This is a genomic window from Rhizobium sp. 1399 (genome assembly GCF_031455475.1).
In the GTDB taxonomy this organism is placed as follows: domain Bacteria; phylum Pseudomonadota; class Alphaproteobacteria; order Rhizobiales; family Rhizobiaceae; genus Rhizobium.
The window spans coordinates 400966-628710 of sequence record NZ_JAVDSU010000003.1 but is presented as its reverse complement, the minus strand read 5'-3'; the positions used below and the strand labels follow the sequence as shown (position 1 = coordinate 628710).

General features: G+C 59.6%; 219 protein-coding genes and 2 pseudogenes (2 of these 221 cut by a window edge). 116 read left to right on the top strand and 105 right to left on the bottom strand.

Features of this window, described 5'->3' with window-relative positions; genetic code table 11:
- A protein-coding gene (locus J2X71_RS14290) for a hypothetical protein (RefSeq protein ID WP_310382712.1) crosses the window boundary here: on the bottom strand, positions 1–216 show its beginning. 840 nt of this gene lie to the left of the window's left edge; 216 of the gene's 1056 nt are visible here — the first part of the coding sequence; the start codon lies at positions 214–216; its stop codon lies beyond the left edge, outside the window.
- A gap of 276 nt (positions 217–492) precedes the next feature.
- Between J2X71_RS14290 and J2X71_RS14285 the strand changes: the two genes are divergently transcribed.
- Complete coding sequence (locus tag J2X71_RS14285) at positions 493–2022, top strand: SGNH/GDSL hydrolase family protein (RefSeq protein ID WP_310382711.1); 1530 nt, start codon at positions 493–495, stop codon at positions 2020–2022.
- Positions 2023–2106: 84 nt separating this feature from the next.
- Here the strand turns inward: J2X71_RS14285 and J2X71_RS14280 are convergent, their stop codons facing one another.
- The gene (locus tag J2X71_RS14280; RefSeq protein ID WP_310382710.1) at positions 2107–3201 is read right to left on the bottom strand and encodes a glycosyltransferase family 4 protein; all 1095 of its coding nucleotides are present in this window, start codon (positions 3199–3201) and stop codon (positions 2107–2109) included.
- A 30-nt stretch (positions 3202–3231) separates the two neighbouring features.
- Positions 3232–3804, bottom strand: a complete 573-nt coding sequence (locus J2X71_RS14275; RefSeq protein WP_310382709.1) for an SGNH/GDSL hydrolase family protein — start codon at positions 3802–3804, stop codon at positions 3232–3234.
- 514 nt (positions 3805–4318) lie between these two features.
- On the opposite strand from J2X71_RS14275, the gene J2X71_RS14270 reads away from it, so the two are divergent.
- Positions 4319–5527, top strand: coding sequence for a glycosyltransferase family 4 protein (locus J2X71_RS14270; RefSeq protein WP_310382708.1), 1209 nt, complete (start codon positions 4319–4321; stop codon positions 5525–5527).
- A 116-nt stretch (positions 5528–5643) separates the two neighbouring features.
- The gene (locus J2X71_RS14265) at positions 5644–7926 is read left to right on the top strand and encodes a polysaccharide biosynthesis tyrosine autokinase (protein ID WP_405049711.1); all 2283 of its coding nucleotides are present in this window, start codon (positions 5644–5646) and stop codon (positions 7924–7926) included.
- Positions 7927–7989: 63 nt separating this feature from the next.
- Here the strand turns inward: J2X71_RS14265 and J2X71_RS14260 are convergent, their stop codons facing one another.
- The 3 genes from J2X71_RS14260 to ung all read right to left on the bottom strand — a co-directional run bounded on the left by J2X71_RS14260 (position 7990) and on the right by ung (position 10367).
- Complete coding sequence (locus tag J2X71_RS14260; protein ID WP_310382707.1) at positions 7990–8598, bottom strand: alpha/beta hydrolase; 609 nt, start codon at positions 8596–8598, stop codon at positions 7990–7992.
- 14 nt (positions 8599–8612) lie between these two features.
- Positions 8613–9545: a VOC family protein gene (locus tag J2X71_RS14255; protein WP_310382706.1), complete on the bottom strand. Its 933-nt coding sequence runs from the start codon at positions 9543–9545 to the stop codon at positions 8613–8615.
- 129 nt (positions 9546–9674) lie between these two features.
- The gene (ung, locus tag J2X71_RS14250) at positions 9675–10367 is read right to left on the bottom strand and encodes a uracil-DNA glycosylase (protein WP_310382705.1); all 693 of its coding nucleotides are present in this window, start codon (positions 10365–10367) and stop codon (positions 9675–9677) included.
- A 296-nt stretch (positions 10368–10663) separates the two neighbouring features.
- On the opposite strand from ung, the gene J2X71_RS14245 reads away from it, so the two are divergent.
- The 3 genes from J2X71_RS14245 to J2X71_RS14235 all read left to right on the top strand — a co-directional run bounded on the left by J2X71_RS14245 (position 10664) and on the right by J2X71_RS14235 (position 14964).
- Entirely contained in the window at positions 10664–12088 is a 1425-nt protein-coding gene (locus tag J2X71_RS14245; RefSeq protein WP_310382704.1) for a phosphomannomutase, read from the top strand.
- Between the two features lie 43 nt (positions 12089–12131).
- On the top strand, positions 12132–13559 hold the full coding sequence (locus J2X71_RS14240) for a mannose-1-phosphate guanylyltransferase/mannose-6-phosphate isomerase (protein ID WP_310382703.1): 1428 nt from the start codon (positions 12132–12134) through the stop codon (positions 13557–13559).
- A gap of 88 nt (positions 13560–13647) precedes the next feature.
- Complete coding sequence (locus J2X71_RS14235; RefSeq protein ID WP_310382702.1) at positions 13648–14964, top strand: UDP-glucose/GDP-mannose dehydrogenase family protein; 1317 nt, start codon at positions 13648–13650, stop codon at positions 14962–14964.
- Positions 14965–15313: 349 nt separating this feature from the next.
- Here J2X71_RS14235 and J2X71_RS14230 read toward each other — a convergent pair whose 3' ends face one another.
- Positions 15314–18538 (bottom strand): Ig-like domain-containing protein, encoded by a 3225-nt coding sequence (locus J2X71_RS14230; RefSeq protein WP_310382701.1) that lies wholly within the window; start codon positions 18536–18538, stop codon positions 15314–15316.
- Between the two features lie 250 nt (positions 18539–18788).
- On the opposite strand from J2X71_RS14230, the gene J2X71_RS14225 reads away from it, so the two are divergent.
- The 6 genes from J2X71_RS14225 (at position 18789) to J2X71_RS14200 (ending at position 24534) form a co-directional block, all read left to right on the top strand.
- Positions 18789–20048 carry an ABC transporter substrate-binding protein gene (locus tag J2X71_RS14225; protein ID WP_310382700.1) on the top strand — a complete coding sequence of 420 codons (1260 nt, stop codon included), beginning with the start codon at positions 18789–18791 and terminating at the stop codon, positions 20046–20048.
- A 63-nt stretch (positions 20049–20111) separates the two neighbouring features.
- On the top strand, positions 20112–20981 hold the full coding sequence (locus tag J2X71_RS14220; protein ID WP_310382699.1) for a sugar ABC transporter permease: 870 nt from the start codon (positions 20112–20114) through the stop codon (positions 20979–20981).
- Positions 20971–21780 (top strand): carbohydrate ABC transporter permease, encoded by an 810-nt coding sequence (locus tag J2X71_RS14215; protein ID WP_310382698.1) that lies wholly within the window; start codon positions 20971–20973, stop codon positions 21778–21780. The genes J2X71_RS14220 and J2X71_RS14215 overlap by 11 nt, the downstream gene beginning before the upstream one ends.
- A gap of 23 nt (positions 21781–21803) precedes the next feature.
- The gene (locus J2X71_RS14210; RefSeq protein WP_310382697.1) at positions 21804–22553 is read left to right on the top strand and encodes a glycerophosphodiester phosphodiesterase family protein; all 750 of its coding nucleotides are present in this window, start codon (positions 21804–21806) and stop codon (positions 22551–22553) included.
- Positions 22550–23590: an ATP-binding cassette domain-containing protein gene (locus J2X71_RS14205; protein WP_310382696.1), complete on the top strand. Its 1041-nt coding sequence runs from the start codon at positions 22550–22552 to the stop codon at positions 23588–23590. Before J2X71_RS14210 ends, J2X71_RS14205 begins: the two co-directional genes overlap by 4 nt.
- Before the next feature lie 56 nt (positions 23591–23646).
- On the top strand, positions 23647–24534 hold the full coding sequence (locus J2X71_RS14200) for a MurR/RpiR family transcriptional regulator (protein ID WP_310382695.1): 888 nt from the start codon (positions 23647–23649) through the stop codon (positions 24532–24534).
- An 89-nt stretch (positions 24535–24623) separates the two neighbouring features.
- On the opposite strand, the gene minE is transcribed toward J2X71_RS14200, so the two are convergent.
- The 3 genes from minE to minC are packed head-to-tail and all read right to left on the bottom strand — an operon-like array spanning position 24624 to position 26467.
- Positions 24624–24881 (bottom strand): cell division topological specificity factor MinE, encoded by a 258-nt coding sequence (minE, locus tag J2X71_RS14195; RefSeq protein WP_007823242.1) that lies wholly within the window; start codon positions 24879–24881, stop codon positions 24624–24626.
- Positions 24878–25693 carry a septum site-determining protein MinD gene (minD, locus tag J2X71_RS14190; RefSeq protein ID WP_310382694.1) on the bottom strand — a complete coding sequence of 272 codons (816 nt, stop codon included), beginning with the start codon at positions 25691–25693 and terminating at the stop codon, positions 24878–24880. The genes minE and minD overlap by 4 nt, the downstream gene beginning before the upstream one ends.
- Before the next feature lie 30 nt (positions 25694–25723).
- Positions 25724–26467, bottom strand: a complete 744-nt coding sequence (gene minC / locus J2X71_RS14185; protein ID WP_310382693.1) for a septum site-determining protein MinC — start codon at positions 26465–26467, stop codon at positions 25724–25726.
- 313 nt (positions 26468–26780) lie between these two features.
- Between minC and J2X71_RS14180 the strand changes: the two genes are divergently transcribed.
- Positions 26781–27410, top strand: a complete 630-nt coding sequence (locus J2X71_RS14180) for an alpha/beta fold hydrolase (protein ID WP_310382692.1) — start codon at positions 26781–26783, stop codon at positions 27408–27410.
- Positions 27411–27606: 196 nt separating this feature from the next.
- Complete coding sequence (locus J2X71_RS14175) at positions 27607–28875, top strand: acyltransferase (protein ID WP_310382691.1); 1269 nt, start codon at positions 27607–27609, stop codon at positions 28873–28875.
- A gap of 72 nt (positions 28876–28947) precedes the next feature.
- Here J2X71_RS14175 and J2X71_RS14170 read toward each other — a convergent pair whose 3' ends face one another.
- Together J2X71_RS14170 and rpsU are read right to left on the bottom strand one after the other, a co-directional pair.
- The gene (locus J2X71_RS14170; RefSeq protein WP_310382690.1) at positions 28948–29142 is read right to left on the bottom strand and encodes a hypothetical protein; all 195 of its coding nucleotides are present in this window, start codon (positions 29140–29142) and stop codon (positions 28948–28950) included.
- Between the two features lie 67 nt (positions 29143–29209).
- Positions 29210–29446: a 30S ribosomal protein S21 gene (gene rpsU, locus J2X71_RS14165; RefSeq protein WP_192730906.1), complete on the bottom strand. Its 237-nt coding sequence runs from the start codon at positions 29444–29446 to the stop codon at positions 29210–29212.
- Between the two features lie 495 nt (positions 29447–29941).
- On the opposite strand from rpsU, the gene xth reads away from it, so the two are divergent.
- On the top strand, positions 29942–30739 hold the full coding sequence (gene xth / locus J2X71_RS14160; protein ID WP_310382689.1) for an exodeoxyribonuclease III: 798 nt from the start codon (positions 29942–29944) through the stop codon (positions 30737–30739).
- On the opposite strand, the gene J2X71_RS14155 is transcribed toward xth, so the two are convergent.
- A complete protein-coding gene (locus tag J2X71_RS14155; RefSeq protein ID WP_310382688.1) occupies positions 30693–30989 on the bottom strand; it encodes a hypothetical protein in 297 nt (98 codons plus the stop codon). The genes xth and J2X71_RS14155 overlap by 47 nt on opposite strands.
- A 198-nt stretch (positions 30990–31187) precedes the next feature.
- On the opposite strand from J2X71_RS14155, the gene J2X71_RS14150 reads away from it, so the two are divergent.
- On the top strand, positions 31188–31742 hold the full coding sequence (locus J2X71_RS14150) for a hypothetical protein (protein ID WP_310382687.1): 555 nt from the start codon (positions 31188–31190) through the stop codon (positions 31740–31742).
- 73 nt (positions 31743–31815) lie between these two features.
- Here the strand turns inward: J2X71_RS14150 and J2X71_RS14145 are convergent, their stop codons facing one another.
- Positions 31816–32079 (bottom strand): hypothetical protein, encoded by a 264-nt coding sequence (locus tag J2X71_RS14145; protein ID WP_310382686.1) that lies wholly within the window; start codon positions 32077–32079, stop codon positions 31816–31818.
- A 310-nt stretch (positions 32080–32389) separates the two neighbouring features.
- On the opposite strand from J2X71_RS14145, the gene J2X71_RS14140 reads away from it, so the two are divergent.
- The gene (locus tag J2X71_RS14140) at positions 32390–32653 is read left to right on the top strand and encodes a hypothetical protein (protein ID WP_113320106.1); all 264 of its coding nucleotides are present in this window, start codon (positions 32390–32392) and stop codon (positions 32651–32653) included.
- A 12-nt stretch (positions 32654–32665) separates the two neighbouring features.
- The gene (locus tag J2X71_RS14135; protein WP_310382685.1) at positions 32666–33040 is read left to right on the top strand and encodes a GFA family protein; all 375 of its coding nucleotides are present in this window, start codon (positions 32666–32668) and stop codon (positions 33038–33040) included.
- A gap of 68 nt (positions 33041–33108) precedes the next feature.
- Here the strand turns inward: J2X71_RS14135 and J2X71_RS14130 are convergent, their stop codons facing one another.
- Together J2X71_RS14130 and J2X71_RS14125 are read right to left on the bottom strand one after the other, a co-directional pair.
- On the bottom strand, positions 33109–33501 hold the full coding sequence (locus J2X71_RS14130; RefSeq protein ID WP_310382684.1) for a hypothetical protein: 393 nt from the start codon (positions 33499–33501) through the stop codon (positions 33109–33111).
- A 253-nt stretch (positions 33502–33754) separates the two neighbouring features.
- Positions 33755–35260: an oligosaccharide flippase family protein gene (locus J2X71_RS14125; protein WP_310382683.1), complete on the bottom strand. Its 1506-nt coding sequence runs from the start codon at positions 35258–35260 to the stop codon at positions 33755–33757.
- Positions 35261–35499: 239 nt separating this feature from the next.
- Between J2X71_RS14125 and J2X71_RS14120 the strand changes: the two genes are divergently transcribed.
- The 8 genes from J2X71_RS14120 to J2X71_RS14085 all read left to right on the top strand — a co-directional run bounded on the left by J2X71_RS14120 (position 35500) and on the right by J2X71_RS14085 (position 42769).
- A complete protein-coding gene (locus J2X71_RS14120) occupies positions 35500–36174 on the top strand; it encodes a hypothetical protein (RefSeq protein WP_310382681.1) in 675 nt (224 codons plus the stop codon).
- Complete coding sequence (locus J2X71_RS14115; RefSeq protein WP_007823215.1) at positions 36171–36800, top strand: HAD family phosphatase; 630 nt, start codon at positions 36171–36173, stop codon at positions 36798–36800. Before J2X71_RS14120 ends, J2X71_RS14115 begins: the two co-directional genes overlap by 4 nt.
- Positions 36797–38290, top strand: coding sequence for a glycosyltransferase family 2 protein (locus tag J2X71_RS14110; protein ID WP_310382680.1), 1494 nt, complete (start codon positions 36797–36799; stop codon positions 38288–38290). The genes J2X71_RS14115 and J2X71_RS14110 overlap by 4 nt, the downstream gene beginning before the upstream one ends.
- On the top strand, positions 38283–39026 hold the full coding sequence (locus J2X71_RS14105) for a hypothetical protein (RefSeq protein WP_310382679.1): 744 nt from the start codon (positions 38283–38285) through the stop codon (positions 39024–39026). Before J2X71_RS14110 ends, J2X71_RS14105 begins: the two co-directional genes overlap by 8 nt.
- A gap of 121 nt (positions 39027–39147) precedes the next feature.
- A complete protein-coding gene (locus J2X71_RS14100) occupies positions 39148–40125 on the top strand; it encodes a glycosyltransferase (RefSeq protein WP_310382678.1) in 978 nt (325 codons plus the stop codon).
- Positions 40126–40526: 401 nt separating this feature from the next.
- Entirely contained in the window at positions 40527–40697 is a 171-nt protein-coding gene (locus tag J2X71_RS14095) for a hypothetical protein (protein ID WP_310382677.1), read from the top strand.
- Between the two features lie 58 nt (positions 40698–40755).
- A complete protein-coding gene (locus J2X71_RS14090; RefSeq protein ID WP_310382676.1) occupies positions 40756–42144 on the top strand; it encodes a sensor histidine kinase in 1389 nt (462 codons plus the stop codon).
- Position 42145: 1 nt separating this feature from the next.
- Entirely contained in the window at positions 42146–42769 is a 624-nt protein-coding gene (locus J2X71_RS14085) for a response regulator transcription factor (protein ID WP_113320115.1), read from the top strand.
- Here J2X71_RS14085 and J2X71_RS14080 read toward each other — a convergent pair.
- Positions 42766–43308 (bottom strand): hypothetical protein, encoded by a 543-nt coding sequence (locus J2X71_RS14080; RefSeq protein ID WP_310382675.1) that lies wholly within the window; start codon positions 43306–43308, stop codon positions 42766–42768. The two genes, J2X71_RS14085 and J2X71_RS14080, sit on opposite strands and share 4 nt — an antisense overlap.
- Positions 43309–43496: 188 nt before the next feature.
- Positions 43497–44078 carry a BA14K family protein gene (locus J2X71_RS14075; protein ID WP_310382674.1) on the bottom strand — a complete coding sequence of 194 codons (582 nt, stop codon included), beginning with the start codon at positions 44076–44078 and terminating at the stop codon, positions 43497–43499.
- A 219-nt stretch (positions 44079–44297) separates the two neighbouring features.
- Here J2X71_RS14075 and J2X71_RS14070 point away from each other — a divergent pair, with 219 nt between their 5' ends.
- Positions 44298–45590 (top strand): DUF763 domain-containing protein, encoded by a 1293-nt coding sequence (locus J2X71_RS14070; protein ID WP_310382673.1) that lies wholly within the window; start codon positions 44298–44300, stop codon positions 45588–45590.
- A 14-nt stretch (positions 45591–45604) separates the two neighbouring features.
- Here J2X71_RS14070 and J2X71_RS14065 read toward each other — a convergent pair whose 3' ends face one another.
- Genes J2X71_RS14065 through J2X71_RS14035 form a run of 7 tightly spaced genes read right to left on the bottom strand, consistent with a single transcriptional unit; the run spans position 45605 to position 52199 of the window.
- On the bottom strand, positions 45605–46351 hold the full coding sequence (locus J2X71_RS14065; protein WP_310382672.1) for a transporter substrate-binding domain-containing protein: 747 nt from the start codon (positions 46349–46351) through the stop codon (positions 45605–45607).
- A gap of 24 nt (positions 46352–46375) precedes the next feature.
- Entirely contained in the window at positions 46376–47293 is a 918-nt protein-coding gene (locus tag J2X71_RS14060; RefSeq protein WP_310382671.1) for a M14 family metallopeptidase, read from the bottom strand.
- Positions 47294–47345: 52 nt separating this feature from the next.
- Complete coding sequence (locus J2X71_RS14055) at positions 47346–48719, bottom strand: dipeptidase (RefSeq protein WP_310382670.1); 1374 nt, start codon at positions 48717–48719, stop codon at positions 47346–47348.
- The gene (locus J2X71_RS14050) at positions 48716–49462 is read right to left on the bottom strand and encodes an SDR family NAD(P)-dependent oxidoreductase (protein WP_310382669.1); all 747 of its coding nucleotides are present in this window, start codon (positions 49460–49462) and stop codon (positions 48716–48718) included. Before J2X71_RS14050 ends, J2X71_RS14055 begins: the two co-directional genes overlap by 4 nt.
- Positions 49459–50475, bottom strand: coding sequence for a 2-dehydropantoate 2-reductase (locus J2X71_RS14045; RefSeq protein ID WP_310382668.1), 1017 nt, complete (start codon positions 50473–50475; stop codon positions 49459–49461). The genes J2X71_RS14050 and J2X71_RS14045 overlap by 4 nt, the downstream gene beginning before the upstream one ends.
- A complete protein-coding gene (locus tag J2X71_RS14040) occupies positions 50472–51173 on the bottom strand; it encodes a creatininase family protein (protein ID WP_310382667.1) in 702 nt (233 codons plus the stop codon). The genes J2X71_RS14045 and J2X71_RS14040 overlap by 4 nt, the downstream gene beginning before the upstream one ends.
- A 15-nt stretch (positions 51174–51188) precedes the next feature.
- Positions 51189–52199 carry a GntR family transcriptional regulator gene (locus J2X71_RS14035; RefSeq protein WP_310382666.1) on the bottom strand — a complete coding sequence of 337 codons (1011 nt, stop codon included), beginning with the start codon at positions 52197–52199 and terminating at the stop codon, positions 51189–51191.
- 173 nt (positions 52200–52372) lie between these two features.
- Between J2X71_RS14035 and J2X71_RS14030 the strand changes: the two genes are divergently transcribed.
- The 6 genes from J2X71_RS14030 to J2X71_RS14005 all read left to right on the top strand — a co-directional run bounded on the left by J2X71_RS14030 (position 52373) and on the right by J2X71_RS14005 (position 59449).
- The gene (locus J2X71_RS14030; protein WP_310382665.1) at positions 52373–53950 is read left to right on the top strand and encodes an ABC transporter substrate-binding protein; all 1578 of its coding nucleotides are present in this window, start codon (positions 52373–52375) and stop codon (positions 53948–53950) included.
- Positions 53951–54131: 181 nt separating this feature from the next.
- A complete protein-coding gene (locus tag J2X71_RS14025) occupies positions 54132–55070 on the top strand; it encodes an ABC transporter permease (RefSeq protein WP_310382664.1) in 939 nt (312 codons plus the stop codon).
- On the top strand, positions 55067–55912 hold the full coding sequence (locus tag J2X71_RS14020; RefSeq protein WP_310382663.1) for an ABC transporter permease: 846 nt from the start codon (positions 55067–55069) through the stop codon (positions 55910–55912). The genes J2X71_RS14025 and J2X71_RS14020 overlap by 4 nt, the downstream gene beginning before the upstream one ends.
- Positions 55909–56919 carry an ABC transporter ATP-binding protein gene (locus J2X71_RS14015; RefSeq protein ID WP_405049710.1) on the top strand — a complete coding sequence of 337 codons (1011 nt, stop codon included), beginning with the start codon at positions 55909–55911 and terminating at the stop codon, positions 56917–56919. The genes J2X71_RS14020 and J2X71_RS14015 overlap by 4 nt, the downstream gene beginning before the upstream one ends.
- Positions 56916–57932, top strand: coding sequence for an oligopeptide/dipeptide ABC transporter ATP-binding protein (locus J2X71_RS14010; protein WP_310382661.1), 1017 nt, complete (start codon positions 56916–56918; stop codon positions 57930–57932). The genes J2X71_RS14015 and J2X71_RS14010 overlap by 4 nt, the downstream gene beginning before the upstream one ends.
- A 2-nt stretch (positions 57933–57934) precedes the next feature.
- Complete coding sequence (locus tag J2X71_RS14005; protein WP_310382660.1) at positions 57935–59449, top strand: carboxypeptidase M32; 1515 nt, start codon at positions 57935–57937, stop codon at positions 59447–59449.
- 49 nt (positions 59450–59498) lie between these two features.
- Here J2X71_RS14005 and J2X71_RS14000 read toward each other — a convergent pair whose 3' ends face one another.
- Positions 59499–60056 carry a thioredoxin domain-containing protein gene (locus J2X71_RS14000; protein WP_310382659.1) on the bottom strand — a complete coding sequence of 186 codons (558 nt, stop codon included), beginning with the start codon at positions 60054–60056 and terminating at the stop codon, positions 59499–59501.
- A 202-nt stretch (positions 60057–60258) separates the two neighbouring features.
- On the opposite strand from J2X71_RS14000, the gene J2X71_RS13995 reads away from it, so the two are divergent.
- From J2X71_RS13995 to J2X71_RS13955, 9 genes are all read left to right on the top strand, one after another.
- A complete protein-coding gene (locus J2X71_RS13995) occupies positions 60259–60531 on the top strand; it encodes an acylphosphatase (RefSeq protein ID WP_310382658.1) in 273 nt (90 codons plus the stop codon).
- A gap of 149 nt (positions 60532–60680) precedes the next feature.
- Complete coding sequence (locus tag J2X71_RS13990) at positions 60681–61322, top strand: Rieske 2Fe-2S domain-containing protein (protein WP_310382657.1); 642 nt, start codon at positions 60681–60683, stop codon at positions 61320–61322.
- Positions 61322–62167, top strand: coding sequence for an aromatic ring-hydroxylating dioxygenase subunit alpha (locus tag J2X71_RS13985; RefSeq protein WP_310382739.1), 846 nt, complete (start codon positions 61322–61324; stop codon positions 62165–62167). Before J2X71_RS13990 ends, J2X71_RS13985 begins: the two co-directional genes overlap by 1 nt.
- Entirely contained in the window at positions 62164–62823 is a 660-nt protein-coding gene (locus J2X71_RS13980) for a glutathione S-transferase family protein (RefSeq protein WP_310382656.1), read from the top strand. The genes J2X71_RS13985 and J2X71_RS13980 overlap by 4 nt, the downstream gene beginning before the upstream one ends.
- A 1-nt stretch (position 62824) precedes the next feature.
- A complete protein-coding gene (locus J2X71_RS13975) occupies positions 62825–64204 on the top strand; it encodes an amidohydrolase (protein ID WP_310382655.1) in 1380 nt (459 codons plus the stop codon).
- Between the two features lie 22 nt (positions 64205–64226).
- A complete protein-coding gene (locus J2X71_RS13970; protein ID WP_310382654.1) occupies positions 64227–65327 on the top strand; it encodes a BMP family ABC transporter substrate-binding protein in 1101 nt (366 codons plus the stop codon).
- 3 nt (positions 65328–65330) lie between these two features.
- On the top strand, positions 65331–66854 hold the full coding sequence (locus J2X71_RS13965) for an ABC transporter ATP-binding protein (protein ID WP_310382653.1): 1524 nt from the start codon (positions 65331–65333) through the stop codon (positions 66852–66854).
- Positions 66851–67951 (top strand): ABC transporter permease, encoded by a 1101-nt coding sequence (locus J2X71_RS13960; protein ID WP_310382652.1) that lies wholly within the window; start codon positions 66851–66853, stop codon positions 67949–67951. The genes J2X71_RS13965 and J2X71_RS13960 overlap by 4 nt, the downstream gene beginning before the upstream one ends.
- On the top strand, positions 67948–68859 hold the full coding sequence (locus J2X71_RS13955) for an ABC transporter permease (RefSeq protein WP_310382651.1): 912 nt from the start codon (positions 67948–67950) through the stop codon (positions 68857–68859). Before J2X71_RS13960 ends, J2X71_RS13955 begins: the two co-directional genes overlap by 4 nt.
- Positions 68860–68901: 42 nt before the next feature.
- Here the strand turns inward: J2X71_RS13955 and J2X71_RS13950 are convergent, their stop codons facing one another.
- Entirely contained in the window at positions 68902–69816 is a 915-nt protein-coding gene (locus J2X71_RS13950; RefSeq protein ID WP_310382650.1) for a proline iminopeptidase-family hydrolase, read from the bottom strand.
- Between the two features lie 53 nt (positions 69817–69869).
- A complete protein-coding gene (locus J2X71_RS13945; protein ID WP_310382648.1) occupies positions 69870–70652 on the bottom strand; it encodes a LuxR family transcriptional regulator in 783 nt (260 codons plus the stop codon).
- 125 nt (positions 70653–70777) lie between these two features.
- Between J2X71_RS13945 and J2X71_RS13940 the strand changes: the two genes are divergently transcribed.
- The 6 genes from J2X71_RS13940 (at position 70778) to J2X71_RS13915 (ending at position 78169) form a co-directional block, all read left to right on the top strand.
- Positions 70778–71668 carry a proline iminopeptidase-family hydrolase gene (locus J2X71_RS13940; protein ID WP_310382647.1) on the top strand — a complete coding sequence of 297 codons (891 nt, stop codon included), beginning with the start codon at positions 70778–70780 and terminating at the stop codon, positions 71666–71668.
- 51 nt (positions 71669–71719) lie between these two features.
- Complete coding sequence (locus tag J2X71_RS13935) at positions 71720–72658, top strand: ABC transporter permease (protein WP_113182767.1); 939 nt, start codon at positions 71720–71722, stop codon at positions 72656–72658.
- The gene (locus tag J2X71_RS13930) at positions 72655–73506 is read left to right on the top strand and encodes an ABC transporter permease (RefSeq protein WP_310382646.1); all 852 of its coding nucleotides are present in this window, start codon (positions 72655–72657) and stop codon (positions 73504–73506) included. The genes J2X71_RS13935 and J2X71_RS13930 overlap by 4 nt, the downstream gene beginning before the upstream one ends.
- The gene (locus J2X71_RS13925) at positions 73503–75212 is read left to right on the top strand and encodes an ABC transporter ATP-binding protein (RefSeq protein ID WP_310382645.1); all 1710 of its coding nucleotides are present in this window, start codon (positions 73503–73505) and stop codon (positions 75210–75212) included. Before J2X71_RS13930 ends, J2X71_RS13925 begins: the two co-directional genes overlap by 4 nt.
- A gap of 19 nt (positions 75213–75231) precedes the next feature.
- Entirely contained in the window at positions 75232–76746 is a 1515-nt protein-coding gene (locus J2X71_RS13920) for an ABC transporter substrate-binding protein (protein ID WP_310382644.1), read from the top strand.
- 67 nt (positions 76747–76813) lie between these two features.
- On the top strand, positions 76814–78169 hold the full coding sequence (locus tag J2X71_RS13915; protein ID WP_310382643.1) for an amidase: 1356 nt from the start codon (positions 76814–76816) through the stop codon (positions 78167–78169).
- On the opposite strand, the gene J2X71_RS13910 is transcribed toward J2X71_RS13915, so the two are convergent.
- The 18 genes from J2X71_RS13910 to J2X71_RS13825 form a co-directional block, all read right to left on the bottom strand.
- Positions 78153–79184 (bottom strand): sulfate/molybdate ABC transporter ATP-binding protein, encoded by a 1032-nt coding sequence (locus J2X71_RS13910; protein WP_310382642.1) that lies wholly within the window; start codon positions 79182–79184, stop codon positions 78153–78155. The genes J2X71_RS13915 and J2X71_RS13910 overlap by 17 nt on opposite strands.
- The gene (gene cysW / locus J2X71_RS13905; protein WP_310382641.1) at positions 79181–80068 is read right to left on the bottom strand and encodes a sulfate ABC transporter permease subunit CysW; all 888 of its coding nucleotides are present in this window, start codon (positions 80066–80068) and stop codon (positions 79181–79183) included. The genes J2X71_RS13910 and cysW (J2X71_RS13905) overlap by 4 nt, the downstream gene beginning before the upstream one ends.
- Positions 80069–80071: 3 nt before the next feature.
- Positions 80072–80893: a sulfate ABC transporter permease subunit CysT gene (gene cysT / locus J2X71_RS13900; protein ID WP_310382640.1), complete on the bottom strand. Its 822-nt coding sequence runs from the start codon at positions 80891–80893 to the stop codon at positions 80072–80074.
- 73 nt (positions 80894–80966) lie between these two features.
- Positions 80967–81968: a sulfate ABC transporter substrate-binding protein gene (locus tag J2X71_RS13895; protein WP_310382639.1), complete on the bottom strand. Its 1002-nt coding sequence runs from the start codon at positions 81966–81968 to the stop codon at positions 80967–80969.
- 241 nt (positions 81969–82209) lie between these two features.
- Entirely contained in the window at positions 82210–83934 is a 1725-nt protein-coding gene (locus J2X71_RS13890; RefSeq protein WP_310382638.1) for a M14 family zinc carboxypeptidase, read from the bottom strand.
- The gene (locus J2X71_RS13885) at positions 83931–84779 is read right to left on the bottom strand and encodes an ABC transporter permease (RefSeq protein WP_310382637.1); all 849 of its coding nucleotides are present in this window, start codon (positions 84777–84779) and stop codon (positions 83931–83933) included. The genes J2X71_RS13890 and J2X71_RS13885 overlap by 4 nt, the downstream gene beginning before the upstream one ends.
- A gap of 3 nt (positions 84780–84782) precedes the next feature.
- A complete protein-coding gene (locus J2X71_RS13880) occupies positions 84783–85706 on the bottom strand; it encodes an ABC transporter permease (RefSeq protein WP_310382636.1) in 924 nt (307 codons plus the stop codon).
- 61 nt (positions 85707–85767) lie between these two features.
- Complete coding sequence (locus tag J2X71_RS13875; protein ID WP_310382635.1) at positions 85768–87288, bottom strand: ABC transporter substrate-binding protein; 1521 nt, start codon at positions 87286–87288, stop codon at positions 85768–85770.
- Between the two features lie 52 nt (positions 87289–87340).
- Positions 87341–89173 carry an ABC transporter ATP-binding protein gene (locus J2X71_RS13870; RefSeq protein WP_310382634.1) on the bottom strand — a complete coding sequence of 611 codons (1833 nt, stop codon included), beginning with the start codon at positions 89171–89173 and terminating at the stop codon, positions 87341–87343.
- A complete protein-coding gene (locus J2X71_RS13865; protein ID WP_310382633.1) occupies positions 89170–89700 on the bottom strand; it encodes a winged helix DNA-binding protein in 531 nt (176 codons plus the stop codon). Before J2X71_RS13865 ends, J2X71_RS13870 begins: the two co-directional genes overlap by 4 nt.
- A gap of 186 nt (positions 89701–89886) precedes the next feature.
- Positions 89887–93513: a hydantoinase B/oxoprolinase family protein gene (locus J2X71_RS13860; protein WP_310382632.1), complete on the bottom strand. Its 3627-nt coding sequence runs from the start codon at positions 93511–93513 to the stop codon at positions 89887–89889.
- 230 nt (positions 93514–93743) lie between these two features.
- Positions 93744–94538, bottom strand: coding sequence for a transporter substrate-binding domain-containing protein (locus J2X71_RS13855; RefSeq protein ID WP_310382631.1), 795 nt, complete (start codon positions 94536–94538; stop codon positions 93744–93746).
- A gap of 109 nt (positions 94539–94647) precedes the next feature.
- The gene (locus tag J2X71_RS13850; protein ID WP_113320153.1) at positions 94648–95376 is read right to left on the bottom strand and encodes an amino acid ABC transporter ATP-binding protein; all 729 of its coding nucleotides are present in this window, start codon (positions 95374–95376) and stop codon (positions 94648–94650) included.
- Positions 95360–96013, bottom strand: a complete 654-nt coding sequence (locus J2X71_RS13845; RefSeq protein WP_310382630.1) for an amino acid ABC transporter permease — start codon at positions 96011–96013, stop codon at positions 95360–95362. The genes J2X71_RS13850 and J2X71_RS13845 overlap by 17 nt, the downstream gene beginning before the upstream one ends.
- A gap of 8 nt (positions 96014–96021) precedes the next feature.
- A complete protein-coding gene (locus tag J2X71_RS13840) occupies positions 96022–96705 on the bottom strand; it encodes an amino acid ABC transporter permease (protein ID WP_310382738.1) in 684 nt (227 codons plus the stop codon).
- 87 nt (positions 96706–96792) lie between these two features.
- A complete protein-coding gene (kduD, locus tag J2X71_RS13835) occupies positions 96793–97548 on the bottom strand; it encodes a 2-dehydro-3-deoxy-D-gluconate 5-dehydrogenase KduD (RefSeq protein WP_310382629.1) in 756 nt (251 codons plus the stop codon).
- Positions 97549–97553: 5 nt separating this feature from the next.
- Positions 97554–98390: a 5-dehydro-4-deoxy-D-glucuronate isomerase gene (gene kduI, locus J2X71_RS13830; RefSeq protein ID WP_310382628.1), complete on the bottom strand. Its 837-nt coding sequence runs from the start codon at positions 98388–98390 to the stop codon at positions 97554–97556.
- Positions 98380–99168: a GntR family transcriptional regulator gene (locus J2X71_RS13825; protein WP_310382627.1), complete on the bottom strand. Its 789-nt coding sequence runs from the start codon at positions 99166–99168 to the stop codon at positions 98380–98382. The genes kduI and J2X71_RS13825 overlap by 11 nt, the downstream gene beginning before the upstream one ends.
- Positions 99169–99660: 492 nt before the next feature.
- Between J2X71_RS13825 and J2X71_RS13820 the strand changes: the two genes are divergently transcribed.
- The 4 genes from J2X71_RS13820 (at position 99661) to J2X71_RS13805 (ending at position 103004) form a co-directional block, all read left to right on the top strand.
- On the top strand, positions 99661–100659 hold the full coding sequence (locus J2X71_RS13820) for an ABC transporter substrate-binding protein (RefSeq protein ID WP_310382626.1): 999 nt from the start codon (positions 99661–99663) through the stop codon (positions 100657–100659).
- A gap of 105 nt (positions 100660–100764) precedes the next feature.
- The gene (locus J2X71_RS13815; RefSeq protein ID WP_310382625.1) at positions 100765–101652 is read left to right on the top strand and encodes a proline/glycine betaine ABC transporter permease; all 888 of its coding nucleotides are present in this window, start codon (positions 100765–100767) and stop codon (positions 101650–101652) included.
- Positions 101645–102664: a glycine betaine/L-proline ABC transporter ATP-binding protein gene (locus tag J2X71_RS13810; protein ID WP_310382624.1), complete on the top strand. Its 1020-nt coding sequence runs from the start codon at positions 101645–101647 to the stop codon at positions 102662–102664. The genes J2X71_RS13815 and J2X71_RS13810 overlap by 8 nt, the downstream gene beginning before the upstream one ends.
- A gap of 139 nt (positions 102665–102803) precedes the next feature.
- Positions 102804–103004 (top strand): hypothetical protein, encoded by a 201-nt coding sequence (locus tag J2X71_RS13805; protein WP_310382623.1) that lies wholly within the window; start codon positions 102804–102806, stop codon positions 103002–103004.
- A 25-nt stretch (positions 103005–103029) separates the two neighbouring features.
- Here the strand turns inward: J2X71_RS13805 and J2X71_RS13800 are convergent, their stop codons facing one another.
- Both J2X71_RS13800 and katG read right to left on the bottom strand, forming a co-directional pair.
- The gene (locus tag J2X71_RS13800; RefSeq protein ID WP_310382622.1) at positions 103030–104835 is read right to left on the bottom strand and encodes a diguanylate cyclase; all 1806 of its coding nucleotides are present in this window, start codon (positions 104833–104835) and stop codon (positions 103030–103032) included.
- A 375-nt stretch (positions 104836–105210) separates the two neighbouring features.
- On the bottom strand, positions 105211–107394 hold the full coding sequence (katG, locus tag J2X71_RS13795) for a catalase/peroxidase HPI (protein WP_310382621.1): 2184 nt from the start codon (positions 107392–107394) through the stop codon (positions 105211–105213).
- 190 nt (positions 107395–107584) lie between these two features.
- On the opposite strand from katG, the gene J2X71_RS13790 reads away from it, so the two are divergent.
- From J2X71_RS13790 to J2X71_RS13780, 3 genes are all read left to right on the top strand, one after another.
- On the top strand, positions 107585–108517 hold the full coding sequence (locus J2X71_RS13790) for a LysR substrate-binding domain-containing protein (RefSeq protein WP_310382620.1): 933 nt from the start codon (positions 107585–107587) through the stop codon (positions 108515–108517).
- A 91-nt stretch (positions 108518–108608) separates the two neighbouring features.
- Positions 108609–109295: an MgtC/SapB family protein gene (locus J2X71_RS13785; protein ID WP_310382737.1), complete on the top strand. Its 687-nt coding sequence runs from the start codon at positions 108609–108611 to the stop codon at positions 109293–109295.
- A gap of 124 nt (positions 109296–109419) precedes the next feature.
- On the top strand, positions 109420–109701 hold the full coding sequence (locus J2X71_RS13780; protein ID WP_310382619.1) for a GNAT family N-acetyltransferase: 282 nt from the start codon (positions 109420–109422) through the stop codon (positions 109699–109701).
- A 77-nt stretch (positions 109702–109778) separates the two neighbouring features.
- On the opposite strand, the gene J2X71_RS13775 is transcribed toward J2X71_RS13780, so the two are convergent.
- The 4 genes from J2X71_RS13775 to J2X71_RS13760 form a co-directional block, all read right to left on the bottom strand.
- Positions 109779–110258: a carboxymuconolactone decarboxylase family protein gene (locus J2X71_RS13775; protein WP_310382618.1), complete on the bottom strand. Its 480-nt coding sequence runs from the start codon at positions 110256–110258 to the stop codon at positions 109779–109781.
- Between the two features lie 207 nt (positions 110259–110465).
- Positions 110466–111362 carry a LysR family transcriptional regulator gene (locus J2X71_RS13770; protein ID WP_310382617.1) on the bottom strand — a complete coding sequence of 299 codons (897 nt, stop codon included), beginning with the start codon at positions 111360–111362 and terminating at the stop codon, positions 110466–110468.
- Positions 111363–111430: 68 nt separating this feature from the next.
- The gene (locus J2X71_RS13765; protein ID WP_310382616.1) at positions 111431–112915 is read right to left on the bottom strand and encodes a mechanosensitive ion channel family protein; all 1485 of its coding nucleotides are present in this window, start codon (positions 112913–112915) and stop codon (positions 111431–111433) included.
- 745 nt (positions 112916–113660) lie between these two features.
- Complete coding sequence (locus J2X71_RS13760; protein WP_310382743.1) at positions 113661–113852, bottom strand: hypothetical protein; 192 nt, start codon at positions 113850–113852, stop codon at positions 113661–113663.
- Here J2X71_RS13760 and J2X71_RS13755 point away from each other — a divergent pair.
- Entirely contained in the window at positions 113766–114074 is a 309-nt protein-coding gene (locus tag J2X71_RS13755; RefSeq protein WP_310382736.1) for a response regulator, read from the top strand. The genes J2X71_RS13760 and J2X71_RS13755 overlap by 87 nt on opposite strands.
- Positions 114075–114216: 142 nt before the next feature.
- On the top strand, positions 114217–115398 hold the full coding sequence (locus tag J2X71_RS13750; protein WP_310382615.1) for an adenylate/guanylate cyclase domain-containing protein: 1182 nt from the start codon (positions 114217–114219) through the stop codon (positions 115396–115398).
- A gap of 24 nt (positions 115399–115422) precedes the next feature.
- Here J2X71_RS13750 and J2X71_RS13745 read toward each other — a convergent pair whose 3' ends face one another.
- Positions 115423–116145: a response regulator gene (locus tag J2X71_RS13745; RefSeq protein WP_310382614.1), complete on the bottom strand. Its 723-nt coding sequence runs from the start codon at positions 116143–116145 to the stop codon at positions 115423–115425.
- Positions 116146–116650: 505 nt separating this feature from the next.
- On the opposite strand from J2X71_RS13745, the gene J2X71_RS13740 reads away from it, so the two are divergent.
- Entirely contained in the window at positions 116651–117487 is an 837-nt protein-coding gene (locus J2X71_RS13740; protein ID WP_310382735.1) for an alpha/beta hydrolase, read from the top strand.
- Positions 117488–117642: 155 nt separating this feature from the next.
- On the opposite strand, the gene J2X71_RS13735 is transcribed toward J2X71_RS13740, so the two are convergent.
- Both J2X71_RS13735 and J2X71_RS13730 read right to left on the bottom strand, forming a co-directional pair.
- Positions 117643–118404: an SDR family oxidoreductase gene (locus tag J2X71_RS13735; protein ID WP_113323293.1), complete on the bottom strand. Its 762-nt coding sequence runs from the start codon at positions 118402–118404 to the stop codon at positions 117643–117645.
- Positions 118405–118823: 419 nt separating this feature from the next.
- Complete coding sequence (locus J2X71_RS13730; RefSeq protein WP_029868558.1) at positions 118824–119462, bottom strand: response regulator transcription factor; 639 nt, start codon at positions 119460–119462, stop codon at positions 118824–118826.
- Between the two features lie 239 nt (positions 119463–119701).
- Between J2X71_RS13730 and J2X71_RS13725 the strand changes: the two genes are divergently transcribed.
- From J2X71_RS13725 to J2X71_RS13715, 3 genes are all read left to right on the top strand, one after another.
- A complete protein-coding gene (locus tag J2X71_RS13725) occupies positions 119702–119860 on the top strand; it encodes a hypothetical protein (RefSeq protein ID WP_310382613.1) in 159 nt (52 codons plus the stop codon).
- A gap of 140 nt (positions 119861–120000) precedes the next feature.
- Positions 120001–120249: a hypothetical protein gene (locus J2X71_RS13720; protein WP_310382612.1), complete on the top strand. Its 249-nt coding sequence runs from the start codon at positions 120001–120003 to the stop codon at positions 120247–120249.
- A gap of 132 nt (positions 120250–120381) precedes the next feature.
- A complete protein-coding gene (locus tag J2X71_RS13715; protein ID WP_029868556.1) occupies positions 120382–121137 on the top strand; it encodes an SDR family oxidoreductase in 756 nt (251 codons plus the stop codon).
- An 84-nt stretch (positions 121138–121221) separates the two neighbouring features.
- Here J2X71_RS13715 and J2X71_RS13710 read toward each other — a convergent pair whose 3' ends face one another.
- The 6 genes from J2X71_RS13710 to J2X71_RS13685 form a co-directional block, all read right to left on the bottom strand.
- Positions 121222–121662: a hypothetical protein gene (locus J2X71_RS13710; protein ID WP_310382611.1), complete on the bottom strand. Its 441-nt coding sequence runs from the start codon at positions 121660–121662 to the stop codon at positions 121222–121224.
- 594 nt (positions 121663–122256) lie between these two features.
- Positions 122257–124362 carry a calcium-binding protein gene (locus J2X71_RS13705; protein WP_310382610.1) on the bottom strand — a complete coding sequence of 702 codons (2106 nt, stop codon included), beginning with the start codon at positions 124360–124362 and terminating at the stop codon, positions 122257–122259.
- 519 nt (positions 124363–124881) lie between these two features.
- Positions 124882–125340, bottom strand: a complete 459-nt coding sequence (locus J2X71_RS13700) for a hypothetical protein (RefSeq protein ID WP_029868552.1) — start codon at positions 125338–125340, stop codon at positions 124882–124884.
- 217 nt (positions 125341–125557) lie between these two features.
- Positions 125558–125830, bottom strand: a complete 273-nt coding sequence (locus J2X71_RS13695) for a hypothetical protein (RefSeq protein ID WP_310382608.1) — start codon at positions 125828–125830, stop codon at positions 125558–125560.
- A 165-nt stretch (positions 125831–125995) separates the two neighbouring features.
- On the bottom strand, positions 125996–126775 hold the full coding sequence (locus J2X71_RS13690) for an alpha/beta fold hydrolase (protein ID WP_029868643.1): 780 nt from the start codon (positions 126773–126775) through the stop codon (positions 125996–125998).
- A 309-nt stretch (positions 126776–127084) separates the two neighbouring features.
- Positions 127085–127831, bottom strand: a complete 747-nt coding sequence (locus J2X71_RS13685) for an SDR family NAD(P)-dependent oxidoreductase (RefSeq protein WP_029868644.1) — start codon at positions 127829–127831, stop codon at positions 127085–127087.
- Positions 127832–128148: 317 nt separating this feature from the next.
- On the opposite strand from J2X71_RS13685, the gene J2X71_RS13680 reads away from it, so the two are divergent.
- Positions 128149–129684, top strand: coding sequence for a PAS domain-containing protein (locus J2X71_RS13680; protein WP_310382607.1), 1536 nt, complete (start codon positions 128149–128151; stop codon positions 129682–129684).
- Between the two features lie 6 nt (positions 129685–129690).
- On the opposite strand, the gene J2X71_RS13675 is transcribed toward J2X71_RS13680, so the two are convergent.
- Together J2X71_RS13675 and J2X71_RS13670 are read right to left on the bottom strand one after the other, a co-directional pair.
- Entirely contained in the window at positions 129691–130077 is a 387-nt protein-coding gene (locus tag J2X71_RS13675; RefSeq protein ID WP_310382606.1) for a response regulator, read from the bottom strand.
- 51 nt (positions 130078–130128) lie between these two features.
- Positions 130129–130776 (bottom strand): response regulator, encoded by a 648-nt coding sequence (locus J2X71_RS13670; RefSeq protein ID WP_310382605.1) that lies wholly within the window; start codon positions 130774–130776, stop codon positions 130129–130131.
- Positions 130777–131660: 884 nt separating this feature from the next.
- Here J2X71_RS13670 and J2X71_RS13665 point away from each other — a divergent pair.
- Both J2X71_RS13665 and J2X71_RS13660 read left to right on the top strand, forming a co-directional pair.
- Complete coding sequence (locus J2X71_RS13665) at positions 131661–132311, top strand: response regulator transcription factor (RefSeq protein WP_310382604.1); 651 nt, start codon at positions 131661–131663, stop codon at positions 132309–132311.
- 61 nt (positions 132312–132372) lie between these two features.
- On the top strand, positions 132373–134652 hold the full coding sequence (locus J2X71_RS13660) for a PAS domain-containing protein (protein WP_310382603.1): 2280 nt from the start codon (positions 132373–132375) through the stop codon (positions 134650–134652).
- A gap of 68 nt (positions 134653–134720) precedes the next feature.
- On the opposite strand, the gene J2X71_RS13655 is transcribed toward J2X71_RS13660, so the two are convergent.
- The 6 genes from J2X71_RS13655 to J2X71_RS13630 all read right to left on the bottom strand — a co-directional run bounded on the left by J2X71_RS13655 (position 134721) and on the right by J2X71_RS13630 (position 142263).
- Positions 134721–135203 (bottom strand): AraC family transcriptional regulator, encoded by a 483-nt coding sequence (locus J2X71_RS13655; protein WP_310382602.1) that lies wholly within the window; start codon positions 135201–135203, stop codon positions 134721–134723.
- 115 nt (positions 135204–135318) lie between these two features.
- On the bottom strand, positions 135319–136308 hold the full coding sequence (locus J2X71_RS13650; protein ID WP_310382601.1) for an ABC transporter permease: 990 nt from the start codon (positions 136306–136308) through the stop codon (positions 135319–135321).
- A 3-nt stretch (positions 136309–136311) separates the two neighbouring features.
- On the bottom strand, positions 136312–137166 hold the full coding sequence (locus J2X71_RS13645) for an ABC transporter permease (RefSeq protein ID WP_310382600.1): 855 nt from the start codon (positions 137164–137166) through the stop codon (positions 136312–136314).
- On the bottom strand, positions 137163–138938 hold the full coding sequence (locus tag J2X71_RS13640) for an ABC transporter ATP-binding protein (protein ID WP_310382599.1): 1776 nt from the start codon (positions 138936–138938) through the stop codon (positions 137163–137165). Before J2X71_RS13640 ends, J2X71_RS13645 begins: the two co-directional genes overlap by 4 nt.
- A 67-nt stretch (positions 138939–139005) precedes the next feature.
- Positions 139006–140559, bottom strand: coding sequence for an ABC transporter substrate-binding protein (locus tag J2X71_RS13635; RefSeq protein WP_310382598.1), 1554 nt, complete (start codon positions 140557–140559; stop codon positions 139006–139008).
- A gap of 189 nt (positions 140560–140748) precedes the next feature.
- Positions 140749–142263 (bottom strand): FAD-dependent oxidoreductase, encoded by a 1515-nt coding sequence (locus tag J2X71_RS13630; RefSeq protein WP_310382597.1) that lies wholly within the window; start codon positions 142261–142263, stop codon positions 140749–140751.
- 49 nt (positions 142264–142312) lie between these two features.
- Between J2X71_RS13630 and J2X71_RS13625 the strand changes: the two genes are divergently transcribed.
- A complete protein-coding gene (locus J2X71_RS13625) occupies positions 142313–142798 on the top strand; it encodes a MarR family winged helix-turn-helix transcriptional regulator (RefSeq protein WP_310382596.1) in 486 nt (161 codons plus the stop codon).
- Between the two features lie 89 nt (positions 142799–142887).
- Here J2X71_RS13625 and J2X71_RS13620 read toward each other — a convergent pair whose 3' ends face one another.
- The 6 genes from J2X71_RS13620 to J2X71_RS13595 all read right to left on the bottom strand — a co-directional run bounded on the left by J2X71_RS13620 (position 142888) and on the right by J2X71_RS13595 (position 148864).
- The gene (locus J2X71_RS13620) at positions 142888–143661 is read right to left on the bottom strand and encodes an SDR family oxidoreductase (RefSeq protein ID WP_310382595.1); all 774 of its coding nucleotides are present in this window, start codon (positions 143659–143661) and stop codon (positions 142888–142890) included.
- A gap of 11 nt (positions 143662–143672) precedes the next feature.
- Positions 143673–144398: an SDR family oxidoreductase gene (locus J2X71_RS13615; protein WP_310382594.1), complete on the bottom strand. Its 726-nt coding sequence runs from the start codon at positions 144396–144398 to the stop codon at positions 143673–143675.
- Positions 144399–144422: 24 nt separating this feature from the next.
- Positions 144423–145697, bottom strand: a complete 1275-nt coding sequence (locus J2X71_RS13610) for a D-tagatose-bisphosphate aldolase, class II, non-catalytic subunit (protein WP_310382593.1) — start codon at positions 145695–145697, stop codon at positions 144423–144425.
- Positions 145697–146674, bottom strand: a complete 978-nt coding sequence (locus J2X71_RS13605; protein WP_310382592.1) for a sugar kinase — start codon at positions 146672–146674, stop codon at positions 145697–145699. The genes J2X71_RS13610 and J2X71_RS13605 overlap by 1 nt, the downstream gene beginning before the upstream one ends.
- A gap of 26 nt (positions 146675–146700) precedes the next feature.
- On the bottom strand, positions 146701–147915 hold the full coding sequence (locus J2X71_RS13600) for an ROK family transcriptional regulator (RefSeq protein WP_310382591.1): 1215 nt from the start codon (positions 147913–147915) through the stop codon (positions 146701–146703).
- Between the two features lie 64 nt (positions 147916–147979).
- Positions 147980–148864 (bottom strand): sugar phosphate isomerase/epimerase, encoded by an 885-nt coding sequence (locus J2X71_RS13595; RefSeq protein WP_310382590.1) that lies wholly within the window; start codon positions 148862–148864, stop codon positions 147980–147982.
- 295 nt (positions 148865–149159) lie between these two features.
- Here J2X71_RS13595 and J2X71_RS13590 point away from each other — a divergent pair, with 295 nt between their 5' ends.
- The 6 genes from J2X71_RS13590 to J2X71_RS13565 all read left to right on the top strand — a co-directional run bounded on the left by J2X71_RS13590 (position 149160) and on the right by J2X71_RS13565 (position 154478).
- Positions 149160–150593 (top strand): extracellular solute-binding protein, encoded by a 1434-nt coding sequence (locus J2X71_RS13590; RefSeq protein WP_310382589.1) that lies wholly within the window; start codon positions 149160–149162, stop codon positions 150591–150593.
- A 96-nt stretch (positions 150594–150689) separates the two neighbouring features.
- Entirely contained in the window at positions 150690–151565 is an 876-nt protein-coding gene (locus J2X71_RS13585) for a sugar ABC transporter permease (protein ID WP_310382588.1), read from the top strand.
- A gap of 4 nt (positions 151566–151569) precedes the next feature.
- On the top strand, positions 151570–152406 hold the full coding sequence (locus J2X71_RS13580) for a carbohydrate ABC transporter permease (RefSeq protein WP_113323263.1): 837 nt from the start codon (positions 151570–151572) through the stop codon (positions 152404–152406).
- Positions 152407–152410: 4 nt separating this feature from the next.
- Positions 152411–152617, top strand: a complete 207-nt coding sequence (locus J2X71_RS13575) for a DUF2160 family membrane protein (protein WP_310382587.1) — start codon at positions 152411–152413, stop codon at positions 152615–152617.
- A gap of 61 nt (positions 152618–152678) precedes the next feature.
- Positions 152679–153740 (top strand): sn-glycerol-3-phosphate ABC transporter ATP-binding protein UgpC, encoded by a 1062-nt coding sequence (locus tag J2X71_RS13570; protein ID WP_310382586.1) that lies wholly within the window; start codon positions 152679–152681, stop codon positions 153738–153740.
- A gap of 12 nt (positions 153741–153752) precedes the next feature.
- Positions 153753–154478, top strand: coding sequence for an SDR family oxidoreductase (locus J2X71_RS13565; protein ID WP_310382585.1), 726 nt, complete (start codon positions 153753–153755; stop codon positions 154476–154478).
- A gap of 19 nt (positions 154479–154497) precedes the next feature.
- On the opposite strand, the gene J2X71_RS13560 is transcribed toward J2X71_RS13565, so the two are convergent.
- From J2X71_RS13560 to pobA, 10 genes and pseudogenes are all read right to left on the bottom strand, one after another.
- A complete protein-coding gene (locus tag J2X71_RS13560; RefSeq protein WP_310382584.1) occupies positions 154498–155292 on the bottom strand; it encodes an aldolase/citrate lyase family protein in 795 nt (264 codons plus the stop codon).
- A 10-nt stretch (positions 155293–155302) separates the two neighbouring features.
- Positions 155303–156781, bottom strand: a pseudogene (locus tag J2X71_RS13555) (NAD-dependent succinate-semialdehyde dehydrogenase).
- 36 nt (positions 156782–156817) lie between these two features.
- Positions 156818–157945, bottom strand: coding sequence for a tartrate dehydrogenase (locus J2X71_RS13550; RefSeq protein WP_310382583.1), 1128 nt, complete (start codon positions 157943–157945; stop codon positions 156818–156820).
- 16 nt (positions 157946–157961) lie between these two features.
- Positions 157962–158132 (bottom strand): hypothetical protein, encoded by a 171-nt coding sequence (locus J2X71_RS13545; RefSeq protein ID WP_310382582.1) that lies wholly within the window; start codon positions 158130–158132, stop codon positions 157962–157964.
- A 195-nt stretch (positions 158133–158327) separates the two neighbouring features.
- A complete protein-coding gene (locus J2X71_RS13540; protein ID WP_310382581.1) occupies positions 158328–159044 on the bottom strand; it encodes an ABC transporter ATP-binding protein in 717 nt (238 codons plus the stop codon).
- Complete coding sequence (locus J2X71_RS13535; RefSeq protein WP_310382580.1) at positions 159025–159789, bottom strand: ABC transporter ATP-binding protein; 765 nt, start codon at positions 159787–159789, stop codon at positions 159025–159027. Before J2X71_RS13535 ends, J2X71_RS13540 begins: the two co-directional genes overlap by 20 nt.
- Entirely contained in the window at positions 159786–160790 is a 1005-nt protein-coding gene (locus J2X71_RS13530; RefSeq protein WP_310382579.1) for a branched-chain amino acid ABC transporter permease, read from the bottom strand. Before J2X71_RS13530 ends, J2X71_RS13535 begins: the two co-directional genes overlap by 4 nt.
- Positions 160787–161650, bottom strand: coding sequence for a branched-chain amino acid ABC transporter permease (locus tag J2X71_RS13525; RefSeq protein ID WP_310382577.1), 864 nt, complete (start codon positions 161648–161650; stop codon positions 160787–160789). Before J2X71_RS13525 ends, J2X71_RS13530 begins: the two co-directional genes overlap by 4 nt.
- 95 nt (positions 161651–161745) lie before the next feature.
- Positions 161746–162918, bottom strand: a complete 1173-nt coding sequence (locus tag J2X71_RS13520) for an ABC transporter substrate-binding protein (RefSeq protein WP_310382575.1) — start codon at positions 162916–162918, stop codon at positions 161746–161748.
- 69 nt (positions 162919–162987) lie between these two features.
- On the bottom strand, positions 162988–164160 hold the full coding sequence (pobA, locus tag J2X71_RS13515; protein WP_310382574.1) for a 4-hydroxybenzoate 3-monooxygenase: 1173 nt from the start codon (positions 164158–164160) through the stop codon (positions 162988–162990).
- A gap of 115 nt (positions 164161–164275) precedes the next feature.
- Between pobA and J2X71_RS13510 the strand changes: the two genes are divergently transcribed.
- On the top strand, positions 164276–165166 hold the full coding sequence (locus J2X71_RS13510; RefSeq protein WP_310382573.1) for a helix-turn-helix domain-containing protein: 891 nt from the start codon (positions 164276–164278) through the stop codon (positions 165164–165166).
- On the opposite strand, the gene J2X71_RS13505 is transcribed toward J2X71_RS13510, so the two are convergent.
- Positions 165163–166023 carry a TIM barrel protein gene (locus J2X71_RS13505; protein ID WP_310382572.1) on the bottom strand — a complete coding sequence of 287 codons (861 nt, stop codon included), beginning with the start codon at positions 166021–166023 and terminating at the stop codon, positions 165163–165165. The two genes, J2X71_RS13510 and J2X71_RS13505, sit on opposite strands and share 4 nt — an antisense overlap.
- Before the next feature lie 70 nt (positions 166024–166093).
- Positions 166094–167464 carry an amidase gene (locus J2X71_RS13500; RefSeq protein ID WP_310382571.1) on the bottom strand — a complete coding sequence of 457 codons (1371 nt, stop codon included), beginning with the start codon at positions 167462–167464 and terminating at the stop codon, positions 166094–166096.
- Positions 167465–167736: 272 nt separating this feature from the next.
- Between J2X71_RS13500 and J2X71_RS13495 the strand changes: the two genes are divergently transcribed.
- Positions 167737–168030 carry a hypothetical protein gene (locus J2X71_RS13495; RefSeq protein WP_113323296.1) on the top strand — a complete coding sequence of 98 codons (294 nt, stop codon included), beginning with the start codon at positions 167737–167739 and terminating at the stop codon, positions 168028–168030.
- Between the two features lie 73 nt (positions 168031–168103).
- Positions 168104–168544 (top strand): DUF1810 domain-containing protein, encoded by a 441-nt coding sequence (locus J2X71_RS13490; RefSeq protein ID WP_310382570.1) that lies wholly within the window; start codon positions 168104–168106, stop codon positions 168542–168544.
- On the opposite strand, the gene J2X71_RS13485 is transcribed toward J2X71_RS13490, so the two are convergent.
- Positions 168541–168726 (bottom strand): hypothetical protein, encoded by a 186-nt coding sequence (locus J2X71_RS13485; protein ID WP_310382569.1) that lies wholly within the window; start codon positions 168724–168726, stop codon positions 168541–168543. The genes J2X71_RS13490 and J2X71_RS13485 overlap by 4 nt on opposite strands.
- Positions 168727–168800: 74 nt before the next feature.
- On the bottom strand, positions 168801–169424 hold the full coding sequence (locus J2X71_RS13480; RefSeq protein WP_310382568.1) for a TetR/AcrR family transcriptional regulator: 624 nt from the start codon (positions 169422–169424) through the stop codon (positions 168801–168803).
- Positions 169425–169554: 130 nt separating this feature from the next.
- Here J2X71_RS13480 and J2X71_RS13475 point away from each other — a divergent pair, with 130 nt between their 5' ends.
- The 3 genes from J2X71_RS13475 to J2X71_RS13465 all read left to right on the top strand — a co-directional run bounded on the left by J2X71_RS13475 (position 169555) and on the right by J2X71_RS13465 (position 171143).
- On the top strand, positions 169555–169770 hold the full coding sequence (locus tag J2X71_RS13475; protein ID WP_310382567.1) for a hypothetical protein: 216 nt from the start codon (positions 169555–169557) through the stop codon (positions 169768–169770).
- Positions 169771–169948: 178 nt separating this feature from the next.
- Positions 169949–170278, top strand: coding sequence for a hypothetical protein (locus J2X71_RS13470; protein WP_310382566.1), 330 nt, complete (start codon positions 169949–169951; stop codon positions 170276–170278).
- Positions 170279–170309: 31 nt separating this feature from the next.
- On the top strand, positions 170310–171143 hold the full coding sequence (locus J2X71_RS13465) for an IclR family transcriptional regulator (protein ID WP_310382565.1): 834 nt from the start codon (positions 170310–170312) through the stop codon (positions 171141–171143).
- A gap of 441 nt (positions 171144–171584) precedes the next feature.
- On the opposite strand, the gene J2X71_RS13455 is transcribed toward J2X71_RS13465, so the two are convergent.
- On the bottom strand, positions 171585–172454 hold the full coding sequence (locus J2X71_RS13455; RefSeq protein ID WP_310382564.1) for a sigma-70 family RNA polymerase sigma factor: 870 nt from the start codon (positions 172452–172454) through the stop codon (positions 171585–171587).
- 165 nt (positions 172455–172619) lie between these two features.
- On the opposite strand from J2X71_RS13455, the gene J2X71_RS13450 reads away from it, so the two are divergent.
- From J2X71_RS13450 to J2X71_RS13435, 4 genes are all read left to right on the top strand, one after another.
- Positions 172620–173282, top strand: a complete 663-nt coding sequence (locus J2X71_RS13450) for an HAD family hydrolase (protein ID WP_310382563.1) — start codon at positions 172620–172622, stop codon at positions 173280–173282.
- 32 nt (positions 173283–173314) lie between these two features.
- Entirely contained in the window at positions 173315–174004 is a 690-nt protein-coding gene (locus J2X71_RS13445; RefSeq protein ID WP_310382562.1) for a RibD family protein, read from the top strand.
- Positions 174005–174050: 46 nt separating this feature from the next.
- The gene (locus J2X71_RS13440; RefSeq protein ID WP_310382561.1) at positions 174051–175319 is read left to right on the top strand and encodes an FAD-dependent oxidoreductase; all 1269 of its coding nucleotides are present in this window, start codon (positions 174051–174053) and stop codon (positions 175317–175319) included.
- Between the two features lie 130 nt (positions 175320–175449).
- Entirely contained in the window at positions 175450–175908 is a 459-nt protein-coding gene (locus J2X71_RS13435; RefSeq protein ID WP_310382560.1) for a carboxymuconolactone decarboxylase family protein, read from the top strand.
- A gap of 18 nt (positions 175909–175926) precedes the next feature.
- Here the strand turns inward: J2X71_RS13435 and rhaI are convergent, their stop codons facing one another.
- A complete protein-coding gene (gene rhaI / locus J2X71_RS13430; protein ID WP_310382559.1) occupies positions 175927–177219 on the bottom strand; it encodes an L-rhamnose catabolism isomerase in 1293 nt (430 codons plus the stop codon).
- A gap of 78 nt (positions 177220–177297) precedes the next feature.
- On the opposite strand from rhaI, the gene J2X71_RS13425 reads away from it, so the two are divergent.
- Complete coding sequence (locus J2X71_RS13425; protein ID WP_310382558.1) at positions 177298–177456, top strand: YqaE/Pmp3 family membrane protein; 159 nt, start codon at positions 177298–177300, stop codon at positions 177454–177456.
- A 1-nt stretch (position 177457) separates the two neighbouring features.
- On the opposite strand, the gene J2X71_RS13420 is transcribed toward J2X71_RS13425, so the two are convergent.
- Positions 177458–179554 carry a bifunctional rhamnulose-1-phosphate aldolase/short-chain dehydrogenase gene (locus J2X71_RS13420; RefSeq protein WP_310382557.1) on the bottom strand — a complete coding sequence of 699 codons (2097 nt, stop codon included), beginning with the start codon at positions 179552–179554 and terminating at the stop codon, positions 177458–177460.
- 209 nt (positions 179555–179763) lie between these two features.
- Here J2X71_RS13420 and J2X71_RS13415 point away from each other — a divergent pair, with 209 nt between their 5' ends.
- The 14 genes from J2X71_RS13415 (at position 179764) to J2X71_RS13350 (ending at position 195862) form a co-directional block, all read left to right on the top strand.
- Entirely contained in the window at positions 179764–180576 is an 813-nt protein-coding gene (locus J2X71_RS13415; RefSeq protein ID WP_025669053.1) for a DeoR/GlpR family DNA-binding transcription regulator, read from the top strand.
- 47 nt (positions 180577–180623) lie between these two features.
- Entirely contained in the window at positions 180624–181619 is a 996-nt protein-coding gene (rhaS, locus tag J2X71_RS13410) for a rhamnose ABC transporter substrate-binding protein (RefSeq protein WP_310382556.1), read from the top strand.
- A 72-nt stretch (positions 181620–181691) separates the two neighbouring features.
- Positions 181692–183227 (top strand): sugar ABC transporter ATP-binding protein, encoded by a 1536-nt coding sequence (locus J2X71_RS13405; protein WP_310382555.1) that lies wholly within the window; start codon positions 181692–181694, stop codon positions 183225–183227.
- Between the two features lie 10 nt (positions 183228–183237).
- Complete coding sequence (locus J2X71_RS13400) at positions 183238–184227, top strand: ABC transporter permease (protein ID WP_310382554.1); 990 nt, start codon at positions 183238–183240, stop codon at positions 184225–184227.
- Positions 184224–185234: an ABC transporter permease gene (locus tag J2X71_RS13395; RefSeq protein WP_113321440.1), complete on the top strand. Its 1011-nt coding sequence runs from the start codon at positions 184224–184226 to the stop codon at positions 185232–185234. The genes J2X71_RS13400 and J2X71_RS13395 overlap by 4 nt, the downstream gene beginning before the upstream one ends.
- Positions 185231–185551, top strand: a complete 321-nt coding sequence (gene rhaM, locus J2X71_RS13390) for an L-rhamnose mutarotase (protein WP_113321441.1) — start codon at positions 185231–185233, stop codon at positions 185549–185551. Before J2X71_RS13395 ends, rhaM begins: the two co-directional genes overlap by 4 nt.
- Positions 185548–186915: an FGGY family carbohydrate kinase gene (locus J2X71_RS13385; protein ID WP_310382553.1), complete on the top strand. Its 1368-nt coding sequence runs from the start codon at positions 185548–185550 to the stop codon at positions 186913–186915. The genes rhaM and J2X71_RS13385 overlap by 4 nt, the downstream gene beginning before the upstream one ends.
- 78 nt (positions 186916–186993) lie before the next feature.
- Positions 186994–187749 (top strand): fumarylacetoacetate hydrolase family protein, encoded by a 756-nt coding sequence (locus tag J2X71_RS13380; protein ID WP_310382552.1) that lies wholly within the window; start codon positions 186994–186996, stop codon positions 187747–187749.
- A gap of 117 nt (positions 187750–187866) precedes the next feature.
- Complete coding sequence (locus tag J2X71_RS13375; RefSeq protein WP_310382551.1) at positions 187867–188751, top strand: AraC family transcriptional regulator; 885 nt, start codon at positions 187867–187869, stop codon at positions 188749–188751.
- A gap of 161 nt (positions 188752–188912) precedes the next feature.
- Positions 188913–191087: a TonB-dependent siderophore receptor gene (locus J2X71_RS13370; protein WP_310382550.1), complete on the top strand. Its 2175-nt coding sequence runs from the start codon at positions 188913–188915 to the stop codon at positions 191085–191087.
- Positions 191088–191176: 89 nt separating this feature from the next.
- Entirely contained in the window at positions 191177–191956 is a 780-nt protein-coding gene (locus tag J2X71_RS13365) for an ATP-binding cassette domain-containing protein (protein WP_310382549.1), read from the top strand.
- 3 nt (positions 191957–191959) lie between these two features.
- Positions 191960–192835, top strand: coding sequence for an ABC transporter substrate-binding protein (locus J2X71_RS13360; protein WP_310382548.1), 876 nt, complete (start codon positions 191960–191962; stop codon positions 192833–192835).
- Complete coding sequence (gene fhuB, locus J2X71_RS13355; RefSeq protein ID WP_310382734.1) at positions 192828–194816, top strand: Fe(3+)-hydroxamate ABC transporter permease FhuB; 1989 nt, start codon at positions 192828–192830, stop codon at positions 194814–194816. Before J2X71_RS13360 ends, fhuB begins: the two co-directional genes overlap by 8 nt.
- A complete protein-coding gene (locus tag J2X71_RS13350; RefSeq protein WP_310382547.1) occupies positions 194813–195862 on the top strand; it encodes a siderophore-interacting protein in 1050 nt (349 codons plus the stop codon). Before fhuB ends, J2X71_RS13350 begins: the two co-directional genes overlap by 4 nt.
- Before the next feature lie 7 nt (positions 195863–195869).
- Here the strand turns inward: J2X71_RS13350 and mmsB are convergent, their stop codons facing one another.
- From mmsB to J2X71_RS13315, 7 genes are all read right to left on the bottom strand, one after another.
- A complete protein-coding gene (gene mmsB, locus J2X71_RS13345) occupies positions 195870–196751 on the bottom strand; it encodes a 3-hydroxyisobutyrate dehydrogenase (protein ID WP_310382546.1) in 882 nt (293 codons plus the stop codon).
- A 9-nt stretch (positions 196752–196760) separates the two neighbouring features.
- Complete coding sequence (locus J2X71_RS13340) at positions 196761–198356, bottom strand: GMC family oxidoreductase N-terminal domain-containing protein (protein ID WP_310382545.1); 1596 nt, start codon at positions 198354–198356, stop codon at positions 196761–196763.
- 109 nt (positions 198357–198465) lie between these two features.
- A complete protein-coding gene (locus tag J2X71_RS13335; RefSeq protein WP_310382544.1) occupies positions 198466–199455 on the bottom strand; it encodes a branched-chain amino acid ABC transporter permease in 990 nt (329 codons plus the stop codon).
- Between the two features lies 1 nt (position 199456).
- Positions 199457–200344, bottom strand: coding sequence for a branched-chain amino acid ABC transporter permease (locus tag J2X71_RS13330; protein ID WP_310382543.1), 888 nt, complete (start codon positions 200342–200344; stop codon positions 199457–199459).
- Between the two features lie 4 nt (positions 200345–200348).
- Positions 200349–201050: an ABC transporter ATP-binding protein gene (locus tag J2X71_RS13325; protein ID WP_310382542.1), complete on the bottom strand. Its 702-nt coding sequence runs from the start codon at positions 201048–201050 to the stop codon at positions 200349–200351.
- Positions 201050–201835, bottom strand: coding sequence for an ABC transporter ATP-binding protein (locus J2X71_RS13320; RefSeq protein ID WP_310382541.1), 786 nt, complete (start codon positions 201833–201835; stop codon positions 201050–201052). Before J2X71_RS13320 ends, J2X71_RS13325 begins: the two co-directional genes overlap by 1 nt.
- Positions 201836–201838: 3 nt before the next feature.
- Positions 201839–203050, bottom strand: a complete 1212-nt coding sequence (locus tag J2X71_RS13315) for an ABC transporter substrate-binding protein (RefSeq protein ID WP_113321456.1) — start codon at positions 203048–203050, stop codon at positions 201839–201841.
- Between the two features lie 252 nt (positions 203051–203302).
- Between J2X71_RS13315 and J2X71_RS13310 the strand changes: the two genes are divergently transcribed.
- The gene (locus tag J2X71_RS13310; protein ID WP_310382539.1) at positions 203303–204247 is read left to right on the top strand and encodes a LysR family transcriptional regulator; all 945 of its coding nucleotides are present in this window, start codon (positions 203303–203305) and stop codon (positions 204245–204247) included.
- Here J2X71_RS13310 and J2X71_RS13305 read toward each other — a convergent pair whose 3' ends face one another.
- On the bottom strand, positions 204248–204586 hold the full coding sequence (locus J2X71_RS13305; protein WP_310382538.1) for a cupin domain-containing protein: 339 nt from the start codon (positions 204584–204586) through the stop codon (positions 204248–204250).
- Positions 204587–204797: 211 nt separating this feature from the next.
- Between J2X71_RS13305 and J2X71_RS13300 the strand changes: the two genes are divergently transcribed.
- The 4 genes from J2X71_RS13300 to J2X71_RS13285 all read left to right on the top strand — a co-directional run bounded on the left by J2X71_RS13300 (position 204798) and on the right by J2X71_RS13285 (position 208505).
- Entirely contained in the window at positions 204798–205985 is a 1188-nt protein-coding gene (locus tag J2X71_RS13300) for an acyl-CoA dehydrogenase (protein WP_310382537.1), read from the top strand.
- 96 nt (positions 205986–206081) lie between these two features.
- Complete coding sequence (locus J2X71_RS13295) at positions 206082–206540, top strand: DUF4126 family protein (protein WP_310382536.1); 459 nt, start codon at positions 206082–206084, stop codon at positions 206538–206540.
- Entirely contained in the window at positions 206540–207901 is a 1362-nt protein-coding gene (locus tag J2X71_RS13290) for an FAD-containing oxidoreductase (RefSeq protein ID WP_310382535.1), read from the top strand. Before J2X71_RS13295 ends, J2X71_RS13290 begins: the two co-directional genes overlap by 1 nt.
- 34 nt (positions 207902–207935) lie before the next feature.
- A complete protein-coding gene (locus J2X71_RS13285) occupies positions 207936–208505 on the top strand; it encodes a VTT domain-containing protein (protein ID WP_310382534.1) in 570 nt (189 codons plus the stop codon).
- Between the two features lie 6 nt (positions 208506–208511).
- On the opposite strand, the gene J2X71_RS13280 is transcribed toward J2X71_RS13285, so the two are convergent.
- Positions 208512–209555: an NAD(P)-dependent alcohol dehydrogenase gene (locus J2X71_RS13280; protein ID WP_310382533.1), complete on the bottom strand. Its 1044-nt coding sequence runs from the start codon at positions 209553–209555 to the stop codon at positions 208512–208514.
- Between the two features lie 239 nt (positions 209556–209794).
- Between J2X71_RS13280 and J2X71_RS13275 the strand changes: the two genes are divergently transcribed.
- The 10 genes from J2X71_RS13275 to J2X71_RS13230 all read left to right on the top strand — a co-directional run bounded on the left by J2X71_RS13275 (position 209795) and on the right by J2X71_RS13230 (position 219467).
- Positions 209795–209995: a hypothetical protein gene (locus J2X71_RS13275; RefSeq protein ID WP_310382532.1), complete on the top strand. Its 201-nt coding sequence runs from the start codon at positions 209795–209797 to the stop codon at positions 209993–209995.
- A 75-nt stretch (positions 209996–210070) separates the two neighbouring features.
- Positions 210071–210433, top strand: coding sequence for a copper resistance protein CopC (locus J2X71_RS13270; RefSeq protein WP_310382531.1), 363 nt, complete (start codon positions 210071–210073; stop codon positions 210431–210433).
- A 385-nt stretch (positions 210434–210818) separates the two neighbouring features.
- Complete coding sequence (locus tag J2X71_RS13265; RefSeq protein ID WP_007825856.1) at positions 210819–210908, top strand: K(+)-transporting ATPase subunit F; 90 nt, start codon at positions 210819–210821, stop codon at positions 210906–210908.
- A gap of 52 nt (positions 210909–210960) precedes the next feature.
- The gene (kdpA, locus tag J2X71_RS13260; protein ID WP_310382530.1) at positions 210961–212664 is read left to right on the top strand and encodes a potassium-transporting ATPase subunit KdpA; all 1704 of its coding nucleotides are present in this window, start codon (positions 210961–210963) and stop codon (positions 212662–212664) included.
- A 9-nt stretch (positions 212665–212673) separates the two neighbouring features.
- Positions 212674–212829, top strand: coding sequence for a hypothetical protein (locus J2X71_RS13255; RefSeq protein WP_310382529.1), 156 nt, complete (start codon positions 212674–212676; stop codon positions 212827–212829).
- Between the two features lie 45 nt (positions 212830–212874).
- The gene (gene kdpB / locus J2X71_RS13250) at positions 212875–214935 is read left to right on the top strand and encodes a potassium-transporting ATPase subunit KdpB (RefSeq protein ID WP_310382528.1); all 2061 of its coding nucleotides are present in this window, start codon (positions 212875–212877) and stop codon (positions 214933–214935) included.
- A gap of 12 nt (positions 214936–214947) precedes the next feature.
- Complete coding sequence (gene kdpC, locus J2X71_RS13245) at positions 214948–215517, top strand: potassium-transporting ATPase subunit KdpC (protein ID WP_310382527.1); 570 nt, start codon at positions 214948–214950, stop codon at positions 215515–215517.
- Positions 215518–215581: 64 nt separating this feature from the next.
- Positions 215582–218293: a sensor histidine kinase KdpD gene (locus J2X71_RS13240; RefSeq protein ID WP_310382526.1), complete on the top strand. Its 2712-nt coding sequence runs from the start codon at positions 215582–215584 to the stop codon at positions 218291–218293.
- Entirely contained in the window at positions 218290–218982 is a 693-nt protein-coding gene (locus tag J2X71_RS13235) for a response regulator transcription factor (protein WP_007820889.1), read from the top strand. The genes J2X71_RS13240 and J2X71_RS13235 overlap by 4 nt, the downstream gene beginning before the upstream one ends.
- A 29-nt stretch (positions 218983–219011) precedes the next feature.
- Complete coding sequence (locus J2X71_RS13230; RefSeq protein ID WP_310382524.1) at positions 219012–219467, top strand: PTS sugar transporter subunit IIA; 456 nt, start codon at positions 219012–219014, stop codon at positions 219465–219467.
- Positions 219468–219556: 89 nt separating this feature from the next.
- On the opposite strand, the gene J2X71_RS13225 is transcribed toward J2X71_RS13230, so the two are convergent.
- Positions 219557–220579: a porin gene (locus J2X71_RS13225; protein ID WP_310382523.1), complete on the bottom strand. Its 1023-nt coding sequence runs from the start codon at positions 220577–220579 to the stop codon at positions 219557–219559.
- 355 nt (positions 220580–220934) lie between these two features.
- On the opposite strand from J2X71_RS13225, the gene J2X71_RS13220 reads away from it, so the two are divergent.
- From J2X71_RS13220 to J2X71_RS13200, 5 genes are all read left to right on the top strand, one after another.
- Positions 220935–221960, top strand: a complete 1026-nt coding sequence (locus J2X71_RS13220) for a sulfate ABC transporter substrate-binding protein (RefSeq protein WP_310382522.1) — start codon at positions 220935–220937, stop codon at positions 221958–221960.
- 8 nt (positions 221961–221968) lie between these two features.
- Positions 221969–222826 carry a sulfate ABC transporter permease subunit CysT gene (cysT, locus tag J2X71_RS13215; protein WP_025668786.1) on the top strand — a complete coding sequence of 286 codons (858 nt, stop codon included), beginning with the start codon at positions 221969–221971 and terminating at the stop codon, positions 222824–222826.
- Positions 222816–223703: a sulfate ABC transporter permease subunit CysW gene (gene cysW / locus J2X71_RS13210; RefSeq protein WP_310382521.1), complete on the top strand. Its 888-nt coding sequence runs from the start codon at positions 222816–222818 to the stop codon at positions 223701–223703. The genes cysT (J2X71_RS13215) and cysW (J2X71_RS13210) overlap by 11 nt, the downstream gene beginning before the upstream one ends.
- Positions 223704–223713: 10 nt before the next feature.
- Positions 223714–224754, top strand: a complete 1041-nt coding sequence (locus tag J2X71_RS13205) for a sulfate/molybdate ABC transporter ATP-binding protein (RefSeq protein WP_310382520.1) — start codon at positions 223714–223716, stop codon at positions 224752–224754.
- Positions 224755–224906: 152 nt separating this feature from the next.
- Complete coding sequence (locus J2X71_RS13200; protein WP_310382519.1) at positions 224907–225713, top strand: cell wall hydrolase; 807 nt, start codon at positions 224907–224909, stop codon at positions 225711–225713.
- Positions 225714–225733: 20 nt separating this feature from the next.
- On the opposite strand, the gene pepT is transcribed toward J2X71_RS13200, so the two are convergent.
- The 3 genes and pseudogenes from pepT to J2X71_RS13185 form a co-directional block, all read right to left on the bottom strand.
- The gene (gene pepT, locus J2X71_RS13195; RefSeq protein WP_310382518.1) at positions 225734–226966 is read right to left on the bottom strand and encodes a peptidase T; all 1233 of its coding nucleotides are present in this window, start codon (positions 226964–226966) and stop codon (positions 225734–225736) included.
- 82 nt (positions 226967–227048) lie between these two features.
- On the bottom strand, positions 227049–227198 hold the full coding sequence (locus tag J2X71_RS13190) for a hypothetical protein (RefSeq protein ID WP_310382742.1): 150 nt from the start codon (positions 227196–227198) through the stop codon (positions 227049–227051).
- Between the two features lie 82 nt (positions 227199–227280).
- Positions 227281–227745 (bottom strand): annotated as a pseudogene (locus J2X71_RS13185) (metallophosphoesterase); its annotated part runs 39 nt beyond the window's last position; the annotation flags it as partial.

Sequence of the window (227745 nt, the reverse complement as noted above, 5' to 3'; positions counted from 1 at the left end):
AGTACGGCGCATAAAGCCAAGGAATTTCGGCAGCGAGAAAACTCGCTTCTCTTGGCTGTTGTCCATATCGATCACGACAGGGCGCCGCTTCAAAAAGATGTAGAAGACCTTATGTCCGAGGAGATGCAGCTCTTCCGCAAGCGGCAAGCGGAAATCCTTGGCAGGATCACGGCAGGTTAAGAGGACGATGGTCCATCGACCCTTGTTCTCTTTCAATGTCAATGTCCTCCTGATCGAAAATGGGATGTCGGCTTGGACAACATACGCCAGCATCCTGGAGAGAAGGCCAACCGGCCACGTGCGTTGTCTGCGTGTCTATGCAATGCCTTATCTCAAGAGCTTCGTTCGACTAATCATGTTCATTATACGGGAAGAGCGACAGATAAATGTCGTTTTCATGCGACAGCATTCGACAGGATATTTCCTTGCACGTCAACGATCATGCTGCGAATAAACTACCTCCTCCGAAAACCTACGGGCTGGGATTCATAAATGAACCGACGACCTGCGACACGCCGCGAATTCCTGCAAGCAGGCGCTTCAATGATCGGAATCGGCGTTGCTTTTCTTCCAAAGGCAGCAATAGCCGAGGCTCCCCAATCTCCACTACCCGGCACCGTTGTCAACGAAGACTCGGGCACTGGGACAAGCGATAACCACCGTCCGTTGCCTGCTCTCCCCCTTCCAGTGGGAACCAAGGTATCGGCTATTGGCGACAGCCATATCGGCTACGGTGTTTATGCAGGTACTCCTCTGGATCCAAGCCGAGGCAATACATTCGCCGTAGGCTACAGCATGGCGAATGGTTTCATTGAATGGGCTCGCGCCCTTGATCCTCGCTTCGACCATGATAGCTGGTACGATACAGCTGATCCAACCGGTCGCAATATCTCCGGAGCAAACCAGGGGATATTCGGAGCCCATCTCGAATGGAGTAATGAGGCACCCACAGGGATTCTGACCCGTCTCCCTGCGCTTCTTTCCAAACGACCTGCTGTTGTCATTCTGGAAGGAGGGACCAATTCGATCAATTCAGGCGATATTGCCGGGAGGAACAGCCCTGCAGCCGCAGCGGAAATCATAGCTAAGCTCGACAAAGGGCTGCGATTGGCGCGGGCCAGCGGCGCATGGGTTATCCTCATGACGATTTATCCGCGCGGTGATTGGCCCAAAAACGATGTCCGCCACAAGACGATTGTCGATTCAAACAATTGGATCAGGGCTCAGCAAGGACGCGATGGCGTACTCGGTATTGTCGACGGCAACGACGATATCCTTGCACCAGACGGGATCCAAGACCTCACCATGTACGAACAGGACAAAATTCATCTTTCGCCGAAGGGCGCGCGGAAGATCGGCAAGGAGAAACTGCTACCTATCCTTCAGGCCGCCATCAGCGCCGGATCCACGTTCAATCCGGATCCAACCGTTGAAAATCTTGCCGGTGCGAGTATGGGACGATTGGACGGAGCAGAGGGCGACACGGCGGACCCGGAAATCACGGGCCAAATTCCGAGCGGTTTCAGGTGTGGCATCGGGCGCAATGCCGCGACCGTTGCCTGCTCAATTGATGAACTTGAAGGCGCGATCAGGGGTGCTCGCCTCATCGTGACGCCGACCGACAATAGTGATGCAGCCTACACGCATGTGCAGTTCAACGCCAATCCGATTTCAACTGCAGGAAGACTGGCGCCAGGTGAGTGGATATACGCTGCTATGTTCGTCGAACAGTTAGCCGGTGATCAGCTGGGCACGGCGCGGATCGTCTTCAAATTGCAGCAAGGAAAAATACTCCTTCAGAGTGTTGGAGGACTTTGGACCTCATCTGGCGATTTCGCGCATCCGGTCGGAGCCCCCAGGGAAGGCTGGTGGATCAAAACCAACCCCTTCTTGATGCCCGACTTGCCCTTCAACAACCTGAAATGCGACCTCGACATCACATCAGACAAGAATGGGACACCTTTTACCGTCAGGCTATCCCGTTTCATCATTAGAAAAATCGCTGATCCGCGGCTGTCATAACGGACTTCCAATCAAAATGGGTTTCTCCGAGAACTTGAGATCACTCGGAGAAACTGTCCGCAATACGCTCGAGTGACAAGCGACCTACGAGCGGCCTTCCAGCGTTTGGCTGCTGGCGGTCCCCTGCCGTTTGCTCACGCCCGAGGCTTCCTCATAGATGCGGTGAAGCAGAGGCAATATGACGCGATCGCTATATTGATTCTCCACCCGCATTCTACCGGCTTCGGCCAGGCGCGTGCGAAGGCCCTCGTCACTGAGGAGAGCAGAAATTGCATTCGCAAGCCCCTCTTTATCACCGGCGTCGATCAGCAGGCCATCGACGCCGTTGGTGATCAGTTCCGGTATCCCACCGACACGCGTTGTGATGACAGCAACACCGGCGGCCATCGCCTCAAGCACGCTCATGGGCAGCCCTTCGTTGTAAGAGGGAAGAATATAGATGCCGCTCGCCTCCAGCAGCGCCTGCTTCTTCTGCCCGTCGACCCAGCCGGCCAATATCACCTGGCTTTCCATCGAGAGGTCCTTCACGAGCTTGTCCGCCTCTTCGACTTGGCCATTGCCGCCGATCACCAGTTTCGCATTCGGATGATCTTTAGCTATGCTGGCGAAAGCCGGTATGAGGTCGAAGGTTCCCTTGCGGGGTCCGATCAGACCGAGGAAGAGAAGGTCATGCGGCTTCCTCAGCTGCGGATCTGCGGGGGGAGGCACAAGTACATAATTCGGAACCACAACGATACGCGCCGCTGGCGCGATCCCGCCAACGAATTCCCGCCAGCTTTCCGAAAGCACGATGACCCGCGTCGCCTTCTCAAGATGACGCCGGATCAGCCTGCGCAGAAAGGGACGCTGGCTCTCATAGAACGGCTTCATCTCCGAACCATGCAAATGCAGGACTACCGGTATGCCGAACAGCCTTGCGATTGACGTGAAGAGCCCCTTGCGCCAAAAGCTGCCTCGCATTGCTGAATGGGCGTGGACAAGCTCGATACGCTTGGTCGTCAACAGCCAGAGATAGACGATAAGTGCGCGCAGCAGCACGAGTTGCTTTACAAGAAAGCTACCGTCCACGTAAGAGGCGACAAGGCGAACATCTTCCTTCTCGAGAAAACCATCACGCTCATAGGCTTCCACGACGCTGCGCATGCCGCCCCGCGCCGCGCACCAAACCATAATCTTCATAAGCTTGTCCCTTCGATACGGCCGAGTGATTCAATTCTGACATTTGCCCGATGCGATCTCCTGGGTCAAACCAGGAACGATGACGGCGGATGCCGCCTGCGGCAATGGATGGGAGCCGTCAGGAATAGCTGCTGCAAGTTCATCCGGGGAGAGCTCAGCCCAGGCCGGTTGGTTGTCATAGAAATCAATGCCCATCTCGATCGCGAGCTGACGATGAGTATCGATATAGCTATTGATGAACGGACGAATGAAGCCCCGTATTCCAAAAATAGGATTCATTCCCATGACGATGATGCGCGTATGAGGTAATTGCTGCTTCAGCTCCCCGAGGATTTTTGCCATATTCTGACGGCTACGCCCCACAGTCACGAAGCGATTAAGCGCAGCGTCGTTCGCATAGAATTCAACGAGTACGATATCAGGCTTCGCCGCTACCACGTCCCCTATTTTTTCAAGAGCCCATTCAGATGTGGCACCACTGCGTGCAACTGAATCCACGAGAACCGGGCGCCCAAGACATTTACTCAGCGCATCTTGCAAAGGCAACTGCCAGCCGCCTCGCTCGGTCAGGGACGTTCCGAAGGTCACGATTTTATAAGTCATGTCGTCTGCTTGGGCGAACGAGATAGCGCGACCAGAAATCACACTCAGTAGAAGCACAAGGCAAAGGCAAATTTCGAGCCGAATCTGCTTCATCTCCCAACCTGTTCGTGCAAATGATGTCTTCTCATCCTTCCAACTTCCTAGCTGTCAGCTGGCCCCAAAGGACGGCATCTAGGTCCGCATCCCTTTGGGGCGTTAACCGCCCACCCCAAAAAAAGCCTCACTTCGATGGCATTTTTTTTGCACTGCAGCGAAGAATACGATAACGTCATGCCGGGTTGGGTGTGAAGGGCTTTTGCAACAAAGTTTGTCCGATAGGTTGGAAGCCGAGATTTAAATGTTGACGTTAGGCGTTGTGAACAGATGGATGCGCAAGTCAATTGAGGAAACAAACACGCTGCATCAGGTGCCCTCGCAAATTGCGAGGCTTCGCCCCAACGTGAGGGGCGTCCACTAGGGCCAAGTACTGCGGCTTCAAATCAGCCCCTATTCAACTCGAATGATAGGACCAGATATGCCTTCCTGCGTGATTGTCGTTGAAAATCTTCCTGTTCCGTTTGATCGACGAGTTTGGCAAGAAGCATGCGCGTTGCGGGATGCGGGCTGGCAGGTTTCGGTGATATGCCCGAAAACAGAGCAGTATCCTGAGAAATTCGAGATTATTGACGATATTGAGATTTTTCGTCATCCGCTCCCACTCGAGGCTCGCGGAAAACTTGCCTTCATTGCCGAATATAGTGTGGCGCTGTTCTACGAATTCACTCTTCTTTTCAAAGTGCTCCGGAGAAGAGGATTCGATGTCATTCAGGCCTGCAATCCCCCGGATCTGATTTTTCTGGTCGCACTCCCCTTCAAGTTGTTGGGCAAGAGCTTTGTTTTTGACCATCACGATGTGAGTCCGGAACTCTATGTGGCAAAATACAACAGACGCGGCTTCTTCTATCATCTGCTAAGACTCGCCGAGCGGCTGACTTTTCTCACGGCGGACCTCGTCATCTCGTCCAATGAGACACACCGAGAGTTGGCGATGTCGCGAGGAGGAAAAAAGGGGGAAGATGTTGTATCCGTTTACAGCATTCCGGATAAATCGCGAATTCGTCGTGTCGCACCGAATTTGGAACTTCGTGGCGGCGCACGCGTCGTTTTGGGCTATGTCGGGATTATCGCAGATCAGGACGGTGTGGATCACCTGATCCGTTGCCTGCATCAGCTCGTAAAGGTTCACGCAGTTTATGACATAAAAGCGGTCGTCGTGGGAGATGGGCCGGCACTTGAGTCGGTTAGAAGTCTTGCTGCGGAACTTGAGATAGAAGACTTTGTAACATTTACTGGATATTTGCGCGGAGAGCAGCTGCTCGCCGCGTTAAGTACCTTTGATATAGGCATCATCCCGGATCCAGTAAATGAATACAACGATAAGATAAGCATGAATAAGGTTTTCGAATATTCCGCTCTTGGAATACCTTCTGTTTCCTATGATTTGCGCGAAACAAAACGCTTGCTTAAATCGGCAGGGCGTTACGCTGATGCGCCGACACCGGAGGGTCTCGCGAAAGCCTGTTTGACACTAATTGCAGATGACAGTGCCCGAGCAGAAGCAGGCAAGCGTGCAAAGGCGTTGGCGGATGCCGACTTCAATTGGGATCACGAGGCGCAAAAATACGTTAGCGCTTATTCTCGATTCCTTAAGCAAGAAGAAATTAGTCTTCAGACTGGTACTTGATGAAGAGTTGTCATATTCCATCGCGAGCGTTGATGCTTCACACAATTGCATTGCCTGATGGTCGCTTTTATTGTGTTTGCACGCATATTCAGTTGAGCTGTTAACGGAGGCCCGGATTGCTATCGCCAGATAAGGTCTCGGCGCATGCCGACGAAGATTGGGAAAACGCCGGCGCCGGCGACACCATCGATGTTGAAAGGCTTGTTGCAGTCGTACGCCGTCAATGGCGTATCGTTGCAGTCTGCATGGGAATCTTTGCAATCCTGGGCCTCGTCTATATCCTGACGGCGGTGCCCAAATACACCGCGTCGACAAGCGTTCTCATCGATCGCGGCAACAGTCAAATTGCGAACCAGATGCAGGCCAGTGTCGCCGCCGCTCTTCCAATTGAGGACGACGCCTCCGTGCTCAGCGAGGTCGAGCTTTTCAAATCTGACTCGATCGGTCTAGCCGTTGTCGACAAACTGAAGCTCTTGGACATTCCGGAGTTTACTTCACCGGCACGTTCGCCAATTAGCATGCTTCGCTCGCTTCTGAACTTTCGTACCTGGTTTGCCAGCGATGACGTCGCAGCCGACGATATTGACACCTTACGCCATAATGCAGCTGACAAGATCGTTGCCGATATGGACGTCGATCGTATCGGACGCTCCTACGCACTTTCAATCAGCTACACCTCGACATCTCCTGAGCTGGCATCGAAAATTGCGACCTCTATCGCCGAGGCCTATCTCGTCGACAAACTGAACTCGAAATACGATGCTACCCGTCGTGCCTCCGAGTGGCTTCAGGAGCGTATCGACGAACTCAAGCAGAAGGCGCTCGATTCAGATCTTGCGGTCCAAAAGTTTCGGACTGCGCATGGCCTTCTCTCTACCGGCGGTCAGTATCAGCTTCTTAGCGACCAGCAGCTTTCCGAATTGACAACCCAGTTGATCGGCGCGCAAGCCGATACAGCTAGAGCGCGGGCAAAATATGAGCGTGTGAAATCGATCATCGATAATAAGCGCACTGACGCCATCGTAACCGATGTTCTCGATAACTCGATCTCTAACGATCTGCGCAAGAAATATCTGGAAGCTTCAAAGCTTGAAGCTGAAATATCTGCCCGTCTCGGGCCGGATCACGTCCAGGCCGTTCGCCTTCGCAGCGAGATGGCCGAATATCAGCGGCTGATGTTCGAAGAATTGAACCGAATCGCCGAAAGCTATCAAAGCGAGCTTCAGGTCGCGCAAACGCGAGAGAAGTCCCTTCAGGACAGTGTCACGCAAGCAAGCAGCGTGACGGCCGCCGCCGGCGAGACACAGGTGCAGCTGCGCGAACTCGAACGCACGGCAGATACCTATCGCAACCTTTACCAGACCTTCCTCGCCCGCTTCCAGGAAGCAACACAGCAGCAATCTTTCCCTATCACTGACGCACGCATCATCACCAGGGCGCAGGTGCCAACGGCTCCGAGTGCCCCGAAGAAGCCGCTGATCCTTGCCTTGGCCATGGCTCTCGGCGCAGCCTTCGGCGGTGCCATTGGCGCTTTCCGTGAATACCGTGATCGCTTCTTCCGTACGGGCGAGCAAGTTCGAGACGTTTTGTCGCTCGAATATATCGGCCATGTACCGGCCATTGATGCGAAGGAAGCGGGCAGCGGCAACAAGGACCCAGAATCGGTCCGCGGACTGCAAAACGGCAACGGGATCACGAATTACGTGGTCAACCATCCGCTGTCGGCCTTCGCCGAGACGATGCGCAGCGCCAAGATCGCCGTCGACATGGAAAATACCAGCACGCGCTGCAAGGTCATCGGCGTCATCTCATGCCTTCCGGGCGAGGGCAAGTCGACCATCGCTGTCAACCTTGCACAGCTCCTGGCAATGCAAGGTTCGCGCACACTGCTGATTGATGCCGACCTTCGCAATCCGGGTGCGACACGCGCCATCGGCCGCCATGCGGAACAGGGCATTCTGGAAGTACTGCTGGAAGGCAGGCCACTGAAGGATGTGCTACTGCTCGACAACAAGACCAAGCTTGCGTTCCTGCCGGCCGTCGTCAAGCGTCGTGTACCGCACTCTTCCGACCTTCTCTCCTCGTCCATCATGGTCAACATGCTGGATGAACTGAAGGCACATTTCGACTATATCGTCCTCGACCTGCCGCCGCTCGGACCGGTTGTCGATGCCCGTGCGATCAGCCCGATGCTCGACGCTTCTCTGGCCGTCATCGAGTGGGGCCGCACATCGCGGCGCGTCGTTCGCACCACCTTCGCGGTTCAACCTGAGGTCATGCAGAAGTGCATCGGCGTCGTACTGAACAAGGTCGATACGGAAAAGCTGAAGCTTTATCGCTCCTATGGTTCCGGCGAGTACTACTACAATCGCTACTCCGCCTATTATCACGAAGCGTAAGAGTGCTTTTCGAACAGGACCCGAAATGAATTATGCGGCGAAATTCGCCGCATATTTTTTTGGTCACGCCAATTCCGAAAAGAACCTGCCGATGGCCTCGATCTCGTTCGGCCGGATGTCATGACCTCCCGAGTGCCATTCCGTCTGTACCTGTGCGTTCTGGCTCTCGAAATAGGCGGCAAGCGCTTCGGTCAGGGCGACCGGCGAGATCGGATCGCGCTGGCCAGCCGTAATCAATATCGTGCGGTCGCTCAGATCGGGATTGGCGCGAGGCTGGAAAGGGATGAGCGGATGGAGTAGCGCCGCCGCATCGAACAGTCCCTTTTCGATGAGCACGTTCGCCAGAATGTTGGCGCCATTCGAAAATCCTAGCCCGAGGATCCTGGATGCGCCATGTGTCGACGCCAGATCCTGGACGTACCCACTCATCTTGTCCGTCGCCCGAGCAAGGTCCGCCATGTCATAGACCCCCTCGCCGGTTCGCTTGAAAAAGCGCGCCGCCCCATATTCGGAAACATCGCCGCGCGGCGAAACGATCGTCGCTTCCGGCAGCAAGCGCCTGCCGAAATCAAAGAACTGATTCTCGTCGCCACCCGTCCCGTGAAGTACGAAAAGGATAGGCTTTCCGGGTGCACCGGCATGCAGCCGGTGCACATAGCCATTGTTCGTCATTGTCCGACCTCCGCTTAGGCTTCGAGCGGCTGCAGGTGCTGCTCGATGAGGGCACGCAGATGGGCATGCTGCTGCGGCAGCTTGAGCGCTTCGCCGAGATGCGCCGTATCCTCATCGCGGTCGAAGCCGGGTTCGTTGGTAGCGATCTCGAACAACACGCCGCCCGGCGTGCGGAAGTAGATCGCCCAGAAGTAATCTCGGTCGATGACCGGGGTGACCTGATAGCCGGTGTCCATCAGCGCTTTGCGCACCTCGAGCTGTGTTTCGCGGTTTTCAACGGCGAATGCGACATGGTGGACTGAACCTGCGCCTGGGAGCGCACGGGCAATATTGGGCATGGTTTCGAGATCGACGAGATGCGCGCCATTGCCGCCTGGAATGACGAGGCGCTTGACGCCCTCATGTTTTTCCTGAACCTCATAACCCATGAACTTCAGAAGTTCGGCCGTGGCGCCGTCATCTCTCAGCCGCATGGCAACGGAGTGGAAGCCTCGGATGGCATGGTCCTCGCTGACACCGCCATGCGTCCAGGGAGCGCGGGTATCGTCCTTGACCTCGACGAGCGCAAAGCCGTCGCCATCGGGACCGGCAAAATTCAGGCGCTTTTCACCAAACGATTCTTCCGTCTTCAGGCCAGTGACGTTGAGCTTCGTCAGGCGATCACTCCAGAAGCCGAGCGAGCCCTCCGGAACTGAATAGACCGTGGTACCGACTTCACCGGTGCCCGGACGCCCCTGCGCCATCTTTGGGAATGGGAAGTAGGTCATGATTGTGCCCGGGGAACCGGTTTCGTCACCGTAATAAAGGTGATAGACGTCGGGAGCGTCGAAATTGACGGTCTTCTTGACGCGGCGCAGGCCCAGCGCATTGGTGAAGAACTGGTTGTTCGTCCGGGCGTCCTCCGCCATCGATGTGATGTGGTGCAGACCTTTGATTTGATCGAGCATTTGAGACCTCTTTCTGCCCGCAACAGGCGGGCTTTCGATGGGTCATAGATGAGCTTTTCGAGCCACTTCTCATAGTCCGGCAAGCCGACACGCATTGTCTCCATTTTGTGAACGACAATGCGAGAGCGTTCAAGGATTGACGGGAAGCTGCCAATCAATAGGTTCACGGCCATGCGACTGCAGAAACGCATTCGCCGTGGAGAAATGCCGGCATCCGAAGAAACCGTTATGGGCCGAAAGCGGCGACGGATGTGGCGCCCTCAGCACCAGATGCCGCCTTGCATCGACAAAGGCCGCCTTTTTTTGAGCGTAGGAGCCCCATAGCATGAAAACGACAGCTTCGCATTCGTCGTTCACTTTACGGATCACGGCATCGGTGAAACGCTCCCAGCCTTTACCCTGATGCGAAGCGGCCTGAGATTCCTCCACCGTCAGCACACTATTGAGGAGGAGCACGCCCTGTTGTGCCCAATGTTCCAGGAAGCCGTGCCGCGCCGGCGAAATTCCCAGATCCGTCTCGATCTCCTTGTAGATGTTGATGAGCGACGGCGGAATACGCACGCCGGGGTGAACGCTGAAGCAGAGCCCATGAGCCTGACCGATGCCATGATAGGGATCCTGTCCAAGAATCACGACCTTAACTTTCGCAAGCGGCGTCAGATCCAGGGCGCGAAAATACTCCCCGCCCTTCGGGAAAATCCGTCTGCCAAGCTGCTTCTGCTCCACGAGAAAGATCTTGAGCTGCTGCATGTAGGGACTTGCAAACTCGCCGGCGAGCGCCGCTTTCCAACTCTCTTCAAGAGTGACTGACGTGTCGCTCACGACGAAAAACCTCCGGATCGATACAGCCTTTGTAGGAAAACCGTTCTAGCAAAATTATGCAGAGCTACAATACGCGACGGTTGCGACGCTATGCCTTGTCATCTCGCAGATGCGAAGAGTGCTCCAACTATCATAAAATGGAAATTCTCTACCTGACCAAAAGTGCTGGTAACGATACGCAAATGATGGCAATACTTTGCTATCCGTCTGCCGTTTTAACTATGCCATAATTTTGCTGTTTACCCAAGCAAATCAGCACAGTAGAAACGATTGTTCACAACGCGAGGGTATTTCGCATGAAGTTTGGGACAAGCGGCCTTCGCGGTCTCTCAGTGGATCTCAAAGGGCGCTCATCGGCGCGCTATGCTACTGCTTTCGGCAAATATTTGCTGCAAAGCAAGAAAGCAAAACGAGGCGATGTCGTCCTGATCGGGCGCGACTTTCGCGACTCAAGCCCGGAGATCGCGGGCAATTGTGCCGGTGCGCTGGCGAGCCTCGGCTTCAAAATTCTCGACTGCGGTACCGTCCCGACACCAGCACTTGCTCTTTACGGCCTGGAAAGAAAGGCCGCTTGCCTGATGATAACGGGTTCGCATATCCCGGCGGACCGCAATGGCATCAAATTCTACCGTGCCGACGGCGAGATCGACAAAGCGGACGAAGCAGCAATTACCCGATTTGCCGCCGAAATCGAAGCCTCCGGCGAGGCTGTGGTGATCGCGCCGGCTGCAGTGGAAGATCACTCTGCGCCGTGTCTGCAGCTCTTCTTCGAGCGCAATGCGGCTCTCCTGCCGGCAAGCGCATTTCTAGGTATGAGGATCGGCATCTATCAGCACAGCACGGTCGCCCGTGACCTGATGGTCGATGTTCTCGCCCATTATGGCGCCGAAATCGTCGCCCTTGGTCGGTCCGAAGCCTTCATTCCCGTGGACACCGAAGCCGTTTCCGAAGAGACGATCGCCCTTCTAAAGAGTTGGGCCTCCACACATGACCTCGATGCGATTGTTTCCACCGATGGCGATGGTGACCGCCCGCTGGTTGCCGACGAAACCGGAACGCCGTTGCGCGGAGACCTATTGGGATTGATATCCGCCAATTTCCTCGGCGCCGGTACCGTCGTCACGCCGGTCACCTCCAATTCGGGAATTGAAGCGGCAGGATCTTTCCGAGTAATTCGCACCCGTGTCGGCTCTCCCTTCGTTATCGCCGGCATGGAAGAGGCCGTTGCCGCAGGCAAGGATCTCGTGATGGGCTTCGAAGCGAATGGTGGGCTCCTGACGGCAACGCCCTTCGATATCAACGGCCGGAGCGTGCGAGCGTTGCCCACGCGCGATTGCTTCTTGCCGATGCTGGCAACGCTTTCGCTCGCCGCAATCCGCAAGGAGCCGCTTTCGATTGTTGCGGCCTCATACAAACTGCCCTTTGCGGCGGCCGACCGTCTTGAGAATTTCCCGATCGAAACCAGCGCAGCCTTGATGACCTACCTGCGTGGATCCGACGCCAATCTCACAGAATTCCTGCAGCCCATTGGCGAGGTCGGTTCGAAAAGCGATATTGACGGCTTGCGCGTGACGTTGCGCGATGGCCGCGTCATTCATTTTCGTCCGTCCGGCAACGCGCCGGAAATGCGCTGCTACGTTGAGGCCGAAGGAGAGGCAGCCGCCTTAGAACTTTTGAATACGGGATTGACCCGAATTAAGCGCTGGGCAGAAGCCCGGTAAGCATGCGACACATTTGGCCGTTCATTTCGAGGAAGAACATCCTATGACACAGAAAATCATCCCCGTGATCATGGCCGGCGGCAAGGGCACACGCCTTTGGCCCCTCTCGCGCGCAGCCGCGCCGAAGCAGTTCATCCAGTTCGTTGGGGACAAAACGCTGTTTCAGGAAACCCTGGTCCGCGTTTCCGATCCGGCACTTTACGAAGCCCCAATCGTCGTGACGAATGAGGAATTTCGCTTCCTCGTTGCGGAGCAGGCCCGCGAACTCGATATTCGGCTCGCCGCTGTCTTGCTGGAACCCGTTGCCCGCAACACTGCTGCGGCAGTGGTAGCAGCAGCAAGCCTGGCTTCCGAGCACTTTGGCAAGGACGCTATCATCCAGATGCTGGCCTCCGATCACGAGATCCTGGCCGACGAAGCCTATTTTGACGCGATCCGCACGGCGCGGGATGCGGCAGCCAAAGGCAAGCTCGTCACCTTCGGCATCACGCCCACAGAGCCGGCGACCGGTTATGGTTACATTGAGGTCGGCAAGCAACTTCCGGGCGGCGCGTATGAGGTCAAGCGCTTCGTTGAAAAGCCGGTTCGCGAGAAGGCCGAGGAAATGTTGGCGGCCGGTGGTTTCTACTGGAATTCGGGCATCTTCATGTTTCCGGTCGCCGAACTGCTTTCCGAAATGCAGGACCTTGCGCCAGATGTTCTAAAGGCGGCCAGCAAGGCTGTTTCCAAAGCGACGCGTGATCTGGACTTTACGCGTCTCGATGCAGAACACTTCGCAAAGAGCCCCGACATCTCCATCGATTACGCAGTCATGGAAAAGACGTCCAAGGCGGTGGTCGTGCCCTCCGCCTTCAGGTGGTCGGATATGGGCAGCTGGGATGCGGTATGGAAAACCGGCGTTCAGGATGAAAACGGTAACATCGCGGCCGCCAACACGACTGTTGTCAACACCCGCAACTCGCTTGTCATGACCCATGGCGTTCACCTCGCCGTCCAGGGCATGGACGATGTCGCCGTCATCGCCAGCGAGGATGCTGTTTATGTCGGACCGTTGAAGGAGAGCCAGGAAGTCGGCAAGCTCGTCAAGCTGCTTGCCGGCCAGAAGAAGACGTCGAAGCTGACCGAGACGCATCCCACATCCTATCGTCCATGGGGCGGCTACACCTCGATCTTCAATGGCGATCGGTTCCAGGTGAAGCGTATCTTCGTGACGCCTGGCAAGAAACTGTCGCTGCAGAAGCACCATCATCGCTCCGAGCACTGGATCGTGGTGAAGGGAACAGCCGAAGTTACGATCGGGGACAATGTGCAGATGCTGCGCGAAAACGAGTCGGTCTATATCCCGCTCGGTGAGGTCCATCGCCTTGCAAACCCGGGTAAGATCCTGCTGGAACTCATCGAAGTCCAGACGGGCTCCTATCTCGGCGAAGACGATATCATCCGTATTGTCGACGAGTTCGGCCGCTCCTAACATTCCCCTCAAAAGCCATTTAGGCTTGATTTGTTGCGTTGCAGCATATAGCCCAAGTGGAGTTATTTCTTAACTTGGAGATCGCTTCATGCGTATCGTTATGATTGGCTCTGGCTATGTCGGCCTTGTTTCAGGTGCCTGCTTTGCCGATTTTGGTCATCACGTGACTTGCGTCGACAAGTCCGAAGCAAAAATTGCGGCGCTCGAAGCCGGTGAAGTGCCGATTTTCGAACCTGGGCTTGACGCCATCATCGAACAGAATCGCGAAGCTGGACGGCTGGATTTTTCTAAAAACCTGGCGCCTTCCGTTGGCGAAGCAGATGTCGTCTTCATCGCCGTCGGCACGCCCTCCCGTCGAGGCGACGGCCATGCGGACCTGACCTATGTCTATGCCGCGGCGCGCGAAATCGCTGCCGCTGTCCAAGGCTTCACAGTCGTCGTTACCAAATCGACCGTGCCCGTGGGTACGGGCGACGAAATCGAACGCATCTTCCGCGAAGAGTTTCCGGAAAAGGATATTGCTGTCGTCTCCAATCCCGAATTCCTTCGGGAAGGTGCTGCAATCACCGACTTCAAGCGGCCCGACCGTATCGTGATTGGCACGGAAGATGCCGGTGCGATCGAGGTCATGCGCGAGGTATACCGCCCGCTCTATCTCAATGAAGCGCCGCTCTACTTCTGTGAACGCCGCACCTCCGAGCTCATCAAATACGCCGCCAACGCCTTCCTCGCGATGAAGATCACCTTCATCAATGAGATTGCCGACCTCTCCGAGAAGATCGGTGCCGACATCCAGAAGGTCGCTAAAGGCATCGGCATGGACAAGCGTATCGGCGACAAATTCCTGCATGCTGGCCCAGGCTACGGTGGCTCGTGCTTCCCCAAGGATACACTCGCCCTCGTCAAGACCGCACAAGACTTTGACAGCCCTGTTCGTCTCATCGAGACGACAGTCGCGATCAATGACAATCGCAAGCGCGCCATGGGCCGCAAGGTTATCGCCGCCTGCGATGGTGACGTGCGCGGCAAGAAGATTGCCATTCTCGGCCTCACTTTCAAGCCAAACACAGATGACATGCGCGACGCGCCGTCGATCACCATTGTTCAAGCGCTGCTTGATGGTGGTGCAACGGTCCACGCCTACGATCCCGAAGGCATGGAGGCCGCAAAAGACATGCTCGGCCCGATCACTTACGGCAAAGATCCGTATGAGATCGCCGTTGATGCAGACGCAATCGTCATTGTCACCGAGTGGGAGGAGTTCCGCGCGCTCGACCTCAAGCGCCTCAAAACCGTTATGAAGGACCCGGTCATTGTCGATCTCCGGAACATTTATCCGGCAAGCGAAGTGGCCAAGCATGGGTTCGGTTATTTTGCCATCGGCAGAAAGCCCGAGAGAAGGTAGGAACGAGTTCCTGCTAAGCAGGGACTGCGGAATTGATGATTCCCATCCGGCACGTGCCTACTGCAGAATAGGAATAGCGGACCACCTTCGAAGGTGGTTCCGTTAGCTGCATTATGTGGCGCTGCCGCCTCAACCTTGCAAACAAAAATGAAGCCACTGTCTCGGCTTCATAGAGCAACTGCAATCCCGTTCTCCAGCGCAGGACGGGACTCGTCCGGCAGGAAGACAGGTCACGGGATCTCAATCTGTACAGCCGTTCGGCGTAGCGTAGGAGTGGTTGAACGCTTCGCCGAATCGCCTGATGAGTTCAACCGTCTTTTCCATGCCAACGACGACGAGATATCTCTCCCTATACGAAGAGGAAGTCGTCAGAAGACAAGTTCGCCATCGCGACCTTGGAGATCAACACACTGTTATGATCATCGAAGGTGATGAGCGTTCCTGTGGAGGTAGAGCTCATCAACGCATATAGGCTGGCGTAATCGTCCACCAGCGAACTGTCGAAGGCAATTCGGTCATGAATGCTCCCGCCATGCGCCTGAAAGCCGGAGACCGTATCCTGGCCCGCCTGACTGTGGAACATGAACGTGTCGTTGGTAATGCTCGATCCGACGAGCGTGTCTTTCACAGCCTCGTGCGATGTCAGGATCACACCTGCGGCAAAGGCCGTCTGCGTATGGGAACCGTCGATATTCGTCTTGTCGGTCCATTGTTTCTTGCCGTCGATACCATAGTGCGACTGCTCGGTCGTGCTCGGTGACGCGCCGTCCCCGGCATAGGTGAACAGGATGTAGTCACGGGAATGGTCGGAATGCGTCGTGTCCGAGACCGTCTGTCGCCCATTGATATCGAAGTTGCTGCTCTCCTGCGATCCATCTGCGTTCAGATGGTATGACTGGGAAATGGTGTGCGCAGCGTCCCCGTATTTACGGACACTGTCGATGAGCTTGCCGGCGGCGTCGTATGTCTGAATTTGTTGCGCGTAGTCCCTGCCGGTAATCGCAAGACTCGCCTCGACACGTCCACCATCGGCATAGCGGATGCTGTAGCCGGTTTCGTTTCCCGTGGCAGGATCAAACCGATGTGTCTCCTTCGAGCCATCAGCGTTATAGGCCGAGAATTCCTTGAGATGCTCGCCGGGCGCATAAGTTTCCGTTTTGATCAGCTTCTGACCTGCCGCGTAGAAAAGCGCAGTTGTAAGCTGGCCCGCCGTGTCAAAATTGCGGATCTCGCCCGCGCCGGCACCATCGAAATGTTCGGTATGGGCGACCGTGTGAGCCGGGTCGCCATACTTGCGCACGAGATCGGTGACCTTACCGTTGGAATCGTAGCTGATGATCTGCTCGGCATAATCCTTGCCCGTGACCGCCAAATTGGCCACCACGCGACTGCCGTCCGCATTGCGGATCGAATAACTTAGTTCCTTGCCCGTGTCGGCATCGTAGCGATGCGTCTCTGTCGATCCATCGCTGTTTCGAATCTCCTGATAATAGGTGTTGGTTACGGGATCGTAGGTGCCAAGGGAGGGATCCGGCACGAGAATATCGGTTCCGATGAGTTTGCCGGTGGCGTCGTAATGGCTGATCCTGGCCACAGTCGTCGTGCCGGCAACATAGGTGGCAACGTCATAGGAATGGTCGGCAGCATAGAGCGTGTAACCCGTTGCCGGACCGGTGCTATTTGCATAAGCAAAAACCTTCAGCGCCGGGTTTGTTCCGAATGTCTCGGTGCTGATAAGCCTGCCGTTCTGGTCAAGCAGATCCTTCGAGATCATCGCGTTGCTGGCGTCATAGGTGACGATCTGGCCTGAATAGGACTGACCGGTGACACCGAACGTGCCTTCGACATGCGACTTGTCCGGGTGCACGATCGAAAAACTCGTTTCCTGACCGGCGGTGTTATAACGGTGTGTTTCAGTCGTCCCGTCCGGCTCCCAGCTGGCGGACATGATCTTTATGTGCCCAGGCGCGAAACGCTCCTGAAGGATCAGTTTGCCTGCCGGGTCGTACGTATAGGCTTCCTCGACATAGTCTTTACCGGTGATGCCATACGTGGTGCGGGTTGAACTCTTATCTGCATTATAGACCGTTTCGATCGTTTTGGCCCCGGAGGCCGGATCGAAATAGGTAACAGTCTTGCGGGAACCGTCGTCGTTGAAGGTCTGTTCGAACTTCAGTCGGTTCAATGAATCATATTGCTCGTACTCGATCAGGACGCCGTTCTTGGTGATATTGATATCCGACGAACCGTCCGTCTTCCATGTCTGGGTCGTGGTGACGCCATCGGAGCCGATGGTCTGATCGAATACCAGCTTGCTTCCGAGATAACGCTCGGATTCGATCACCTTGCCTTGCTCGTTGTAGATATAGACCTGCCGGTCGTAGCTGCCGCCTGAGACCGCCGTGCTGGTCTTGAAGGTAACATCGTCGCCCGCGATCTTGTTCAGGACGCCCGAATTTATATAGAGGCGCATCACATAGTCAGAGGGAACCGTCAGCATATGCGTGTCGGTGAGGATGATCGATTGGACACTCGCATCCTTCATGATGCTGTCCATGCGTCCGACGATTTCCGCGGCCGTGCCGATCTCGATGCCCGCCGGGGCGGCGGTAATACCGTAGCGACCTGACGAATCGACCGCGACCGCGCTCAGACTATGCTCGCCCGTCGTCGCAAAGACGATATCGGTCGAATACCGCCCCATGGCATCTATTTCGGCGGTGGCGATCACCTTGCCGTTTTCGTAAATCACGACTGTCGTACCGAGCTTTGCGGTGCCGCTGATCGTTGCCGAATTAACTCCCGATGGATCGTGCGCGGCATTGCTCACCAAGACGGAAGGGGCTCCGATATAGGCGTCCGGATCGGGAAAGTTAACTGTGGAGCCAGTCTCGATATCCAGATCGCCGTAGACGGCTGCAACGGATTCCGTCGCGTTGGAATGGCGATAGATGCCTTCGGCCCAGTAGACCCCCTGGTCCTGAATGTAACCAAGCGGCCCCATATAGTCGACAATCGTCACTCCGTCGCGTGTTACGACAAGCCGGCCGTTTCCGTCAGGATCGAACGTGGCCTTGATATCCATGTCATAGTTGTGCCCACGCTGGATATCGTAGGCATCGGTGAAGATCACCTGTTGAACCGGGTTGCCATTAGCATCGCTGGAGCCGATGCTGATACCCATCTTCTCGCCTGTTAGCGTGATGGAGAAGGGTGGAGGGACGACAAGCGCACCCTCGTGCACATTCTGATGAAGCTGGCCGAGCACCATGAAATAGGCCGTGTTGGGCTGGCCGGGTTCGAGCATAAAGTCATAGGAGACCTGCAGCGGCGTTCCGTAGGTGATCGGTTGCCTGTCGGCGATTTCAATACGCTCGGAGGCGTGATTGTTGTCCGCATCCCATGGAGCTTGGTCTCCGTCGTGCAGCTCGAACCGGATGGCACCGCTCCGCGGCACGGATAAGGAATAATCCTTCCCTCCCCCCTGATACTCAAAGGGTTGGTCGTCCACTTCGATGGAATAATAACCCGTAAGGGAGCTGTTCCAGTCTTCCGGCTGAATGATGGTGACCATTTGCCCGCCGCCTTTGTTGCTGAGAATGCCGACAGGGTCCCAAACGAACGTTAAGGAGGCCGAAAACAAAAAGCTTAAAATTTAATGTTTTTTTCTGCAGCGCACGGTCGATTTGAAATAGCTGAACAACCCTAAGTGTTTAGGGGCGACCCCAGTCACAATAAATTCATGCAGGCTTCAAGAAGCTGTCGCGTCTGCGCGCTAATCGTCGCTGAAACGGAATGCAATTTTTTTTGCAGAGGAGAGTTTTATGTCAAACAAATTGCAGGATACGGTCGTAGCTAGCGTTGTCACCCTGATGTCCATGGTGGGTTCGGCGCATGCCGAAACGACCGTGAAGTTCTGGCACAGCTTCAGCAAATCCTCCGGCGAGGCGCTGAACAAGATCATCGCCAATTTCGAAGCTGCCAATCCCGGCCTCCATATCGAAGGCGAATTCGTCGGTGACTACAATGATATTGTTGCCAAGCTGCAGGCGGCCATCCCCGCCAACCGTGCGCCTGATGCCGTCATCATGGAAGTCACCCGCTACGGTCTCTTCGCCGACCGCGGCGCGCTGATCGACCTCACGCCCTATTTCAACGCCGACCCGCTGAAGGACGACCTTTACGACTACGCGCGTGAGGTCGGCGTCTACAACGGCAAGAACTACATCGTGCCGTTCAACTCCTCCACGCCGGTCCTTTATTACAACAAGGACATCCTGGCGCGTGCCGGCTTTACGACGGAACCCTCGCTGAAGACTTTCGCAGATATTCTTGCCGTTTCGAAGACAATCACCGAGAAGCTCGGCGCGGAAGGCATCAGCGGTATTGCGGCCCCCGGCCAGTTCGCTCGCTGGGGTCTCGTGATGTCCAACGACAGCGAACTGATCAATTCCAAGACCAACGATATCCTGCTCGACTCGCCGAACACGATCGAAGCCTATCAATGGATGGCGTCGCTGGTTCATGACCAGAAGGTCGCCTCTCCCGATGGCGTCACCGATGAGGATGTCGGCCGCGACGCTTTCTTCGCCGGCAAGGTCGGCATCTCGCTCAACTCGACGGGTGATTATGGTGGCGCCAAAAAGGCGCTCGGCGACAAGCTCGAAGTCCGCCCGATGCCCTGCAACAAGGTCTGCTCCGTTCCAATCGGCGGCGCCGGTATCGGTATCTTGTCGACCTCACCGAAGGACGTTCAGGACGCTGCCTACAAGTTCATCAGCTACGCCGCTTCGCCGGAAGCCAATGCCATCTGGTTTGCCGCGACCGGCTACCTGCCGATCAATAAGAAGAGCGCCTCCCAGCCGGTTGCCGCCGAAGCACTTGCCAAGAAGCAGGGTATCGACGTCGCCATCAAGCAGCTCGAATTCGCCCATGGCCGTGCTCGCCCGCCTGTCGTCACCTGGATGCGCACAACCGAGTACAAGATGTGGGAAGCCATGGCACTCGGCCAGCGCGATGTCACAGACACGATGAAGGACTTCGCTGAACAGACCCGAGAAGAAGCCAAGCGTTCCAGCAACTAAGCCTCTCCCCCAAGTCAAGAGGGCGGGCCTTGAACGGCCCGTCGTCTCAACTGTTTCGGTCCCATGTTGCGCAAACTCACACCCTATCTCCTCGTTGCACCGCTGATGCTCTTCATCACGGTCTTCACCTATATTCCCGTCATTACCAGCGTGAACCTCAGCTTCCGGCACTGGGACTTCCTGTCGCCGACCATGCCTTTTGTCGGTTTTGACAATTACCGCCTGCTGCTGAATTCCCGCGACTTCAGGAACTCGCTGCAAGTCACCGCCATCTTCGCGCTGATTTCAGTACCGATCAGACTGGCGCTGGCGCTGGCTGTCGCAAGCTATCTCGTGCGCGAAACCTTGCCCTCGCGGCTCTTGCGAGGGGCGCTCTTCCTTCCCTCCGTCACATCGACCGTCTCGATTGCGGTCGTCTTTTCCTGGGTCTTCGCCACCGATTACGGCATGGTGAACGCCGCGCTGACCTCGCTCGGCCTCGGCAAGGTGCAATGGCTGCAGGATCCGCAGCTTGCTCTGTGGGTGCTGATCTTCGTCAATACCTGGAAACAGCTCGGCTACGATATCGTCATTTACATCGCCGGCCTGCAGGCCGTGCCGCAGGAGCTCTATGATGCCGCCGCCGTCGATGGCGGCCGGCGCTTCCATGTGTTCCGCCGGATCACCGTGCCGCTCGTCATGCCGACCACCTATTTCCTGCTAGTGATTTCCGTGATCGAGGCTTTCCAGGTCTTCACCATCGTCAACATCATGACCCATGGCGGCCCTGCAGGTGCTACCGACATGCTCGTCAACCTGCTCTATCGCGTGGGGTTTACCCTCTTCGACATCGGCAGGGGGTCGGCGCTCGCCGTCCTGCTTTTCATCTTCCTGATCGTGCTGGCGCTGATCAAATCCCTCGTCATCGGCCGGAGGGTCCACTATGAAGCTTGAGAACCCGATCATCACCGGCCTCGCGCTGCTTGCCGGGCTGATCTTCCTGTCGCCCGTGCTCTATTCGATCTGGATGTCCTTTGAGACGGTGCAATCCTATTACACAGCCAGGTACGAGTTCACGCTGGACAACTATGTTCGTGCCGTCACCGAGTACAATTTCGCTCGTTATCTTCTGAACAGCATCATCGTCTCCGGCCTGGTGACACTGCTGGGCATCACGGTCGCGACCATGGCTGCCTTCGCCTTTGCACGCTACAGGTTTCGCGGCGGTAACCTGCTCTTCGGCGCCACCGTCGCCACGCTGATGATCCCCAGCCATATAAGCCTGATCCCTAATTATCTGACACTCGCCAAGGCCGGCCTGCTCGATACCTATGCCGGCCTCATCCTGCCGGCGATCTCGAACGGCTTTGCCGCCTTTTTTCTGCGCCAGTATATCAAGGGCATTCCGAAAGCGCTGGACGAAGCCGCCTATATGGATGGCGCAACACCGCTGCAGGTGCTCTGGCGGGTGATCGTGCCGATCGCACGGCCAGCCATCTTCTCGATGGGCCTCTATATCTTCATCACCGAATGGAACAACTACATCTGGCCGCTCGTCGCGGTCGGCAAGGAAGACCTCTACACGCTGCAGATCGGCCTTGCCCGGCTTTATCGCATCAATCCCGGCGAAGGCCTGGTCGACTGGCCGCTCGTCATGGCCGCCTGCACCCTCAGCATGTTGCCCGTGCTGCTCGGCTTCCTGCTGGTCGAGCGCCATCTCGTGCGTGGCATCACGCTCGGCGCGGTCAAATAATCATGAACAAGGACAAGCATAGAATGACACGCATCGCTTCGCATCGCGGCGGCACTCTGGAGTTCGGCGACAGCACGCCGCAAGGTTTCGTCGCAACGGCAAAAATGCCGCTGGAAGAGGTGGAATTCGACGTCCATCCGACAGCCGATGGCGCGATCATGATCCATCACGACGCAACGCTTGACGGTACGACGGACCGGAGCGGGGCGATCGCCGCCATGAGCGAAGCAGAGGTTCGCGCCGCCGTCATCAATTACGGCGCCGGCGGACATCCGATCTCGCTGGAGGAACTCTGTGCGATCTATTCCGGCAGCAAGGTAAATTTCCGCTGCGAGATCAAGCCTAGTGTCGATGGCCGCCCCTACGACAACTTCGTGCCCCGCGTCGTCGAAACACTCGCGCGCCACGGCATGCTCGAAAGGACGATCTTTTCTTCCTTTCTGGTGGAATCGCAGGATGCGCTGTCGGCGGCCACCAGCCGGCCGAAGCTCTGGCTCGTCAGCCCGCCAGTACTGCGTCAGCTTGGAGCCAGGGCCGTGATCGAAGTCGCGAAAGCGCATGACATCCCCGAAATCGGCGTTCATGTGGATACCGCCGATTCCGCTCTGATGGCCGAAATCATGGCAGCCGGTCTCGATTTCGGCTGCTGGGCCGCCCATTCGGCACGGCAGATCGAAAAGGTGCTGGCGCTCGGCGTCAAGGTCTTCACGACGGACCGGCCGAGCCTTGCCATTGCCATTCGCAACAGCTTCGGGACGGAGGCCGCACAATGAGCGGCATCACCCTTCGCGACATCAGAAAGTCCTACCCCGGCGGGCCGGAAATCCTGCACGGCGTGTCCATGGATATCAAGTCGGGCGAGTTCGTCGTCATCGTCGGCCCGTCGGGTTGCGGCAAGTCCACGCTGCTGCGCCTGATTGCCGGGCTGGAACGCTGCGAAGAGGGCGATATCGAAATCGGCGGCCGACGTGCGAATGATCTTGCACCGCAGGATCGCGACATTGCCATGATCTTCCAGAACTATGCGCTTTATCCGCACATGACCGTGCGCGAAAACATTGCCTTCGGCCTCGAACTGCGCGGCATGCCCAAGGCCGAACGCAATGCGCGGGCTGAAAGTGTGGCCAAGACACTGCAGCTCGAACCCTACCTCGATCGCAAGCCGGGCGCGCTTTCCGGCGGCCAGCGTCAGCGTGTGGCGATGGGCCGGGCCATGGCGCGCAACAGTTCCATCTTCCTGATGGACGAGCCGCTGTCGAACCTCGACAACGCGCTACGCGTCGCCATGCGCACCGAAATCAAGGAGCTGCACCGCCAGCTCGGCGCGACCATCGTCTATGTCACGCATGACCAGACCGAGGCACTCTCATTGGCCGACAGGATTGCGGTGATGAAGGACGGAGATCTCCTGCAGTTCGACACTCCTGAAGCGATCTATGACCAGCCGCAGAACCGCTTTGTCGCGGGCTTCCTCGGCGTTCCCGCGATGAATTTCCTGCCTGTCGAACATCTTCCCGGCTGGCAGGGCCGGCAGGGACTGACCGCCGGATTAAGACCCGAATCCATGGCGATCCGTGCCGAGGAACCTGCGGAACCCGCCCTACCCGTGCGGCTCATGCTGTCAGAGATGACAGGTTCTGATATCATCCTGCACTGCGACAGCCCGGCCGGGCGCATCACGCTCACCAGTTCGCGTAAGGACGTGCCGCGCCATGCCGACAACTTCTGGGTCATGTGCGACCTTGACCAGGCCGTGTTTTTCGATAACCAGAGCGGGAGCCGCGTCGATCTTTCAGCCGGAGATCGTTGAATTTAGACGCCGCTGACCGCTCCTACCTCGGAAGCGGCACCGCAAGAAGTGATGCAATGGAAAGACAGAGCGAAATTCCGCAGCTTCTCGGCGATCTTATCAGCCGCAACTCGACAAAGCTTACCGAAGCCGACACGCGCCTTCTCGACGTGATGATGCAGGACCCGATCCGCGCGGCGATGGAAAACGGCAAGGCCGTCTCCTTCCGCGCCGGAGTGCACCCGGCTTCAGCCGTGCGGCTGGCACGCCGCCTCGGCTTCAAAGGCTATCCTGAATTTCGCACCTTCTTGCAGGCGAGCCTCATCAAAGGAGGCGGCGATTTCGAAAGTCCGGCCGCCCGCATGGCCGCCCGTCTCGTCCGGGCGGAAGACGGCGGCGTGCTTTCCTCCGTTCTCGATAGCGAGATTGCAGCCCTCCAGCAGGTGCGCAACGCCGTCTCCGACGCCGATGTCAGAGGCTTTTCGGACGTGCTGCGCGATTGCCGCCGGGTCTTCGTCTTCGGGCGTGGCCATTCTGCCGCCCTCGCCTCACTCATCGCGCTGAGGCTCAATCGCTCAGGCTATCCGGCAGTCGATCTCGCCGGCCAGATGCATCTGATCGCCGAAGCGCTGGCGACATTGGGACCTGGCGATGTCGTTTGGCTGCTCGCTTTCCGCAAGGCCTCGCCGCTCATCCATCAGATCAGGAAGATTGCCGCAGAAAGAGGCGCCAAGGTCCTGGCGCTAACCGATCTGCTCAGCGCCCGCATCGATCCCGCACCCGACCGTCAGATCTCGGTTTCCCGCGGGGAAGCCGGCGAGTCTCAATCGCTCGTCGTTCCCATGACGATCGCCAACGCGGTCATTCTCGACCTCGCTGCCATCGATGACGGCCGCTCGCTGCGTGCGCTCAGTGGTTTCAAGGCGTTTCGCGCGGACTGCGGTCTATCGCCGGTGATCCTGTAGCAACAGAATTCTGCCGTGTGCCATCACGATGGCAATCACGATGACTTATCCGGGAGACATTTCGGTCTCCCGAATAGTCTATTCGAACCTCATGCCGCCCGGGCGGCTTTGGCAGGGATCTCGACGTCGATTTCGAGGATCGAGACGTTCTCGCCACGATCAATCCTTATCTGCAGGCGATCGCCCTCGATCTCGACGTGTTTGGCGATAACGGCAAGGATCTCCTCCCTGAGAAGAGAGACGAGATCCGAACCGGGAGACATACGCTCGTGTGCCAGAAGCAGTTGCAAGCGTTCGCGCGCAACCGGCGCGGTTTTCCTCTTCTGAAAGAAATCGAATACGCTCATGCTGCCCTCCGTCCGAAGATCTTACCGAACAGACCTCGCTTCTCGCCTGGTACCGTCACCGGGAGAACCTCACCGTTGAGGCGGCGGACTGCTTCGAAATAGGCTTTTGCCGGAGCGCTGTTCTGGTCTGCAAGTGTCACCGGAGCGCCGAGGTTGGAAGCACGCAGCACATCCATGCTTTCCGGGATGATGCCGAGCAGCGGGATCGACAGGATCTCGAGCACGTCATCCACCTTCAGCATGTCGCCGCGTTCGGCGCGGGTGACATCGTAGCGGGTCAGAAGCAGATGCTTTTCGATGCGCTCGCCGCGCTCCGCCTTTTCCGTCTTGGCATCCAGAAGACCGATAATGCGATCGGAATCACGCACCGAGGAAACTTCCGGATTGGTGACGACGACAGCAACATCGGCATGCCGCATCGCCAGCGTTGCGCCGCGTTCGATACCGGCCGGGCTATCGCAGATGACCCAGTCGAAATGCTTCTTCAGCTCGCCGATGACGCGCTCGACACCTTCTTCGGTGAGGCAGTCCTTGTCGCGGGTCTGGGATGCCGGCAGCAGGAATAGTGTCTCCAGCCGCTTGTCGCGGATCAGAGCCTGGGTGAGCTTCGCATCGCCTTGGATGACATTGATCATGTCATAGACGACCCGACGTTCGGCACCCATGACGAGATCGAGGTTGCGAAGACCGACGTCGAAGTCGACGACGACAACCTTCTCGTTCCTTTGCGCCAGCGCCGCCCCCAACGCTGCAGTCGAGGTTGTCTTGCCAACGCCACCTTTACCCGAGGTTACAACAATGACTTTTCCCATATCCCTCTCCTGTTTCAACCATTCACCCAGTTAAGTCAGTCGCGATGCCATGATCGCGTCGTTCTCAAGCCATAGCTGTGCGGCCTGACCGCGCAGCTCCGCCGGCAGATCGTCCGCCGTCTTGTAGATCCCGTCGATTGCCAGAAGCTCGGCCTCAAGCTTGCGGCAAAAGATTCGCGCCGCCGAATTGCCGATCGATCCGGCAAGTACGCGTCCACGAAGCGCGCCATAAACGTGGATCGAGCCACCAGCGATAACTTCAGCCCCCGAAGCGATGGATCCAATGACCGTTACATCCCCTTCAGGGAAGACAATCGACTGGCCGGAGCGTACCGGTTCGTGCAATACCAGCGACGACAGAGCAGCGCGCGCAACCGGCGCAACAACTTCCCGCACCTCGGCCGGCTGCGCCTTACCTGGCGTCTGCGCATGTGCCTGGGCATCAGCTGCGGGCATCTCGACGTCAGCAGCCGGGCGGCCACCAACCATGCCCGGTGGCATGCTGGCATCGAGCTGCGATGGCCGAGCACCTTCGATGCCCATTACCCTGACGCCACGCCCACCGAGAGCAGCAACCATTGCCTTGAGCGCGGCGCGATCCAGTGAGAGATCACTCACATCCAGAACCACCGGCCTGCCGAGAAAAAACCCAGCGGAGCGTGCAGCGAGGTCGTCGAGGCGTACGAGCCAGTCCTCGAATGGCAGATCAGGCGTCAGCACGACCGCAAGAAACGATCTGCCTTTGATGCGAATGGAGCGCGCTTCGGTTAACACGTTAGTAAACTTGGTTAATTTCGATTTAAAAGCTTTAGCTGCTTCATGGTTAACAAATCGTTAACGCGGGGCTGGTGGGACCAAAAAATGGCTCCCGAAGCGGCGGTGGCCCACCCACAAATTTCGCACTTCCAGCCAATTCTAGTTCGGGCCTTCGCCTGAAAAATCAGGGCCTTTCTTGATTTCAAACGCAACAGGAAATCGGAAAGCCTTGGTTCGAATGAAACGCCATGCTCTTGCTAAAATCGCACATTCGCTCGCAGAATGACGCGAGCAGTATGATGGACTCACAATAAGAGCATACGGAAAAGGAATGACCAGCTTTTTGATCACAGGACCGGAAACGGCGAGCTTCACGATCCTCCTGGCTCATGGCGCAGGCGGAGCGATGGATTCCGCGTCGATGACGGATCTATCGAAAGCGCTCGCAGACGGAGGATTCAGAGTGGCGCGATTCGAGTTCGCCTATATGGCGCAGCGTCGCCTGACCGGAGCGGTCAAGCCTCCTCCGCGTGCCGACCATCTCCTGGATGAATATCGCGCGGCGATCGGCGAACTAAATGCCGGCAGACTCATCATCGGTGGCAAGTCGATGGGAGGCCGCGTTGCAAGCATGATCGCCGACGAGAGTTTTGCGGCGAAGAAAGTCCGGGGCCTGCTTTGCCTCGGATATCCGTTTCACCCGCCTGGGAAGCCGGACCAGCTCCGCACCGCGCATCTGGAAAGCCTGCGCACGCCCACACTGATCTGCCAGGGAACGCGTGACCCCTTCGGATCAAGGGAAGAGGTCGTATCCTATACGCTCTCAGACCGGATTGATCTGCTCTGGCTGGAAGATGGCGACCACGATCTCAAGCCGCGAAAGAAGATCTCCGGATATTCCGCTGGCGACCATATGCGGCGACTGTCCGAATATACGGCGGCCTGGGCAGAACGGTTGTAACGAACAAATCAACGCTCGCTTGACGCGATATTCCCACTAATATCAACCGTTTCCTCAATATTTAAGCTTGTTCAGTAAACATTTTTAAAAGGTTTGCTTGATCGAATGCGCCCTCGCGCATCCGCGCAGAAATCAGCTCCTGAACAAAGCGGCTTCCAGCTGAACATGCCCTTTGTCATCCGACGGGAAATCAGTCATGCGCGCGATCGAAGGCAGGAAGATTGACGGCAATCTTTCCATCTATCTTGATCTGCTGCGGCTCGGCGCAGCCGTTGTCGTATTTCTCTCCCATGCGCATGTTTTCCTGCTCCCCTCCATCAAGATCGGACCTCTTGGTTGGGGACGGGAAGCTGTCGCGGTTTTCTTTGTTCTCTCGGGATTTGTCATCAGCTACGTCGGGCAGGTAAGCGAAAGGGAATGGCGCGTATACCTCGTCGCCCGTCTCGCTCGAATAATGCCTGTTGCTTTGCTGGCGATCGCAGCGATCTTCGTGGCCGACACCATCGGGATGCACGCGAACGCCTTTTACTATGACTTCATCAATACCGGATTTTTCACTCCGGTATCAGCCGAGGCCGCGCTCGCCTATGTGACCTTCACCAATCAGTTGTGGTTTGCGCATGCCGTTTTTGGCAGCGGCGAACCATACTGGTCGCTTGGCTTCGAAGTTCAGTACTATCTGTTCTTCGGGCTGTTTGCCTTTTCGCCGCGGCGCGCGAAAATACCATTGCTCTGTCTCTGGGCAGCGGTCGCCGGCCCGAAAATCCTGATGTATATGCCGCTGTGGCTCATGGGTTGGTTGACGATGAAGTGCGTCATCGAACGCCCGCCATTTCGACGCCCCATCTCCATTGCGATGATCGCCGCGTCGCTTTTGCTGTTCTTCAGCCTGAAATTTTTCGCCGATCGCGCTGCGACCAACATGTACGAGACCTGGTCACTGTCTCAGGAAGTGATCAATTTCGTATACTTCAATCTGATCGGCGTTGCCGTTGTACTGCACCTCATCGGTACGGCATCGTTGCTTTATGAGGCTCCAGTATTGTTCGAGAAGGCAGGCCCGGCGATCAAATGGCTGGCTGGCGGCAGTTTTACGCTCTATCTTGTCCACCAGCCCCTTATCCTCATGTTTGCGGCCTTCCTGCATCCGGTGGAGGAGCACGTTCCGATGGCGGCTGCCCTGCTCGTCGCCTGTTTCATCCTTTGCTTCCTGTTGGCGGAAGTCGCAGAACGCCGAAAGAAGTTCTTCGCCTCACTCATCGTCAGCCTGCTACCGGTTCTGGCGCGAACGGGCCAGAAAACGCCCGCCAATATCGCTTCCGACACAGTCTCCTCAGGCGATAAGGCGCCGGCGACCTCGCAGCTCATTCGAGTTCTTGAGGAAATGCAAAACGCCCTCGATGGAGAAGAAAAAGTGAGCGACAGTCATGATGTACCGTCTCGCGACCGCGTGTCGCGCGCTTGACTGATCGAATCGCCAACGTCTCTTGAATCTGGCTGATCTGATGCGCTCGCAACCATTCTCTGATCTTCCGCCTCAGTGAACGCTCGGGAGTTTCACCGCGGAGGCGAAATCTTCTGCCACCAGTTCGCTGATCGCGATCAATGTTTCCTCGACCGTAAAACCGGAGGCGACACTCGCGTCGATCAGATCCTGCAGATCCGGGCCAATAGCCTCGCGGCAGTCGTCAAGCCGATCATCGGAAACCGTCAAACTACGCAACTCTTCCATGATGTCCATTTCCAGAATAGAGGGCCAGAATATAGCGCCGCCCCCATATGCGGCGGCGCTGTCGTCATCAGCGTGTGGACGCGCGGCGTCTTGCGGCTGGCAGAAGTCCTTCGCGCTGCATCTTCTTGCGGGCAGCCTTACGCTGTCGGGCAATTGCCTGGGCTTTTTCGCGGACACGCCGCTCCGAGGGCTTCTCATAGGCCCGGCGTTCCTTCATTTCGCGAAATAGTCCTTCGCGTTGCATCTTCTTCTTCAGGGCGCGGAGAGCCTGTTCAACATTGTTGTCTCTGACAATGACCTGCATGTTTTCTCCTTGCGGATAATGGTGTTGAGCCCGCTCGGCTGGCGACCCCTCGGCATTCGTTCTGCGCAAATGGCGCAATCGAAGGAAGCCTTAGCTAAAACGATCAGAGGACCGCGCTTTGCCGCGCGTTGCGTCAGTGTGGCTGCATCATGTGTTGAACGGCCAGTAGCCGATATCTGCAAAGGTGCTGGCTGGAGCGCGTACCACCTCTCTTCTGAAGGGCTACGCGTCATTCTCTGGGTCGTACCAAACCGATAGGGGTGATGGGAGGTAAATAAGAAAGGCATAACGGCATTGCAAGGCAGCCGGATCCGCCTCCAGCGGCCCGACGGGAACCTTCTGAAGCCATGCACATTCCCTTTGCCGAGCGCGGGCCGTGTCAACCGGACGCGACGGGGATGGCGAACATGACGATTTTTCCGGTTTCCCGCCATGGCCGACGAACGGCAGACGAGCGCCCAACCTGTCCGGCCCGCCTCACCCTTTGGAGGTCGATTGAAGATAGCTACCTATAATATTAACGGGATCATCGGCCGCCTTCCAATACTGCTGCGATGGCTGGAAGAAGATGCGCCTGATGTCGTCTGTCTTCAGGAACTGAAAACCTCTGACGATAAATTCCCGCGACGGGAAATCGAAAGCGCCGGATATCGTGCCGTCTGGCATGGCCAAAAGAGCTGGAATGGTGTGGCGATCCTTGCGAGAGGCGTTTTGCCGGTGCTGACACGCCGTGGCCTGCCGGGCGATCCGGACGACAGCCACAGCCGATACATCGAGGCTGCCATAAACGGGATGTTGATCGGCTGCCTCTACCTTCCAAACGGCAACCCGGCGCCTGGCCCGAAATTCGACTACAAGCTGCGCTGGTTCCAGCGCCTGCATCACTATGCTGGAGAGCTCTTGGATCTCAAAGTCCCGACCCTGCTCACTGGCGATTTCAACGTCATGCCGACAGAGATGGATGTCTATTCCCCGGGACGATGGCGCGATGATGCCTTGTTCAGACCCGAGGTCAAAAAGGCCTATGCCAGGTTGGTTCAACAGGGATGGACGGATGCGCTTCGCCACCTTCACCCGAATGAGCGAATCTACACCTTCTGGAAATACTGGAGAAACTCATTCGAACGGGATGCAGGAATGCGGATCGACCACGTTCTTCTCAGTCCCGACCTCGCTGGGCATCTTCGCTCTGCCAGCGTGCGGCGCAATCCGCGAAGTTGGGACCATACAAGCGATCATGCGCCAGTCATGATTGAGCTCGACCTGCCTTACGCAACTGACGCGAGCCGGTGAGTCCACAAGTATAGAGCGCCGGCGAAACCTCTTCGTCCGCACGATCCGGAAAGAGTTGACGGCGCATGCGATCGAGGGCCTCGGCTTCCTTGCGTGTTCTTGCAAGCAAATCGGTGGTGACATCGCCGTAGCGTGAGCCGTCCGCCGAAGCAACGCCGACTGTCCCGCCGCTCGACAGGAAGTCGCAGAAAGAACGCACCGATCGAAGACGCGTGGTGATCTCGATATAGTAGCTATCGTGTCCGGCCATGCTCATCTCCTTTCGCTCTCAAAGGTTAACGCGCACTGCGTCAATATGATGGCGCTAATTGCGCCTTTCAGCGGGACCACACCGAAGGCACCGCATCATGATCGGCGTCGTTGGTTATCAGGCCCGCATAGGAAGTTATTCTCCTTTCGCAGGAACATTCACCCGCCATCCGCTTTTGTTCCCTCAAGGAGAATCGCCATGGCCAACGCTCGCACCACCTTCCATGAAGTCGTCTCGGAGATCGAGGCACTCGCGACTTCTGCTGCAGCAGACCATTCCGGTCGCTGGACGGTCGAATATCTGACCCGACGCGAGGTCTTCTATCAATTTTCGGGAAATCGCAGTCTCGCAGGCGAGGACGCAACCGGGCATCGGTTTGACGGTACACGCGATACGCTGACGGCCCTACCGGCAAATCTGCTTATTCCCGCCATCGCCGACTTCGACGACAATACAGTCATGGCCTTCTATATCGGAGCAAGCACGTCGGTGACGACAATCGCTCGGGAAGCAGTCGATTGCTCTGTGCGGGCGCCGGAAGTGCTGCTGGTGGACATCACCATCGATGATGAAGATCTGCTGGCAGGCACAAGATCCCTGACAAGGCTGGCCTTCGTCGGGCTCGATGCCCATGAAGGATGGTCGCCACTCGTTCCGTGTGCCGACATCCTGACCATCAGTGACATGATCCATCCGTTCTGGTGCCACGGCAGACAGGTGGCCCGAGGGGGCCTGTTGCAGATCAGGATCTGACGAGACGATGTCGTGCGAGATGAGGTCTCACTTCCTGTCACTTGTCCTGTTATGAGCGACCGCTGGTCGTCACTCAGTCAAATAACTCGCCACGTCCAATCTGCCCTTGCTTCGCATCGACGCCGCTGATTGGCGGATCGTCGGCAGGGTCGGGGTCCCTGGTGTTTGCGTCTTTGAGAGACCGTGCCGCCTCAACGAGTGCCACGGTCATCTCGTCCGTGCTCCAACCCGCAGCGTTGGCATCGGCGATAAGCGCCTCTAGGGCAACGCGGGCAGCATCGGTCGCATCCTGAAACCGGCGCGTGGGATCATTGCTTGTCGGGGCTGGAAAACTCATCTGCGTTCCTTTCGAGGGTTCGAACAAGATCCGTCCTTGGAGTGAACGCAGAGGACCGCAAATAGATGCGTTCGATCATCTCTATGTACGTCCGCGGAGCGAAAACTATATCGATCGCTGCTCTTCAATGAATGCTTATGTTCTTCGACAGGTGCCGGCGGAGTGAAGCCTTGAGTGAACAACGCCGCAAGCCGGCAGTGAACACCCGAAGGAGGGAGGGCTCGGAACCAATCGCCAGTACATCGGTTGATACACTGATCTCCATGCCCGAGAGAAGCGAAACCGGTGGAAAGGCCGAACGGAGGTTTCAATGCATCTGAACGAGGCAAAGGTGACGCATCGGCAGAAGGCCTGGCATGTCGATTTCTTCGGCGACGCCGGTGAGCAGCTGACGGTGCGCCTTCCCGAGGCGGCGGCGCTGAGCGAAGAAGACGCAATCGATCGTGCGAGGGAAATGATGGTGCAGCTGACACCCTTCGGCACCCGAGGCGGCGAGCCGAGCCTCAATCGCTACGACAGTTTGAGCAACGGCAATTTTGACGACGATCAACCGCCTTTCGGGGTGAAACATTAAGGGAGGCTTTGGATGACCATACGATACGGGAGCTGCAATTGCGGCAAGGTGCGCTATCAGGTGGAGGGAGAACCCAAGCGCGTCGGGCTTTGCCATTGCACCGACTGCCGGCAGGAGAGCGGCGCAGCTTTTACCTATTACGCGATCTGGCAGACGTCCGCCTTCAAGACAACCGGGGAAACCGTGGTGCATCAAGGCCGCCGCTTCTGCCCGGCCTGCGGTTCGCGGGTCTTTGCCTATGACGAGGACGAGGCCGAAATCAAACTCGGGACCCTCCAGGATGCGCCGACCAGCCTCAAGCCCACCTACGAGCTCTGGATCAAGCGGCGTGAACCCTGGCTGCAGCCGGTGGAGGGCGCCGCGCAGTTCGAGGAGGATCGGATCTGACAGGGGTCCGATGTCGAAGGTTCGCGACGGGCTGCTGCGCACACCGAGCTTTTAGCTCAAAAGGGTGATCACATTCGGTTGAAGCGTGAAAGGGCGAGAGGCATCGTCACCATTCCCGACGGAGGCAGCAACCGCAACCGCCTGGCCGCGAGGAATGTTATGGCAATGACCCCCGCGAGCTTCAGCCAGGGATAATTTCCAAGCTGCTCATGGGCACTCGCATCCGTCCATTGGGTGCGTGCCGAGATCGCGGTCTTCGCCTGCTCGCGGAGGAGAGCGAGGTGTCTGCGCAGCAACGTCAGATCCTCCTGCAATCTTGCGAGCTCGACGGTCTCCTGCTTCTCCACCGAATGGTCGACCGTAGGCATGACTTGTTCCGTTTCGGCCGCCTCCTCGATGTCGGCAAGATGTTCGTCAAGCTCGGCCTTCGTCTTGAATCCGCGCGTGCGTATATCCGTCATAAGCACCTCCCATCCGCCGGGTCGATTATCGCAAGATGAGAACGCGCTCAGCCGTCATAAGTTCGAAGCTAGCCGATACATCCCGCTTTATGCCTGGAACCGGAGCAACAGCCCGTCGAGTTGGACGATCTCACCGCCCATTTGAGAATGAAATAAATCGCCACAAGGATACAATTTTTTGGTGCATGGCTTTCGAGCATTGGCTAAGGGGACCAACGAAAGCTGGGTTTAACAGGCATCCGCATCCATGCCGCTATTGCGCACCCGTCACATGGTTCAGCTCCGCCATTAAGGCACGACCGCTGGACCATGCAATGACGACATAGGCGAGGCCTCCCACCGCAACTCCCATAAACAAATCCACCCAGGGGAGGTGCAGGCTACCGCCCGTCATATGGAGAGCCAGGCCGACGGCGCCGACCATGACACAGGCACCCAGCCCGGCGGGCAGGATCCGGCGCAACAAGGAGGGCCATCGGAATCCGGTGCCGCGCTGCAGGAAGTAGAGAGACACCGAAGTCGTCAATGCCGCAGCCACGACCTGCGCAACCGCGATATTGACGAGGTCCGGTCGGATCCAGCCGGCGATTGCAAGGCAAGCGAGGCTTGTTGCCGTAAACAGCATGTTCAGCCGCGGCAGCAGGGCAACCCGGCCGATGATGCTGAGCACGGGCTCGTTGAGCATCTGGATGACGGCAATGCCGCGCGCAGCCGCCAGCAGGATGAGGACTGGGGCGGCCGCGAGCCACTGCACCCCGAGCAGCACGCTGACGAGTTGTTCGGATATGACGGCAAGGCCCATGAAGACGGGAAGAGCGGCAAAAGCAGTGGCCGCCATGATCAATCCCATAAGCCGGCTGAGGCCTTCCGCCCCGCTGCCCGGCGCGCTCTGCTGGCGGGAGAAATAGCTCCATGCCAGCATCCGCACGGGTTCGGAAATCAGCTCTGTGACGGCGCCGACGATGCGGCTTGCCATTCTATAGATGCCGACCTCCGTCGCGCCGATGAAGAACACGATCAGGAACTCCGCGCCATAACTTTGTGCAAATTGCATGAGGCGCGATGCCAGGAGCCGGGTGGAATAGGCAAGCGCCTCGCGGGCGGTCGTGAGCTGGAATTCGAACCGCGGAAGCCAGCGCGCAAAGCCGGTGGACATCAGGAGTGCGACAAGCACGACGCAACAGCGTCCTGCCGCAAGCGCGACGATGCCCCAGCCGAGCAATAGCCCTCCGGTCGTTACGAGAAGGCCCGAAAATTCCGAGGCCGCCTGATAGAAGGCAAGTTCGCGCAGGCGTCGCCTCCTTACCAATACGCCGCTCTGGCAGATGATGAAGGTGCCGGGCACGATGGTCGCCATCAGCAGCAGGAGGGTGAAGAAGATCGGCCCGGTCGGCGCCAGCCAGATGAGGGAAACAGCAAGTCCAATGAAGCCGAGAATGGTGAAGGCGAGTCCGCTTGCAAGCGCGCAATAAAGAACCGTCCCGGGCAGCTCCCTATCGTGCGGTGCAGCAATCAGATATTCGCTCCATCCGGCTTCCGCAATCTTTGATTGCAGCAAGACGGTCGAGGAGACCATGGCAAAGACGCCAACCTCGGCCGGTGAGAGGACGCGGGCTGCGACCAGCAACGTACCGATACCGCAGAGCTGGCTGACCAGACGAGCGCCTGAAACCCATAGCGCATCCCGTGATGTAGAGACACTACGCGGCTCCTGGTCTTCCTCTGCGCCGGGTAGTGATGCCGTACTAGATGTGCCCATGGTCACATGTTCTTTTGAGTTTATCTGGAGTTTATATTGTCATTATTACGCGTACCGCATGTGTTACCAAAGTAACAACTTTGGTGTATATTCGATATTGACGATCTATACTCACTTCTGCATAGTCAAGATGAAATTACAATCCTGCATATGAAGATTGGTCGGCACATGCATGGATTTAATCCGCCCTTTGTGACGACACAAAATCGTTTGTTGGCCGATTGGGCCGGAGGGACATAATGATGATGATACTCGCACATCGTGGCTGGTGGCTTGCACCCCATGAGCGGAACACTTTAGGCGCATTCGACAAGGCATTTGCCGCCGGACACGGCGTTGAACTGGATGTTCGCGATCTGAATGGCGAACTGGTAATTTCACACGATCCTGCCACAACCGGGGCATTGTCCTTCGTGCGCGTTCTTGAGTGCTATGCAGCAAATGGCGCCTCGGGACGACTGGCCATCAATATCAAGGCGGACGGCCTCTGCCCTGCCCTGCTGCCGATGCTGGAACAATATGAGGTGACGAAACGCTCCTTCGTTTTCGACGCGTCGGTTCCCGATCTTAGGCCCTATCTCGATAGCAATATCCCGGTTTTCACCCGCTACAGTGAGGTCGAGCTCTACCCGTCCTTCTACGAACGTTGTGAGGGCGTATGGGTGGATTCTTTCACCGAGAAGCCGGCCTCGATCGAACGCGCGATCGATGATCTGAGGCGCGGCAAATATGTCGCGATGGTCTCGCCGGAACTGCACAAGCGCCCGCATGAAGCGGTCTGGGCCGCCTGGTCTGGCGCATTGCGACAGGCTGCAAAGAGTGGTCTTCCACTCGAGCGGCTGATGATCTGTACCGATCTGCCCGATGCAGCCGAGCAGAGCTTTGCCTGGATGGTTGAGGAGGAAGTCACATGATCCGTGCTGTTTTGTTCGATATGGATGGCGTGCTGATCGATGCCAAGGAATGGCATTATGAGGCGCTGAACCGGGCGCTCGATCTTTTCGGCATGCCGATCGACCGCCAGGCGCATCTGACTACGTTCGATGGCCTGCCAACCCGCCGCAAGCTGGAGATCCTCTCCCGTACCAATGGCCTGCCGAAGGGGCTCAACGAGCTGATCCACGAGCTGAAACAGGACTATACGATGGAGCTGATCTACACCCGCTGCAAGCCGGTGTTTGCCCATCAATACGCGCTCAGCCGTCTCAAGCACGATGGTTACAAGATCGCCGTCTGCTCGAACTCGATCCGTGTCACCATCGAGTCCATGATGCGGCGCGCCGGATTGATAGAATATATCGACCTCATCGTGTCCAATGAGGATGTCACCCGCGCCAAGCCGGATCCGGAAATGTATGTGACGACGATGGAGCGCTTCGGCCTCAGACCGGATGAGTGCCTGATCCTAGAGGACAATGAATACGGCCTGAAGGCCGCGCGCGACAGCGGCGCTTACGTCATGCAGATCGGAACACCGGCCGACGTTGTCTACGGCCGGATCGTGTCGGAGATCAAGCGTGTATCGGAGGTGATGGCATGATCGTCCTGTTCCCCACTACGGGCACAAGCCCGCATTTCAGCTCGGAAGACTATGCCTATCCGCGCCCGCTTATCGAAGTGGCCGGAAAGCCGATGATCCTATGGGCCATCGAAAACATGAAGTCGCTCGGCAGCGACGCGCATTTCCTCTTCCTCGTCGACCAGCAGGACGCCGTCAAATATTCCTACGAGCGGATCTTTGACCTCAGCACCAACGGCCGTTCCGAGGTGGTCATGCTGAAAGGCCCGACGGCCGGCGCGCTCTGCACCTGCCTGATGGCGGTCGACAAGATTGACCCCACCGAGCCGCTGGTGATTGCCAACAGCGACCAGATCATCGACACCCGGCTTGCATCCGTGATTGCGGAATTCGAGGCAGCCAAGGCGGATGCCGGCGTCATCACTTTCGAGACGATCCACCCGCGCTGGTCCTATGTGACGCTCGGCGACGACGGTTTCGTCAACCGCACGTCCGAGAAGGATGTGATCAGCAACAAGGCGATCGCTGGGTTCTATTATTTCCGCGAGGCCCAGATTTTCTTCAAGGCCGCGACTGCCGCCTTGAGGCACGGGGTGACGGTGGATGACCGCTACTATGTCAGCTCGTCGCTAAACGAGGTGATCCTGGATGGCGGCCGCGTCGTTTCCGCAGGCGTTCCCGCGGACCGCTACCACAGCTTCTACAACCCGAAAATGATCGAGAATTTCGAGGTCAACGGGGTCCGCCGCCTATCCTCCGCACAGGCCCAGCGACCCGTGCAACTGGTGGTGCCGGCCGCCGGCCGGGGCAGCCGCTTCGCCAAGGTCGGGTTCACCCGCCCGAAGCCCTTCATCGACGTGCTTGGCCGGCCGATGATCCAGCATGTGCTCGAAAACACGCTGCCGCCGGGTGGACAACCAACGGTCCTGCTGCTGCGCGAACATCTGGACAGTCAGGCGGATGCGGTGGCCGAACTTCGCTCGCAGGGCGTCGGGGTCGTTTCGGTCGATCAACTCACCGAAGGCACCGCCTGCACCGTTCTGCTGGCGCGTCAGCATCTCGATGAGGAAGCTCCCCTTCTCATCGCCAATTCCGACCAGGTGGTGGACATGCGTATCGTCGATTTCATCGATGACTGTATGTCGCGCGATCTCGACGGATCGATCCTCGTGTTTCGCGACCCGAAGCGCGACCCGAAATGGTCTTTCGCCGAAACCGATGCGGCAGGATTCGTGCTCAGGGTTGCCGAAAAGCAGCCGATCTCCGAACTGGCAACAGTCGGTATCTACTTCTTCCGCCGCGCCGGCGATTTCATGAAGGGCGCGCTCGACATGATGGTGCACAACGATCGCACCAACAACGAGTTCTATGTCTGCCCGGCCTATAATTACGCCATCCGTAACGGTGCACGCATCGGCGTTTACGAGATCGATGTCAGGAACATGCACGGGCTTGGTACGCCCGAGGATCTGGCCGAATATCTGCAGGGCCGTGAGCCAGCCTATGCATGACGTCGGAACTAGGCCGGACGCGACGGCGCCGCTGAACATCATCATTCCCATGGCCGGGAATGATTTTGAGCGGGCTGACGGCTCGGTGAAGGCGGAAATGCCGGTTGGAAAGACGACATTGCTCGGCGCTACGCTGGAGGCGCGTCCCTGGTGGAGCAGCGCGGCTGTGCCTGTTTTCGTGCTGCGGGACAGGCCTGCATCACGGCGCTACGCTCGGGAAACATTGCTGACACGCTATCCGGCAGCGCGGATCGTCTGGCTGTCCGAAATGAGCGGTGGCGCTGCCTGGAGCGCTGCGGCCGGTGTGGCACTCGTCGCTTTTCCGGATGCGCCCGTTGTCGTTGATCTCTGCGATATCATGTTCGACTGCGATGCGGATATTGCCGCAATCTTTGCAACCGAACCCAATCTCGGTGGTCTGGCACTCACATTTGCCTCCCACCATCCGCAATACAGCTATATCAGGCTTGGAAATGATGGCCGGATGCTGGAAGCAAGGGAAAAGGTCGTCATCTCCGAGAATGCATCGGCAGGCGTCTATGCGTTCCGCAACGTCGCCGTTTTTCAGCTGGCTCTGGCCCACAGCTTGCAGAACCGGGCGCGCCTCTCGCATAACGGCCTGCTCTTTGTCTGCCCGATGCTGAACGGCGTGGTCGCACACGGTTTCGATGTCCGGACATTGCCGGCGCGTGACGTGTTCGATGTCAAGATCGCAGACGTGACCCTTGCCAGCTAGTGGCTAGGATAGGGGAAAATACCGGTGCCGTTCCACTTCGACGGAGACGGGCGGAGCCTTGCTAACGATCCCCTCGACACGCGTTCGCGGGATCAGGGGACCTAGTAAACGGGAGTTCATCATGACAGCCGGGATATCGAGCAAATTACCCTCTCTCGCCATTATCATACCCTGCTACAACAATGTTGAGACACTTGCGGAGGCGCTGGACAGCGCTCTGGCACAGGATTATCCGAACTTCGAGGTCCATATCTGCGACAACGGCTCCACGGACGGCAGCCGGGAGATGATCGCATCCTACTCATCTCCATTGCTGAAGCCGGCCCTGCACCGAGACACCGTGCCGCGCACGGACAACTGGAATCGCGCCTATACCGCCGGCGCGAATGCCGATTACCTCGTCACCCTGCATGCCGACGACCGTCTCGCGCCAGGTGCGTTGCGCGCCATCGGGCGCGCGGCAATGCGCCACCCTGCCCTGATCCACGGCCGTTTCCGGCAGATCACCTATGAGGGTGAGCCTATTCCCGGCCGCCGCTTCGGGTGGAGTTACAGCAACAGCGGTGACGCCTTTCGCGAACTGCTGCTGCTCAACAATATGGTCGCGATGCCGGGCGCAACGATCCGCACGGATGTCTTCTTCAAAGCCGGCCGCTGGGATCCCGCCTGGCAATATCTGCAGGATATGGAGCTCTGGTGGCGTTGCGGCGAGCTCGGAGAAGTGGCGTTTGTCTCCGACATGCTTGGCGATCACAGGGCCTATAAGCATCCGCAGGCGCTACACCGGCATGCCGAAGAACATCTGCGCTGGGCGACGCGCAGACTTCGTAACGCTCCGACCCGCCGGCTGCGACAAGCCGCTGCAGATGGGCTGAACGCCTATCTCACACGGCTGGAGGCGGAAGTGGATGCCTTGCCGGACGTCGCCGCCAGCCTGATAGAGCCCGTTAGGGCGGCCAGGGCGGCGCTCGCGAAGGCACCGGGAACACGCGTCGATGCCCTTCGTCGGCAAAGACTGCTGCGCATGCGGGCTGCCTCGCTCTCAGCCATCGCTAAGTTCTTTGGAAGACTTTCGCCATGGCAAGCCTTATCGCGTTGATGGTCGACAGCATCCGTCCGTTCCAGATTGGCTTAGGCTCTTTCAAATCGTCTTCATGGCACGGCTACCGACTGGCCTGGATACTGCCAATTCGAGAACCATTTGATACAGGCGTGTGATAACCGTCATCGCGGGCAATTCACATCCCGTTGGCCGCCGCAACGGTCATCACGATCCCCTATAGCAACGAGTGCGGCGATAATTCTCGCCATCGCAAACAGGATCGCGATGACAGGTACGGCAAAGCCTCCGGATCTTTCTGCGGACTCGCTGTTCCGACGCTCGGACCTCAGTTAGTGTCGCTCCGGACTTTGGTCTGATGACGCGCGGACTGAAGTCCGAGATCCGGAACGCACTGTCTCCCCACCCGTTCGGCCCTCCATCGAAAGAGGAGTTCAGTCATGGACGACAGGAACGAAATCCCCGGAATTTCCAGCGCGTGGAACGCATCCCTGCTGGCACTCGTCATCTTTCTTGCCGCCATGCTCTATGTCTTCGGCACGGCCATGTCGGGCGACACCGATCAGTTGACCGCCAGCGTTCCTGGCGCCGATGTCATCCAGGCCAGGTGAACTGGAAAAGTCCGGCCAATGCGATAGTTTGCACGGATCGTCGCAAATCAGGTTGGAAATGAACTGGCTCATACGGTGGAATGCCCGCTCCCTTGCCTCCCAATTCTTCATCATGGGAGGGTTTGTTTCCCTTGGCGCAATGTTCGTCATCGGGCTTATCGTCACCCATCTCATCGAGGATGCCGTCATCCACAATTCCGGGGCTGCGACAGCGCTCTACGTCGATAGCGTCGTCGCACCCTTGCTTCCCGACATGCAGACGGAATCGCTGCTCGACGAAGGAAGTGCCCAAGCGCTCGATGAAACGCTCGGACAGGGCGCACTCGGCCGCCGTCTCGTGTCGTTCAAGCTGTGGCGCCGTGATGGCACGATTCTCTACTCCAATGAAAAGGAACTGGTAGGGAAGACATTTCCTGTTAATGGCAAGCTCGCCCAGGCATTTGCGGGCTCGCTGGTCGCACGTTACGAAGTCGCAAGCGACCCCGAAAGCGCCGAGGAGCGCAGTCTCGGCAGGGCGCTCATGGAAATTTACAATCCTGTCTTGCAGCCTTGGTCGGGAGAGGCTGTGGCCGTGCTTGAATTCTATGAGACGGCCGAAGGGCTGGAAGACAGCCTCGCACGGGCGCGGCTCTGGAGCTGGCTGGCCGTGGCCGGCCTGACCGCAATCTTCTTCCTCGTTCTCTCCATTCTCGTCTTTCGCGGCAGCCATACGATCGAGGTCCAGCGTGAAGCGCTCAAAGCCAGAGTAGACGAACTCTCCGCACTTCTGGCCGAAAATCGCGGTCTGCAACGCAGGCTTCAACTGTCCTCCCGGCGCGCCGCCGCCTTGAACGAAACTTATTTGCGCAGCATTGGAGCCGATCTGCATGACGGCCCCGCCCAGCACATCGCCTATGCTTCGCTGCGTCTCGACAGCAACCTGCTGGTCGATGCCGCTATCCAGCCGGAGACGCGCGAGAAGGAACTCGCCTGGATCCGTTCGAGCCTTGCCGAGGCGATGAAGGAGATCCGTGACATCTGCAAGGGGCTGGTCCTGCCGCAAATCGAGAAGGCTTCGACTACGGAGATCGTGAAACGCGTTGTCGAGGCCCACCAGCAGAAGACCAACACCACCGTCGATACAACAATTGACGAGGACGATCGGGAGCTTGCCCCCGCTCTCAAGATTTGTATCTACCGCTTCATTCAAGAGGCACTCAACAATGCCTATCGCCATGGCGGCGGCGCTGAGCAGGCCGTCAGGGCAACATCACACGGCGGCGGCGTCCGCATCGAAGTCAGTGACCGAGGCGAGGGTTTTGATCCGACGCAGGTGAGGTCGGCGAGCCTCGGCCTTGTGGGGCTCAAAGAGCGAATCGATAGCCTTGGCGGTGAATTCGACATAAAAACCGGCGAAGGCGGAACGACTGTCATCATGACCTTCGCGCCTATGGAAGTGGAGGAATAGAATGACGTCTATCAAAGTCGGCGTCGTAGACGACCATCCCCTGTTCCGCGAGGGGGTGACCCGTAGCCTCTCCGAGGTCAGCGATTTTGTCGTCGTCGGAGAAGGCGCCAACACATCTGATGCCGCAATGATCGCCGCCGATACCCGTCCGGACGTGCTGCTTCTCGATGTGTCGATGCCCGGGGACGGGCTCTCGGTGATCGACGAGATCCTTTCGATAAGCCCGGACACCAAAATCCTCATGCTCACGGCCTCAGAGGAAGTCGATACGCTCGTCGAAGCGCTGCAACGCGGGGCAAAGGGTTACATTCTCAAGGGTGTTGGTTCCCGCGGTCTGGCGGAAGCGATCCGCACTGTTTTCAAGGGAGCCCGCTACGTGTCGCCGGCGATGTCGGCCAAAGTCATGGAATATTCATTGAGCGGGCAGGCATCGGACAGGGACGCGCTTACCCCTCGGGAACGCGAGGTGATGGATCTCGTTGCGCAGGGCCTTTCAAACAAGCACATCGGCCTGCGTCTCGATCTACAGGAGAAAACGGTAAAGCATCACATGACCCAGATCCTGACAAAGCTCGGCGTCACGAACAGGACCGAAGCCGCGTTGCGGTGGCGCGAAAAACGCTAGCGCAGGAGACGCGTCAGTCGCGTGCTGTCAGCCGATGTCGCCCGCCTGTTGATGATCGTGCGGCCTCTCGAGTCCTTCATGATGTAACGTCCAGCACGAAGGGTCTCGGTTATTCCATTCGTATGCCGGACATCGATCGAGCCGTCAGTATCTTCGGTTGCCCGTTCTCCTGATGTTGAGGGCGCGTTATTCGTACTGCCGGCTCCGTTCGAGCTGGATCGGCCGTTCCCGCTGCTGTTGCCGCTGCCGCCCGAATTACCGTTTCCATTCCCCCCGCCATTGCCGTTGCCATTTCCACCGCCATTACCATTTCCCCCGCCGTTACCGCTTCCATTTCCCCCGCCGTTGCCGTTTCCACCCCCTCCGCCATTACCGCCATTGCCGCTTCCATTCCCCCCGCCGTTACCGTTTTCGTTCTTTGCGAAGGCTGCCTGGCTGGCGAGCGAGGGAAACGAACCCGCCACATCTACCTTCAACGGCGCAACGGCAAGAATACTCGCGCCGCAGCCCTTCAGGAAATTGCGCTTAGAGATCGCCATCGTCACTTGCCTTGTCGTTCTTCCCTAGTGTCTGCTCAAAAGCAGGAAGCACGAGATTGACCGCTTGTTCCGAAATTGCAAGACGGTCGGACATAGGTGCCAGGCGGTCTGGGACTTTGGTCCGGGATCACAAGCAACGGTCGCGCCTCGGGGACGCAACCTTCTCACGGCAAGAAAAATGCCTTCGCTCAGATAATGGGAGAAACGCACGGACGTCTTGGCCCGCTGAACGGCTGATAGGTATTGTCCAAGGCGCGATAGGAATTATAGCGCGCGGCACACCATGATATATGCGGGTTGGGGCTTGTATCGGCCGCCGGTAGTCCGACGGAAAGCTCTCTGTCTTCGATTACGCAGGGCTTGCGGGGTCCGCCGTCAAAAGGCTGGTATGAATTGTCAGCCACATTATAGGACCGGTAGCGTTGCTGGCATAGGCTGAGATGATGACTGTCAGCCATCCATTCCTGCTTCGGCTGCTCAATCGCACCCGCCACGGCTGCATCAGGCGGAGCGATGGCTGCAATGCCGACGAGATTGGCAGGCTTTGAAAGCGAAGCGTCGTCCGCCATGGCCTGGAGGGGAGGAAGGCGCTCGTAATCTTGTGTTCGGGGATCAACGCGTGTCGGTGTCGTCGTCCAGAGCGGCGCATCGAGATTGGCGAAATGATGGGGTTCCGGTTCGCGGAACCCATAGGATGCAAATCCGAGACCGCCAACCAGAACGGTCCCCACCACTGCCAGACAGATGGATGGTGCAGCAAGCGACTTCATGACGCGATCTCCCATTCCCGGTACAGATAGAAATTAGGAACGCCGGGCTTCGGTTCCGCGGACAGGTCGAAAATCACGTCTTTTGATGCTTATTTTGCTGGTGCAATGGGGAGGACTCTCGGAGATAGGAATTTATTGCCATCGCCCCGATTTTGACGGATAGCTGTTCTATCGGGTGATCCGGTCGATCGGAGCTGATTGCAGGCAGAAAGAGGAAGCATGTCGCAGAGAGCAGGCAGCGCCGACCTCCCCCTTCACGGAGGGCGCGTGCCGCCATGGCTGGGCAACCGCATGACCACGCTCGGTGCGCTGATTGCCGAGGCTATCGTCCACCACTACGGGCGTGACGAGTTTCTACGCCGGCTTGCCCATCCCTTCTGGTTCCAGTCCTTCGGCGCCGTCATGGGCATGGACTGGCATTCCTCCGGCATCACGACCAGCGTGCTCGGCGCGCTGAAACGTGGGCTGAAGCCGCTTTCGAAAGAACTCGGCCTGCATGTCTGCGGTGGACGCGGGGCGCAATCGCGCAAGACGCCGGACGAGCTGATGGCGATCGGCGACCGCACCGGGCTGGACGGCGCCGGGCTGGCCAAGACAAGCCGCCTGGTCGCCAAGGTGGACAGCGCAGCCGTGCAGGATGGTTTCGATCTCTATCTCCACGGCTTCATCGTCGCCGATGATGGTCACTGGGTGATCGTCCAGCAGGGCATGAATGGCGACAAACGTCAGGCGCGGCGCTACCACTGGTTCTCGGAAGGATTGGAAAGCTTCGTCAATTCTCCGCATGCGGCCATCGAAGGCCGCTCGCAAGGCGAGATCATCAATCTGGCCGACCGGCGCGCGGAAAAATCCCGCCACGATCAGCTCGATCTTCTCGCAGCGCTTGGGCCGGACCGCATTATCCGCGAGGCGGCAGCCCTTGCCCTGGCCGCCGATCCTGCACCCGCTCCGAAGGCAGCCGAACAGCTGATGCTGCCGCATCTCATAATGCCGGCCCATCACGATGTGCGCGAAAGCGATGTCAATATGCGGCGTCTGCACGGCAACCTTGCCGCAGCTGCCGATCGCGGACCCGTCGATTTCGAGGATCTTCTTCTCGTGCCCGGCGTCGGCGCCCGCACAGTCAAGGCGCTGGCGCTGGTTGCCGAAGTTGTGCATGGCGCGCCCTGCCGCTTCTCCGATCCCGCCCGCTTTTCCATCGCTCATGGCGGCAAGGACAGGCACCCCTTCCCCGTGCCGCTCAAGGTCTATGACGAGACGATCAATGTGATGAAATCGGCGGTCTTGAAAGGAAAGCTCGGCCGTGAGGAGGAACTGCAGGCACTGCGTCGTCTCGACGATCAGTCACGGACGATGGAGCGATACGTCACCGGCCCTGATCTGAAGGAGATCGTCGCCGGTGAATTCCGGCAATCCTCCGCCTTTAGCGGCCGCAGCGTCTTCGGCTGGGAACCACCACCGGAGGACATCTCGCCAGAGACTGCAGGACGGCCTCGAATGAATAAGCGCTGAAGCCGGGAAGCGGGTCAGCCCCCGGGCGGTGCCACCGGCTCATCAGCGAAGCCGGCAGCATCTAATGCCTTGCGCACCAGACCGCTCGCCTTTGCCTCTTCCATGAAATCGGTTAGCAAAGCGAGGGCTGCCGGCCTGTCTTTTGCGGTCGCAATCGCAATGCCCGTACGCTGAAAGCCACCGTCCAGCACACGCGATCCCGGCAATTGCGGCAAGAGCGAACGGAAAGCATCTCGGGAAAGGGCAAGAGCATCCGCCCGGCCATCCAGCAACCTTTCGACGCCTTCGGCAACCGTTTCCACCGGCTCCGGCCGGATCGTCATCAATGAGCGGCCAGCACTTCGGATCGTCGTGGTATTGGTTATGCCGACGACACGCACGCTGGCACGGTCGACCTCGGACAGGCTCTCGATACCCGAGGCGGCGGTCACGAGATAGGTGCTCTCGATGAGATAATAGGCCGGACCAAAGGCCACGCGTTTACGCCGCTCGTCATCGACGGGCATGAAGCTCACATCGATGGCGCCCGCTTCCACTGCATCCGTGCAGGCACCGGAATTGGGGAAACGGACGATCTCGACATCCAGGCCGAGCTTTGCTGCGAGCGCCCGGCCGATATCGACCGTTACGCCGCGATAGGTGCCGTTGTCCAAAATGACGAAGAAGGCCGAAGCCGCAGGCGCCACGACAATGCCGAGGCGCAACCTGCCGGTCGGTGCAAGTTCACGAAGAGTGTCTGCGGCTTTCATTTCCAAATGCATATCGAGATTTCTCTTGAGAGTTGCTCAGGCCGGCGTGCCGACACCAAGCAGGGCTTCCTTCTCATTCACCGAGAGGCTTGTCAGGCGATAGAGGATGAAACCCGCCTTTTCGGAATGGATGCTCGCCAGCGTCTCGCCGAAGACGGTTTTGATCTCGCCCAGCAATTCGCCCACTGCCACGCGATCACCGAGATCCTTCTGCGGATACCAGAGGCCCGTTACCAGTGCCGTCGGCACCCACATAGTCACGACGTCGAGCGCGGTTATTGGTGCTTCTCCGGGCAGCATGCCGATATGCTGCATGACACGACGGACACCATCCGTCATCTGCGTTACGGTCGCCTCGCCCCAAAGGCCGTTGCCACTGGCCTCAGGCAGGATGCTCGGAATGCCGAGCTTGTGGGAGGCATCAACCGAATAGCCGGAGCCGCCAGCCGCAACGGCAACCTTGATGCCAAAGGCAGCCGCAAGGGCTTTTGATTTTTCGCAGCCTGACGGGAAGATCGTGAACGGCGCCAGGCCTTCGTTCAGGTCACCGCCATGACAATCGATATAGGCATCGGCTTTCGGGAACACCTCGGTCACCAGCCAATGCGCCAGTTGCTCGCTGGTCGTTCCATCGGGCTTGCCGGGAAACATGCGGTTCAGGTTCTTGCCGTCCTGCGGCATGATATAGATGTTGCGCCTGTAGAAGGCCTCGACATTCAGGATCGGCAGGACGATGAGCGTGCCCTTGATCTCCTCCGGCTTCGTCTTCATCAGCCGAACGGTTGCCTCGATCGAGCAGAATTCAGAACCATGAACGCCGGCCGTGACGAGCAGGCACGGCCCCTCTTCCGCCCCTTCGATGATCGCAAAGGGGATTTCGAGCTCCTTTGTTGGGCGGACATGGCCGAATTCCGACCGGGGCTTTCCGGTGCGCAGGGCAGGCAAGGATGTCATCGAAAAATCCTCTGTCAAAACGTTGTCGGCGTTCGCCTCGTCTTGGCTTCATTCAGGCCAAGGCGGCAAGCCGCCTTAGCAACATCGTCCAGGCCCGCATGCCCAGCTTGAAATTAGCGAGCCGCAGGAATTCATTCGGGGCATGGTAATCCTCGTCCGCCGTAGAAAAGGAGAAGAAGATCGAAGGGCTGCCGAGATATTGACGAAAGGCGCTGCCGATCGGGATGGTCGCCCCCATGGCGACGCGCAATGGCTTCGCACCGAGCAATTCGCCAAGAACCTCTTCCGAAATCTTCAGCGCGGGCAGGCCCGGATCGACGAAATCGGCCTCGCTGCCCGGCCCGTGACGATGGGTTTCGAGGAGGAAGCCCTTCGGCAGGCGCTCTTGCAGATGGCAGATAATGGCGGCGATCACGGCATCCGGCTTTTGCCCGGCAACAAGGCGGCACGTGATCTTCACGCTTGCCATATTCGGAATGACTGTCTTGGTACCTTTACCTTGGTAGCCGCCAGAGATGCCATTGAATTCAAGCGTCGGCTCCAGCCATTGGCGGATCAGCAACTCGCGGCCGTTATCGATCGGATCGCCGCCGGCAACGCCGATCTCCCGATAGTAGGCTGCGCTGTCGAATTGCGATGCCTCTATCGCCATGATGATCTTCGGATCGGGCGGTGTGGCGCCGTCGAGAAAACCCTCGACGCTGACGCGGCCATCCGGCCCATGCATGGTCGCGAGCAGGCCCGCAAGGGCTGCAATCGGGTTCGGTGCGCTGCCGCCGTGGCGGCCGGAATGCAGGTCTTTCATAGCACCGATGATCGTGACATCGAGGGCCACCAGCCCGCGGCTTGCCACGGTTATCGACGGCTTGCCCGGGCGCCACATGGCGCCATCGGCCGAAAGCACAAGATCGCAGCAAAGCTTGTCGCGGTATTTTTCGAGCGTCAGCGCAAAATGCGGACTGCCGGATTCCTCCTCACCTTCGATCAGCACCTTCAGATTGACCGGCAACCGGCCCTCGACGCGCATGAATGCCTCGGCGACGGTGATCGGGATCAGCAGCGGTCCCTTGTCGTCGGAGACGCCACGGGCATAAAGCCTGCCATCCCGCTCATCCGGTTCGAAAGGCGGCGTTTTCCACTTTTCGAGCGGATCGGGCGGCTGCACGTCGTAATGGCCGTAGACGAGATAGGTCGGCAGATCGGGATTGGAGAGGAACTCCCCATAGACGGCCGGATGGCCGCCGGTCTCGAGCATCTCGACGGCAGAGAAACCTGCCTTTCGCAGGCGATCCGCCACGAACGCCGCGGCCTGACGAATACCATCGGCAAAGGCCGGATCAGTGCTGACGCTCGGAATGCGGCAGAAGGCCTTGAGATCGTCAACTGCAGCCGGATAGTTCTCTTCCAGATAGGTCTCGACGCTCATTTGCCGCCGTCCACACTGATGACCTGACCGGATATCCAGCCGGCATAATCGGAGGCGAAGAACATCACCATCGCCGCGATATCTTCCGGCAGACCTAGGCGCTTCAGCGCGATATTCTGCAGAAGCCGAGCCTGGCCTTCCTCGCCCATTGCATCCCATTGACGCTCGGTGGTCGGGTTGGACCGCACGAAGCCGGGGGCCACATTGTTGACGGTGATGCCCCAAGGGCCGAGTTCATGGGCGAGTTGACGCGTCAGGCCGATCTGACCGGCCTTGGCGCTGGCATAGGCCTGGATGCCCGTCAGCGAAATGCCGAGGCCGGCGCCGCTCGAAATGTTGATGATGCGGCCGGCCTTGCGGCTTTTCATGGTTGGCGCCACCGCCTGCGCCATGAAGAAGGCGCCCGAAAGATTGACATCGAAGATCGTCTGCCAGTCACTTTCGGAAATCTCCTCGATCGGCCGTCCGACCTGGCCACGCACGCCGCCGGCATTATTGACGAGGATATCGACCTCGCCGAAGGTCGGCACCAGCGCCTGCACGTCGGTGCGGTTGCCGACGTCGAGCACATGCACCGTGGCCTTTTCACCGCAGAGTTTTACGGTTTCCTCCAGTCCCGCCGCATTGACATCGCAGGCGTGAACCCGCGCGCCGCGGTCGGCAAAACCCTGCGCGATCGTCCGGCCGAAACCGTGGGCAGCACCGGTGACGACGGCCACCTTTCCATCAAAGGAGATATTCATGCCACCCTCGCAAGCTCTTCGATATTGGCGACCGTGAGCGGTCGTTTGCCCTCCTCGATCTCATGGATCATGGAAATTACGCGCGCGGCAAGCGGCGTTGGAACGCGCGATTCCTGACCGATTTCGACTACCGGCAGTACCTGCGCATCGACTTCGGTCTTGCGCTTGCGCACGGCGAGATCCCGCCAGATACCGGAATGCGATTTGACCGATTTGCGATTGTGGCCCGACATGTCGTCGAAGGATTTGTCGGTCTCTTCCGGCGTTGCGAGCGGACCGAAGGCGGCCGGATCGAAGCCGTCGAAAGCCTCCGGCTTGATGTTGTTGATCGCCGCAACAGTAGCGACTTCCAACGCCAGCCTGCGCAGAACCGGCCGGGCGGTCGGGTTATCCAGCACGTCGGCGATGCTGTCATTCGTCAGCGCAGTGCCGAAGAGCAGAGCGCCATAGATCAGCTTGCCCCAGAGGAAGCCCCAGATATTGTTGGTGATCAGGGCTTTCGGTTCGAACTGCTTCATCAGTTCGTAAATGTCTTCGGCACGGTCGGTAAAACCCCCGTCGAGTTCGCCGATGACCACGGCGCCGTGGCCGCTATATTGCACGATACCGGGTTCGAGATAGTCGGCGCCGAAATTGACGAAGCAGCCGACTACCCTGTGTTCACCGACGATGCGGGAGATGACGCGCTCGTTAAGGCCATTCTGGGCCGAAACGACATAGCCGTCAGAGGCGAGATGCTCGACGAGCATTTGCGCCGCATCTTCGGTGTGATGAGCCTTCACGCAAAGGAAGGTACGCGCAAAGGTACCTTCCAGCTCTTCCGGGAGATAGGCCTTGGCCTCCACCACGTCCTCGAAGATCGGACCGACGATCTTCAGGCCCTTCTCGTTGATGGCATCGACATGTTCCTTGACGTTGTCGACGAAGATCACTTCGTTGCCGGCCCGGATGAAGGCAGCGCCGAGCGTGCCGCCGATCGCACCGGCGCCCCAGATCAGGATCGGCTCGCTCATGCCCAGCCTCCGTCGAGAAGCGCACGGGTTTCCTCCACGGCCACATCCCAAATCGCGTGCATTTCGTCGTCCGGCCGCTCGTAATAGCCGCCGAAATTGCCGTCGCCGAGATAGGCCTTGACGGCATCCGGCGACATGACGCGCATGCGGGCAAGATCGATCATAGGCTTCTGCTGCGTCGGCTGCTTGATGCCTTCAAGACGGGTCCAGGGGAAATTCTCCATCCAGGACGCGTGCGAGGCGACCGCATCGATCTCCTGCACCTTGGCGAAAGTCTTCGGCGCATTCCACCAGTTGTGGAACTTCACCGCCGTATCCGGATTGTCGGCCATCCATTCGATCGCCATGCTGCCGGCAGGTTGGTTGCCGCCGTGGCCGTTGACGATCAAGATGCGGCGGAAACCCTGGCGTCTCAGGCCGTCGAGAATATCGCGGACGAGACTGATATAGGTTTCCTGGCGGATGCTGATCGTGCCGGGATAGGACAGGAAATAGGGCGTGATTCCATAGGCCACGACCGGAAAGACCGGAACACCCAGCGGCGCTGCGGCATCGGCCGCCACTTTCTCCGACAGAATGGAATCGACCGAGAGCGACAGGCCGGCATGCTGCTCGGTACTGCCGAGCGGCAGGATCGCCCGGTCATCGGTTTTCAGATAGGTTTCGATCTGCTGCCAGTTTGACTGGGACACTCTCATCTCGCTCTGCCTTTCCTAGACCTTTGCATCGATGTCGTTTCGTTTGGGATTTTCCTCGCCCTGGGACGAGACGCGTTCCGCCTTGATGATCGGCACGATCACTCTTTCGATATCGGCCGTGTCAGGCGCATGACGGTATTCAATCGCCTGCATGCCGGCAGGCAGAAGCTCGGTCACGCTTTCCGCACCCGATGCGTAGATCACCACGGAGACATTGGCGAGCAGCGCCTCCAGACCCGCCGCCTCGAGCGTCGTGGCGGTGATTTCGCTGACATGCGGCGCAAAACGCTGCACGCCGCTCTTCATGATCGGCAGGAAATCCGGAAAGCGCGAGACGACGGCGATCGAAGCCAGTGAATCGAGCGATGCAAGCGCCCGGCGCGTCTCTTCCGACGGTGTGAAGCTGATCGTAACCACTTTGGTGTTCGGCACGAGGGTTGCGACCTCGCGGTGCCGGTTGGCAAAGGTGATGGCGAGATCGGCAGAGTTGGCGCGTGCCATGGCGGCCGGATTGCGCTCGATCGAGGAGACCGTCAACGGTTCAACCGTCACATCACGGCCAAGGCGGGCAGCGATGAACCGGGCGTAGCTCGCCGTCGCATCCCGAAAGATGCCGATCATGACGATGCGCAGCCGTGGACCGATGCTGTCTCGGTAAAAGGCCCGGGCATTGACGAGCGAGACCAGGTCCGACGAGCGAATGCCGAGCCTCCGACTTTCATCGATAAGGTGATCGATCTGGCGATGCAGTTCGGTGGCGTCCGCTCGTGCTGCAAGCCGCGCCTGGTGGCTGTCGCCGACGAATGTGCCGGAGCCTGGGCGCGTGTCGATGAGGCCTGCCGCCTTCAGGTCGGCATAGACCTGACTGACAGTCATCGGGGCAACGCCCACCTTCTCGGCGAGTTCCCGAACCGAAGGGAGCGCTTCCCCCGGAAGAAGTTCACCGCAGGCAATGCCATATTCAATTAGGCCGTGAAGCTGCGTGCGTAAAGGCACGGGCAGTTCCCGGTCGACGAAAAAATCCATGAGACCCGTTCGACGCTATCTGTTATAGAACAATATAACAGTTATCGTGAAATAGGCGCCTAGACAAGCCAAGTGTCTTGATGGGATCATACGAAAACCAGTTGACAGGCTTTTTGCTGCGTGAAATCGTTATAACCAATAAGAACAGTTAATATCCATAAAAGGGGAATGATATGAGAACGATCGCTCGTGCGGCCGTGGCCGCTGCAGTTTTACTCGGAACCAGTGTTTCAGCATTCGCCCTGGAGCGGGGCGGCACGCTGACCTATGGCCGCTATGCCGACAGCCTTTTCCTGGATCCGGTCCTGAACGACGCCAATGTCGATATCTGGATCCTGTCCAACCTTTACGACACTCTGCTCCTGCCGACCGACGATGGCAAGGATGTACAGCCGGGCCTAGCCAGCGATTACAAGCTCGCCGATGACGGCACGAGCGTCACGTTGACTCTGCGTGACGGCATCAAGTTCTCCGACGGTTCGCCGATCACGCCTGCCGACGTCGCCTGGTCGCTGAAGCGCGCTGCCAAGAAGGACAACGGCATCTGGGGCTTCATGATCGAGTCCATCGATGACGTTACGACCGAGGGCGACAAGACCGTCATCATCAAGCTCAAGCATCCGGATCCGGCCATCCTCGCCGCACTGACCGTCTTCAACACCGGCATCATGCCGGAGAAGGCTTTCGAGGCTTCGCCGGGCGCGACCGACGAGGAAAAGGCCAAGGCCTTCGGCGAGCATCCTGTCGGCTCCGGTCCTTTCGTGCTGAAATCCTGGGATCGCGGCTCCAGCATGAAGCTCGCGCGCAACGAATATTACTGGGGCAAGGGCGAGGACGGCAAACCGCTGCCCTATCTCGACGGCATCGATTTCGAGCTGATCCCTGACGATGCGACTCGCATCCTGAAACTGACATCAGGCGAAATCGACGGTGCGGAATTCATTCCCTACGCCCGCGTCGACGAACTGAAGTCGTCCGGCACTCTCGACATGGAACTCTTCCCCTCAACCCGTGTCGAATACATTACGCTCAACGTACGTCCGCAGCTCGGCGGCAAGGACAATCCTCTGTCCAACGCCAAGGTTCGCCAGGCGATGAACTATGCCGTCAACAAGGACGCGATCATCCAGATCGTCACCCATGGCGTCGGCACGCTGCAGACTTCCTATATGTCGACGGCGACACCGCTGCACGTCGGCGACAAGCCGCTCTATCCTTACGACCTCGAAAAGGCGAAGAGCCTGATGAAGGAAGCTGGTTTCGAAAGCGGTTTCTCGACCAGCATCCTCGTGCTGGCGGGCAATCAGGACGAAATCGGCATCTCGACTGCGCTGCAGCAGATGTGGGGACAGATCGGCATCAAGCTGGAACTGCAGCAGGTCGACAACCCGACCCGCACCCAGCAATATCGCGACGGCACCTTCGTGATGCGCAATGCCGCCTGGACGGATGACATCGCCGATCCGAACGAAATCACCTCCTACTTCGTCTATTCCAAGACGATCGACGCGCTGCACACCGGCTGGAAGAGCGACGAGGCCGACAAGCTCTTCGAAGACTCCCAAAAGGAAATGGATCCGAAGAAGCGTGCCGAGCAATATGCGAAGATGCAGGAAATCTATAACGACCAGGGGCCGATCGTGCCTCTCTATGAGACGCCCTATCCGGTTGCGCTCAGCAAGAAGGTCCATGGCTTCCTGCAAATCCCGCTTGGCAACAACATCTTCGCCAAGACCTGGAAAGACAAGTAACCCCTGACCCAGCCTGCTGCGCGGGCCTCCCTTGGGGCCTGCGGCCTTTTTCGACTAAGGCATCGGTCCGAAAATCGTGACCGCTTTTCGGAAAGCCTGATGCCCAGATTCAAAGAGTTAGAGCGTCCTTAGTGCATCCGAATGGACGCACTGCGCTCTGGAGGAAGACCCGGAGCGGCTATTGCCTCTTTTCAGTTTCATAATTCGCCGTATGCTTCAGATGATCCCGACGGTGATCTTCATTCTCATCTTCACTTTCGTCCTCGTGCGTCTGCTGCCGGGCGATCCCGCCAGTGCCATGCTCGGCGACCGCGCCATCGATGCCGACGTTGAGCGCATCAACAGGCAACTCGGGCTCGACCAGCCCGTGCCCGTGCAGTTCCTCTATTATGTCGAGCGCATCCTGACCGGTGACCTCGGCAACTCTATCGGCCTGAAAGTATCCGTCATGTCGCTGATCCTTCAGCGCCTGCCGGTAACCCTCATGCTGACGGTCATGTCCGCCCTGATCGCCCTCGTTCTTGCCGTACCGCTCGCCTTCGTCGCCGCGCTGAAACGCGAACGGCTTCCCGACAGCATCATCCGCGGCACCTTTCAGGTCGGCCTGTCGATGCCGGTCTTCTATGTCGGTATCGTGCTCCTGACCGTCTTTTCCGCGCAGCTGAAGATCTTCCCGGTCGGCGGCTATGGCGATGCGTTCGGCGATCGCATCTACCATCTCTTCCTGCCGGCGCTAACGCTCGCGCTGAGTTTTGCCGCCGTGCTGATGCGCAATCTGCGCTCCTCCATCATCGGCGTCATGAACGCCGAATATGTCGATTTCGCCACCGCCAAGGGCCTGCGCTCGCGCGTCATCCTAATACGCCATATACTGCGCAACGCGCTGATCTCCACCGTGACACTTTTCGGCCTGCAGACGGGCACGCTATTTGGCGGCGCCGTCATCACCGAAACGGTCTTTGCCGTTCCAGGCGCCGGCCGCCTGTTGATCGAAAGCATCTACGGCCGCGATTATCCGGTCCTCCAGGGCCTCACCATCGCACTGGCGATCCTCGTCTCGCTGACCTTCCTGGTCACCGATATCGTCCAGGCCTGGCTCGACCCAAGGATTGCCCGATGACCGGTCTCGCCGCCAAGCCTGCCCGCATTGTGTCGCGCTTGCGCATGCCGCGCTCGCTGATTTCGGGCGGCATCATCCTCGGCCTCAGCCTGATCGTTGCGATCTGGCCGTCGCTCTTTGCGCCCTATGATCCGACGACATTCGACTATAACGCGCTCTTGAAACCGCCGAGCTGGGCGCATCCTTTCGGCACCGACAGTTTCGGCCGCGATGTGCTCTCGCGCGTCATCCACGCCTATACGATAGACATGCAGATCGCCGTCTTTGCAACAGTCGGCCCCTTCATCTTCGGCACGATCGTGGGCGCTTTCGTGGGTTATGCCGGCGGCATCTGGGAGTCGATTTTCGGCCGCATCGTCGATGCGACGATCACCTTCCCCTTTCTGGTGCTGGTCATCGCCATCGTCTCCGTGCTTGGACCTGGTCTCGGCAACATGTATGTCGCCGTCGGCGTGGTCGGCTGGGTCTTCTATGCGCGGCTGATCGCAGCCGAAATCAAGGTGCAGAAGCGGCTCGACTATGCCGATGCCGGCAGGGTGATGGGCTATGCGCCGCTACGCATCATCTTCCGCCACCTGCTGCCGAATGCGATCACGCCTGCGATCGTCTACTGGATGACCGATATGGCGCTTGCCATCCTTCTTGGCTCCAGCCTCGGCTATCTCGGTCTCGGCGCCCAGCCGCCGGCCGCCGAATGGGGTGTGCAGATCGCCGACGGCAAGAATTTCATGAATACCGCCTGGTGGATCTCGGTCTTTCCAGGTGTCGCGATCGTGCTGACCGGCCTCGGTTTCAGCCTGGCAGGTGATGGTGTCGCCGAACTGTTGAGGGTCAGACGATGATGGGCATGCCGAACGAGAATGGCGGGCTGGTCGTGCGCGGCCTGACGACGACTTTCGACACGCCGCGCGGACAGGCGATTGCCGCCGCCGATGTCGATTTCGATGTGGCGCCGGGCGAAGTCGTCGGGCTCGTCGGCGAATCCGGCTCAGGCAAGAGCGTCACGCTGCGCTCCATCATGAGACTGATCCGCGAACCAGGACACGTGAGCGGCCGTGTCGAATGGCGCGGCCGCGATCTCGTCGCCATGCCGGCCGAAGAACTACGCAAGGTTCGCGGCGGCGAGATCGCGATGATCTTCCAGGAGCCGATGACGGCACTGAACCCGGTCCTGCCGGTCGGCATGCAGATTGAGGAGAATCTCGTCGCTCACACGACGCTGAATGCCAGGGAGCGCAAAGCGCGCGCGCTGGAACTGATGAACATCGTCGGCATACCCGCCGCCGAGCGGCGCCTGCTGGAGTATCCGCACCAGTTTTCGGGGGGCATGCGCCAGCGTGCCATGATCGCCATCGCGCTCGCCTGTTCGCCTAAGCTCCTCTTGGCCGACGAGCCGACGACGGCGCTCGACGTCACCATCCAGGACCAGATCCTGAAACTGCTGCTCGACCTGCGCGACCGGCTCTCGATGAGCGTCGTGCTCGTCACCCACGACCTCGGCGTCGTCGCCGCGACCTGCGACCGCATGGCGGTCATGTATGCGGGCCGTATCGTCGAGACCGGAACAGTCGTCGACGTCTTCAGCAAGCCGCTCCACCCCTATACCCGCGGCCTGCTGGGCTCGGTGCCCCGCTCGGGCGCTTCCCGCACGGTGCTGCAATCGATCGAGGGCACACCGCCAAGCCTCACCAATCTGCCGGATGGATGCGCCTTCCATCCGCGCTGCAAGTTTGCAACCGAACACTGTCTGAGAGAACGGCCGCCGTTGGAGGCCGTCGTCGCCTCCGGGGAGCGTATGGTTGCCTGTTTCCACCATGAGCTCGTGGCTGCGGCAGAGGCGATCATTTGAACGCGAACCTTCCCATTCTTTCGATCGACGGCATCTCGAAGCGTTTTGCTGGCCCTTATTCCCTGACGCGCAGACTCCAGGGAAAGCCTTCGCTCGCAGTCCATGCGCTACGCGACGTCTCGCTGCAGATCCACCGCGGCGAAACACTCGGCATCGTCGGCGAATCGGGCTGTGGAAAATCGACGCTGGCGCGCTGTCTGGTGCGCCTGCACGAGCCGGATGGCGGAGCGATCCGCTTCGAGGGCAAGGATATCGGCACGCTCCGCGGCGGCGAACGTCGCGCCTTCAACCGGCGCGTCCAGATGATCTTCCAGGATCCCTACGGCTCGCTCAACCCGCGCATGACCGTCTCGCAGATCCTCGGCGAAGCGCTTTCCGTTCACAAGATGCGGCCAAAGCCCCAGATCGAGGATCGCATCGCCGAACTCCTGGAGCTGGTGCGCCTACCGCGGGACGCGGTCGCACGCTATCCACATGAGTTTTCCGGTGGCCAGCGCCAGCGCATCGGTATTGCAAGAGCACTCGCCGTCGAGCCCGACGTTATCGTCGCCGACGAACTGGTTTCGGCGCTCGACGTCTCGGTGCAGGCGCAGGTCGTCAATCTGCTTCTGCAACTGCAGGAGCAATTGCACCTCACCGTCATTTTTGTCGCCCATGATCTACGCCTCGTGCGCCACATCTCGCATCGGGTGGCCGTCATGTATCTCGGCCAGGTGGTAGAGGTGAACGCCTCGGAAGGCCTCTTCACCGCCCCGCGCCACCCTTATTCCAAGGCCCTGCTCGATGCCGCACCTGAACTCGATCCCTCACGCCGCAGCCGCACGGTTGCCGCCCGCGGCGAACTGCCGAGCCCGCTTGAGGTGCCACCCGGGTGCGCCTTCGCGAGCCGCTGCCCGCATGCCTTCGACCGCTGCAAGGTCGAGCGACCGCTCCTGACGCCACGTTGCCACGGCCAACTTGCTGCCTGCCACCTTGAAGACTTCGGGGCACCCGCGCTCCAACAGGATAGATAACCATGAGCTTTGCCGTTTTCGAAACCGAGATTGCCAGGATCAACGATATCCTTTGCGCCGTGAACCTGCTCACCTGGGATGCGCGCACCATGATGCCGCCAGGCAGTGTCGATGCGCGCGGCAAGCAGATAGCCACGCTTGTCGGCCTCGCCCGCGATCTTGCCACAAGCGACAAATTGCAACGCGCCATTGAGGACGCGCGCTTGGAACTGTCGGGCATCAATGCCGCCAATCCGCGCCGCCTCGCGGTCGAACAGGCAGCCGCCGCAATCGACACGCTCTCGCGTATTTCCGCCTCTCTCGTCAGCGCCGCGGCCGAACTGAAAACGGTTGCCCAGGCGGCCTGGAGCAAGGCCCGCGCTATCAATGATTTCGCCGGTTTCGTCCCCCTTCTCGAACGCACGATGGAGATACAGCGCGAGATCGCCGCCGACATCGGCTACGAGGAACATCCCTATGATGCGCTCGTCGCAACCTACGAGCCAGGCATGAGCTGGTCGCGGCTGCGCGGCTTTTATGGCGAATTGCGCGACGGTCTGCTGCCGCTGCTCGCTCGCGCGAAAGAAGCAAAAGTCCGCTCCGAAATTCTCGACCGCGCCTATCCGGTCGACCGGCAGCGGGCCTTCTCCAGCCTGATCTCTACCCGCTTCGGCTATGATTTCAATCGCGGGCGCCTCGACGACACAGTCCATCCTTTCGAGATTTCCTTTACGCGTTCCGACGTGCGCATCACCGGCCGCTTCCGTGAGACCTGGCTGCCCGGCGGCCTCTTTGCCGTCTGGCATGAGGCAGGTCACGGCATCTACGAGCAGGGCATATCGGAAGCCTTCAGCCGTTCAACCTTCACCACCGATTTCGTCAATCTCTATGCCGTCGGTGGCACCAGTTTCGGCACGCATGAATCCCAGTCCCGCCTCTGGGAAAACCGCGTCGGCCGCTCCCGCCGCTTCTGGGAGCTGAACTTCGCCGACTTGCAGACCACCTTCCCCGACCAGCTCTTCGATGTCACAGCGGAGGATTTCTGGCGGGCGGTCAATGCCGCGCGGCCGGGTTTCATCCGTGTCGAGGCCGACGAACTGACCTATGACCTTCACATCATGCTGCGTTCGGAGATCGAGGCCGGGCTGATGGCGGGCGAGATCCGCGTCGCCGATCTGCCTGAGATCTGGCGCGAGAAGATCAAGGCCTATCTTGGCCTCGATGTGCCGAACGATACGCTCGGCGTGCTCCAGGATGTCCACTGGTCGTCGGGCATGGTGGGTTCCTTCCCCACCTATACGATCGGCAACGTCATGTCCTCCCAGTTCTTCGCCGCCGCTCGCAAAGAGACGTCGATCGAGCGCGGCCTGGAAGCGGGCGACTATCTGCCGCTGAAGACCTGGCTGAACGACAATATCCATCAATACGGGCGGTCGAAAAGCCCGAGCCAACTGCTGGTGGATGCAACGGGGCAAGACCTCTCCGTCGCTGCTTATATCAGAGATCTCGCGCGCAAGGTCGAAGACCTCACCGTCTGAGGGTAGTGAGGTCTTTCACTTACTTGTTTAATAAGCTTGCCTGAGACGGCTAGCCAATCAGCAGCTTGACCCAGGCCTCGACATCATCACCGCTGCTCATGTCCGGGCGTACCAGCCCGTCGATCATGAAGGTCGGCGAGACATGAATGCCGTTCTGGCGGGCATATTTGCAATGCCATTTGATCTCCTTGTCGAGATCGGGAACAGCAAAGGCTTCTTTCAACGCAACGCCGCTGTAGCGCTCGAGGCGCTCGATGATCTGGTTCGGCGTGGCATCCATGTTGGGGCCGCCGGCGTGGCGCTCGAACTCGAATTCTTCGCGATGGGCCGCGACGGACGCCATGACTTTCTTCGCAGTCTCTTTGCCGCCTTCCAGCGTCGATGCCGCGAGAATGGAGCGCACGATCACACCGGAATAGAGGTGCCAGGGCTGCGACTGCAGGCGGATCCTCAGAGTGATCCTGTCCGCTCCGGCTTGTTCCAAGAGCGCATCCAGCTTCTTGAACGTCCGGACGGAATAGGGGCAGGTCGGCTCAAGGAAGGTCTCGAAAATACGCGGTCCAGTGCCCCAAACGAGCGCATCTGCGTGCCAGGAAGTCGTCGTCATGCCCATGTCCTTTTGTTCTGCAGCGCGATGGTGCAGACTACCTTAATCACTGGAGCAGCCTGCGTCGCTAACGACATGGCTGTTTCCCGTCCTGATTCTTCACGGCATATAAAAGGCATAAGAACGTTCGTTCTGTCATGCCTCTTTCGCAAAAGCAGCGAGCCGCTATGGTGTCGTGACGGATCAGACGATGGACAATTCAATGATGCAGATACGACAGGGCGAGTTGCGCGAGCGGATGACGATCCTCGGCGATGTCAACGCCGCCTCATTCATCCCATGGATCCGCCGCCATGCCGACAAGCTCGGATTATCCCGGGATTTCCTTCACACAGGCGCCGACCGAATCGAAGTCGAGGTCGCGGGCCCGGTTGAACTCATCGACATGCTGGAAATGGGATGTTCGCTTGGCCCGATCGATGTCTGGGTGGATGAGATTCAGCGCAGGATTGTAGATCCGACCGACACACCGTAGCACAGGCAACATTGACCGCTGCCCTTTATTTAATCATTGTTGCCAATGCGATTTTTTTATGCAAGCCTTTGACGACTGAGGCCACGAGCACGGCAGCAGTGCGCGGCCAACAGCGCTAAAGCCTTGGTAAAATTGAGGAATTATACGTCATGCCATCTGCTACGGCCGGCTCCTGGACGCCTGTCGCCCTTTCTGCTGATCTGCCGCCGGCAACCATCATGCCGGCCTGGACATCGGCAGGATCGATCGCTCTCTGGCGCAGTCAGTCCGGACGCGCATCCGCTTCGTCGGATCGCTGTCCTCATCGCGGGATGCGATTGTCCCATGGGTTCGTGCGAGGGGAGGCACTCTCGTGTATCTATCATGGCTGGAGCTATTCTCCGGCGGGAGGGTGCATCCGCATCCCCGCCCATCCCGATCTCGTGCCGCCGGAAACGATCCGTGTCGCGGTCCACAAGGTCGCGGAATCGAACGGCGTCATCTGGGTGGCTGTTGGCGAGCCAGCGGCCCAGCCGCCGGGCTTTGACGATCTCGTGCCGTTGCGCTCGCTGACTGTTGAGACGAATATTGGAGCACTCGAAGACGCCGCTCGCGCCAAAGTCGATTCGGACGGGCTTATCCGCATCGCCGAACTTCCCTGGGTCCGGCTGCTGCCGGCTGAGCAGGTCGATCGTACGCTCATTCACATCTTGATCGAGAAGGATCGCAGCCCGGCAGACCATGTTGCCGCGTCCCGTATCGCCGAGGCTGTGCGCCGCCAGGCGGAAGCGCGGCGAAAGGAGGTCGCATGATGAGGGCTGGCGCGATGATCGATGAGTGGTATCCGGTCGGCCTCTTCTCCCAACTCACCGAGACCGGGACCAAAACCGCTTTGATGGGCGAGCCCATCGAAGTGGCGCGCACGCCCGATGGCAATGCGCGGGTAACATCGTCCGATGGGCGCAACCTCCCGGTCCGTGTCCGCTACGGCCATGTCTGGTCTTCCCTCGGCAATCCTGCCAAGGAGCTTTTTGCCATTCCCGAAGCTGATCAGCCTGGCCGCCGCTTCGTCGATGTGGGCGTGGTACGGGTGCGCTGCTCGCCGTTGCGGGCGGTGGAGAATTTTCTCGACATCGCCCATTTCCCTTTTGTCCACACCGATATTCTCGGCGCCGAGCCACATACGGAAGTCGAGAATTACAAGGTCGAGATCCGTGAGGACGAGGATGAGGTCTGGGCGACGCAGGTGAAATTCTACCAGCCGCAGGCCGCCAAATCGGCAAGCGGCGGAATCACCACCGAATATATGTACCGCGTGCCGGCACCGACCTGCTCAGTGCTTTACAAGACCTGCCCTCCCCGGCCGGGCGAATGGGATGTCATTACCCTGTTCGTGCAGCCGCTTGCGGAAGACCTTTGCGACGTATGGCCATGGATGGCTCTTTTTGATGACGAAACGCCGATGACAGACCTCATCCATTTTCAGCAGACGATCTTCCTGCAGGATCGCTCGATCCTCGAAAACCAGATCCCGACCCTGCTGCCGCTCGATCCCGGCATGGAAATCCCAACGAGGGCCGATCTTACATCGATCGCCTACAGACGCTGGCTCAAGCGCCATAACTATACCTACGGCGCACAGTTGGTCGCGCAATGAAGCTCTACGACTACATTCTCTCGCCGAGCTGCTACAAGATCCGCCTGATGGCCGCGATCCTCGGCATCAAGCTGGATATCCGGCCGGTCGATTTCCATCCCGGCGCCGAACATCGCGGACCGGAACTCCTGGCGCTCAATCCGGCAGGTTCCATTCCGATCCTCGAGGATGTTGATCTCGTCCTGACGGAATCCTCTGCCATCCTCGCTTACCTCGCCGCCAAAAGCGCGCCGGAATGGCTGGGCACCAGCATGCCTGAGGAGACGGCACGGGTTCAGCAGTGGCTCTCCTTCTCGCACCGGCTGACGGCGAACCTCGGCGGCGCGCGGCTGCACGAGATGCTGCTGCGCCCGGGAAAAATAAACACCCTGCAGACGCAGGGGATCGCAGCATTGCGAGAGCTGGAAGCCGGTCTCTTCGAACAACAGCTTCGTGGCATGCGCTTCCTTGCATCGAACCGTGCCACGATCGCCGACATCGCCTGCTTCCCTTATGTGGCGCTGGCACCTGATGGCGGCATATCGCTCGATCCCTACCCAACGATCCGGCTGTGGCTGCGCGCCATCCGCAGCATCGACGGTTTCATCGAAATGCCCGGCATCCACCGACTGCACGAGCTAAAACCCGATCCCCATCCTGCGAAGGAGGAAAGCTGATATGGCCGGCTACCTCCTGAAGAACTGCGCAGCCGTGATCGTCGACGAGGGCAACGGACCAAGTGTGCGCCGGAACGTGGACGTGCTGACCAATGGTTCGGCGATCCAGGCAATTGGCGCGAACCTGTCGCAGGAGCCCCTGCCTTCCGGCACGATCGTCCAGGATGCCACCGGCTGGTTCGTCTATCCGGGCCTTGTCAACACGCATCACCATTTCTTCCAGTGCTTCGTGCGCAACCGAGCCGATCTCGACTGGACGAAACTGTCGGTCATCGAATGGCTGGACCGGATCTACCCGATCTTCTCGCGGTTAAATGAGGATTGCTTCTACCATTCCTCAGTCACTGCCATGGCCGAGATGATCAAGCATGGCTGCACGACGGCCTTCGACCATCAATATTGCTTCCCCCGGCACGCCGGAAAGCGCCTGATCGACCGCCAGTTCGAGGCAGCTGAGCTTCTTGGCATGCGCTTCCATGCAGGCCGCGGCGGCAACACGCTGCCGAAGTCCGAGGGATCGACGATCCCCGATGCCATGCTGGAAACGACGGACGAATTCATCGCCGATTGCGCCCGGCTGATCGACAGCTACCACGATGCCAGCCCCTTCAGCATGCGGCAGGTGGTGGTCGCCCCCTGCCAGCCGGTCAACTGCTACCGCGAGACCTTCGTCGAATCCGTAGCACTTGCCCGTGACCGCGGGGTGTTTCTGCACACGCATGTTGGCGAAGGGGAAAGCCCTGTCATCGAGGCGCGGCACGGCATGCGCACCGTAGATTACTGCGCTGAACTGGGCTTTGCCGGCCCGGATACCTTCTATGCCCATTGCTGGGAACTGACGCATGACGAATTGCGCAAGATGGCGGCAAATGGCACCGGCGTCTCCCATTGCCCCGAGCCGGTCTATCTCGTCGGCGCCGAGGTCACCGACATTCCCGCAATGTCAGCCTTTAGCCTTCGCGTCGGGCTCGGCTGCGATGGGGCTGCCTCGAACGACAATTCGAACCTCATGCACTGCATCCATTCCGCCTACATGCTGCAATGCCTGGCGGCATCGACGCGCAGTCATCCGGTGCCGCCGCCGGTCGACTTCCTGAGCTACGCAACAACGGGCGGCGCAAGCCTGCTCGGACGCAGTGATATCGGCCGTTTGGCGCCGGGCATGGCCGCCGATCTCTTCGCGATCGATACGCGGCGGATGGATTATGTCGGCACGCGCCACGATCCGCTGAGCCTGATCGCCAAGGTCGGGATCGGCATGCCGACCGACCTCACCATGATCAATGGGCGCATCGTCTGGCAGGCAGCCGAATTCACCGACCTCGACGAATTCAAGCTTTTTGCGGACGCCGAAGCGGCGCTCGCGACCGTCGAATTTTGAAAACCAAAAGAGGGGAACTGACATGTCCAACAATCTGACCCGCAGAACGCTCATGAAGAGCGCGGCCGCTGCCGGCCTCGCCACCGCCTTTGCCGGCCGCTCCGCACTTGCCGCCGACGAACCGCTTGGCATCGCCCTCGTCGTGCCCTCGCCGATCGGCGATGTCGGCTGGGGCCATGCGCTTGCCGCCGGCATCGATCCGATCAAGGCCGCCTATGGCGACAAGGTGAAGGTCACCGTTATCGAGAACATCGCCGAAGGCCCGGATGCCGACCGCATCATGAACAAAACGGTCGCCGACGGAAACCATTTCCTGATCGCCGGTTCCTTCGGCTATCAGAATGGTGCGCTGCAGATCGCCCGCCGCAATCCCAAGGTCACCGTGTTGCATGCATCGGGCTTCCAGGTCGCGCCGAACTTCTCACCCTTCGCCGCCAAATATTTCCAGGGCACCTACCTGCTCGGCATGGCGGCGGCGGCCGTTTCCAAGACCGGCAAGCTCGGCTCGGTTTCGGCCTTTGCCATTCCGGAACTCATCACCTCCATCAATGCCTTCACGCTCGGCGCGCAGTCCGTCAAGCCTGACATGGAAGTCTCCGTCGTCTGGGTCAATTCCTGGTTCGATCCGGCCAAGGAGCAGGAAGCCGCCAAGGCGCTGATCTCGCAGGGTTGCGACGTGATCTTCTCCAATGCGCAGGATACGCCTTCGGTGATCTCTGCCTGCGAGGAAGCCGGCATCTATGCCTTCAACCTGAACTCCTCGATGAAGAAATATGCCGAAAAGACCTATCTCGGCTGCGTCGCCACCGACTGGTCGCCCTTCTTCAAGGCTTCGGTCGATGCCCATCTCGCCGGCACTTTCAAGGGCGCCAACACCTTTCTCGGCGTCGCAGACAAGGTGGTCGAAGTCGTCGACTGGAACCCGGCAATCCCGGCCGATACGATGAGCAAGATCAAGTCAATCGAGGCAAAGATCGCCGACGGCAGCTTCTCGCCTTTCACCGGTCCGATCACCAAGGCCGATGGCAGCGAAGGTGCTGCTTCGGGTGCGACGCTGACGGACGCCCAGATCGTCGCGATGGACTGGCACGTCAAGGGTGTCAAGACGCCACTGCCGAAGTAAGCCATGGTAAGCCCGCTCCTGTCGCTGCGCGGCATCTCCAAGAGCTACGGCCAGGTCCATGCCAACCAGCAGATCGACCTCGACGTCGCTCCCCGCTCGATCCATGCCATCCTCGGAGAAAACGGGGCCGGCAAATCGACCCTGATGAAGCTGATCTACGGCGTCGAGCAGCCGGACAGCGGAACCGTCGCCTGGAACGGGCACCCCCTTAGCCTTGCCTCCCCCGCGGAGGCAAGGCGTGCCGGCATCGGCATGGTCTTTCAGCATTTCTCGCTGTTCGAAAGCCTGACGGTGGTCGAGAACATCAGGCTTATCGTGGCTGGCAAGAAAGCCGAACTGGCTGAGCGCATCCGCAAGCTGGGGCACGAGTTCGGCCTCGAGGTCGATCCGCTCGCCCATGTGCATTCGCTTTCCGTCGGCGAGCGGCAGCGAGTGGAAATCATCCGCTGCCTGATGACCAATCCGAAACTGTTGATCCTCGACGAGCCGACATCGGTCCTGCCGCCGCAGGCCGTGGAGAAGCTGTTCGAGACCTTGCGCCGGCTGCGTGATGGCGGCGTTTCCATCCTCTTCATCTCCCACAAGCTGGAAGAGATCCAGTCGCTTTGCGACCGGGCGACGATCCTGCGCGGTGGACGCGTGACCGGCCATGTCGACCCGCGCGAGCATGACGCCCATGACCTTGCCCGCATGATGATCGGCCGCGACGTGCCGGAGCCCATGCCGGCGCTGCCGCTTGCCGCAGGTGAAAAGCGGCTGGAATTGATTGGCCTTGATTACAGGCCAGACGATCCTTTCGCAGTACCGCTCTCTCAGATCAGCCTGGCCGTGCGCGCCGGCGAGATCCTCGGCATTGCCGGCATTTCGGGCAATGGCCAGAGCGAGCTTGCGGCGCTGATCTCCGGCGAAACGATCCTGCCGCGGGAACAACGCGATCAGATCTTCATGATGAGCAAGGATGTCGGCACGCTGGACTCGGCGGCCCGCCGGCAGCTTGGTTTTGCCTTCGTGCCGGAGGATAGACTCGGCCGTGGCGCAGTTCCCGAGATGTCGCTCACCCTCAACAGCCTGCTGACCGCCCATCCCCTGAACCTCGTCAGACGCGGCCTGCTCGACAAGGCGCAGGCGACCGCCTTCACCAATGAGTGCATCCGGGACTACGACGTGCGCACGCGTGGCCCCGAGGCCGAAGCCGGCTCACTCTCGGGCGGTAATTTGCAGAAGTTCATCGTCGGGCGAGAAATCATGCTGGCACCGAAACTGCTCTTCCTTGCCCAGCCCACGTGGGGCGTCGATATCGGCGCAGCCTCGGCAATCCGCAAGCGGCTGATCACGCTGCGCAACGAAGGCATGGCGATCCTCGTCATCTCCGAGGAGCTGGAGGAACTGTTCGAACTTAGCGACTTCATCCAGGTCCTGCACCACGGCACGCTGAGCCCGCCGCTCGTCACGCGCGATACCAAACCCGAAGATATCGGCCGATACATGATCGGCGCCCAGTCGCAGCGCGAGAAAGCGATCGCATGAGCAGACCTCTGTTTGCCGCCCTGCCAACCCTCGTCCGCCGGGAGCGCGCCTCGCTTGCCGCCACCCTGCTTGCCCCGCCCATCGCGCTTGTCATCACGATCCTCCTCAATCTCGGCCTTTATGTCGTCATGGGGCGTGATCCGGCTGCGGTCATCTATGCGATGCTGATCGAACCCTTCTTTTCCTGGGCGTCCTTCTCCGAAGTACTTTTGAAGACTGGACCGCTGCTGCTGATCGCGCAGGGGTTGGCGATCGGCTTCCGCGCCAAGGTGTTCAACATCGGCGCTGAAGGGCAATTCGTGCTCGGAGCAATCTTTGCCTCCGCCATTCCGATCTGGTGGCCGGATGCGACCGGCCAGTGGATCTGGCCGGCGATGCTGCTGCTCGGCACCATTGGCGGCGCGCTCTGGGCATCGTTGACGGCCTTCTGGCGTGTCCGGCTGAACGCCAACGAAATCCTGGTCTCGCTGATGCTGAGCTTCGTTGCGGTGCAGCTTCTCAATTATCTGCTGCTCGGCCCCTGGAAGGATCCGAATGGCTTCAACTTCCCGCAGTCGGTGATGTTTCAGTATGACGCGATGGTGCCGATCCTGATCGAGGGAACGCGCGTCAATGTTTCGCTGATCCTCGCCGTTTTGCTGTCCGTCGCAGCATGGATCTTCATGCAGAAGAGCTTCACCGGCTATAAATTGCAGGTTGGCGGACTGGCGCCACGTGCTGCGAGCTATGCCGGCTTCAAAGAGGGCTGGGCAATCTGGCTGTCGCTCTTGATCGGTGGCGCAGCCGCCGGTCTTGCGGGCGCAGCCGAAGTCGCCGGCCCGCTCGGTCAGCTGCAGCGCTCGATCTCGACCGGTTACGGCTATGCTGCCATCATCGTCGCCTATCTCGGCGGGCTGCATCCGATCGGCATCGTCATATCGTCGATCGTTATGGCGGCCCTCTACATTGGCGGTGACAATGCCATGGTCTCCGCCAATTTGCCGATCGCAGCCGTCCGCGTTTTCCAGGGCAGCCTGCTGCTCGCCTATCTGATCGCCGTCGCCTTCGTCCGCTACCGCCTTGCCTGGCGCCCTGTCGCTATCAGGAGCCCATCATGAATGCCATCGAGTTCATCTTGGCCGGCATGCTGGCGGCAGCGACGCCCTTTTTGCTTGCAGCGCTTGGCGAGCTTGTGGTCGAGCGCGCGGGCGTGCTCAATCTCGGCGTCGAAGGGCTAATGGCGTTCGGCGCCGTCATCGCATTCATCATCGTCTATCACGGCGGCGGCCACATTCTGGCGTTTATCGCGGCCGGCATCGGCGGCGTCCTGCTCTCGCTAGTCTTTGCCGGGATCATCCTTGGCTTCAACGCAAACCAGGTCGCGACAGGGCTTGCCATCGGCATTCTCGGTCAGGGCCTGTCGGCACTGTTCGGCAAGAGCTATGAGAGCCTCACCGTCAAGGCATTGCCGAAGATTACCATTCCCGGCCTTTCCGACATTCCTCTCATTGGCGGGTTGTTCACCCAGGATATCGTCGTTTGGCTTTCGCTTTTGGTGACACTCGCGATCTGGGCGACGTTTGCTTATAGCAAGGTGGGTCTCGTCATTCGCGCCGTCGGCGAAAACCCGAAGGCCGCTCACGCCATCGGCTATTCCGTCATCGCCGTACGCTTCGCGGCTGTCGCATTCGGCGGCATGATGGCGGGCTTTGCCGGCGCCTATGCATCGACGATCTATACGCCGCTCTGGGCGGATGGCATGATCGCCGGCCGCGGCTGGATCGCCATTGCGCTCGTCGTCTTCGGAACCTGGCTCACGGGGCGGATCTTCCTCGGGGCTTGCCTCTTCGGCGCCGTATCGCTGATGGGGCTTGCCGCGCAGGCAACCGGGCTCGACGTGCCTTCTCAGCTTTTGGCTTGCCTGCCCTATCTCGTGACGATCATTGTGCTCGGCATCATCTCGGCAGATCGTCGCCTGCTGAAGCTCAATGGCGTCGCCTCGCTCGGCGAGCCATTCGAGCGATAGCAGAATGCGGCCCGCACTGATGGCGCAGGCCGCTGACTGCGATCAATCATGCCTGGTGAGAAAGGCCGAGACGATGTCGAGGCAAAGCTCTTGTTCCTCGACATGCGGCATGTGGCTGGAGTTCTCGAAGAGCACCCATTCGCAACCCTTCACACGATCGACATAGGGTTTGACGACGAGCGGGGTCGCTTCGTCATATTTGCCGGAGATCAAAAGCGTCGGCGCCTCGATGAGCGGCAGGCGATCCTCGATCGTCCAGTCCTTCATCGTGCCGATGACGTGGAATTCGGTCGGGCCGTTCATGTTGCGGTAGACGGTGTTGTCTTCGTCCATGATCGCGAAAGTGCGCGCGACTTCCGGCGGCCATGGGGAAACACGGCAGACATGCCGGTCGTAAAAGACGCGCGAGGCGGCAACATAGTCCGGCTCGGTAATGGTGCCAGCTTCCTCATGCTTCAGCAGCGTATCCTGCACCTCCTGCGGCAGTTCCTCACGCAGACGGTTCGCCTCTGCCACCCAGGTATGCATGTTGGCAGGCGAATTGGCGATGACGAGCGCCTTCAGGCCCTTCGGCTGGCGTACTGCATGTTCGGCACCCAGCATGCCGCCCCAGGACTGGCCGAGGAAGGCGTAGCGATCCTGAATGCCGAGATGCTTCAGCAGCGCATCGAGTTCTTCGAGGAAGAGCGCCGGCGTCCAGAAATTCGGCCCCTTCTCGGGTAACCGGGTCGAGTTGCCGTTGCCGAGCTGATCGTAATGGATGACGGCGCGGCCATCGAGCTCCGAGATGCCCTTGAAGGAATCGACATAGTCATGCGTACAGCCGGGACCACCATGGGCGACGACGAGCGGCAGTTTTCCGGAATCAAGCGAACCGGTGATGCGATACCATGTCCGGTATTCGCGAAACGGCAGAAAGGCTTCCTTCGTCGGAACTGAGGCCACAGATATCTCCATCCTCTAGGGCAATGATGGAGACCATAGCGTGGCCGAAAAGGCGAAGGCAGCTATCAGAAGTTATAGGATGGGCGATCTTCCAGCAGTCGGTAATGCGTGGCCCGCACGACGGCCTGCGTGCGGTTGCGAGCGCCGAGCTTCTTGGCAGCCGCATTGAGATGCATAACGACGGTCGGCACCGAACGGTCGATGATGCGCGAAATCTCCTTGGCCGAGAGGCCCTCTGCCGAATGGCGCAAACATTCGCGCTCCCGCTCCGTCAGGCGGACCTTGCCGACGCTCAACGCCTTGGCATCGAAAAGCGAATAGGCAGCTTCGTGGAAGACATGGGCCAGCAGGTTGAAATCGGCGATGTAGCGCAGCGCATGCTGCTCGAAATCGCTGTTGGCACCGAAACGGATGCCGGTCACCGTCGCATAGTCGCCTCGGGGCATATGGACGGGAACGGTGACACCCGTCGACATGTCACGTTCGCTGAGATAGCGCGTCACCGGCGCGGTGTCATCGCTCATGAAGCGATTGATGAGCGTGTCTGCATCCCGGTCGTAATTCCAGAAGAAGGGAGCGGAGGTGCGCAGCGCCACCTGCTGAACGGGATCGATGCGGAAGTAGCCGCGGTCGAACCAGTATTCCCGCATGTCCTCGGAAATATTGCGCAGCTTCAACAGTGACGGGATCATGATCGCCCCGTCAATGTCATAAGGCACCGGTGTGTAGTCGTAGATCAGGGCCTCGAAACCGATCTCTTTCATCGCCGCGAAAACCTGATCGATACGCCCGTCCAGCGTCTGATGGGCTGAGAATTGCCGTCTGATCGTTCCGATTTCGTCAAGCATGGCAGGCTCCCGGTCGGTGGTTCACCACCCTATCACTTCTTATAGCTGGCAAAGGCTATGGTTTAAGGTAAAAATTTAGCCATGCCCAATTATTGAGCAAGCAAAATCTTCTGCCGGAGCGGTCAATGTGGCGTGAAATCGAGCCTGAGACGCGACATGAGATCGAAGTCGACGGTTACAAGGTGGTCGCCTACAGCTTCGGGAACGGCAGCGAGACCGTCTTCTGCCTGAATGGTGGCCCGGGTCTGCCCTGCGATTATCTGCGCGAGGCCCATTCCTGTCTCATCGACAAAGGCTATCGCGTGGTGGCCTTCGATCAGCTCGGCACTGGCGCCTCCGACAGACCGACCGACGCATCGCTCTGGACCATCAGCCGTTATGTCGAGGAGACCGAGACGGTGCGCAAGGCACTCGGCCTCGGCAAGGTGCATATGCTCGGCCACTCCTGGGGCGGCTGGCTGGCGATCGACTACGCACTGACCTATCCGGAAAACCTGCAGACGCTGATCCTGGAAGATACCGTTGCCGACATGCCGCACCTGATTTCCGAACTGGAACGGCTGCGCGCCGCCCTCGGACCCGAGACGGTGGCGATGATGCAGAAACACGAGGCGCAGGGCACCTATAATCATCCGGAATATCAGGCGGCGGTGACGATCCTCAATTATCGCCATGTCTGCCGCCTGCCGGAATGGCCGGCCCCCGTGCGCCGCTCACTCGACGACTGGAACATGGGTCCCTATGAGACCATGCAGGGTCCGAACGAATTCCTCTATATCGGCAACCTGAAGGACTGGAATCGCATCCCCGAACTGCCTGGTGTGACGACGCCGGTGCTGATCACCACGGGCGAACATGACGAACTGACGCCGGCCTGCGCGCTGCGCATGAAGCTTGCCTTGCCGAATGCCGAACTCAAGGTTTTCGCCAATGCCAGCCACATGCCGTTTTATGAAAATCCGCATGATTATTATCCCGCGCTGGTCGATTTCCTGTCGCGGCACAGGGCAAGCTGATGCAGGATCAGGTGATCGGAACCCGCCGAAGACAAGGGGGCGAGCGCCGCCATGCATCGTTATAAATTCATACTGACCCGGCCGGTCCAGTTTCTGCCTGTCATTTTCGGCATCAGCGTCATCACCTTCATTCTGGTGCGGTTGATCCCCGGTGATCCCGCCCGCAATATTCTCGGCACGCGCGCCACGCCCGCCGCCCTTGCCAATATCCGCGCCCAATACGGCCTCGATCAGCCGATGTGGCTGCAATATTTCTACTTCCTCAAGAACCTCGCGAATGGCGAAATGGGCAAGTCGATCCTCTACAAGATCGACGTATTTCCGCTGATCGCCACGCGCATCGAGCCGACGATCGCGCTGGTCCTAACAAGTGTCATCCTGTCGATCCTGATCGCCGTGCCGATGTCGGCGATCGCAGCTCGCAACGCTGGCCGGGCGCCTGATCATGCAGTACGCGTCATCTCCACATTCGGGATCGGCTTTCCGCCTTTCTGGCTCGGCCTGATGCTGATCATTCTTTTCAGCGTCGAACTCGGCGTCCTGCCCGTTTCCGGCTACGGCACAACACTAGGCGACAAGCTCTCCCATCTCATCTTGCCTGCGTTGACCGTTGCATTGTCGCTCTCGACAGTGCTGACCCGCAGCTTGCGCTCCGCCATGATTGAATCCCTGAAATCCGATGTGGCAACCGCCGCGCGTGCTCGCGGCATGCCTGAGAGTATCGTCTTCTGGCGGCATGTCCTGCCGAATTCGCTCGTGCCGACGATCAATCTCCTGGCCGTCAACATTGGCTGGCTGATCGGCGGCACTGTCGTCGTGGAAAGCGTCTTTGCCCTGCCCGGCATGGGCCAATTGCTGGTGCGCGCCATCTTCTCGCGCGATTACATGGTCGTTCAGGGTGTCGCCATGACCTTTGCCTGCGCCACCGTGCTCGTCAATTTCATTGCCGATATCGTCACCGTCGCCGTCGATCCGAGGGTGAAGCTATGAGCGTCGATGCCTTTACCCTCTCTCCCGTCGCCTGGCGCCGTTTCCTCGGCCACCGGCTGACGCTCGTCATCGGCGTCGGCATTCTCCTGTTCTTTCTGCTTCTGGCAATCGCCGCTCCGTTGGTCGCACCCTATGATCCGATCCTGCAGAATGCCGATGTACGGCTGCAGTCACCCTCCTTCGCCCATCTCTTCGGCACGGACAATTTCGGCCGCGACATACTTTCGCGCGTCATATGGGGCGCCCGCATCGATCTGCAGATCGCCGTCATCGGCGTTATCTTCCCGTTCCTGATCGGCACGACGGTCGGCACGATCGCCGGCTTCTTCGGCGGCATCGTCGATGCGGTTTTCATGCGCCTCGTCGATATCATTCTCGCCTTCCCATTCCTTGTCCTGATGCTGTCGATCATCGCCATCCTCGGGCCGGGCCTCGGCAGCTTCTATATTGCCATGGCGCTGGTCGGCTGGGTCTCCTATGCGCGCCTTATCCGCGCGCAGATGCTGGTGCTGAAAAGCAGCGACTACGCAGTCGCAGCCGTCAGCCTCGGCTTCAGCCGCTTCCGGATCATGTTCCGTCATCTCCTGCCGAATGCGATTGCCGGCTCTATCGTCTTTTCGATGTCGGATGCCACACTGGTGCTGCTCAGCGGCGCAGCGGTCAGCTATCTCGGCCTCGGTGTGCAGCCGCCGCTCGCCGAATGGGGCGTCATGGTTGCCGAAGGCCAGAGTTTCATCACCACGGCCTGGTGGATCACGCTTTTCCCTGGCCTTTCGATCGTCTGCCTTGCTTTCGGTTTCAGCATGCTGGGTGATGCGCTCGGCGAACTTCTCGGAGTTCACGAATGAGCGCTTCGGTCCTTTCCGTCCGCGACTTGACGGTCAAGGTTCATCTCGATGGCGGCGTGCGAACGCTGATTGACCATGTTTCCCTTGATCTCGCCAAGGGCGAAATCCTCGGCCTCGTCGGCGAAAGCGGCTCGGGCAAGAGCCTGCTCTGCCGCTCACTTGTCCGGCTGCTGCCCTCCTCTCTGATCAGGATCGAGGACGGCACCGTCCTGCTCGAGGGGCGCGATCTGACGACCGCAAGCGATGCCGAGATGCTGGAAGTTCGCGGCGGCGAGATCGGTATGATCTTCCAGAATCCGACGAGCCATCTCGATCCGGTCATGCGCATCGGCGACCAGATTTCCGAGGGCATCCGCTATCATCAGAGGCTCAGCGCCAAGGAAGCGCGGGCGGCGGCCATCGAGATCCTCACACAGGTTGGCTTTCCCGATCCCGTTCGCCAATATGACAGCTATCCACACGAATTTTCCGGCGGCATGCGCCAGCGCGCCATGATCGGCGTGGCACTCTCCTGCAACCCGAAGATCCTGATCGCCGATGAGCCAACGACGGCACTCGACGTGACAATCCAGGCGCAGATCCTGAAACTCTTGCTGGAGATCCGAGAAAAACGTGGCCTGTCGATCATCCTCATCACCCACGATCTCGGCATCGTCGCCCAGACCTGCGACCGCATCGCCGTCATGCGCAACGGCAAGCTGCTTGAACAGGGGCCGAAACGGACGATTCTCTCCCGGCCGCAGGACGCCTACACGATCAATCTTATCAACAGCCATCCCTCCATGCCGGACGAGGCGCCAATGCCGGCGCCGCAGGTCGTGTCTTCGGCCGCATCGACCAAGCCGCTTCTTGAAATCGACGACCTGCACGTGCGCTTCAAGGTTGGCGGCAGCCTGTTCAAGGGCAGTGCCAAGACGGTGAGCGCCGTTTCCGGCGTCAGCCTGCAGGTCATGCCGGGCGAAACCATCGGCATCGTCGGCGAATCCGGCAGCGGCAAGAGCACGCTCGCACGCGCCGTGCTGGGGCTGACGCCGATCTCCTCAGGCCATGTGTCCTTCGAAGGGATCGATCTCGCGCAGCAGCGGGCTGCCGGACTCGCAAAGCTACGGCGTAAGACGGCCATGGTCTTTCAGGACCCCTATAACGCACTCAATCCGCGCCTCACGATCGGGCAGATGCTTGCCGAGGTGCTGAAGGTGCAGGGCAAGGTGCCGGCATCGGCCATTCCGGAAAGAATCGGCGAATTGCTCAATCTTGTCGGGCTGGAGCGGGAGTTTGCCAATCGCAAACCCCGCAGCATGAGCGGCGGCCAGTGTCAGCGTGCCGGCATTGCCCGCGCACTTGCCGTCGATCCGAAGCTCATCATCGCCGATGAATGTGTTGCGGCCCTCGACGTCACGATCCAGGCACAGATCATCGCGCTTTTCCGCGAGCTCACCGCCAAGATGAACCTGACGCTAATGTTCATCGCCCATGACCTGGCGATCGTGCGCAATCTCTGCGAACGCGTCGTCGTCATGTATCACGGCGAGATCGTCGAGGAAGGCCTCTCGGAAGAGGTCTTCGCGCGGCCGAAACATCCTTATACCGCAGCACTCATTGCCGCGATTCCCGACATCGATCCGGACAAGCCTCTTCTGAGCAAAACCAGTTTGGAAGACGAGCTGCAATCGGTTCCGGCACTACCCGTCAAACGCATGCCATAACAACGAAGGGAACGAACGCATGATCACCAGATGGAAATCAATCGGGCTTGCAGCGCTTCTTGCAGGCCTGACCCTCAGCGCATCCTACGCCGAAGCCGCCGGCGTGCTTACCATCGGTCGTCGAGAAGATTCGACGACATTCGATCCGATCAAGACGGCGCAGAACATCGACAACTGGGTCTTCTCCAACGTCTATGACGTGCTGATCCGCGTCGACAAGACCGGCACCAAGCTGGAGCCCGGCCTTGCCGAAAGCTGGACCGTCTCCGACGACGGCCTGACCTATGCCTTCAAGATCCGCGACGCGAAATTCTCCGACGGTTCGCCGCTGACGGCGGAAGATGCAGCCTTCAGCCTACTGCGTATCCGCGATGATGCAGGCTCGCTCTGGAGCGATTCCTACAAGGTGATCGATACCGCCGTCGCAACCGATCCGCACACGCTGACGATCAAGCTCAAGAATCCGTCCGCGCCCTTCCTGTCGACGCTGGCGCTGCCGAATGCCTCTGTCATCTCCAAGGCTGGCATCGAATCCATGGGCGCGGACGCTTACGCCGAAAAGCCGATCGCATCCGGCGCCTTCGTTGTCGACGAATGGCGGCGCGGCGACCGCGTCATCCTGAAGAAGAACCCGAACTTCTGGCAGGCCGACCGTGTGAAGCTCGATGGCGTCGAATGGATCTCGGTGCCCGATGACAATACCCGCATGCTGAACGTGCAGGCAGGCCAGCTCGATGCCGCCATTTTCGTACCCTTCTCGCGCGTCGAGGAGCTGAAGAAGGATGCCGGCCTCAACGTGCTGATCGATCCGTCGACGCGTGAAGATCATCTGCTGATCAACCATGCGCATGGCGATCTCGGCAAGAAGGAAGTGCGCCAGGCGCTCGATCTCGCAATCGACAAGAAGGCGATCGTCGATGCCGTCACCTTCGGTCAGGGCACGGTCGCCAATTCCTACATTCCGAAGGGTGCGCTCTATTACTACGCCGACAACCTGCAGCGCCCCTATGATCCGGAAAAGGCCAAGAAGCTGCTGGCCGATGCCGGTGTCTCCAACCTGACGCTGAACTACCTGATCCGCGCCGGCGACGAGGTGGATGAGCAGACCGCGGTGCTGTTGCAGCAACAGCTCGCCAAGGCTGGCATCACCGCCAACCTGCAGAAGGTCGATCCGAGCCAAGAATGGGACATGACGGTTGCCGGCGACTACGACATCTCGGTCAACTACTGGACCAACGACATTCTCGACCCGGACCAGAAGACGACCTTCGTGCTCGGCCACGATTCCAACAACAACTACTCGACCAACTACAAGAACGAAGCGGTGAAGGAGCTGGTCGCCAAAGCCCGCCTGGAACTCGACTCCAAGAAGCGCGAGCAGATGTATATCGACCTGCAGAAGACGGCGAAGGAGGACGTCAACTGGATCGATCTCTACTACAGCCCCTACATCAACGTGGCACGCAAGAACATCGACAACTTCTACCAGAACCCGCTCGGCCGCTTCTTCCTGGAAGACACGGTCAAGAACTGAGTATGTTATCGTTGTGACATGGTCCGCCGCGCCAAACGCGGCGGACCATTCTGCCGACGGGAAATCGATGATGACTGCGGACGAAATCGCATTCACTGATGTTGCAGAGCTTGGACGAGCCTATCGAAACGCTTCGCTGTCGCCGGTCGATGTGGTGCGTGCCAGCCTTCAACGGCTCGAGAGCCTGGAACCCGCCCTCAATGCCGCCGCTCAGAGACTGGATGCGACGGCACTTGCCGAAGCGGAACAGGCGACCGCAGAGCTGCAATCAGGCAAGGACCGCGGGCCGCTGCACGGAATTCCCGTCGCCATCAAGGATCTGATCGAAGTGCAGGGCGCGCCCACCGGCTATGGGAGCAAAGTGCGGCCATCGGCGTTGGCGAGCGAAGATGCACCGCTGGTGCAGCGCCTGCGGGAAGTCGGTGCGATCATTCTCTGCAAGACCAACCTGCTGGAATATGCCTATGGCATCGCCCATCCGGAGATCGGCCAGACCAACAACCCCCATGATGTCAGCCGCACCTCAGGTGGCTCGAGCGGTGGTTCGGCCGCCTTGGTCGCCGCCGGTATCCTGCCATTGGCGATCGGAACCGATACGGGCGGCTCGATCCGTATTCCCGCCTCGTATTGCGGTATCGTCGGGCTGAAACCGTCTTTCGGTCTGGTATCCCTCGACGGCGTGTTTCCGTTATCATGGAGCCTCGATCATGCCGGTCCGCTTGCCCGCAGCGTCACGGATACGGCACTGCTGCTCGAGGCAATCGCCGGCAAGACCGTCCCGCTTTCACCGCCATCACTTGCGGGCGTCAGGATCGGAGCCGTGAGCTTTCATTGCGAAAATCCCGAGTTGACGCCGGCCGTCGCCGCCAATCTTGCCGAGGCGCTGAAGCAGCTGGAAGCGGCAGGCGCGATCATCAAGCGCATAGACATTCCGGAGCTAAGGCTTGCCAATTCGGAACTTCGCCGCATCATCCTGCCGGAAGCCTCGGTTATCCATGCGGGCCTCTACACCGAAAACCCTGCGGGTTACGCACCGCGCACACGATCGCAGGTGGAAGCAGGCTTCGAGGCGAAAGCCGTCGACTACATCAAGGCCCAGGACTTCCGCGTGAAGCTGCTGAATGCCGTGGAGGCAGCATTTGCCGAGGTGGACGTGCTGATCGGGCCAAGCGTGCCCTTTCCCGCCCCGATCGAAGATCCGGAATTCACCGAGGATGGCGAGGAAGGCGAAATGCTCTCCAGTGGCTTCGCCAACATGACCGGACAGCCGTCCCTCAGCCTGCCCTCCGGCATGGATCGGCATCTGCCGCTCGGGCTGCAACTGACCGGCCCTGTCGGCGGCGATGGAACGCTCCTGCAGATCGCACTCGGCATCGAAGCTGCCCTCGGCGCCTATCGCCGACCATCTATGCCTGGCGCGTGAAAACGCGAGACCGCAGCACTTTGAGATAGCCACGGGAGGAGCGGGAAACCTCGAGGTCAGGTTCCGCGTCCAACTCCAGCGTTTGGCCCGAATCGGTGACGGCAACCAGCCGGCGGGCGCCGGGGCGGTCCAGAACCCGGCTGATCGTGGCGGGAATGCCAGCGGCGTCGGTTGGCGACCATGCAAGATCGTTGGGACGAAGGAAGATATCTGCGGGACCATCGACGCAGTCAGCTGCTTCGATCAGCTTTCCATCGAAGGCCGCCTTGCCCTTTGTCACCGTCGTCGCAATCGCGTTCGTATCGCCGAGGAAATGCATGATGAAGGCGGAGGCTGGATTGCGGCAGATCTCTTCAGGTGTTCCCTCCTGAACGATCTTGCCCTCATTGAGAATGACGACACGATCGGCAAGATCGAGTGCTTCTTCCTGGTCATGGGTGACAAACAGCGTGGTAATCCCCAGTTCCTCGTGAACCTCCCGAAGCCACCGCCGCAGATCCCGCCTGACATTGGCGTCAAGCGCCCCGAAGGGCTCGTCGAGGAGCAGCACCTTCGGATCGACGGCAAGAGCGCGCGCCAATGCCACGCGCTGTTTCTGGCCGCCGGAAATCTGGCCTGGAAAACGCTGGCCGAGACCCTCAAGACGCATGAGACGCAACAGGTCGTTTATACGTTCCGCAATCTGCGCCTCGGAGCGCCTGGCCGCCCTCGCTGTCCTCATGCCGAAGGCGATGTTTTCAGCAACGGTCATATGCGGAAAAAGGGCGTAATGCTGGAAGACAAAACCCACGCCGCGGTCGCGCACGGGAATATCCGTCGCATTTCGGTCGCCGAAATGGATCTGCCCGCCATCGGCAAATTCAAGACCGGCGACCATGCGCAGGATCGTCGTCTTGCCGGAGCCGGACGGACCAAGCAAAGCGACGAGTTCGCCGCTTTCGATTTCCAGCGAAACGCCATGGACGGCCCGAAAAGTGTCGAATGTCTTGACGACCTGATCGAGACGGATCTTCATGGCTTTACCCCATTATAAGAAACTTGATTTGTTGCCTGTGCTGCCGGGCTTACGCGGCCCGCTCCTCGCCGTTCGAGAAGCACCTTGGCGACGATGGTAAAGACTGCCAGCACCGCGAGAATGGAAGCTGCCGCGAAGGCACCGGCGGTCTGATAATCGTGATAGAGCAGTTCGATATGCAGCGGGAGAGTGTTTGTCTCGCCGCGAATATTCCCCGACACGATCGACACGGCGCCGAACTCGCCCATCACGCGGGCATTGCAGAGTACGACGCCGTAGAGCAACGCCCATTTGATATTGGGCAACGTCACGGCAAAGAATGTCCGCAAGCCGGATGCACCCAGTGAGGTCGCCGCCTCCTCCAGATCCCTGCCCTGCGCTTGCATCAGCGGAATGAGTTCCCGCGCGACGAAGGGCGCGGTCACGAACATCGATGCGAGAACGATACCCGGAAGGGCAAACAGGACCTTGATGCCGGCATCCTGAAGCACCGGGCCGAAAAGACCCTGCAAGCCGTAGACGAAGAGGTAGCAGACGCCGGCGACGATCGGCGAGATCGAAAAGGGAATTTCGATAACGATCAGAAGCAGCCGGCGAAGCGGAAAATCGAACTTGGTGATCGCCCAGGCAGCACAAATGCCGAAGACCGTGTTGATCGGCACGGCGATCAGCGCCGTCACCACACTCATGAAGATCGCGCTTCGGGTATCGGGATGGGCAATGGCCGCGGCATAGGCCCCTGCCCCCTTGGAAAAGGCTTCGACGCCGATGACAATCAGCGGTGCCAGAATGAAAAGCGCACCGATGACCAGAACGACTGCAATCAGCAGACGGCGAACGACAGGAGCGTCACCAACGCGCGGAGGGACATGTCTTGCACGCATGGATCAGCTCCTTTCCGTATAGCGCAACGCGCGCTTCTGCAGCATGCCGGTGACCGTCAGCATCACGAAGGCGGTGATCAGCAGCACCGAGGCAACCGCGGCTGCAGCCTGATAATCGTATTCTTCCAGTCGGATGAAGATCAGCAGTGCCGAAATCTCGGTCTTGAAGGGCTGATTGCCGGCGATGAAGATGATCGCGCCGAATTCACCAAGGCTGCGCGCAAAGGAAAGCGAGATGCCTGCCAGGAGAGCCGGCGAAAGGAGCGGAAGGATGACACGGGTAAAGATCTCACGGTCGGTCCCGCCGAGCGACTGAGCAGCTTCTTCAAGTGCCGGATCGATCTCCTCAAGCACCGGCTGCACCGTTCGCACGATGAAAGGCAGGCTTGTGAATGCCATGGCGATGATGATGCCGAGTGGCGTGTAGGCGACCTGAATGCCGAGCGGGCCAAGCACGTGGCCGAACCATCCGCCCGGGGCAAACAGGGTCGTCAGCGAAATGCCAGCGACGGCCGTCGGCAAGGCAAAGGGTAGATCGACGATAGCATCGACAAGGCGGCGCCCCGGAAAGCGGTAGCGGACCAGCACCCAGGCGAGCGCCAGTCCGAAAAACAGATTGAAGATCGTCGCCGCAAGCGCGCAGAGGACCGTTACGCGATAGCTCGCGACGGCGCGCGGCGAGGAAACAATTGCCCAGTAGTCTGCAGGACCAAGGCTTGCAGCTTTGAAGACGAGCGCAGCAAGCGGCAGAAGCACGATCAGTGCGACATAAAAGAGCGTCGTGCCCAATGAAAACGGCAAGCCGGGCAATACACGACGTTTCAACGGATGGTCCCCCTAAACACGATTTACCCGGCGGAATGTTCCGCCGGGTAAAAGCCGATCCATGGCTGGCTCTTTAGCGTTGGCCGTAAATCTGGTCCAGCAGTGCGCCAGAGGCAAAATGCTCTTTCTGGACTTTGTCCCAAGGTCCGTAGACATCTTCCACCTTGAGCAGCTTGACTGCAGGGAATTGGTCCTTGAAGGCGGCCGCTACCGTGGGATCGATGACGCGATTGCCGTTCTCGGCAAGGATACGCTGGCCATCCGGCGTATAGAGGAATGAAAGATAGGCCGTGGCGATTTCAAGCGAACGGCGCTTATCGGCAACCTTATCGACGACGGCGATCGGAAACTCAGCCAACAGGCTGACCGGCGGCGTCACACCCTGAACCTTGTCTGCACCAAATTCCTTGGCAATGCCGCGGGTTTCGGATTCGAAGGTGACAAGCACGTCGCCGATATTGCGTTCGACGAAGGTCGTGGTGGCGGCACGGCCCCCCGTGTCGAAGACCGGGACGTTGTCGAACAGCTTCTTGACGAATGCCGTGACCTTGGCATCGTCATTGCCATATGTCTGCTTCGCAAAGGCGAGTGCGGCGAGATAGGTGTAGCGGGCGTTGCCCGATGTCTTCGGGTTCGGGAAGATTACCTTGACGTCATCGCGAACGAGATCATCCCAATTCTTGATATTCTTGGGATTGCCTGCGCGGACCAAGAAAGACGGGAAGGAGTAGAAGGGCGAAGCATTATTCGGAAAGCTCTTCTGCCAATCTTTCGAAACGAACCCAGCCTTTGCAAGCGTGTCGATGTCGGTCACCTGATTGAAGGTTACGACGTCGGCTTCGAGACCTTCAAGGATCGAACGCGCCTGTTTCGACGAACCGGCATGCGACTGGTCGATGGTGAGATCCTTGCCCGTGTCGGCCTTATATTTCGGAATGAATGCACCATTGACGGCAACAAAAAGCTCGCGCGACACGTCGTAAGACGCGTTCAATATCTTGTCCGGTGTCTGCGCAAAGGTCTGACCTGAAAGAAGCAGGGCAAAGGCTGCGCCAAGCGCAAGAATACGACCCATAAGGAATTCCCCCAAAGAAGTTCAACGGCCGCAAGCTACCGGCTCCAGCAAACCGGCACGAGAAATGGACGGTTACGCGAAGCGTCCGTGTGGGAAATTTTCTCTCAATGGCTGTGATTTCCGGCTTTAATCTTCCGTCGCGGATACTGCCGGGCCGGTATCGGAGGCCATACCGAGATCAATGATCGCCGATACGGCATCTCCTGGAACAGACTTAGATTGTCGCCGTTCTATTTCCCGACTATGCCGAGGGAAAGTCGCTGCCTGCAGCCAGCCGGCGATAGGCCTCGACGGCATAGAGCACGGTTCGCGTCTGCGCCTCGTGGCAATCGACGAATACCTGCTCGTAAACCGTCTCGTCAGTCGCTTCCGTGATGATGGTCAGCGGCGCCTGGTACATTGAGCCGACCTGCTTCAAGATCGGAATACCGTAGCGTACCTCGAACGGCGCGTTCGGCATGTGCAGGCGGACGCAATCGATCTGCTTGGCGTTGAATTCGACGAGGCTCTTGTCTTCAGCCAGACGTTTGGCCACCTCATCGAGCAATGCTTCGCCGATCGCCTCCCAGCCCGGATGCGTGCAGACGATCAGGAAGAATCCCTTCGGAATGGTCCAGAGTTCGAAGCCGCGCGGCAGGTAACCCGACATCGGCCGCGTCCACTCGTGCGAGGGATAGCCGTGCAGATTGAGATGCAGCTTGGCAGATGAGAGTTCGAGCGCCTTGCCTCGCGCCTCGCGCTCATACATCGGCGGCGGCACGGTGAAGGAGAGGTCGTCGCCGAAGGCCGTGTAGCGGGCGGCATGATGCATATGGAAGGGGTTTTCCACGATCAGCCGCTGGTGCAGTTCATATCCGTCAACATTTTCGACCGGTACGATGGCGAAATGCTGGTCGGGATCAGCGGCAAGCTGTTGCGCCGCGCGTAGCGCCCCAACCGGACCGCTGGTCTCATTGGCATGCTGGCCCGACGAGATGAGCACGGCCGGCCCCGGTCCATTGTGATAGCGACCAAGCACCTCACGGCCCTCGCACGATATTGCCTTGATCGGCACACCCTCGATCTTCGCCAGTTCGCGGCGGATCTGGCCGATCTTCAGCGGCCGCGTCGCGGTCGCCATGTCAATATCCTCGCCAGTCGCCTCTTCGTGCTCGCCGAATTCCTCCACACTCATGACGATCCGCGGATTACCGTCCGTGCTGCGGATATCAGGAACGACCTGGCCCGGTCGCGCGCCGCCGCGTCCAGCCATGGCGCCCATCTCCGCATTGAGGCATTCGCGCAGGCTGAAGAACAGCTCTTCATGCATTGCTTCGCGGAGACTGATGCTCTCGCTGCAAAAATCGAGGTCGAGATCATTGGCCGGCAGATCGACCGTGATGCGCAGACGGTCGAAATAGGGCTGCTTGCGCTCCCATGTCTGCTGTTTGACGGCATCGACGGCCGCGAGGAACATGATCTCGAAATCGGTTTTCAGCCGTTCGCCCTTGTGCCAGCCGCAGCAGCGCAGCACCGGCGTTCCGACGTGGTCGTCCTCCACCACATTCGGTGCAAAGACGGTATAGGTCTTCGTTTCCCCCGCCTTTGTCGTCAGCTTGATATCGTAGGTAAGATCAAGCGTGTTGGCGTGAAATGCGACTTCTGCATCGCCCACAAGAGCTGCCAGCGGATAGGCTTCGATCAGGAAGCGCTGCGGATCTGCGGCCGGGTGGACCGGGTAGCCAATTTCCACCTTGGCAAGCGAGGGAATATGCAGTTCTTCAAGGAAGAAATAGACCAACGGCTTGTAGGAGCTGCGGATCCGCGCGGTGATGCCGGCGGCGGCGAGTTTCTCTTCGGCGGCCTGCCGTGACGGCGCATCGTCGAAGACCCATGCCTCAACAGGCGTGCCCGGAGGATTGGCGGTCAGTTCGGAAACCAGCACGTCGAGCGTGCGCGGAGCTTCGAGATTGAGGATGGTGCTCATTTTTCCCTCGTCGGATCGAGATAGTCGCGGAGCCAGTCACCGAGCAGGTTGAGCCCGAGGACGGTGAACATGATGGCAAAGCCCGGAAAGACGCTGACCCACCAGGCGGATTGCACATAGGTGCGCCCGTCGGCGAGCATGCCGCCCCAGCTTGGAATGGAGGCATCGACGCCGAGACCGACAAAGGTCAGGCTGCTTTCGAGCAAGATGTTGTTGGCGACGTTCAGCGTCATCAGCACGATGATCGGGCCGACGATATTCGGCAGGATATGCACGAGGATGATCCGCGTGCGCCCGACCCCGATCGCCCGTGCCGACTGGATGAACTCGCGGTCGCGCAAGGAGAGGACGAGACCACGCACCAGTCGCGCATATTGCACCCATTGGGCGATGATCATCAGCGAAATCAGGATCGGCAGGCCAGGTCCGACGATGGCGATGAAGGTCAGCGCCATCAGCATGAAGGGCATGGCGAGCTGCACATCGGCGATGCGCATGAGGATCATGTCGGCGACCCCGCGGAAATAGCCGGCGATCAGACCGGCGATCGTGCCAACGGCGGTGGCACCCGCGACCGATAGCACTCCAACGATCAGCGAGATCTTGCCGCCGGCGGCAATGCGCGCCAGTACGTCTCGGCCGAGGGGATCGGTGCCGAATATATGGTTGAGGCTGACGAACGGCGGCAGCAGACGGGCGCGAAGATCCATCATGCCGGCCTTGTTCCCGAAGATTACGTCGGAGAAGACGACAAGCAGAACCATTCCGCCGGTGAACAGGATGCCAAAGAGAAGTTCCAGCGGCGTGTGACGGAAGAAGGACGATTTAGCCGAGGAGGATGCCATGGCTCACTTCCTCCCAATACGCGGATCGATGATGCCATAGGCAATATCGATCGCAAGGTTGATCAGGACGATCAGCAGCGCCAGCACAGTAATCGTGCCCTGCAACACGGGATAGTCGCGCGATGAAATGGCATCGAAGGCAAGGCTGCCCATGCCCGGCCAGTTGAAGACGCGCTCGACGATAACGACGCCGCCGAGCAGGTCGCCGAACTGCAGGCCGACGAAGGTCAGCAGCGGAATGAGGCAGTTGCGCAGGGCGTGCTTGTAGAGCACCACCCTGTCCTTCAGCCCCTTGGCGCGGGAGACGAGAATGAATTGCGCCGACAAGGTCTCCAGCATGGCCGAGCGCACCATGCGCACGTTCACGGCCGAGAGTATCAGCGCCAGCGTCAGGCAGGGCAGCACAAGGCCCGAATAGGCAAGGAAGCCGCTCGACGGCAGCCATTCCAGTTTGATCGAGAAGATCAGCACCAACATGATCGCCAGCCAGAAATTCGGGAAGGACAGGCCGACGAGCGACAGGATGCGGACGACCTGATCTGCCCACGAGCCTGACTTCACAGCCGCATGGATGCCGAGCGGGATGGAAATCACGAAGGACAGGATGAGCGACAGGAAGGACAATAGCAGCGTCGCCGGCAAGGCCTGCGCGATCAGGCTCCAGACTGGCGTACCGCCGAAGAAGCTCTTGCCGAAATCGCCTGTGACGACGCCCGACATGAAATTCAGATATTGGATGTGGAACGGCTGGTCGAGACCGAGGCCGGCACGGATATTCTGCAGATCCTGCTCGGTGACGGCAGAACCGCCGCTGACGAGCATGGCCGTCGGATCGCCGGACAGCCTGATCGCATAGGAAACGAGCAGCGTGACGACGATCACGACAAAGAGAGCCTGCAAGAGGCGTTTGGCAATATAGGCTGGCATGGCATGACCCTGCGGAGGATGTGACTGCCTGCCCACAGGCAGGCAGTCGAGCGGGGTTCGGTTACTCGACCGATACGTCTACGAAGCGGAAACGCACGTCCGGGGTCGGCGCCAGGTTCTTCACCCGCTTGTTGATCGCATAGAGCGTATTGCCGTTGTAGAGCGGCATCTCGAAGGCCTGATCGGCGGCATAGGCAGCAACTTGGCCCAGGATCTTCTTTCGCTCATCGACATTATAGGTCGAGCGCTGCGCTTCCAGCAGCTGGTCGAGCTTGGCATCCTTGATGTAGGGATTCCAGAACTGGCCGCTGTGATAGAGCAGATAGGCCGTGTTGTCGAAGTCGAAGGTCCAACCACCCCATTGGAACTGATAGAGCGAGCCGGTTTTGCCGTGCGCGATGATATCAGTGTAGTAGACGTTGGTTTCGTAGGACTTCAGCGAAGCATTGATGCCGACCGCCTGAAGATAGGCGGCGACCGTCTGCGACACTTCGCGGAAGGTCGCATCCGTACCGACGAAGGAAAGCTCGAGATTGGTGCCGGGCTTCACACCCGCCTTATCGAGCGCAGCTTTCGCGGCAGCGGGATCGAAAGGCAACGGCTTCAGGTCGGGATTGTAGCCAAGCGACAGCGAGCTCTGGAGGCTCGCAATCGGCTTGCCATTGCCCTGCAGGATCTGCTCGATGATGGCGTCGCGGTCGACGGCCTGGATGAGCGCCTTGCGGACCGCCGGATCCTTGGTGATGCCGTCGGTATTATTAAAGCGCAGCATGGAGACATCAGGACCGGTGATGCTCTCCACTTCCAGCTTGGGGTCGCCCTTGATCGTATCGATCAGGCTGATCGGCACCAGTGTGGCGATATCGATACCGCCCGACTGCAGCTCGGAAACCTGTGTGGCCGCTTCCGAAATGAAGCGGTAGACCAGACCGGCGATCTTCGGCGCGCCGCCCCAGTAGTCCGGATTGGCTTCCAGCGTCAGGCTGATCTTCGGCTTGTAGTCGACGAACTTGAACGGCCCGGTACCGACGGGATGCAGATTAAAGTACTCGTCGCCCTTTTCCTTGATATATGCCGGTGGCACGATCATGCCCCCATAGCCGGCAAGCTTGGTGATCAGCACCGGATCCGGGCTCTTCAGGATGAAGTCGACCGTATAGTCATCGACGATTTTCACCTCGCCGATCGAGGTGTAATTCGCCTGCTGCGGACCCTTGGCGCCTTCCGGTCCGAGCAACCGGTCGAAGGTGAACTTGACGGCGGCCGCATTGAAATCTTCGCCATCATGGAATTTGACGCCCTTGCGCAGCGTGAAGCGGATGCGCTTGTTGTCGTCGAGGAATTCCCAAGCCGTGGCGAGGCCGGGCAGCAGCTTCAGGTCAGGGCTGCGCTGGACGAGACCGTCGAAGATGTTGCTACCGATACGGCCCCAGGTCAGTGTGAAGGTGTCGATCGGATCCCAGCTGCCATCATCGCGTTCGAGCGCGACGGTCAGCGTGCCGGCGGCGTGTGCGGCGTCGATGGTTGCGGTAAGCGGCAGGACCGACAGTGCGGCTGCCAGGAAGAGATCTCGGTATCTCATTGTTTTAGTTCCCCATTTTTATTGTGCGGTGACTGTTTTGTAGCGATCTGTCCTATGGGAGGGTTTCGGACAGCTTCTGCGGCCCGGCCGCAACGAAGTGCGAGGGCGAAAAACGGCGATATTGCAAAAGCGCCGGTTCATCGCCGATCTTGCGGACCGGGCTCGGTATCGCGCCGGTCAAAAGCGTGGTGTCGATGCTGCGATCGGGATCGGGCGCAGGGATCGCGGCCAGCAGCTTGCGCGTATAGGGATGCTGCGGGTTCTCGAATATTTCCTGTCGGGTGCCGATCTCGACGATCTGTCCGAGATACATGACCGCGACACGATGGCTGATCTTCTCGACCACAGCCATGTCATGGGTGATGAAAAGGTAGGAAAGGCCGCGCTCCCGCTGCAGTTCCAGAAGCAGGTCGAGGATCTGCGCCTGGATCGAAACATCGAGCGCCGAAACGGATTCATCCGCGATAATCAGTTCCGGATCGCTGGCAAGCGCCCGGGCGATGCAGACACGCTGGCGCTGGCCGCCGGAAAGCTCGTGTGGAAACCGCGTCCTGTAATCGCGCGGAAGGCCGACGCGATCGAGCAAAGCGAGCGTTCGCTCCTCGATCGCCGCCTTGTCCGGCTGCAGCTTGTGAACGATCATAGGCTCGGCAATGCTGGCGCTGGCCCGTTGGCGCGGATCAAGCGCTGCATAGGGATCCTGGAAAATATACTGGACCTTCTGCAGCAGGGAGCGCTTCTCGCGCGGATCCATTTCAGAGATATCGCGGCCACGGAAACGGATCTTGCCGCCAGTCGGCTCCATGATCTGCTGCAGCATTCGCCCGGTCGTCGATTTGCCGCTGCCGGATTCCCCGACCAGCGCCAGCGTTTCGCCCGCGGCGATCTCGAAGGAAATGCCTTCGACCGCATGAATGCGATGTGTCAGCCTGCCAAACAAGCTTCTGCGCGCCGCAAAACGCGCCGTGAGACCATCGACCTGCAGAAGCGGCGGCTTGCTATCGGAACGAACGGCTTCCAGTGCCTCGCTGTTCGGGGACGCCTTGCCCGACATGCTGCCGAGACGCGGCACGGCGGCAAGCAGGGTCTGCGTATAGGGATGCTGCGGATTGGAAAACAGCACCCGAACCGGCGCCTCTTCTTGCTTCTCGCCGTGACGCAGCACGATCACATCATCGGCCATTTCGGCGACGACACCCATATCATGGGTGATGAAGATCACCGCCATGCCGAGTTCGCGCTGCAGCTCGCGGATCGTATTGAGGATCTGCGCCTGGATCGTCACGTCGAGCGCGGTCGTCGGCTCGTCGGCAATCAACAGCTTCGGACGGCAGGAGAGCGCCATGGCGATCATCACGCGCTGACGCATGCCGCCGGAGAGCTGATGCGGATAGCGCTGCATCATTGCATCAGCGTCGGGAATGCGAACCTTTTCGAGCATATTCCGCGCAATACGATTGGCTTCAGCGCGCGTGGTTTTCTGATGCAGGAGGATGGCTTCGACAATCTGATCGCCGATCGAAAAGACCGGATCGAGCGAGGTCATCGGCTCCTGGAAGATCATCGCGATCTCCCCGCCCCTTATCTGCCGGATGCGATCGGGATTGGCGGTGACGAGATCGAGAGGCCCATTGCGGCTCTGGAAGATAATTTCGCCGCCGCTGATGCGGCCGCCCGAAAAATCGGTGAGGCGCATGATCGCCCTCGAGGTTACCGATTTGCCCGAGCCGGATTCTCCGACGATGGCGAGCGTCTTGCCCGGCTTGACGTCGAAACTCAGCGATTTGACGGCCTGAAACTGGCCGGACTTGAAGTCGACGGATAGTGAACGGACCGAGAGGACGACGGGGATGGCGGCGCTGTTGCTCTCGGTCGATCTACTCATAAAGTTGCCGCTGACCTCGCTGCCTGTTCGTAGTATCCCGACAAGGCCCTCAGATGGGAGGCAATGTCGGAAAGTTCATCCTGTGAAAGACCCGAGAGCTTAGTCGCCTCTACCAGCAACCGCTCGCGGATTTCCGAATAGCGGGTCAGCGCCTCCAGGCCCTTGTCGGTGACCTGGATCACCTTTTCCTTGCCGGATTTCCCGGTCTTCACCAGGCCGGCCGCATCGAGCTTCTTGACCGCATAATTGGCGACATGTGTGTCTTCGATATCGAGCACGAGGCAGAGATCGGAGAGCGTCTTCGGACGACCGCGATGACGCACGGAATGGATAATCAGGATCTCGACCGGCGACAGGCTCGGCACGCCGGCAGCCGCCATGCAGCGCACCATCCAGCGATTGAAAGCGTGAGAAAAGAGGATCGATCCGTATTCTAATTCGGAGAGGGCCGGTGAACTGCCGAGCGCCAGATGGGCAGACGACACGATCAATTCGCGGGGCGCTTTTCGTTCCCTCGGTTTATCCAATGAACTCTCTCATCTCAGAACTGAAGTACGTGTGGCAGGTTAGCTGGAAGCGATAATTTGTCAACAAATTATCGCTAAGATTCCTCTATTCCGCCGCCGTTTCCCGGATCTTGTTTTCCTGCACGTTCGACATGCAGGAACGAACATCTATTCCATTGATTTTAAACCGTTTTAGCCGAACCATTATCAGGCATTGCGTGGCCCATATCCGCCACCCGTCGGGGTCACAATCGTGAAGGCTTCGCCCGCTTCCAGCACCGTATGGGCAGCGCCGATCAGCTCATCGATCGTACCGTCATTGCGGCGAACATAATTGCGGCCGGTCTGGCCGTCTTCGCCACCCTTCAGCCCGAACGGCGCGACGCGACGATGGCCGGAGAGGACGGCAAATTCCAGCTTCTCGAGCGTGCGGATCGTGCGTTGCGTGCCATTGCCGGCATGCCACTGACCACGCCCGCCGGAATTCGGCCGGATATGAAAATCCTCGAGCACGACAGGGAAACGGCTCTCCAGAATTTCCGGATCGGTGAGGCGTGAATTGGTCATGTGCGTGTGCACGGCATCTGCACCATTGAACCCCGGGCCTGCCGGCGCACCGGAGCAGATGGTTTCGTAATATTGGTATTTGTCGTTGCCGAAAGTCAGATTGTTCATCGTGCCCTGGGCTGCGGCCATGGCGCCGACCGCGCCGATCAGGCAGTTGGTCACCGCCTGGCTGACTTCGACATTGCCGGCGACGACGGCGGCCGGGTATTCCGGCGTCAGCATGGTGCCATCGGGAATAACGATACGGATCGGCCGCAGGCAGCCGGCATTCATCGGAATATCCGCCTCGACCAGGACGCGAAAAACATAGAGCACGGCAGCCCGCGTTACCGGCGCCGGTGCATTGAAATTGTCGGGACGCTGCGCCGACGTGCCAGTAAAATCGACCGTCGCTTCGCGCTTTTCCCGATCGATGGAAATCTTCACGACGACCTTGCAGCCCTGATCCATCTCGTAGGAAAACTCGCCGTCCGGCAGGCGGTCGAGCACGCGGCGAACACTTTCGGCGGCGTTGTCCTGCACATGGCCCATATAGGCGTCGACCACGTCCTCACCGAAGAGCGCAATCATCTTCTTCAGCTCCGCCACACCCTTTTCGTTCGCAGCAACCTGCGCCTTCAGGTCGTTGACGTTCTGCGCCAGCGTACGCACCGGATAGCGCGCGCCGGTCAAGAGATCGGCAAGGGCATCCTCACGGAATTTACCGCGATCGAGAAGCTTGAAATTGTCGATATAGACGCCTTCCTCCTCGATATGTGTCGCCAGCGGCGACATCGAGCCCGGTGAGATACCGCCGATATCGGCATGGTGACCGCGGCTCGCCACCCAGAAACGGATGCGCTTACCGGCATCATCGAAGACAGGCGTGCAGACGGTCAGGTCGGGCAGATGCGTGCCGCCATTATAGGGTGCATTGATGAGGAAGACGTCGCCTGGATGAATGACCGGATTTTCACGGATGGCAGTCGCCACCGACGCATCCATGGAGCCGAGATGCACTGGCATATGCGGCGCGTTGGCAACGAGATTGCCGTCCGCATCGAAGACCGCGCAGGAGAAATCGAGCCGTTCCTTGATGTTGACGGAATAGGCGGTGTTCTGCAGGGTCACACCCATCTGCTCGGCAATCGACATGAAGAGATTGTTGAAAATCTCCAGCATGACCGGATCGGCCTTGGTGCCGATCGCCGTGCGCTCGGGCAGCGCCTTGATGCGGTTCAGCACGACATGATCGCGCGCCGTCAGCTTCGCCTGCCAGCCATCTTCCACGACGATGGTCTGGTTCGGTTCGATGATGATGGCCGGCCCGGTCACGGTCTGGCCGGGGAGGATACGATCACGCAGGACGACCGCCGCATCATGGCTTTCACCCTGCGAATGGAACAGGGTTCGCCGAATGGGCGAAGCCTCGCCCTCACCTGCTTCCCCGCGATCGACATCGATTTCGGCGGCGGCACCGCCGATGCATTCGACCTCGACGGCTTCCACGACCAGCGGCTTGTCCTCGGCAACGAAGCCGAAACGGCGCTTGTGCAGGATCTCGAACTCCTTGCGAAGGCGCGCCGCGTCATCAGTTTGCGGGAACAGTGCCTCGACGGCCAGTAGAGTATCGGTGCCGGCATAGCGGATATGAGCGCGCAACACAGTCTTAATCTTGCCGGCGTCGACGCCCTGCGCCACTAGCTCCGGCTGGCATTCACCCTGCAATTGCCTGCCAAGCGCGATCATCGCTGCGGGAGCACCCGCATCGAGCGTCACACCGAGCGCCTTTTGACGCGCGGAGCGGATATCGGCGAGACCCATGCCATAGGCCGACAGCAACCCCGACATCGGATGCAGCAGGATGCTCTTCATTCCGAGCGCGTCGGCGACCAGGCAGGCATGCTGGCCGCCAGCGCCACCGAAGCAATTGAGCGCATAACGCGTCACGTCATAACCGCGCTGCACGGAAATCTTCTTGATCGCCTCGACCATATTGGCGACAGCAATGCGGATGAAGCCGTCAGCCACTTCTTCGGGGCTGCGCCCGTCGCCGATCTCGGCTGCCAGCTCGGCGAACTTCTGCCGCACCGTCGCGACGTCGAGCGGCTTATCCTGGTTCGGGCCGAAGATCGCCGGGAAGAAATCCGGCAACAGCTTGCCGGCCATGACATTGGCATCGGTCACCGCAAGCGGGCCGCCATTGCGGTAGCAGGCTGGACCTGGGAAAGCGCCGGCGGAATCAGGCCCGACGCGGAAACGGCCGCTTTCGAAATGCAGGATCGAACCGCCGCCGGCCGCCACCGTATGGATCAGCATCATTGGCGCACGCACACGAACACCGGCGACTTCCGTCTCGAAGGCTCGCTCATACTCGCCGTCGAAATGTGCGACGTCTGTCGAGGTACCACCCATATCGAAGCCGATTACGTGGCCGAAACCCGCCTGCTCGCCGGTCTTGGCAAGACCGACCACACCGCCGGCCGGACCGGACAGGATCGCATCCTTGCCCTGAAACATGTTGGCTGCAGTCAGGCCGCCCGAAGACATCATGAACATGACGCGCGCGCCGGTGCGCGCCACGTCAAGTTCGTCCGAGACCTGACTGACATAGCGGCCGAGCACCGGCGAAAGATAGGCGTCGACAACGGTCGTATCGCCACGGCCGACCAGCTTGATCAGCGGCGAGACCTCGTGACTGACGGAAACCTGTTCGAAGCCGATGGCGCGGGCTATGCGCGCAGCGACTGCCTCATGATCAGGATATTTATAGGCGTGAATGAAGACGATGGCGACGGCGCGATAACCCTTGGCGCGCAGATCGCGCAGGGCCGCTTCGGTCGCGGCCTCATCGAGCTTTGTCTCGACGGTACCGTCGGCCAATACGCGCTCTTCGAGCTCGGCCACATCCTGATAGAGCGCTTCCGGCTTGATGATCTCGGTCGCAAAGATCTTCTTGCGCTCCTGATAACCGATGCGCAGAGCGTCGCGGAAACCCTTTGTCGTTACCAGCGCCAGACGTTCGCCCTTGCGCTCCAGAAGCGCATTGGTGGCGACGGTGGTGCCCATTCGCACCTCGTCGATCAGCCCGGTCGGGATTGGTTCATCCGCGCTCAGGCCGAGATGCAGGCGAATGCCGTGGACGGCGGCATCGCGATAGGCTTCCGGATTTTCGGACAGCACTTTGCGGGCATGCAGGGCGCCGGAGGGGTCGCGCCCGACAATATCGGTGAAGGTGCCTCCACGGTCGATCCAGAAGTCCCAGCTACCAGCCGCAATGCCCGACAAAATCGCCTCCGCCGTTCGTTTCCAATATCACTAAGAAATTATCGATAAATCGTCAACATTTTACAGAAGAAAAAGTCGCCGTGGGTATCGATGGACGCAGGGCGTATCACAGGCTGGATATTCAGGCGCATAAAATCGAACGCCGCGGCCCGAGGGCCGCGGCGACAGGATTGGTGGAAGTGACCGATCTTCGAGGGCCAGCGCCTTCAGGCGCCAACGCTTCTATCCGATCAACGCGAGGTCAGATCGTCGGGCAGTTCTGCATTGTGGTACTTGCGATAGATATCGCGCAGCACCTTGTTGTCGAAATTGGTCTTCACCCACTGGTCGAGCCAAGTCTTGAGGCCGGCTTCGCCCTTCGGAATACCGATGCCGAGGTTGGTTTCCTTCTGGGTGAACTTCACCTGCAGCGGATGATCGGCCATCTTCTTGTTGATGCCGTTGATGACAGCCGACTGGCTGGAGAGAATATCGACCTGACCCGAGACGACCGAGGTGATCAGTGTTGCGTCATCCTCGAAACGGACGATATCCGCATCCTTTGCATTGGCCGTGATGTCCTGGTCATTTGTTGTGGCGCGGGTGACGCCGATGCGTTTACCGCCGAGATCGGCATAGTTCTTGATCTCAACGCTCGGCTGAGCGGCAACGACGAGCGCGAGCGTCGCATAGGGAACGGAATAGTCGATCGCCTTCTTGCGCTCTTCGGTAATGCCGAGCGAAGAGACGACCATATCGGCCTTGCCCGTCTGCACGGAGGGAACACGAGCAGCATTGGTGATTTCCACCAGTTCCAGTTCGACACCGAGATCCTTGGCAATCAGCTTCGCGGTTTCGACGTCCGAGCCGGTCGGCTTAAGGTTTTCATCGACGAAGGAATATTCCGGAATGCCCATCGCGACTGCGATGCGAACCTTGCCGGCCTTCTTGATATTGTCGAGCACGTCGGCATGGGCAACGCTTGCCAACGCCAGCAGGCCCGCGCCCGCCAACAGTGCCAGTTTCGAAATCATTGTCTTCGGCATACTCCAAGTCTCCTCTACCTGATTGCCTCTGCCCGCTCTCTGTCGGGCCTCCTGTCAAACCTGTGCCGGCTCATCCGGGACAGGCAATTTCCTCCCGCGATGACGGGGGCTAAAGCTCTGCGGCCATGAATTCCTTGAGTTCGGGCGTCTGCGGTTTGCTCAGAATGTCGGCGCCACCAGTCTCCCAGACCTTGCCGGTATGCATGTAGATGACGCGGTTGGCGGCGCGCTTGGCAAAACCCATCTCGTGGGTGACGACGATCATCGTCATGCCGCCGCGCGCAAGATCTTCCATGACGCGCAGCACCTCGCCCGTAAGCTTCGGGTCGAGCGCCGAGGTCACCTCGTCGAACAGCATTACCTTCGGCTGCATGGCGAGCGAGCGGGCAATCGCCACACGCTGCTGCTGGCCGCCTGACAGTTGCTCCGGATAGGCATCGATCTTCTCAGAGAGACCGACCTTGGCCAGCACCTGCTTGGCGATCTCGAAGGCCTGGTCCTTGCGCATGCCCTTCACGCGGCGCAGTGCCAGCATGATGTTTTCCGCGACCGTCATATGCGGGAAGAGATTGTAGCTCTGGAACACCATGCCGATATCACGACGCAATGTCCTGAGATCGAGCTTCGGGTCTTCGACGCGATGGCCGCAGACCTCGATCGAGCCGTCCTGGATCGTCTCCAGCCGATTGATGCAGCGCAGCGCCGTACTCTTGCCGGAGCCGGACTGGCCGATCAGCGCCACCACTTCTCCGGCGTTGATTTCGAAGGAGACGCCCTTCAGCACCTCCAGCGCGCCGAAACGCTTGACGACATTGGTGAGTTTAACGGCGACCGACATTGAGCTTCCTCTCGAGAGAGCGGCTCCAGACCGACAACGGATAGCAGACAGCGAAGTAGAGAAGCGCTGCGATACCAAAGACCAGGAAGGGCTGGAACAGGGAGTTGTTGATGACCTGCGCTGCACGCGTCAGCTCCAGGAAGCCGACGACCGAGGCGAGCGAGGTGTTCTTGACGAGCTGGACGAGGAAACCCACCGTCGGAGGCGTGGCGATCCTCAGAGCCTGCGGCAGGATCACGTCCCGCAGCGCCTGCCAGCGTGTCAGGCCGAGGCATTCGGCCGCCTCGAACTGCGTGCGCGAAATGGATTCCACCGAGCCACGCCAGATCTCTCCGAGATAGGAGCTCGAATAGATCATCATGCCGAGGCCGGCTGCGACCAGCGGCGGCACGGAGATATTGATGACCCCAAGGCCGAAATAGAGGATGAACATCTGGATCAGGAGCGGCGTGCCCTGAACGATCTGGATGTAGATGAGGGCTGCGCGCCGTACCCACAGGAAGCGCGAGATGCGGCAGAGCATCACGAAGAAGCCGGCAATGCCACCCAGCAGGAAGGCGAGCGCAGACAGCACCATCGTCCAGACGAGACCATCCAGCAGATAGATCAGGTGATTGAAGGAAAACCCACCGAGCATGGCGACCTCTAGAGCGACGTGCCGAGCCGGCGACGGCGCGGGAAGGCGATGAGACCGAGGCCGTAGAAGCCTGCCCGCATCAGATAGGTGATGGCGATGTAGAGAACGGCGACCACCATGTAGGTTTCCAACGATCGGAACGTATTCGACTGGATGTTGTTGGCGACACCCGTCAGCTCCTCGGCGGATATTTGCGAGGCAATCGAGGTCGACAGCATCATCAGGATGAACTGGCTGGAGAGCGCCGGATAAACACGCTCGATCGCCGGCAGAAGGATGATGTCGCGATAGATCTGTAGCTTTGACAGGCCAAGCGCTTCAGCCGCCTCGATCTGGCTTGGGTGAATGGAATCCATGCCGGCGCGTACGATCTCAGCCGTATAGGCCCCGACATTGATGACCATGGCGAAAACGGCGGCCGCAATGATCGGTAGACGGATGCCGACCGAGGACAGGCCAAAGAAGATAAAGAAGATCTGCACGATGAAAGGCGTGTTGCGCACGGTCTCCACATAGATACTGACGAGGGCACGCAGCGGCCCGATAGTCGAGCGGCGGGCGATCGCGCAGACAACGCCGATTACCAGACCGATGATCACCGAAAAGACGGTGATCTCGATCGTGACGAGCGCGCCTGACAGGAAATCGCTCCAGTAGGGCAGCAAGGCCGAAAAATCGAACTGGTACTGCATGTCCTCCTCCATTCCGGCCACGCCAACTCCACTGGCGCAGCCTCGCCTTCCCGCAGGAAAACGTCATGTCTCCTCGCGGCTGTCGCGTCAGCGCGCCAGCCAGCCTCCGTCGACCGGCAGCACCGTGCCGTGCACATAATCGGATGCCGCCGATGCCAGGAACACGGCGGCACCGCCGATATCGCCGGGCTCGCCCCATCGGCCGGCCGGGATGCGGGCCAGGATGCTGGCATTGCGATCGGCATCTTCGCGCAGCGCCGTCGTGTTGTTGGTCACGAAATAGCCGGGGGCGATGGCATTGACGTTCACACCCTTGCCCGCCCATTCGCAGGCGAGCAGCCGGGTCAGACCTGCAAGGCCGCTCTTCGAGGCCGTGTAGGACGGGATGCGGATGCCGCCCTGAAAGGAGAGCAGCGAGGCGATATTGATGATCTTGCCGCGCCCTTTTTCGAGCATGTGACGGGCAGCCGCCTGAGACAGGAAAAAGGCCGTCTTCAGGTTGACGTTCATCACCGCGTCCCAGTCTTCCTCGGTAAAGTCGATCGCGTCGGCACGGCGGATGATACCGGCATTGTTGACGAGGATATCGAGCGCCCCGAGGCGTTCCAGTGCCTCCGCAACGATCGGCTTGACCGGTTCGATCGTACCGAGATCGGCCTTGATGACGTGGAATTTCGAACCCGCCTTCGCCACCAGGGCTTCGGTCTCATCCATCGAGGAACGGCCGACGGCGACGATCGAAGCACCAGCCTCTGCCAGCGCGACGGCGATGCCCTGCCCGATGCCGGTATTGGCACCAGTGACGACGGCAGTTTTTCCCGAAAGGTCGAAAAGAGCCTGCATCGCCATCACCTGAGATCGCCGATGGCGATATGATCCATGTCGGTGAAACTCTTGTTGTCGCCGGCCATCGCCCAGATGAAGCTGTAATTCTTGGTGCCGGCGCCGGAATGGATCGACCAGGGCGGCGAAATAATGGCCTGTTCGTTGGCGACGAGCATGTGACGCGTTTCCTGCGGCTTTCCCATGAAATGGAAGACGCGCTGATCGGCATCGAGGTCGAAATAGAGATAGGCTTCCATGCGCCGGTCATGTGTATGGCTCGGCATGGTGTTCCAGATGCTGCCGGTCTCCAGGCTGGTGAAGCCCATGGTGAGCTGGCAGGACTGGCAAACCTCTGGATGGATATACTGATAGATCGAACGCTTGTTGGCGGTTGCCGCCTCGCCCGGCGTCAGATGCCGCGCCTTGTCGCGCGTCAGAAGCACGGTCCGGTGGCTTGCATGGGCCGGCGTCGAGACCAGATAGAATTTTGCCGGATCGGCAGCCTCCGCACTTTCGAAACTGATATCGACGGCACCCTTGCCGACATAGAGGCAGTCATATTTCGCCAGAGTGTAGATCATGCCATCGACGACCACGCGGCCGGAATTGCCGACATTCAGCACGCCAAGTTCACGCTCCGCCAGAAACGTGTCCTGACCGATCGCTTTCGGCGCCGTGAGTACGAGAGCCGTGCCGAGCGGCGCAGCGCCGCCGATGACCATGCGGTCATAATGCGAATAGGTCAGGCTGATCTCGGCAGGCGCAAAAACCGTCTCGACCAGGAAGTGGCGCCGCAGCGTTTCCGTATCGAAACCCCGGACAGCTTCAGGATGGGAGGCGTGTCGTACGTCAATCTGCATTGGAATTGTCCTTCTCTCCTCCGGATGCCGCCGTGTGCGGGGCATCCTCAATGAAATAGGCTGGGTCGAGCATCTCGGCCTTTTCGGCTTCGTGCAGCAGCTTGCCGAGATGGAACTCCATCGCCGCCTTCGCGCCGTCCTTGTCGCCGGCTCGCATGCAATCGATGACCGCGGCATGTTCCTCGATGACGCGCGTCAGACGGCCCTGCTGCGGCAGCGTCAGCAGGCGGTAACGATCGCTATGAACCTTGACTTGCTGGATGATCGCCCAGATGCCGGGAAAGCCGGCGATATTGCTGATGAGCTGGTGGAAATCATTGTCGATGACGTGGAAGGCCGCGACATCGCCATCACGGTGGCAAGCATCCAGATCAGCGAGATTGCGCTCCAACGCACGCAGTCCTGCCGGCGTCATCTTCTCGACCGCGATCGAAACCGTCGTATCCTCCAGCGCCTTGCGCACCAGGATCGCTTCGTAGAGCGCGCGGCGCGGAATGCGGGAGACGAAAGTGCCGGATTGCGGGAAGACATCGACGAGGCCGTCATCAGCAAGTCGGATGATGGCTTCACGGATCGGCGTGCGGCTGACGCCGAACTGCGCTTCGAGTTCCTTCTCGTTCAGCAGTTCCATCGGCTTGCGACGTAGCGAGACGATGTCGTCGAGAAGCGCATTATAGACCAGCGTCGCTGCCCGCGGGGCAGCTGCCCGCTGATGCGAAAGCACCGTGACCCCTTGCAGGGAGCGCTTCTTGCGCGCGATTCCGGAGGGCGAATTCATCGCATTCCTTCCAAGCAACAGATCAGCAATCGAGTGTTTGAAATCATCGAGGACCGCCTCCACATCGGCCTGATGTGAAAGTAATATATTAGTATCCAACTTCTGACAAGCACGTGAATGAGCCGTATTTTTGCGGTTGCGGAAAACGGAGCCGTGGTGGGAAATCTGCCAGGTGCCCAGAGGACGAGAGTGTTGAGCGATCTGTTCGAAGCGATTCTCGCGAACCATCTGTCCCAATTGAATGGTGGTCCGAGCACCTAGCCGATGAACTCTTCGAACGAAATGCACAACCGAGGCGCGACTACGCCACACCATCATTCCGTCAGCGACGCCGTATTTAAGACAGCCTTGAAAGAAGGCTCTAATACGCCATTTTCTGACGCAACCAGAATGGCCGTTGCGGTCCTAAAGCAGGCTCAATGCAAGGGTCGGCGCACGCGGTGCCGCCGGCGCCCGGGTTAAGGATGCACCGCGACCAGAGGGAACAAAAAAATGAAAGTACTTTTGGCATCCACCATCTTCGCAGCCGGCACGATGCTCGCGAGCGGCAGCGTTTTTGCAGCCGATTGCGGCAATGTCACGATCGCGAGCATGAACTGGCAGTCCGCGGAAGTGGCCGCAAGCCTCGACAAAATCATTCTTGAGGAAGGGTACGGCTGCACGGCCGAAATCGTCACTGGCGATACCGTCCCTACTCTGACCTCCATGGCAGAAAAAGGCGAACCGGATATCGCCCCGGAAGCCTGGGTCAGCCTTCAGCCGGAACTGGTGAAGCGTGGCCTTGAAGGCGGCAAGGTCGTCGAAGGCGCTAAGATCCTCTCCGATGGCGCAATCCAGGGCTGGTGGATCCCCAAATACATCGCCGACGCCCATCCCGACGTTAAGACCATCCCCGACCTTCTCAAGCATCCCGAACTCTTCCCGGCACCGGAAGACAAGAGCAAGGGCGCGGTCTTCAACGGCCCTCAGGGCTGGGGCGGCACTGTCGTCACCGCGCAGCTCTTCAAGGCCTATGATGCTGAGAAAGCAGGCTTTACGCTCGTTGACACCGGGTCTGCCGCAGGACTCGATGGCTCGATCGCCAAGGCCTATGAAGGCAAGCAGCCCTGGGTCGGCTATTATTGGGCACCGACCTCGCTGCTCGGCAAATATGAGATGGTCAAGCTCGGATACGGCACGGAATATGACGCGGCCGAATGGAAGCGTTGCACCTCGGTTGCCGATTGCGCCGATCCCAAGCCGAATGCCTGGCCGGCCGATGATGTGCAGACGCTGATCAGCAAGAGTTTTGCCGATCGCGGCGGCCCTGCCATCGATTACCTGAAGAAGCGCGCCTGGACCAATGACACCGTCAACAAGCTGATCGCCTGGATGACCGACAATCAGGCAACCGGCGAAGACGGCGCCAAATACTTCCTGAAGAATAATGAGCCCCTCTGGAAGGACTGGGTCTCGCCGGAAGCCGCCGAAAAGATCAAGGCTTCGCTCTAATCACTCAGACATGACATGGGCAGCCTTGCCGCTGCCCAGACAATCCTTCGGCGCGACGGCCAAAACAACAATCGGCCGCCGCCGCTATCTATTTTGGGAACGGCTATGGATTGGCTCTGGAAATTTCCGACAATGAATGACGACGTGCTGCGCGAGCTGAAGAAGAGCGTCGATGAAGGATTTCGTGCCTTCACACGCGCCTATGGCGACAGCATCGAAGCAGCCTTCAGCCCGCTGCAGAGTTTTCTTATCTGGGCCGAACGGCTGCTGACCGGCACACCCTGGCCAATCATTCTGATTGTTTTTGCCGCCATTGCCTGGTTTGCCAGCCGCAGCTGGAAGGTCGTTATCGGCTGCGTTTTGACGCTTCTCGTCATCGGCTATTTCGACATGTGGCAAGATACGATGAAGACCGTGTCGATGATCTTCGTCTGTACCGTGCTTTCGATCGTGATCGGCCTGCCACTCGGTATCCTGATGGCACGGTCGAATACGATGCAGAGGATCGTCAATCCGATCCTCGACGTCATGCAGACCATGCCGAGCTTCGTCTACCTGATCCCCGTCGTCATGCTTCTCGGCATCGGTCGCGTGCCTGGTGTCATTGCCGTCGTCATCTACGCCCTGCCGCCGATGATCCGCCTCACCAATCTCGGCATTCGCATGGTGGACGAGAATGTGCTGGAGGCAGCCGATGCCTTCGGTTCGTCGAGCTGGCAGAAGCTTCGCAACGTCCAGCTGCCGCTGGCGCTGCCAACCATCATGGCCGGCATCAACCAGACAATCATGATGGCGCTCGCCATGGTGGTCATCGCCTCCATGATCGGCGTTCAAGGGCTTGGCCAGCCGGTTCTCAAGGCCATCTCCAACCAGTATTTCACCCTCGGCGTCTTCAACGGTCTCGCAATCGTCGGCATTGCCATCATTTTCGACCGGATCAGTCAGGCCTATGGCCTGCGACTCCAGAAGCACCGGGAGATCGTGCATGGCTAGTAATTCGATCGAGATCCGGAGCCTCTTCAAGATCTTCGGCCCGCGTGGCCGCGACTATGTGGAAGCCGTCAGCAAGGGCATGTCGAAGACCGAGCTCAATAAAGTGCATGGTCACGTGCTTGGGCTGAAAGACATCAACATCACCATCCCCGGCGGTAAGATCACCGTCATCATGGGTCTTTCCGGCTCGGGCAAATCGACGCTGATCCGCCACATCAACCGGCTAATCGACCCAACTTCGGGCGAAGTCCTCTGTGGCGGCGAGGATGTCTGCCGCATGGATGCCTTGCAGCTTCGTGAATTCCGCCGCCGGAAGACCGCGATGGTCTTCCAGCGTTTCGGCCTGCTGCCGCATCGCAACGTGCTGCAGAACACCGTCTACGGTCTAGAAATCCAGGGCGTCGCGAAGGCAGAGCGTGAGGAACGGGCCAATGCCTGGATCAAGCGCGTCGGCCTGGAGGGCTTTGATGGGCACTATCCGAACCAGCTCTCCGGTGGCATGCAGCAGCGTGTCGGCCTGGCGCGAGCACTCACCAATGATGCCGAAATCCTGCTGATGGACGAGGCCTATTCGGCGCTCGATCCGCTGATCCGCGTCGACATGCAGACCGTCCTCCTCGATCTGCAGAAGGACCTGAAGAAAACGGTCGTCTTCATCACCCACGATCTCGATGAAGCTCTCCGGCTCGGCGAGAAAATCGCCATCCTGCGCGACGGTGAAGTCATCCAGCAGGGTTCGGCGGCGGAAATCGTCCTCAATCCCGCCAATGATTACATTGCCGCCTTCGTGAAGGAGGTCAATCGCGGCCGGGTCATCAAGATCGGTGCCGTCGCGAAACAAATCCCGGTCGAAAGCCAGCTGCAGCTTTCGGAAGATATGGATATCGAAGGGGCATTGCGGGAAATGTCTCGCGCTGACGTCTCCTCTGCCGCTGTCATATCACAGGAGGGTCAGCCGCTGGGCGGCGTTTCGCTGCAGCAGTTGCTGGCGCTGCTTTTGCACCAGGCATGAAAATCTTAAGCAATCAGACGGCATGCAGCCAAACACATGCCGTTTGTTTAAACATGGTTAATTTTTTCATTATAATGATCTTGGAGAAGGAACCGAACGACACGTCCGGATTGATAGCACGCTGTGGAGGACCTCGAAGATGTTCAAATTTTTCTCGATCAAGCCGTCGACTGAAGACTTCGACGCCGATACCGGCACCTATGCCGATGGCATGACCGACCGCTACTATCGTGATCTGACCGGCCGCACCGAACATCGCTTCCGCTCCGCCCACGAGCGCGACTACGGCGCAGCCCGCGAGATCGCCGAACATGCGCCGCATGGCGTCACCGGCAACTGACCGGCATACTGCCTCTTTGCCGATATCAGGCGCGTAGCGTTTCCTGCGATCGCCTGCTCAAATTGCTTGCCAGAACAGTCTTATTGCGGCCCTTGGCTTTGGCGTCGAGAAGAGCCGCGTCGGCGCGACTGACCAGCGTATCGACTGCGCCTTCTGCAGGTGACACCGCCACGCCGATTGATACCGTCACTGCGCCAATGATCTGACCTGAGTATGAAAGTGCCGCGCCGCCGATCTGCGCGCGTAATTTTTCGGCGAATTCGAAACCATGCTCTTCGCTGCAGTCAGGCAGCAATATGGTAAACTCCTCCCCGCCAAAACGGAATGCGTTGCCGATATCGGCGACAGCGCTGCGCAGGACCTGCCCGACATATTGCATGACCATGTCGCCGGCATCGTGACCGAACTGGTCGTTGAAACGCTTGAAGTGATCGATGTCGATCATCAGGCAGGCGAGTGGCTCTTGGCCATTGTCGCGCCCACGCCGATGCAGCATGTCGTCGAGGAAACGGCGGTTGAAGAGCGCGGTCAACGGATCGCGGATAGCAAGATCAGTCAGCTTTTCACGAAACTGCAGATTGGCGACCGCCAACCCTACATTCTCGGCAATCAGCTCCAGATAGAGGCGGACATTGTCCAGCACTGGCGTCTGCGCGTGACGCTCCTCGAGATAGAGGAGACCGATCATATCACCCTGTGCCGTCAACGGGAAACAGGAGGCCGCAACACCACTCCCCTCGACATGCTGGCAGGGCACATCGCCGTCGCCAGTGCCGCTCCTATGCGGCCGGCCGCGTCGCAGAGCCCAGCAGGCATTGGCCGCAAAGGCCGCCTGCGCGTTGACAGGCTCCAGCCACGTGCCGGCTTGCGCGAGAGCGGACTTATCCTCGTCGAGGATATAAAGACTTCCGGCAATGCCTGGAAAGATCTGCGGCGCGAAGCGCGCGACGACATCGGCCAGCTCATGTTGATTTTCACAAGCCTGAAGGCGATGCATCATCTGCAGGATGAGATCCTTGGTATGCTGGTCAGCCCGCCGCTCCGCATCCAGGCGTTCACGCTCAAGCCCGTTTTCGCGAAAGATCTGGATGGCCTCGTTCATCTCGCCTATTTCATCGCGGCGGTGGTCGTCAGGGACCTCGACCGCGTAATCCTGCCTGGCGAGCCGGGTAACGATGCCGGTCATGCGCACCAGAGGCATGGCCACACGGCGCCGCAGGATGAAGTAGAGCACCGCAAGGAAGAGCAGACCGGTTATCGCCAGCATGATCTTGGCGACAAGGCTCCATTGGTCGCTGCGCCGGCGTGCATCGTCGAGTGCTGCTCCCGTGCGTGTCGCCGTGATATCGCGCAGATGTGCGGCAGACTCCAGGAGAGCGGTTTGCAACCGCTCATGTTCCGGCCCGAAAAGTGTTTGCTGCGCTGCCTGTCTGTCCCCCCTCTGGAAAGTATCGACAGCGGCGGCTTCCACCGCGTCAAGTGCCTCAGCCTGGTTGACTATGCCATCGAGAATATTCCGCTCCACAGCGGATATGTCCCTTGCCGCAATCTGCCGGGCCTCGGCTTCGTGCCGCCGTTCGATTTCCTCGTCCGCCTTGAAGGCATCGAGGTGGCGCTGTTCGCCGCGCATGACGTAGAGCCTCGCTTCATCGCTGGAGACTTCGGCACCCATCTCAAGCTGTTCGGTCAGCGTATCGAGAGCGAGATGTTCCTCAACCGCACGCCGCTCGTCCTCGGCACTGCGCGACGACATGATGAAAGCAACGGCCGAAAGCGCCGTGAGGATCACGGTTATGCCGTAGGCCCAGTTGGTGATGGTGCTTATTCTCATATGGCCATGATAGCGAAATCGGATTGAAGGGGAATTAAAGAAACCTCTAACATAATACTGTGGCAGTATACGGTTTGCGAAAAAGCGCGAAAATCTGAATTGAGCAATAGCTGCAAAATGGCGTAGCGGCAGGCATGGCACTTGGCAATCGCAGCGCGGTGCGGTCGATATCGAATGGTCTCAATCAATCAGTTTTGTGTAACTGATCCGCCCTGTGGGCCGCCCTCTACCGGATTTGTTTCAAGAGGTAGTTGCAGTGTGCCTGGCTGGGCCAGCTGCAACGGACCATCGAGTGCGCAACAAGCGAACAGCGATGTTCACCTGTATTTGACGTCTGGACGCGGCGGGAACGCCGCGTCCAGACAGGCTTTTCAATCAGACGAGATCAAAACGATCGGCGTTCATGACCTTGTTCCATGCGGCAACGAAGTCCTTCACGAACTTCGCCTTGGCATCGGCCTGGCCGTAGACTTCCGCAAGCGCGCGAAGCTGCGAATGCGAACCGAAGATCAGGTCGATGCGAGTGCCGGTCCACTTAGCCGCATTGGTCTTGCGGTCGCGGCCCTCATAAACACCGTTCTTGCCGGCGACCGGAGCCCAGACCGTGCCCATGTCGAGCAGGTTGACGAAGAAGTCGTTCGTCAGCACTTCCGGACGCGCGGTGAAGACGCCATGTTCCGGCGTGCCGGCCGTGAGCACGCGCAGGCCACCGACGAGAACCGTCATTTCAGGCGCGGTCAGCGTCAACAGCTGGGCGCGATCGACGAGGGCTTCTTCCGGCTTCAGGAACTGCAGGCGGTTGCTATTCACGTAGTTGCGGAACCCGTCGGCACGCGGCTCAAGCGCTGCGAAGGAAGCAACATCCGTCTGCTCCTGCGATGCATCCATGCGGCCCGGCGTGAACGGCACGACGATGTCCTGGCCACCGGCCTTGGCCGCCTTTTCGACACCAGCTGCACCCGCAAGCACGATCAAGTCGGCGAGCGAGACCTTCTTGCCGCCGGTCTGGGCTGCATTGAAGTCCTTCTGGATGCCTTCGAGAGTGCCAAGAACCTTGGCGAGCTGTGCCGGTTCGTTGACTTCCCAATCCTTCTGCGGCGCAAGGCGAATACGCGCGCCATTGGCGCCGCCGCGCTTGTCGGAGCCGCGGAAGCTCGAAGCGGACGCCCATGCGGTCGAGACGAGTTCCTGAACGGTGAGACCGGAGGCTGCGACCTTGACCTTGAGCTCGGCGATATCCTCATCGTCGATAAGGGGATGATCGACGGCCGGGATGACATCCTGCCAGATCAAGTCTTCTGCCGGAACTTCCTTGCCGAGATAGCGGACCTTCGGGCCCATATCGCGGTGGGTGAGCTTGAACCAGGCGCGAGCAAAGGCGTCTGCGAACTGATCCGGGTTTTCGAGGAAGCGGCGCGAGATCTTCTCGTAGGCAGGGTCGACGCGCAATGCGAGGTCGGAAGTGAGCATTCGCGGCAGGTGCTTCTTCGAAGAATCGAAGGCATCAGGGATCGTTGCACCAGCGCCCTTTGCGACCCACTGGTGGGCACCGCCTGGGCTCTTTTCCAACTCCCATTCATAGCCGAACAGGTTCCAAAAGAAATTATTGCTCCACCTGGTAGGGGTCGTCGTCCAAGTGACTTCCAGACCGCTGCCGATCGCATCGCGGCCGACGCCGCTGTTGAACTTGCTCGTCCAGCCGAGCCCCTGGGCTTCGATCTCGCCACCTTCGGGATCGACACCCACAAAGGACGGATCGCCGGCACCGTGCGTCTTGCCGAAGGTATGGCCGCCGGCGATCAGTGCCACGGTTTCTTCGTCATTCATCGCCATGCGGGCGAAGGTTTCGCGAATGTCGCGGGCGGATGCGAGCGGATCGGGAGTACCGTTCGGGCCTTCCGGGTTGACATAGATGAGGCCCATCTGCACGGCGCCGAGCGGCTCTGCCAGTTCGCGTTCGCCGCTATAGCGCTCGTCACCCAGCCAGGTTCCTTCCGGACCCCAGTAGAGCTCTTCCGGCTCCCAGACGTCGGCGCGGCCGCCGGCAAAACCAAAGGTCTTGAAACCCATGGATTCGAGCGCGACGTTGCCGGTGAGGATCAGCAGGTCGGCCCAGGAAATGCTGTTGCCATATTTCTGCTTGATCGGCCAGAGCAGGCGGCGAGCCTTGTCGAGGTTGACGTTGTCAGGCCAGCTGTTGAGAGGCGCAAACCGCTGCTGGCCCTGACCGGCGCCGCCGCGACCGTCAGTGATGCGATAGGTGCCTGCGCTGTGCCAGGCCATGCGGATGAAGAGACCGCCGTAGTGACCGAAGTCTGCCGGCCACCAATCCTGCGAATCTGTCATCAGCGCATGAAGATCCTTCTTCACCGCATCAAGATCGAGCTTTTTGAACTCTTCCGCATAGTCGAAATCCTTGCCCAGCGGGTCGGAAAGACCGGAATGATGGTGAAGCATCTGCAGGTCGAGCTGGTTCGGCCACCAGTCACGATTGCCTCTGCGACGTGTTCCCGAATGATCAACGGGACATTTGCCCGCGCTGTCAGGTTTCTGGTCCATAGTTTTCTCCTATTGCTCCAGACGACCGTTCGACAGCCGCCTTGTCCGTTAAACTATTGGGCCTGATTGCGTGCCTGCACCTCACTCCGGTTCAACCGGAGTCGGCACGCATCCTCCCTCTATTTCCTTTTATCGGAAGCGTGTGATAATTTTAAGTTGGATTTACTGATGAGCGCGATAAGTTCACCTTATGACCAATGTTACACTGAAACAGCTTCGTTACTTTGAAGCCCTGGCACGTCATGGCCGGTTCCGGCATGCGGCCGATGCCTGCGCGATTTCCCAGCCCGCTTTGTCCATGCAGATCAAGGAGCTTGAAGAGGAGTTGGGCGGGAATCTTTTCGAACGCGGTGCACGGGAGGTCAGGCTGACCGCCTTCGGACAACTCTTTGGGCTCAGGGTTCGCGATATTCTGCGTGCCGTTGACGAACTTGGAGATCTCGCCCGCGCGTCACAGGACAGGCTGCTGACACGGCTCAGAATCGGGATCATTCCGACCATAGCCCCCTATCTGCTGCCGGCAATTATCAGCGATCTGAACAGGAGCTTCGACAATATTGAAATACAGGTGCGCGAGACGCTGACGGCGAGACTGGTGCATGAAGTGGCGCAGGGCGAACTGGACCTGGCGGTCGTCGCATTGCCCGTATCGGAACCGTCGTTAACCGAGATCAAGCTGTTTGAAGAGGAGTTCCTGCTGGTCCGGCATCGCGAGGACGAAGGCAAGCCCGTGCCGGAACCCGAAGCCTTGCGCGAAATGCGCTTGCTTCTTTTGGAAGAAGGCCACTGCTTTCGTGATCAGGCCCTGTCCTTCTGTGGCATACAATCGACGCGCCCACGGGAAATCATGGAGGGCAGCTCGCTTTCGACGCTGGTGCAAATGGTCAGCGCCGGCATCGGTGTCACCCTGATCCCGGAAATGGCGGTGCCGGTGGAGACGCGCTCGGCAGATGTTTCCATCTCCCGGTTCCGCAGACCCCAGCCCTTAAGAACGATCGGCATCATCTGGCGCAATTCGACGCCTCTGGTTAAACAATTGCTGCAGATTTCGGAGGTTATCCGCCACTCGGCCGCAAGCCTGCATCAACACGCCGATCCCACACGACCCGGTATCGAAGGGTGATTTTAGCTGTCCCACTGGCCGGTCCGCCGGTCGCGCACTAGCTTCCTGCACTAATAACAGGGGAGCGGCTGAGTTGGATCTGATCGAACTGATGCCCATGGCGCCGAACTGGACGGACATTGCGCTCCGTCTGGCAGCAACGGTCATCGCCGGCGCATTCATCGGCCTCGACAGGGAGCGAGGCGGACATCCCGCGGGATTGCGCACGACCATCCTCGTTGGGCTCGCCGCCTGCCTTTCGATGATCCAGGCGAATATCCTCCTGGCGACGAGCCAAAGCGTAAACGGTTCGATGGATATCCTGCGCTTCCCGCTCGGCATCCTTACCGGCGTGGGCTTCATCGGCGGAGGCGCGATCCTGCGGCGCGGCGACATCGCAACTGGCGTCACCACCGCTGCGACTTTATGGCTGATAACGGCAATCGGCCTGTGTTTTGGCGGCGGGCAGATCGCGGTCGGCGCCATCGTGACCATTCTGGCGGTGCTGATCCTCTCTCCACTCAAGCATGTGGACCGCTGGATTTCAGGCGAGCAGAAAGGCACCGTCGCGATCAAACTGGAAGGCGGGGCGGGGATTCCAGATGTGACGGCGGCAACGCCTGCACTCTCCGAAGCAAGCTTCACGGGGCTCAGGGATTTCGACGACGGACATCGCGAGCTAATCTACGATATCAGGTGGAAATCCGTTCGCGGCGTTCCAGGCGCGGATCACATTGCTGCATCGCTGGAACAGAATTTCCGCGTTACGCGCTTTGAGCATCGCACCACTCTAACATAGAGCATCGGCTTCACGTGGGGCATGTGAGGTGTTTGGAAGCACGATGACTAGCCAAACGATCGTTTGTGTTGACGAAACTGGGAGATGACGGAAGGCTGACGCCACCATAGAACGGAGAATGACCTTGCCGCTTCTTGTTCAGAACAACAGCCGGATGCAGCGCTATGAGCTGCCAATCAACACTGATGCAATGGCCATGGCCTACTATAGGATGGAAGGCGATAAGATCGTCCTTACCCACACCGAAGTTCCGTTCGAATATTCTGGCGCCGGAATCGGAACGAAGCTTGCTGATGGGGTTTTCGCGCTGATCAGAGAAAACGGCCAGAAGGTCGTCCCACAATGCGAGTTCATGGCGCGCTACGCCGCAAAGCACCCGGAACACAATGATCTGATCACTGGCTGATAGACGCCGGCAGCAGTTACACGGGCTCAATCCCTCGCGGCCGCATTCCCATACGACCGCGATATTGGCCGATCGCTTTATTCCAGCCCAGCCCTGTCCAGACCGTAAAGCTTATCGGCCGAGCCCGGCACGGCCTTGACCGCAACGCTGATCCGGTTCCATGCGTTGATGGCCATGACCTGGAAGGTCAGATCGGAAACTTCCTTCTCGGAAAGCTGGCCGCGGACCTTCTCATAGAGTTCGTCAGGAACCCCGGTGTCGGAGAGCTTGGTAACCGCTTCGGTCCAGGCAAGCGCTGCACGCTCGCGCGGGCTGAACAGCGTCGATTCACGCCAGGCGGCGACGTGATAGAGACGGAGTTCGCGTTCGCCGTGGATCTTTGCTTCCTTGGAATGCATGTCCACGCAGAAGCTGCAGCCATTGATCTGGGACGCGCGGATTTCGACCAAATCCTTTATCGTCTGCTCGATGGAGCTCTCTTTCAGTTCCATGGTAAAGGCGGTCAGCTTTTTAACGAGTTCCGGCGAAAGTTGGGCGTAATTCAGTCTTTGCATCATGTCATCCTCGTCCTTCAAAATTACTGATTTGGGGAGCCGACCGCCGAGGCAAGCGCCTGCATGCGGTCACAAAATGAGTAGCAAGCGCACGGAAAAACGGTAGCTAACCATCGGTTGGGGGATGAGCTCAGGCGGCCTTGTCAGTCGCGGTGGCTGACCGAGATTTCGGGCGGGACTGCCGCACCTGTGGCGGTCTCGCGAGCTTGCTTATGGCGATGCATGCTTCCGTATCTCGGTCTCGATGAAATCCGAAAAGAGGCGCAGCCGGTAGGTCGGCATTCGACCGAAAGCGTGGACAGCCTGGAACGGCATCGTCTCCAGCTCAAGGTCGGGCAGAAGCTGGATCAGTTCCCCTCGATCCAGTTCCTCCTGAACGATGCATTTCATCAGATAAGCAACACCTGCCCCACTCAATGCCGCAATTCGCATCGCCGTCGCCGTGTCGAGGTCCACCTGGCCCGTCGGTTTCATCGTAGCGCCATCGGCAAAGTGAATGGGATATGGGTGGCCGTCGATCGCATATCTCGCGAAAGGAATTTCGCGCAGCCTCTCCAGCGAGCTCACCCGTCCCCACGTTTCGACAAAGGCAGGAGACGCAACCAGAGCCATTTCCAGATGCACCAGCGTTCGCATCATCAGGTCGCTTCCCGCGACCTTGCCGACGCGAAAGGCGATATCGTAGTTTTCGCGAATCAGGTCGACGTGGCGATCCGTCGTCCCGAGATCGAGCGTTATGCCGGGATGCTGCGGCAGGAAACGCGTGAAGATAGGCGGCATGAGCAGCCTCGCAAGCTCGCTCGGCAGGCTTACGCGCAAATGGCCGGTCGCGCCGCGATCCGCCTGAAAGACATCCGAAGTTTCCTCGATCTGCCGGAGAAGTGGCGCAATATTTCCGAAGAAGGTTTCTCCGTCAGGCGTCAGCGTCAGGATACGTGTCGAACGACGAAAAAGCTTCACCCCCAGCAGGTTTTCCAACCGGGAAACGCTTTTCGATACGCCCGAGGGCGTTGTCTGCAGGCTGCGCGCCGCAGCACTGAAGGATCCCGTTTCCACGGTTCGGACAAAAGCTATCAGCCCCGCGGTTTCGCCCAGCAAATTGCCCATCTCGCCTCCACGAATTCGACCTGCAGATAAGCAGCAACGCCCGGATATCGGCTGCGGCGCCGCAATGGTCACCCATGTGCATGGTTGCGGAATACGGATCGGATGGCTTGCAGCAGATAGGATCGCCTGCGGTCATGCTGCATGGCGTGATTGCCGATATTCTCGCTCAATGCCTCCCGATAGGCGAGATTTGCCGCAAGGTCTTCTGCGAGTTCGGGACGCTCGTACAGGAGCGGTGCAAAAGCCTCCTTGCCGATTTCATAGACGGTCACCCGTGTTACCGCCTGAAGCGCATGGCTCTCGCCAATCCCGGCAAGAAAGCCCCCTTCGCCAAAAAAATCGCCAGGCGCCAGGCGCGCCGTCTCACTGCCGTCTCTTAGCATCGAAACGATGCCTGCCCGGATGATCATCAGGCTGGCAAGAGAGTCTCCTTCTTTCGCGATCTCGTCACCGGGAGCAAAAGTGCGCTTGGCCGCAGATGCCGCAAGCGTCGTTATCTCGTCGGCTGTCAGTACAGAGAAAACGGGGATCGCTTCGATGAGACTTTGCGCCGGGCCAGCGCTGGAGACCGGTGCATTCTGTGCGACGGGCTCGTCTGCGGTGATGACCTTGCTGAGCGGCATCGCAAGCTGAAGTCCGCTGGACTTGCAGTGGCGGTACACAAGATCGATGACTTCACTGCGGGCGAGGCCTCGCCGCAGCGGACTGGTGACTTGAAAATAGAGTTCGATATAAACCGCGCTGGCATCGATGCCGACAAGCGAAACCGCCGGCGGCGGGTCCTTGATGATGGAATTGCAGCTATCCAGCACCGTCTGCATGACGCCGAGGATGATGTGCGGCATGCGTGTCGGAACAATTCGGATCGACAGCGTAATCAGGTGGTTTTCATCCGGTTGGCTGATATTGGTCAGCCCAAGTTTGGCGAGCACGCTGTTCGGCAAGACGACGATATTGTGGGCGGCCGTCAGCAGATGCGTCGAGCGCCAGTTGCTGGCAACGATCCGTCCTTCCGTGCCATCGCTGAGCAAAATCCAATCGCCGATGACATAGGGACGTCCGAGCGTCAGAGCGATCCCCGAGAACACGTCTCCCAGCGTATTCTGCAAGGCAAGACCGAGGATGACGGCGATGACGCCTGACGTCGCGAGCAACGTTCCGATCGGAACCCCGAAGACGAAAGCCATGACCGACAGGGCGACACCGAGATAAACCACCGCGATCAAAAGGTCCTGAATGAGCCTTGCTTCTCGCGGCCTGCCATCCAGCACGATGTAGATGCGCAGGAAGCCGATGACGGCCCAGGAGAGATGAACCCACCAGAGGATCTTGGCAGAGACAAAAAGTGCGCTCATGCTTTCCAGATGCGGCGGGTCAAAGCGGAACGGAACAATCCCTGCCAGCAGGAGAACGATCGTCATCGCGGCAAAGAAGGCGATCTGCACGATCAGGCGCGCATTTGGCCGGGAACGGCCCTGCAGATGCCATACGACGATGCCCGCTATGCCCAGGGCATTCAGCAAGACGACGAACGAAACGATTTCCTGCGGCATCCGCTCTTCTCATCGACAAAAATTGCAAGGAAACACCCCCACCCGTCGTCGCTTGGAATTTAACGACCGGCCAGGCGGAAAGAGATAGCTTTTAAGCTCGGTCCGGTCGGGCTATGCCCGACGCCGAGTTCTCGGAAAGCCTGCCGGCGGCGTCCTGGTTTCGCCCGCGTCGAGATCGAGGCTTCTGAGTTCGAGCGGCAATTCCAGGCGATTGAGTAGAATACGGATTTTCCACGCGCTTCCAGGAAATCGACTGTCATAAAGGCGAAGCATGATCGGGCCTTTGGCAATAAGTGCACGACCCCTAGTTTAGCCACTCGCCAGCCTGCCCGACTACTAAAACAAGAGTGGGCTTGACACCAAACCTGCCATCCATTGTTCGACAGCCTTAACGTGCGAATCCATCGGGCCATCGCCACCGATCGGCCAAGCAATATTTGTCGATACTACTACGGTTGAAAACCTGGCTGACATCGTCGCGGATTTTCAAATTGCGCTTCCAAGAACCTTTGATTGAGCCAGCTGGAGCGAATCTCTGGCCGGAGACAAACTTCTGTTTAGTTGAAAGGCGACCAATATCTATTACCATAGGATGCAGGCTGAGGGCTGCCTCATGGGGAAACAGATAGTCGCTAAGGCTTCCATTGGCATCAACGATGTCGGGGGTCCGGCGAGCAGATCCATACCATCTTGAAAGACCATCTGTTCCACTGATGCCAGCAATTTATAGGGTGTACCAATATCCTCAAAATGCCGGATGAACCGGCTCAATGTTGTCAGAGGTCTTATGCAATCCGGGCAAAAAACGACGATCGCAATCATTGACGACGATCAGTTTCTGTTGGAATCGCTGAAGGATCTGTTTGAAGCGACCGGCATTGAAAGCCGGACCTATGCGTCCGCGGACGCCTTCCTCAATTCCGGCGACATGCATCATGTGAATTGCATATTGGCGGACGTGAGAATGCCCGGAACCAGCGGCCTTGACCTGCTCTCAGCCGTGGTCCGGGATGGCGGTCCGCCGGTTTGCATAATGACCTCTTTTGCCGACAACCGCACGGAAGCAGCCGCAAGATCATCGGGCGCAGCTGCGTTTCTGGAAAAACCGCTGAGCTCCAAAGACCTGATGGAATTCGTAGCCTCTGCTGCAAAGCGTTGATCCCGGCCACGGCATATATCCAAATTAATTTCGCTCAGGACTGCGAAACCATTCGTCACTATGCTCACCATCTGCGCGGCAGCAACATCAGGGCTTCGAGCTTCAGCCCAGGCAGGGGCGCTGGTGATGAACGAGGAGCAAAATGCATAAGCTTGACAGCGCCAACCGCCATACCCTCGTGAACTGGCTGATATCAGGCGTGAGAGACGAGCTGCAGATCGAGCCCATATTTCTGCAACTCTGTGACCGTCTTGTTGCTTGTGGCGTCGCCCTCAGCCGCGCCAGTCTCCATCTTCGTGTTCATCATCCCCAGTGGCTCGGAACGCGCGTGGTCTGGGTCAAGGATCACAGGCAAGCGGATATCACGACGATTGGCTACGATGTCGAGGCGACCGACGCCTTTCTCAGAAGTCCGTTTCGTGTCGTCATCAAAAGCGGCGTGGAAATCCGGCAGCGGCTTCAGATCCACGGGCCGCATCAATTTCCTGTCTTCGAAGAATTGAGGGAGGAAGGCCATACCGATTACCTCGCCTGGCCTCTTGACCATACCCAGGGCAAGAGACACCTCGCGACGTTTTCGACGAGCGAGCCCGGCGGATTCACGGGCGAGGAAATAGCGTTCTTTCGAGAAATCCTTCCGCTGTTTTCACTGGTCAGCGAAATTCGCCTCAAGAACCAGCTGGCGCTGACGCTGCTGCAAACCTATGTCGGCCCTCACGCCGGGGAACAGATTCTGGACGGCGCAACGACACGCGGAAGCGGCATGTCGATAAATGCAGCGATCATGATCTGCGATCTCAGAAGCTTCACGAAGCTCTCCGATCGTCGGCCACGCGATGAGGTTATTTCCATCCTGAACCAGTATTTCGATGCCATCGCCGATCCGATCGAAAGGCATGGCGGCGAAATCCTCAAGTTCATGGGGGATGGATTGCTGGCCGTCTTTCCCCTTGAGCAGGCCGACGCCTGTACCGATCTCCTGCAGGCCGTTTCCGAGGCGCAAGAGGCGATCAAAGGGCTCCAGGGAACAGCTCTCGGACATGAGGTCCGCTACGGCACGGGCATTCATCTCGGAGAGGTGATGTATGGCAATATCGGCTCCAAGAAGAGACTGGATTTTACCGTGATCGGCCCCGCCGTGAACATTGCCTCCCGTCTTGAAGCTCTGACGAAGGAACTGCAGCGCCCTGTCCTGATATCAGCAGACTTCGTGCGGATCGCGGGCTGCGCGGATCAGACGGAATGCCTGGGTGCCTATAACCTCCGAGGCTTCGAACAGCCGGTCGAAGTTCATGCGCTTCGCCTTCCATCGATCGGGCTCTGACATCAGATGGCTAAGTTTCGTTTATCACTTGAGCCTCGGACGCTCATCCACCGTCACGCTGCAATCCATAATATAGCCGGTCCCGCGTGCCGTCCTGATGAGTCTCGGGTTTGACGGTTCCGTTTCCAGCTTGCGTCGCAGGCGCAGAACCAGCGCATCGATGCTTCGATCGAAGACCTCCTCCGAATGGACACGGCTCGCCGCAAGCAACTTTTCGCGGGACAGGACCTGTTTCGGCGCGTTCAGGAATGCGACCAGGAGATTGAATTCGGCGGCGGTCAGCTTCGTCTCGCCGAATTCCGGCCGTGTAAGCGCCCGCTGGCGCATGGCGAGCGTCCAGTCGCCGAACATATAGGTCCGACGCTCCCGGCCGGCCTCGGGCGCGGGCCTCACGCGCATGGCCGCCTTCAGCCGTGCCAGGAATTCTCGCAGACCGAAAGGCTTGACGATGTAATCGCTTGCGCCAAGTTCGAATCCCAGCACCTTGTCGGTTTCCTCGACGCGGTCGGCACTGGTGATGATGATGGGCGCCGTCGAGAGTGTCGCCAGCTGCTGCACAATCTTCAGGGCGTCCTCTCCCTTGAGATTCAGATCGATGACAAATGCATCGACCATATTCGTCGAGAGCATGTCCCGCAGTTCATCGCCGCTGCTGACGGCAGTAACGCGAAACGCCTGCTGCATGAGAAAATCACTGATGAGGCTGCGCGCAGAGTGATCGTCATCGACAACGAGGATATGCTGCATGGGCTTCTCCGTCTGGCACCGCCACGGGGCAAAGCTCAGCCAGATATAACAATGGCTTGCGATGAGTTTGTCGTTGATGGCGCCCCTCTCCGTTCATAGTCGAAGAGCGCCTGCCGGACGATCAAACGTCCGTTTAGGTTTCACCGGAAAATCTGCAGGTTTACGGTGCTGCTGAAACGCCGCCTTCAAATCCCTTGACGCTCAAGCCTGATATTCAGGCGCACGGACGGCCGTGAATGAAACGGAAGTATAGCTTCTCACAGGCCATATAAAGGATAGCGTCATCGGGCGTCACTCGGCGGAAATACTCCTCCCAAAACAAACATTTCGCGACGCCTATCGAGCATCTTGGAATAAGGAGACTTATATGGACCCGCAACATTTCCGGCCAACGCGCCGAGATACGATGACGGGAGCGATTACACTTGCGGTCGCTGCCGCAACATTGAAATTTTCTCCACCTGCAATGGCCGACGAGCCGAAGAAATCGAAGGAAGAACATGCCATGAGCAATGAATACGTCACCACGAAAGACGGCGTCCAGATCTTCTACAAGGACTGGGGTCCGAAGGACGCTCAGCCGATCGTCTTCCACCATGGCTGGCCGCTCAGCGCCGACGACTGGGATAACCAGATGCTTTTCTTCCTCGGCAAGGGTTATCGCGTCATTGCGCATGACCGCCGTGGACACGGCCGCTCCAGCCAGGTCAGCGACGGTCACGACATGGACCATTATGCCGCCGACGCCGCGGCCGTCGTCCAGCACCTTGACCTCCACAACGCGATCCATGTCGGCCATTCGACCGGCGGTGGCGAGGCAACCCATTATGTCGCGCGTCACGGCAAGGGTCGGGTCGCCAAGCTCGTCCTCATCGGCGCCGTCCCACCGATCATGGTCAAGACGCCGGCCAATCCGGGCGGCCTTCCGATCGAAGTCTTTGATGGCCTGCGCGCAGCGCTCGCGGCAAACAGGTCGCAGTTCTACATCGACCTGGCCAGCGGCCCGTTCTATGGCTTCAATCGTCCGGGCGCCCAGGTCTCGCAGGCAATTGTCCAGAATTGGTGGCGTCAGGGCATGGCCGGCGGTGCCAAGGCCCATTACGACGGTATCAAGGCATTTTCGGAAACGGATTTTACCGAAGACCTCAAGTCGATCGAGGTCCCGACCCTCGTTATGCACGGCGACGATGACCAGATTGTCCCGATTGCCGATTCCGCGCCGCTTTCCGCAAAACTGCTGAAGAATGCCACGCTGAAGATGTACAAGGGTCTGCCGCACGGCATGGCGACGACGCATGCCGACGTCGTCAACGCGGATCTGCTGAGCTTCTTCAAGGCCTAGTGATTTGGGGCGCCGTCGAGGCGCCCCCTTTCAGACTGCATGGCGATGAGCTTCAATTCTGCCCATCCAAAGACGGTTGGTCGGCAATGCACTCACCAAAACGGTCAAAGCCCCTTTCGGGGCTTTGACTATTTCCATGCGATTTTGATGCCCGATCAGTGCCCCGGAGGCGGCGTAGCCGTCTTGACCCACTCGGAGTACCGGGTCTTACCGATCCGCACCTGGCTACCGGGCATAAGGGAGTCCTGCTTCAGCAAAGCGCCGAAATAGCGGGTCTGGTCATCGGCGACGACCTCACGCTTGTCGCCGATCTGGCGCATATAACGGGTGACGGCATCGGCAATCTTGATCGGTTCCGGACCGGCAATTTCGACGGTGGCGTTCAGCGGGTTGCCGAGAACGACATCGACGAGCGCGTCGGCAACATCATCCGAGAAGATCGGCTGCATCATGGCCGGCGAAAGGTGAACCTTGTCACCCTGCACACCGGATTGAGCGATACCGAACATGAATTCGAAAAACTGCGTCGAGTGAACCAGGGAATAAGGAATCCCAGATTCCTTGATGATCTTTTCCTGGGCAAGCTTAGCGCGCATGTATCCGCTCTCCGGAAGGCGTTCCGTGCCGACAACGGACAGAGCGACATGGTGCTTCACACCGGCAGCCGCTTCAGCGGACGCGATGTTGTGACCCGCAGTCTGGAAGAATTCCATCACTGCCTTGTCTTCGAAAGACGGAGAGTTGGAGAGGTCGACCACGACCTGCGCTCCCTTCAGAACATCCGCAAGCCCCTCGCCGGTGATCGTATTGACGCCGGATGCGGGAGAGGCGGCAATAGTCTCGTGGCCCTTGGCCTGGAGGCGCTTGACGAGCTTCGAACCGATCAAACCGGTTCCGCCGATAACAACGATTTTCATAATCTGCTCCTTTTTGCTGTACCAAAGAGTTGAAAGAACGCTCCGCCGCGCAAACGAGGCGGGCGGTTGTTAGTTCAGACCAGCTTTGTCCGGACAGGGCGCTGCGTCAGCAGCCACAAAACCCATGAGCACCTTGAGAAGCTCAGGCGATTTCTCCGTAGAATGAATAGGTTGCGTCATCGCCTCGGTCCTGGATTCTACTGGGATAGTTGGCTGCCTTGGATCAGCGACCAGGATCCAAACCTAAGCGATTGTGGTCTGACGCATACCCAAACATACGTTGGGGATCTGCCAGCAGCCCATGCGATTGACCAGAAATTCAGGAGGAAATGCCGGCCAAGCGGCCTCGGGGATTCTGCAAAGGGTCGAGCTTTCGCTCGAATGGCCGATTGCTTCGGAGCGCGGGGCGGTGAAGGCATTCAGCCCCGCTGAAGCTGCTCGACCTTGCGCACCAGATCCGCCAGGGAGCGGCACTGCATCTTGCGCATGAGGCTCATACGGTGAAGCTTGACCGTCATTTCGCTGATACCGAGCTGATAGGCGACCTGCTTGTTCATCAAACCGCTCGCCACGGCATGCATGACCTCCTGCTCCCTCGGTGTCAGGCTATCGGCAAGCGCTTGGACGCGTTTCAACTCTTCATTCGACTTGCGGCGTTCATCGTCTATCCTGATGGCGTGATCGACAGCGTCGAGGAGAACCTGGTTGATGAACGGTTTTGTGATGAAATCGGTCGCGCCTGCTTTCATCGCCCTGACGCTCGTTGGAACATCCGCGTGGGCTGTGAGGAAAATGAGCGGCAACTTGCTGCCGAGCGCCAGAAGCTGGCTTTGAAGGTCGAGGCCCGACCCCCCTGGCATTCGCATGTCGACGACGACACAGCCGGGCGCGTTTACATCAGCCCATTTGAGAAATTCAAGGCCGTTTGGAAAGGCTGATGCGCGCTTGTTCGTGACCGTGAAGAGATCCACGAGGGCGCTGCGTATCTCGGCATCATCATCGATGACATAAACGACCGGCTCGGCGCTCTTGTCCGTCTTTACCTGGGCGTTTTGCATCGAATTACCTCTTTGGTATCTGAGAGATCCCGGGCCTAAACGCGCCTGTATCCCTCTGTTCTACCCTTTGTCGGCACTCGGTCACCAAACCATGCCAGCAGCTAGATCAAGAAAGACCAAAGCGCCGGCCTGGATGGTGCCTGCCTGCTCAATGAGACGCCAATCGATACCATAGGATACGCGCCGGCGGACGGTACACCTTGGTTTACCATCGCCCGACCATTTGTTCCGAGGTCTCCATGGTCGTCAAAACCGAACAGGACCGGCAGCAAACGCTGCCGGTCCTGCCTGCTCGACGACGTAAGCCGGATGGGTTGGACGCTCGGCTGCCATTTCGTTGGCCGCAGGAAGAAACCGGAAAAACCCCTGCGTTCATCATCTCCATCGTGCCCGGTTAACACGGCTCACGGATGCTCAGATACTGGTCGATGCAGCGCCTGGCATCCCTAACATTGGTTTGCCAAACCTTGGTTTGCGTTGACCCTATCCCGCTGAAAGTCCAGCCTTTTCACCTGAGAGAATATCTAGGAAGGAGCCCGTGGCAGACATGAAACCTACCGAGCAGAACGATGGCGCAGAATATGCGATCGTTCGTGAAGCGAACTGGGATTTTACGCTGGAGAAATTTGCCAAGGGCGAAGCGGTGTCCGGCGGTTTTCCGACTCGGTTTGAGGCCATTGAGGACTGGCTTCGTTTCCTGAAGAAAGAACGTGAGCAGCTTGACGCGGCGATTGCACGCGCCAATGAAATCCGGGTCGTCGAGCTTGAGAACTCTCACGGGCATTAGTCCCTGGGACAGGAGCTGTGAGCGAACGCAGGCTGCCCCTGCTTCGGGTCAACCCAAAACTTCGTTTTATCGATCCGTCCCCGGAAACAGCTATCCTTTCGGCATGGCAGACAATCTCCCCGGAGGCGTGAGATGAAAATTACGGTTGTTGGTGCGAGCGGGATGATGGGATCCAAGATCGTTCGCGAACTGGAACGGGCGGGTCAAACCGTCAGTGGAGTGTCGACCAGCACCGGCGTCGATGCCTATACCGGCGAAGGGCTGACGGCGGCGCTTGCCGACGCGCACGTGGTGATCGATGTCACCAATTCCGGCTCATTCGGCGATTCAAACGCGCTCGGCTTCTTCAAGCAGGCGGGAAAGAACCTGCTGGCAGCAGCGAAGGATGCCGGCGTCGGGCACTATCTTGCCCTGTCCGTCGTCGCGACGGACAGGCTGGTGGAAAACGACTACTTCCGCGCAAAGATGGTGCAGGAAAATCTCATAAGGGCTTCAGGGCTGCCCTATACCATCGTGCGATCCGCACAGTTTTTCGAATTCTTCAACGGCATCATCGATTTGGCAGCCGACGGCAATGGTTTCCGGCTGTCGCCCTCTCTGGTGAGGCCGATCGCAGCGGATGAAGCGTCAACTTTGATATCCAGGATCATGATCGATGCACCCCGCAATGACATCGTTGAAATCGCCGGCCCTGAATCCGTACAGCTGGACCAATTGGCGCGAGAAATTTTGACGGCAAGCGAAGATCCGCGCTCGATCGCGATCGATCCCGAAGCGCCATTCTTCGGCGTGGAGCTTGCGAAAACCACGCTCCTTCCCGGAGCTGGTGCTCTTGTCGGGACCGTGACATTCCACGACTGGCTTTCCCGATCGATGATGGCCGCCTAGCGGCAATGCTTCTGCATATCTGCGGCTGGAAACAAAAAGGAGGCGCAGAAGCGCCTCCTTTCTCCTTTGGCTGAAGCATCCGCCTTACACGCGAATTCCTGCAACTGCCTCCCGCCTCGGTGAGGCAATGGCCTGTTGAATTGCCCAGAGCGTCGCGAGTATCCCGAAGATCGCGGGCAGGCTCACCGCCGGGAAGTCCCTCAGGATCACCGACGAGGAGCAGATGCCGACAGCGACTTCCCAAAGATGGAAGGTGGCATGCGCGATCAGCCAGAGCGTCGCGCCGGCCCACAGCTCGACCCGCCGGCTCGGCTTCCAGGCGCCAAAGGCGAATGCAAGCGCGATGAAGCCCTGGATGATGCCGATATCGCGAATGAAATGCTGGTTGTACATCCCCGTATCCGTGACGCCCGGGACAAAATAATACCAGCTTTCGGGATCGTAGAGCATGTAAAGGGCCAGCCAGCCGGCCAGCAATATGTTGAAACCGACCATCACGTAGACAATGAATTTCGTGACCTGCATCGCAACCTCCTTGGATAAGCGAGCCTCAAAATTAACATCCAAGGCTAGGGCTTACTTCCCAAACCAAGGTTTGGGAGCCGCGATAGCGTGTTGAAGAGCCGCTGGAATGCCAGAGCGGCTGGCAGAAAGTCGCTGGCACCGACCTTCATGGCCTGGACGCCCGATCCTGTCGCCTGTCGTTCCAGTCGACCGCGGGTCGACTGCTCATTCCTGGACAACGACCACGAAAATCAGCGCAAGCGCAATGGGGAGCGGCGCAACAAAGCTCATCAAAAGGTAATCAGCGATCTCATAGGGCTATGTAGGTGAATTTTGCACCTGAACAGCGGCTTTCTTCAGTCAGTCGCAATCTGCACGTTCGAGTGCACTTTCCGGCTGCCCCACTTCCGCTTGCCCGCTGCGGATGCCATGACCCCGGCGAGAAGGACTTATGGTGTCGGATCGGCATCCGTCTCCACTTCCTACTTCGCTTCTAGCCGTCACACTTGCGCCCGGGCAGCGACGGGTGAGGACAACTCGCGCCCCAGAAATATCCGATCGGGCGGCGGCAGCGGATGAGAGGTCGAAGGCCGAGCAACTCCGCCCTCCAGGTTCTCACACCAGAACGATATCCCCGTGGTCGAAGAAGGCCTTGTTGGCGCCGATGAAGACGATGTCCTGCGCTGCCTGGCCACCGGCGCCATCCGCGTCGTAGGAAAGGTTGCCGATCGCCGCATTGTAGATCAGTTGCGCGTGATCGGCGGTGGCCGTGGCGCCGTATTTGGAGGCGATCATGAAGGCGTCCGTGTCCAGAATGCCGTCATGATTGCTGTCGAGGCCAGCGAAGGCGGAGCCGAGCTTGATCTTGTCGTCGGCGTCGAAATCCCAGATGGAATCCTTGTTTGCCGCGCCCATTTCGTTGAAATAGAAAGTGTCAGCGCCGCCCTTGCCATATAGGCTGTCGATACCGGCGCCGCCGGCAATCACATTGGCCGAGGCGTTGCCGGTGATGAGGTTGGCGAGATCGTTGCCGGTGCCGCCGATAGCGCCGGCGCCTTCCTTTAGACGCAGGTTTTCGACAAAGGCATGGTCGTGGAGATCGACGCTGATGGTGGCCTGGATCGTGTCGGTGCCACCATCGGCCGTTTCAACGGCGCGGTCGCCGGCATTGTCGATGAAGTAGGTATCGTTGCCGCTTGCGCCGATCATCTTGTCGGCGCCGGCGTCGCCATCGATATAGTCGCTACCGCCTGCGCCGTAGATCGTGTCGTCGTTGGCAGTGACGAGCGGCTGGCCGGCGACGGTTGTGCCCGGCGTGATGATATCGTTGCCGTCGGTCCCGTGGATCGTCGCGCCGACGATATTGTCGTCCGCTCCGACGATCGAGAATTCTATGCTCTGCGTGGCGTTCGCCCCATGGCTGTCCCTGATCGTCAGGTCGAACTTGTCCTGTGCCGCAGCGCCTTCCGCCAGCGCCTGGGTTGCCGCACGGTTGTTGTCCAGCAGGTAGGCCACCTGTCCGGTCGCCGTGTTCAGGGTTGCCGTGCCGTAAACGCCAGAAAGGCTCCATTGTCCGCTGCCGAGACTGGTCCAGCCGTCGGTGACGTAGGAGATGGTATCGCCTGCATCGGGATCGGATGCCGTCAGCTGCAGGCTGGCGGTACTGAGCCCGGGGCCGTTGTGGCCGGCTTCGATTAGACCGTTACTGGGCTCACCTGCCGTCAATACGGGAGTGCTGTTGAACGGCTTGAAAACGCCGGTTTCCCAATCGTAGATGCCGTCAAGGAAATGCAGCTTCTCGACACGAACGAGCGTATCGGTGCCTTCGGCCGTGCTTGCGACCGTGCCGAGCACCCGGTCGATCGCATAATCGGCGAAGGGGCCGACGTAATCGGCCATATCGAGGCCTGCCCCGCCATCGAACCTGTCATTGCCGCCGGCGCCCCTGAAGGTATCGTTGTTGCTGCCGCCCGTGACGGTATCGGCGCCGCTACCGCCATAAAATTCGATCTGCTCGATGCCGCTAATTGTCGTGCCGTCGCCCAGCGCCTGGACGGTGGCCGCCGGAAGCGACAGATCGAGCGTGAGATCCGCGGACACGGCGCGGCGATCCAGGACGAGATAATCGTTGCCCGTTCCGCCGTCGATGATGTCGACCGCGTCCGGACCGGAGACGAACTTGTCGTCGCCGCTGTAACCAATCAGCGTGTTGTGGCCCGATCCGCCGATCAGCACGTCATTGCCGGCGCCGCCGTCGATGTAGTCGTCGCCGCCATTGCCTTCGAGCGTATCGTCGCCGTTCCAGCCGTGGATCTCGTCGCCCAGCGCGCCACCGACGAAATGGTCGCCCATGTATCCGCCGGTGATGTTCAGGCGCTCCATGTTGACGATTACAGTTCCTTCGCCGAGATCCTGGGGCGTGGCTATCTTCTCGGCCGTGGAAATATCGATGTGCTCGACGACATATTCGTAGCTGCGCTTCAGCGCCAGCGTATCGATGCCGGCGCCGCCGTCTATATAATCCGGCCCTTCATGGCGCCATGACTTGATCGTGTCGTCACCCGCGCCGCCATAGAGCTGGTCGGAGCCGGCGCCGCCATCGATGATGTCGTTGCCATCATTGCCGTAGATAACATCGTCGCCGGCAAGGCCGATGATCACCTCGGCGGCCTTGCCGCCGATCAACGTATCGTTTCCATCCGTTCCGGTGACCGTTGGCATCCGTGCGCCTCCAAAAGCGTTCCGCCGATTCTGCTGCGCATCCTAAACAGAAACGGCCGGCAGGCCACCCGAGTTATTATCCAGAAGATATCGCAATATTTTCGATACTTCGAATATACCGATTCTGGCACAGCTTATCGTACTATCTCGCAATTGACGCGATATGATCTCGGAATTATGGCGATCTGAAGAATGTTAAGAGCGACGTGACACAACCATGCCTCGCATGGTGGCTGCCGACTCCTTTTGCGGTGGCTCCGGATTTCGGCCGAAGAGAGAGAAAAGGGCGTTGTCCTATGACGCTAGCCGTGTTTCAGGCCGGTTTCTGCCTGCGGGAAAGGACCCGTCCAAGTTGGTCCGATGGCTTCTCAATCAGCCAGGAAGCGAGTTGAGCGGCCAACAGGCTTGCAGCAATGATCCCGGCTACGAGCAATCGGCTGTCGACGGCCCCGTACCAATGGCGAAGAGCGAACAGGATTATGGAGAGATGAAAGAGATAGAGGCTGTACGAAATGGTGCCTAACCACAAATGAGGAGAGGAGGCAAAAACGATTGGGCCTTTTCATGCCCGATTGCTGCACCAATCAATGCAACGGAGGCCAGTCCATAAAAGAGCTCGGACGCTGGAGCACCTGCCGGGATCGCCATCAAAACAAGCGCCGCAATGGCAGTGGCCCAGAGCGGCAGTTTTCCGGCGGTCGCTGCGAGCGTCTGCCGATGGTAGAAGCAGATTGCGCCTGTGGCAAAGAAGAGAATGTATCCCGCAGTGTCGAGGATCGACGCCAGGATGCTTCCCTCTTGGGTGAAACAACCCGCGGCCTCACCGACAAGCCAAAGAGATGCCAGCGCGACGATTGTGACCCGCCGGTTCCATATGGCCAATAAAACGATCAGCGGGAAGAGAACAGAGATTCGCAGCTCGTGGATCAAGCTCCACATGACGTTGTTCAGTTGAATATGCGCATCTCGTCCCGTCATCGCAAGGTGTCCGGCCACCACATCAGGACTTGATGCAGCGGTCCACGAACTTGAGTTAAACCACTCGGTCAGGCAGCATTCAATCGATTATTGAAGTCGGGTTGTCGAGCTGACGGTCGTCCGGCCGCCAGGATTTGCCGGCCTGATCGTCACATCCAAAGACGGCGGCAGGTTTAGGCGGACGATCTTGGCCGGCCTGAGCGATTGAGCTGGATGTCTAATGAGCCGTGACAGACTTTACTGTTTCTTCAGCCGCGTGCGATTGCCGACGATGCATCAAGGGCGTCACGTTGACCATCCCGCCACGATTTTGTCGAGCAGAATGCAATCCAGCCTGAGAAAGATCGACACAATCGAGGAAATCATCGGCGTTTTCGTAGGCGACTGCCCGCATGCCGGCCGTTTCAAAGAGATCGATCATAGAGGCGCGGATAGAGGCCTCATCGTCAGCGATGCAGACTGGTTGGAACATCCCGCTCCAGGTGCTCATAAGACATCGGTACGTTGTTTCCAATTGCCAAGGCAAATACGAAACGCCGCATCGGCATAAACTACACAATTTCAGATTGTTCACCACTTCGGCCGCACCGACAACAGCATTTGAGCTCCGCCAACGAGGACGGAGCCCATTCAAGAACAAGATGAAGTTTTAGCGTTACTTGGCGGAAGCCGCGTCTTCGATGATCTTCGCAACCTTGTCGGGATGAGAAACCATTACGACGTGGGAGGCACCCTTGACCACGACGGTCTCCTTGGAGTGAGCGCGTTCTGCCATCCAGCCGAGAGCTTTGGCGGGAATGTTCTTGTCTGCATCACCGTAGATGAACCAGGAAGGAATGGTCTGCCACGCCGCACCGGGCGCTCCCTCTGTCAAGGCTGCTTCGGTAATTGGGCGCTGGGTTGCTGCCATCAGCTTTGCGGTCTTTGCCGGCACATCAGCAGCAAACTGCTCATGAAACTTACCCTGCTGGATATACAGATCCTTTCCGCCATTTTCCAATGCCACCGGCTCGGCAAGCGTCGGCGCCAGAGTGCTGCCGGGGAACTTGCCCGAGAGGTCTGCGGCGGACTCGCCTTTGTCAGGAGCAAAGGCCGCGACATAGACCAGCGCTTCGACATTCTTCGTCCCCGCAGCAGCCTCGCTGATGACTGAACCCCCATAGGAATGGCCAACGAGAACGACCGGGGTCTTTATGCCGGCGACGATGCGGCCGACATAATCACCATCCGACTTTACGCTGCGCAGCGGATTGGCAACGGCGACAACCGGATAACCATCCTTTTCCAGACGAGCGATGACATCGTTCCAGCTCGATGCATCGGCAAAGGCGCCGTGCACGAGCACCACCGTCGGCTTTGCTGATTCAGCGGCTGCAGGGGCGACGAGAATTGCCAGTGCGCCGAGTGCGAATACGGATTTCAAGATTTTATGCATCGGTTGGTCTCCTTTGTTGAATTGCGCACAATTTAATATGACACAATTAATATGTCGAGTCACTTTTTGTTCAACTGGTGACGACCAACTGGATGAAGGACGTTTCGGACGTCAGGCCAGGCGCCGCGATCGCCAACGTGAGCAGCCATATCGTTGTATCGGCGAGCGTTCTGCAACAACCCAAACCTCCGTTCTAAGACTTTCCCATCAGTACCGACACAGGGCTCCGCCTAGGGGGCCATCTTCGGGACAAGAGATTGCTACGGCCGGCATACGAGCCGGCCGCGCAAAAATCCGACGACATTGGCGTCAGGCCACGCACATACCCCCGTCGACGTGGAGTTCGATTCCGTTTACGAAAGTGCCGGCCGACGCAAGGAAGAGCGCGGCCTGAGCCAGTTCTTCGGGGCGCCCGAGACGTCCTGCCGGTATCAGATCCGCCATCTGCTGCTCGAACTGCGGACGGTTGCTTTCGTTGACGCCGAGTTTTCCCAGGATCTCGGTCTCGACAGGACCGGGACTGAGAATGTTGACGCGGATCCGGCGCGATTTGAATTCGATCGCCCAATTGCGCGCAAATGCGGCGAGCGCAGCCTTGGTACCGGCATAAACAGTGTGGTTCGGCAAAACCTTCGTCCCGGCCAGAGAACTCGTGACGATGATGTTTCCGCCATCGCGCATATGCGGAGCGATGGTCTGAACACCGAAGAAGACACCGCGCGTATTCACCGCAAAATGCTGGTCGTATTCGGCCTCACTGACCGTTTCTGACGCCGCGAGATTGATGATGCCGGCATTGGCCATATAAACATCAATGGCGCCAAAACGCTCCGTTACCTCAGCCGCGAGCCGGCGATGGTAATCGATGCTGGCGACGTCGCCGCAAATTCCGATTGCCCCATTGCCGATAGCCCGAACCGCTTCTTCGACGACATCCTGGCGGCGTCCGGTGATGACGACCTTCGCCCCCTCCTCGGCAAAAAGCCGCGCCGTCGCTTTTCCTATACCGCTATTGCCACCAGTGATGATGGCCACCTTATCCTTTAGGCTTGGCATCTGAATTCTCCTTGTTGACGCGCAGGAGATAAACAGTTGCGCTGGCCGCTATTAGCCGGGTCCGAGGACAAGGAACTTTGCCTGCAACAGACAAATGAGCGGGCGCGGCCGATCGTCTATCACGAAACCCGCTTAGCGGATGAACGCATCCAGTTCGTCATCCGGCGCGACGACATCCAGGCAGATCGGCAGCGACTGGCAGCCAAGACGCATCGTTCCCGTATGAATTGCTTTCGTTTTCCGCTGTATCGTAGGATAAAATCCTGCTGCAGGCACTTCAGCCTGTTGAGACGTGAATGTGTCGCCAGGAGCAGGGGATGATCGTCAGCCGGAGCGTCAAAGCATTGCGCAAACGGGAACGGGCGCTCGCCGAACTCGTCGATAGGGTGCCGTCTCACATCTGGCGGTTGACCGCAGATGGCGAGCCGATCTTCTTCAACAAACAGATGATCGATTACCTCGGTCGGGATATTGCCGATTTACAGTTACCGGGCATGAGCCGGCTGGATGCAATGATCGAGATGGCGATCCACCCAGATGATGCCTCGGGCTTCAGGGACGCGCTCCATCATTGCTTCGCCACCGGCGAAAGCTTTTCCACACGATACCGGCTGCGCCGCTACGACGCCGTCTATCGCTGGATGTCGAGCCGCGCAGATTCGATACACGACCGGCATGGACGCATCAGCCAGTGGTATGGCCTCTGCCACGATATCGACGATCAGGTCCACGCCGAAGAGGCGTTGCAACGCAGCGAACGGCATCTTCAACGGCTCATCGATGCCTTGCCGGTGCACATCTGCAGCTGGACACCGGCGGGCGAGCTCTCCTACGTCAGCAGGCGCTATATGCAGGAACTGGGCCTCTCCAAAGCGAATTTCGAGGAATTTGCACGCGCAGCGCAGGAACTTGTCCATCCCGAGGATAGCCCTGAGGTGCAGCGCAGGGCCGCGCACTGCATCCGGGTGGGCGAGCCTTTCATGATGCGATACAGACGACGCGGGCCGGACGGTATGTTCCACTGGACGGAAGGCCGGTTCGAGCCCCTTCGCGATAGAAACGGTGCGATCGTGGAATGGTACGGCCTGTCCATCGATGTCGAGGATCAGGTTCGCGTGCAGGAGGCTTTGAGCCTCGCCCAGCAGAACCTCGCGCGGGCAAGCCAGGCGGCGAGCCTTGCCGAGCTTTCCGCCTCGATCGCCCATGAGATCAGTCAGCCGCTCGCCGCCGTCATATCAAGCTCGGATGTCAGCCAGCGCTGGCTTTCGGCGGAACCGCCCAATATCGAACGGGCGCAGAAAGCAGTTGAGCGCATCTCGGCAAGCGCACATTCGGCCGTCGAAGTCGTCGGCCGCATCCGCGCCTTGTTCAAACGCTCTGAAACGTCGAGAGATTACGCCGCACTCGATAGCGTGGTCAGAGAAGCACGCGACCTCATGGCCGAGGAAGCGATGCGGCGGCGCGTGCGCATGGATATCGAGCTCGAGCGCGACCTTCCGCCGATCGCCTTCGATCGGGTTCAGGTCCAACAGGTCCTGATCAATCTCATCCGCAATGGCCTGGAGGCCATGGATTCTGCTGGCGATGACCGCGTTCTGCACATTCGCGCCCGCCGTGCGACAGATACCGTGCAGATAGAGATCAGCGATCGCGGCCCGGGCGTCGAATTCCCCGACAGAATATTCGAGCCCTTCTTCACGACAAAAGGCCAAGGGATGGGAATGGGGCTGGCAATCAGCCGCTCCATCGTCGAATCTCACGGCGGGCGGCTAAGCGTTGAGCAAGCCGACCCACACGGAGCGAAATTCGTCTTTACCCTGCCGGTTGAAGTCGAACAGGCCGCTCACGCATGAGGACGACTAGCCTGCGCGATAGTCGCTGATCGCGCGCTCCAGCCACGACATGAGCAAGTCGGCATTGACGGGTTTCTTTAGAAACGCGATCGCGCCCGCCTGAAAGACGGCGGCCTCGACGTCCTTGTCCCCATGCGCAGTCATGATGATGACAGGCGGGTGGGATGGCATCCTGCTCAATGCCTGGAGCATCTCGACACCGGACATTCCCGGCATTCTGACGTCGGCAAGAATGCAATCAACGAGCGAATAACCTTTTTCGTTCAGGAATCTCTCGGCCGACTCGTAAAGCTCGCATTCATAACCGGCCGCCTCGAGCAGATCCTTGAGGGATTCCCTGAGATAGCGATGGTCATCAATGACAGCGATAGTCTTGTTGGGGGAACTTGCCATTGCGTCAGTACAATTCTTCTTTTTCGGGCAATGAGCTAGGCGCCGCGCAGGTTACTGATACAGTTTGAGATCCGGTTTCAACATGTCAAATTTGCGGACAAGCTCCGCAAGGGAGCCTGCCTGCATCTTTTTCATCATTCGTCCCCGATGCAGTTTCACCATGATTTCGCTGATCTGCATTTCATGTGCAATCTGCTTGTTCATCAATCCGGCTGCGACATAATGCAAGACTTCCCGCTCGCGCGGAGTAAGCCTGGCTTCACAGTTTTGCACCTGGGTGCGGATAGCGGCCTCTTTCCGGTTCTCTGCATCCCGCCTGATCGCTTCGCCAACTGCGGCGATCACGGCGCTGCCGGCAAATGGCTTGATCAGGAAGTCCGTTGCTCCCGCCTTCATCGCCTTTACGGTCAGCGGGATACTTCCGTGACCCGACATGAAGATAATGGGCATGGTGTTGCCGGCGGCGGCGAGTTGGCCTTGGAAGTCCAAGCCACTGATGCCGGGCATCCGCACGTCCAAAAGAATGCAGCCCGCCTGCCCCATATCGCAGCGCTCCAGAAAATCCGAAGCGCTCTCGAATGCGATGGCCTTCATCGCCACCGACTCGAAAAGGTCCACCAGCGAGGCCCTGACAGGGCCTTCGTCGTCAACGATACAGACAACCGGCTCGTCCCTCGTGCTGACTTGATCGATCGTCATGGCTTTCTGCGCCTCCAAACGACGGCTTTGCATATCTACCCTACTGCCGCATCGCGGCCAATTTGACGCTGCCTCGTTCCGCAGCATTCATGAAGGGATTCCCGTCCGCCAAGGCCCACGTCGGAATTGCATTTGGCGACGTGGTAACCTGCCTGCCATACTAACACGTGGACCCCATCACAAAAATACGCCAAGGGTCTAGGTTGGGCTGAAAGATCGATCCACAGGTCTGTCAAATTCTCTCGTAATTGCAAACAGGTAGTCCGCCAGCTGCGTCAGGCGACCCAAGCTCGATAAACCCGCGCAGAACTATCGCAAGACACACCTTCGTTGCCCCTGCGCACACCTTCGTATAACTCCCCGGCCCGCAAACCGCCTGTAAGCTGATCATGTCGAAGATCAATCAAAGGCGATGATCATGAGGCATGACCCAAGCTCTCAATACAGGCCCCTCGAGATGCCGAGGTTTCCGCTTTTGGTCATCGGCGGCCTGATCATCGGGATACTGGTGTATCTCGGTTATGGAGCGACATCGGCGCCCAAGGCGTCCACGAAAATCTACGTGCCGCTTGCGACATCCTCCTCATCGCAAGCCGAACCGAAGGTCGCATATTTTGTCGTGAATGGCGAAATGCTGGCCGTATCGCTCCAGCATCGGCCGACGGCATTCAGGGTTGCATCTCGCTAGCTGAACTGAGGCGCATTTCAGCAAGGTCTCGCTCCCGTATAGATAGAAAACGAATCCACAAGAAACCAGAAGTATAAAAACGCACTCCGACATATATATTTGGTTTAGTCGCCCCCTCCTTCAATTTCCTCGCCTGTGACTGTATCCTCATGCAGTTCAGGGAAGCGGCATGTCTGCTGGCAGTGGAGGATCATGCATGGGGGTGACCACCTCCAAGGGGTCGAAAAGTCCGATCGCGATTTTGGTTGATGACGATGTGACCGTTTGCGCGGCTCTGGAGAACTTATTGAATTCGGTCGGCATCGACGCAATGACATTTTTATCGGGCCGGGAATTTCTTGAAGCAAAGCTGCCCGACCGCCCAAGTTGCGTCGTGCTGGATGTCCGCATGCCCGGCATCAGCGGTCTGGACCTGCAGCATCATCTGACCCGAAATGGCGTTACGACACCCGTCCTGTTTCTAACGGCACACGGGGATATCGCAATGAGCGTGCAGGCGATGAAGGCCGGGGCGCAGGATTTCCTGACCAAACCTGTGCGGGACCAGACCTTTCTCGATGCCGTGTCCAAAGCCATCGCCACCGATGTCAGCCGCAGGAACGCACTGTCTGCAGCCGATCGATACGTTTCCCTGTTTGAAACCCTCACCGTTCGCGAGCGCCAGGTTCTGAAACTGGTCGTCTCCGGCGAGGTCAACAAACAGATAGCCTTCTCCCTCGGGATCAGCGAATTTACGGTGAAGCTTCACCGCAGCAATATGATGAAGAAAATGCAGGTCAGTTCGGTGGCGCAGCTTTTCAATGTCTGGCAGGCGCTGCCTTCGCATGTTCGAATGAGCGATGGCTAAAATTACGCACCAGCGCTAGGTCACGTAAAAAGTAACGACAGCAAAAGCGAAGAGGACTTCCATGCAGTTGACATCGTCAAAAGAACGGATCGTCACGGCCATGGCTATTGGCGGCAGCGGCATCCTGCTGGCGGGGCTTTTCGCGGATCCCTCCGGCATTCTCGTCGCAATGGTCGCTATCTGGCTCTATACAAGCTGGCGCACAGGTCTGGCCGTGCTGCTCATCGGCTGTTTGCTGACAGCGGCTGTCGTTCTCTCTCCCGCCAATTTCGGCAATGACGAACCCGCCCGGGTCGTCATGTTCGCCTGCTGCGCCACCGCGCTCTGGTTTTTCATCAACGTCTTCAAACCGCAGAGCCTCTTCGACCACGTTTACAAGAATATCCAGCCCAATATCGAAGACATTCCCGGCTTCGGCTGGTCGGCCTATCCCGACGGCCGCCTGCGCTTCCTGAACCCGAAAGCGCTCGATTTTGTCGGCGTGAGTGCCGAGGAAATGAGCAGGATCGCCAAGCTCGACAACCATTCATGGTGGAGCCTTTTCGTCCATCCCGACGAGGTCGAAGGATGCATGGCAAGATGGGAGCACAGTCTCAGGACCGGAGAGCCGATCTTCGAAGAACAGCGGGTCCGGCGCGCCGACGGAACCTACCGGTGGCTGCGCGATTCCGCCATCGCGTCGCGTGACGAACAAGGCCGCATCACCGCCTGGTTCGCGACCTCGGTCGACATCGACGATCAACGAAAGGCGGAAGCTGCCCTCAGGGAGAGCCAGCAGCAATTGCAGCAGATGATCGATACGGTGCCGGCCCTCGTCTGGTGCGCAAACGCCGCCGGCGAGACTTCTTATATCAACAAGCCACTTATGCGCTGGACCGGGATTTCGCTTGCGAGCAACGATCCCGCAGACACAAAAAGGTTCGCGACGGCGATCATCGAGGCCATTCACCCCGAAGACCGAGCGCTATTCCAGAGGAGCCTGTCGCAGGCTTTTGAAACCGGCGAGCGCTTCGCGCTGAAATACCGGCAGCGGCGTTTCGATGGCGTCTATCGCTGGATCGACGGCAAGGCCGAGCCACTGCGCGACGCTGACGGTCAGATCATTCAGTGGTACGGCGTCTGCCTCGACATCCATGACGAGATGGAAGCGCACGAAGCAGCGCGTGAGCGTGAAGCAGAATTGCGTCTGATCGTCGATACGGTGCCGTCGCTGATCTGGCTCATGACCCCCGAGGGGCTTCCCTGCTATCTCAACAAGCGCTTCTCCGAATGGGCGGGGCTCAACGAAGGCGATATTCATTCAAAGACGACGGAACAGGTCGCCGCCCAGGCGGATCTGGTCCATCCCGATGATCGCGCCGCAGTGGCAGAGGCATTCAGGAATGCTATTGCGACGGGTCAGCCTATCAATCACAAGGGCCGGCTTCGCCACAAGGACGGCCAATACAGGTGGATGGATTCACGCGTCGAACCCCTGCGCGACGAGAACGGCAAGATCATTCGCTGGTATGGCGTCAATCTCGACATCGACGACGAGGTTTGCGCGCAGGAGGCCTTGCGCCAATCCGACGAGAGGCTGGCAAGGGCGCTGCGCGCCGCCAGCATGTCCGAACTTTCCGTCTCGATTGCGCATGAGCTCAATCAACCGCTGCAGGCGGTGGTGGCCAATGCGAACGCGTTCCGCCGATGGCTGAATGCGGAGCCGCCGAACCTCGAACGCGCGCTACGTTCCGCCGACTGGATCGTGCGCGATGCCGATGCGGCCGCCGAAGTGGTCAGCCGCATCAGGGCGCTGTTCGGCAAGACCGCCTACCCCAGAACCGCCGTGGATCTGAACAATCTGATCAACGATGCCTGCGAACTGATCGCCGACAAGCTCACCTCCAACAAGGTGAAGGTTGATATCAATCTCGACCCTTATCTACCTGTCACCAGCGCGGACCATGTGCAGCTGGAGCAGGTAATGCTCAACCTCATCCGCAACGGCATCGAAGCGATGCACGATATCGAGCCCAGAGCCCGTACTCTGAAAATCGAGTCCAGGCTGAGGGACGACGATACGGTCGAGGTGGAGGTGAGCGACCGGGGTACCGGGATCAGCGACACCGAGAAAATTTTCGAGGCGTTTTATACGACAAAGCAGGACGGAATGGGCATGGGCCTTGCGATCTGCCGCTCCATCATCGAATCCCACGGGGGACGACTGTGGGCCGAGAATGGCATTCGCGGCGGTGCATCGATCACATTCAGCCTGCCGGTGCGGGACCTTCAGGCCAAGCCGGCGCCGCGCGAAATCCACATCAGGCCACCGGTTAGGGAACTCGAATCCCTGTCAGCATGACCGGCGGCGACGCAAGCAGCACGACTGGTTCTCGCGGACCGGTTGATCGTGGCGAAAGGTGATCGGGACTACCGGATGCCGTCTTGAGAGGCGCTTTGCGTCGCGAGTTCATGCCGCCATTGGCTGGGTGTCGTTCCGACAAAACGCCGGAACAGCCGGCTGAAATGCGCATGGTCCGACAAGCCGCAAGCAAAGGCGATATCACCCATTTCGTGCTCGGAGGCGAGCAGCAATGTCCGGGCGCGTTCGATCCGCTGCTGCATGACGAAGGCGTAGGGCGACATGCCGAAGCTGATCGAAAAGGCGCGGCGGAAATGGCCGGGGCTGAGCTTTGCCGCAGCCGCCAGATCGTCGACGCGAACCGGCCCTTCCAATCTTGCATCGACATAGTCGGTGACGCGTTTGACCTGCCAGTCGCTGAGCCCGGTCCTGCGGTGGCTCTTCTCCGGAATATTTGCCTCTGAGGCCTGCGACCGAACACGAGATTCGGACGAATGACAGTACCGGGACACCGCCGAAACGCCTTGCTTCAACCTGATCTCATCATCCATCAGACCGCCCCATGCAGCTGGCGGGATCGCCATATCCAGATGAACTCTGATCGCCCGGGAAATCCATAAGGTTGAGGTCTAGCGCACTACGCCGAAGGGATAGGTTTCAAGCGTGTTATAGCTCAATACGCGGATCGGCGAGCGTCTGCAGGATTTCGACGATGATGTTCACGAGAATATAGAAGGTTCCGAGAACAATGGTGACGCCGAGAACGGCCGGAAGATCGGCGCTGGTCAGGGACTGCACCATATAGAGCCCGAGGCCGGGCCACCCGAAGACAAGCTCGACGATCAGCAGGTTGCCGAACAGAAGCCGGATCTGCAGACCGATCATCGCCAGAGTCGGCGAGGCGGCGTTGCGAAGACCATGGCGCAAGACTACCGCTGTCTCTCGAAGCCCCTTCCCCCGCGCAGTCCCGATATAGGCCTGCTGCATCACCTCGCGCAGCGCGCTGTTGAGGCTTCGCCCCACCGCGACGGCGATCGGTAGCGCCAAAGCGCAGGCAGGCAGAAACAAATGCCGGATCGCATCCAGGCTGAGGTCGCCCCTGCCGCCGATAAGCGCATCGATGAGATTGAAGCCGCTTGGGCCGGCGAAATCAGCATCGCTCATCCTGCCCGACCCAGGCAGCCAGCCGAGACGGAACCAGAAGACATAGACCAGAAGCAAGGCGGACATGAAAATCGGCACCGAACCTGCCGCAATGAAGAGAAACCGCAGCCCGCCGGAGCCACCGACAATATGAGGTAGCACCGCGAGAATGCCTGCCAGCAAAAGCCCGATGCAGAGAGCCGCCAATGACAGTTCGAGCGATGCCGGCAAATATTGCCTGATGTCGGCGGCGACCGGCTGACGGGTCCGGACCGACGCCCCGAGATCGCCCCGCGCCAGCCGCGACAGGAACCGGCCATATTGAACGACAATAGGATCATCGAGGCCGAGCTGCTGGCGAAGCGCATTCACGTTTGACAGAGGTGTGAGCGGCCCGGCGATGGCGCGCGCGGGGTCGGCGGGAATGATGCTTTGCAGGCAGAATACCGCAAAGCTCATCATCAGGAGAACGGCAGCCAGACCCAGTATGCGCCTGAGGAAATATGCCAGCATATTCTAGGCCCCTCGCAATGCAGTCCGCAGACCATCTCCTGCGAGACTGGCGAAGAGGCAGATGAGAAAAATGACCGCTGCCGGCAACATTGGAAGCCACCAATAGACAGAGAGGCTATCGAGCGCACGGGATGTCATAGCCCCCAGTTCGGGTGCCGGCGCCGGCTGGCCGAGCCCGATGAAGGACATCAGCGACATCGTCATGATCACGTTGGCGACATCAAGCGTCGCAGCGACCAGCAGGGCCGGAATGGCACCGGGAAGGATATAGCGCAGCAGCAGACGCGGGCCGCCGATGCCGGCAATTCTTGCAGCTTCCACATGCGGGCGGGCGTTCAGCCGGCGCAGTTCGTCGCGGGATATGCGGGCGTACCAGGGCCACCAAGCGATGCCGATCGCTATCATAGTATTGGTCAGCCCCGCGCCGAGCGTTGCGATCACCGCCAGAGCCACAAGCGTAGACGGCAAGACGAGGAAAAAGTCGACCAGCCATTGCGCCAGAATGTCGAGCCTGCGGCTGACGAGGCCGGGGACCATGCCGATGCATCCACCAACGATCAGGCTGACGAGAATGAGAACAATTGCGGGCAGCCATGTGTATTGGATACCGAGGACGATGCGCGAAAAAAGATCGCGCCCAATCTCGTCCGTCCCGAACCAGTGTTCCCATGAAGGCGGCAGATAAGCGGCCGCAACGCGAAGCTGAGGATTGAACGGCGTCAGCCACGTCGCGAACAGGGCGATGATCGTGATGATAATCGCTCCGAACACCCCGATCCGATCGATCCAGCCGATGCGCCCTAGGATGACGGGCCAGCGGACGAGCCGCTCCTCGGGGAGGAGTTCCGGAACGTTCATGTGTCCTGCCCGCCTGTGCTCACATGCATTCTCGATATCGAGGCAAGAATGGCGTTCATCGATAGAGGATTGAAGCCGGCAGTTATCGTGTCAGGATCCCCTTCGTGCGTCACCCTGCCCTCTCCCAGCACGGCAATACGATCGGCGATTATTCTGGCGGCAGCCAGATCATGGGTAACGAACAGCACCGCCATACCGAGCCGCCGCCTGATCTCTCCGAGAAGGTTCAGCGTGGTGGCAGCGAGCGACACGTCGAGCGCGCTGATCGGCTCGTCGCAGAGCAAGAGTTTCGGCGGCACGACGATCGCGCGGGCAAGCACGGCACGCTGACATTGACCGACGGAGAGGCTGGCGGGTAGCGAAGACATCAGGCCCTCATCGAGGCCGACCAACGCAAACGCTTCGACGACCCTGTCGAGACGCTCTTCCTTGCCGAGTCCGAGATGCCTTAACCGATCGCCGATCTGCTCACCGATCGGCAGCCAGGGTGTCAGCGAGGCAACCGCATCCTGAAAAACAACCTGTGGGGCATCGTCAATCCGGACAATCTCGCCGCTGTCGGGCGACAGAAGCCCGGCCGCGAGCCTGAGGATCGTCGATTTGCCCGCGCCGCTCTCGCCGAGCAGGGCGACGCATTCACCAAGTCCGACCGAGAGATCGACCGATTCCAGCACCTTCCGCTGCCGGCGTCGGCCGAACAGACCGACAGTCGACGTGAAGCTTTTGCTGACATTGGACAGTCGCAGCGCCTCCACCGGCTTTGCTGTCGCAACGGTTGGCCAGGCTTCCGTGAAGCGATACTGACGTGCGCTGGATTGCGCCAAGTCGGGGAAGAAGCAGGCGGCAGTGTGTTCGGTAGCAGAAAGCGGCATGAGTTCGGGCCGGCTGGTTATGCACTCGTCCCTAATGACGGGACAACGGGAGGCATAGCAGCAAACATGCTCAGGATCGGCAAGGCTCAGTCGCTCCGCCGGCAGAGCGGGCAGGGAGCGCTGGCGATCCGTATCGAAATCGAACTGGGTCGCAAGCAGGCCGGCCAGATAGGGATGGCCGGGATGGGTCAGCGCATCGCCGGTTCTGCCGATCTCCAGAATACGCCCCCGGTAGAGCACGAGTACGCGATCAGCGAGCGATGCTGCAGCGGTCAGATTATGCGTGATGAAAAGTATTGTGGTCTGCTGCTCCCGCGCCACCTTGCGCAGCAGTTCGAGAATCTTGCTTTGCAGGGCGAAGTCGAGCGCGGTGATCGATTCATCGGCAATCAGGACCTGCGGCTGTGCCATCAGCGCCATCGCGATCAGGATGCGCTGGCGCTGCCCGCCCGATAGGCGATGCGGAAATGCATCGAGTATGGCGTCCGCATCCAAGAGTCCGACCCGGCCCAGCCAATCCCTGATGAAATTATCGTCTCCGCCTGCCGATTCCCGCAGCTGATGGCGAATCGTCATCGTCGGGTTGAGCGCACCCATCGGATCCTGCGGAATGGCGCGAACTAGCCCGTGACGGGCAGCCCGCAGCACCCGCGGCGTTGCTCCCACGATCTCGGTGCCGGCAACATGAATGGAGCCGATGACACCAGCTTCGCTGGAGGCCGGCAACAGGCCCTGGATTGCCGCGCCGAGGGTGGTTTTGCCGGAACCACTTTCGCCGACGACCGCGATGATCTCGCCCGGCATAGCCTCGAAGCTGATGTCGTCGAGCACGAGGTGATCGCGACCATTTCGCCGAAGGACGACTTGGAGATCAGCGATGGAGAGCGCAGCCCTGGTCACAGCCTCCACAGCTCCCCGCAGGTGAAAATGCAGCAATGAATCCTGCCGAGAGTCGTGCGCTCAACCATCAGCGCCCCACACTTGAAAAGTCGATGCTGCCTCTCGGGAAGACAGGACGAAGACCGAGATCCTTTAGATCCTTGCGATGGACGACCACGTCGTCGACATCGACGAGCGGAATGAAATGGCCGGCGTCGAAATACATGCGCCCTGCCTTTTCATAGAGTGTGTTGCGTGTGCTCATATCCGTTGCGGAGGCACCTTCGGCGATGACGGCGTCCGCCTCCGGAAGGGCGCTGCCATAAAGGTTCAGCGGCGCGTCCTTGGTGAAGAATGCCTTTGCCTGGCTATCGGGATGGGCCGCATCCGGAGAGGCGATGATCAACAGCATATCGGGAGCCGCCGGATCGCCCTTCATGGCATAGGCTGCCCCCGGCGGCATGATATGGGAGGTCGCCTCGACGCCGATCATCGATAGCTGCGCGATCATCAGGTCGGCGATACGCCCATAGCTCGGATTGGCGCTATAAAGCCCGATGTTGAGCGCGACAGGGCCGTGCTTGGCGATAGTGGACTTCGCAGCATCGAAATCGGTCGGAAACCGTACCGGCTGCGCCGGATCCAGCATGATGTTCGGAAAGAGCGATTTCGAGACTTGGGCATATTGCCCGAAGGCATCGCTTGCCCACAAATTCGGATTGATCGCGGTCAGAACCGCCTTGCGAACCTCGGCATCTTCAAGCAGCGATCCCGGCCTAACGAAAGCCTCGAACTGCGCCATGCTGGGGGCAGATGTTATTTCCAGATCGGCCGGCAGACTGCCGAGCTGTGCGAAGGGGTAATTGGTCGGCACGCCATCGATTTCGCCAGCCTTCAATTTGAGAATTTGCTGGCCGATATCGGGGATGACGGGCAGTTCCACCCTGCTGAAATAGGGTTTGGCGCCCCAATAGTTTTCGTTGCGCTCGAGCACGTAGCGTTCGCCACGCTTGAACTCGGACAATTTGAACGGCCCGGTCCCAGCTGCATGCTCGGTCAGCCATCCCGTCGCAAAATCACCCTTGGCATGCTCAGAAATCGCGGCCGGGCTGATGATTTTCGGCCCCCACGGGCTTGCAAGGCCATCCAGGAATGAGGGCTGCGCGTGCCGTAGCGTGATGACGGCAGTGGACCTGTCTGATGCTGCGATATCTGCCAAGTTGGCTAGTGTGTAGTTCTGCACAAAACCGCCGTCGCGGCGGCGCTTGAACGAGGTGACGACGGCATCGGCATTCAAGGCCGTGCCGTCGTGGAACTTGGCGCCCTCGACGAGGTGGAACGTGTAGGTCAAGCCATCGCCGGAGATCTCCCAACTCCTTGCCAGTGATCCGACAATCCTGGTCGAGCCCGCCTCGTATTTGACGAGGCCCTCATAAATGCTGTCCAGCGTCGTCAATCCGGCGACTTCGAAACCATTATCCGGATCCAGGGTGCCGATATCAGACGAATAGGGAATCCGCAGGATATCTTCTGCATGACCGGCCGCGACGCAGATCAGCGATCCAAGCAAAAATGCAAGCAGGCGAAGACTGATAACCCGGTTGAAACGTGAGAATATCGAAGCGAACAAGATTATCGGCATTGAGTGATCCGTGATTGCGTCATACCGGCCGCGGACGGCGGAAGCGCAAGGCAGCTATTGCCCGGCACGCACCGTCGTCGAACGCCCATTATCATCACAATCATAGCGGCGTGTTACTGAAAAGCTTTGAAGATTCCGCGCCATAAATATTTCTGCTTTCGCGGGCGAAGCGATGCCGCGGAGGCATTTTCATCGCCTGGCGGCCGCCCCCGTTTTCAACCCGACATCATGAAGATAGGCTTCCAATGCCGCCACGTCGCCCTGCGAGACGATCGCGCCGACATAACCATCCGGACGGACAAGAATCCGGTCACCTGACGCAACTTCGTAAGTGTCGCGGAACTGGTTCTTGTTATCGATCAGGTCGCCGCCTTGCCCGATGCTTTGGATATGCAATCCTTTGCGTGGCTGGAGGCCAACCGTCTCCACTTCAAATTCCAGCAGCGTCCAATGAGGGCCTTTAAAGAGGTCAAACAGCCGCGCGGGTTGTCCTGCGGCGCCTTTCAGCAGCGCGTCGGGGGCGCGGTTGCCGGCAACGATGCGAGCCTGACGCTGGGGGTCTTCGAGCGACAGGCTCGAACCGAGGTAGCCGATGTCCAGTTGCCGAACCTCACGGCCACGCCGAATTTCGCCACGCTTCATGTCTTCGAGCAATCTGGTCGCAAGTCCCAGCATGCTTGCCGCGACCGGACGGCGCTCTTCCTCATAGCTATCGAGAAGCGTCTCCGGGGCGCCTGATAGGACGGCTGCCTGCTTCCAGCCGAGATTGTAGGCGTCCTGAACGCTGGTATTCAGACCCTGGCCGCCCGTCGGCGGATGGGTATGGGCCGCGTCTCCGGCGAGAAAGACGCGACCGACACGATAGCTGTCGGCAAGCCGGGCATTCATGTTGAATGCGGATGCCCAGGAGACAGACTGGATGAGGATATCCGTACGACCGGTCCGTTCGGCAGTCAGCGCCGTAAGCCCTTCGGCCGACAGGTCGATGTCGCCTTCGAGAGGCACTGGTCCCTGCATCTGGAAAGACCCTTTTTCGGTCAAGGGACAAAAGGAAATCTGTGTCTCCATCGACCCCTCGTTGAAGCGATGCCAGACATCGCGGCTGAGGCCTGTCAATGTCACGTCGGCAACGATGGCGCGAACGCCGAGCGTCTTTCCGGGAAAGCCGACGGCGAGCGCCTGGCGCACAAAGCTTCGGCCGCCGTCGGTGCCGATGAGATAGGATGCGCGGATAGTCTGTTCTTCGCCGCCATTGGCAAGTCTTGCTGTTACACCCTGCCCATCCTGTTCGAAGGCGACCAGTGCGCAGCCGAACTCCGGAGCATGGCCGAGTTCGGCAAGGCGCTCCCGCATCGCTCTCTCCGTCAGGAATTGAGGCACGAGCAGAGGCACTCCGTAGGGTTCCGATGGGACCGGCTCACAGGCCTCGACAAGTGCGACATCTCTCATGCTGCCGTCGCCGCGATATTCACGCTGATGCGGATAGTAACCGCCGGATGCGGCAATCTTGTCGACGATGCCTAGGTCCTCGAACACTTCCAGGGTTCGCGGCTGTATCCCTTTGCCGCGCGAACCTCGGAACGGATCATCCATCTTCTCGATCAGCCGGAAAGATACACCTCGCCGGGCGAGATCGATCGCTAGCGTCAGGCCAGCCGCGCCGGCACCACAAATCAATACATCGATTGCGTCATCCTCTGTCATTGCTGCCGCTCCTATTTATGTGTATTATGCACATAACAGGAGAGCTGGAATGTCGTCAACAAAACATGTGCAAAATACACATATCTCAAATCGCATCCATGAACTTCACGGATCGCTGCTTGAGATCGTCAGCGTGATGAACCGGCCGCAACGGGATGAGGCAATGGTCAAGGAGGCAGGGATTTCGCTCGACCGCGCCCTCTTCCCCTTGCTGGTGGGCATTGAAAGATTGGGGCCGATTGGCGTGGTCGATCTGGCTGACCGCGCCGGCCGGGACTACACAACGGTCAGCCGTCAGGTCGCCAAGCTGGAGAGCCTCGGCCTCATTCAACGTCAGCCGAGCGCGACAGACCGGCGCGTCAGCGAAGCGGTCGTCACCGCGAAGGGCAAATCGATGACAGATCGCGTCGATGCGGCGCGTGAGAGGATAGGTATCGAGATATTCAAGACCTGGGATCCCGATGATCTGGACAATCTGGTCCGCCTGATGCGGAAGTTTGCCGATGCCGTGATGGATCATCCGGCAAAAAGCTGACGAGCCACGGTACAGATGGGCAGGCTAACGGACGGAAATGAGGCGCCAGCGGGATCGCAGGCGCCTCGAAACTCTCAACCGAAGCCGGCCTACCAGCAGGTGAATCCTGCATCGACGTTGACAATTGCCCCCGTCATCAGGCTTGCCGCACCGGATGCGAGGAAGAGAACCGCGCTTGCAACCTCTTCCGGCGTGCCCATTCGCCCCATCGGCGTATCGGCAAGCCAGATCGGAATCCGCTCGCGATTGGCTTCGACTGCAGCCACCATCGGCGTCTCGATATAGGTTGGCGCGACAGCATTGATCCTGACACCGTGCTGAGCCCATTCGGCCGCCATGGAACGGGTGAGGTGGTGAACGGCAGCCTTGGAAACGTTATAGGCCGTCTGCGGCTGCGGCCGATTGCAGATGATGCCGGACATTGAGCCGAGATTGACAATCGCCCCGCGTTTCATCGCCACCATATGGCGGCCGAAGGAGCGAGAGCACCAAAAGACACCATTGACGTTGACATTCATCATCCGCAGCCAATCGGCATCCGTGACATCTTCTGCTGCAATCCCGTTCTGGCCGATCCCGGCATTGTTCACCAGGATCGTCACCGGCCGTCCGCTGTCGGCGAGTTCATTAGCGATCGCCTCCATGCGGGCGGAATCGGTCACGTCACCGAGACGCAACTCGACGTCATATCCCTTGTCTTTGAGAGACAGAGCCTGCTCTGCGTCCGATTCATTACGCTCGATCACGACGACGGCGGCACCGGCCTCGGCAAGCGCGTGGGCGCAGCAAAGTCCAATGGCGCGTCCGCCGCCGGTGACGACCGCGCGTTCACCATCGAGACGGAATTTTTCCTGATAACTCATGGTTCGGTCCCTCAGATGTCGAATGCGCTTGGAAGAACGACGATGTCGCGGATCGTCACGTTGCGCGGACGCGTCAGCATGAACATGATCGCGTCGGCCACCTCCTTGGGTTCGATCAGGGCGCCGGCCTCCTTCGCCTTGCGGAGGTTCTCCTCCGGCCAGTCGGCCAGCAGCGCGCTGATGACCGGTCCTGGCGAAACCGAGCCGACACGAATGCCGCTTTTCAGAAGCTGGCGGCGCATCGTCTGGACAAAGCACGTCATCGCCCATTTCGACGGCGAATAGACCGGCTCCCATGGAACGGGCGAATGGCCAGCGACCGAGCTCGTGACGACGATGTCGCCTGTGCCGCGCCCGATCATGTGCGGAATGACGGTCCGGACGTTCTTGATCACCACATTGACGTTGAGGTTCAGCATCCGGTCGATGGCGTCGAGATTGGCATCCGCGAGGTCGCCACCGATATAGGTGCCAGCATTGGCATGCAGAATGTCGAGCTGTCCCACCTTCGACAGCACGCGGTCAAGAAGCTGAGCACATGCCTCCGGATCCAGCAGGTCCAGAGCGAGAGGTATCGCCTGCTCCCCGAGACGCTCGCAGGCTGCTTTTAACGCCTTCTCGTCGCGGTCAACGAGAACGACCGTGGCCCCTGCCGCGATCATCGCCTCCGTCGATGCCATTCCGATACCAGACGCTGCGCCAGTGATCGCAGCGATCTTCCCTTTCAACTCGTTCATTCTTTCCTCCTCGGTTATGCGGCCTCATCTCACTCCGCCGCATGCTGCATGATATTCGGCAAGGCTCTTCGCCACCCGCCAGACCAAAACCTCCTCCGGATCGAGCGGCGTGTCGGAAAATCGCTCGGCGTCCGGCATGTGCTGCCAGAACAGCGGGAGCGGTACGGATTTTCCGGCGAGTGCGTCGCAAAGACGCGCAACGGCAGATTGAGCCTGTTCAGCCGTCCAATAGTACCGGATGCGATCGGACAGCGAATAATGCCGAAGCCAGCGCTGCTCGCCCTCCGTGCCATGATAGTGACGGCTCCAATGCTCCCGATGCGCCAGCATCAAAGCCTCCATCGCAGCGTACAGGGGACGCTCGCCATAATCAGGCACGAGGTCGGATGCAATCAGGTCCAGCCCATAGAGGGCCTCGCGCAGAACGAAAGTTAGTTCCGGTCCGACCTTGAGGATCGGAAAACCGTCTTCAACGAGCGCGGTCAGCGGACCGGTGCCCTGATAATCGGTGGAATGCGCTTCGAACACGAATTGCGGCTCGTCCTCGAGCACCTGCTTCAATTTATCGATCTTGCTGCGGTCGTACCTGATGACATTGTGGTTGCCGAACTCGACGCCCGGCTGCACCACCAGGCCGATGGCACGCCCAAACGCCTCCGTAAGGCCGGCCTCGGCGAAAACGCGGCGATGGACATCGATCGTCCGCCTGGCGGCCGAAGCCGCAGTCGGCTCGATCGTGGTCAGCGCGTGATCCGCGCCGCCGGGAGGAGGAACCTCCGTGCCGATCACATAAACCGGCATGGCGCTCCCTGCCCGCCTTGCCGAGGTCTCTGCGACAGCGGCAAGGCGGGCAGCGCGATGAGCGGTCGTCTCGTCGTCCAATGCGGCGGGTTCACCCATGCAGCCCATCGATGCGTCCAGATGGATCTTGCGGAACCCGGCATCGACATAGGCCGCCACCATCCTCTCAGCCTCAGCCATGGCTTCTTCGTCCGCACGTTCCCGCCAGGGATTCGGTCCGAGATGGTCGCCGCCAAGCACGATGAGGTTTTCCGGGCAGCCCTCCTCTTCGGCGATGCGCAACACAAGAGCCGCAAAGTTCGCAGGGGTCATTCCGGTATAGCCGCCCAGATGGTTGACCTGGTTGCAGGTGGCTTCGATTAGGACCGTGCTCGAATGGTCACGCCCATGACGCAGCGCAGCCCGCAGCACGATTGGATGGGCCGAGCAGACCGAGGTGATCCCTGCGGGGTGGCCCTGAGCCCTGAGCGCAGCCAGTTCGTTCAGCTTTATCTGCATTACGAGCGCCTTTTCGTCGAGGCGATGAATGCGTCGAGTTCCTGGTGCGTGCCTGCGCCTTCCATCGGACCGCGGATCGTCACATTGCGCGCACCTGCGGCCGAACCATAGGTGAGAGCCTCGCCCGGAGACATTCCGAGCCGCCGGCAGGTGAGGTAGGCCCCGCCGAAGCAGTCGCCGGCGCCGGTAGGATCGACCTCTTCGACGAGAAATGCAGGAGCGTCGATGCGGTCGCCGTCCCTGCCGAAATAGGTCGCGCCCTCCGCTCCGCGCTTCAGCACGATCTCCTTCACGCCTATTTCGAAAAGACGGTGGATCGCCTCGGCTTCGCCCGAGATGCCGGCGGCCCGCTCAAGCTCTTCCCCTGACGGCAATAGAAGATCGGCGGTGGCGACAAGCCTGGCAAATCGACGCTCGGTATCCTCGTCGAGCTGCAATTCCTTGCGGATATTCGGATCGACCGAGAGCGTTCCGCCTCGCGCCTTCACGATGTCGACAGCCTTGTCGATTACTTCCCGAGCGCTCGGAACGGAGAGAGCCGAACCCATCACATGGAGATGTCCGCTGCGGTTGATGAGATCGCTGACGCCCTGCGACCAGCCGAAGCGGGCGGCCGCGGACTTCGCGATATTGTAGACGAAGTCGCGGGAGCCGTCCTTGCGGTATCGGACGAAGGCGCTTCCGGTCGGATAGTCAGGGTCGATGGAAATGGTCGACACATCGACGCCATCACACCTGAGGCGGTCAATATTGACGCGACCGAAATCATCGCTGCCGACTGCCCCGACCATCGCCGCTGCTCCGCCCAGCCGGCCGCATTGCGAGATGAAGATCGCTGGCGCCCCGCTGGCAAACGGACCGACGAGCGGCTGAGCCTCACGAAAGCCTTCTCCGACCGTCGTCGCAACGATCTCCACGAGGATCTCGCCGACGCAAACCGTGGGACCGAGATGGTCCGGAGCCAGCACTGAAACCATTGCAATCCTGCTTTCGATAGGTGTCGCTAAATCGCTGTTGATCGTTGTAGTGCACTGTCTTCGCCACCGAATTCCTCGTTTTCGAGAGAGAGGAAGCGTTGGTGCAGCATGCATGCCGCCCCGAAGGCGGAACCGAACTCCGCGTCGCCATCGACGACGATCTCGGGGGTCGGAAAAGGAATGTTCTGGCCTTCCGACATGTGGACCGCCACACGGGCCGCTACCATCGGATAGAGCGACGCTACGGAACCGCCGAGCACGATCCTATCAGGATCGAGCAGACGACAGGCCTGCAGCAGCGCGTAGGCGAGATGCCGCGACCAGATCTCCGCTATGTTCACAGCATCAGGAACACGATCGCGAACATCGGTGAGGAAATCCTGCAGATCGACGTCGGTGCGGCCGGTCGCCTCCCGGTACTGCCTGATCAGTACCTCGCGGCCGATCAGTTGCTCGAATTTCTGTCCGCCGCTTCCCGGCACGAGGGTATGGCCGATTTCGCCGGCAAGGCCATGACCGCCGCGAAACAGCTTTCCATCAATCATGATCCCGCCGCCGACGCCGGTTTCCATGAGCAGAAAGAGCGTTACGCCGGAAACGCCATGACGATAGCTGTCACCGATCGCGAAAGCATTGGCGTCGTTTTCCACCGCGATCGGCACCTCGGCTGGAAAGGCACTGCGGCCGATCTCCTTCAGCGGCACCTCCCGCCAGCCAATGATCGGCGCCAGCGTGACAATTCCTTCCGGCCGGATATGCGCGGGCGCAGATATTCCGAGCCCTTTGCAGCGCTCAATCATCTCCTTCGACATGGCGTCCATGATCAGTTCGACGCCGCGCGCCACGGCCTCCTCCACTGTCGAGGACTGCGCATGGAAGGCCAGCCTGCGGCAGGCCCGGACATCTGCCGAAAAGTCCACGACAACAGCAGATATATGCTCGACGCCAAGTTCTATCCCGGCAAAGAATGCGGCATCCGGAACCAGTTCGAGCATGATCCCCGGACGGCCGGCACGGGATTGTTCCGAGCGCTGTTTGCTGCTGTCTTCCGACTCCTGGACCAAGCCGCTTTCCGTCAGTTCGGCGACGATCTCCCCTGATGACGAACGGTTCATCCCGAGCTTCCGCGCCAGATCGGCCCTGCTCAGGCGGCGATGGCTGTAGATCGTCTGCAGGGCTGCGACGATGTTGTTCTGCCTGATCCTGCGCGGCGAACTTCCGATGGAGACGGTGTCGTTCATGTTCATTTCTCTTCAAATCGACTGCTCCAGCCCACACTTGCGAAGCAGATCGGCAGAAGGATTATCAGGGGCGTGCGTTCGTGACGCGGCGCCGTTTGGCTTCTTCGTATTTCAGTTCGATATAGCGTTTGGCATGGGCCGCCAACGGGTCGTTATCGGTCCACGTGTCGCGCCAGATTGCGCAGGCAAGTGAGAGGCCTTCATCGACAACAGTGGTCGAAAAGCTTTCGAAGACGATGTCGCGCTTGTAGTCGATGTCGAGCAAGGCATCGAAAATAAGGTCGAAGTTAATGACGCCGTCGCCGAGATAGCCGCGGTTGCTCTCGCCGATGTGGAAGTAACCAATCTTGTCGCCGGCGAGCCGGATCGCGGCAGCCGGATTTGCTTCCTCGATATTCATGTGAAAGGTGTCGAGATGCAGTCGGACATGGTCCGAGCCGGTTTCGGAGATGAACTTCAGGCCCTGCGCGGCCGTATTCAAAAGGTTCGTCTCAAAGCGGTTCACGATCTCCAGGACGAGATCGACCCTCGCATCCTTCGCGACATCCGCAGTCGCAGCGATTGTGGCGACGCTGTTGTCCCAGCCCTTCTTCGTCGGCTGGCGGTTGTACTTGGTGTGCGCGGAATAGAGGATCCCACCAAGCTTGTTTCCGCCGATGTCACGGACCGCACGCACGGCATCTGCCAGCGTCTGCTTGCCGGCGGATACCGCAGCGGCATCCTCGCTCGAAATATCCCTGTCGATCGGCAGGCCCATCGTCACGCCGATCTCGACATCGAGCGATTGCGCGAGCTTCGCCAGACGGTCGAGATTGAACTTCTCGGGGCGCAGATAAGCGAATTCGATTGTGCGATATCCATGCTCGGCCGTTTTGTTGAGAGCCATTTCGAGGCCCTCCTGCGTTTGGCCGCCTGTCCATACAAATGAATGGATACCCAATCGGCGCATGGCTTTTTTCCTCCGCTGAAAGCCTTTCGTTGCGCCACAGCTATGCCATTTAGTATGGTAAAGCAACAAATAAATTCACAGTTTAGAATTTTGCCATTGCGAGAGAATTCATTGCGTTGCAGCATTTTAGTGAACGGACTCTGCCTCTGTTACTTTTTCCAGAATTAGTTCTTACCAAAATCAACGACATAGCCGACATATTTGCAGGTTTAGACAACAAATATTGCGTGAGCGGCATTTTTCGTCTACACAATGGCCCGGCGAAATGATCTCGCTGCTATCTGGGAGGATTGAAATGAATTACGCTCTGAAGGCCAGCGCGCTTGCGCTGACGCTCAGCCTCGCCACCGCGGCTTCGCCGGCATGGGCAGACTTCTGGTCCGACGCCGGCGCCAAGTTCAAAGGCGTGACCTTGCACGGCGTGACCGAAAGCACGCCGCCATCCAACTACATCAAGGACGTGCTCGCGCCGGAATTCGAGAAGAAGACCGGCATCAAGGTCGAAATCGAGACGACGTCCTGGGATCAGATGTACGACAAGGCCATCAAGGACATGGAGGCCAAGACTGGCATCTATGACATGGTCTACATCGAGCAGGACATCATCTATTCGTATCTGTCCCGGAATTTCCTCGTCAACATCACCCAGACGCTCAAGGACCAGGCGGATCTGAAAGCGCCGACCTACGATGACGCGAACTTCACCAGCTTCGCCGACTACTTCAAGGACAAGAAGGGCGATCTCTTTGGCGTACCGATGGAAGCCTTCCTGAAGACCTATCTCTATCGCAAGGACCTTTTCGACGATCCGAAGATCAAGGAAGCCTTCAAGAAGGAAACCGGCAAGGACCTGAAGCCGGCGACCACGCATGAGGACTACACGCAGATCGCCGAATTCTTCACCAAATACGGCAAGGATAACGGCATTGAGCTTTGGGGCACCACCGCTCAGGCCCACACAGGTCACGCCGCGTCCTGGTACGAATATTTCGAATCCATCGCGCCGACCTTCGGCGTCTACAACTGGGGCATCGACGCCAGCAACAACTACGCAGCGACGGTCGAGCATGGCGGCGCAATGAACAGCGACAAGGCGAAGGCCGCGCTGAAATACTGGCTGCATCTGCGCGACATAGCCCCGCCGGAATCGACCCAGTCGACCTGGACGGAAACGGCGACGACTTTCGCTGCCGGCCGTGTTGCTCAAGGATTGATCTACGGCGAGAACGCCGCATGGATCGCGAGCGATCCTGCGCAGTCGAAGGTGGTCGACAAAGTAGGCTTTGCCCTGCCGCCACTCGAGCCGGGTGTCCTGGAGGATGCGAAGTCAGGAAAGGGCTATATCGGCTATTATGACGGCGGCGCCTTCGGCCTGCCGATTACATCCAAGAATAAGGAAGCAGCTCTGCTGTTCCTCGAATTCATGGGTCAAAACGACGTGCAGCCCGACTGGGCAATCGCAGCACCCCGCATCACCAACAAGGCGACCTTCGACGACCCGAAGGTCAAGGCGATGGACGTCAAGCTCGGCGGCTTCTACACGATGCTGAAGGATCAGGGCAAACTCTTCGCCGGCGCTCCTCCTTATCCGTTCCATGCCCAGTTGCGTGAAGCAACCCTGCCGATCTTCTTCGATATCCTGACCGGCAATATCGCGCCCGACGAAGGTCTCGACCAAATGGCCGCCAAGACGGAAGAGGAGCTGACGTCGCTCGGCTATCGCAAATAAATCATCCTCCCCACCTTGGCGGGTCGTCTTCGCTTGGCGACCCGTCTCTTTCCCGGCTCGATAGGCCGCCCAAAGGGTGCCAAAGAGGATGAGGCAATGCATTCACAAAAGCTCGGATGGCTGTTGCTGTCACCGACGATCCTGATCCTCGGGCTCTTCGGCATCTTTCCGTTCATTTACGTCGTCTGGGTTTCGTTTCACCAGTGGAACCCTTTTGCCGCAAATCCGCTGATGGTCTTCAACTGGGCATCGAATTATCGAACCCTCGTTTTCGACAAACAGTTCCTGGCCTCGCTGGGCATCACCATTGCCTTCGTCTTCTTCGCGGTCGTTTCCGAACTCGTCCTCGGATACATGCTCGCGCAGGCGCTGATGAAGGACTTTCCGGGAAAAGCCTTCTTCCGCACCATTCATACTCTTCCTCTGATCATGGCGCCCATCATTGTCGGATCGGTGTGGAAACTGATGACAACGCCGTCGATCGGCATCATCCCATATCTGCTGCGAAGCTGGTTCGGTTACGATCTGAACATCGGCCAGAGTGCGCTCGCGGCCTTCTCCATCACTGTCATCATGGACGTCTGGCACTGGACGCCGCTGGTCACCCTGTCCCTGATTGCCGCCCTGGTCTCGCTTCCGCCAGATCCCTTCGAGCAGGCGCAGATCGATGGCGCCGGCAAGAGCCAGATCTTCTGGCATATCACGCTCCCTCTGATCCGCCCTGCCCTGCTGGCCACGGTGTTCATCAGGCTCATGGACGCGCTGCGTACGGTCGACGAAGTCCTGATGCTGACCGGAGGCGGTCCGGGGTCGTCGACGCGCTATATCGGCGTTCACATCTTCAGGGAAGTCTTTCCAAAAACGAATTACGGCTACGGTTCAGCCATCTCGGTCGTCGTACTTTATCTCACCATCGTCGTCTGCTGGCTGCTCTACGTCGGCCTGATTGCTCCCCGCGCGAAGAGAGGCTGATGCGATGAAAAGACAGAATCCCTGGCTTTCGGTTCTCTTGTGGACGCTGATAAGCTTTGCAACCCTCTTCCCGATCTACTGGCTCTTCGTCATCTCGCTGAAGCAGCCCTTTGACCTGTTTTCCACGCCGGACGTCATCCTTCGGAGCTTCTTCTGGAAGAACTACCAGGACGTGCTGACGAACGAGACCTTGCGGCGATATATGATCAACTCGCTGGTCATTTCGTCGGGGAACGCGATCCTGGTGACGACCCTCGGCTTTCTTGCCTGCTACGCGCTGACGCGCTTCGATCTCGCAGGCAAGGAAAGCATTTTCTTCTGGACCATCACCAACCGCATGGCGCCTCCGGCGGTCTTCCTGCTGCCGCTCTTCCTGCTGCTGACGCAGGTTTACAGGATCGGCGACTTTTCGCTGGCGGATACCAGGCTTGGCATGATCCTGGTCTATTGCTCCTTCAACCTTCCCTTTGCCATCTGGACCCTGCGCCCGACGGTAGAGGCCATTCCCAAGGAACTGGACGAGGCGGCCTATATGGATGGCGCAAGCCCCTGGATGGTCCTCTACGACATCGTCTTTCCCTTGGCGCGACCGGGGCTTGCGGTGACGCTCATCCTCACCTGGGTCTTCGCGTGGAACGAATATCTGCTCGCTGCGACACTCACCAACTTCAACGCCCGCACACTTACCACCGGCCTGTCGGAATACGTGACGACGACAGGAACTGCCTGGGGCATCATGGCGGCGATCTCGATGCTGACATTGATCCCGGCGCTCATCGTCTTCTCGGTGGTGCAGCGTCACATCGTTGCTGGCCTGACCTTCGGCGCAGTGAAAGGATAGCGAGATGGCTTCGGATTCTCGAAACAACGAAAAACTGCCGGGCTTCCTGCCGATCGAGACGAACTGGTTCGACCGGCTGTTCATCTCCGTCGTGATCTGGGTCGCGCTCTCTCTGTTCTGGCTGCGGTTCATCGAACCGTTCGGGCTTTCGGTATGGTTTGCGGTGGCAATCTCCGCCGTACTCGGCGCCTACATCGTCTGGAAGGGGTGAGCGGGTGAATTCCATCAACACTATCAAGACGCAAGCCGTGCTGGATTAGGGAGAAAAGACATTGGCAAACGTACAGGTCAGCGACGTCACCAAGAGATATGGCGCTCTTCAGGTGATGCATGGCGTTAGCGTCGATATCGAGGATGGCGAATTCGTCGTGCTGGTCGGCCCTTCGGGATGCGGCAAGTCAACGCTGCTGCGCATGATCGCCGGTCTCGAGACCGTCAGCAGCGGCGACATCCGCATCGGCGGTCGCGTGGTCACCAACGCCCCGCCGAAGGAGCGCGACATCGCCATGGTCTTTCAGAGCTACGCGCTCTACCCTCACAAGACGGTCGCAGAGAACATGGGCTTTCCGCTAAAGATGGCGAAACGCCCGAAATCGGAGATCGATGAAAAGGTCGGCAAAGCAGCCGCAATCCTCGACCTGACGCGTTATCTCGACCGCTATCCGAAGCAGCTGTCAGGCGGACAGAGGCAACGCGTTGCCATGGGCCGAGCCATTGTCCGCGACCCGCAGGTCTTCCTGTTCGACGAGCCGCTGTCGAACCTCGATGCCAAGCTTCGCGTCACCATGCGCGTCGAAATCAAGGAACTGCACCAGCGGCTGAAGACCACCACCGTCTATGTCACGCACGATCAGATCGAGGCCATGACGATGGCCAACAAGATCGTCGTCATGCGCGACGGACGGGTGGAACAGGTTGGCAAGCCGCTTGATCTCTATGACTTTCCGGCAAACCTCTTCGTTGCCGGTTTCATCGGCAGCCCGTCGATGAACTTTCTCCAGGGCAAGATCGCAACTCGCGACGGAAAGCAGGTTGTCATCACCGATCAGGGCGTTACCCTCCCCATGGACCGCGTGAACGCAGAGGAGGGCAAGGCCGTAACCTACGGTATTCGCCCGGAACACATAACCATCAGCGATGACGGTATTCCGGTGGAAGTGTCGGTATACGAGCCGACCGGCTCAGAAACGTTGATCTTCGGCCGTGTGGGAGGAGTGCCGATCGATGCCCTGATCCGTGAGCGCATCGAGGTCGAACCCGGCCGGACGCTGCATTTTCATATTGATCCGCGGCGTGCTCACATCTTTGATCAGGCAACGGGACAGCGATTGTAAGGTGAGGAACAAATGAATTTCGAAGGCAAAAAAGTGATCGTCACCGGTGCCGGCAAGGGCATCGGCCGCGTTGTCGCAGAGATGCTGGTCAAGCGTGGGGCCAAGGTTACGGCACTCACCAGAAGCGCTGACGATGTCGTTTCCCTACGTGAAGACCTTGGTTGCGAAGCGATTCAGGTCGATCTTGCCGATGCAAAGACGACGCGAGAGGCGGCGCGCGCCGCACTTCCGGCAGATTTCCTTATCAACTGCGCTGGAACAACCGAGCTGCAGCCCTTTCTCGAAACCACGGTCGAAGCCTTTGACCACCTGATTGCAGTCAACACGCGCGCCCCGATGATCGTCGCACAAGAGTATGCGCGGTCCCTGATCGAGAACGGCCACCCTGGAGCCATCGTCAACGTCTCCTCTGTCGCAGCCTTTGTGGGTATCCCGGATCATGCGGCCTATTGTGCATCGAAGGGCGGTCTGGACGGCTTGACGCGCGTCATGGCCAAGGAACTGGCGCCGCAGGGCATCCGGGTAAATGGCGTGCATCCGACGGTGACGCTGACGCCGATGGCGATCAAGGCCTGGAGCGATCCGGAGAAAGCCGCCGGAATGCAAAAGCGCATCCCGGTCGGCCGGTTCGCAGAGCCCGAGGACGTGGCAGAGGTGATCCTCTTCCTGCTCTCGGACGAAGCCGCGATGGTCAACGGCATCTCCATGCCCATCGACGGCGGCTACATGATCGCGTGAAACCCTATATGCCTACGGATCAGCCGCCGGAGGCAATCTTCCTGGCGGCGTTGATCTGTTTGCGGGCTCCGGATCGTAATTGCGCGGTTTCCGCTCCGGCAATGACGAAAGCGAAGCCGAATTTCAGAAGCTCGCCGGCGCGCTCGCCGTCACCGGCAAAGGCGCAGGCAAATTTTCCGTGCGCGCCGCAACGCGCGACGGCATGCTGCATGGCACTGTCGATCTCGGCGGCATTCGGCGCCACCTGATCCCCGTTCGATAGTGCGATGGAGAGATCCGACGGGCCGATGAAGATGCCATCGATGCCGGGCACGCCAAGGATATCGTCGATCGCTTCGAGCGCCGCGCGCGTCTCGATCATGGCGATTGCGACCGTCAAATCATTGGCGGTCCTGAGATAGTCGTCAGCCGAAAGGCCGGTGTGGTTGAGTGCCAAAGACGGGCCCCAGCTGCGCTCGCCGACCGGCGGATATTTTGTGGCCTTCACGAAGGCCTTCGCATCCTCGGCCGAATTGATCATCGGCGCGATGATGCCCGACGCACCGGCATCGAGCAGGCGCGAAGCAGAGGCGAAATCACCGACCGGAATGCGAGCGAGCGCCGGCTTGCCGGCGATACGCACATGGCCGACAGCAGCAGCTGCAGACGGCAGGTCCCACATGCCGTGCTGCATGTCGAGCACAACGGCATCGAAGGCTTCCTGAGCCAGATGATTGACCAACAGCGGATCGGGAATGCCCACCCATGCGGAGATCATCCGGCTTTCGTCGTTCCGGATCCGGGCTGCAAAGCCGTCGATATCAGCTGCACTCATGGCATTCTCCTCAGTTCGCCAGGCCACCAATGGCCATGTATTTGACCTCGAGGAACTCTTCGATGCCGTATTTCGAACCCTCACGGCCGATGCCGGACTGCTTCATGCCGCCGAAAGGAGCGACCGCTGTCGAGATGAGTCCCTCGTTGATACCGACAATGCCGAATTCGAGAGCCTCGGCAACCCGGAAGATGCGACCGACGTCGCGGGCGTAGAAATAGGCGGCAAGACCGAAGGGCGTGTCATTGGCCATTTCGATCGCCTCTTCCTCTGTCTTGAAGCGGAAAAGAGGGGCAACCGGGCCGAAGGTTTCATCCGAGAAGATTTCCGCCTCGCGGGAGACATCCGAGAGAATGGTGGGCAGGTAGAAATTGCCGCCACGCTGATCGCGCTTGCCGCCGCAGACGATCTTCGCGCCATGCCTGACGGCATCCTCGACATGCATCTCGACCTTCTTGAGCGCAGCTTCGTCGATCAATGGGCCGAGCGTGACGCCCTCCTCCATGCCATCGCCGAGCTTCAGTTTGGCAACGGCGGCTGCGAGCTTTTCGGCAAAGGCGTCATGCACCTTGTCCTGCACGAGAATGCGGTTGGCGCAGACGCATGTCTGCCCGGTATTGCGGAACTTCGAGCCCATGGCGCCCTTGACCGCCTCGTCGAGGTCGGCGTCGTCGAAGACGATGAAAGGCGCGTTGCCGCCAAGTTCCATGCTGGTCTTCTTGATGGTCGGCGCGCATTCGGCGAGCAGCTTGGCGCCGACCGCCGTGCTGCCGGTGAAGGTGAGCTTGCGCACCTTCGGACTGGCGGTGATCGCAGGACCGGTGTCCGACGAAGGGCCGGTGATGACGTTGCAGACGCCGGCCGGAAAGCCCGCCTCTTCAGCCATCACGGCAAGCGCCAGCGCCGAATAGGGCGTCTGGCTTGCCGGACGAATGACGCCGGTGCAGCCTGCGGCCCAGCCGGGACCGGCCTTGCGAGTGATCATCGCCGAGGGAAAGTTCCACGGCGTGATCGCCGCAAAGACGCCGATCGGCTGCTTCTGCACGATCAGGCGTCGGCCCGGAACCGGCGAAGGGATCGTGTCACCATAGACGCGTCTCGCCTCTTCGGCGAACCACTCGATGAAGCTTGCGGAATAGACGACCTCGCCACGGCTTTCGGAAAGAGGTTTGCCCTGCTCGATCGTCATGATGGCCGCGAGATCCTCGAGATTCGCGTGCATCAACTCGGCGAGCTTCCAGAGATGGTTGGCGCGCTACTCGGCAGTCAGTGCCGCCCATGCCTTTTGCGCCTTGTAGGCGGCATCGATCGCGCGGTTCGTCTCCACAGCACTCATCGCAGGCACGGTTCCGATTACCTCGCCGGTCGCAGGATTGGTGACGTCGTAGGTACGGCCACTATCGGCCTGCACCCATTGGCCGCCAATATAATTCGCTTCGCGAAAAAGCTCCGGACGGCGGAGCTTGTAGCCCGAAAGTCTGTTGCTCATGACTGTATACCCTCCATGAAACGCGGTTGCCGGGGATCAGACGGCCGGAATATTCTCGTCATCGGGGGCGAAGTTCGATCCCCGCAACGCTTCGCAAACGGCGCTCGTCACATCCGCCGTGGTTGCTTTGCCGCCAAGATCTGGAGTGAGAATGCCGGCAGCGCAGACCTGTTCCACCGCTGAAATCAGTATCTTTGCCGCAACCGCCTCGCCGAGATGTTCCAGCATCAGCGATGCCGTCCAGAAACTTGCGACGGGGTTGGCGATGCCCTTGCCGGTTATATCGAAAGCCGAACCATGGATCGGCTCGAACATCGAGGGGAAACGGCGTTCGGGATCGACATTGCCCGTCGGCGCAATGCCGAGCGAGCCGGCAAGTGCGGCGGCAAGATCCGACAAGATGTCGGCATGCAGGTTGGTTGCAACCACCGTGTCGATGCTCTTTGGTTTTGCGACCATGCGGAAGGTCATGGCATCGACCAGTTCCTTGTCCCAAGTCACATCGGGGAAGTCCTTGGCGACCTCGGCGGCAATCTCGTCCCACAGCACGAGGCCATAACGCTGCGCGTTGGACTTGGTGACGACGGTCAGAAGCTTGCGCGGGCGCTTCTGCGCCTCGCGGAAGGCAAAGCGCATGATGCGCTCGACGCCGCGGCGCGTGAAGATCGAGGTTTCGGTCGCCACTTCCTCTGGCAGGCCGATATGGGCGCGGCCACCATGGCCGGAATATTCGCCCTCGGAATTTTCGCGCACGATCAGCCAGTCGAGATCGCCTTCTTCGACACCCCTCAGCGGGCTTTTCACACCTGGGAAGATGCGGGTCGGGCGGATATTGGCGTACTGGTCGAGACGCTGGCAGATCGGCAGGCGCAGGCCCCAGAGTGTCACGTGATCGGGAACGTCAGGCGCCCCGACCGCGCCGAAATAGATGGCGTCGGCTTGCTTCAGCAGAGACAGGGCATTCTCCGGCATAAAGACACCGGTCTTGCGGTAGCGCTCGCTGCCCCAGTCATAATGGTCAACGTCGAGTGTGAAAGCGCCGCTGCGGGCGGCCAGCACTTCGAGCACTTCGAGGCCGGCGGCGATGACTTCTGGGCCAATGCCGTCGCCGGGAACGGAGGCGATGCGGTAGCGACGGAGCGGCGTATTGGTATTGGCGTTCATGGGACCTCCTTAATAGTCAGATGAGGCCGCCATTGATCAGCAGCATCTGCTTGGCAATCATGCGGCTGTCGTCGGAGGCGAGCAACAGGCATTGACCACGCCCTCGACCTTGATCTCCTCGGGAATGCAGCAGCTTCACCCCGTCGGCGATCCTGCTTTCATGACTGTTGAGTTCTTGCACAGGCAACCAAGATTCTCGACGATATTGTTGCGATATTCGCTGCCTCCCTTGGAGGTGGAAGCATGGCATGATGATCGACTATCGAAAAGGGTGATCGCGAGAAGCTTGTCGAGATCGTCGGCCGTCATATCCAGCCATCGAAGGAAGCCTATCTGCGGCTGGCGAGCACGCAGTGGGCGCGTCCGTTCCGCTAAACCTCACTCAATGCAGCCCGCCGACCCCGAGCACTCGCTCCACGGCATCGTGATCGGCTGACAGTTCCGACGGTGTGCCGCTCCAGGCAAGCCGGCCGCGCTCCAAGATAATGACGCGATCGGCGAAATCGAGGGCGCTCTGGATGCGCTGCTCCACTAGCAGGATGGTCATGTCGCCAGCCTTGGCAAGCTCGGTGAAGGCAGCCATCAACTCCTCGCAGATGACGGGCGCCAATCCTTCCAGCGGTTCGTCAAGCAGCAGCACGGATGGGCGGCCGAGAATGGTGCGGGCCGTCGAGAGCATTTGCTGCTCGCCGCCCGAGAGCTGGTTGCCAAGGTTCCTGCGTCGCTCTTTCAGCCGCGGAAACATCGCATAAGCTTCCTCCAGCGCCGTCCTCGGGCGCCCCTTCAGGCCGACGAACAGATTTTCCTCGACCGTCAGGGTCGGGAAAATACAGCGCGCCTGTGGCACATAGCCGAGACCGCGATGCGCGCGCGTTGCGCTCGGCGCATCGGTGAGATCAGCTTCACCGAGCCAGATGCGCCCCTCATAACGTTTCGTCTGGCCGGCGAGCGTTGCGAGCAGCGTCGTCTTGCCCATCCCGTTTCGGCCGAGCACGGCGAGGCGACAGCCCGAGGGCACCGAGAAGGAGACGCCTTCGAGCACTTTTGTCGGACCGTAGCCGGAAGAGAGATTTTCAACCTCAAGCGACATGGCTGGCATTGGCATAGCTCCCCAGATAGGCCTCACGGACACGTGCATCCTTCGTCACTTCGGACGGCGCGCCATCAAAGATGATAGCGCCGGCCGCAAGCACGATGACGCGTTTGGCGAAACGGAAAACGAGGTCCATGTCATGTTCGATCATCAAGACGGCGAGATCGGCCGGAAGATCGGCCAGCGCCTGTTCGATACGACCTGTATCGCTTTGCGGTACGCCGGCTGCAGGTTCGTCGAGCAGCAGTACCTTGGGCTTGAGCGCAAGCGCCAACGCGATTTCCAGAAGCCGCTGCTGGCCATAGGCGATTTCGGCGACCTTGCGATGCATCAGCGGCCCAAGGCCAAGCTTGTCGAGCAACTCGTCGACCTCGGCCATGACATCAGGCATGGCCAGAAAATTACCAATAAGGCGCCCGGTTCGCCCCTTCCGGCGCAAGACGGCAAGCGCGACATGCTCGGCAGGCGTCATGTCCTGGAACAAGCGAGTGACCTGGAATGAACGCACGAGCCCTCGCCTGACGCGGCCGATCGCATCCACTTTCGTCACCGTTTCGCCGGCAAGCAGCACCTCGCCGGAATCGGGCGCCAGATTACCGGTAACAAGATTGACGAAGGTCGTCTTTCCGGCACCGTTCGGGCCGATCAATGCAATACGATCGCCTGATGACATGGAGAGCGAGACATCGTTGGTGACGGCCAGACCGCCGAAGGCCTTCTTCAGATGGGCGACTTCGAAAACGGCGCTCACGGACGGGCCTCCTTGCGGCGGGCGACGAAGGCTGCAGCAGTGCCGTAAAGCCCGTTGGGTGCAAAGAGTACGACCGCGACCAGCAAGGCACCGATCATCGTCAGCCAGTGGAAAGGATTGGCGGCCGAGACATAATCCTCGAACAGCATGAAGATAACAGTGCCCGACAGTGCGCCAAACAGCGAACCCGTGCCGCCGAGCACCAGCATGACCAGCGCATCCGCCGATTGGGTAAAGGAGAGGCTGTCGAGACCGACGACCTGGGTGGAGATCGCGTTCAAGGCGCCGCCGACGCCGGCAACGGCACCTGAGAGCACGTACATCCTCGCAAGCGCTGCTTTCGGAGACGCGCCCATGGCGCGGATGCGCAGCGGATCCTCCTTGATGCCGCGGCAGAGCATGCCGAAAGGCGAGCGCACGAGCAGGCGCAACAGCACGAAAACGATCAACAGCAGAACGATGCCGAAGACATAGGCCGTGTGGCCATAGAGATCGAATTCGAACATGCCGAAAATCGGATCCGGCGAAATGCCCGACAGACCGTCGCTGCCGCCGGTCCAGGAAGACGCCTTATTGGCGAATTCGTGGAAGAGGTTGATGAGCGCGATCGACAGTACGAGCTGCGGCAAGCCATGGGCGCACAGAATGACGGCACCGCAGATAAGGCCGGCAATTGCACCGCCGAGAATACCGGCAAACGTCATGAGCAACGGATCGTTGATGCCGTAATGAGCCGAGAGAATACCGGCTGCATAGGCGCCGGAGCCGAAGAGCGCGGCGTGGCCGAGGGTAGCGATGCCGGCATAGCCGGTAACGAGATCAAGCGACAGGACCAGAAGCGCAATGGCGATGACGCGGGTCAAGAGCGCCAGATTGTCCGGAAAGGCGAAGTATCCGATGACGGCGGCGACGATGATGACGGCGATGCCCGAGAGATCGCGGCTCAGCGCGCTGCGCCGACGCTGGACCAGGATTTCCTTGTCATGCATAGCGAGCGTCATTTCGCCCTCCCGGCAAGGCCACGCGGGAAGATGGAGATGATGGCAATAACCGCGAGATAGAAGAAGAATTCGCCGAATTCCGGCATGAGATAACGTCCCGTCGTATCGATCGCGCCAAGCAGCAGGCAGGCGATCAGCGCGCCCGGAATGGAACCCGCACCGCCGACCGAGACGACGACGAGGAAGGTCACCATGTAGCGCAGCGCATAATAGGGTTCGACCGGCAGCAATTCGGCACCGACGACCCCGCCAAGTGCGGCAAGGCCGACCGCAACGCCGAAACTCACGGCATAGATGATCTCGGTGCGTACGCCGAGGGCCGCAGCCATCGCCGCATTATCGACCGAGGCACGCAGCTTCACACCGAAGCTCGTCCTGTCGATCACGAACCAGAGGCCGAGGGCGACGGCCAGACCACAGACGATGGCAAAGAGCCGATGCACGGGAATAGTGCGAAAGCCGAGATCAGCCGACCCCTGCAGCGCCTCGGCAAGCGGAATGGTCTTCAGCGTCGGTCCCATGAGATAGTTGGCGATGCCGATGACGCAGAAGGTGATGCCGATCGTCATCAGCACCTGCGTCAGCTCCGGTGCGCCGTAGATGCGCCGATAAAGAAAGCGCTCGATCGGAATGGCGATGATGATGGTTGCAGCCACTGCAGCAACAATCGCGACCATATAACCGAGCCCCAGATCGCGCGCGACGTAAGACGCCACGTAGCCGCCGATCATCGCGAAGGCGCCATGCGCCAGGTTGACGACGCGCATCAACCCCATCGTCACCGAAAGGCCGATCGATATGACGAAGAGCACCATGCCATAGGCAAGCGCATCCACGGCTATGCTGAAAACTGTCTGCATGGAACCACCCTGCTTTGATGCGGCGGACCCTGCCGGAAGCCGGCGGAAAATCTCCGCCGGGTCCGTCGCATGTCCCTTTCGAAGAGAGTTGCCTGTTACTTGGCGGCCGCAAGACCCGGATCACCCTGCTTTTCGAAGGTCTGGACTTCTTTGTTGATGTAGGTCCCGTCATCGGCCTTGGCGACTTCCCGCAGATAGATGTTCTGCGTGATGTGGCGGCTTTCCGGATCGATGGAAACCGGACCGCGCGGGCTGACCCACGAGAGACCCTTGACCGCATCGACAGCCTTCTGCGCATCCTGCTTGCCGCCGGTCGCCTCGACCATCTTGTAGATCACATACATGCCGTCATAGGCGCTGACGGCCGGGAAGGAGAGCTCGGCCTTATTGCCGATCGCCTTGGTCGCCGCATCAACGAAAGCCTTGTTTTCCGGCGAGTCATGCGAGACGGCATAGTGGAAGGTCGTCTGGATGCCGAGTGCGGCATCACCGAGCGCCGGCAGGTCGGATTCCTGGGTCAGGTCGCCAGGCGCAAAGAACTTGATGCCGGCAGCCTTCAGGCCGTTTTCATTGTAAGCCTTGACGAAACCGAGCGTCGTCGGCCCCGACGGCAGGAAGGCGAAAACGCCCTGTGCGCCGGAATCCTTGATGCGCTGCATGATCGGGCTGAAGTCGTTGGTTGCAAGCGGCATGCGGATCGCCTCGACCACCTGGCCGCCGGCCTTTTCGAAACCGGCCTTGAAGGCATTTTCGGCATCGATGCCCGGGCCGTAGTCGCTGACGACGGAGATCACCTTCTTGACGCCGGAATCGAAGGCGACCTTGGCGATCGGCGTCGAGGTCTGCCAGGTGGTGAAGGACGTGCGCACGACGAGCGGACTCTTGGTGACGATCGCCGAGGTCGCGGCGTTCATGATCACCATCGGCACATTGCCCTGCTTGAGGATCGGCGTCACCGCCATGGCGTCAGGCGTGAAATAGAAACCGGTGAGATACTGCACCTTTTCCTTGACGATCAGCTCCTGCGCCAACGCCTTGGACTGGGCCGGATCGGCCTGCGGCACGTCGCGAAAGACGACCTCGACCGTGTCATTGCCGACCTTGTTGCCGTTCATCGCCATATAGGCGTCGATGCCGGCCTTGAAATTCTTGCCCTGCAGGGCAAACGGGCCGGAGAACGGCCCGATCACGCCGACCTTGATCGTGTCGGCATAGGCGGTTCCGTCAAGGACCATGGCCGCGACGGCGGCGATAACCAGTTTTTTCATTGATACAGTTCCTCCCTTTGTCAAAGGTGCCGCCCTCCATGGCAAGAGCACCGTTCTTAAATCATCCCGTCAGAACGGCAATCCGACGTAGTTTTCAGCAAGCGCCATCGAGGCGGCGCGGGAATGGGTGAGATAGTCGAGTTCCGCTTCCTGGATCTTCTGGTCGAAATCGCCGGTATCGGGAAAACGATGCATCATCGTCGTCATCCACCAGGAAAAGCGCACAGCCTTCCAGACGCGGGCAAGCGCCTTTTGCGAATAGGCGTCGATGCCGACGTCCGAGCGGTCGCCGTAGAACTCACTTAGTCCTTCGAAGAGATAGTGCACATCGCTCGCAGCAAGGTTCAGTCCCTTGGCGCCGGTCGGTGGCACGATATGGGCGGCATCCCCGACGAGGAACAGGCGGCCGAAGCGCATCGGTTCGGCAACGAAGGAGCGCAGCGGCGCAATCGATTTTTCGAAGGATGGCGCAGTCTTTAACGCTTGGGCATGATGGGTCGGCAGGCGACGGCGCAATTCGTCCCAGAAGCGGTCGTCGCTCCAGTCCTCAACCTTCTCGTCCAGGGAACACTGGATGTAATAGCGGCTGCGGGTCGCAGAGCGCATGGAACAGAGCGCAAAGCCGCGCGGATGGTTGGCATAGATGAGCTCGTGATTGACCGGAGCGACGTCGGCGAGCAGGCCGAGCCAGCCGAAAGGATAGACCTTCTCGAAGGTCCTGATCGCCTTTTCCGGAACCATCTTGCGACTGGCTCCGTGAAAGCCGTCGCAACCGGCGATGAAGTCGCAGTCAATGCGATGGGTGACGCCATCCTTATCGTAGCTCACGAAGGGAGAACTGCCGTCGAAATCATGCGGCGTCACATTGGCGGCATCATGGATGGTCAAGGCACCGCTTGCCTCGCGCTGTTCCATCAGATCACGCGTCATCTCGGTCTGGCCGTAAACCGTGACACGCTTGCCGGCGGTCAGGCCGTAGAGATCGATGCGGTGATCGCGCCCGTCGAAAGCCAGTGAAAAGCCGTTATGCGGCAGGCCTTCAGCATGCAGCCGGGCAGCCGACCGTGCCTCGTCCAAAAGACGAACGGTGCCCTCTTCCAGGACGCCGGCGCGAACGCGGCCGAGAATGTAGTCCTTGCCCACCCGATCGAGAATGACGTTGTCGATGCCGGCTTCCGTCAGAAGTTGGCCGAGCAGCAGGCCCGACGGGCCTGAGCCAATGATGGCGATTTGGGTGCGCAATTGCTTCCTCCCTGCAATTTGCTTTTTGCCAGATTTTGACCTTTAGCCCTTCAAACGGCAATGGACTTTCCCACCCAAAAATTGCACAAAACGAACATGAGAACGGAGGAAGACTATGACCAGGCATGTGCCGACCTATGAGCTCTACGGCGAGAAATCGGGGAAAGAACCCGATTTTTGGCTGCATTGCGAAACAATTCCCTCGCGTAGCAGCCTGCACCATTGGGAGATCAAGCTACATCGGCACGCGAGCTTCTTTCAGATATTATACATCGAGGCCGGCGCAGGCGATGCCATTTTCGGCGAGCGGAGCCACGCCATCCAGCCGCCTGCGGTCGTCACGATTCCTCCCGGGCTCGACCACGGCTTCCGTTTTTCGCGGGATATAGACGGCCTCGTCATCACCATGCTGAGCGCCAATCTTAGCCACCTTCCCGGCGACCGCAGCCGGCTCGGCGAGTGGCTTGCAGCCCCGCATCTCACCGTACTCGATCCGCAAGATCCCGACGCCGCCTATCTCATGCAGTGCCTGAGGCGTCTGGGCGATGAATATTGGAGCAACCGTAGCGGCCGCAGCGAGCTTCTCGCCTCGTATGTCGCATTGGTACTGAGGCTGACGGCGAGAATTTCCTGTCAGGAGGATATCGGCCTGTTCCCCGGCGATGAAAACGAAAGGCGGATGGAGCAATTGACTGGCCTCATCGAACAGCATTTCCGTTCGCACAGACCCGCTTCATTCTATGCCAGGGAAATCGGCATTTCGCCGACCCATCTCAATCGCATCGTCCGCTCGATGACCGGAAAGACGGCTCACGACCTGATCGCCGGCAAACTCGTCGACGCGGCCAAGCGCGAGCTCATCTTCACGCTCGCGAGCGTTCAGGAGGTCAGCCATCGGCTTGGCTTTGCCGACCCGGCCTATTTCTCCCGCTTCTTCCTCAAACACGCGGGCGAGACGCCCAAGGATTGGCGCAAGCGGGAGAAGAGCAGGCTGGAACGAGCCTAGGCTGTGCGACGCGCCGGGGCATCCTCAAGGAAGTCCTCGATGAAACGTTTCTGCAGCAGGATGCCATCCCACTCATCCGCAAAGAACGGCGAGTCGTAGATCAGCGTGTAGGGTCCGGCGTAACCAGCCTTTTCGCACATTTCCAGGCAATGACGGTAATCTGCGGCATCAAGCCCGGAGGCATTGTAATCGGCCTTGGCATGGCAGATTTCGGCCCTACGCATGATATTCGCCAGCCCTTCATATTTCGCCGGTGCCGCCCAGTTTCCGAGGTCGCCATTGAGGCCGATCTTGCCGTCGAGTGCATCAAGCAGCCAGTTCATTTCCTTCGGTGAGGGTAGAAGGGCGAACCAGTTTTCGGTGACGACCCCCACGCCGGTTCCCTCCGCCTGTCCGGCGAGCCACTTCAGATGTCGCGCGGAACGCGCAAGGTTTTCCTCATTCGGCGCCTGCTTGCCGGCGATGACGCGGATGCGCTCGGCGCCGAGCTTCTTTGCGATATCGATCCAACCGGCGATCCAGCCTATGTCACGTTCCGCCGTCTCGGCATTGCTGGGATCGCCATCCTCGACGAGCAGCGTCTGGAAAAGGATGCTGGAGGCCTCCAGCGCATCGCGAAATTCGGCGAGATAAGAGGCATCCAGGCTCGGCAGGTGGAACGAACAGACCTCCAGCCGGCCAAGTCCGCGTTCGGAGAGCATGCCCGGCACTTCAAGCAGGCTCACGCTGCCTGGCCCATAAGGCTCCTGGCGGCCCGCGCTTTTCTGCGGATCGGGACTATAGGGATAGGTTGCGCCCAGCATCCGGTGAAGCGACCATGTGGAAACCGCAAACCGGCCGTTCTGCAAAGCCTGCATCTTTCATCTCCTCCCGTTTCCTTGCGAGGACTTTGGCAAGAATGACGCGCCGCATCAAGCTCGCCATCGCCTAGATTCGGTCGCCGCGAATGACTGCTTCTGCCGTCAGCGAAACGGCAAGCAATGCTTCATCACGGTTTGCCGGCGCCGACAGCAGGAACCCGACCGGCATATCCGCCTCGCCCTTGCCGCAGGGGACGGAAACACCGCACCAGTCCAGGAAATTGCCGAGCGCTGTGTTGCGCAGCGTCTTGACGTTCGCGGCGAAGAAAAGCTCGTCATCGCGCTCAAGTGCCGCAATCGGCGGCGCCACATGGGCGACCGAAGGAAAGGCGAGGAAGCGGTTGCCGACAAGCCGATCGACTTCGGCAATCAGCCTCGTGCGCTCGGCCAGAATAGCAATGTAATCGGCCATGCTGGTCTTCTCGCCGAGCCGCGTGCGCAGGACGACACGATGATCCATCCGCGCAGCCTCCGGCCCTGCAAGCCGTTCGCGGTGGAGAGCGAAGGCTTCGGCTGTGACGAGAGCACCATGTTTTGCCATCAGCGCCAGGATTTCCTCGAAGGCCGGAATGTTGATCGGACTGATATGCGCGCCAGCGCTACGCAGCCGCTCCACTCCGCCCTCGAAGGCTTCGGCGACGCCCGAATCCAGGCCATCGAACACGATATTGCCGGGGACGACGATTTCCACACCCTTCAGCGACTGCCGGGTGACTGTCGGCGCCGTCAACCCGCGCATTGCAGCATCGACCCAGACAATGTCCTGCACGGAACGGCAGAGGGGGCCAAGCGAGTCGAGGCTCGCAGCCAGCGGATAGACCCCTTCCATGGCATAGCGCCCGCGCGTCGCCTTGTAGCCGACGATGCCGTTCAGGGCGGCGGGAATACGCACCGAACCGCCGGTATCCGTGCCCATCGCAACCGGTACAAGGCCTGCGGCAACCGCCACGCCGGCGCCGGACGACGATCCACCGGGAATGCGCGACTCGTCCTTGCTGTGAGGGTTTTGCGGCGTGCCGTGATGGGGATTGATGCCGAGGCCGGAGAAAGCAAATTCGCTCATATTGGTACGGCCGATAGCCAGCATGCCGGCACTCTTGAGCGTTGTGACGATCGCAGCGTCCTGTTTAGCAGGCGCATCGCCCGCCAGAACCACCGAACCGGCCGTAGTTGCCACGCCCTCGATGTCGAAAAGATCTTTCCAGGCGATCGGAATGCCGTCGAGCGCACCGAGCGAACGGCCGTAGCGGATGCGCTTCGAGGAAGCATGAGCCTCCCGCATCGCCCGCTCGCGCAACAATAGGGTGAAGACCGCCTTGTCGGCATATTGCTCGATGCCGTCGAAGATCGCCTCTGTGACATCAACCGGATCGGCCTTGCCGCTCTGGATGAGAAGGGAAAGCTGAGCGATAGACATCGCACCGAAAGTGAGGGCCATGAGAGACTCCTGTGGATATCACGCAGGATTTACCGCCTATCATTTCGCAGGACCAGCCCTTGCACGGCTTTTCACGATGATTGGTACGATTTTGTGAACACTGAGTTTGCTTTAGCCCTCTTCAATTTGCCGCAGTTAAGACACACATGCGGTGTTGCACGCGTGAGGCGGATAGGCGCGCCATTAGCTTGCCTTCCCAAGCCCGCATCCCGGTGCATTGCAGGAGACTTGAAATGACACAATCTGAAACTTGGACCTCCGGTCACCAGGATATGGTGCACCAGCATGTGAAGGAGGACGTGAGCTACGGCGAAGCTGAACGCGACTACGCCGACCACGTCAGCGCACAGAAGCTGTCGGTCCTGGAGCGGATCGTGGTCGTAGGCGCCCTCGTACTGCTAAGCTTTGTAGGCTTCACAGCACCGTCGGCACAGACATCAGCGACCGATCCGATGACGACCTCGGCTATTGAAGAGCCGGCACCTCCGGGTGATAGTCTGGTGCCACACCACCAGCGCTACGGCCATTGCCGTGAAACGAGCCCCTACGCAGACAGGGTCTGCTAAGAGCCAGCGATTTTCGCCGGGCATGGAATTTTTCGTCTAACGTGCATGAGAAGCATAGGAACGGGAAAGAGCCATGGCCGGTGACGTAGACTACGACCTCCACCGCTTCATCGAAGCGCAGAACGGCATATACAAGCAGGCTCTTGCGGAGCTGGAAGCCGGTCGCAAGCGCTCTCACTGGATGTGGTTCATCTTCCCCCAAATCGCCGGTCTCGGAGCGTCTTCCATGGCGGAGAAATATGCCATTCGCTCCGCGGAGGAAGCCTCAGCCTATCTCGCAGATCCGATCCTCGGAAGCCGCCTTTTGCGCTGTGTCGAGGCAATCCTCTCCGTCAATGACCGCAGCGCTCACGATATCATGGGTTCCCCGGATGATCTGAAGCTGCGCTCGTCCATGACGCTGTTTGCCGCGGTCAGCGATCACGGCTCGCCCTTTCACAAGGCGATCGATCATTTTTACGACGGGAAATTCGACGAACGGACAATTTCCATCCTGAGCGCCGGCAACGACTAGCCGGGAGAATGCTCCAGCGCTGCAATCTCCTCGGAGATTTCCTCGATGCGCTGTTTCAGATCGCTTTCCGTACCGTCGTCTACTTCCTCTTCGCCAAAGCAATAACGTGCGTCGTGCAATTCAAGCTTGGCTTCAAGCTCGGCACGTCTGGCATACAGGCGCCGGAGATAAGCGTAATTCATCTCTGCCTCCAGATTGCTCCCAGATCAGCAGAAAACGGCCACGCAACCCCCAAGGTTCCCTGGCCGCGTCAATATCAGCCGAAGGCGGAAATCGCCACGTTGCACGCTTTTTCGAAATGGCAGGAACAGCCACCGTCCGTCATGGCCTGGCGAGTAACGCGCGCGCCTTCGAGCAGCAGCGTCAGCGTATCGGCAAGAAGTTCCGGCTCGCGCGCGCCGGCAGCCACGCAAAGTGCAGCAAGACGATTGCGCTGCATCGCCTTGTGGCGCTCGATCAACTCGTGCGCCGGATGGCCCTCGCCCTTCAATTCGATGGCAGCATTGGCGAGATCGCAACCTGCGGGCTCGCCGTTCAGACAGTGAGCCCGGTCCTCGACCCAGGCAAGCAACTGGCCGCGCGCATCGCCGGGATGGGCGGCTTCAAGATCGCGCCAGATCTTCTCGGCCTTTTCGGAGGCGCGGCGTAGCGTTTCGCAGACCAACTCGTCCTTGGAGCCAAAATGCCGATAGAGGGTCATCTTGTTGGTGGCGGCAGCATCCGCAATGGCATCCACGCCAATGCCGCGAATGCCGCGCTCACGGAAAAGCTCCGAAGCGGTCGTGACAATACGCTCCCGCGGGGGGATTCGATCGTCTGAAGTGGCTACGGAGATTTCATTCAATGATTCTGATTTTTTCGCGGACGAAGTCCTTGACATCGATGTGACCGATCGGTAACAAATGCATTGTTACTTACCGGTAACACCACTCTTTGTAGAAGTCAATGCCAGGAGCGTTTGGCAGCAGGAGTGGAACACGGGCGACCGCCCACGAAAGGAGGACCGTACCATGAGAAAGACCAGAGAAGATTTGACCATTTCCGAAGCCCTTCGCGACCCGCTGATCGCCATGGTGCTCCGCGCCGATGGCGTGAAGCTTGAAGACTTCAAGCAACTCCTTGAGACGGCCGCACACAAACGCGAGCCGCGTCCCTCCACGGTGAGCGATATGATCGGGTCCTTTGCCAGCCGCGCCAATCTGCCGGCGATGCCCTGCTTCGGCTGATCTGACCGCTGGCCCTACAAGGCCCGATCGGCACTGGGGATAAGCCCTGTTCCCAGACGGGCTGCCGCTGTCAACAGGCGGCAGCCCTTGCGATGCGACGAGTGCGCAGATCCACATCGATTTCCCGAATATACATTCTTACGACCAAGAGACGCTCGCCGCCGGCGATGCCGTCTTCATGACGACACGCACCGGCGGTGGCTTCGGCAAGCCGCAAAAGGGGCGTCGACTTGCCACCGCTGACCGCAATGTCTGGCAGGAGACTTGGCCCACATCCGATCAGCCGGTATCGCTGATGGGAGAAAAACTCGGGCTGCAGCTTGTTGTTCCGGTTCCAGCATCGACGATGCACGATGAGGCGCCCGCAAATAGATTTGTCGCCTGCAATCGCAGCATATCCGGTGACAACACTTGCCGCCTTCACGAATTATCTGCGGCAGCTACCAAAGGTTTTATATCCAAAGATTTTGCGATTTGCTTCCTAAACGGCTATGCCATAGTAATGTAACAGGTTCGCATGATATCAGAGGTATGTTGAATTGGACGGAAAGACATCACCCGCAATCTACTCCGAAGATGAAGGCCCGGCCGAAGAGACCGGCGCCAAGGGCGCGCGCCGTGCACGCGTCAGCGGTATCGACCGCGCGCTGCAGGTGATCGACCATCTTTACGAGACGGGATCGCCGGCCGGCGTCTATGCCATCGCCAAGGCTGTAAAGGCGCCGCTTTCAACCGTCTATGTCATCGTTGACGATCTGGTCGAAAAGAACATGCTGACGCGCCAATCTGACGGTTCGATCTGGCTCGGCTCGCGGCTCTATCATTATGGCCTCGCCTATGCGCGATCGCTCGATTTCATGAGCGTCGCAACGCACGAAATGCACGACCTTTGCCGGCAGGCCGGCGAGACCGTTCAGGTCTGCGGCCGTGACGGCGATTTCATGCTTGTTCTCGCCATGGCCGATGGCCCCAGCCATTTCCAGGTCGCCTCCCGCGTCGGCACTCGTGTGCCGCTCAACTGGACAGCGTCTGGCCGCTTGCTGGTCGGACACCTGCAAGAAGACGAGCGTGTCGAGCTCTTCAAGCGCTGCGCCCGCTCCTCGCCGACGGGACGCGCGGAAATCGATCCCGCCACGCTATCGGAATCCGCCGGAAAGGCCTTTGAATCGCGCCTGTCGATCCAGGCTGGCGAATCCGATTATGCGGTTGCCTGCATCGCCTCGCCGATCTGCGATCGTGAGGGCCAGTGCGTCGCCACCATTTCCATTGTTCTGCCGGAGCAAAAGGCCTTTTCGGACGAAGGCCATTATACAGCACAGGTGCGCAACTCGGCTGAGCACATCGAGAAGCTGATGGGCTGGCGTAGCCATTGAGCGCCAGCCTCAGTCTCACGACAAACGCCGTCCGGACCCTCATTGGCTCGTGAGGAAGGGCAGCTCCTTGTTCGCATAGTATTTCGCCGCCTCATCGATCTCTTCTCGATGCTTCCATGGCACAAACCGCAAGGCGCGATCGCACGCGCCGGCGCGCCGCTGGCGACGATCCTCGGCACCGGATTGGTACCCGGCGAGGTCGGGAGAGCCGGCGCGGCTGACACCCGTCGGGCTATGGCAGATCACCCGTCGCTGCGCCAGCGTTTGCTCCCCGCCCGATCGCCTCCTCATCCCGCTTTCTCGGCACGCCGTCACGGCCTTGACCAGGAATGTCTTGGCCCTGTTTGATTGTTGTTGAAGGCGTTCCCAGCCGCGGCAATCCGGCGGTCAGGCGACCCGATCGGAGGCCGCCTGTTTGAAAAAACTCACCGATTGTGATCGCTAGCCTTCGAGGATCGAATAGCCAATATCGCGCAGATGATCAGGATCGGCGATCGCGTCGACTGTCGAGATCTTGTCGCCGTCGAAACTCAGCGCCAGCAATACGCGCAACTGCCCCTCGATAAAGACAACGAGACCGATTTCGCCATCGACAAGCGCGACCTTTGCCGACGTCGCCCGTCCCTTGAAGTTTTCGGCAACGGCTTGGGCGCCGCGAAGTGGAGCAACATCGCCGAGTCGGATCGCCGCCGCATCCGGCCGGAAGACAGCATCCGGCACGAGCACTGCAATCAGCCCTTCCAGATCGCCGTTGCGGGAAGCGATGAGGAAGGCTTCGGCTATGCTCCGCTTGCGCGCGAGATCGACGTCTGGCGTTTCCGCTTGCCCCTGCACCCTGCGCCGGGCGCGGCTGGCAAGCTGCCGGGCGGCGGTCGCACTTCGCCCGATGACCGCGGCGATCTCTTCGAAGGGTAGATCGAACATGTCATGCAGCACGAAGGCGACACGTTCGGCCGGCGTGAGGGTTTGCAGGACGACGAGCAGAGCGATGCCGACCGAATCGGCAAAAGCTGCCTCGCGCTCCGGATTGCTGGCAATATCGACAATCGCGCCATGTGCCGGCAGGTCAAGCGGCTCTTCGCGGCGCGTCTTGCGCGAACGCAGCATGTCCAGGCAGATGCGCGCCACGACCGTCGTCAGCCAGCCGCTGAGATTATCGACGTTGCCTCTGTCCGAACTTGTCAGGCGCAGCCACGCCTCCTGCACCGCATCCTCTGCCTCCGCGCGGGAGCCGAGCATGCGGAAGGCGACGGCCCGCAGATGCCCACGGTTCGCCTCGAATTCATCAGCCAGCCATTTTTTCTCGTCCATCGGTCCATTCCTCATCCTGTTGCGTCAAAGACCATGACGAACGGAAGCGAGACGATGTGACAGGAGCGACATCGCATCAAGCCCCCCGAAATTTTACTCGAGACTTGACCTGCCGCATTTTTCGCTGGCTGATGGCGCGCATATCCCTCCCTATGGTGTTTCCCAATGTCCTTCCAATCTGACAATTCAAAACAATATGCCGCCTTCCTGTTCGACATGGATGGCACGATCCTGAGCTCGACAGCGTCAGCAGAGCGCGTCTGGGGACGCTGGGCCGAGCGGCACGGGCTGGATGTGGAAAAATTCCTGCCGATCATGCACGGCTCGCGCGGTATCGACACGATCCGGCGGCTAAACCTTCCTGGCGTCGATGCAGAAGCAGAAGCTGCACAGATCACCGAAGAGGAAATCCAAGATGTCGAAGGCGTCGTCGCACTACCGGGTGCCGCCGATTTCCTGGCGTCGCTTCCGCCAAACCGGTGGACCATCGTCACCTCTTCGCCGCGTCGCCTTGCGGAGCGCCGGCTCGAGGCAGCCGGGCTGCCAATGCCGCAGGCTATCGTGACGGCGGAAGACGTGACCATCGGCAAGCCCGACCCGCAATGCTATATCCTCGGCGCCGAAAAGCTCGGCTTTGCGACGCATGAATGCCTGGTCTTTGAAGATGTCGAAGCCGGCGTGAAGGCGGGACTAGCAGCTGGCGCCGACGTCATGGTCATCACCGCTGCCGGCCACAAGCACTCGCTACAGGGCTATCCCGAGATCGAACATTATGCCGACGCGACCGTTGTCATTGCTGACAGCGGTCACCTTTCGATCAAGTTCTGATTGCCTGCCGCACCTGCCGGAAAGGAATTGCCATGAAACCGGAAATCGTCTGTCTGATGATGTCGTCACTCGACGGCGGCCTGCACCCGAGCAAGTGGACGGAAAGCCCCGATGGCGGCCGCAAGGAATGGACGGCTCTCTATCAGAAGGCACATGAAGATCTGCAGGGCGACGCCTGGATCGTCGGGCGCGTGACCATGGCTGAAATGGCCAAGGGAGAGCCGCATCCGCCGCAATCTGCCAGCTCTGTCGAACGGCCAAACCATTTTGCCGATCGCAAGGCAAACAACTACGCGATAGCCCTCGACACATCTGGCAAGCTGCATTTCACGCGGCCCGAGATCGATGGCGATCATATCGTCGTCATCCTCGGCAGTAATGTGCCGGACGCGCATTTGGCGGAACTCGTCGCCGATGGCATCTCCTACATCGTCTCGCCGTCAGTTGAGATCGATCTGCCCGCAGCGCTCGACGCGTTGAACAAGGAACTCGGCATCCGCAAACTGCTGCTCGAAGGCGGTGCTGCGATCAACGGCGCCTTCTTTGCTGCGGGGCTGATCGATGAGTTCTATCTGCTGGTCGCGCCGGCCCTGGACGCCAGCGGCGGCCAGTCTGTCGTCACCTTCGAAGGCGGACTGGCGGGCAAGACGCAGCTATCGCTGATCTCCGCCGAGACGAAAGACAACGGCGCTGTCGCCCTGCGATATAAGGTCCACGCCTGACAGGGATGATGGACAGCCGCAGAGACGAGGCGCTATATCCACGTCCATGACCACCTCTGATCCGGATATCGTTATCGTCGGCGCAGGAGCTGCCGGGATCGGAGCTGCACGCCGCCTCAGCGGCCACGGTTATTCCACCGTGATCATCGAGCAACTGCCGCGCACCGGCGGAAGGGCCTGGACTTATGCCACGAACGCCGGGCCGGTCGATCTCGGCTGCGGATGGCTGCATTCGGCAGATCGCAATCCCTGGACCAGGATCGCCGCTGAGCTGGGTTTTGTCGTCGACCGCCGCGTCACGGCCTGGGGCGAGCAATTCAAGGAGCTCGGCTTCTCCAGCAAAGATCGCGCCGCAGCACGAAACGCCTTTGCGCTCTGGAACGAAGACATCCGCAAAAATCCGCCCGCGTCGGACCGGGCATCCGATGCACTCAACCCGAACTCCCCCTGGACGCCTTATCTGCAGGCGCTGAGCGGCTATATCTCGGGAGACGAGCTGGAGCACATTTCGGTGACGGATTACGTCGCCTATGACGATGCCTCCACTGAGAATAACTGGCGTGTCGCCGACGGTTATGGGCATCTGATTACCTCAGCGCTTCCAGCCGATGCGGCGTTGCGGCTCGGCACGCCTCTGGAAGGCCTTGACCTGAGCGAACGAAAGATCGTCCTGCAGACCTCTGCCGGGACGATTAGGACGAGTGCCGTCATCTTCACCATCTCTTCGAATGTTCTGGCGGGCGGTGCGATCAAGCTTCCGAGGGCGTTCGACCCATGGCGGCAGGCGGCATCGCTTCTGCCGCTCGGCAACAACGAAAAACTCTATTTCGAGGTTCTCGACGGCGGTCCTTTCGAGGACGAGACCCATGTGCTCGGTGATCCGCATGACAGTATGACCGGCACCTATTATATCCGCCCCTTCGGCCAGCCGGTCCTCGAATGCTTCCTCGGCGGAGCCGGCGCCCAGGCTGCTTCCGCGATGGGCCACGAAGCCGCCTTCGACCACGCGATCAACCAGCTTACCGATCTCTTCGGCTCGGACACGCGGAAATATCTCAAGCCGCTTGCAGCTTCGAACTGGGCGAGCACACCTTCCATCGGCGGCGGCTACAGCCATGCCCTGCCCGGCCACGCAAACACACGCATGCAACTCGCCCAATCCTTTGACGGCAGGGTTTTCTTCGCTGGCGAAGCAACGCATACGACCGATTTTTCGACGGCGCATGGCGCCTATCAGAGCGGGCAACGCGCGGCCGACGAGGCGATGGCATCACTAATGGTTCGCGTCAAAGCCTCGGGCGCCGACCGCCGCTAGATCCGACAGCAAGCGTTTTTCTTTCCGTTCAGTCACACTCCCCGATCCTGATCCGTCAAGCCTATGACGAACGAAAGCCGGCAGCCAGTCGGCTCTGCGTCAAACGAAACAGATCATCAGGAGATTGAACATGCAAGAGAGAATGGGAAATCCAGCCCTCGTTATCCCGGAAGCCATGCAGGCACTGAATGCCCTCGGCAAACTGCCGGCTACGGCCGGGCTTGCGCCGGGATTCCTGGAGATCATCTATCTGCGCGCCAGCCAGATCAACGGCTGCAGCGTCTGCATCGACGGCCATTGGCGCATTGCCCGCAAACACGGTGAGACCGACGAGCGGCTCTTTGCCGTCGCCGGCTGGCGCGAAGCCCCTTATTACAGCGATGCCGAACGCGCAGCACTGGCGCTGACGGAGGCCGTTACCCGCCTCAGCGACCGCGCCGATCCGGTGCCGGATGAGGTCTGGGAGGAATGCACCCGTCACTACGACGGCAAGAGTCTTGCGGCCCTCGTCATCGCAATTGCCAATATCAATGTCTGGAACCGGCTGAACGTCGCCACCCGGCAGGTTGCAGGTCAATGGAAGCCGTGATCAACGGCTTCCATTCATTCAGATGATACCACCACCGCCGGAGACGGAGGCGGGGCGCTCGGCGGCTACCTTTTTGCGGTAGCCGCTGACGCGGTAGGTGGCGATCGGGTCGGTCGCGCCGCCGGCGCGTCGGCGGGCTTCGGCCAGGATCGGCTCGACATCGGCGCGATAGGCGCGCTTTAGCGTTTCGGACGCCATCAACGCGTCATTGTCCTGCTGATAGCCTTCGAGCGCCTTGCGATCGACGATCAGTGCCTGCGCATAGGCCCGACGGATTTCATTGGCGCTGTTGATCAGGCTTTCGATCGGATCCGTCACATTGTGCGACTGGTCGATCATATGGGCCGGATGGAAATCGTTGACGCCACGGGCTTCGGCATCGACGAGCTCGTTGAAGACGAGGAACAGGCGGTAGGGTTCGATCGAACCGGCGTCGAGGTCATCATCGCCATACTTCGAATCGTTGAAATGGAAGCCGCCGAGCTTGCCGAACTGGATCAGCCGGGCGACGATCATCTCGATATTGGTGTTCGGCGCATGGTGGCCGAGGTCGACAAGGCAGTAGGCCTTGGGACCGAGCGTCTGGGCGATCATATAGTTGCTGCCCCAGTCCTGCACGACCGTCGAATAGAAAGCCGGCTCGTACATCTTGTGCTCGGAGAAGAGCCGCCAATCGTCAGGCAGGGCCTTGTAGATATCCGCCATCGAGGCGAGGTAACGCTCGAAAGCCCTAGTGAAATTGCTCTGGCCGGGAAAGTTCGAACCATCGCCGATCCAGACGGTCAGCGCCTTGGAGCCGATCGCCTTGCCGATCTCGATGCATTCCAGATTATGCTCGATCGCCTGCTGGCGGGTCGCCGCATCCGTGTGGCTGAGCGAGCCATATTTGTAGGTCAGCTTCTGGCCGGGAGCATCCGAGAAAGTGTTGGAATTCATCGCATCGAAGCCGAGGCCAAGCACATCGCCCTTCGCCTTCAACTCCTTCACGTCGGTCTTGTCCCAGGGAATATGCAAGGACACGGTCGGCGTTGCCTGCGTCAGCTGGTTGATTACGGCGCAATCGTCGAGTTTGTCGAAGATGCCGCGGGGTTCACCGGTGCCCGGGAAACGGGCAAAGCGCGTTCCGCCGGTGCCGACACCCCAGGAGGGTACGGCGACAGTGAATTCCGCCACCTTGCGGGTAATTGCTTCGATATCGACGCCGCGGCGCGCAAGCATTGCACCCAGCGCTTCGTAATCGGCCTTCAAGGCCGCGGCACGCTTGTCGTTTTCCGTTGCGACCAGGTCCGGCGCAATCCTGAATTCAGCCACTTAATCCTCCCTAGCCGCGAACCGCAGACCACGGTTCGCGTTCTAACACTTACATGTCTTCAAAACTCAGGAGCCACGATGGACGTCGTCCGCATTCTTCTTGCGATCATCCTGCCGCCCCTTGGCGTATTTCTGCAGGTCGGGCTCGGCCTGCATTTCTGGCTCAATATATTGCTGACGCTCTGCGGCTACGTGCCGGGGATCATCCACGCGATATGGGTGATCCTCCGGAAATAGCTTAGCGCGGGAAGCTCTGAACGTTGCCCGCATCGACATTGATGATGTTAGCGGTCGACTTGGCCGACAGATCGGACGCCAGGAAGTAGACGGCTTCGGCGATGTCTTCCGGGAACACGTTGAGTTTCAGCATGGAACGCTTACGATAATGTTCCTCGAGGTCATCCACTTCGATCTTCGAGGAGGCCGCGCGCTGTTCACGCCATTCGCCGCTCCAGATCTTCGAGCCGCGCAGCACCGCATCCGGATTGACCGTGTTGACGCGGATGCCGGCCTCTGCGCCTTCGAGCGCCAGGCAACGGGCGAGATGGATTTCGGCAGCCTTTGCCGTGCAGTAGGCGGCCGCATTCGGCGAAGCCGCAAGGCCGTTCTTCGACGCAATGAAGACGACGTTGCCACCCAGCGCCTGACGGCGGAACAGACGGAAGGCCTCACGCGAAACGAGGAAATAGCCGGTCGCCAGAATGTCGATGTTGCGGTTCCACGTTGACAATTCGGTCGTTTCGATCGGCGCCGAAGAAGCGATGCCTGCATTCGAAACGAGGATGTCGATGCCGCCGAATTCGACGCAGGATTCGGCGAAGGAGGCGATGACCCCGTCTTCCTTGGTAACGTCGAGCTTCAAAGTACGCACTGCATCGGCGCCGTACTTCTTCACGAATTCGGCTTCGGTCTTTTCAAGTGCTTCCTGGTCGATATCGGCAAGCACCACACAGGCACCCTCGCCGACGAGACGGGCGGCCGTTGCGCGGCCGATGCCGCCGGCGCCACCGGTGACGAAGGCAACTTTGCCTGCCAGGCTCTTCGGCTTCGGCATGCGCTGCAGCTTGGCTTCTTCGAGCAGCCAATATTCGATGTCGAAGGCTTCCTGCTCGGGCAGGCCCTGATATTCCGAGACCGTCGAGGAACCGCGCATCACGTTGATGGCGTTGACGTAGAATTCGCTGGCAATACGCGCCGTCGCCTTGTCACGGGCAAAGGAGAGCATGCCGACGCCCGGCACCAGGAAGATGACCGGATTGGCGTCACGCATAGCCGGCGAGTTGTCATGCTTGCAGGCGTTATAATAGCGGGCATAGTCGGCGCGGTAGTCTTCAAGCGCCTTGTCGAGGCCGGCGATGATAGCATCGACATCGGGCTTTGCCGGATCGAGATCGACGATCAGCGGGCGGATCTTGGTGCGCAAGAAGTGGTCAGGGCAGCTGGTGCCGAGCGCACCGAGCGGGCGCAGATTTTTCGAATTCACGAATTCCAGAACCGCATCCTGATCGTCGAAATGGCCGAGCTTGCGCTCCTGCTTGCCGATACGGCCGCGAATTTCCGGCATCAGCCGGGCGGCGATGGCACGGCGTTCGGCGACCGGCAGGCTTTCAACGACTGCGCCACCGAAGATCGTCTTGCCTTCAGTCTGGCCGGCAAACCATCCGATCGCCTTGTTGATGATATCGAGCGTCAGCTCGTAGCAGGCCTTGGCATCGTTGTCCCAGGTGAAGAGGCCGTGGCTTTCGAGCACGACGCCCTTTGCGTCAGGGTTCGCCTTGACGAAGGCTTCGAGATCGAGGCCGAGCTGGAAGCCCGGACGGCGCCAGGGCAACCAGCCGATCGCATCGCCGAAGACCTGCTTGGTCAATTCCCTGGAGTTCTTGGAGGCGGCGATCGCGATGATGGCGTCCGGATGCATGTGGTCGACATGCGTATAGGGCACGAAGCCGTGCAGCGGCGTATCGATCGAGGCGGCGCGGGCATTCAGGTTGAAGGTGCAATGCGGCAGGAAGCCGACCATGCGGTCCTCGTCCTCGACACCCTTGTAGATGCCCTTCAGCGATTCCAGCTTGTCCTGATAGAGGGTCGCGAACCCGTCGAGCTTGATCGTCCCGACGTCGCCGCCCGAGCCCTTGACCCAGAGCACCTTGACCTTGCTACCATCAAGCGGATCAGTCTCCATGACCTTGGCCGAGGTATTGCCGCCACCATAATTGGTGATGCGCTTGTCGGCGCCGAGGAGATTCGAGCGATAGAGAAGCCTGCCGGGCTCATCGAGGCCCGCCGCATAAGCATCATCCCACCGGTTCTCGAGAAGTCGAACCTTTGCCGCCATGTCATCCTCCCATATAGGCTTGTGTATAGGCCTGCGGGGCGCCGCGATCAGCACGCCCTTTCGCTCACGGTATCGCGCATCAAAATGGCGCTTGTCAATCGAAAACGATCAAATTCGATTATGTTGCATCGCAATATGAAAATTTATGATCGTTTCTGATTGACAGGCTTTAACGGATACGAAATAAATATGACAAGAGGAGGAGCCCAATGCACGAACGCGAACGCCATCGCATTATCTTAAGCGCCGTTCAGGAAAAGTCCGTCGTTACGATTCAGGACATTTCCGAGCTGACGGACGCTTCTGAAGCGACGATCCGGCGCGACATTGCGGCTCTTCACGTGCAGGGCAAGATCCGGCGCGTTCGTGGCGGCGCGGAGGCAGTGCACCCCCCGCAGCTCGGAAATCTTGCGGGCCGTCCCTTCCGGGTTTCAGAATCGGTCAATATCGATAAAAAACGCTCAATCGCGCGCGCAGCCGTCGATCTCTGTGAAGCGGGCGATGCCATCATCATCAATGGCGGCACGACCACCTTCCAGATGGTGCATTACATGGCCGGCCATCGCATGCAGGTCATGACCAATTCCTTCGCCATTGCCGAACATCTGGTGAAGCATTCCAAGAACAGTGTGACGGTGCCGGGCGGCGCGATTTATCGCGAGCAGAGCCTGATCCTGTCGCCCTTCGACAATGACGCGATTCGCAATTTCTATGCGCGGCGCATGTTCATCGGCGCCCAGGGCGTCGGCCCGCTTGGCATCATGGAGGCAGATGCCCTCATCATCCAGAGCGAGCAGAAACTGATGCACCAGGCCGATGAACTCATCGTCATGGTCGATTCAAGCAAATTCAATCGCCGGTCGAGCCTCATTCTTTGCCCGCTCGACCGCGTATCCGTGGTCATCACCGATGACGGTATCTCGGAGGAAGCGGCTCGCATGATCGAGAATGCCGGCGTCCGGCTCGTAGTGGCAAGCCCGGTGGCCCAGGCTGTGAAGGAGGATTCCTCGTCGGTCGCATGAGGCGTCGGCGAGGTGTGGAAGTCTAAATCTTAGTGGGAGGACATGACATGAAACTTGCAAAAACACTTGCAATCGGTGTGGCTTTTGCCGTCGCCATGATGGCTGGCGCCGCAAGCGCCAAGGACATCAAGATCGGCCTCGTCGTAAAGTCGCTTGGCAACGGCTTCTTCGACGCAGCCAACAAGGGTGCCCAGGAAGCGGCCAAGGAACTCGGCGGCGTGGAAGTCATCTACACCGGCCCGACGAGCACGACGGCCGAAGGCCAGATCGAAGTGATCAACTCGCTGATTGCTCAGGGCGTCGATGCCATCGCGATCTCGGCAAATGACCCGGATGCCGTCGTTCCGGCGCTGAAGAAGGCTACCCAGCGCGGTATCAAGGTTATTTCCTGGGACTCCGGCGTTGCCCCTGAAGGCCGCATCCTGCAGCTCAACCCGTCGTCGAACGAGCTGATCGGCAAGATGTGCCTGACGCTCGCCAAGGATCATCTTGATGGCGGCAAGGGTGACTTCGCCATCCTGTCGGCAACGACGACCTCAACGAACCAGAACATCTGGATCGACCAGATGAAGAAGCAGCTCAAGGATTTCCCGGGCCTCAATCTCGTCACCACGGTTTACGGCGACGACCTCTCGGACAAGTCCTATCGTGAAGCCGAAGGCCTGCTGAAGTCCAACCCGAGCGTCAAGGTCATCGTCGCTCCGACGACGGTCGGCGTTCTGGCTGCTTCGAAGGTCGTCGAAGACAAGGGTCTGGTCGGCAAGGTCTACGTGACTGGCCTCGGCCTGCCCTCTGAAATGGCTGGCGCGATCAAGTCCGGCGCGACCAAGGAATTCGCCATCTGGAACCCGATCGACCTCGGCTACTCTGCAACGCAGATCGCCTATCACCTGGCAAAGGGTGATGCCGACGGCAAGCCGGGCAGCGAAATCGAAGCCGGCCGCATGGGCAAGATCAAGATTGGAGACAATGGCGAAGCCGCTATGGCAGACCCCTTTGTCTACAATGCCTCGAACATCGACCAGTTCTCCAAGGTCTTCTGATTTCAGAGATCATGAACGGACACCCGGCGGCTCTGCCGCCGGGCTTCTCTTTCGATGGTGGTAAGCTTGCTGATGACCCCTGCCCTTCAACACCCCGTCTCGGAACCAAAAGCCGATGACGCAACCGCCATTCTGGAAATGCGCGGCATCTCGCAGATTTTTCCGGGCGTGAAGGCGCTCGATAATGTCAGCATCGCGCTCTATCCCGGCAAGGTGACGGCACTGATCGGCGAAAACGGCGCCGGCAAGTCGACACTCGTCAAGATCCTGACCGGCATTTACCGCCCCAATGAGGGCGAGATCATCGTCGACGGCAAATCGGTGCACTTTGCGACAGCACAGGCAGCTATCGATGCGGGTGTGACCGCCATTCACCAGGAAACCGTGCTTTTCGACGAGCTTTCGGTCGCCGAAAATATCTTCCTCGGTCATGCGCCGCGCACGCGCTGGCGCACCATCGACTGGAGCGAGATGAACAGCCGCGCAAGAACGCTGCTGACCTCGCTCGAAAGCAATATTGATCCGACGATTCGCCTTAAAGACCTCTCGATTGCGCAGCGCCATCTGGTGGCGATTGCCCGCGCTTTGTCGATCGAGGCTCGTATCGTCATCATGGACGAACCGACGGCTGCTCTGTCGCGCAAGGAGATCGACGATCTTTTCCGTATCGTCGAGGGCCTGAAAGCAAGCGGCAAGGCCATCCTTTTCATTAGCCATAAGTTCGATGAGCTCTACGAGATCGCGGACAATTACGTCGTGTTCCGCGACGGCCGTGCTGTCGGCCACGGGAAGCTGAAGGAAACGCCGCAGGACGAAATCGTTCGCATGATGGTCGGCCGCGATGTTGAAAACGCCTTCCCGAAGATCGATGTGGCAATCGGCGGCGCAGTGCTCGAAGTCGAAAGATACAGCCACCGCACTGAATTCCGCGATATTTCGCTGACGCTGCGCAAGGGCGAGATCCTTGGTATCTACGGACTGATCGGCGCCGGCCGCTCGGAACTGGCGCAATCGCTTTTCGGCATCACCAAACCGCTCTCCGGCAGGCTGACACTCGAGGGCCGGGAGATTTCCATCAATTCCCCGCATGACGCCATTCGTGCCGGCATCGTCTACGTACCGGAAGAGCGCGGCCGTCACGGCCTGGCGCTGCCGATGCCGATCTATCAGAACATGACGCTGCCGTCGCTGACGCGGACTTCGCGCAAGGGCTTCCTGCAGGCGGCCGAAGAATTCGCGCTCGCCCGCAAATATGCCGAGCGGCTCGATCTGCGTGCCGCGGCCCTTTCCGTGCCGGTTGGTACGCTATCGGGCGGCAACCAGCAGAAGGTCGTCATCGGCAAGTGGCTGGCCACCATGCCCAAGGTCATCATCCTCGATGAGCCAACCAAGGGCATCGATATCGGTTCGAAGGCAGCCGTCCACGGCTTCATCAGCGAACTCGCGGCCGAAGGCCTTTCCATCATCATGATCTCCTCCGAACTGCCCGAAATCATCGGCATGTCGGACCGCGTACTGGTCATGAAGGAGGGCCTGTCCGCAGGGCTCTTCGAGCGCGATCAGCTTTCGCCGGAAGCGCTAGTGCGTGCGGCGACCGGAAATGCATGAGGGGACGAGCATGATGAGACTGATCAGAAAACGCGAAACCCTGCTCTTCGCCATCATCGTGGTGATGATCGCCGTCTTTTCGACGCGCGCAGCCGATTTCGCCACTCCCGACAATCTCGCCGGTATCTTCAACGATACGGCAATCCTTATCATCCTGGCGCTTGCCCAGATGACGGTCATCCTGACGAAATCGATCGATCTTTCGGTCGCAGCCAACCTCGCCTTCACCGGCATGGCGATCGCGATGATGAATGCGGCCTTTCCCGGCCTGCCGCTGATCGTGCTCATCCTTGCGGCGGTCGTCATCGGCGCAGCACTCGGCGCCATCAACGGCTTCCTCGTCTGGCGCCTCGAAATCCCGCCGATCGTCGTCACCCTCGGTACGCTCACCATCTATCGCGGCATGGCCTTCGTGCTGTCTGGCGGCGCCTGGGTCAATGCGCACCAGATGACGCCGATCTTCCTTGCCGTTCCCCGCACGCCGATCCTCGGACTGCCGATCTTAAGCTGGGTGGCGATCATTATCGTTGCGCTGATGTATATGCTGCTGCGTTACAGCCCGTTCGGCCGTTCGGCCTATGCGACCGGTGGCAATCCGACGGCTGCCGTCTATGCCGGTATCGATACGGGCAAGACGAAATTCCTGGCCTTCGTGCTCTCGGGCGCGCTCGCCGGCCTTTCCAGCTATCTCTGGGTATCGCGCTATGCGGTCGCCTATGTCGATATTGCCAACGGTTTCGAGCTCGACAGCGTCGCGGCCTGCGTGATCGGCGGCATCTCGATCGCCGGTGGTGTTGGCTCGGTTGCCGGCACGGTGCTCGGCGCGCTCTTCCTCGGCGTCATCAAGAACGCCCTTCCCGTCATCGGCATTTCGCCCTTCACCCAGATGGCGATCTCCGGAACCGTCATCATCCTCGCTGTCGTCTTCAACGCCCGGCGCGAGCGCAATCGCGGCCGCATCATCCTGCGTGATCGCGCAGCAGCGGAGGTCGCAGCATGAGCATGGTTTCCGCAAATCCGGAAAAGCGCGTCATTCCCGATCGCCTCGGCACGCCCTTCAAACGCGTCATGTCGAGCTGGGAAGTGCTGCTCTTTGGGGTCGCCGTCTTGATCTTCATCTTCAATTCCGTGGCCTCGCCCTACTTCCTCGATGCCTGGAACCTCTCGGACGCGACCTTCAATTTCACCGAAAAGGCGATGATCGCCTTTGCCATGGCGCTGCTCGTCATCGCCGGCGAAATCGACCTGTCGGTTGCAGCCATCATCGCGCTCGCCTCGACAGCAATGGGCGCTGCGGCGCAGATGGGTGTCGGCACGCCAGGCCTCGTGCTGATCGGCATCGGCACCGGGCTTCTCTGCGGCATCTTCAACGGTTTCCTCGTCTCTGTTCTGAAACTGCCGTCGATCGTCGTCACCATCGGCACGATGAGCCTCTTCCGCGGCATTTCCTATATCGTGCTCGGCGACCAGGCCTATGGCAAATACCCGGCGGATTTCGCTTATTTCGGCCAGGGCTACGTCGTCTGGGTCTTCTCCTTCGAATTCGTGCTGTTCATCGTGCTGGCAATTCTCTTTGCGATCCTGCTGCATGCCACGAATTTCGGCCGGCAGGTCTATACGATCGGCAACAATGATTTCGCAGCTCGCTTCTCCGGCATTCCGGTCGAGCGCGTGAAATTCATCCTCTTCCTACTGACCGGCGTGATGAGCGGTGTCGCTGCGGTCTGCCTGACCTCGCGCCTCGGCTCGACCCGCCCGTCGATCGCGCAAGGGTGGGAACTCGAAGTCGTCACCATGGTCGTACTCGGCGGCATCTCGATTCTCGGCGGCTCCGGTACGATCGGCGGCGTCGTCATCGCCGCCTTCGTCATGGGTCTCGTGACTTTCGGTCTTGGCTTGTTGAACGTGCCCGGCATCGTCATGTCGATCTTCATCGGCCTGCTCCTGATCATCACCATCGCGATCCCGATCATCGCCCGCCGCATCAAAGCCATGAGCGCCAAATGACACTGGAAAAACACGCCTTCAAGATGAAGCTCAATCCCGGCATGGAGGCCGAATACAGGAAGCGGCATGACGAGATCTGGCCGGAACTGGTCGATCTGCTGCATCAGTCCGGCGCCAGCGACTATTCCATCCATCTCGACCGCGAGACCAATACGCTTTTCGGCGTGCTGACCCGGCCGAAGGATCACACCATGGCAAGCCTGCCGGACCATCCCGTCATGAAGAAATGGTGGGCGCATATGGCCGATATCATGGCATCCAATCCGGATAATTCGCCAGTCCAGAGCGACCTCGTGACCGTCTTCCATATGCCATGAGCGATTATCGCCGCATCGCCGTTCTCGATATCGGCAAGACAAACGCCAAGGTCGTCGTGCTCGACAGCGCGACGGGGGCCGAAGTTGTCGTCCGCAAACAGCCGAATACAGTCATCCGTGACGGCCTCTATCCACATTACGATATCGAGGCGCTCTGGAGCTTCGCGGTTGCTTCGCTGAAAGCCTTTGCAAGAGAGCCGGGTTTCGACGCGATCTCGATCACCACGCATGGCGCGGCCGCTGCCTTGCTCGGCGCGGATGGCAAGCTGGCGATGCCCGTCATCGACTATGAGCATGAATATCCGGAAGAGATCCGTAACGCCTATGATGCGCTGCGGCCATCTTTTACCGAGACCTTCTCGCCCCGTCTTTCTATGGGCCTGAATATCGGCGCGCAGCTTCACTACCAGAAGACGGCTTTTGCCGAAGAATTCGCCAAGGTCGCCACCATCCTCACCTATGCACAATATTGGTCGGCGCGGCTGACTGGTGTCGCTGCGAACGAGGCAACCTCGCTCGGCTGTCATACGGACCTCTGGAATCCGAAGACAGGCGCATACTCCTCGCTGGTCGATACGCTTGCTGTTCGCGACCGGATGGCGCCGATCCATTCGGCCTTCGATGCACTTGGCCACGTTCTGCCCGATATTGCCGCTGAAATCGGTCTTTCCGTGCCCGTCTATTGCGGCATTCATGATTCAAATGCGTCGCTCCTGCCGCATCTCGTCGGCCGCGAAGCGCCTTTTGCCGTGGTCTCGACCGGCACCTGGGTCATCAATTTCGGTGTCGGGAGTGACCTGGACCATCTCGACGCCAAGCGCGATGCGCTCGCCAATGTGGATGCCTATGGCCGCGCCGTACCCTCTTCCCGCTTCATGGGCGGCCGCGAATTCGAAATTCTCTCGGCCGAGATCGGTCAGGTCGGCGATGCCGAGGCAAAAGCCGCCATCGCTGATGTCGTGGCGAAAGGCATCTTGCTGCTACCGAATGTGGCACCGGGCTCCGGTCCCTTTCCGGGCAAGGTCAGCTGTTGGATCCACGCGGACGGAGCGAGCCGGCAGGAGCGCTATGCCGCAGCCTGCCTCTATCTCGCATTGATGACGGAGGCCTGCCTGGGGCTGATTGGCGCCAAGGGCCCAATCATCGTCGAGGGCCCTTTCGCATTGAACGAGACCTATCTGTCGCTGATTGCTGCAATCACCGGCCGCGATACGATGGCGCTGCCGGGCTCGACCGGCACCAGCCAGGGGGCGGCCCTTCTTGCCGGCATCAAGCCGGTATCCGGTGTGGAAAAACACTTCTCACCCCAGGCAATTCCGGGCCTCTCCGCCTATCGGGAGCGCTGGTACGCCGCGATGGAATAACAGTCTTTCCAAGACTACCCTTGTTCATGTCGGCCGCGCCGCTAGTGTGGCACCTCTCGATTTGATGGAGGAAACAGCATGACTGAATCATTCGACCCGCGCGCACTGGCCGCCAAACTCTACAGCCTGCGCCAGACCGGAAAGCAGGAGCCGACGAGCGCCTTTCCGCTGCCGAGCGACCTGAACCAGGCGATGGAAACCCAGAATGCCCTGAAGGCTGAAGAAGGGGTCAGCAGCAACGCCTGGAAGGTCACGGCCTCGCCCGAGGGCCAGCCGGTCACCGCACCTCTCCATCCCTATGCCGAAGCCGTATCGGGTGCGACCATTGCCTGGTATCCGGGCCTGAAATTCGAAACCGAAATCGCCGTGCGCTTCGGCAAGGATCTTCCTTACCGCAACGACGCACCCTACGGCCGTGCCGAAGTGCTGGAGGCAATTTCCACCGCCTATCTCGGCGCCGAACTGTTGGTCAGCGCGGTCAAGGAAAGCGGGGCTGTCTCCTTCCTCCTCTTCCTCGCGGATCGTCTCGGCAATAGCGGCTACGTGCTCGGCCCCTCCATTGCAAAGAGCTTCATCGACACGGCCGCAAGCACGCCGCTGAAGGTCACCCAGGGCAGCAGGACGATCTATGACGGTCTTGCCAAGCATCCGAAGGGCGACGTCGTGACCTGGCTGGTCGACTATGCCAACGACCCGCTGCGCCCGGAAGATTCCCTGAAATCCGGCGCGCTCGTCACGACCGGCACGCTCAGCGGCGCCGTCGAACTCACCGAACCCGGCGAGATCGACATACGCTTCGGCGCCAGCGCACGACTGACCTTCTCCGTCATCTGATACCGGCATTTCTGCCCGCATAAACTGGGTGATTGTCATCCCGCTCCGCCTCCTGTATTAAACTTGAGTATATTACGAAGGTTTATTTCGGCCATCGGGCCGGAGGCGGAAGTGGAAATGACATTTCAACCGCGCATGCAAAACAGAATTCACGGCTTTTCCGTCACGAAGGGCGTCAATCGCCGGGTGTGGAACGGCATCGTGGCGGATGTCTGGGATGTGGACTGCGCTCCCCATTCCGGTGGCTATTACGTATCGCGCGACCCGCGGCTTTTCATCCTCCTTGAAAAGCGCGGGCCGGGCAATTCGCGGGTAAAGCTCTCGCCACGCGCCCACGGCACGGTGCAGGACACCGAAAAGCGGCCGATCTCCTACGTGCCAGCCGACATGGAAGTCTGGGCCGATCTGGTGGATGTGCATTCGCTGCGCCATCTCGACATCCATTTCGATGTCGAGACCATCAGCCGAAGGCTCGGCGACGATCTCGATCCGCAGCGCCTTGCCAATGCCCAGCTCCTGTTTTCCGACGAGCGCCTTTTGTCGCTCGCCCAGTTGATCGCCGCCGAATGCATTAATCCGCAACCGCTGCATGATCTCTACGGCGACGGCCTGTCGCTCTCGCTCATCATCGATGTGCTGAAGCTCACCAAGGTGCAGCCGCGCAAGCGCAGCAAGCTTGCCGGCTGGCAATTGCGCCGCGCCACCGATTTCATCGAGGAAAATTGCCTGCGCAATATCCGCCTGGAAGAGCTGGCATCCGTCGCCGGCCTGTCGCAATCGCATTTCAGCCACGCCTTCAAGGCATCGACTGGCGTTGCACCCCATCAATATCAGACCAATGTCCGCCTCGACCGCGCAAAACACCTGCTGGTGCGCGGTGAATACCCCCTGACAACCATCGCTGTGGAAACCGGCTTTGCCGATCAGGCCCATTTCACCCGTGTCTTCCGCAAGAATTTGGGAACCACGCCGGCGAACTGGAAAAAGGCGCAGATTGCGTAATTGCAACACATCAGAGCATTTGCGTGCAGCGCGGAAAATTGCCCAAGAACGTTCAATTTCCACCCGATCGCGACAATCCGCCCGATTAAATTTGAGTTAACACTCGACTTATTCAAGGCCATACCGCGGCAGGAAAAGCCGCGGCACGAGTGGGGTAATCTATGCGAGCGCAGACCAAGGGGCTCACCTTCAGGGCATATCTACTGGCAGGAACGGCTGTCACCAGCATCATGGCGGCATCCTCCGCTCTTGCTCAGGACGCCAGCCCGACGCAACTGGCGCCGATCGTCCTCCAGGGCGGCAGCGATAGCGCCACCGCTCCGGTCAAAGGCTATGTCGCGAAGAATTCGTCTGCCGGCTCCAAGAGCGATACGCCGATCAACGAAATTCCGCAGTCGGTCTCCGTCATCGGCAAGCAGGAAATGGACGATCGCGGCATCACCAACAAGGTCGATGAAGCACTGCTCTATACGCCCGGCGTCATCGCCCAGCCCTATGGCAACGACCCCGATACCGACTGGTTCTACATTCGCGGCTTCAACGCCACACAGACCGGCGTCTTCTTCGACAACCTCACCCTCTTCAGCTACGGCTTCGGCGGCTTCCAGATCGATCCCTTCATGCTGGAGCGTGTCGATGTTCTAAAAGGCCCCGCCTCGGTTCTCTATGGCGGCGCCAACCCGGGCGGCATCATCAATCTCGTGCGCAAGCGCCCGCTCGACGAGCCGCTCTATTACACCGATATCGGCATCAACAGTAATGGCAACGCCTTTACGGGATTTGACATCTCCGACAAGGCCGGCTCTAGCGATACGATGACCTACCGCATCACCGGCAAGGTTGCAGGCGGCGATAATTATTCGGATTTCTCGCATGATTTCCGTGGCTTCATTATGCCGCAACTGGAAATCGCGCCTGATGATGCGACACGCTTCACGGTCTGGGGCTATCTCGGCGGCCTCGACCAGGTCCATACCGGCAACGGCTTCTTCCCCTATGTCGGTACGGTCAAGGACGCACCCTTCGGCAAGATCCCACGCGATGCCTTCTATGGCGAACCCGACATCGACGACGGCAGCTATGTCCAGAAGATGATCGGTTATGAGTTCCAGCACGAGTTCGACAACGGCATCAAGTTCTCGCAGAACCTGCGTTACGGCCGCCTCGACAAGCACGAGATCGGTCCATACCTCAACGGCTGGGTTGGCGGCGTGCCGACTGGCCCAGACTATCTGCTTGGCCGCATCGGTTTCGAAGGCCGTTCCGGCGTCGATTCCTTCGGCATAGACAACCGGCTGGAAGGCGAAGCCGAATTTGGCGGCGCTACGCACAACATGCTCGTCGGCCTCGATTACAAATATTACAACCTCGATAATCTGCAGAAATGGCCGACATGGCCGATCTCTGCAACACCGATCAGCGCCACCGATCCGATCTACGGTCTACCGCAGCCCGCCAACAGCACACAGATCGACCAGGTCGTCACGCAAAGGCAGCTCGGCATTTATGGGCAGGACCAGATCCACTTCGGCGACGGCTGGTTGCTGACGCTCAACGGCCGCTATGACTATGTCGACACCGATTCCGATGCGATCGTCGGAACGACCTACAATTCCGACGACAGTGCCGTCAGCGGACGTGTCGGCCTGGCCTACGAATTCGACAACGGCCTGACGCCTTATGTCAGCGCCGCGACCTTCTTCAATCCGTTGATCGGCACAGGCGTATCAGGTGCGCTGAAGCCAGAGGAAGGCCAGCAGTTCGAAGGCGGCATCAAGTATGATCCGACCTTCATCGACGGCACGCTCACGGCCTCGGTCTTCCACATCACCAAGCGCAACAACACGGTCACCAACCCTGCGACCTTCGCCCAGAGCCAACTTGGCGAAGTCGTTTCGCGCGGTGCCGAACTGGAAGGCAAGGTCAACCTCACCGACAACTGGAAGGTCCTCGCTTCGCTTGCCTATACAGATATGGAAGTGACGGAAAACGACGCCAATCCCACTCTTGTCGGCAAGTCGCCCTATATCGTGCCGAAGGTGACCGCCTCGCTCTGGGTCGACTACACGGTCACGACAGGCGCCATGGAAGGCCTGAGCTTCGGTGCGGGCGTCCGTCACCAGGGAACGTCCTGGGCTGATGAAGCCAATACCGAAAAAGTGCCGGCTGCCACTCTCGTCGATGCGGCGATCCGCTATGAGAAGGAAAACTGGGGCGCCTCTCTCAACGTCGCCAATCTCTTCGATAAGGAATATGTCGAAAGCTGCGGCGGCCTGACGGTCTGCGGTTACGGCGATGCGCGCACGGTCACTTTCAAGCTCAGCAAGAAATGGTAAGTTGACAAATAGAGTTTAGTTTTTCAGGAAGCTGCGATAAAGAGGGCTCGGCCCTCCCGAACCTTTTGCAGCCAAGCCGGAGTTTCCTCGTGTCCACGTCCTTCCTGAGCCTTTCCGGAATAGACTATGCCATCGGCGCCAGAACAATCCTCAACGGCATCGATCTGACGCTCGAAGCCGGCCGCATCTACGGCCTCGTCGGCCCCAACGGTTCCGGCAAAAGCACACTCCTCAAGACCATCGCCCGGCAGATTGCCCCGAAGAATGGTTCGATCTCCTTCGACGGCAAGGCGGCGGCTGACTGGGGCAGCCGCGCCTTTGCCCGCCATGTCGCCTATATGCCGCAATTCACGCCGGGGACCGACGGCATGACCGTGCGTGAACTCGTGGCGCTCGGCCGTTTTCCCTGGCACGGCACGCTCGGCCGCTTCAGCGCAGCGGATCGCGAGATGGTCGAGGAAGCGATCGTTCGCACCGAGCTTGAAGATTTTGCCGACCGCCTGGTCGCCAGCATGTCCGGTGGCGAGCGCCAGCGCGCCTGGATCGCGATGATGCTTGCCCAGAACGCCCGCTGCCTGCTGCTCGACGAACCCACGTCGGCGCTAGACCTCGCCCATCAGGCGAGCGTGCTGTCGCTGGTGCAGGAACTCAGCCACGAGCGCGGGCTCACAGTCATCATCGTGCTGCATGACATCAATCTTGCTGCGCGCTATTGCGACGCGATCATCGCACTCAACCACGGCAAGATCACCGCCGAAGGCACGCCGGCCGAGATCATGCAGGCCGACAAACTGCAGTCGATCTTCGGTGTCGGCATGGGTGTCTTCCCGCATCCGGTTCGCAACGAGCCGGTCAGCTATCTGTTGTAGCCCATGGCATTGTTCTCCCGCAGGCAGTTTCTGGCCGGTGCGGCGGCCACGCTGTCGACCCCCGCGCTCCTGCGGGCGGCCGACAGCCTGCGCGTCGCGACCCTCGATTGGGCCTTGCTCGAAACCCTGCTGGCGATCGGCGCCAATGTCGTTGCCGGAACGGAACTGCGCCAGTTCCGTGAGGTGGCGGTGACACCTGTCATTCCCGATGGTGTCGCCGATCTCGGCTTGCGCGGCACGCCGAATTTCGAAGTGCTGCGGTTTGCCCGCCCGGAGCTGATCTTCAACTCGAATTTCTACGCCTGGGCGGATGCCCGAATGCAGCCGATCGCGCCTGTCGAACGCCATGCGATCTACAAGCCGGGCGAAAGCCCCTATGCGCTTGCCGAACAGGCAACGATCGCGATCGGCGAACGGCTGCAGCTTGCCGCCGCAAGGCAGCTCACTGAGGAGCTTTCTGCCAAACTCGATCGCTACAAGACAGGTTTTGCTGCCGGCGACGGCCGCCCCGTGATTCCGATCAATCTCGGCGATGCCAGGCATTTCCGCGTCTTCGGCTCTGATAGCATGTTCGGTGAGGTGCTGAAGCGCGTCGGCCTCACCAATGCCTGGCAAGGCGCGACCAGCTATTCGGCCGCCGCGCCCGTCGGCATCGAGACGCTGGCCTCCATGCCGGATGCCTGGATCGTGATGATCGCACCGCAGCCGGCCGATGCGCTTGCCACGCTTTCGACCAGCGCCTTCTGGAATGCGCTGCCGGCCGTGCGCGAGAAGCGCGTGCTGATGCTCGACTCCATCAATCCCTACGGCGCTTTGCCGGCAGCCCTGCGCTTTGCCGATCTTTTGCAGGAGGGGCTTGGCTATGCATGGAATGGTTAGTCTCGCCCGACCTGCCCGCGGCCAGAGCATTCCGTTTGCCGCAATCGTGCTACCAGTTCTCTGCGTCGCTGCCTTCACGCTTCTGATCGCAACGCGCCCGCAGGTACCTGGCGACACCGCTCAAGCCGCTGTGCTCGATGGCGTGTTGCTCTGGAACAGCATTCTGCCTCGCGCCGTGCTGGCGCTGATCGCGGGTGCAGCACTCGGCCTTTCCGGTACGCTGCTGCAGCGCGTGCTGCGCAATCCGATCGCCGATGCCTCGACGCTCGGCATTGCCTCTGGCGCGGAACTGGCGATGACGGCCGCCCTCAGCTTCTCGCCACTGCTGATCGGGTTTTCGCGTGAGATTGTCGCCTTCGGCGGCGGGCTCAGCGCCGTCGCAATCGTGCTGGCGCTCAGCTGGCGACGCGGGCTCGATCCGGTCACTGTCGCGCTCTCGGGCATGATCGTCAGCATGATTGCCGCTGCCTTGAGCGTTACGCTCATCCTGGCGCGCGGCGAATATGCCATGTCGATTTATATCTGGGGCGCCGGTTCGCTCAGCCAGCAGGACTGGACTGGCGTGCTTTCACTCGGGCCGCGCCTCATCCTCGGTTTCGCTGCCGCCATGCTGCTCGTACGGCCACTCCGCATTCTGACACTCGATGATAAGAGCGCCAGGAGCCTCGGCCTCGCGCTGCATTCCGCGCGCTTTGCCATTCTCGCTCTTGCCGTCTGGCTCGCAGCCTCGGTCACCGCCGAAATAGGCGTCATCGGCTTCCTCGGCCTTGCTGCCCCCGCAATTGCAAGGCTCTTCGGCGCGCGCAGCACCGGGAGCCTGATGATCGCAGCACCACTGACGGGTGCTGGTCTGTTATTCTTCACCGATTGCTTGACACAGATCCTCGGCCCCGGCTTCACCGATCTTGCCCCGACCGGCGCCGCAACCGCCCTGCTTGGCGGACCGCTGCTGCTTTTCCTGTTGCCGCGCGTCCATTCCGTCTCGGCCGTTGCCGCGCAGTCGACTGCGGCCCTCAAGAGGCTGTCCAAGCCTCTGGTCACTCTCGCTGGGCTCTCTGCTGCGATCATTTTGCTCTTTATCGTCTTCCTCACCCTCGGCCCAGCCGATGACGGCTGGCATTTCGCCACCGGTATGCTCTTCACCGATCTGCTGCCCTTCCGCCTACCGCGCACCATCGTTGCGGCCGGCGCCGGCGGCATGCTCGCGACAGCCGGTTTCATAATGCAGCGCGTGACCGGCAATCCGATCGCAAGTCCGGAAGTGCTCGGCATCAGCAGCGGCGCCGGCGCGGGGCTGACCATCGCGCTTTTCCTCTTCGGCTTCCCCTCGCCCGTCGTCATGCTGCTTGCAATGGCGCTCGGCGCACTCGCGGCCTTCGGGGCGATGATCGCCATTTCGGCTCGCGCGCAGTTCTCGCCGGAGCGCATGCTACTTGCCGGTGTCGGCATCGGCGCCTTCGCCATGGCGATCGTCACCATGGTACTCGCGCAGGGCGACATGCGCGGCTATATTCTGCTCACGTGGCTTTCCGGATCGACAAACCGCGCCGGAGCCTTCGAAGCCTGGACGGCGCTGATCTCTCTTATCGTGCTGGTGGCACCACTGCCCTTCCTCGGCCGCTGGCTGGCTATGCTGCCGCTTGGCGGCAATTCCAGCCGCGCGCTAGGCCTTCGCGTCGGCGCAAGCCGGCTGGCGCTGTCGATCCTCGCCGCATTGATGACGGCGACCGCCTCCTTCCTCGTCGGACCGCTCAGCCTCACTGGGCTTATCGCGCCGCATCTTGCACGGCTTGCCTGCTTTCATCGGCCCACACATCAGCTTGCCGCAAGCGTGCTCTTCGGCGCCGGCGTGCTGATAACGGCGGACTGGCTCTCGCGCGTCGTGATCTACCCCTATCAGGTACCGGTCGGCCTCTTCGCGGCGCTGATCGGTGGCCCCTATCTCATCTGGCTGCTTTCGCGAAAGGACATCAAACAATGATGGCTGAACGTTTCACTGCATCCGGCGTCGCAATCGCCGTCGATCCCGGCCGAATGCTCGACGAGCTTTGCTCGCATTTCGTCGAACACAGCACCGTCAAACGCGACGGCGATCTGGTGACGCTGGAGATGACGATCGGGAAGGCGGACATCCGCCACGAAGGCCCGGAGCTTGCGATCGAACTCTCCTGCAAGAGTGCCCGTGCGCTGCAGAATGTCCGTTCGGTGCTTGCCGAGTATCTCTTCCAATTCGCGGGAGAAGAGACTCTGGAGCTCACATGGTCGGACGCGCCGAAGGCGGACCGCCTGCCGGACCTGCGCGAGATCCGCGTGGTCAGCGCCCGCAACATCAGCCCGCATATGCGCCGGGTGACCGTGGCCTGCGACGATGCCAAGCATTTCGCTCACGGCGGGCTGCATTTCCGCCTGCTGATCCCGCCGAAGGGCCGAACGCCTGTCTGGCCGAAGCTGCGCGCGGACGGCCGCATCGAATGGGCAAAGGATGAGGATGCGCTGACTGTGCGCATCTATACATTCCGCAGCATCGATCTGGAACGCGGCGAGATCGATATCGATTTTGTGCTGCATGAAGGCGAAAACATGCCCGGCGCCGAATGGGCGGTGAATGCGCAGCCCGGCGATATCGCCGGTGCGCTCGGGCCCGGTGGCGGCGGCGTCCCCGATGCCACGTCGATGATCCTTGCCGGAGACGAGACGGCACTGCCCGCTATCTCGCGCATCGCCGCAGAAGTTCCCGTGGGAACGCAGTTGCGTATATTCCTCGAAGTCGATGGCCCCTCGGAAGAGCGTCCGCTGCCGTCGGCCGGCACGATCGACCTTACCTGGATGCATCGTAACGGCGCGCCGGCCGGCACCATGGGTCTCATCGAAAGCATCATCAAAGGCGCACTGGCCGACGCCGATGCCGACACTTTCGTCTGGGCCGGCTGCGAACGGTCCGAGGCCAAGCGCATCCGCGATTTCCTCAAGACCGAGTGCGGCCATGACCGCCACAAGATGAGCATCGGCGCTTACTGGGAGCGGTAAATCCGCCTCACGTCTTTTCGCGGAACATCTCGATGATGGCGGAGAAATCCCTGCCGCCATTGCCGAGCTTCTCGAAGAGTGCGTAGAGCTGTGCGGCCTCCGCACCAAGGGGGGTGGAGGCACCGCTCGCGAGCGCGGCCTCCTGCGAAAGCCTGAGATCCTTCAGCATCAAAGCTGCGGCAAAACCCGGCTTGTAATCATTGTTGGCAGGCGAGGTCGGCACCGGTCCCGGCACTGGGCAATAGGTGTTGATCGACCAGCACTGGCCAGATGAAGTGGAGGCAACGTCGAAGAGCGCCTGATGCGAGAGGCCGAGCTTTTCGGCGAGTACAAAAGCCTCGCAGACGCCGACCATGGAAATACCGAGGATCATGTTGTTGCAGATCTTCGCAGCCTGCCCTGCTCCGGCCTCGCCGCAATGGACGATCTTCTTGCCCATGGCCTCGAGGATCGGCTTTGCCTTGGCAAAGGCCTCTTCCGAGCCGCCGGCCATGAAGGTCAGCGTGCCGGCGCTCGCTCCACCCGTCCCGCCGGAAACCGGCGCATCGAGCGACAGGCAGCTCGTGGCCTTCGCCATCTCATGGGCCTTGCGGCTGCTTTCGACATCGATGGTCGAGCAATCGATCACCAGTGTGCCTTGTGCCGCCGATTGCAGGATATCGGCCCAAGCCGTCAGCACATGCTTGCCCTGCGGCAGCATGGTAATGACGATCTCAGCGTCCTTGACCGCCTGGCTGGCATGGCTGGCGGGCTTCACGCCGCTCTCCTCGGCTGCCTTCAGCACCGGTGCGGCCAGATCGAAGCCGAGAACCTCGTGACCGGCCTTGACAAGATTGGCGGCCATCGGCCCGCCCATATTGCCGAGGCCGATGAATGCGATCTTTGCCATGCTCGTCTCCTATCTGTTGTCCTCGAGGATCATGGCCGCCGCTTTTTCGGCGATCATGATCGTCGGCGAATTGGTGTTGCCCGAGGTGATGGCCGGCATCACCGACGCATCTGCGATCCTGAGCTTGCCGAGCGCCCGCAATCTCAGCCGCGGATCGACCACACTGTCCCGATCGATGCCCATGCGGCAGGTACCGACCGGGTGGAAGATCGTCGTGCCGATATCGCCCGCCGCCTTTTCCAGCTCCGCCTCGCTCTGATAGCTCGGTCCCGGCTTGAATTCCTCCGGTTGGAACCGGGCAAAGGATGGCTGCGCAACGATCCTGCGCGTGAGCTTTATCGAACGAACAGCTATGTCGCGATCGCGCTGCGTCGAGAGGTATCTTGGCGCAATGGTCGGTTGCGCGGCAAAATCCGGGCTGGAAACATGCACCGATCCCCGGCTCTCCGGCCTGAGGTTGCAAACGCTCGCCGTGATCGCCGGGAAGGCGTGGACGGGATCGCCGAACTTATCGAGCGACACCGGCTGCACGTGGTACTGAAGATCCGGCGTTTCCTTGTCCGGGCCGGAACGGGTGAAGATTCCGAGCTGGCTCGGCGCCATCGCCATCGGACCGGACCGATGCATGAGATATTCGAGCCCGATCGCCGCCTTACCGATCAGCTTCGACGCCTTTTCGTTGAGCGTGGGCACGCCTGTTACCTTATAGGCCAGCCGAAGCTGCAGATGATCCTGCAGGTTTTCGCCGACGCCCTTGACCTCGGTCAGCACATCAATGCCGGCTTGATGCAGAACCTCTCCGCGGCCGATGCCGGAAAGTTCCAGAATATGCGGCGAACCGATGGAGCCCGCCGACAGCACGATTTCCTTCGCGGCATAAGCCCGCTTGGCCGTACCGCCATGCTGGAACTCGACGCCGACAACGGCGCCTTCCTCGACCAGCAGCCGCCGCACCTGCGCCTTGGTCGTCACAGTCAGGTTGCCGCGTTTCATCGCCGGGCGCAAAAAGGCCTTCGTCGTATTCCAGCGAATGCCGGAACGCTGGTTTACGTCGAAATAGCCGGAACCTTCGTTGCTGCCGCGGTTGAAATCCGCCGTTTCCGGAATGCCGGCTTCCCTGGCCGCCTGCTGGAAGGCGTCGAGCACGGCCCAGCGCACGCGCGCCTTTTCCACGCGCCATTCGCCGCCAGCGCCATGCATCTCATCCTCGCCCTGATAATGATCCTCCGATTTGCGGAAGTAAGGCAGGACATCATCCCAGCCCCAGCCGGTGCAACCCATCTGCCGCCAAAGATCGTAATCGCGGGCCTGGCCGCGCATGTAGATCATGCCATTGATCGAGGAGCAGCCGCCGAGCACCTTGCCGCGCGGATAGTTCAGCGCTCGTCCGTTCAGCCCGTCCTCGGGCGCTGTCGTGAAACACCAGTCGGTGCGCGGATTGTTGATGCAGTAGAGGTAGCCGACGGGAATGTGGATCCAGTGATAATTGTCGTTGCCACCAGCCTCCAGCAGCAAGACCCTTGTATTGCGGTCGGCCGATAGCCGGTTTGCGAGCACGCAGCCGGCGCTGCCTGCCCCGATGATGATATAGTCATAGCGATCCATGGATCATGCACTCCGAAATGGCTGCGTCCCGCCTCCCCGGGCCCGAGGAGGCGGGATTTCGCGGCGCCGCTGCACATCCTTTCCCGTTGCAGGAAAGAGGTCCGCCCGTTCAGCGGCGATAGACAAAGCCCAGTTTACGCCCGAGCCGAGAGGCATAGAATTCACCGATAATGCCGCGGCGGAAGATCAGCACGCAGATCATGAAGACCACGCCCGTAATGATGGTCACCGGGAACTCCGAAGTCGCGAGATAATTCTGCAGCGTCACGACGAGGCCGGCACCGAAGACCGGGCCGATCAGCGTGCCGATTCCGCCGAGCAGCGTCATCAGGATCACCTCACCCGACATCTGCCAGGCAACATCCGTCAGCGTCGCAAACTGGAAGACCAGCGATTTGACCGATCCGGCAAGCCCGGCAAGGGCTGCCGACATCACGAAAGCGCCGAGCTTGTAGCGCGCCACGGAATAGCCGAGCGAGATCGCCCGTTGCTCGTTCTCGCGGATCGATTTCAGGATCATGCCGAAGGGCGAATTGATGAAGCGCCAGATAATGAGCAGCCCGATCAGGAACACCGCCAGCACGAAATAGTACATGTTGGTGGAGCTGTTGAGATCGATGAAGCCGAAGAGGTGGCCGCGCGGCACGGACTGGATACCGTCCTCGCCTTCAGTAAATTTTGCCTGCAGGCAGAAGAAGAAGAACATCTGCGAGAGCGCCAGCGTGATCATGGCGAAATAGATGCCCTGCCGGCGGATCGCGAAGAAGCCCATGACGAGGCCGAGAAGGGCCGCCCCGGCAACGCCGACGAGAATACCGAGTCCCGGCGGAAATCCCCAACTCTTTACTGTATAGGCGGTGAAATAAGCAGCCCCGCCGAAAAAAGTCGCATGGCCGAAGGAAAGCAGGCCGGTATAGCCGAGCAACAGGTTGAAGGCACAGGCAAAGAGCGCGAAGCAGAGCAGCTTCATCAGGAAGATCGGGTAGAAGAAGAAGGGCGCCAGCAGCAGAAGCAGCAACCCGATGATCAGGAACCCTGTCTGCACCGAAAGTGCGGTGCGGCTCTTTTCCGTTCGGATGGTTTCGGTGATGTCAGCCATGTCACGCATCCCGGCCGAAGAGGCCCGCGGGCCTGATGAGAAGCACGATCGCCATGATGACGAAGATGACGATATTGGAGGCCTCCGGATAGAAGACCTTGGTCAGGCCCTCCGCGATGCCAAGCACATAGCCGGTGATGATGGCGCCCATGATCGAACCCATCCCACCGACCACGACCACGGCAAAGACGACGATGATCATGTTCGAGCCCATTAGCGGCGAGACCTGATAGATGGGTGCTGCGAGCACACCGGCAAAAGCGGCAAGGCCAGCGCCAAGCGCATATGTGAAGGTCAGGAGAACCGGCACGTTGACGCCGAAGGCCTGAACAAGAGTAGCATTTTCCGTCGCCGAGCGCAGATAGGCCCCGAGCTTGGTCTTTTCGATCAGCAGCCAGGTGCCGATGCAGACGACGAGCGAAACGACGACCACCCAACCGCGATAGATCGGCAGGAACATGAAGCCGAGGTTCATGCCGCCGGCAAGGGCCGGCGGCGTCGCATAGGGCTGGCCCGACGAGCCGTATAGATAACGGAACGTGCCTTCGACGGCGAGCGCCAGACCGAAGGTGAAGAGCAGGCCGTAGAGCGGATCGAGATCGTAGAGCCGACGCAAGAAGAGCCGCTCGATGACGGCGCCGGCAAGCCCGACGATGACGGGCGCCAGGATCAGCGACGGCCAGTAGCCGATACCGAGATAATTCAAGAGCAGGTAGGCGACGAAGGCGCCGAGCATATACTGGGCGCCGTGCGCGAAGTTGATGACGCGCAGAAGACCGAAAATGATCGCAAGACCAAGGCTCAGCAGTGCATAGAACGACCCGTTGATCAGGCCGATCAGCAGCTGGCCGAGCAGCGCCTGCAAGGGAATGCCGAAGATCATCGTCATCGCGTCACACTCCCAGAACCTTGTGCAGCATATCCATGCGCTGCGGCAGTTCGCCGACCGGGAATTCCGAGACCATCTGGCCATGATCCATCAGATAGAAGCGATCGGCAATACGGCTTGCAAAGCGGAAATTCTGTTCGACGAGCACGATGGTCATGCCGCGTTCCTTCAGCGTCTTCAAAACCTCGCCAATACGCTGGACGATAACAGGCGCCAACCCCTCGGTCGGCTCATCGAGCAACAGCAGGCGCACGCCGGTGCGCAGGATGCGGGCGATCGCCAGCATCTGCTGCTCACCGCCCGAAAGCTTGGTGCCGGAACTCGTGCGCCGCTCATAAAGGTTTGGAAAGAGCTCGTAGATTTCATCGAGGGTCATGCCACCTGGCGCCACAACAGGCGGCAGCATCAGATTTTCCGAAACCGTCAGCGTCGCGAAGATGCCGCGCTCCTCCGGCACGAACCCGATACCCTTATGTGCGGTCTTGTGCAGCGGCACCTGCATCATATCCGTGCCGGCAAAGCTAATCGTACCCTTTCGGGAGCGCACAATACCGGTGATGGTGCGCAAAGTTGTCGTCTTGCCAACGCCATTGCGGCCGAGAATGGTGATCATCTCGCCCTCAGCGACCGTCATGTCGATCCCGTGCAGGATATGGCTTTCGCCATACCAGGCATTCAGACCCTGAATTTCGAGAAGCGGCGCCATCAGTGGTGCTCCTCCGTGCCCATGTAGGCCTGCCGGACACGCTCGTCCTGGCTGACGGTCGCATAGTCGCCCTCGGCGAGGATTTCACCACGCTGCAGCACGGTCACATGCCGGCAGATATTGGCGACTACGGAGAGATTGTGCTCGACCATCAAAACCGCCCGGTCGCGGGCGACATCGCGGATAATGGCCGAGACGACGCTGACATCCTCCTGCCCCATCCCGGCCATCGGCTCGTCGAGCAGCAGCACTTTCGGATCGAGCGCCAGCGTTGTGGCGATTTCAAGCACGCGCTTGCGGCCATAAGAAAGATCGGCGGCGATATGATCGCGCTCCTTGGAAAGCCCGACACTGGCAAGCAATTGCTCGGCCCGGTCGTTCAGACTGTCGAGCGCCGAAAGCGGCCGCCAGAACTGCGTGGACAGATTGTTCGGCCGCTGCAGGGCGACCCGAACATTGTCGAGCACGGAAAGATGGGGGAAGACGGCAGAGATCTGGAATGAGCGGACGAGGCCCATGCGCGCCACCCGGTCCGGCGGCGTCCTGGTGATGTCAGTCCCCATCAGCGTGATAGTGCCTGATGTCGGCTGCAGGAACTTGGTGAGCAGGTTGAACACCGTCGTCTTGCCTGCACCGTTCGGCCCGATCAGTGCATGCACGCTCGCATCATGCACATCGAGATCGACATTCTTGACGGCCGTGAAGCCGCCGAAATCACGGCGCAGGCCGCGGGCGGAAAGCACTACCCGCGGCTTGGCCTGAGTTTCAATTGCGGAAACCGCCATTGTTCACTTCACCAGATCGCAGCCGCTCTTGGCGGGGTCGATATAGGCTTCCTTGCCCGGAATGGTGGCGAGAACGTTGAAATAGTCCCACGGCTCCTTGCTTTCCGCGGGCTTCTTGACCTGCAACAGATACATATCGTGGATCATGCGGCCGTTCGGGCCGACCGTGCCGCCACGGCCGAAGACATCGTCGACGGGCATTTCATGAAGCTGCTTGGCGACGGCTTCTGTCTCATCCGTGCCGGCCTTCTGTATCGCCTTCAGATACTGCAGGACGGCCGAATAGGTGCCGGTGTGGACCATGTTCGGCATTTTACCGGTGCGGGCGAAGAACTTCTTGGCGAATTCCCGGCTCTGGTCATCGCGGTTCCAGTAATAGCCTTCCGTCAGCGTAAGGCCCTGCGCGGCCTCCATGCCCAAGCCATGAACTTCGGCAAGCGTGAAGAGCAGCGCCGCCAGATGCTGGCCGCCCTGGGTGATGCCGAATTCAGCGGCCTGCTTGATGGCGTTCGACGTGTCGAGACCGGCATTGGCAAGGCCGATGACCTTGGCGCCTGATGATTGCGCCTGCAGCAGGAAGGACGAGAAGTCCTGGGTCGACAAGGGATGGCGCACCGAACCGACAACCGTGCCGCCGCTCGCCTTCACGTAATCGGTGGTCTGCTGTTCAAGCGAATAGCCGAAGGCATAGTCCGCCGTCAGAAAGAACCAGCTGTCGCCGCCCTGTTTGACCAGCGCACCGCCGGTGCCGACGGCCAGAGCATGGGTGTCATAGGCCCAATGGAATCCGTAGGGCGAGCAGGCCTTGCCGGTGAGATCCGTTGTCGCAGCACCGGTAACGATATCGATCTTTTTCTTTTCCTTGGCGATGGCCTGCACAGCAAGAGCCACGGAAGAGGTCGTCAGCTCCATGATGGCATCGACCTGTTCGGTGTCATACCACTGGCGGGCAATGTTGGAGGCGATATCAGGCTTGTTCTGATGGTCGGCATCGACGATCTCGACCGGCATGTCGAGTACCTTGCCACCGAAGTCCTCGACGGCCATCTTGGCAGCCTCGACAGAGGACTTGCCACCGAAGTCGGCATAAACGCCCGACTGGTCGTTCAGAATGCCGATCTTGACCTTACCATCGGAAATGGCAGCACTTTGGGCAAACACGGCGGTGCTGCTTGCAAGCAAAAATGCAACGGACGCAATGAAATTCTTTCGCATATTCTCTCCTCCCAGAGATTGGCCAGATCGCGAATCTGTTCAAATTTGGCGACCCGCTCTCCTCAAAGCGGCCGCTCCGCCCTTACGATCACGGAATTTCCTCCATGAGGCAACTGGCGGTTTACATCTAATTCCAAACAGTATCTGCTCGTTTTTGAACAGAACCCGTCATAATGCCGCTCTGGCGACAGTCCCGACGCTCTCTTTGCCGGGCGGCATTAGACCAAAGACGTAGACGGATCGGCGACACCGATGACCCACGCTTCGCAATTTACTTGGGACGATCTGCAGTTTTTTCTAGCTGTCGCCCGCACCGGCCAGCTTTCGACGGCTGCACGGCAGCTGCGCTCCAGCCATGCGACCGTCTCGCGGCGCATCGATCGGCTGGAATTTGCGCTGAAGGTCAAGCTCTTCGAACGAAATCCGCGTGGTTACGTGCTGACCGCCATGGGCACGCGCTTTGTCGAAACCGCCGAGAAGATGGAACAGGAAACGGAGCGGCTGCGGGCCGATCTCGCCGATGGCTCGCTCAGCCAGCGCGGCCTCGTCCGCCTCAGCGCTCCCGAAGGTTTCGCCAACTTCTTCTTTGCGACCGTCCTTCCGCAATTTGCCGCCCGCCATCCGCATCTGGCACTGGAACTCGTCACCATCCAGCAGATCATGTCGCTCTCCCGCAAGGAGGCCGATATTTCCGTCGTCCTCGATGAGCCCAAAGGCGGCCCCTACTTTGCGGAAAAGCTGACGGACTATCATCTGCAGGTCTACGCCTCGCGCGACTATCTCGCCCGCGCAGCACCCATCAGCACGCGCGATGACCTGCTGAACCACCCCTTCATCAGCTATATCGAGGAAATGATCTTCGCACCGGGGCTCGATTATCTTGGCGACGTGCATCCGCGCATCAAGCCGCAATTCCAAAGTTCCAGCATCTTCGCGCAGTTGACGGCCACCAGAAACGGCCTTGGCCTCGGCATTCTGCCCTATTTCTTCGCCTGTCGTTATCCCGAACTGGTGCGCGTGCTGCCCGACGAGATCGACCTCAAGCGGCACTACTGGATCACCTGCCACAGAGATTTGAAGCAGGCGCCACGTGTGCGCGCCGTCATCGACTTCTTGAGGGAAACGGCACGCAGCGAAGACGCCTGTTTCATCCCACCCTATATCGGCACAGCACGAAAGGCGAAGGCAGAGGTGTGACTATTTCAGGAATTCGGCGCGATGCGGGGTGAAGGTATCGATCAGCCGACCCTTTTCCAGCGCCTTGACGCCATGGACGAGATTAGGCGGCACAATGAAACTGCCACCCTGCTTCAGCACTTCGGTGCGGCCATCGATCGTCACCTCGAAGCTTCCCTCAGCAACATAGCTTGCCTGGATATGCGGATGGAAATGGGCAGCTCCCACGGCGCCAGCCTCGAAGGCCACTTCCACCATCATCATCTCGGGCAAATAGGTCATGATGCGGCGGGTCACACCTGGCTCGGGGTTTACCCATTCGGCGCTTTCGGCCGATACGAAAAGATCGCTCGATGACATGCCTGCCTCCTCACTCCAGAATCTATCTGGCCAGAATCTATCTGGCGAGAATCCGTCGCGCAAACTGGCGCACCAGCCGCCGTTTGAAAAGATGGGTGCTGCATCTTTGGCACGATGACCGCCTTGTTGACGCCGCAAACGGGCGGGTCTATGCGACTTTAAATCAGGCATGCCTTTAGAATGACCCTGAACAGTGGTGAGGAGACTGGACATGCAGCACACGCGCGAGGTTTTCGACTGGACCGATCCTTTCCGGCTGGTGGAGCAACTGACCGACGAGGAGCGCATGGTGCAGGAGACCGCCCATGCCTATGCGCAGGAAAAGCTCGGCCCCCGTGTCCTCGAAGCCTTCCGCCATGAGAAGACCGATCCGGAAATATTCCGAGAGATGGGCGAACTCGGCCTTCTCGGCCCCACGATCGATCCGGAATATGGCGGCGCTGGTCTCGGCTACGTCGCTTACGGCCTGATCGCCCGCGAAGTGGAGCGGGTCGACAGTGGTTACCGTTCGATGATGAGCGTGCAGTCCTCGCTTGTCATGGTGCCGATCGACGCCTTCGGCTCCGAAGAGCAGAAGAAGAAATATCTGCCGAAACTTGCGACCGGCGAATGGATCGGATGTTTTGGCCTGACCGAGCCCAATCACGGCTCCGATCCGGGCTCCATGGCGACGCGGGCAAAGAAGGTCGATGGCGGTTATAGCCTGACGGGCTCCAAGACCTGGATCTCGAACGCGCCGATTGCCGATGTCTTCGTCGTCTGGGCAAAGACCGAGGATGGCCTCATCCGCGGTTTCATCCTGGAAAAGGGTTGGAAGGGTCTTTCAGCCCCGAAGATCCAGGGCAAGGTTGGGCTTCGCGCCTCGATCACGGGCGAAGTCGTCATGGACAATGTCTTGGTGCCGGAGGAGAATCTGCTACCCGACGTCAGCGGCCTCAAGGGACCTTTCACCTGCCTCAACTCCGCTCGCTTCGGCATCGCCTGGGGGGCGCTGGGTGCGGCCGAAGCCTGCTATGCGACGGCCCGCCAATATACGCTGGACCGCCAGCAGTTCGGCCGGCCGCTCGCCGCCAACCAGCTCATCCAGAAGAAGCTCGCCGATATGGCAACCGAAATTTCGCTCGGTCTTCAGGGATGTTTGCGTCTTGGCCGCATGAAGGAAGAAGGTCATCCGCCCGTCGAACTGACGTCGATCCTCAAGCGCAATTCCTGCGGCAAGGCACTGGAGGTTGCCCGTGCAGCCCGCGACATGCTGGGCGGCAACGGCATTTCCGACGAGTTCGGCGTCGCTCGCCACCTCGTCAATCTCGAAGTGGTCAACACCTACGAGGGAACGCATGACATTCATGCGCTTATTCTCGGTCGTGCGATCACAGGCATTGCCGCCTTCTCCAACTAATTCAGTGGCGCGCGAGGCGAATTGCAACCTTGACAACAATGTGCAAACCTCCCCTTGCCGCGGCAGAGAGGCCGGCGGTGCAAGGGGGATTTGCATATGCTTCTGCTGCTCGCACTTCTGATCGGCGTCATTGCCGGTCTTCGCGCCATGACCGCACCTGCCGCCATCGCCTGGGGAGCGGCATTCGGCTGGTTCGATATCTCTCAGACGCCGCTTGCCTTCATGGGCTACAAGTGGACGCCGTGGATCTTCACGGCGCTAGCCGTCATTGAGCTCATCACCGACCAGTTGCCCTCCACCCCCTCGCGCAAGGTGCCGATCCAGTTCGCCACCCGCATCATCGTTGGCGCGCTGTGCGGTGCCGTCATCGGCGCCGCAAGCAGCCTGCTCTTCGCCGGCCTGATCGCCGGCATCATCGGCGCGGTCATCGGCACGCTCGGCGGTGCAGCCGCCCGCGGCAAGCTCGCAGCCTCCTTCGGCCAGGATCGTCCGGCGGCCCTGATCGAGGATGCGGTTGCCGTCATCGGCGCCATTATCATCGCGTGGGCAGTCTGATGAAGAGCTTCGACGCAATCGTCATCGGCGCCGGCCAGGCCGGCCCATTCCTCGCCGCCCGCATGGCGGAAACGGGCATGAAGGTGGCGCTGATCGAGCGCAAGTTCCTCGGCGGCACCTGCGTCAATGCAGGCTGCATGCCGACGAAGACACTGGTAGCAAGCGCCCGCGCTGCCCATGTGGCGCGGCGTGGCGCCGATTACGGCGTGCAGATCCCGGGCGAAATCGCAATCGACATGAAGACCGTACGCCATCGCGCAGAGACGATCATAATGGATGCGCGCAACGGTTTAAGCGGCTGGTTCGGTGGCATGAAGACTATGACAGTCATCTACGGCCATGCCCGGTTCACAGGCCCGAAAGAAGTCGTCGTCAACGGCGAGACGCTGACGGCACCGAAGATTTTCCTCAATGTCGGCGCCCGCCCGACGATCCCCGATATGCCGGGTCTTGCCGATATCGACTATCTGACCAGCACCGGCATCATCCATCTCGACATCCTGCCGAAGCATCTCGCGATTATCGGCGGCAGCTATATCGGCTTGGAATTTGCGCAAATGTACCGACGTTTCGGGGCAGAAGTGACGGTGATCGAGCGCGGCCCAAAACTCGCCTCCCGCGAGGACGAGGATATTTCCGATGCGATCGCCGATATCTTGAGATCCGAGGGCATAAAGATCCATACTGACGTCAAGGACATCCGCTTCGCCAAGGGCGCCAATAGTGCGACCGTCACGGCCGACTCCGAAACGATCGAGGCAAGCCATGTGCTTATCGCCACCGGCCGGACGGCGAATACCGACGACCTCGGCCTCGATGCCGCCGGCGTGGCCACCGACAAGCGCGGCTTCATCACCGTCGACGAACGGCTGGCCACCAATGTCGAAGGCATCTGGGCGCTCGGGGACTGCAACGGCCACGGCGCCTTCACCCATACCTCCTACAATGACTTCGAGATTGCCGCCGCCAATCTGCTTGACGGCGACGATCGCAAGGTGTCGAGCCGCATTCTTGCCTATGCCCTCTATATCGACCCGCCGCTCGGCCGCGTCGGCATGACAGAAAAGCAGGCACGCGCCTCAGGCCGCAAGATCATGGTCTCGACCCGCCCGATGAGCCGGGTCGGCCGCGCCAATGAGCGCGGCGAAACCAAGGGCTTCATGAAGGTGGTCGCAGATGCCGAGACCAAGGAAATCCTAGGTGCAGCCATTCTCGGCATCGAGGGCGACGAGGCGATCCACGGCTTCATCGATGCCATGAATGCCGGCACGACCTATCCGGTGCTACGATGGTCCGTGCCGATACATCCCACCGTTTCGGAATTGATCCCGACGCTGCTGGGTGATTTGAAGGCGATCTGATCCCCGAAGATCGTAATCAGCCGGAGACCGGTCATTGAATATTGAACTGCTGATCGAAAATTACGGCCTCCCGGCGATTTTTCTCGGCACCGCCTTTGAAGGGGAAACTGCCGCCTTTCTCGGCGGCGTCATCGCGCATCGTGACCTTCTGACCTATTGGGCCGCCTCAATGGCGGCCTCGGCGGGGTCATTTGCCGGAGATCAGATGTGGTTCTTTGCCGGCCGCTATGCCGCCCAATGGAGCTTCGTTCGCCGCGTGATGGAGACGCCGGCGCTCGCGCGGGTCACGCAACTTCTCGAAAAATATCCGACCGGGTTCATTTTTGCATTCCGCTTTCTGGTGGGACTGCGGACGATCAGCCCGATCGTCATCGGCACGACGCATATATCGACGCAGAGGTTCCTCGTGCTCAACCTTCTGGCGGCGCTCATCTGGGGTCAGCTTTTCACGGCGCTCGGCTATGCCTTCGGGCACGGGATTCACCAGATATTCGGTCGCCTGCCGCTGCATCATCATCTGCTGATCGCACTCGGCGCCGCGGCCCTCATCGCGGGCGCGGCGCTGGTGCTTCGCAAGACGAAATTTAGGATCAAGTACCCGTAGAGGGCCTTAGTCCATGACGATCTGCAGCTTGACATCGCTCGGACGCGCCTCGACCGCGCGGTCAAAAGCCTTGATCGACTCCTCGAAGGTGAAGGTCTCTGATATCAGCGGCTTCAGGTCCACCCTTCCCGAGCCGAGCAGCGCGATCGAGCGCTCATATTGATGGGCGTAACGGAACACCGTCTCGATGCGGATTTCCTTGGTGGAGGCCGTCGAGACGTCGAAACCAACAGGGTTGACCGGCAGGCCGACGGCGACGATGACGCCGCCCGGGCGCGGCAGAGCCATGATCGTCTCCCAGGCCTTCGGCGAGCCCGAGCATTCGAAGACCACATCCGCACCCCAGCCATCGGTCAACCGGCTGACTTCCTCGGCGAGATTTTTTTCGCGGATATTGACCGGGATAACGCCCTGGTATTGTGCAGCAATATCGAGTTTCGGCTGGGCGAGGTCGGCGACGATCGCGCGGGCGCAGCCGCCGGCAAGGGCAGCAATCGCAACCATGGTGCCGATCGGGCCGGCGCCGAGGACGACGGCCGTGTCGCCAGGTGCAATCTTCGCCTTGGTGGCGGCCTGCATTCCGACTGCGAAAGGCTCGACCATCGCGCCTTCGGCGAAGCTGACATTGTCGGGCAGCTTGAACGTATAATTGGCCGGATGCACGACCTCAGGCGTCAGGACACCATGGATCGGCGGCGTCGCCCAGAAGGCAACGGCCGGATCGACATTGTACATGCCGAGCCGGCTTGCCTTGGAATTGGGATCGGGAATGCCGGGCTCCATGCAGACGCGATCGCCGACTTTCAGATGCGTCACGCCGGCGCCGACCTCGACCACAGTGCCTGCCGCCTCATGGCCGAGCACCATCGGCTCGTTGACGATGAAGGGGCCGATCTTGCCATGCGTATAATAGTGCACGTCGGAGCCGCAGACACCCACGGTATGGATCTTGATCTTCACCTGCCCGGGGCCCGTCTCCAGAGGCAGATCGATATCGCGAAGCGCAAGCTCATGCTGGCGCTCCAGTACCAGCGCACGGACTTTGGTCATGATCGGTTTCCTTCCCTATGGCTCCCGCGATTCATGGGGCGCCGTTGCGGCGACTATAAGACCGCAAGGCGGAGCAATTCAATCATCTCCATCAGGCTTTTGCTCATTATGTGACGAAATGCTCACATAATTATCACCCGAAAGATAAGCTCGCCCTAGACGTCCGTATGATTCCACAAAAGCCCGGCGAGGACTACGTTGATCATCAACGACCACGACAAGTGGGAAGGAGAAAAGCGATGGAGCACGACAACGACAATGTCGGCAGAAACCTGTCTTCCAACTCGCAGATCAAGCGACAGCTCCGCGAAATCTGGCGCAACCTGTTGGATGAGGCTGTTGCTGCACTCCAGGAAGGCCGCCAGCCGCAGCCGCTGCTTCAGCCGGTGCGGGTTATTGCACGGGCAAGGGATCGAAATCGCCCTCCACAGCGTTATTAAGCATGCGCCGGCATGGCGTGGCGGGGGCATGACGCTCCCGACACCATGCGGATCGGCAACGTAAGGAAGACCGTCATGAAATCGATTGTGTCATTCTGCCTGTTCGCATCTCTTCTCTTTGCCGCAAACGCGGCGTCTGCGGCGATCGAAGAAGCATCGCTTCCGCCGCCGCAGCAAGAAGAAAAGCTGGTGCCGGCCAATCTCGAGCTCACCTTCACCGGCCCTGTCGATCTCGCCCGCTCGACCGCAACCCTTCTCGATGCCCAGGGCCTGACATTGCCGACCGGCAAGCCGTTTCTTTCGGGACCGGAAGGCTCCGTCTTCAAGGTCCCGCTCGATCCGTCCATGGCGGCTGGCGTCTATACGCTCAACTGGCGAGTACTCTCTATGGATGGCCACAGCGCTGAGGGCCACTACCAGTTCCGGGTCGATCCCTGAACCTTCCGATATCAAGCTGTTCGAAATTGCGCCGTGCCCTCCGGGCACGGCTTTTTTGTCTATGGGGCGGCCCTAATCGCGCCCTTGGCCGCATAAAGGCATTTATAAGATTTTTATATTGATGCCTCCGATGCAATCTCGAACCTTTATGCGCTTCGGCCGCATATTAATGTCCGAGAGATCGCAAAGATCATCTCCACGCCAGAAAGCATAAATGGTGTCGTTTCCACTGAGCCGGCGCCCTTTGTCTTGTCTGACTCCAAGAATAACAAACCGGAGTCAAGATCGATGATGGATATAATTCTACTCGGCACTGCAGTCGTATTCTTCGGACTTTGCTTTGCCTATACGCGCGCCTGTGACAGGCTTTGACAGGAGAGAACAGATGACCCTCGATTATGTCTTGAGCGGTGCCGTGACCGTGTTTCTCACCGTCTACCTCACCTACGCTCTCATCCGCCCAGAACGTTTCTGAAAGAGCCGGTGCTTCTCATCCAGAAGCAGCCAGGTACTGAAAGTTTCCTCCCATGACCCTCAACGGATGGCTTCAGATCCTGCTTTATTGCGGGATCGTCCTCGTGCTCGTCAAACCGCTCGGCGGTTACATGACGCGTGTCTTCAGCGGCGAGCGCACATTTCTCTCACCGGTCCTCGTTCCGATCGAACGAGGACTTTACACCGTTGCCGGCACCAGCGAACGCGAAGACCAGCACTGGACCTCCTATGCCTTCGCCATGCTGATGTTCAACCTGATGGGCGTCATCGTGCTTTATGCACTGATGCGCCTGCAGGGCGTGCTGCCTTACAACCCAGCGGGCATGGCTGCCGTGCCTGAGCAGCTTTCGTTCAATACCGCCGTCAGCTTCGTCTCCAATACGAATTGGCAGAATTACGGTGGCGAAAGCACCATGTCCTATCTGACACAGATGATGGGCTTCACCGTCCAGAACTTCGTGTCGGCTGCGACAGGCATGGCGATTGCCGTTGCCTTCATCCGCGCCTTCTCGCGCGCATCGGGCAAGGCGATCGGCAATTTCTGGGTCGATATGATCCGCGCCACGCTCTACATTCTGCTGCCGATCTGCATCGTGCTGACGCTCGCCTATGTCTGGCTCGGCGTGCCGCAGACGCTCGGCCCCTATGTCGATGCGACAACGCTCGAAGGCGCCAAGCAGACGATCGCCGTCGGCCCCGTCGCCTCGCAGCTTGCCATCAAGATGCTCGGCACCAATGGCGGCGGTTTCTTCAATGCCAACTCCGCCCATCCCTTCGAGAACCCCGACAATATCTCGAACATGATCCAGATGGTGTCGATCTTTGCGATCGGCGCAGCCTTTACCAACGTCTTCGGCCGCATGGTCGGCAACCAGCGCCAGGGCTGGGCGATCCTCGCCTCCATGGGCCTGCTCTTCATCGTCGGCGTCGGCATCACCTACTGGGCGGAAGCTGCCGGCAACCCGCTAATGCATGCCTTCGGTCTGCAGGGCGGCAACATGGAAGGCAAGGAAGTCCGCTTCGGTGTCGCCATGTCCTCGCTGTTTGCGGTCATCACCACGGCCGCCTCCTGTGGCGCGGTCAACGCCATGCATGGCAGCTTCACGGCGCTCGGCGGCCTGATCCCGCTGATCAACATGCAACTCGGCGAAGTCATCGTCGGCGGTGTGGGTGCCGGCTTCTACGGCATCCTGATGTTCATCATCGTCGCCGTCTTCGTGGCAGGCCTCATGGTCGGCCGCACGCCGGAATATCTCGGCAAGAAGATCGAGGCGAAGGAGATGAAGATGGCCGTTCTCGCCATTCTTTGCCTGCCGCTTGCGATGCTGGTCTTCACCGCGATCGCAACAGTGCTTCCGAGCGCCGTCGCCTCGATCGGCACCGCCGGCCCGCACGGCTTCTCCGAAATCCTCTATGCCTATACGTCGGCTGCGGCCAACAACGGCTCGGCTTTCGGCGGTCTGACGGGCAACACGCCCTGGTACAACGTGACGCTCGGCATCGGCATGCTGATGGGTCGCTTCCTGGTCATCGTCCCGGCGCTTGCGATCGCAGGCTCACTGATCACCAAGAAGACGGTTCCAGCCTCGGCAGGCACCTTCCCGACTGACGGTCCGCTCTTCGTCGGTCTGCTCGTCGGCACGATCCTGATTGTCGGCGGCCTGACTTTCTTCCCGGCGCTGGCCCTTGGCCCTGTTGTCGAGCACCTGGTCATGGTCGCCGGTCAGACCTTCTGAGGCGATGCGATGATCCTCCGTCACAGGCTCCGCAAAGCCTTCAATTCACGTCCCGGTACGCCGGGACGTGAACGTGAGCGACTGGCACGGGGCACCGACATCATCCTGGTGATGATGGCAGGCCTGCTCGTCATCGTCTGCGCAATCAGAATTTTACAGGGCTGACCGGCCATCCGGTTCGCCATCCTCGTTTCAAAGCTGGAGTCTCTTATGAGCCAGGCAAAATCCGCGAGCATCATGGATTCTCGCATTCTCATTCCGGCCGTGGGTGCTGCTTTCACCAAGCTCAACCCGCGCGCCCTCGCCAAAAACCCGGTCATGTTCGTCGTGGCTACGGTCTCGGCGCTGACCACCGTTCTGTTCCTACGCGACCTCGTCTCAGGCAACGGCAATCTCGCCTTCTCCTTCCAGATCAACCTCTGGCTCTGGTTCACTGTGCTCTTTGCCAACTTCGCCGAAGCCGTCGCAGAAGGCCGTGGCAAGGCGCAGGCCGACTCGCTGCGCAAGGCCCGTACCGAAACCCAGGCCAAGCTGCTGACCGCCAACAATGGTACCGGCTACCGCATGGTGCCTGGCACGAGTCTGAAGGTCGGCGACCTCGTCCTCGTCGAGGCCGGCGATATCATCCCCTCGGACGGCGAAGTCGTCGAAGGTGTGGCCTCGGTCAACGAAGCGGCCATCACCGGCGAATCCGCCCCGGTCATTCGTGAATCCGGCGGCGACCGCTCGGCCGTCACCGGCGGCACGCAGGTTCTTTCCGACTGGATCCGCGTCCGCATCACCGCGGCGGCCGGCTCCACCTTCATCGATCGCATGATCGCGCTCGTCGAAGGCGCCGAACGCCAGAAAACGCCAAACGAAATCGCCCTCAATATCCTGCTTGCAGGCATGACGCTGATCTTCGTTCTCGCCACGGCGACGATCCCGAGTTTTGCTGCCTATGCCGGCGGCTCGATCCCGATCATCGTGCTCGTCGCACTCTTCGTCACGCTGATCCCGACCACCATCGGCGCCCTGCTGTCGGCAATCGGCATCGCCGGCATGGACCGTCTCGTCCGCTTCAACGTGCTCGCCATGTCCGGCCGCGCCGTCGAGGCCGCCGGTGACGTCGATACGCTGCTGCTCGACAAGACCGGCACGATCACCCTCGGCAACCGCCAGGCCACCAGCTTCCGCCCGGTCCGCGGCATCTCAGAACAGGATCTCGCCGATGCGGCCCAGCTCGCTTCGCTCGCCGACGAAACGCCTGAGGGACGCTCCATCGTCGTGCTCGCCAAGGAGAAATATGCAATCCGCGGCCGCGACATGGTGAGCCTGAAGGCCAGCTTCGTGCCCTTCACTGCCCAGACCCGCATGAGCGGCGTCGACCTTGACGGTTCGTCGATCCGAAAGGGTGCCGTCGATGCGGTGCTGGCTTACGTCAATGGCGATGCCTCCTCGAAGAATGGCGCTGAAGTCGTCCGCGAATTGCAGTCGATATCAGATGAGGTTTCCAAGGCCGGCGGCACACCGCTTGCTGTTGCCCGCGACGGCAAGCTGCTCGGCGTCATTCAACTCAAGGACATCGTCAAGGGCGGCATCCGCGAGCGCTTCACAGAGCTTCGCCGCATGGGCATCCGTACCGTGATGATCACCGGCGACAATCCGCTGACGGCGGCTGCCATCGCAGCAGAAGCCGGTGTCGACGACTTCCTCGCTCAGGCAACGCCTGAAATGAAACTGGCGCTGATGCGCGAGGAACAGGCCAAGGGCAAGCTGGTCGCCATGTGTGGTGACGGCACCAACGACGCCCCGGCGCTTGCCCAGGCAGATGTCGGCGTCGCCATGAACACCGGCACGGTCGCAGCCCGCGAGGCCGGCAACATGGTCGACCTCGATAGCGACCCGACGAAGCTTATCGAGATCGTCGAAATCGGCAAGCAGCTCCTGATGACCCGCGGTGCGCTGACAACCTTCTCGATCGCCAACGACATCGCCAAGTACTTCGCCATCATTCCGGCGATGTTCCTGACCTTCTACCCGCAGCTCGGCGTGCTCAACATCATGGGTCTCGCTACGCCGCAGAGCGCCATCCTGTCGGCGATCATCTTCAACGCGCTGATCATCATCGCGCTGATCCCGCTGTCGCTGAAGGGTGTCCGCTACCGCCCGATCGGTGCCGGTGCGCTGCTCTCCCGCAACCTGCTGATCTACGGCCTCGGCGGCATCATCGTCCCCTTCATCGGCATCAAGGCGATCGACATCGTCATCACGGCCGTCGGCCTCGCCTAAGGAGTAAAGTCCATGTTGAAAGAACTTCGCCCGGCAATCGTCATGATCGTTGCCACCACGGCCATCACCGGCCTCCTCTATCCGCTCGCCATGACGGGTGCCGCTCAGGCCATCTTCCCCTTCCAGGCAAATGGCAGCCTTATTGAAAAGGACGGAAAGGTCATCGGCTCCACGCTGATCGGCCAGGCCTTTACCAGCGACAAGTACTTCCACGGCCGCCCTTCCGCCGCGGGCGATGGCTATAATGCCGCTGCATCCTCCGGCTCCAACCTCGGCCCAACCAGCCAGAAGCTGATCGACCGCGTGAAGGGCGACTATGATGCGGCCAAGGCAGCCAACCCGAATGCCGAGGTTCCCGCCGACCTCGTCACCGCCTCGGGCAGCGGCCTCGACCCGCATATTTCGCCGGATGCTGCCTATTTCCAGGTGCCGCGTGTCGCCAAAGCCCGCGGTGTCGATGAAGCCAAGGTCAAGGCGCTGGTCGATGCAGCTGTCACAGGCCGCGAACTCGGCCTGCTGGGCGAGCCGACCGTCAATGTTCTGGCGTTGAACCAGAGCCTTGATGCTTCTATGACTCAGTAAAGGTTGAGAGCCCCGGAGCGCGACAAGCGGGCCGGGGCTTGCTCGTGAAGAAAGACCGAACCGCATGCCAGACGACAACCGCGACCAGGCCGGCAGGCCCTCTCCCGATGCGCTTCTCGAAAGGGCTCGGGCGGAGTCGCGCGGGCGTCTGAAGATATTCCTTGGCGCTGCACCGGGCGTCGGCAAAACCTATGAAATGCTGGTCTCCGGCCACGCCAAGATGGCCGATGGCCTCGACGTGGTGATCGGTGTCGTCGAAACCCATGGCCGCAAAGAGACCGAGGCGCTGCTTGCCGGTTTCGAGATCGTTCCGCGTGTAAAGATCGCCTATCGCGGCCAGTCGCTCGAAGAGATGGATCTCGATGCCATTCTCGCCCGCAAGCCCGATCTCGTTCTCGTCGACGAGCTCGCCCATACCAATGCCGAGGGCAGCCGCCATCCGAAGCGCTATCTCGATGTCAAGGAACTGCTCGACCGCGGCATCGATGTCTATTCGACGCTGAACATCCAGCATGTGGAGAGCCTGAACGACGTCGTTTCGCAGATCACCCGCATCCGGGTGCGCGAAACCGTGCCGGACTCTGTGATCGACATGGCTGATGATATCGAGATCATCGACCTGACACCCGACGACCTCATCAAGCGTCTTCACGATGGCAAGGTCTATGTGGCAAAGACCGCCGAGCGCGCGCTGACCAATTATTTCACGCCCGGCAACCTGACGGCGCTGCGCGAGCTCGCCCTGCGCAAGACCGCCCAGCGCGTCGACGACCAGTTGCTGACCCATATGCAGGCGCATGCGATTTCCGGCCCGTGGGCCGCCGGCGAACGCGTGCTGGTGTCGATCGACGAGCATCCCCGCTCTGCCTCGCTCGTCCGCTATGCCTCGCGCATGGCCTCGCGCCTGCGTGGCCCCTGGGCCGCCGTCTATATCGAAACCAATCGCTCCATCAATCTTTCGGAAACGCAGCGAGACACGATCGCAGCCACCTTGCGGCTTGCCGAACAGCTCGGCGGTGAAGCAATCACCATTCCCGGTCGCGAAGTGGCGGAAGAGCTGGTGCGGCACGCCACCGCCAACAACGTCACCCACATCGTCATCGGCGCCCCGAAGAAGCCGGCCTGGCGCGAGGGGTGGTGGAACCGTTCGACAACCGACGAGCTGATCCGGCGGGCCGGCGATATCAGCGTTCATGTCATTTCCGGAAACGAGAAAGACACGGCTTCGCAGCGCGGCGTCAAGGCGGCTCCGAGCGCGCCGACACTGAATTTCAGGGCCTATATCCTCTCGACAGCCTATGTCGCCGTTGCGCTGGCCGTCGGTGTGGTGCTCGACCAGGTTCTCGACGTGCGCAATCTGGCGCTCGTCTTCCTAATGGCGGTGCTGACATCAGCGGTCATCCATGGCCTGAGGCCGGCGCTCTATACCTGTATCGTCAGTGCCCTCTCCTTCAACTTCTTCTTCCTGCCACCGCGCTATACGCTGACGATCAGCGATCCTGAAAGCGTGCTGGCGCTCTTCTTTTTCCTCGGCGTCGCCGTTATCGCCTCAAATCTCACGGCGACGGTGCAGCGGCAGGCGGTCGCCGCCCGGCAGAGGGCGCGCACGACGGAAGACCTCTATCTCTTTTCCAAAAAGCTCGCCGGCACCGGCACGCTCGATGACGTTCTCTGGGCAACCGCCTTCCAGATCGCCTCGATGCTCAAGGTGCGCGTCGTTCTGCTTCTGCCGGAGGATAACTCCATCGCGGTCAAAGCCGGTTATCCGCCCGACGATACGCTCGACGACGCCGATATTGCCGCCGCCCGCTGGGCCTGGGAGCATAATCATGCCGCCGGTCGCGGCGCCGATACTCTGCCCGGTGCCAAGCGCCTCTATGTACCGCTGCGCACCGGCCGCACCGCCGTCGGCGTCATCGGTCTCGACAGCGACCGCCGCGATGGCCCGTTGCTGACGCCCGAGCAGCAGCGTCTTCTGGACGCCCTGGCGGATCAGGCGGCACTCGCCATCGAGCGCGTCCAGCTCGTCGCCGATGTCGATCGCGCCAAGCTTGCGGCGGAAGCTGACCGTCTGCGGTCAGCCCTGCTGACTTCGATCTCGCATGATCTGAAGACGCCGCTTGCGGCGATCCTCGGCGCGTCCGGCACACTGCGCGACTATTTCGATTCCATGCCGGTGGAAGACCGCACCGATCTTCTCTCGACCGTCGTCGATGAATCCGAGCGCCTCAACCGCTTCATCGCAAACCTGCTCGACATGACGAAAATCGAATCCGGTGCTATGGAACCGAATTATGCACTGCACTATGCCGGCGATATCGCCGGTAGTGCCCTGCGCCGCGCCGCCAAGATCCTCGATCATCACAGGACCGAAATGACGATCCCCGCCGACCTGCCCATGGTCCGCGTCGATCCCGTTCTCTTCGAGCAGGTCATCTTCAATCTGCTCGACAATGCCGCCAAATATGCGCCCGAAGGTTCCGTCATCCACATCGAGGGTTGGGCGGATGCCGACAATGTCGTCGTACAGGTCTCCGACGAAGGCCCGGGCATTCCTCCTGCAGACCTCACCCGTGTCTTCGACACCTTCTACCGCGTGCGCAAGGGCGATCAGGTGCGCGCCGGCACCGGCCTCGGCCTCTCCATATGCCGGGGCTTCATCGAGGCGATGGGCGGGACGATCACCGCCAGCAACCGGACCAACCGCTCCGGCGCTGTCTTCACCATCCGCCTCCCCAAACCGAATGACATTCCCAAACTGGATGAACTCAAATGACCGGTTCAGCCGTCAAGATTCTCGTCGTTGATGACGAGCCCCCGATCCGCAAGCTCTTACGCGTCGGCCTCACCGCGCAAGGCTATGAAGTGCATGAAGCGCCGAATGCCGGTGCGGCTCGTCAGTCCGTCAAGGACGACCAGCCCGATCTCATCGTGCTCGATCTCGGCCTTCCCGACATGCCGGGCCATGACCTTTTGCAGGAATGGCGCGAGGACGGGCTCACCATGCCTGTCGTCATCCTGTCGAGCCGCACCGACGAGGCCGGCATCGTCAAGGCGCTGGAAAGCGGTGCCGACGACTATGTAACCAAGCCCTTCGGCGTCAACGAACTCGGTGCCCGTATCCGCGTGGCGCTCCGCCACCGGCTGCAGCAGCAGGGCGAAAAGGCGATCTTTCAGACGGGCGGTCTGTCGATCGATCTCGTCAAGCGCATCGTCAAGGTCGACGGCAGGGAGATCAAGCTGTCGCCGAAGGAATACGACATCCTGCGCGTACTCGCCCAGCATGCCGGCAAGGTGCTGACACATCAATTTCTTCTGAAACAGGTATGGGGGCCGGCGGCGGACGTGCAGTATCTGCGCGTCTATGTGCGCCAGCTGCGGCAAAAGGTCGAGCAGATTCCCGACCAGCCACACTATATCACCACCGAGACCGGCGTCGGCTATCGGCTCCGTGAACCTGACTGATACCTGCCGAAAACAGCATCGAGAATGAAATGAACCTCTCTAATATCATCCGGCCGGAGCACACCTTCATCGGCCTGTCGGTGACGACCAAGTGGCGCGCGCTGCAGGCGATTTCCGAAAAGGCCGGCAACGCCTTCGGCATTGACGGCCAAACCGTGCTGAAAGCGCTCGAATCGCGGGAGAAGCTCGGCTCCACCGGCATCGGCAACGGCATTGCCGTTCCGCATGCGGCGATCGACGGCATGACGAGCCCGCGCGGTCTCTTGATCCGCTTCGCCCAGCCGCTGGATTTCGATGCGATCGACGATATACCGACGGGTATCGCCTTCGTACTGCTCTTCGGGGAAAATAATCGCGGGGAATATCTGAACGTGCTTGCCGCTATCGCCCGCAGGCTTCAATCGGAAGGCGTCCTGGCGGCCATGCGCAAGGCCAGAAGTGTCGATGAATTCTACTCGGATTTCATCGCGGATTCGCGCGTGTAAGGAAAAATTCGCTTCCCGCTTTGAACCTTCTCCCCGCCGAAGCGGGGGGAAGGCAAATCGAGAACAAGGGGCCGCTTCGGCCCTTTTTATTAGAAGTCGCGCTGGAGACGCAGGAAACCGAAGGTTTCGTCGTCGCCGTCTTCTTCGTCGTGGTACTGAAGGCTGAGCTTGCTGCGCAGATTTTCAACGATCTGGTAGTCGACGGTCACGCCGGTCGTGTAGGCGCTGCCGCCACTGAAGCCCTTGCCGTCGGCATCGAGCTCGATCTTGTCGAAATACTGGAAGGCCGGGGTAACGGCCCACTTGTCGGTGAGCTTCACCTTGTATTCGGCAGCAACCGTCCATTCGGACTCTTCGTAGTAGTAGTTAGCGCCGCTGGCCCAGATGCCAGCGAGGCCGAGAGTGCCGGGGCCGATGTCGGCATACAGGATTGCGCGGATAGCGCCTTCCTCGTTGTCGCTATCGTAACCACCGAGCAGGTAACCGCTGAATGCGCCGCTCTTGAAGGAAACCTGGGCTGCTACGCCGAAGTTGTTCGGGCCTTCGCCCGGCTTCTCGTCATAGGCTTCTTCAAGTTCGTCGAGCGAGATACCGGCTGCGAAGCGGTCGGTCTCGTACTGATAGCGGATCGAGTTGTGGGTCGTCTCGTTGCTAGAGAGCGTGTCCGTCTCGCCGCTCAGATCGTCATCCCACCAGCTGTACTGCTTACCAACGCGGAAGCCGGCGATATCAATGTAGCCTTCGTCGAGCGTGGTCGTCTGGTTGGTGGCGTTGTCAGCGTTGGTACGCAGCGTGATAACGCCGGTGAGCGTACCGTACTCGGTGTCGTTCTTGGTCTGGAAGGTGACCTGACCACGGGTAACGGCATCCCAGTCGGAATCGTTGTCACCGCCCTGGTTTTCGCCAACGTTAAGCTGGAAACGGATGTAACCGCTGATCTGAAGGCAGGTTTCGGTGCCCGGGATGTAGAAGTAGCCAGTCCCGTAGGCGTCGCAAACGCGAACGTATTCTACGGGCTCCGGCTCGGCTGCGACGATAGCGTCGGCTGCATGTGCTCCGGAAACCGCTGCAAGGGCGGCAACAGAGCCAAGAAGGATAGTTTTAATAGACATCAGAAAGACCTTTTAAGGTTTGAAAGAGGCGAGCAGTGCTTCAAGGACACCCCCACCATCGGTCGCCGAATCCCAACGACCGGAAATCCATGTAGGCACTCGAAAACGTCAGCGCTGCAAAAGATGACTAAAAATCGACACAGCAATGACACTTTCGGGATCGAACTGTGGCAGAAAAATCACGGCTGCGGCGTTGCGCCTTAATTGGCCGCGGCCAACTGACAGCACGTCCCATTCGCAATCACCCGCTGAAAATGGGATGGCTTTCTAAGGTTGGTCCCCGGAACCGGAACAATCTTCGTTTCATTATACGACCTAGTTGATAGAGTTTAGCGCATAACCACGGAGGGTTCCCATGCAGACTTTAAGGCTCACCCGGCTCATCGCGGCCGCGGTCATGGCAGGCAGCTTTGCGATCGGCAGCGTCGCACCGGCCTTCGCCGACCAGACGCTTCTGAACGTGTCCTATGATCCGACACGCGAATTATATAAGGATTTCAACGCCGCCTTCGCTGCAAAGTGGAAAGCCGACACCGGCGAAGCCGTAACGATCCAGGCCTCTCATGGTGGTTCCGGCGCCCAGGCGCGCTCGGTCATCGACGGCCTTGATGCCGACGTCGTGACCCTCGCTCTCGAAGGCGATATCAACGCGATCGCCAAGGCGACGGGGAAGATCCCGGCTGACTGGAAGACCAAGTTCCCGAACAATTCGACCCCCTACACTTCGACGATCGTCTTCCTCGTGCGCAAGGGCAACCCGAAGGGCATCAAGGATTGGAGCGATCTGATCAAGGACGACGTGCAGGTTATCACGCCGAACCCGAAGACCTCCGGCGGCGCCCGCTGGAACTTCCTTGCGGCCTGGGCATGGGCCAAGCAGGCGAACGGCGGCGACGAAGCCAAGGCGCAGGATTATGTGACCAAACTCCTGCAGCACGTTCCGGTTCTCGACAGCGGCGCACGTGGCGCTACGACCACCTTCGTCCAGCGCGGCCTCGGCGATGTGCTGCTCGCCTGGGAAAACGAAGCCTATCTCTCGCTCGAGGAACTCGGCCCCGATCAGTTCGAGATCGTGACCCCCGCCTTCTCGATCCGCGCCGATCCGCCTGTCGCAATCGTCGATGGCAACGTCGACAAGAAGGGCACCCGCAAGGTCGCGGAAGCCTATCTGAACTACCTTTATTCGGATGAAGGCCAGAAGATCGCGGCAAAGCATTATTACCGCCCGATCAAGCCGGAAGCAGCCGATCCTGCTGATATTGCCCGCTTCCCGAAGCTGACGCTCGCCACGATTGACGACTTCGGCGGCTGGAAGGATGCACAGGCGAAATTCTTCGGCGACGGCGGCGTATTTGACCAGATCTACAAGCCTGCCCAATAATAGGTCTTATGAGCGCACATAACCCCACACGGTGGCGGTTCAAGCGGCCGAGCGTCATTCCGGGTTTCGGACTGGCGCTCGGCCTTACCTTGATCTGGCTTACCCTCATCGTCCTCATCCCGCTGTCCGGCCTTGCCTGGCGGTCGAGCACACTCGGCTGGGAGAAGTTCTTCGGCATTGCATTCGACCAGCGAACGCTGAGCGCGCTGCGCATCAGCTTCGGCTGCGCCTTCATCGCCGCCTGTCTCAATGTCGTCTTTGGCGTCATCCTTGCCTGGGTCCTGGTTCGCTACCGGTTCCCCGGCAAACGCATTATCGACGCCATGGTGGACCTGCCCTTCGCCCTGCCGACGGCTGTCGCCGGCATCGCACTGACAACCCTCTATGCTCCGAACGGCTGGGTCGGGCAGTTCCTGACGCCACTCGGCATCAAGATCGCCTTCACACCGGCCGGTATCGTCGTCGCCCTCATCTTCGTCGGCCTGCCCTTCATCGTGCGAACGGTCCAGCCGGTTATGGAAGAGATCGACAAGGAAGTGGAGGAGGCTGCCGCCACGCTCGGTGCCAATCGTTTCCAGACAATCGCACGCGTGCTGCTGCCGGGCCTTGCACCCGCAGTACTGACGGGCTTCGCCCTTGCCTTCGCCCGTGCCGTCGGTGAATACGGCTCGGTCATCTTCATTGCCGGCAACCTGCCATTCAAATCGGAGATCGCTCCGCTGCTGATCGTCATCAAGCTCGAAGAGTATAATTACGCGGCCGCAACGGGTATTGCTGCTATAATGCTGATCATCTCCTTTACGATGCTGCTCGTCATCAATCTCATCCAGAGCTGGAGCAGGCGGAGGTACGGTTATGGCGTCTGATTCCGTCGCAATCACCTCGACGGCCGGGGCGCACAAGGTTCATTCGGCCGTCACCGAAAGCAAGGTCGCCCGCATCGTGCTGGTCGTCATCTCGCTGCTCTTCCTGCTCCTGATCCTGTTTCTGCCGCTCGCAGCCGTCTTCGTCGAGGCCTTCCGCAAGGGTGTCGGTTCATTTTTCATAGCCCTTCAGGATGCTGAAACCTTCTCGGCCATCCGCCTGACGCTGATCGTCGCCGGCGTCAGTGTGCCACTGAACCTCGCCTTCGGCGTTGCCGCCGCCTGGGCGATCGCCAAGTTCGAGTTCAAGGGCAAGGCGTTCCTGACCACACTGATCGACCTGCCCTTCTCGGTCTCGCCGGTCATTTCAGGCCTCGTCTTCGTGCTGCTCTTCGGCGCCAACACCTGGCTAGGCCAGTGGCTGAGCACCAACGATATCAAGATCCTGTTTGCGGCGCCGGGGCTGATCCTCGCCACCATGTTCGTCACTTTTCCCTTCGTTGCGCGCGAGCTCATTCCGCTCATGCAGGAACAGGGAACGCAGGATGAGGAAGCGGCCCTTTCGCTCGGCGCAAGCGGCTGGCAAGCCTTCTGGCACGTCACGCTGCCGAATATCAAATGGGGCCTGCTCTACGGCGTGCTGCTGTGCAATGCCCGCGCTATGGGTGAGTTCGGCGCCGTGTCGGTCGTATCGGGCCATATTCGCGGGCAGACCAATACGATGCCGTTGCAGGTGGAAATCCTCTACAACGAGTATAATTTCACGGGGGCCTTTGCGGTCGCTTCGCTTCTGGCCTTGCTTGCCCTCGTCACACTTGTTTTGAAGACGCTGCTGGAAATGCGCTATAGCGCCGAAATCGCCGCCAGCCGGCGGCACTGAAGGAATTAGAATGGAAGTACGCGTCCAAAACATACGCAAGGAATTCGACCGCTTTCCGGCGCTGCACGATGTCTCGCTCGATATCCGCTCAGGTGAATTGATCGCATTGCTCGGCCCCTCCGGCTCCGGCAAGACCACGCTTCTGCGCCTTATCGCCGGCCTTGAAAGCCCGACCGAGGGCCAGATCTTCTTCGGCGAAGAGGATGCGTCGAGGAAGACAGTCCAGCAACGCAATATCGGCTTCGTGTTCCAGCACTATGCGCTTTTCCGCCATATGACAGTGCTCGACAACGTCTCCTTCGGCCTGAAGGTGCGCAATGCGTCGCGCCGTCCGCCGAAAGCGGAAATCCGCAAGCGGGCGCTGGAACTGCTCGACCTCGTACAGCTTTCGGGTCTTGAAAAGCGCTATCCAGCACAACTTTCCGGCGGCCAGCGCCAGCGCGTGGCCCTTGCCCGCGCCATGGCGGTCGAGCCGAACGTCCTGCTCCTCGACGAGCCCTTCGGCGCGCTCGATGCGCAAGTGCGCAAGGACCTACGCAAATGGCTACGCGAAATCCATGACCGCACCGGCCACACCACCGTCTTCGTCACCCACGATCAGGACGAGGCGATGGAACTTGCCGACCGCGTCGTCGTCATGAGCCAGGGTGCGATCGAGCAGGTCGGCACGCCGGACCAGGTCTATGACAGCCCCAACTCACCCTTCGTCTACGGCTTCGTGGGCCAGTCGAACTGCCTGCAGGTGGAGGTCGCCGGCGGCGATATCCACTTCGAGGGTCGCTCGCTCGGCCTCAATGCCGAGAGCGAGGCCGATGGTGCAGCGCAGCTCTATTTCCGCCCGCACGATGTCCGGCTCTGCGAATCCGCCGAGAACTGCATCGCCGGCCAACCGGTCGCCAGCCGACGCGTCGCGGGCACCCGCCATATCGAACTCGACATCGGCAAGGATCGCCCGCATATCGAGATCGAGCTTCCGCCGAGCGAGGCCGATAGGCTCGACCGGTCCCGCGTCGCCTTCAAGCCGACACGCTGGAAGCTTTTCCGGAATTGATATCACCGGTTCCCGCCAGAATCGTATTTCGGCGGGAACCCTTTGTTATTTTTGTGATCTCCGGTTGTTTGTATTTTTGTCACATGCCGGGTAAAAACGTTTTCGCTTAGATCGAAAAGGGCTGGACTAATTCCAATAGGAGGCACCTGGCGTTGAGGGCGGAGATTTCCTTTGGAAAATCCCTGGTCGGGATTTTATTCGTAGGACTGGCAGCCGCGAGCTGCACGACGACACCGAAACCGGCGGCAGCGCCGGTTAAAGCCAAATCGAAACAGGTTCAACCGGCAAAGGTCACTTTCAATTACACCACAAAAGATCGCGACTGCCTGAAACGGGCGATGTACTTCGAATCGCAGCATTCGGATGAGGATGGCTATCTGGCCGTCGGCAGTGTGGTCATGAACAGGCTGACCTCCGGCGCCTATGCCGACTCCATCTGTGGCGTCGTGGCCCAGAAGAAGCAGTTTGCGCCCGGTGTCATGACGCGCGAGGTCAAGCCGCAGGCAGAGCCTGAGCTTGCAACCGCGGCTGACGCGATCCTGAAAGGCGAGCGCCATCCGGCCGTGAAGGACGCGATGTTCTTCCACACCGCAGGATTGAAATTTCCTTACAATAACATGCACTATGTGACGGTCGCGGGCGGCAACGCCTTCTACGAGAAGCGCGACGAAGATGGAACGCTCGAAACGCCGCCACCACTGCCGTCCTACGAAGTCGCGATGAACTATGTCCCCGGCCAGAGCATGCTGCCGCCACAGTTCGAAGTGCTGATCCCGTCAGATGTTCCGGTACCGATCCCGTCCCCAGACCCCGCGGCGACGGCAAGTACCAACCCGTTGCCGATACCAGCAGCGACCGCGATCGAGCCTGAACCCGGCACGCCTATCGCCATCCCGACACCGCGCCCTGCCTATGACAGCGTGATGCTGCGGCCGAGCATTCCGGCAAACGGCAGCTGATTGCGGAAGAATGAAGAGCGCTAGGCGCGCTCTTCCCAGACCTTCGCAAGCTCCACGATCGTCCTGACCGCCTTTTCCATATCCTGGCGGCTGATCCATTCGAGTGGCGAGTGGAAGGCGTGACCTCCAGCAAAAATGTTGGGACACGGCAGGCCCATGAAGGAAAGGCGCGAACCGTCGGTGCCGCCGCGAATACTGCCGCGCACCGGCGTCATGTCCGCCCGGCGCACCGCCTCAACGGCGTTCTCGACGATCTCAGGATGACGGTCGAGCACCACCTTCATGTTGCGGTACTGTTCCTTCACGTCAAAACGATAGGTAGAACCCGGATAGGCCTTCATCACATCCTTGACGATCGCTTCGAGCACGGTCTCTTTTTCGGTCAGACCCTCGTCGGTGAAATCGCGAATGATGAGGCTGATCGCAGCCTTTTCCATCGAGCCAGCCACCCCTGTCGGATGGATGAAGCCCTGCTTCCCCTCGGTCGTCTCCGGGGCGATCTCCTTCGGCAGCCGGTCGATAATCGCGCCGGCAATCTTGATGGCATTTTCCATCCGGCCCTTGGCAAAACCCGGATGGATTGCCACGCCGGCGATAACGATATCGACGCTATCTGCCGAGAAGGTCTCGTCCTCTATATGGCCGGCGGTTTCGCCATCCATCGTATAGGCAAATTCCGCGCCGAGCTTCTTCAGATCGACCTTGTTGACGCCACGGCCGACCTCTTCGTCCGGCGTAAACAGGATCTTGATCGTCCCATGCTTGATCCCGGGATTATCGACGAGGATCTGCGCGGCGGCCACAATCTCCGCCAGGCCCGCCTTGTCGTCGGCGCCGAGCAAGGTCGTTCCATCGGTCGTAACGATATCGTTGCCGATCTGGTTCCTCAGCTCTGGATGTTCTGAAACACGGATCACCCGGCTCGGATCACCGGGAAGCTGGATATCCCCGCCCGCATAGGCCTTCACCATCTGAGGCTTGACGTTCTTGCCGGTGAAGTCAGGGGCAGTGTCCATATGCGAGCAGAAGCAGATGACCGGCACGCTCTTGTCGGTATTGGCCGGAATGGTCGCATAAACATAGCCGTGCTCATCGAGATGCGCATCCGAAAGGCCGATCTCCAGGAGCTCCTCAACCAGAAGCCTGCCGAGATCCTTCTGTTTTTCGGTGGTCGGCTGCGTGGATGAGGCAGGATCAGATTGGGTGTCGATGACGACATATCGGAGAAAACGGTCGAGAACAGTGTCTGTCATAATATCCATTCCAGCATGATCATCCTCTGATCATATAGCCATCGAAGGCCCTGTGATGAAAGCTCTTTTCGCTCCCCGCGGGCTACGCGCCGGCGAGCGTCTGCATCGATACCACATGCGATAGCAGCCGGTCGTTCGTGACCTCAGGAAGCGTCGAGGACGGGAAGATCAGCCCGATCCCCGAGAAGAAGCGGATTGGGCGGGCAAAGCGAACCGCATGTCTGGAGGGCAATCAAGCCCACTCTGCTGGAAACTGGCCGGTGAACATGGCCGCAGAGAATTCCAAGCGGCGGAGATCCCCGCGCGTTCAAAAGCTCAAGAAGCGCATCATCATTTCTGCACCCGACCTGATCGAGCACTTCTATGCCGATGCCGAACGGCGGCTGATGCATGAAGAGGAGAAAAGGTGTCGCAACATCGGCGAGCGTGCTCTTCAGCCACGACAGATGCGGCCGGATATCGCCATGGCTTTGGCCGGCTACCGTTACATCGACGCCAATAACGGTCGCGTCATTGAAAGCCGTCTGGAAATGCATCGACCCCGACGGGTCTGCCCAGTTGCCAACTTCGGCAAGCTCGGCTCGCATCACCGATTGATCATCGCCGTTACCTGGCAAGATATAAGTGGGAAAATCCAGCACATGCAGGCTTTCCGCAATCTGACGATAGCCCTGTTGCCATCCGTCATCCACCAGGTCGCCGGTCAGAACAAGCGCATCCGGCCGGAAAGCCTTTAACCAATCGATTGCTCTTTCGAATGTGAGCAGCGACGGACTATC

What these genes read in the sequence shown, in the direction of transcription:
- J2X71_RS14285 (WP_310382711.1), top strand. Translation starts at nt 493, where the DNA reads ATGAACCGACGACCTGCGACACGCCGCGAATTCCTGCAAGCAGGCGCT.
- J2X71_RS14280 (WP_310382710.1), bottom strand. Translation starts at nt 3,201, where the DNA reads ATGAAGATTATGGTTTGGTGCGCGGCGCGGGGCGGCATGCGCAGCGTC.
- J2X71_RS14275 (WP_310382709.1), bottom strand. Translation starts at nt 3,804, where the DNA reads ATGACTTATAAAATCGTGACCTTCGGAACGTCCCTGACCGAGCGAGGC.
- J2X71_RS14270 (WP_310382708.1), top strand. Translation starts at nt 4,319, where the DNA reads ATGCCTTCCTGCGTGATTGTCGTTGAAAATCTTCCTGTTCCGTTTGAT.
- J2X71_RS14260 (WP_310382707.1), bottom strand. Translation starts at nt 8,598, where the DNA reads ATGACGAACAATGGCTATGTGCACCGGCTGCATGCCGGTGCACCCGGA.
- J2X71_RS14255 (WP_310382706.1), bottom strand. Translation starts at nt 9,545, where the DNA reads ATGCTCGATCAAATCAAAGGTCTGCACCACATCACATCGATGGCGGAG.
- J2X71_RS14245 (WP_310382704.1), top strand. Translation starts at nt 10,664, where the DNA reads ATGAAGTTTGGGACAAGCGGCCTTCGCGGTCTCTCAGTGGATCTCAAA.
- J2X71_RS14240 (WP_310382703.1), top strand. Translation starts at nt 12,132, where the DNA reads ATGACACAGAAAATCATCCCCGTGATCATGGCCGGCGGCAAGGGCACA.
- J2X71_RS14235 (WP_310382702.1), top strand. Translation starts at nt 13,648, where the DNA reads ATGCGTATCGTTATGATTGGCTCTGGCTATGTCGGCCTTGTTTCAGGT.
- J2X71_RS14230 (WP_310382701.1), bottom strand. Translation starts at nt 18,538, where the DNA reads ATGGTCACCATCATTCAGCCGGAAGACTGGAACAGCTCCCTTACGGGT.
- J2X71_RS14225 (WP_310382700.1), top strand. Translation starts at nt 18,789, where the DNA reads ATGTCAAACAAATTGCAGGATACGGTCGTAGCTAGCGTTGTCACCCTG.
- J2X71_RS14220 (WP_310382699.1), top strand. Translation starts at nt 20,112, where the DNA reads ATGTTGCGCAAACTCACACCCTATCTCCTCGTTGCACCGCTGATGCTC.
- J2X71_RS14215 (WP_310382698.1), top strand. Translation starts at nt 20,971, where the DNA reads ATGAAGCTTGAGAACCCGATCATCACCGGCCTCGCGCTGCTTGCCGGG.
- J2X71_RS14210 (WP_310382697.1), top strand. Translation starts at nt 21,804, where the DNA reads ATGACACGCATCGCTTCGCATCGCGGCGGCACTCTGGAGTTCGGCGAC.
- J2X71_RS14205 (WP_310382696.1), top strand. Translation starts at nt 22,550, where the DNA reads ATGAGCGGCATCACCCTTCGCGACATCAGAAAGTCCTACCCCGGCGGG.
- J2X71_RS14200 (WP_310382695.1), top strand. Translation starts at nt 23,647, where the DNA reads ATGGAAAGACAGAGCGAAATTCCGCAGCTTCTCGGCGATCTTATCAGC.
- minE (WP_007823242.1), bottom strand. Translation starts at nt 24,881, where the DNA reads ATGAGCGTATTCGATTTCTTTCAGAAGAGGAAAACCGCGCCGGTTGCG.
- minD (WP_310382694.1), bottom strand. Translation starts at nt 25,693, where the DNA reads ATGGGAAAAGTCATTGTTGTAACCTCGGGTAAAGGTGGCGTTGGCAAG.
- J2X71_RS14180 (WP_310382692.1), top strand. Translation starts at nt 26,781, where the DNA reads ATGACCAGCTTTTTGATCACAGGACCGGAAACGGCGAGCTTCACGATC.
- J2X71_RS14175 (WP_310382691.1), top strand. Translation starts at nt 27,607, where the DNA reads ATGCGCGCGATCGAAGGCAGGAAGATTGACGGCAATCTTTCCATCTAT.
- J2X71_RS14170 (WP_310382690.1), bottom strand. Translation starts at nt 29,142, where the DNA reads ATGGAAGAGTTGCGTAGTTTGACGGTTTCCGATGATCGGCTTGACGAC.
- rpsU (WP_192730906.1), bottom strand. Translation starts at nt 29,446, where the DNA reads ATGCAGGTCATTGTCAGAGACAACAATGTTGAACAGGCTCTCCGCGCC.
- J2X71_RS14155 (WP_310382688.1), bottom strand. Translation starts at nt 30,989, where the DNA reads ATGGCCGGACACGATAGCTACTATATCGAGATCACCACGCGTCTTCGA.
- J2X71_RS14150 (WP_310382687.1), top strand. Translation starts at nt 31,188, where the DNA reads ATGGCCAACGCTCGCACCACCTTCCATGAAGTCGTCTCGGAGATCGAG.
- J2X71_RS14145 (WP_310382686.1), bottom strand. Translation starts at nt 32,079, where the DNA reads ATGAGTTTTCCAGCCCCGACAAGCAATGATCCCACGCGCCGGTTTCAG.
- J2X71_RS14140 (WP_113320106.1), top strand. Translation starts at nt 32,390, where the DNA reads ATGCATCTGAACGAGGCAAAGGTGACGCATCGGCAGAAGGCCTGGCAT.
- J2X71_RS14135 (WP_310382685.1), top strand. Translation starts at nt 32,666, where the DNA reads ATGACCATACGATACGGGAGCTGCAATTGCGGCAAGGTGCGCTATCAG.
- J2X71_RS14130 (WP_310382684.1), bottom strand. Translation starts at nt 33,501, where the DNA reads ATGACGGATATACGCACGCGCGGATTCAAGACGAAGGCCGAGCTTGAC.
- J2X71_RS14125 (WP_310382683.1), bottom strand. Translation starts at nt 35,260, where the DNA reads ATGGGCACATCTAGTACGGCATCACTACCCGGCGCAGAGGAAGACCAG.
- J2X71_RS14120 (WP_310382681.1), top strand. Translation starts at nt 35,500, where the DNA reads ATGATGATGATACTCGCACATCGTGGCTGGTGGCTTGCACCCCATGAG.
- J2X71_RS14115 (WP_007823215.1), top strand. Translation starts at nt 36,171, where the DNA reads ATGATCCGTGCTGTTTTGTTCGATATGGATGGCGTGCTGATCGATGCC.
- J2X71_RS14110 (WP_310382680.1), top strand. Translation starts at nt 36,797, where the DNA reads ATGATCGTCCTGTTCCCCACTACGGGCACAAGCCCGCATTTCAGCTCG.
- J2X71_RS14105 (WP_310382679.1), top strand. Translation starts at nt 38,283, where the DNA reads ATGCATGACGTCGGAACTAGGCCGGACGCGACGGCGCCGCTGAACATC.
- J2X71_RS14100 (WP_310382678.1), top strand. Translation starts at nt 39,148, where the DNA reads ATGACAGCCGGGATATCGAGCAAATTACCCTCTCTCGCCATTATCATA.
- J2X71_RS14095 (WP_310382677.1), top strand. Translation starts at nt 40,527, where the DNA reads ATGGACGACAGGAACGAAATCCCCGGAATTTCCAGCGCGTGGAACGCA.
- J2X71_RS14090 (WP_310382676.1), top strand. Translation starts at nt 40,756, where the DNA reads ATGAACTGGCTCATACGGTGGAATGCCCGCTCCCTTGCCTCCCAATTC.
- J2X71_RS14085 (WP_113320115.1), top strand. Translation starts at nt 42,146, where the DNA reads ATGACGTCTATCAAAGTCGGCGTCGTAGACGACCATCCCCTGTTCCGC.
- J2X71_RS14080 (WP_310382675.1), bottom strand. Translation starts at nt 43,308, where the DNA reads ATGGCGATCTCTAAGCGCAATTTCCTGAAGGGCTGCGGCGCGAGTATT.
- J2X71_RS14075 (WP_310382674.1), bottom strand. Translation starts at nt 44,078, where the DNA reads ATGAAGTCGCTTGCTGCACCATCCATCTGTCTGGCAGTGGTGGGGACC.
- J2X71_RS14070 (WP_310382673.1), top strand. Translation starts at nt 44,298, where the DNA reads ATGTCGCAGAGAGCAGGCAGCGCCGACCTCCCCCTTCACGGAGGGCGC.
- J2X71_RS14065 (WP_310382672.1), bottom strand. Translation starts at nt 46,351, where the DNA reads ATGCATTTGGAAATGAAAGCCGCAGACACTCTTCGTGAACTTGCACCG.
- J2X71_RS14060 (WP_310382671.1), bottom strand. Translation starts at nt 47,293, where the DNA reads ATGACATCCTTGCCTGCCCTGCGCACCGGAAAGCCCCGGTCGGAATTC.
- J2X71_RS14055 (WP_310382670.1), bottom strand. Translation starts at nt 48,719, where the DNA reads ATGAGCGTCGAGACCTATCTGGAAGAGAACTATCCGGCTGCAGTTGAC.
- J2X71_RS14050 (WP_310382669.1), bottom strand. Translation starts at nt 49,462, where the DNA reads ATGAATATCTCCTTTGATGGAAAGGTGGCCGTCGTCACCGGTGCTGCC.
- J2X71_RS14045 (WP_310382668.1), bottom strand. Translation starts at nt 50,475, where the DNA reads ATGAGCGAGCCGATCCTGATCTGGGGCGCCGGTGCGATCGGCGGCACG.
- J2X71_RS14040 (WP_310382667.1), bottom strand. Translation starts at nt 51,173, where the DNA reads ATGAGAGTGTCCCAGTCAAACTGGCAGCAGATCGAAACCTATCTGAAA.
- J2X71_RS14035 (WP_310382666.1), bottom strand. Translation starts at nt 52,199, where the DNA reads ATGGATTTTTTCGTCGACCGGGAACTGCCCGTGCCTTTACGCACGCAG.
- J2X71_RS14030 (WP_310382665.1), top strand. Translation starts at nt 52,373, where the DNA reads ATGAGAACGATCGCTCGTGCGGCCGTGGCCGCTGCAGTTTTACTCGGA.
- J2X71_RS14020 (WP_310382663.1), top strand. Translation starts at nt 55,067, where the DNA reads ATGACCGGTCTCGCCGCCAAGCCTGCCCGCATTGTGTCGCGCTTGCGC.
- J2X71_RS14015 (WP_405049710.1), top strand. Translation starts at nt 55,909, where the DNA reads ATGATGGGCATGCCGAACGAGAATGGCGGGCTGGTCGTGCGCGGCCTG.
- J2X71_RS14005 (WP_310382660.1), top strand. Translation starts at nt 57,935, where the DNA reads ATGAGCTTTGCCGTTTTCGAAACCGAGATTGCCAGGATCAACGATATC.
- J2X71_RS14000 (WP_310382659.1), bottom strand. Translation starts at nt 60,056, where the DNA reads ATGACGACGACTTCCTGGCACGCAGATGCGCTCGTTTGGGGCACTGGA.
- J2X71_RS13995 (WP_310382658.1), top strand. Translation starts at nt 60,259, where the DNA reads ATGATGCAGATACGACAGGGCGAGTTGCGCGAGCGGATGACGATCCTC.
- J2X71_RS13990 (WP_310382657.1), top strand. Translation starts at nt 60,681, where the DNA reads ATGCCATCTGCTACGGCCGGCTCCTGGACGCCTGTCGCCCTTTCTGCT.
- J2X71_RS13985 (WP_310382739.1), top strand. Translation starts at nt 61,322, where the DNA reads ATGAGGGCTGGCGCGATGATCGATGAGTGGTATCCGGTCGGCCTCTTC.
- J2X71_RS13980 (WP_310382656.1), top strand. Translation starts at nt 62,164, where the DNA reads ATGAAGCTCTACGACTACATTCTCTCGCCGAGCTGCTACAAGATCCGC.
- J2X71_RS13975 (WP_310382655.1), top strand. Translation starts at nt 62,825, where the DNA reads ATGGCCGGCTACCTCCTGAAGAACTGCGCAGCCGTGATCGTCGACGAG.
- J2X71_RS13970 (WP_310382654.1), top strand. Translation starts at nt 64,227, where the DNA reads ATGTCCAACAATCTGACCCGCAGAACGCTCATGAAGAGCGCGGCCGCT.
- J2X71_RS13965 (WP_310382653.1), top strand. Translation starts at nt 65,331, where the DNA reads ATGGTAAGCCCGCTCCTGTCGCTGCGCGGCATCTCCAAGAGCTACGGC.
- J2X71_RS13960 (WP_310382652.1), top strand. Translation starts at nt 66,851, where the DNA reads ATGAGCAGACCTCTGTTTGCCGCCCTGCCAACCCTCGTCCGCCGGGAG.
- J2X71_RS13955 (WP_310382651.1), top strand. Translation starts at nt 67,948, where the DNA reads ATGAATGCCATCGAGTTCATCTTGGCCGGCATGCTGGCGGCAGCGACG.
- J2X71_RS13950 (WP_310382650.1), bottom strand. Translation starts at nt 69,816, where the DNA reads ATGGAGATATCTGTGGCCTCAGTTCCGACGAAGGAAGCCTTTCTGCCG.
- J2X71_RS13945 (WP_310382648.1), bottom strand. Translation starts at nt 70,652, where the DNA reads ATGCTTGACGAAATCGGAACGATCAGACGGCAATTCTCAGCCCATCAG.
- J2X71_RS13940 (WP_310382647.1), top strand. Translation starts at nt 70,778, where the DNA reads ATGTGGCGTGAAATCGAGCCTGAGACGCGACATGAGATCGAAGTCGAC.
- J2X71_RS13935 (WP_113182767.1), top strand. Translation starts at nt 71,720, where the DNA reads ATGCATCGTTATAAATTCATACTGACCCGGCCGGTCCAGTTTCTGCCT.
- J2X71_RS13930 (WP_310382646.1), top strand. Translation starts at nt 72,655, where the DNA reads ATGAGCGTCGATGCCTTTACCCTCTCTCCCGTCGCCTGGCGCCGTTTC.
- J2X71_RS13925 (WP_310382645.1), top strand. Translation starts at nt 73,503, where the DNA reads ATGAGCGCTTCGGTCCTTTCCGTCCGCGACTTGACGGTCAAGGTTCAT.
- J2X71_RS13920 (WP_310382644.1), top strand. Translation starts at nt 75,232, where the DNA reads ATGATCACCAGATGGAAATCAATCGGGCTTGCAGCGCTTCTTGCAGGC.
- J2X71_RS13915 (WP_310382643.1), top strand. Translation starts at nt 76,814, where the DNA reads ATGATGACTGCGGACGAAATCGCATTCACTGATGTTGCAGAGCTTGGA.
- J2X71_RS13910 (WP_310382642.1), bottom strand. Translation starts at nt 79,184, where the DNA reads ATGAAGATCCGTCTCGATCAGGTCGTCAAGACATTCGACACTTTTCGG.
- cysW (WP_310382641.1), bottom strand. Translation starts at nt 80,068, where the DNA reads ATGCGTGCAAGACATGTCCCTCCGCGCGTTGGTGACGCTCCTGTCGTT.
- J2X71_RS13895 (WP_310382639.1), bottom strand. Translation starts at nt 81,968, where the DNA reads ATGGGTCGTATTCTTGCGCTTGGCGCAGCCTTTGCCCTGCTTCTTTCA.
- J2X71_RS13890 (WP_310382638.1), bottom strand. Translation starts at nt 83,934, where the DNA reads ATGAGCACCATCCTCAATCTCGAAGCTCCGCGCACGCTCGACGTGCTG.
- J2X71_RS13885 (WP_310382637.1), bottom strand. Translation starts at nt 84,779, where the DNA reads ATGGCATCCTCCTCGGCTAAATCGTCCTTCTTCCGTCACACGCCGCTG.
- J2X71_RS13880 (WP_310382636.1), bottom strand. Translation starts at nt 85,706, where the DNA reads ATGCCAGCCTATATTGCCAAACGCCTCTTGCAGGCTCTCTTTGTCGTG.
- J2X71_RS13875 (WP_310382635.1), bottom strand. Translation starts at nt 87,288, where the DNA reads ATGAGATACCGAGATCTCTTCCTGGCAGCCGCACTGTCGGTCCTGCCG.
- J2X71_RS13870 (WP_310382634.1), bottom strand. Translation starts at nt 89,173, where the DNA reads ATGAGTAGATCGACCGAGAGCAACAGCGCCGCCATCCCCGTCGTCCTC.
- J2X71_RS13855 (WP_310382631.1), bottom strand. Translation starts at nt 94,538, where the DNA reads ATGCCGAAGACAATGATTTCGAAACTGGCACTGTTGGCGGGCGCGGGC.
- J2X71_RS13850 (WP_113320153.1), bottom strand. Translation starts at nt 95,376, where the DNA reads ATGTCGGTCGCCGTTAAACTCACCAATGTCGTCAAGCGTTTCGGCGCG.
- J2X71_RS13845 (WP_310382630.1), bottom strand. Translation starts at nt 96,013, where the DNA reads ATGCTCGGTGGGTTTTCCTTCAATCACCTGATCTATCTGCTGGATGGT.
- J2X71_RS13840 (WP_310382738.1), bottom strand. Translation starts at nt 96,705, where the DNA reads ATGCAGTACCAGTTCGATTTTTCGGCCTTGCTGCCCTACTGGAGCGAT.
- kduD (WP_310382629.1), bottom strand. Translation starts at nt 97,548, where the DNA reads ATGCAGGCTCTTTTCGACCTTTCGGGAAAAACTGCCGTCGTCACTGGT.
- kduI (WP_310382628.1), bottom strand. Translation starts at nt 98,390, where the DNA reads ATGCAGATTGACGTACGACACGCCTCCCATCCTGAAGCTGTCCGGGGT.
- J2X71_RS13825 (WP_310382627.1), bottom strand. Translation starts at nt 99,168, where the DNA reads ATGAATTCGCCCTCCGGAATCGCGCGCAAGAAGCGCTCCCTGCAAGGG.
- J2X71_RS13820 (WP_310382626.1), top strand. Translation starts at nt 99,661, where the DNA reads ATGAAAGTACTTTTGGCATCCACCATCTTCGCAGCCGGCACGATGCTC.
- J2X71_RS13815 (WP_310382625.1), top strand. Translation starts at nt 100,765, where the DNA reads ATGGATTGGCTCTGGAAATTTCCGACAATGAATGACGACGTGCTGCGC.
- J2X71_RS13810 (WP_310382624.1), top strand. Translation starts at nt 101,645, where the DNA reads ATGGCTAGTAATTCGATCGAGATCCGGAGCCTCTTCAAGATCTTCGGC.
- J2X71_RS13805 (WP_310382623.1), top strand. Translation starts at nt 102,804, where the DNA reads ATGTTCAAATTTTTCTCGATCAAGCCGTCGACTGAAGACTTCGACGCC.
- J2X71_RS13800 (WP_310382622.1), bottom strand. Translation starts at nt 104,835, where the DNA reads ATGAGAATAAGCACCATCACCAACTGGGCCTACGGCATAACCGTGATC.
- katG (WP_310382621.1), bottom strand. Translation starts at nt 107,394, where the DNA reads ATGGACCAGAAACCTGACAGCGCGGGCAAATGTCCCGTTGATCATTCG.
- J2X71_RS13790 (WP_310382620.1), top strand. Translation starts at nt 107,585, where the DNA reads ATGACCAATGTTACACTGAAACAGCTTCGTTACTTTGAAGCCCTGGCA.
- J2X71_RS13785 (WP_310382737.1), top strand. Translation starts at nt 108,609, where the DNA reads ATGCCCATGGCGCCGAACTGGACGGACATTGCGCTCCGTCTGGCAGCA.
- J2X71_RS13775 (WP_310382618.1), bottom strand. Translation starts at nt 110,258, where the DNA reads ATGATGCAAAGACTGAATTACGCCCAACTTTCGCCGGAACTCGTTAAA.
- J2X71_RS13770 (WP_310382617.1), bottom strand. Translation starts at nt 111,362, where the DNA reads ATGGGCAATTTGCTGGGCGAAACCGCGGGGCTGATAGCTTTTGTCCGA.
- J2X71_RS13765 (WP_310382616.1), bottom strand. Translation starts at nt 112,915, where the DNA reads ATGCCGCAGGAAATCGTTTCGTTCGTCGTCTTGCTGAATGCCCTGGGC.
- J2X71_RS13760 (WP_310382743.1), bottom strand. Translation starts at nt 113,852, where the DNA reads ATGATGCATGTCGCCGGAATTGAGGAAGGCGTCCGCGGACGCATAGGT.
- J2X71_RS13750 (WP_310382615.1), top strand. Translation starts at nt 114,217, where the DNA reads ATGCATAAGCTTGACAGCGCCAACCGCCATACCCTCGTGAACTGGCTG.
- J2X71_RS13745 (WP_310382614.1), bottom strand. Translation starts at nt 116,145, where the DNA reads ATGCAGCATATCCTCGTTGTCGATGACGATCACTCTGCGCGCAGCCTC.
- J2X71_RS13740 (WP_310382735.1), top strand. Translation starts at nt 116,651, where the DNA reads ATGAGCAATGAATACGTCACCACGAAAGACGGCGTCCAGATCTTCTAC.
- J2X71_RS13735 (WP_113323293.1), bottom strand. Translation starts at nt 118,404, where the DNA reads ATGAAAATCGTTGTTATCGGCGGAACCGGTTTGATCGGTTCGAAGCTC.
- J2X71_RS13730 (WP_029868558.1), bottom strand. Translation starts at nt 119,462, where the DNA reads ATGCAAAACGCCCAGGTAAAGACGGACAAGAGCGCCGAGCCGGTCGTT.
- J2X71_RS13725 (WP_310382613.1), top strand. Translation starts at nt 119,702, where the DNA reads ATGGTCGTCAAAACCGAACAGGACCGGCAGCAAACGCTGCCGGTCCTG.
- J2X71_RS13715 (WP_029868556.1), top strand. Translation starts at nt 120,382, where the DNA reads ATGAAAATTACGGTTGTTGGTGCGAGCGGGATGATGGGATCCAAGATC.
- J2X71_RS13710 (WP_310382611.1), bottom strand. Translation starts at nt 121,662, where the DNA reads ATGCAGGTCACGAAATTCATTGTCTACGTGATGGTCGGTTTCAACATA.
- J2X71_RS13705 (WP_310382610.1), bottom strand. Translation starts at nt 124,362, where the DNA reads ATGCCAACGGTCACCGGAACGGATGGAAACGATACGTTGATCGGCGGC.
- J2X71_RS13700 (WP_029868552.1), bottom strand. Translation starts at nt 125,340, where the DNA reads ATGACGGGACGAGATGCGCATATTCAACTGAACAACGTCATGTGGAGC.
- J2X71_RS13695 (WP_310382608.1), bottom strand. Translation starts at nt 125,830, where the DNA reads ATGAGCACCTGGAGCGGGATGTTCCAACCAGTCTGCATCGCTGACGAT.
- J2X71_RS13690 (WP_029868643.1), bottom strand. Translation starts at nt 126,775, where the DNA reads ATGCATAAAATCTTGAAATCCGTATTCGCACTCGGCGCACTGGCAATT.
- J2X71_RS13685 (WP_029868644.1), bottom strand. Translation starts at nt 127,831, where the DNA reads ATGCCAAGCCTAAAGGATAAGGTGGCCATCATCACTGGTGGCAATAGC.
- J2X71_RS13680 (WP_310382607.1), top strand. Translation starts at nt 128,149, where the DNA reads ATGATCGTCAGCCGGAGCGTCAAAGCATTGCGCAAACGGGAACGGGCG.
- J2X71_RS13675 (WP_310382606.1), bottom strand. Translation starts at nt 130,077, where the DNA reads ATGGCAAGTTCCCCCAACAAGACTATCGCTGTCATTGATGACCATCGC.
- J2X71_RS13670 (WP_310382605.1), bottom strand. Translation starts at nt 130,776, where the DNA reads ATGACGATCGATCAAGTCAGCACGAGGGACGAGCCGGTTGTCTGTATC.
- J2X71_RS13665 (WP_310382604.1), top strand. Translation starts at nt 131,661, where the DNA reads ATGGGGGTGACCACCTCCAAGGGGTCGAAAAGTCCGATCGCGATTTTG.
- J2X71_RS13660 (WP_310382603.1), top strand. Translation starts at nt 132,373, where the DNA reads ATGCAGTTGACATCGTCAAAAGAACGGATCGTCACGGCCATGGCTATT.
- J2X71_RS13655 (WP_310382602.1), bottom strand. Translation starts at nt 135,203, where the DNA reads ATGGATGATGAGATCAGGTTGAAGCAAGGCGTTTCGGCGGTGTCCCGG.
- J2X71_RS13650 (WP_310382601.1), bottom strand. Translation starts at nt 136,308, where the DNA reads ATGCTGGCATATTTCCTCAGGCGCATACTGGGTCTGGCTGCCGTTCTC.
- J2X71_RS13645 (WP_310382600.1), bottom strand. Translation starts at nt 137,166, where the DNA reads ATGAACGTTCCGGAACTCCTCCCCGAGGAGCGGCTCGTCCGCTGGCCC.
- J2X71_RS13635 (WP_310382598.1), bottom strand. Translation starts at nt 140,559, where the DNA reads ATGCCGATAATCTTGTTCGCTTCGATATTCTCACGTTTCAACCGGGTT.
- J2X71_RS13630 (WP_310382597.1), bottom strand. Translation starts at nt 142,263, where the DNA reads ATGACAGAGGATGACGCAATCGATGTATTGATTTGTGGTGCCGGCGCG.
- J2X71_RS13625 (WP_310382596.1), top strand. Translation starts at nt 142,313, where the DNA reads ATGTCGTCAACAAAACATGTGCAAAATACACATATCTCAAATCGCATC.
- J2X71_RS13620 (WP_310382595.1), bottom strand. Translation starts at nt 143,661, where the DNA reads ATGAGTTATCAGGAAAAATTCCGTCTCGATGGTGAACGCGCGGTCGTC.
- J2X71_RS13615 (WP_310382594.1), bottom strand. Translation starts at nt 144,398, where the DNA reads ATGAACGAGTTGAAAGGGAAGATCGCTGCGATCACTGGCGCAGCGTCT.
- J2X71_RS13610 (WP_310382593.1), bottom strand. Translation starts at nt 145,697, where the DNA reads ATGCAGATAAAGCTGAACGAACTGGCTGCGCTCAGGGCTCAGGGCCAC.
- J2X71_RS13605 (WP_310382592.1), bottom strand. Translation starts at nt 146,674, where the DNA reads ATGGTTTCAGTGCTGGCTCCGGACCATCTCGGTCCCACGGTTTGCGTC.
- J2X71_RS13600 (WP_310382591.1), bottom strand. Translation starts at nt 147,915, where the DNA reads ATGAACGACACCGTCTCCATCGGAAGTTCGCCGCGCAGGATCAGGCAG.
- J2X71_RS13595 (WP_310382590.1), bottom strand. Translation starts at nt 148,864, where the DNA reads ATGCGCCGATTGGGTATCCATTCATTTGTATGGACAGGCGGCCAAACG.
- J2X71_RS13590 (WP_310382589.1), top strand. Translation starts at nt 149,160, where the DNA reads ATGAATTACGCTCTGAAGGCCAGCGCGCTTGCGCTGACGCTCAGCCTC.
- J2X71_RS13585 (WP_310382588.1), top strand. Translation starts at nt 150,690, where the DNA reads ATGCATTCACAAAAGCTCGGATGGCTGTTGCTGTCACCGACGATCCTG.
- J2X71_RS13580 (WP_113323263.1), top strand. Translation starts at nt 151,570, where the DNA reads ATGAAAAGACAGAATCCCTGGCTTTCGGTTCTCTTGTGGACGCTGATA.
- J2X71_RS13575 (WP_310382587.1), top strand. Translation starts at nt 152,411, where the DNA reads ATGGCTTCGGATTCTCGAAACAACGAAAAACTGCCGGGCTTCCTGCCG.
- J2X71_RS13565 (WP_310382585.1), top strand. Translation starts at nt 153,753, where the DNA reads ATGAATTTCGAAGGCAAAAAAGTGATCGTCACCGGTGCCGGCAAGGGC.
- J2X71_RS13560 (WP_310382584.1), bottom strand. Translation starts at nt 155,292, where the DNA reads ATGAGTGCAGCTGATATCGACGGCTTTGCAGCCCGGATCCGGAACGAC.
- J2X71_RS13550 (WP_310382583.1), bottom strand. Translation starts at nt 157,945, where the DNA reads ATGAACGCCAATACCAATACGCCGCTCCGTCGCTACCGCATCGCCTCC.
- J2X71_RS13540 (WP_310382581.1), bottom strand. Translation starts at nt 159,044, where the DNA reads ATGCCAGCCATGTCGCTTGAGGTTGAAAATCTCTCTTCCGGCTACGGT.
- J2X71_RS13530 (WP_310382579.1), bottom strand. Translation starts at nt 160,790, where the DNA reads ATGACGCTCGCTATGCATGACAAGGAAATCCTGGTCCAGCGTCGGCGC.
- J2X71_RS13525 (WP_310382577.1), bottom strand. Translation starts at nt 161,650, where the DNA reads ATGCAGACAGTTTTCAGCATAGCCGTGGATGCGCTTGCCTATGGCATG.
- J2X71_RS13520 (WP_310382575.1), bottom strand. Translation starts at nt 162,918, where the DNA reads ATGAAAAAACTGGTTATCGCCGCCGTCGCGGCCATGGTCCTTGACGGA.
- J2X71_RS13510 (WP_310382573.1), top strand. Translation starts at nt 164,276, where the DNA reads ATGACCAGGCATGTGCCGACCTATGAGCTCTACGGCGAGAAATCGGGG.
- J2X71_RS13505 (WP_310382572.1), bottom strand. Translation starts at nt 166,023, where the DNA reads ATGCAGGCTTTGCAGAACGGCCGGTTTGCGGTTTCCACATGGTCGCTT.
- J2X71_RS13500 (WP_310382571.1), bottom strand. Translation starts at nt 167,464, where the DNA reads ATGGCCCTCACTTTCGGTGCGATGTCTATCGCTCAGCTTTCCCTTCTC.
- J2X71_RS13495 (WP_113323296.1), top strand. Translation starts at nt 167,737, where the DNA reads ATGGTGCACCAGCATGTGAAGGAGGACGTGAGCTACGGCGAAGCTGAA.
- J2X71_RS13490 (WP_310382570.1), top strand. Translation starts at nt 168,104, where the DNA reads ATGGCCGGTGACGTAGACTACGACCTCCACCGCTTCATCGAAGCGCAG.
- J2X71_RS13485 (WP_310382569.1), bottom strand. Translation starts at nt 168,726, where the DNA reads ATGAATTACGCTTATCTCCGGCGCCTGTATGCCAGACGTGCCGAGCTT.
- J2X71_RS13480 (WP_310382568.1), bottom strand. Translation starts at nt 169,424, where the DNA reads ATGTCAAGGACTTCGTCCGCGAAAAAATCAGAATCATTGAATGAAATC.
- J2X71_RS13475 (WP_310382567.1), top strand. Translation starts at nt 169,555, where the DNA reads ATGAGAAAGACCAGAGAAGATTTGACCATTTCCGAAGCCCTTCGCGAC.
- J2X71_RS13470 (WP_310382566.1), top strand. Translation starts at nt 169,949, where the DNA reads ATGACGACACGCACCGGCGGTGGCTTCGGCAAGCCGCAAAAGGGGCGT.
- J2X71_RS13455 (WP_310382564.1), bottom strand. Translation starts at nt 172,454, where the DNA reads ATGGACGAGAAAAAATGGCTGGCTGATGAATTCGAGGCGAACCGTGGG.
- J2X71_RS13450 (WP_310382563.1), top strand. Translation starts at nt 172,620, where the DNA reads ATGTCCTTCCAATCTGACAATTCAAAACAATATGCCGCCTTCCTGTTC.
- J2X71_RS13445 (WP_310382562.1), top strand. Translation starts at nt 173,315, where the DNA reads ATGAAACCGGAAATCGTCTGTCTGATGATGTCGTCACTCGACGGCGGC.
- J2X71_RS13440 (WP_310382561.1), top strand. Translation starts at nt 174,051, where the DNA reads ATGACCACCTCTGATCCGGATATCGTTATCGTCGGCGCAGGAGCTGCC.
- J2X71_RS13435 (WP_310382560.1), top strand. Translation starts at nt 175,450, where the DNA reads ATGCAAGAGAGAATGGGAAATCCAGCCCTCGTTATCCCGGAAGCCATG.
- J2X71_RS13425 (WP_310382558.1), top strand. Translation starts at nt 177,298, where the DNA reads ATGGACGTCGTCCGCATTCTTCTTGCGATCATCCTGCCGCCCCTTGGC.
- J2X71_RS13420 (WP_310382557.1), bottom strand. Translation starts at nt 179,554, where the DNA reads ATGGCGGCAAAGGTTCGACTTCTCGAGAACCGGTGGGATGATGCTTAT.
- J2X71_RS13415 (WP_025669053.1), top strand. Translation starts at nt 179,764, where the DNA reads ATGCACGAACGCGAACGCCATCGCATTATCTTAAGCGCCGTTCAGGAA.
- rhaS (WP_310382556.1), top strand. Translation starts at nt 180,624, where the DNA reads ATGAAACTTGCAAAAACACTTGCAATCGGTGTGGCTTTTGCCGTCGCC.
- J2X71_RS13405 (WP_310382555.1), top strand. Translation starts at nt 181,692, where the DNA reads ATGACCCCTGCCCTTCAACACCCCGTCTCGGAACCAAAAGCCGATGAC.
- J2X71_RS13400 (WP_310382554.1), top strand. Translation starts at nt 183,238, where the DNA reads ATGATGAGACTGATCAGAAAACGCGAAACCCTGCTCTTCGCCATCATC.
- J2X71_RS13395 (WP_113321440.1), top strand. Translation starts at nt 184,224, where the DNA reads ATGAGCATGGTTTCCGCAAATCCGGAAAAGCGCGTCATTCCCGATCGC.
- rhaM (WP_113321441.1), top strand. Translation starts at nt 185,231, where the DNA reads ATGACACTGGAAAAACACGCCTTCAAGATGAAGCTCAATCCCGGCATG.
- J2X71_RS13385 (WP_310382553.1), top strand. Translation starts at nt 185,548, where the DNA reads ATGAGCGATTATCGCCGCATCGCCGTTCTCGATATCGGCAAGACAAAC.
- J2X71_RS13380 (WP_310382552.1), top strand. Translation starts at nt 186,994, where the DNA reads ATGACTGAATCATTCGACCCGCGCGCACTGGCCGCCAAACTCTACAGC.
- J2X71_RS13375 (WP_310382551.1), top strand. Translation starts at nt 187,867, where the DNA reads ATGACATTTCAACCGCGCATGCAAAACAGAATTCACGGCTTTTCCGTC.
- J2X71_RS13370 (WP_310382550.1), top strand. Translation starts at nt 188,913, where the DNA reads ATGCGAGCGCAGACCAAGGGGCTCACCTTCAGGGCATATCTACTGGCA.
- J2X71_RS13360 (WP_310382548.1), top strand. Translation starts at nt 191,960, where the DNA reads ATGGCATTGTTCTCCCGCAGGCAGTTTCTGGCCGGTGCGGCGGCCACG.
- fhuB (WP_310382734.1), top strand. Translation starts at nt 192,828, where the DNA reads ATGGTTAGTCTCGCCCGACCTGCCCGCGGCCAGAGCATTCCGTTTGCC.
- J2X71_RS13350 (WP_310382547.1), top strand. Translation starts at nt 194,813, where the DNA reads ATGATGGCTGAACGTTTCACTGCATCCGGCGTCGCAATCGCCGTCGAT.
- mmsB (WP_310382546.1), bottom strand. Translation starts at nt 196,751, where the DNA reads ATGGCAAAGATCGCATTCATCGGCCTCGGCAATATGGGCGGGCCGATG.
- J2X71_RS13340 (WP_310382545.1), bottom strand. Translation starts at nt 198,356, where the DNA reads ATGGATCGCTATGACTATATCATCATCGGGGCAGGCAGCGCCGGCTGC.
- J2X71_RS13335 (WP_310382544.1), bottom strand. Translation starts at nt 199,455, where the DNA reads ATGGCTGACATCACCGAAACCATCCGAACGGAAAAGAGCCGCACCGCA.
- J2X71_RS13330 (WP_310382543.1), bottom strand. Translation starts at nt 200,344, where the DNA reads ATGACGATGATCTTCGGCATTCCCTTGCAGGCGCTGCTCGGCCAGCTG.
- J2X71_RS13325 (WP_310382542.1), bottom strand. Translation starts at nt 201,050, where the DNA reads ATGGCGCCGCTTCTCGAAATTCAGGGTCTGAATGCCTGGTATGGCGAA.
- J2X71_RS13320 (WP_310382541.1), bottom strand. Translation starts at nt 201,835, where the DNA reads ATGGCGGTTTCCGCAATTGAAACTCAGGCCAAGCCGCGGGTAGTGCTT.
- J2X71_RS13315 (WP_113321456.1), bottom strand. Translation starts at nt 203,050, where the DNA reads ATGCGAAAGAATTTCATTGCGTCCGTTGCATTTTTGCTTGCAAGCAGC.
- J2X71_RS13310 (WP_310382539.1), top strand. Translation starts at nt 203,303, where the DNA reads ATGACCCACGCTTCGCAATTTACTTGGGACGATCTGCAGTTTTTTCTA.
- J2X71_RS13305 (WP_310382538.1), bottom strand. Translation starts at nt 204,586, where the DNA reads ATGTCATCGAGCGATCTTTTCGTATCGGCCGAAAGCGCCGAATGGGTA.
- J2X71_RS13300 (WP_310382537.1), top strand. Translation starts at nt 204,798, where the DNA reads ATGCAGCACACGCGCGAGGTTTTCGACTGGACCGATCCTTTCCGGCTG.
- J2X71_RS13295 (WP_310382536.1), top strand. Translation starts at nt 206,082, where the DNA reads ATGCTTCTGCTGCTCGCACTTCTGATCGGCGTCATTGCCGGTCTTCGC.
- J2X71_RS13290 (WP_310382535.1), top strand. Translation starts at nt 206,540, where the DNA reads ATGAAGAGCTTCGACGCAATCGTCATCGGCGCCGGCCAGGCCGGCCCA.
- J2X71_RS13280 (WP_310382533.1), bottom strand. Translation starts at nt 209,555, where the DNA reads ATGACCAAAGTCCGTGCGCTGGTACTGGAGCGCCAGCATGAGCTTGCG.
- J2X71_RS13275 (WP_310382532.1), top strand. Translation starts at nt 209,795, where the DNA reads ATGGAGCACGACAACGACAATGTCGGCAGAAACCTGTCTTCCAACTCG.
- J2X71_RS13270 (WP_310382531.1), top strand. Translation starts at nt 210,071, where the DNA reads ATGAAATCGATTGTGTCATTCTGCCTGTTCGCATCTCTTCTCTTTGCC.
- J2X71_RS13265 (WP_007825856.1), top strand. Translation starts at nt 210,819, where the DNA reads ATGACCCTCGATTATGTCTTGAGCGGTGCCGTGACCGTGTTTCTCACC.
- kdpA (WP_310382530.1), top strand. Translation starts at nt 210,961, where the DNA reads ATGACCCTCAACGGATGGCTTCAGATCCTGCTTTATTGCGGGATCGTC.
- J2X71_RS13255 (WP_310382529.1), top strand. Translation starts at nt 212,674, where the DNA reads ATGATCCTCCGTCACAGGCTCCGCAAAGCCTTCAATTCACGTCCCGGT.
- kdpB (WP_310382528.1), top strand. Translation starts at nt 212,875, where the DNA reads ATGAGCCAGGCAAAATCCGCGAGCATCATGGATTCTCGCATTCTCATT.
- kdpC (WP_310382527.1), top strand. Translation starts at nt 214,948, where the DNA reads ATGTTGAAAGAACTTCGCCCGGCAATCGTCATGATCGTTGCCACCACG.
- J2X71_RS13240 (WP_310382526.1), top strand. Translation starts at nt 215,582, where the DNA reads ATGCCAGACGACAACCGCGACCAGGCCGGCAGGCCCTCTCCCGATGCG.
- J2X71_RS13235 (WP_007820889.1), top strand. Translation starts at nt 218,290, where the DNA reads ATGACCGGTTCAGCCGTCAAGATTCTCGTCGTTGATGACGAGCCCCCG.
- J2X71_RS13230 (WP_310382524.1), top strand. Translation starts at nt 219,012, where the DNA reads ATGAACCTCTCTAATATCATCCGGCCGGAGCACACCTTCATCGGCCTG.
- J2X71_RS13225 (WP_310382523.1), bottom strand. Translation starts at nt 220,579, where the DNA reads ATGTCTATTAAAACTATCCTTCTTGGCTCTGTTGCCGCCCTTGCAGCG.
- J2X71_RS13220 (WP_310382522.1), top strand. Translation starts at nt 220,935, where the DNA reads ATGCAGACTTTAAGGCTCACCCGGCTCATCGCGGCCGCGGTCATGGCA.
- cysT (WP_025668786.1), top strand. Translation starts at nt 221,969, where the DNA reads ATGAGCGCACATAACCCCACACGGTGGCGGTTCAAGCGGCCGAGCGTC.
- cysW (WP_310382521.1), top strand. Translation starts at nt 222,816, where the DNA reads ATGGCGTCTGATTCCGTCGCAATCACCTCGACGGCCGGGGCGCACAAG.
- J2X71_RS13205 (WP_310382520.1), top strand. Translation starts at nt 223,714, where the DNA reads ATGGAAGTACGCGTCCAAAACATACGCAAGGAATTCGACCGCTTTCCG.
- pepT (WP_310382518.1), bottom strand. Translation starts at nt 226,966, where the DNA reads ATGACAGACACTGTTCTCGACCGTTTTCTCCGATATGTCGTCATCGAC.